The 230686-nt window shown below is 60.7% G+C and carries 205 protein-coding genes and 24 pseudogenes (2 of these 229 running past the window's edge); 129 read left to right on the top strand and 100 right to left on the bottom strand.

Translation table 11 applies throughout. The features are described 5' to 3' along the window. The 7 genes and pseudogenes from CNE_RS35445 to CNE_RS35420 form a co-directional block, all read left to right on the top strand. A protein-coding gene (locus tag CNE_RS35445) for an ABC transporter ATP-binding protein (RefSeq protein WP_158310053.1) crosses the window boundary here: on the top strand, positions 1-704 show its 3' end. Its footprint begins 1030 nt before the window's first position; the window shows 704 of its 1734 coding nt (coding positions 1031-1734); its start codon lies beyond the left edge, outside the window; its stop codon occupies positions 702-704. Positions 705-923: 219 nt separating this feature from the next. Continuing rightward, positions 924-2183: pseudogene (locus tag CNE_RS35440) on the top strand (IS256 family transposase). 418 nt (positions 2184-2601) lie between these two features. Beyond that, positions 2602-3267 carry an ArsR/SmtB family transcription factor gene (locus CNE_RS35435; RefSeq protein ID WP_013959588.1) on the top strand — a complete coding sequence of 222 codons (666 nt, stop codon included), beginning with the start codon at positions 2602-2604 and terminating at the stop codon, positions 3265-3267. Positions 3268-3292: 25 nt separating this feature from the next. Continuing rightward, positions 3293-4030 carry an MBL fold metallo-hydrolase gene (locus CNE_RS35430; protein ID WP_013959587.1) on the top strand — a complete coding sequence of 246 codons (738 nt, stop codon included), beginning with the start codon at positions 3293-3295 and terminating at the stop codon, positions 4028-4030. Positions 4031-4033: 3 nt separating this feature from the next. Further along, a complete protein-coding gene (locus tag CNE_RS35425) occupies positions 4034-5296 on the top strand; it encodes an MFS transporter (RefSeq protein ID WP_013959586.1) in 1263 nt (420 codons plus the stop codon). 588 nt (positions 5297-5884) lie between these two features. Then, positions 5885-6010, top strand: a pseudogene (locus CNE_RS42555) (histidinol-phosphate aminotransferase); the annotation flags it as partial. 484 nt (positions 6011-6494) lie between these two features. Further along, the gene (locus CNE_RS35420) at positions 6495-7760 is read left to right on the top strand and encodes a polyhydroxyalkanoate depolymerase (protein WP_013959585.1); all 1266 of its coding nucleotides are present in this window, start codon (positions 6495-6497) and stop codon (positions 7758-7760) included. 37 nt (positions 7761-7797) lie between these two features. Here CNE_RS35420 and CNE_RS35415 read toward each other — a convergent pair whose 3' ends face one another. From CNE_RS35415 to CNE_RS40260, 4 genes and pseudogenes are all read right to left on the bottom strand, one after another. Continuing rightward, positions 7798-9009, bottom strand: a complete 1212-nt coding sequence (locus tag CNE_RS35415; protein ID WP_041229326.1) for a polyhydroxyalkanoate depolymerase — start codon at positions 9007-9009, stop codon at positions 7798-7800. A gap of 198 nt (positions 9010-9207) precedes the next feature. Further along, on the bottom strand, positions 9208-9564 hold the full coding sequence (locus tag CNE_RS41635) for a hypothetical protein (RefSeq protein ID WP_041229102.1): 357 nt from the start codon (positions 9562-9564) through the stop codon (positions 9208-9210). Positions 9565-10220: 656 nt separating this feature from the next. Next, positions 10221-10642 (bottom strand): annotated as a pseudogene (locus tag CNE_RS40265) (transposase); the annotation flags it as partial. Between the two features lie 275 nt (positions 10643-10917). After that, positions 10918-11253, bottom strand: a complete 336-nt coding sequence (locus CNE_RS40260; RefSeq protein WP_013959583.1) for a LysR family transcriptional regulator — start codon at positions 11251-11253, stop codon at positions 10918-10920. Positions 11254-11378: 125 nt separating this feature from the next. Between CNE_RS40260 and CNE_RS35400 the strand changes: the two genes are divergently transcribed. Further along, entirely contained in the window at positions 11379-12341 is a 963-nt protein-coding gene (locus tag CNE_RS35400; RefSeq protein ID WP_013959582.1) for a tripartite tricarboxylate transporter substrate binding protein, read from the top strand. A gap of 235 nt (positions 12342-12576) precedes the next feature. Here the strand turns inward: CNE_RS35400 and CNE_RS35395 are convergent. Continuing rightward, positions 12577-13786, bottom strand: a pseudogene (locus CNE_RS35395) (Fic family protein); the annotation flags it as partial. Between the two features lie 80 nt (positions 13787-13866). On the opposite strand from CNE_RS35395, the gene CNE_RS35390 reads away from it, so the two are divergent. The 12 genes and pseudogenes from CNE_RS35390 (at position 13867) to tnpB (CNE_RS35345) (ending at position 23777) form a co-directional block, all read left to right on the top strand. After that, complete coding sequence (locus CNE_RS35390; RefSeq protein WP_013959581.1) at positions 13867-14667, top strand: Bug family tripartite tricarboxylate transporter substrate binding protein; 801 nt, start codon at positions 13867-13869, stop codon at positions 14665-14667. A 283-nt stretch (positions 14668-14950) separates the two neighbouring features. After that, a complete protein-coding gene (locus CNE_RS35385) occupies positions 14951-15946 on the top strand; it encodes a tripartite tricarboxylate transporter substrate binding protein (protein WP_013959580.1) in 996 nt (331 codons plus the stop codon). 50 nt (positions 15947-15996) lie between these two features. Further along, entirely contained in the window at positions 15997-16791 is a 795-nt protein-coding gene (locus CNE_RS35380; RefSeq protein WP_013959579.1) for an enoyl-CoA hydratase/isomerase family protein, read from the top strand. A gap of 4 nt (positions 16792-16795) precedes the next feature. Then, complete coding sequence (locus CNE_RS35375) at positions 16796-18898, top strand: acetate--CoA ligase family protein (protein ID WP_013959578.1); 2103 nt, start codon at positions 16796-16798, stop codon at positions 18896-18898. Between the two features lie 39 nt (positions 18899-18937). Beyond that, positions 18938-19753: an alpha/beta fold hydrolase gene (locus tag CNE_RS35370; protein WP_238553166.1), complete on the top strand. Its 816-nt coding sequence runs from the start codon at positions 18938-18940 to the stop codon at positions 19751-19753. Between the two features lie 30 nt (positions 19754-19783). Further along, positions 19784-21118, top strand: coding sequence for an MmgE/PrpD family protein (locus CNE_RS35365; RefSeq protein WP_013959576.1), 1335 nt, complete (start codon positions 19784-19786; stop codon positions 21116-21118). A gap of 234 nt (positions 21119-21352) precedes the next feature. After that, the gene (locus CNE_RS40255) at positions 21353-21595 is read left to right on the top strand and encodes a tripartite tricarboxylate transporter substrate-binding protein (RefSeq protein WP_080569663.1); all 243 of its coding nucleotides are present in this window, start codon (positions 21353-21355) and stop codon (positions 21593-21595) included. Further along, the gene (locus CNE_RS43255) at positions 21492-21797 is read left to right on the top strand and encodes a tripartite tricarboxylate transporter substrate-binding protein (RefSeq protein WP_080569662.1); all 306 of its coding nucleotides are present in this window, start codon (positions 21492-21494) and stop codon (positions 21795-21797) included. Before CNE_RS40255 ends, CNE_RS43255 begins: the two co-directional genes overlap by 104 nt. Beyond that, positions 21776-22093 carry a tripartite tricarboxylate transporter substrate-binding protein gene (locus CNE_RS43250; protein ID WP_080569661.1) on the top strand — a complete coding sequence of 106 codons (318 nt, stop codon included), beginning with the start codon at positions 21776-21778 and terminating at the stop codon, positions 22091-22093. The genes CNE_RS43255 and CNE_RS43250 overlap by 22 nt, the downstream gene beginning before the upstream one ends. Positions 22094-22192: 99 nt before the next feature. Next, positions 22193-23017, top strand: coding sequence for an IclR family transcriptional regulator (locus tag CNE_RS35355; RefSeq protein ID WP_013959574.1), 825 nt, complete (start codon positions 22193-22195; stop codon positions 23015-23017). 96 nt (positions 23018-23113) lie between these two features. Continuing rightward, positions 23114-23395: pseudogene (locus CNE_RS35350) on the top strand (transposase); the annotation flags it as partial. Positions 23396-23579: 184 nt separating this feature from the next. Further along, positions 23580-23777, top strand: a complete 198-nt coding sequence (tnpB, locus tag CNE_RS35345) for an IS66 family insertion sequence element accessory protein TnpB (RefSeq protein ID WP_013959571.1) — start codon at positions 23580-23582, stop codon at positions 23775-23777. A 516-nt stretch (positions 23778-24293) separates the two neighbouring features. Here tnpB (CNE_RS35345) and CNE_RS42550 read toward each other — a convergent pair. Then, on the bottom strand, positions 24294-24638 hold the full coding sequence (locus CNE_RS42550) for a hypothetical protein (RefSeq protein WP_238553165.1): 345 nt from the start codon (positions 24636-24638) through the stop codon (positions 24294-24296). Between CNE_RS42550 and CNE_RS35340 the strand changes: the two genes are divergently transcribed. The 4 genes from CNE_RS35340 to CNE_RS40235 all read left to right on the top strand — a co-directional run bounded on the left by CNE_RS35340 (position 24618) and on the right by CNE_RS40235 (position 29884). Then, positions 24618-26933, top strand: coding sequence for a LuxR C-terminal-related transcriptional regulator (locus CNE_RS35340; protein ID WP_238553164.1), 2316 nt, complete (start codon positions 24618-24620; stop codon positions 26931-26933). The genes CNE_RS42550 and CNE_RS35340 overlap by 21 nt on opposite strands. 128 nt (positions 26934-27061) lie before the next feature. Then, the gene (locus tag CNE_RS35335) at positions 27062-28201 is read left to right on the top strand and encodes an acyl-CoA dehydrogenase family protein (protein ID WP_041229100.1); all 1140 of its coding nucleotides are present in this window, start codon (positions 27062-27064) and stop codon (positions 28199-28201) included. A gap of 45 nt (positions 28202-28246) precedes the next feature. Further along, positions 28247-29434 carry a lipid-transfer protein gene (locus tag CNE_RS35330; RefSeq protein WP_013959568.1) on the top strand — a complete coding sequence of 396 codons (1188 nt, stop codon included), beginning with the start codon at positions 28247-28249 and terminating at the stop codon, positions 29432-29434. Positions 29435-29587: 153 nt separating this feature from the next. Continuing rightward, the gene (locus CNE_RS40235; protein ID WP_404997161.1) at positions 29588-29884 is read left to right on the top strand and encodes a transposase; all 297 of its coding nucleotides are present in this window, start codon (positions 29588-29590) and stop codon (positions 29882-29884) included. Between the two features lie 930 nt (positions 29885-30814). On the opposite strand, the gene CNE_RS35325 is transcribed toward CNE_RS40235, so the two are convergent. The 10 genes from CNE_RS35325 to CNE_RS35280 form a co-directional block, all read right to left on the bottom strand. Continuing rightward, a complete protein-coding gene (locus tag CNE_RS35325) occupies positions 30815-32512 on the bottom strand; it encodes a long-chain-fatty-acid--CoA ligase (RefSeq protein WP_013959567.1) in 1698 nt (565 codons plus the stop codon). 35 nt (positions 32513-32547) lie between these two features. Next, positions 32548-32967 (bottom strand): MaoC/PaaZ C-terminal domain-containing protein, encoded by a 420-nt coding sequence (locus CNE_RS35320; RefSeq protein ID WP_013959566.1) that lies wholly within the window; start codon positions 32965-32967, stop codon positions 32548-32550. A 13-nt stretch (positions 32968-32980) separates the two neighbouring features. Further along, positions 32981-33424 (bottom strand): MaoC family dehydratase N-terminal domain-containing protein, encoded by a 444-nt coding sequence (locus tag CNE_RS35315; RefSeq protein ID WP_013959565.1) that lies wholly within the window; start codon positions 33422-33424, stop codon positions 32981-32983. A gap of 28 nt (positions 33425-33452) precedes the next feature. Next, positions 33453-34385: an SDR family oxidoreductase gene (locus CNE_RS35310; protein ID WP_013959564.1), complete on the bottom strand. Its 933-nt coding sequence runs from the start codon at positions 34383-34385 to the stop codon at positions 33453-33455. A 167-nt stretch (positions 34386-34552) separates the two neighbouring features. Next, the gene (locus CNE_RS35305) at positions 34553-35542 is read right to left on the bottom strand and encodes a Bug family tripartite tricarboxylate transporter substrate binding protein (RefSeq protein WP_013959563.1); all 990 of its coding nucleotides are present in this window, start codon (positions 35540-35542) and stop codon (positions 34553-34555) included. Between the two features lie 87 nt (positions 35543-35629). Next, positions 35630-36460, bottom strand: coding sequence for an SDR family NAD(P)-dependent oxidoreductase (locus CNE_RS35300; RefSeq protein WP_013959562.1), 831 nt, complete (start codon positions 36458-36460; stop codon positions 35630-35632). A 517-nt stretch (positions 36461-36977) separates the two neighbouring features. Then, entirely contained in the window at positions 36978-39077 is a 2100-nt protein-coding gene (locus tag CNE_RS35295) for an acetate--CoA ligase family protein (protein ID WP_013959561.1), read from the bottom strand. Positions 39078-39129: 52 nt separating this feature from the next. Beyond that, entirely contained in the window at positions 39130-39528 is a 399-nt protein-coding gene (locus CNE_RS35290) for a Zn-ribbon domain-containing OB-fold protein (RefSeq protein ID WP_041229099.1), read from the bottom strand. Positions 39529-39560: 32 nt separating this feature from the next. Continuing rightward, on the bottom strand, positions 39561-40727 hold the full coding sequence (locus tag CNE_RS35285; protein ID WP_013959559.1) for a thiolase domain-containing protein: 1167 nt from the start codon (positions 40725-40727) through the stop codon (positions 39561-39563). Between the two features lie 129 nt (positions 40728-40856). After that, positions 40857-41429, bottom strand: a complete 573-nt coding sequence (locus tag CNE_RS35280) for a DUF2889 domain-containing protein (RefSeq protein ID WP_013959558.1) — start codon at positions 41427-41429, stop codon at positions 40857-40859. A 712-nt stretch (positions 41430-42141) separates the two neighbouring features. Between CNE_RS35280 and CNE_RS35275 the strand changes: the two genes are divergently transcribed. From CNE_RS35275 to CNE_RS42810, 4 genes are all read left to right on the top strand, one after another. Further along, positions 42142-46047 carry a LuxR C-terminal-related transcriptional regulator gene (locus CNE_RS35275; RefSeq protein WP_013959557.1) on the top strand — a complete coding sequence of 1302 codons (3906 nt, stop codon included), beginning with the start codon at positions 42142-42144 and terminating at the stop codon, positions 46045-46047. A 255-nt stretch (positions 46048-46302) separates the two neighbouring features. Further along, positions 46303-46650: a short-chain dehydrogenase/reductase SDR gene (locus CNE_RS38830; protein ID WP_148271776.1), complete on the top strand. Its 348-nt coding sequence runs from the start codon at positions 46303-46305 to the stop codon at positions 46648-46650. 34 nt (positions 46651-46684) lie between these two features. Further along, the gene (locus CNE_RS35265) at positions 46685-47833 is read left to right on the top strand and encodes an acyl-CoA dehydrogenase family protein (protein WP_041229320.1); all 1149 of its coding nucleotides are present in this window, start codon (positions 46685-46687) and stop codon (positions 47831-47833) included. Next, a complete protein-coding gene (locus tag CNE_RS42810; RefSeq protein ID WP_268989235.1) occupies positions 47830-47952 on the top strand; it encodes a hypothetical protein in 123 nt (40 codons plus the stop codon). Before CNE_RS35265 ends, CNE_RS42810 begins: the two co-directional genes overlap by 4 nt. A gap of 416 nt (positions 47953-48368) precedes the next feature. On the opposite strand, the gene CNE_RS35260 is transcribed toward CNE_RS42810, so the two are convergent. Continuing rightward, positions 48369-49568: an acyl-CoA dehydrogenase family protein gene (locus CNE_RS35260; RefSeq protein WP_013959553.1), complete on the bottom strand. Its 1200-nt coding sequence runs from the start codon at positions 49566-49568 to the stop codon at positions 48369-48371. Between the two features lie 274 nt (positions 49569-49842). Between CNE_RS35260 and CNE_RS35255 the strand changes: the two genes are divergently transcribed. Then, positions 49843-50688, top strand: coding sequence for an enoyl-CoA hydratase/isomerase family protein (locus CNE_RS35255; RefSeq protein WP_013959552.1), 846 nt, complete (start codon positions 49843-49845; stop codon positions 50686-50688). Between the two features lie 104 nt (positions 50689-50792). After that, positions 50793-51974: a porin gene (locus tag CNE_RS35250; protein WP_013959551.1), complete on the top strand. Its 1182-nt coding sequence runs from the start codon at positions 50793-50795 to the stop codon at positions 51972-51974. A 66-nt stretch (positions 51975-52040) separates the two neighbouring features. Here the strand turns inward: CNE_RS35250 and CNE_RS35245 are convergent, their stop codons facing one another. Continuing rightward, positions 52041-53018 (bottom strand): Bug family tripartite tricarboxylate transporter substrate binding protein, encoded by a 978-nt coding sequence (locus CNE_RS35245; RefSeq protein WP_013959550.1) that lies wholly within the window; start codon positions 53016-53018, stop codon positions 52041-52043. A 329-nt stretch (positions 53019-53347) separates the two neighbouring features. Between CNE_RS35245 and CNE_RS35240 the strand changes: the two genes are divergently transcribed. Genes CNE_RS35240 through CNE_RS35220 form a run of 5 tightly spaced genes read left to right on the top strand, consistent with a single transcriptional unit; the run spans position 53348 to position 58799 of the window. Then, positions 53348-54559 (top strand): CaiB/BaiF CoA transferase family protein, encoded by a 1212-nt coding sequence (locus CNE_RS35240; RefSeq protein WP_013959549.1) that lies wholly within the window; start codon positions 53348-53350, stop codon positions 54557-54559. A gap of 27 nt (positions 54560-54586) precedes the next feature. Further along, the gene (locus CNE_RS35235; protein WP_013959548.1) at positions 54587-55750 is read left to right on the top strand and encodes an acyl-CoA dehydrogenase family protein; all 1164 of its coding nucleotides are present in this window, start codon (positions 54587-54589) and stop codon (positions 55748-55750) included. A gap of 19 nt (positions 55751-55769) precedes the next feature. Beyond that, on the top strand, positions 55770-56786 hold the full coding sequence (locus tag CNE_RS35230; RefSeq protein WP_013959547.1) for an acyl-CoA dehydrogenase: 1017 nt from the start codon (positions 55770-55772) through the stop codon (positions 56784-56786). A gap of 52 nt (positions 56787-56838) precedes the next feature. Continuing rightward, positions 56839-58017, top strand: coding sequence for a thiolase family protein (locus CNE_RS35225; protein WP_013959546.1), 1179 nt, complete (start codon positions 56839-56841; stop codon positions 58015-58017). 11 nt (positions 58018-58028) lie between these two features. Continuing rightward, the gene (locus CNE_RS35220) at positions 58029-58799 is read left to right on the top strand and encodes an enoyl-CoA hydratase/isomerase family protein (RefSeq protein WP_013959545.1); all 771 of its coding nucleotides are present in this window, start codon (positions 58029-58031) and stop codon (positions 58797-58799) included. Between the two features lie 27 nt (positions 58800-58826). Here the strand turns inward: CNE_RS35220 and CNE_RS35215 are convergent, their stop codons facing one another. The 5 genes from CNE_RS35215 to CNE_RS35195 form a co-directional block, all read right to left on the bottom strand. Beyond that, entirely contained in the window at positions 58827-59711 is an 885-nt protein-coding gene (locus tag CNE_RS35215; protein ID WP_238553163.1) for a LysR family transcriptional regulator, read from the bottom strand. Between the two features lie 172 nt (positions 59712-59883). Continuing rightward, a complete protein-coding gene (locus CNE_RS35210; RefSeq protein ID WP_013959543.1) occupies positions 59884-60639 on the bottom strand; it encodes an SDR family NAD(P)-dependent oxidoreductase in 756 nt (251 codons plus the stop codon). A 25-nt stretch (positions 60640-60664) separates the two neighbouring features. Beyond that, a complete protein-coding gene (locus CNE_RS35205; RefSeq protein WP_013959542.1) occupies positions 60665-61450 on the bottom strand; it encodes a crotonase/enoyl-CoA hydratase family protein in 786 nt (261 codons plus the stop codon). Positions 61451-61481: 31 nt separating this feature from the next. After that, on the bottom strand, positions 61482-62657 hold the full coding sequence (locus CNE_RS35200) for a CaiB/BaiF CoA transferase family protein (protein ID WP_049800734.1): 1176 nt from the start codon (positions 62655-62657) through the stop codon (positions 61482-61484). A 23-nt stretch (positions 62658-62680) separates the two neighbouring features. Continuing rightward, the gene (locus CNE_RS35195; protein WP_238553162.1) at positions 62681-63622 is read right to left on the bottom strand and encodes a Bug family tripartite tricarboxylate transporter substrate binding protein; all 942 of its coding nucleotides are present in this window, start codon (positions 63620-63622) and stop codon (positions 62681-62683) included. A gap of 201 nt (positions 63623-63823) precedes the next feature. Here CNE_RS35195 and CNE_RS35190 point away from each other — a divergent pair, with 201 nt between their 5' ends. Continuing rightward, complete coding sequence (locus CNE_RS35190) at positions 63824-64369, top strand: hypothetical protein (protein WP_013959539.1); 546 nt, start codon at positions 63824-63826, stop codon at positions 64367-64369. A gap of 933 nt (positions 64370-65302) precedes the next feature. Here the strand turns inward: CNE_RS35190 and CNE_RS35185 are convergent. Next, a complete protein-coding gene (locus tag CNE_RS35185; protein WP_035815618.1) occupies positions 65303-65731 on the bottom strand; it encodes a hypothetical protein in 429 nt (142 codons plus the stop codon). A 379-nt stretch (positions 65732-66110) separates the two neighbouring features. On the opposite strand from CNE_RS35185, the pseudogene CNE_RS42545 reads away from it, so the two are divergent. From CNE_RS42545 to CNE_RS35140, 10 genes and pseudogenes are all read left to right on the top strand, one after another. Beyond that, positions 66111-66326, top strand: a pseudogene (locus CNE_RS42545) (reverse transcriptase); the annotation flags it as partial. Positions 66327-66780: 454 nt separating this feature from the next. After that, entirely contained in the window at positions 66781-68157 is a 1377-nt protein-coding gene (locus CNE_RS35180) for a DUF3300 domain-containing protein (RefSeq protein WP_013959536.1), read from the top strand. 17 nt (positions 68158-68174) lie between these two features. Continuing rightward, positions 68175-69092 (top strand): DUF2950 domain-containing protein, encoded by a 918-nt coding sequence (locus CNE_RS35175; protein ID WP_013959535.1) that lies wholly within the window; start codon positions 68175-68177, stop codon positions 69090-69092. A gap of 82 nt (positions 69093-69174) precedes the next feature. After that, positions 69175-69429, top strand: a complete 255-nt coding sequence (locus tag CNE_RS35170; RefSeq protein ID WP_013959534.1) for a hypothetical protein — start codon at positions 69175-69177, stop codon at positions 69427-69429. A 61-nt stretch (positions 69430-69490) separates the two neighbouring features. Next, positions 69491-70078, top strand: a complete 588-nt coding sequence (locus CNE_RS35165; protein ID WP_013959533.1) for a DUF1344 domain-containing protein — start codon at positions 69491-69493, stop codon at positions 70076-70078. Positions 70079-70234: 156 nt separating this feature from the next. Continuing rightward, positions 70235-72556, top strand: a complete 2322-nt coding sequence (locus CNE_RS35160; RefSeq protein WP_013959532.1) for a DUF3141 domain-containing protein — start codon at positions 70235-70237, stop codon at positions 72554-72556. Between the two features lie 39 nt (positions 72557-72595). Further along, the gene (locus CNE_RS35155) at positions 72596-73558 is read left to right on the top strand and encodes a phosphate acetyltransferase (RefSeq protein WP_193351107.1); all 963 of its coding nucleotides are present in this window, start codon (positions 72596-72598) and stop codon (positions 73556-73558) included. Positions 73559-73562: 4 nt separating this feature from the next. Next, the gene (locus CNE_RS35150) at positions 73563-74753 is read left to right on the top strand and encodes an acetate/propionate family kinase (protein ID WP_013959530.1); all 1191 of its coding nucleotides are present in this window, start codon (positions 73563-73565) and stop codon (positions 74751-74753) included. 76 nt (positions 74754-74829) lie between these two features. Continuing rightward, entirely contained in the window at positions 74830-75612 is a 783-nt protein-coding gene (gene fabI / locus CNE_RS35145; protein WP_013959529.1) for an enoyl-ACP reductase FabI, read from the top strand. A gap of 125 nt (positions 75613-75737) precedes the next feature. Further along, positions 75738-76295: a GNAT family N-acetyltransferase gene (locus CNE_RS35140; RefSeq protein ID WP_041229318.1), complete on the top strand. Its 558-nt coding sequence runs from the start codon at positions 75738-75740 to the stop codon at positions 76293-76295. Between the two features lie 171 nt (positions 76296-76466). Here CNE_RS35140 and CNE_RS41380 read toward each other — a convergent pair whose 3' ends face one another. Next, positions 76467-76604 carry an anion permease gene (locus CNE_RS41380; protein WP_158310049.1) on the bottom strand — a complete coding sequence of 46 codons (138 nt, stop codon included), beginning with the start codon at positions 76602-76604 and terminating at the stop codon, positions 76467-76469. 3 nt (positions 76605-76607) lie between these two features. Here CNE_RS41380 and CNE_RS43245 point away from each other — a divergent pair. After that, positions 76608-76879 (top strand): annotated as a pseudogene (locus CNE_RS43245) (hypothetical protein); the annotation flags it as partial. A gap of 202 nt (positions 76880-77081) precedes the next feature. Here CNE_RS43245 and CNE_RS35135 read toward each other — a convergent pair. The 3 genes and pseudogenes from CNE_RS35135 to CNE_RS35125 all read right to left on the bottom strand — a co-directional run bounded on the left by CNE_RS35135 (position 77082) and on the right by CNE_RS35125 (position 80499). Beyond that, positions 77082-77917: pseudogene (locus CNE_RS35135) on the bottom strand (DUF3300 domain-containing protein). A gap of 160 nt (positions 77918-78077) precedes the next feature. Further along, positions 78078-78992, bottom strand: coding sequence for a hypothetical protein (locus CNE_RS35130; RefSeq protein ID WP_013959525.1), 915 nt, complete (start codon positions 78990-78992; stop codon positions 78078-78080). 343 nt (positions 78993-79335) lie between these two features. Then, entirely contained in the window at positions 79336-80499 is a 1164-nt protein-coding gene (locus CNE_RS35125; protein ID WP_013959524.1) for a porin, read from the bottom strand. Positions 80500-81308: 809 nt separating this feature from the next. Between CNE_RS35125 and CNE_RS35120 the strand changes: the two genes are divergently transcribed. Beyond that, positions 81309-81617: a hypothetical protein gene (locus tag CNE_RS35120; protein ID WP_013959523.1), complete on the top strand. Its 309-nt coding sequence runs from the start codon at positions 81309-81311 to the stop codon at positions 81615-81617. A 119-nt stretch (positions 81618-81736) separates the two neighbouring features. On the opposite strand, the gene CNE_RS35115 is transcribed toward CNE_RS35120, so the two are convergent. From CNE_RS35115 to CNE_RS35095, 5 genes are all read right to left on the bottom strand, one after another. Then, complete coding sequence (locus CNE_RS35115; protein WP_013959522.1) at positions 81737-82315, bottom strand: M24 family metallopeptidase; 579 nt, start codon at positions 82313-82315, stop codon at positions 81737-81739. A gap of 200 nt (positions 82316-82515) precedes the next feature. Beyond that, positions 82516-83118, bottom strand: a complete 603-nt coding sequence (locus CNE_RS35110) for a hypothetical protein (protein WP_013959521.1) — start codon at positions 83116-83118, stop codon at positions 82516-82518. Positions 83119-83488: 370 nt separating this feature from the next. Beyond that, complete coding sequence (locus CNE_RS35105; protein ID WP_041229097.1) at positions 83489-83920, bottom strand: DUF6691 family protein; 432 nt, start codon at positions 83918-83920, stop codon at positions 83489-83491. Between the two features lies 1 nt (position 83921). Further along, positions 83922-84356 carry a YeeE/YedE family protein gene (locus tag CNE_RS35100; RefSeq protein WP_013959518.1) on the bottom strand — a complete coding sequence of 145 codons (435 nt, stop codon included), beginning with the start codon at positions 84354-84356 and terminating at the stop codon, positions 83922-83924. After that, complete coding sequence (locus CNE_RS35095) at positions 84350-84682, bottom strand: ArsR/SmtB family transcription factor (RefSeq protein ID WP_013959517.1); 333 nt, start codon at positions 84680-84682, stop codon at positions 84350-84352. Before CNE_RS35095 ends, CNE_RS35100 begins: the two co-directional genes overlap by 7 nt. A gap of 84 nt (positions 84683-84766) precedes the next feature. Here CNE_RS35095 and CNE_RS35090 point away from each other — a divergent pair, with 84 nt between their 5' ends. Both CNE_RS35090 and CNE_RS35085 read left to right on the top strand, forming a co-directional pair. Next, positions 84767-85627 carry an MBL fold metallo-hydrolase gene (locus tag CNE_RS35090; RefSeq protein ID WP_013959516.1) on the top strand — a complete coding sequence of 287 codons (861 nt, stop codon included), beginning with the start codon at positions 84767-84769 and terminating at the stop codon, positions 85625-85627. Positions 85628-86154: 527 nt separating this feature from the next. After that, a complete protein-coding gene (locus CNE_RS35085) occupies positions 86155-86580 on the top strand; it encodes an ACT domain-containing protein (RefSeq protein WP_013959515.1) in 426 nt (141 codons plus the stop codon). A gap of 285 nt (positions 86581-86865) precedes the next feature. Here the strand turns inward: CNE_RS35085 and CNE_RS40210 are convergent, their stop codons facing one another. The 6 genes from CNE_RS40210 to CNE_RS35065 all read right to left on the bottom strand — a co-directional run bounded on the left by CNE_RS40210 (position 86866) and on the right by CNE_RS35065 (position 91732). Further along, a complete protein-coding gene (locus CNE_RS40210) occupies positions 86866-87213 on the bottom strand; it encodes a YkgJ family cysteine cluster protein (RefSeq protein ID WP_080569659.1) in 348 nt (115 codons plus the stop codon). Between the two features lie 46 nt (positions 87214-87259). After that, on the bottom strand, positions 87260-87424 hold the full coding sequence (locus CNE_RS41840; RefSeq protein WP_013959513.1) for a hypothetical protein: 165 nt from the start codon (positions 87422-87424) through the stop codon (positions 87260-87262). Then, entirely contained in the window at positions 87421-89280 is a 1860-nt protein-coding gene (gene rpoD, locus CNE_RS35080; RefSeq protein ID WP_013959512.1) for an RNA polymerase sigma factor RpoD, read from the bottom strand. The genes CNE_RS41840 and rpoD overlap by 4 nt, the downstream gene beginning before the upstream one ends. 132 nt (positions 89281-89412) lie before the next feature. Continuing rightward, positions 89413-90573, bottom strand: a complete 1161-nt coding sequence (locus tag CNE_RS35075; protein ID WP_013959511.1) for a DUF1275 domain-containing transporter — start codon at positions 90571-90573, stop codon at positions 89413-89415. A gap of 42 nt (positions 90574-90615) precedes the next feature. Beyond that, entirely contained in the window at positions 90616-91446 is an 831-nt protein-coding gene (locus CNE_RS35070; protein ID WP_041229096.1) for a fused MFS/spermidine synthase, read from the bottom strand. A 13-nt stretch (positions 91447-91459) separates the two neighbouring features. Beyond that, positions 91460-91732: an HPr family phosphocarrier protein gene (locus CNE_RS35065; protein ID WP_013959509.1), complete on the bottom strand. Its 273-nt coding sequence runs from the start codon at positions 91730-91732 to the stop codon at positions 91460-91462. A 184-nt stretch (positions 91733-91916) separates the two neighbouring features. Here CNE_RS35065 and CNE_RS35060 point away from each other — a divergent pair, with 184 nt between their 5' ends. Further along, on the top strand, positions 91917-92120 hold the full coding sequence (locus tag CNE_RS35060) for a ribbon-helix-helix protein, CopG family (RefSeq protein ID WP_013959508.1): 204 nt from the start codon (positions 91917-91919) through the stop codon (positions 92118-92120). A gap of 169 nt (positions 92121-92289) precedes the next feature. Here the strand turns inward: CNE_RS35060 and CNE_RS35055 are convergent, their stop codons facing one another. The 7 genes from CNE_RS35055 to CNE_RS43240 are packed head-to-tail and all read right to left on the bottom strand — an operon-like array spanning position 92290 to position 99759. Beyond that, positions 92290-92820 carry an NADH-quinone oxidoreductase subunit B family protein gene (locus tag CNE_RS35055; protein WP_013959507.1) on the bottom strand — a complete coding sequence of 177 codons (531 nt, stop codon included), beginning with the start codon at positions 92818-92820 and terminating at the stop codon, positions 92290-92292. Beyond that, the gene (locus CNE_RS35050) at positions 92820-94370 is read right to left on the bottom strand and encodes a hydrogenase large subunit (protein ID WP_013959506.1); all 1551 of its coding nucleotides are present in this window, start codon (positions 94368-94370) and stop codon (positions 92820-92822) included. The genes CNE_RS35055 and CNE_RS35050 overlap by 1 nt, the downstream gene beginning before the upstream one ends. Positions 94371-94374: 4 nt before the next feature. Continuing rightward, positions 94375-95814, bottom strand: coding sequence for a hydrogenase 4 subunit F (locus CNE_RS35045; RefSeq protein ID WP_035825909.1), 1440 nt, complete (start codon positions 95812-95814; stop codon positions 94375-94377). Positions 95815-95830: 16 nt separating this feature from the next. After that, the gene (locus CNE_RS35040; protein WP_013959504.1) at positions 95831-96490 is read right to left on the bottom strand and encodes a formate hydrogenlyase; all 660 of its coding nucleotides are present in this window, start codon (positions 96488-96490) and stop codon (positions 95831-95833) included. Positions 96491-96500: 10 nt separating this feature from the next. Next, positions 96501-97448 carry a respiratory chain complex I subunit 1 family protein gene (locus tag CNE_RS35035; RefSeq protein ID WP_013959503.1) on the bottom strand — a complete coding sequence of 316 codons (948 nt, stop codon included), beginning with the start codon at positions 97446-97448 and terminating at the stop codon, positions 96501-96503. 7 nt (positions 97449-97455) lie between these two features. Further along, positions 97456-99480, bottom strand: a complete 2025-nt coding sequence (gene hyfB / locus CNE_RS35030; RefSeq protein WP_013959502.1) for a hydrogenase 4 subunit B — start codon at positions 99478-99480, stop codon at positions 97456-97458. 3 nt (positions 99481-99483) lie between these two features. Further along, positions 99484-99759 carry a ribbon-helix-helix protein, CopG family gene (locus CNE_RS43240; protein ID WP_013959501.1) on the bottom strand — a complete coding sequence of 92 codons (276 nt, stop codon included), beginning with the start codon at positions 99757-99759 and terminating at the stop codon, positions 99484-99486. Between the two features lie 237 nt (positions 99760-99996). On the opposite strand from CNE_RS43240, the pseudogene CNE_RS35020 reads away from it, so the two are divergent. The 4 genes and pseudogenes from CNE_RS35020 to CNE_RS40205 form a co-directional block, all read left to right on the top strand. Next, a pseudogene (locus CNE_RS35020) lies at positions 99997-100506 on the top strand (IS110 family transposase); the annotation flags it as partial. After that, positions 100494-101046: pseudogene (locus CNE_RS38825) on the top strand (transposase); the annotation flags it as partial. The pseudogenes CNE_RS35020 and CNE_RS38825, both read left to right, overlap by 13 nt. Positions 101047-101548: 502 nt before the next feature. Continuing rightward, a complete protein-coding gene (locus tag CNE_RS35010) occupies positions 101549-101863 on the top strand; it encodes an H-NS histone family protein (protein ID WP_013959497.1) in 315 nt (104 codons plus the stop codon). 698 nt (positions 101864-102561) lie between these two features. Beyond that, positions 102562-102765 (top strand): plasmid pRiA4b ORF-3 family protein, encoded by a 204-nt coding sequence (locus CNE_RS40205; RefSeq protein WP_238553229.1) that lies wholly within the window; start codon positions 102562-102564, stop codon positions 102763-102765. On the opposite strand, the gene CNE_RS40720 is transcribed toward CNE_RS40205, so the two are convergent. Continuing rightward, positions 102681-102971 (bottom strand): hypothetical protein, encoded by a 291-nt coding sequence (locus CNE_RS40720; protein ID WP_085959713.1) that lies wholly within the window; start codon positions 102969-102971, stop codon positions 102681-102683. The genes CNE_RS40205 and CNE_RS40720 overlap by 85 nt on opposite strands. Positions 102972-103414: 443 nt before the next feature. On the opposite strand from CNE_RS40720, the gene CNE_RS35000 reads away from it, so the two are divergent. The 6 genes and pseudogenes from CNE_RS35000 to CNE_RS34980 form a co-directional block, all read left to right on the top strand. Further along, complete coding sequence (locus CNE_RS35000; protein ID WP_063712362.1) at positions 103415-103597, top strand: toxin-antitoxin system HicB family antitoxin; 183 nt, start codon at positions 103415-103417, stop codon at positions 103595-103597. Between the two features lie 430 nt (positions 103598-104027). Beyond that, complete coding sequence (hmpA, locus tag CNE_RS34995) at positions 104028-105239, top strand: NO-inducible flavohemoprotein (RefSeq protein WP_013959494.1); 1212 nt, start codon at positions 104028-104030, stop codon at positions 105237-105239. A gap of 561 nt (positions 105240-105800) precedes the next feature. Further along, positions 105801-106124 (top strand): DUF7696 family protein, encoded by a 324-nt coding sequence (locus tag CNE_RS43370; protein ID WP_080569657.1) that lies wholly within the window; start codon positions 105801-105803, stop codon positions 106122-106124. Then, positions 106073-106597, top strand: a pseudogene (locus CNE_RS34990) (recombination directionality factor); the annotation flags it as partial. The gene CNE_RS43370 and the pseudogene CNE_RS34990, both read left to right, overlap by 52 nt. A 47-nt stretch (positions 106598-106644) precedes the next feature. After that, on the top strand, positions 106645-106983 hold the full coding sequence (locus tag CNE_RS40875) for a hypothetical protein (protein ID WP_041229095.1): 339 nt from the start codon (positions 106645-106647) through the stop codon (positions 106981-106983). A gap of 196 nt (positions 106984-107179) precedes the next feature. After that, a pseudogene (locus CNE_RS34980) lies at positions 107180-107520 on the top strand (transposase); the annotation flags it as partial. A gap of 142 nt (positions 107521-107662) precedes the next feature. Here the strand turns inward: CNE_RS34980 and CNE_RS34975 are convergent. From CNE_RS34975 to CNE_RS34960, 4 genes are all read right to left on the bottom strand, one after another. Continuing rightward, the gene (locus tag CNE_RS34975; protein ID WP_013959489.1) at positions 107663-108652 is read right to left on the bottom strand and encodes a Bug family tripartite tricarboxylate transporter substrate binding protein; all 990 of its coding nucleotides are present in this window, start codon (positions 108650-108652) and stop codon (positions 107663-107665) included. A 96-nt stretch (positions 108653-108748) separates the two neighbouring features. Beyond that, positions 108749-109834 (bottom strand): isocitrate/isopropylmalate dehydrogenase family protein, encoded by a 1086-nt coding sequence (locus CNE_RS34970; protein ID WP_013959488.1) that lies wholly within the window; start codon positions 109832-109834, stop codon positions 108749-108751. Between the two features lie 7 nt (positions 109835-109841). Next, positions 109842-110555, bottom strand: coding sequence for a GntR family transcriptional regulator (locus CNE_RS34965; protein ID WP_238553161.1), 714 nt, complete (start codon positions 110553-110555; stop codon positions 109842-109844). Positions 110556-110741: 186 nt separating this feature from the next. Continuing rightward, positions 110742-111674, bottom strand: coding sequence for a LysR family transcriptional regulator (locus CNE_RS34960; protein ID WP_041229094.1), 933 nt, complete (start codon positions 111672-111674; stop codon positions 110742-110744). 134 nt (positions 111675-111808) lie between these two features. On the opposite strand from CNE_RS34960, the gene CNE_RS34955 reads away from it, so the two are divergent. The 7 genes from CNE_RS34955 to CNE_RS34925 all read left to right on the top strand — a co-directional run bounded on the left by CNE_RS34955 (position 111809) and on the right by CNE_RS34925 (position 119966). After that, positions 111809-112192 carry a VOC family protein gene (locus tag CNE_RS34955; protein ID WP_041229093.1) on the top strand — a complete coding sequence of 128 codons (384 nt, stop codon included), beginning with the start codon at positions 111809-111811 and terminating at the stop codon, positions 112190-112192. Continuing rightward, a complete protein-coding gene (locus tag CNE_RS34950; RefSeq protein ID WP_013959484.1) occupies positions 112189-113124 on the top strand; it encodes an NAD(P)-dependent oxidoreductase in 936 nt (311 codons plus the stop codon). Before CNE_RS34955 ends, CNE_RS34950 begins: the two co-directional genes overlap by 4 nt. Beyond that, positions 113117-114811: an IlvD/Edd family dehydratase gene (locus tag CNE_RS34945; protein WP_013959483.1), complete on the top strand. Its 1695-nt coding sequence runs from the start codon at positions 113117-113119 to the stop codon at positions 114809-114811. Before CNE_RS34950 ends, CNE_RS34945 begins: the two co-directional genes overlap by 8 nt. 31 nt (positions 114812-114842) lie before the next feature. Further along, positions 114843-116183: an NAD(P)H-dependent oxidoreductase gene (locus tag CNE_RS34940; RefSeq protein ID WP_013959482.1), complete on the top strand. Its 1341-nt coding sequence runs from the start codon at positions 114843-114845 to the stop codon at positions 116181-116183. 67 nt (positions 116184-116250) lie between these two features. Next, positions 116251-117219: a Bug family tripartite tricarboxylate transporter substrate binding protein gene (locus tag CNE_RS34935; protein WP_013959481.1), complete on the top strand. Its 969-nt coding sequence runs from the start codon at positions 116251-116253 to the stop codon at positions 117217-117219. 26 nt (positions 117220-117245) lie between these two features. After that, entirely contained in the window at positions 117246-118784 is a 1539-nt protein-coding gene (locus CNE_RS34930) for a carboxylesterase/lipase family protein (RefSeq protein ID WP_013959480.1), read from the top strand. A gap of 471 nt (positions 118785-119255) precedes the next feature. Then, on the top strand, positions 119256-119966 hold the full coding sequence (locus CNE_RS34925) for a LysR family transcriptional regulator (RefSeq protein WP_049800732.1): 711 nt from the start codon (positions 119256-119258) through the stop codon (positions 119964-119966). Between the two features lie 152 nt (positions 119967-120118). On the opposite strand, the gene CNE_RS34920 is transcribed toward CNE_RS34925, so the two are convergent. Next, complete coding sequence (locus CNE_RS34920; RefSeq protein ID WP_013959478.1) at positions 120119-121027, bottom strand: LysR family transcriptional regulator; 909 nt, start codon at positions 121025-121027, stop codon at positions 120119-120121. Positions 121028-121060: 33 nt separating this feature from the next. Continuing rightward, on the bottom strand, positions 121061-121972 hold the full coding sequence (locus CNE_RS34915; RefSeq protein WP_041229092.1) for a LysR family transcriptional regulator: 912 nt from the start codon (positions 121970-121972) through the stop codon (positions 121061-121063). A gap of 164 nt (positions 121973-122136) precedes the next feature. Between CNE_RS34915 and CNE_RS34910 the strand changes: the two genes are divergently transcribed. The 10 genes and pseudogenes from CNE_RS34910 to CNE_RS34865 all read left to right on the top strand — a co-directional run bounded on the left by CNE_RS34910 (position 122137) and on the right by CNE_RS34865 (position 130879). Beyond that, the gene (locus tag CNE_RS34910) at positions 122137-122955 is read left to right on the top strand and encodes an ABC transporter substrate-binding protein (RefSeq protein WP_041229310.1); all 819 of its coding nucleotides are present in this window, start codon (positions 122137-122139) and stop codon (positions 122953-122955) included. A 23-nt stretch (positions 122956-122978) separates the two neighbouring features. Beyond that, positions 122979-123677: an amino acid ABC transporter permease gene (locus CNE_RS34905; RefSeq protein ID WP_013959475.1), complete on the top strand. Its 699-nt coding sequence runs from the start codon at positions 122979-122981 to the stop codon at positions 123675-123677. A 3-nt stretch (positions 123678-123680) separates the two neighbouring features. Further along, the gene (locus CNE_RS34900; protein WP_013959474.1) at positions 123681-124418 is read left to right on the top strand and encodes an amino acid ABC transporter permease; all 738 of its coding nucleotides are present in this window, start codon (positions 123681-123683) and stop codon (positions 124416-124418) included. Beyond that, on the top strand, positions 124393-125121 hold the full coding sequence (locus tag CNE_RS34895; protein ID WP_013959473.1) for an amino acid ABC transporter ATP-binding protein: 729 nt from the start codon (positions 124393-124395) through the stop codon (positions 125119-125121). Before CNE_RS34900 ends, CNE_RS34895 begins: the two co-directional genes overlap by 26 nt. A 12-nt stretch (positions 125122-125133) precedes the next feature. Beyond that, complete coding sequence (locus CNE_RS34890; protein ID WP_013959472.1) at positions 125134-126441, top strand: NAD(P)/FAD-dependent oxidoreductase; 1308 nt, start codon at positions 125134-125136, stop codon at positions 126439-126441. Between the two features lie 14 nt (positions 126442-126455). Further along, a complete protein-coding gene (locus tag CNE_RS34885; RefSeq protein ID WP_013959471.1) occupies positions 126456-126839 on the top strand; it encodes a RidA family protein in 384 nt (127 codons plus the stop codon). Positions 126840-126894: 55 nt separating this feature from the next. Beyond that, on the top strand, positions 126895-128115 hold the full coding sequence (locus tag CNE_RS34880; protein ID WP_013959470.1) for a pyridoxal phosphate-dependent aminotransferase: 1221 nt from the start codon (positions 126895-126897) through the stop codon (positions 128113-128115). A gap of 27 nt (positions 128116-128142) precedes the next feature. Further along, the gene (locus tag CNE_RS34875) at positions 128143-128811 is read left to right on the top strand and encodes an RraA family protein (protein ID WP_013959469.1); all 669 of its coding nucleotides are present in this window, start codon (positions 128143-128145) and stop codon (positions 128809-128811) included. A gap of 61 nt (positions 128812-128872) precedes the next feature. Next, on the top strand, positions 128873-129964 hold the full coding sequence (locus CNE_RS34870) for an alanine racemase (RefSeq protein WP_013959468.1): 1092 nt from the start codon (positions 128873-128875) through the stop codon (positions 129962-129964). A gap of 160 nt (positions 129965-130124) precedes the next feature. Further along, a pseudogene (locus CNE_RS34865) lies at positions 130125-130879 on the top strand (SDR family NAD(P)-dependent oxidoreductase). Between the two features lie 137 nt (positions 130880-131016). Here CNE_RS34865 and CNE_RS34860 read toward each other — a convergent pair. The 3 genes from CNE_RS34860 to CNE_RS34850 all read right to left on the bottom strand — a co-directional run bounded on the left by CNE_RS34860 (position 131017) and on the right by CNE_RS34850 (position 133846). Beyond that, entirely contained in the window at positions 131017-131793 is a 777-nt protein-coding gene (locus tag CNE_RS34860; RefSeq protein WP_013959466.1) for an SDR family NAD(P)-dependent oxidoreductase, read from the bottom strand. Positions 131794-131799: 6 nt separating this feature from the next. Further along, a complete protein-coding gene (locus CNE_RS34855; protein ID WP_013959465.1) occupies positions 131800-132876 on the bottom strand; it encodes a zinc-dependent alcohol dehydrogenase in 1077 nt (358 codons plus the stop codon). 139 nt (positions 132877-133015) lie between these two features. Further along, positions 133016-133846: an IclR family transcriptional regulator gene (locus tag CNE_RS34850; protein WP_013959464.1), complete on the bottom strand. Its 831-nt coding sequence runs from the start codon at positions 133844-133846 to the stop codon at positions 133016-133018. 162 nt (positions 133847-134008) lie between these two features. Here CNE_RS34850 and CNE_RS34845 point away from each other — a divergent pair, with 162 nt between their 5' ends. Genes CNE_RS34845 through CNE_RS34835 form a run of 3 tightly spaced genes read left to right on the top strand, consistent with a single transcriptional unit; the run spans position 134009 to position 138494 of the window. Continuing rightward, positions 134009-135292 carry an MFS transporter gene (locus CNE_RS34845; protein WP_013959463.1) on the top strand — a complete coding sequence of 428 codons (1284 nt, stop codon included), beginning with the start codon at positions 134009-134011 and terminating at the stop codon, positions 135290-135292. Between the two features lie 2 nt (positions 135293-135294). Beyond that, positions 135295-137007: a thiamine pyrophosphate-binding protein gene (locus CNE_RS34840; protein WP_013959462.1), complete on the top strand. Its 1713-nt coding sequence runs from the start codon at positions 135295-135297 to the stop codon at positions 137005-137007. A 47-nt stretch (positions 137008-137054) separates the two neighbouring features. Next, on the top strand, positions 137055-138494 hold the full coding sequence (locus tag CNE_RS34835) for an NAD-dependent succinate-semialdehyde dehydrogenase (protein WP_013959461.1): 1440 nt from the start codon (positions 137055-137057) through the stop codon (positions 138492-138494). Between the two features lie 90 nt (positions 138495-138584). Here CNE_RS34835 and CNE_RS40195 read toward each other — a convergent pair. Next, positions 138585-138776 (bottom strand): annotated as a pseudogene (locus tag CNE_RS40195) (integrase core domain-containing protein); the annotation flags it as partial. Positions 138777-138782: 6 nt separating this feature from the next. Here CNE_RS40195 and CNE_RS43365 point away from each other — a divergent pair. Continuing rightward, positions 138783-138887: pseudogene (locus tag CNE_RS43365) on the top strand (transposase); the annotation flags it as partial. Between the two features lie 45 nt (positions 138888-138932). Here the strand turns inward: CNE_RS43365 and CNE_RS34830 are convergent. From CNE_RS34830 to CNE_RS34765, 16 genes and pseudogenes are all read right to left on the bottom strand, one after another. After that, entirely contained in the window at positions 138933-140087 is a 1155-nt protein-coding gene (locus CNE_RS34830; RefSeq protein WP_013959459.1) for a glycerate kinase, read from the bottom strand. Beyond that, positions 140084-141491 (bottom strand): annotated as a pseudogene (locus tag CNE_RS34825) (pyruvate kinase). Before CNE_RS34825 ends, CNE_RS34830 begins: the two are co-directional and overlap by 4 nt. Before the next feature lie 35 nt (positions 141492-141526). Continuing rightward, positions 141527-142480, bottom strand: a complete 954-nt coding sequence (locus CNE_RS34820; protein WP_013959456.1) for a D-2-hydroxyacid dehydrogenase — start codon at positions 142478-142480, stop codon at positions 141527-141529. A gap of 213 nt (positions 142481-142693) precedes the next feature. Further along, complete coding sequence (locus CNE_RS34815; RefSeq protein ID WP_013959455.1) at positions 142694-143665, bottom strand: Bug family tripartite tricarboxylate transporter substrate binding protein; 972 nt, start codon at positions 143663-143665, stop codon at positions 142694-142696. 64 nt (positions 143666-143729) lie between these two features. Next, entirely contained in the window at positions 143730-144638 is a 909-nt protein-coding gene (locus CNE_RS34810) for an HpcH/HpaI aldolase/citrate lyase family protein (RefSeq protein ID WP_013959454.1), read from the bottom strand. After that, the gene (locus CNE_RS34805; protein WP_013959453.1) at positions 144635-145801 is read right to left on the bottom strand and encodes a CaiB/BaiF CoA transferase family protein; all 1167 of its coding nucleotides are present in this window, start codon (positions 145799-145801) and stop codon (positions 144635-144637) included. The genes CNE_RS34810 and CNE_RS34805 overlap by 4 nt, the downstream gene beginning before the upstream one ends. Before the next feature lie 107 nt (positions 145802-145908). Then, the gene (locus CNE_RS34800; protein WP_041229090.1) at positions 145909-146823 is read right to left on the bottom strand and encodes a LysR family transcriptional regulator; all 915 of its coding nucleotides are present in this window, start codon (positions 146821-146823) and stop codon (positions 145909-145911) included. Between the two features lie 115 nt (positions 146824-146938). Further along, a pseudogene (locus CNE_RS40185) lies at positions 146939-147593 on the bottom strand (class II aldolase/adducin family protein). After that, entirely contained in the window at positions 147590-148891 is a 1302-nt protein-coding gene (gene otnK / locus CNE_RS34795; RefSeq protein WP_013959451.1) for a 3-oxo-tetronate kinase, read from the bottom strand. The pseudogene CNE_RS40185 and the gene otnK overlap by 4 nt, the downstream one beginning before the upstream one ends. A gap of 96 nt (positions 148892-148987) precedes the next feature. Beyond that, positions 148988-149296 (bottom strand): putative quinol monooxygenase, encoded by a 309-nt coding sequence (locus tag CNE_RS34790; RefSeq protein WP_041229089.1) that lies wholly within the window; start codon positions 149294-149296, stop codon positions 148988-148990. A gap of 60 nt (positions 149297-149356) precedes the next feature. Beyond that, on the bottom strand, positions 149357-149827 hold the full coding sequence (locus CNE_RS34785) for an FCD domain-containing protein (protein ID WP_238553160.1): 471 nt from the start codon (positions 149825-149827) through the stop codon (positions 149357-149359). 56 nt (positions 149828-149883) lie between these two features. Beyond that, positions 149884-150006 (bottom strand): GntR family transcriptional regulator, encoded by a 123-nt coding sequence (locus CNE_RS42535; protein ID WP_238553228.1) that lies wholly within the window; start codon positions 150004-150006, stop codon positions 149884-149886. Positions 150007-150104: 98 nt separating this feature from the next. Beyond that, positions 150105-151172 (bottom strand): Ldh family oxidoreductase, encoded by a 1068-nt coding sequence (locus tag CNE_RS34780; RefSeq protein WP_013959449.1) that lies wholly within the window; start codon positions 151170-151172, stop codon positions 150105-150107. A 49-nt stretch (positions 151173-151221) separates the two neighbouring features. Then, entirely contained in the window at positions 151222-152535 is a 1314-nt protein-coding gene (dctA, locus tag CNE_RS34775; protein WP_013959448.1) for a C4-dicarboxylate transporter DctA, read from the bottom strand. A 274-nt stretch (positions 152536-152809) separates the two neighbouring features. Further along, positions 152810-153492: pseudogene (locus tag CNE_RS34770) on the bottom strand (hypothetical protein). Between the two features lie 70 nt (positions 153493-153562). Next, entirely contained in the window at positions 153563-154876 is a 1314-nt protein-coding gene (locus CNE_RS34765) for a dicarboxylate/amino acid:cation symporter (protein ID WP_013959447.1), read from the bottom strand. A 168-nt stretch (positions 154877-155044) separates the two neighbouring features. Between CNE_RS34765 and CNE_RS34760 the strand changes: the two genes are divergently transcribed. Further along, entirely contained in the window at positions 155045-155965 is a 921-nt protein-coding gene (locus CNE_RS34760; protein ID WP_041229088.1) for a LysR family transcriptional regulator, read from the top strand. Between the two features lie 131 nt (positions 155966-156096). Here the strand turns inward: CNE_RS34760 and CNE_RS38990 are convergent. Then, positions 156097-156624 (bottom strand): annotated as a pseudogene (locus CNE_RS38990) (IS66 family transposase); the annotation flags it as partial. Positions 156625-156702: 78 nt separating this feature from the next. On the opposite strand from CNE_RS38990, the gene tnpA reads away from it, so the two are divergent. The 4 genes and pseudogenes from tnpA to CNE_RS34735 form a co-directional block, all read left to right on the top strand. Beyond that, positions 156703-157098: an IS66-like element accessory protein TnpA gene (tnpA, locus tag CNE_RS34750; protein WP_041229087.1), complete on the top strand. Its 396-nt coding sequence runs from the start codon at positions 156703-156705 to the stop codon at positions 157096-157098. Between the two features lie 45 nt (positions 157099-157143). Then, the gene (gene tnpB / locus CNE_RS41375; RefSeq protein ID WP_158310048.1) at positions 157144-157431 is read left to right on the top strand and encodes an IS66 family insertion sequence element accessory protein TnpB; all 288 of its coding nucleotides are present in this window, start codon (positions 157144-157146) and stop codon (positions 157429-157431) included. Between the two features lie 34 nt (positions 157432-157465). Beyond that, positions 157466-158152, top strand: coding sequence for an IS66 family transposase zinc-finger binding domain-containing protein (locus CNE_RS34740; protein ID WP_013959442.1), 687 nt, complete (start codon positions 157466-157468; stop codon positions 158150-158152). Next, a pseudogene (locus tag CNE_RS34735) lies at positions 158146-158558 on the top strand (LysR substrate-binding domain-containing protein); the annotation flags it as partial. The gene CNE_RS34740 and the pseudogene CNE_RS34735, both read left to right, overlap by 7 nt. A 155-nt stretch (positions 158559-158713) precedes the next feature. Here the strand turns inward: CNE_RS34735 and CNE_RS41370 are convergent. Further along, positions 158714-158800, bottom strand: a pseudogene (locus CNE_RS41370) (3-hydroxyacyl-CoA dehydrogenase); the annotation flags it as partial. Between the two features lie 35 nt (positions 158801-158835). Here CNE_RS41370 and CNE_RS34730 point away from each other — a divergent pair. From CNE_RS34730 to CNE_RS34700, 7 genes are all read left to right on the top strand, one after another. Next, entirely contained in the window at positions 158836-159213 is a 378-nt protein-coding gene (locus CNE_RS34730; protein WP_013959440.1) for an aldehyde dehydrogenase family protein, read from the top strand. A 1087-nt stretch (positions 159214-160300) separates the two neighbouring features. Then, positions 160301-161035, top strand: a complete 735-nt coding sequence (locus tag CNE_RS34725; RefSeq protein WP_013959439.1) for an amino acid ABC transporter ATP-binding protein — start codon at positions 160301-160303, stop codon at positions 161033-161035. 38 nt (positions 161036-161073) lie between these two features. Next, positions 161074-161985 carry an amino acid ABC transporter substrate-binding protein gene (locus tag CNE_RS34720; protein WP_013959438.1) on the top strand — a complete coding sequence of 304 codons (912 nt, stop codon included), beginning with the start codon at positions 161074-161076 and terminating at the stop codon, positions 161983-161985. 24 nt (positions 161986-162009) lie between these two features. Next, a complete protein-coding gene (locus CNE_RS34715; RefSeq protein ID WP_013959437.1) occupies positions 162010-162741 on the top strand; it encodes an amino acid ABC transporter permease in 732 nt (243 codons plus the stop codon). A 1-nt stretch (position 162742) separates the two neighbouring features. Further along, a complete protein-coding gene (locus tag CNE_RS34710; RefSeq protein WP_013959436.1) occupies positions 162743-163435 on the top strand; it encodes an amino acid ABC transporter permease in 693 nt (230 codons plus the stop codon). Between the two features lie 38 nt (positions 163436-163473). Continuing rightward, positions 163474-164454, top strand: coding sequence for a threonine ammonia-lyase (locus CNE_RS34705; protein WP_013959435.1), 981 nt, complete (start codon positions 163474-163476; stop codon positions 164452-164454). Then, positions 164444-164914, top strand: a complete 471-nt coding sequence (locus CNE_RS34700; protein WP_013959434.1) for a RidA family protein — start codon at positions 164444-164446, stop codon at positions 164912-164914. Before CNE_RS34705 ends, CNE_RS34700 begins: the two co-directional genes overlap by 11 nt. A gap of 516 nt (positions 164915-165430) precedes the next feature. Here CNE_RS34700 and CNE_RS34695 read toward each other — a convergent pair. The 5 genes from CNE_RS34695 to CNE_RS34675 form a co-directional block, all read right to left on the bottom strand. Then, the gene (locus tag CNE_RS34695) at positions 165431-167185 is read right to left on the bottom strand and encodes an IlvD/Edd family dehydratase (RefSeq protein WP_013959433.1); all 1755 of its coding nucleotides are present in this window, start codon (positions 167183-167185) and stop codon (positions 165431-165433) included. A 24-nt stretch (positions 167186-167209) separates the two neighbouring features. Continuing rightward, entirely contained in the window at positions 167210-168196 is a 987-nt protein-coding gene (locus tag CNE_RS34690; protein WP_013959432.1) for a Bug family tripartite tricarboxylate transporter substrate binding protein, read from the bottom strand. Between the two features lie 315 nt (positions 168197-168511). Continuing rightward, positions 168512-169423 (bottom strand): LysR family transcriptional regulator, encoded by a 912-nt coding sequence (locus CNE_RS34685; RefSeq protein ID WP_013959431.1) that lies wholly within the window; start codon positions 169421-169423, stop codon positions 168512-168514. Positions 169424-169597: 174 nt separating this feature from the next. Then, on the bottom strand, positions 169598-170338 hold the full coding sequence (locus CNE_RS34680; RefSeq protein WP_049800730.1) for an aspartate dehydrogenase domain-containing protein: 741 nt from the start codon (positions 170336-170338) through the stop codon (positions 169598-169600). A gap of 279 nt (positions 170339-170617) precedes the next feature. Further along, entirely contained in the window at positions 170618-171547 is a 930-nt protein-coding gene (locus tag CNE_RS34675; RefSeq protein ID WP_013959430.1) for a LysR family transcriptional regulator, read from the bottom strand. Positions 171548-171675: 128 nt separating this feature from the next. Between CNE_RS34675 and CNE_RS34670 the strand changes: the two genes are divergently transcribed. From CNE_RS34670 to CNE_RS42530, 5 genes are all read left to right on the top strand, one after another. Then, positions 171676-172209 carry a thiamine pyrophosphate-binding protein gene (locus tag CNE_RS34670; protein WP_041229303.1) on the top strand — a complete coding sequence of 178 codons (534 nt, stop codon included), beginning with the start codon at positions 171676-171678 and terminating at the stop codon, positions 172207-172209. A gap of 4 nt (positions 172210-172213) precedes the next feature. Beyond that, on the top strand, positions 172214-172810 hold the full coding sequence (locus CNE_RS34665) for a thiamine pyrophosphate-dependent enzyme (RefSeq protein ID WP_013959428.1): 597 nt from the start codon (positions 172214-172216) through the stop codon (positions 172808-172810). A gap of 30 nt (positions 172811-172840) precedes the next feature. Then, the gene (locus tag CNE_RS34660) at positions 172841-174307 is read left to right on the top strand and encodes an aldehyde dehydrogenase (RefSeq protein WP_013959427.1); all 1467 of its coding nucleotides are present in this window, start codon (positions 172841-172843) and stop codon (positions 174305-174307) included. A gap of 118 nt (positions 174308-174425) precedes the next feature. Then, positions 174426-175418: a succinylglutamate desuccinylase/aspartoacylase family protein gene (locus CNE_RS34655; protein ID WP_041229086.1), complete on the top strand. Its 993-nt coding sequence runs from the start codon at positions 174426-174428 to the stop codon at positions 175416-175418. 38 nt (positions 175419-175456) lie between these two features. Then, positions 175457-176119 (top strand): alpha/beta hydrolase, encoded by a 663-nt coding sequence (locus CNE_RS42530; RefSeq protein ID WP_080569652.1) that lies wholly within the window; start codon positions 175457-175459, stop codon positions 176117-176119. A gap of 12 nt (positions 176120-176131) precedes the next feature. Here CNE_RS42530 and CNE_RS34650 read toward each other — a convergent pair whose 3' ends face one another. After that, a complete protein-coding gene (locus tag CNE_RS34650; protein WP_013959425.1) occupies positions 176132-177067 on the bottom strand; it encodes a LysR substrate-binding domain-containing protein in 936 nt (311 codons plus the stop codon). A 182-nt stretch (positions 177068-177249) separates the two neighbouring features. Between CNE_RS34650 and CNE_RS34645 the strand changes: the two genes are divergently transcribed. The 3 genes from CNE_RS34645 (at position 177250) to CNE_RS34635 (ending at position 182827) form a co-directional block, all read left to right on the top strand. Next, the gene (locus CNE_RS34645; protein WP_013959424.1) at positions 177250-178428 is read left to right on the top strand and encodes a CaiB/BaiF CoA transferase family protein; all 1179 of its coding nucleotides are present in this window, start codon (positions 177250-177252) and stop codon (positions 178426-178428) included. Positions 178429-178519: 91 nt separating this feature from the next. Then, a complete protein-coding gene (locus CNE_RS34640; protein ID WP_013959423.1) occupies positions 178520-179335 on the top strand; it encodes an HpcH/HpaI aldolase/citrate lyase family protein in 816 nt (271 codons plus the stop codon). A 42-nt stretch (positions 179336-179377) separates the two neighbouring features. Then, entirely contained in the window at positions 179378-182827 is a 3450-nt protein-coding gene (locus tag CNE_RS34635) for a pyruvate carboxylase (RefSeq protein ID WP_013959422.1), read from the top strand. Between the two features lie 44 nt (positions 182828-182871). On the opposite strand, the gene CNE_RS43000 is transcribed toward CNE_RS34635, so the two are convergent. The 3 genes from CNE_RS43000 to CNE_RS34625 are packed head-to-tail and all read right to left on the bottom strand — an operon-like array spanning position 182872 to position 185047. After that, on the bottom strand, positions 182872-183615 hold the full coding sequence (locus CNE_RS43000; RefSeq protein ID WP_013959421.1) for a citrate lyase subunit alpha: 744 nt from the start codon (positions 183613-183615) through the stop codon (positions 182872-182874). After that, on the bottom strand, positions 183602-184411 hold the full coding sequence (locus CNE_RS42995) for a citrate lyase subunit alpha (RefSeq protein ID WP_080569651.1): 810 nt from the start codon (positions 184409-184411) through the stop codon (positions 183602-183604). Before CNE_RS42995 ends, CNE_RS43000 begins: the two co-directional genes overlap by 14 nt. 21 nt (positions 184412-184432) lie before the next feature. Next, positions 184433-185047 (bottom strand): hypothetical protein, encoded by a 615-nt coding sequence (locus tag CNE_RS34625; RefSeq protein ID WP_041229085.1) that lies wholly within the window; start codon positions 185045-185047, stop codon positions 184433-184435. A 205-nt stretch (positions 185048-185252) separates the two neighbouring features. On the opposite strand from CNE_RS34625, the gene CNE_RS34620 reads away from it, so the two are divergent. Further along, positions 185253-186101, top strand: a complete 849-nt coding sequence (locus CNE_RS34620; protein ID WP_041229084.1) for an FAS1-like dehydratase domain-containing protein — start codon at positions 185253-185255, stop codon at positions 186099-186101. A gap of 24 nt (positions 186102-186125) precedes the next feature. Continuing rightward, on the top strand, positions 186126-187286 hold the full coding sequence (locus tag CNE_RS34615) for an acyl-CoA dehydrogenase family protein (RefSeq protein ID WP_013959418.1): 1161 nt from the start codon (positions 186126-186128) through the stop codon (positions 187284-187286). A 215-nt stretch (positions 187287-187501) separates the two neighbouring features. Here CNE_RS34615 and CNE_RS34610 read toward each other — a convergent pair whose 3' ends face one another. The 11 genes from CNE_RS34610 to CNE_RS34570 all read right to left on the bottom strand — a co-directional run bounded on the left by CNE_RS34610 (position 187502) and on the right by CNE_RS34570 (position 197310). Beyond that, positions 187502-188239, bottom strand: a complete 738-nt coding sequence (locus CNE_RS34610) for an alpha/beta hydrolase (RefSeq protein WP_013959417.1) — start codon at positions 188237-188239, stop codon at positions 187502-187504. Between the two features lie 386 nt (positions 188240-188625). Beyond that, positions 188626-188997 carry an MFS transporter gene (locus CNE_RS42525; protein ID WP_080569650.1) on the bottom strand — a complete coding sequence of 124 codons (372 nt, stop codon included), beginning with the start codon at positions 188995-188997 and terminating at the stop codon, positions 188626-188628. Next, positions 188991-189635, bottom strand: coding sequence for an MFS transporter (locus CNE_RS41360; protein ID WP_269148747.1), 645 nt, complete (start codon positions 189633-189635; stop codon positions 188991-188993). Before CNE_RS41360 ends, CNE_RS42525 begins: the two co-directional genes overlap by 7 nt. Further along, a complete protein-coding gene (locus tag CNE_RS42805) occupies positions 189629-189811 on the bottom strand; it encodes an MFS transporter (RefSeq protein WP_269148754.1) in 183 nt (60 codons plus the stop codon). Before CNE_RS42805 ends, CNE_RS41360 begins: the two co-directional genes overlap by 7 nt. A gap of 252 nt (positions 189812-190063) precedes the next feature. After that, the gene (locus CNE_RS34600) at positions 190064-191215 is read right to left on the bottom strand and encodes a CaiB/BaiF CoA transferase family protein (RefSeq protein WP_013959414.1); all 1152 of its coding nucleotides are present in this window, start codon (positions 191213-191215) and stop codon (positions 190064-190066) included. A gap of 43 nt (positions 191216-191258) precedes the next feature. Continuing rightward, positions 191259-192050 carry an enoyl-CoA hydratase/isomerase family protein gene (locus tag CNE_RS34595; protein WP_013959413.1) on the bottom strand — a complete coding sequence of 264 codons (792 nt, stop codon included), beginning with the start codon at positions 192048-192050 and terminating at the stop codon, positions 191259-191261. 64 nt (positions 192051-192114) lie between these two features. Further along, positions 192115-193095 (bottom strand): tripartite tricarboxylate transporter substrate binding protein, encoded by a 981-nt coding sequence (locus CNE_RS34590; RefSeq protein ID WP_013959412.1) that lies wholly within the window; start codon positions 193093-193095, stop codon positions 192115-192117. A gap of 261 nt (positions 193096-193356) precedes the next feature. Then, positions 193357-194133 (bottom strand): GntR family transcriptional regulator, encoded by a 777-nt coding sequence (locus CNE_RS34585; protein ID WP_013959411.1) that lies wholly within the window; start codon positions 194131-194133, stop codon positions 193357-193359. A 641-nt stretch (positions 194134-194774) separates the two neighbouring features. Next, the gene (locus tag CNE_RS34580) at positions 194775-195989 is read right to left on the bottom strand and encodes a pyridoxal phosphate-dependent aminotransferase (RefSeq protein WP_013959410.1); all 1215 of its coding nucleotides are present in this window, start codon (positions 195987-195989) and stop codon (positions 194775-194777) included. Beyond that, positions 195989-196645, bottom strand: a complete 657-nt coding sequence (locus tag CNE_RS34575; RefSeq protein ID WP_013959409.1) for an RraA family protein — start codon at positions 196643-196645, stop codon at positions 195989-195991. Before CNE_RS34575 ends, CNE_RS34580 begins: the two co-directional genes overlap by 1 nt. Continuing rightward, positions 196642-197310, bottom strand: coding sequence for an RraA family protein (locus tag CNE_RS34570; RefSeq protein WP_013959408.1), 669 nt, complete (start codon positions 197308-197310; stop codon positions 196642-196644). Before CNE_RS34570 ends, CNE_RS34575 begins: the two co-directional genes overlap by 4 nt. Before the next feature lie 106 nt (positions 197311-197416). On the opposite strand from CNE_RS34570, the gene CNE_RS34565 reads away from it, so the two are divergent. The 3 genes from CNE_RS34565 (at position 197417) to CNE_RS34555 (ending at position 200855) form a co-directional block, all read left to right on the top strand. Beyond that, complete coding sequence (locus CNE_RS34565; RefSeq protein WP_013959407.1) at positions 197417-198349, top strand: LysR family transcriptional regulator; 933 nt, start codon at positions 197417-197419, stop codon at positions 198347-198349. A 119-nt stretch (positions 198350-198468) separates the two neighbouring features. Beyond that, positions 198469-199137 (top strand): RraA family protein, encoded by a 669-nt coding sequence (locus tag CNE_RS34560; protein WP_013959406.1) that lies wholly within the window; start codon positions 198469-198471, stop codon positions 199135-199137. Between the two features lie 734 nt (positions 199138-199871). Continuing rightward, positions 199872-200855, top strand: coding sequence for a Bug family tripartite tricarboxylate transporter substrate binding protein (locus CNE_RS34555; protein WP_013959405.1), 984 nt, complete (start codon positions 199872-199874; stop codon positions 200853-200855). Positions 200856-201140: 285 nt separating this feature from the next. Here the strand turns inward: CNE_RS34555 and CNE_RS34550 are convergent. After that, a pseudogene (locus tag CNE_RS34550) lies at positions 201141-201443 on the bottom strand (integrase core domain-containing protein); the annotation flags it as partial. Between the two features lie 68 nt (positions 201444-201511). Here CNE_RS34550 and CNE_RS40145 point away from each other — a divergent pair. Then, positions 201512-202888 (top strand): IS30 family transposase, encoded by a 1377-nt coding sequence (locus CNE_RS40145; RefSeq protein ID WP_080569689.1) that lies wholly within the window; start codon positions 201512-201514, stop codon positions 202886-202888. Here the strand turns inward: CNE_RS40145 and CNE_RS42520 are convergent. Together CNE_RS42520 and CNE_RS34525 are read right to left on the bottom strand one after the other, a co-directional pair. Continuing rightward, positions 202869-203773 (bottom strand): annotated as a pseudogene (locus CNE_RS42520) (IS3 family transposase); the annotation flags it as partial. The gene CNE_RS40145 and the pseudogene CNE_RS42520 sit on opposite strands and share 20 nt — an antisense overlap. A 1615-nt stretch (positions 203774-205388) precedes the next feature. Then, positions 205389-206300 carry a LysR substrate-binding domain-containing protein gene (locus tag CNE_RS34525; protein WP_013959400.1) on the bottom strand — a complete coding sequence of 304 codons (912 nt, stop codon included), beginning with the start codon at positions 206298-206300 and terminating at the stop codon, positions 205389-205391. Positions 206301-206484: 184 nt separating this feature from the next. Here CNE_RS34525 and CNE_RS34520 point away from each other — a divergent pair, with 184 nt between their 5' ends. The 10 genes from CNE_RS34520 (at position 206485) to CNE_RS34475 (ending at position 217529) form a co-directional block, all read left to right on the top strand. After that, the gene (locus CNE_RS34520; protein ID WP_041229080.1) at positions 206485-207144 is read left to right on the top strand and encodes an RraA family protein; all 660 of its coding nucleotides are present in this window, start codon (positions 206485-206487) and stop codon (positions 207142-207144) included. A gap of 21 nt (positions 207145-207165) precedes the next feature. After that, positions 207166-207846, top strand: coding sequence for an RraA family protein (locus CNE_RS34515; protein ID WP_013959398.1), 681 nt, complete (start codon positions 207166-207168; stop codon positions 207844-207846). Beyond that, positions 207846-208490 carry an RraA family protein gene (locus tag CNE_RS34510; protein ID WP_013959397.1) on the top strand — a complete coding sequence of 215 codons (645 nt, stop codon included), beginning with the start codon at positions 207846-207848 and terminating at the stop codon, positions 208488-208490. Before CNE_RS34515 ends, CNE_RS34510 begins: the two co-directional genes overlap by 1 nt. Positions 208491-208581: 91 nt before the next feature. Then, the gene (locus CNE_RS34505; protein WP_013959396.1) at positions 208582-209559 is read left to right on the top strand and encodes a threonine ammonia-lyase; all 978 of its coding nucleotides are present in this window, start codon (positions 208582-208584) and stop codon (positions 209557-209559) included. Positions 209560-209620: 61 nt separating this feature from the next. After that, positions 209621-210082, top strand: coding sequence for a RidA family protein (locus CNE_RS34500; protein WP_041229079.1), 462 nt, complete (start codon positions 209621-209623; stop codon positions 210080-210082). Between the two features lie 149 nt (positions 210083-210231). Then, the gene (locus CNE_RS34495) at positions 210232-211134 is read left to right on the top strand and encodes a transporter substrate-binding domain-containing protein (protein WP_013959394.1); all 903 of its coding nucleotides are present in this window, start codon (positions 210232-210234) and stop codon (positions 211132-211134) included. Positions 211135-211292: 158 nt separating this feature from the next. After that, entirely contained in the window at positions 211293-212018 is a 726-nt protein-coding gene (locus CNE_RS34490) for an amino acid ABC transporter permease (protein ID WP_013959393.1), read from the top strand. 3 nt (positions 212019-212021) lie between these two features. Further along, positions 212022-212687 (top strand): amino acid ABC transporter permease, encoded by a 666-nt coding sequence (locus tag CNE_RS34485; RefSeq protein ID WP_013959392.1) that lies wholly within the window; start codon positions 212022-212024, stop codon positions 212685-212687. A gap of 33 nt (positions 212688-212720) precedes the next feature. Beyond that, the gene (locus CNE_RS34480) at positions 212721-213458 is read left to right on the top strand and encodes an amino acid ABC transporter ATP-binding protein (RefSeq protein ID WP_041229299.1); all 738 of its coding nucleotides are present in this window, start codon (positions 212721-212723) and stop codon (positions 213456-213458) included. Between the two features lie 624 nt (positions 213459-214082). Continuing rightward, the gene (locus tag CNE_RS34475) at positions 214083-217529 is read left to right on the top strand and encodes a pyruvate carboxylase (RefSeq protein WP_013959390.1); all 3447 of its coding nucleotides are present in this window, start codon (positions 214083-214085) and stop codon (positions 217527-217529) included. A gap of 267 nt (positions 217530-217796) precedes the next feature. Here the strand turns inward: CNE_RS34475 and CNE_RS40140 are convergent, their stop codons facing one another. Next, positions 217797-218024, bottom strand: coding sequence for a helix-turn-helix domain-containing protein (locus CNE_RS40140; protein WP_013959389.1), 228 nt, complete (start codon positions 218022-218024; stop codon positions 217797-217799). Positions 218025-218742: 718 nt separating this feature from the next. Between CNE_RS40140 and CNE_RS34470 the strand changes: the two genes are divergently transcribed. The 5 genes and pseudogenes from CNE_RS34470 to CNE_RS34450 all read left to right on the top strand — a co-directional run bounded on the left by CNE_RS34470 (position 218743) and on the right by CNE_RS34450 (position 222774). Next, on the top strand, positions 218743-220074 hold the full coding sequence (locus CNE_RS34470; RefSeq protein ID WP_013959387.1) for an MFS transporter: 1332 nt from the start codon (positions 218743-218745) through the stop codon (positions 220072-220074). 133 nt (positions 220075-220207) lie between these two features. Continuing rightward, positions 220208-220442 (top strand): annotated as a pseudogene (locus CNE_RS34465) (alcohol dehydrogenase catalytic domain-containing protein); the annotation flags it as partial. A 16-nt stretch (positions 220443-220458) separates the two neighbouring features. After that, positions 220459-221262, top strand: coding sequence for an SDR family NAD(P)-dependent oxidoreductase (locus CNE_RS34460; RefSeq protein ID WP_013959385.1), 804 nt, complete (start codon positions 220459-220461; stop codon positions 221260-221262). Between the two features lie 14 nt (positions 221263-221276). Beyond that, positions 221277-221696 (top strand): GFA family protein, encoded by a 420-nt coding sequence (locus CNE_RS34455; protein ID WP_041229077.1) that lies wholly within the window; start codon positions 221277-221279, stop codon positions 221694-221696. A gap of 457 nt (positions 221697-222153) precedes the next feature. Further along, on the top strand, positions 222154-222774 hold the full coding sequence (locus tag CNE_RS34450; RefSeq protein WP_013959383.1) for a DUF2889 domain-containing protein: 621 nt from the start codon (positions 222154-222156) through the stop codon (positions 222772-222774). A 262-nt stretch (positions 222775-223036) separates the two neighbouring features. Here the strand turns inward: CNE_RS34450 and CNE_RS34445 are convergent, their stop codons facing one another. Continuing rightward, positions 223037-223960, bottom strand: coding sequence for a LysR family transcriptional regulator (locus CNE_RS34445; protein WP_013959382.1), 924 nt, complete (start codon positions 223958-223960; stop codon positions 223037-223039). 126 nt (positions 223961-224086) lie between these two features. Here CNE_RS34445 and CNE_RS34440 point away from each other — a divergent pair, with 126 nt between their 5' ends. From CNE_RS34440 to CNE_RS34415, 6 genes are all read left to right on the top strand, one after another. Beyond that, positions 224087-224530, top strand: a complete 444-nt coding sequence (locus CNE_RS34440; protein WP_013959381.1) for a nuclear transport factor 2 family protein — start codon at positions 224087-224089, stop codon at positions 224528-224530. Between the two features lie 90 nt (positions 224531-224620). Continuing rightward, positions 224621-225499: a TauD/TfdA dioxygenase family protein gene (locus CNE_RS34435; protein ID WP_013959380.1), complete on the top strand. Its 879-nt coding sequence runs from the start codon at positions 224621-224623 to the stop codon at positions 225497-225499. Beyond that, positions 225496-226425, top strand: a complete 930-nt coding sequence (locus CNE_RS34430; RefSeq protein ID WP_013959379.1) for a fumarylacetoacetate hydrolase family protein — start codon at positions 225496-225498, stop codon at positions 226423-226425. Before CNE_RS34435 ends, CNE_RS34430 begins: the two co-directional genes overlap by 4 nt. 228 nt (positions 226426-226653) lie before the next feature. Beyond that, entirely contained in the window at positions 226654-227808 is a 1155-nt protein-coding gene (locus tag CNE_RS34425; protein WP_041229076.1) for an alpha-hydroxy acid oxidase, read from the top strand. A 319-nt stretch (positions 227809-228127) separates the two neighbouring features. Further along, entirely contained in the window at positions 228128-229201 is a 1074-nt protein-coding gene (locus CNE_RS34420; protein ID WP_013959377.1) for a porin, read from the top strand. Positions 229202-229620: 419 nt separating this feature from the next. Further along, positions 229621-230686, top strand: the start of a protein-coding gene (locus CNE_RS34415; protein ID WP_013959376.1) for a LuxR C-terminal-related transcriptional regulator. 1646 nt of this gene lie beyond the right edge of the window; 1066 of the gene's 2712 nt are visible here — the first part of the coding sequence; its start codon is at positions 229621-229623; its stop codon lies beyond the right edge, outside the window.

The raw sequence follows: 230686 nt of genomic DNA, 5'->3' as shown, positions 1-230686 counted from the left end.
GGGGCCGTCTAGAGTTTCGGGACGTGCACTTCACCTACACGGATGGACGCGGAATTGCTGGCGTCAATTTCGTGGCAGAACGGGGCTCGATCACGTTTATTGCTGGTGAGAGCGGTGCAGGTAAGTCAACGGTATTAAAGCTCGCTCTTAAAGCGGTGGAGCCCTCGAGCGGTGCGATTCGAGTTGACGGGGTCGACTTAAGGAAGATCAACCGTCGGGACTGGTATGGTGCTGTCGGCGTCGTACCGCAGGAAGTGATGCTGTTAAACGATACGCTTGAGGTGAACATAGCCTTGGGACGGCCGATTTGCGAGACGCGCTTGCGCGAAGCTGCCGCAAAGGCGGCGATCCTTGAGCGGATTGAGGAGCTTCCCGACGGATTCTCGACGTACGTAGGAGAGCGAGGCCTGAAGCTGTCCGGTGGCGAGCGCCAGCGTATTGCCATTGCTCGGGCATTGTACGGCGAACCGCAATTTCTGTTCCTCGACGAGGCGAGCTCCGCTCTGGATGAGGCGGCAGAGGCAGGAATCATGGCTCATATCCGTAAGCTTGCTGGTGATGTTACGGTCCTCGCCATTACACATCGAAGGGGCGCCATCTGTGAAACAGACAATGTAATCACTATTCAGGGGCGGGATCATCCTTCTGTGGATCGCGAATGGGTAAGGAGAGTGCCGACAGAGCGTGCCTCACATATAAGGTGAGGGACGCGCGAGCAGAATCGCATTTTCGATAGAGCCGTAGAAATACTTGATGCCAACCTTGCCAACTATGATCCAAAACGGCAGAGTCGGCGTGCCCGCTGCTTTCCAGATTCATTTGGAGGAGAGCGGTTTCTAGTTCGCCGAGCCTGTCAGATTTCTTGTGTGTTGAGGTCATGAGACGATATCGAAAGAAACGCCCTTATGACCGAAACAACAAGCATGACCAAGAAGAGCAAGAAATCGAGCGCGCCGAAGCTGTTTCCGGATGAGTTGATCGATCAACTGCTGGCTCAGGTACAGAACAAGGACGTCGAGTCGATTCTCGGTGAATCAGGCTTGGCCGGCCTGCTCAAGAAGCAGTTGGCCGAGCGTATGCTTGCCGCCGAACTGACGCACCATCTGGCCAGCGAGGCCAAGCAAGGCAAGAGCGGCAATCACCGCAACGGCAGCAGTGCAAAGACCGTCCTCACGCCCAACGGCGAGCTGGAACTGGACATTCCGCGCGACCGGCAAGCCACCTTCGAGCCGCAACTGGTCGCCAAGTACCAACGCCGGCTGTCCGGCTTCGACGACCACGTAATCAGCATGTATGCACGCGGGATGAGCGTGCGTGAGATTCAGGGCCATCTGCAGGAACTGTATGGGCTGCAGGTCTCGCCTGACCTGATTTCCACCATCACCGACGAAGTGCTGGCCGAGGTCGAACAATGGCAGTAGCGCCCGCTGGAGGCGATGTACCCCATTGTCTACTTCGACGCGCTGCGCCTGAAGATCCGCGACGAAGGCACCGTCAGGAACAAGGCGGTGTACCTCGCGCTGGGCATCCGCGCCGATGGGCGCAAGGAAGTCCTCGGCCTGTGGATCGAGCAGACCGAAGGCGCCAAGTTCTGGCTCAAGGTCTTCAACGAACTGAAGAACCGCGGCCTGGAGGACATCCTGGTCGCCGTCGTCGATGGCCTGCGCGGCTTCCCCCAGGCCATCGAGGCCGTCTACCCGGCCGCGCAAATCCAGACCTGCATCGTCCACCTGATCCGCAACTCGCTCAACCTGGCGAGCTGGAAGGATCGCAAGGGCCTGGCGACCGCGCTCAAGCCGATTTACCAGGCTGCCACGGCCGATGCCGATGCCGCTGCCACTGCGCTGGATGCCTTTGCCGGCAGCGACTGGGGCCGCAAATTCCCGACGGTGGCCGACATGTGGCGGCGGCAATGGGAGCAGGTCATCCCGTTCTTCGCCTATCCGCCGGAAGTGCGCAGAATCATCTACACCACTAATGCCATCGAGAGCATGCACATGCAGTTGCGCAAGATCGTCAAGAACCGGGGCCACTTCCCCAGCGACGAAGCCGCCAGCAAGCTGCTGTACCTGGCCTTGCGCAACATCGAGAAAGATTGGAAGATGCCGCCCATCACCTGGAAACAAGCGGCCAACCAGTTCGCCATTCTCTTCGGTGACCGCTTCACCAACGCCCTACGCTGAGATCTATTTAACCGACCTCAGCACACAGAATTCCTGACACCTCCGGAAAATGGGGCGACACATCGGCCGCCGATTCTCGCCACCGGAATCATTCCAAAGAGAGAAATGCGACCGCTATGGCCGACTTTCGTACCCATTCGGGCTTTCGACGAGGATTTCCTCCTCCCGAGTCGCCTTCATGCTTCAATCGCGGACCTCTTCCAAACGACACTACGACGACCCGAATGCTCATTCGCCTAGAGGCCCGCGACGACCGAACGCGTAGTGGAATTGCCGCGACTAGCTTTAGACGAGGTTGCCTTGGCTCAACTTGCTGAGCGAAGGTCGGTTGCCCACGACAGCGATGCGCTTGCCACGGCCCACTAGGTCCTTCGCTGCGAAATCTTGCCATAATTCTAATATTCACTAGAATGATTGCATGAGAGAGTTGAAGAATCACCTTTACGAGCAGGTCGCCCGGATCGGGAAAGCTGTAGCCAGCCCGAAGCGGCTGGAGCTCATCGAACTCCTGTGCCAGGGCGAGAAGACGGTCGAGGTACTAGCTGCCCAAGCGGGAATCAGCGTGAAGCTGGCTAGTGCCCATCTCAAGGAACTCCGCGGGGCCCGCCTTGCCGAGACTCGCAAGGATGGAAAGTATGTCGTGTACCGGCTGGCCAGCACCGGTGTGGCCGACCTCTGGGTGACCTTGCGTTCCGAAGCCGAAGAGCGGCTGGTCGAATTGCAGGTGGCACTGGCGACCATCGTCGAGCATGACGATGACCTTCAAGGATTTGACCGGGTCGCCATCCTGAGGAAGGCCAGGGCAGGGGAGGTGCTGGTGCTGGATGTACGCCCTGCCGATGAGTTCACCGCGGCCCACCTACCGCATGCTCGCTCCTTGCCGCTGGGCGAGCTTAAGAAGCGGCTTGCCGAGATCCCCAAAGACATGCCTGTGGTTGCCTACTGCCGAGGACCCTTCTGCCTGATGGCCAAGGACGCTGTCGAGTTCCTGCGCAGCAAGGGCTACCATGCCTTCCATCTGACCGATGGCGTGGCCGAGTGGCGGGCCCACGGGTTGCCCATCGAGCTTCAGGGCAACCCATGAAGGCGCTTGGACACAGGAGACAGTTATGTTCTTCCGGCAACGCCCCGCAGAAAACGCCACGCTGTCCTATTTCTTCGGATGCGCCGGTGTCGGCAAGGCAGCTGCCGTCGACGTCGTCGCCGGTGACGACGCCTGGTTCATTGCCGAGGCCAAGAAGGGGGGCGTGGTGATTACCCATGTGATCGACACCCATGTACACGCCGATCACTACTCCGGGGGTCCGGCACTGGCGCGTCAGGTCTATGCGCCCTACTACCTGCACGAAAGCAACAAGGGACGGGTCGCATTCGACTTCGCGCCGCTGGTCGATGGCCAGCGACTGGAGGCCGGCAATGTGCTGGTCGACGTCCTGCACACTCCCGGGCACACACCCGACAGCGTCTGTCTGCTGGTGCGCGACCTGCGCCGAGGCGACGAGCCATGGTTTGTGATGACTGGAGACACGCTGTTTGTGGGGGCCGTCGGACGCCCCGACCTCGCTGGCATGGAACGCGAGATGGCCGCCCAGCTTTATGACAGCCTGCATCAGAAGTTGCTGACGCTGCCTGCAGATCTCGAGATTTACCCGGGGCACCAGGCTGGCAGCGCGTGCGGCGTCGGCTTGTCTGGCAAGCCTGCGTCGACCATTGGCTTCGAGAAGCGCTGGAACGCAGCGCTCACCTTGGAGAAATCCGCTTTCGTCGAATACGTGACCAGGGAGATCCCCGCTCAACCCGCCAACATGGAAGCCATGGTGCAGGCAAATCTGGGTTGGGGGTGCTAAGGCATGAACGCGGCGCAGATCCGCCTCGGGCTGCGTGAGAACCTCGGCCAGTTTTCGCTGCTGGTCCTCGTCAACGCATTTGTTGGTGCCATGGTGGGCCTAGAGCGCAGTATCCTGCCGGCCATTGCCGAGCAGGAATTCCACATCGCGGCGCGCACGTCGGTTCTTTCCTTCATCGTGGTGTTTGGACTCACCAAGGCACTGACGAACTACTTTGCCGGGCGTTTTTCCGATCGCTTCGGCCGAAAGCGAGTCTTGGTGGCCGGATGGCTGGTCGCCATACCGGTCCCATTCATTCTGATGTGGGCACCCAACTGGAATTGGGTGGTCGGAGCCAATGTCCTGTTGGGCGTGAGCCAGGGGCTGACGTGGTCCACCACAGTCATCATGAAGATCGACCTGGTCGGCCCGAAGCAGCGCGGCCTGGCCATGGGACTCAACGAATTTGCCGGATACTTCGCGGTGGCAGCCAGCGCACTGGCCACTGGTTGGACCGCCGCCCACTTCGGTCTCAGGCCCGAACCCTTCTACCTGGGCGTCGTCTACGTTGCTGCCGGGCTGCTGCTTTCCGCGCTTGCGGTTCGCGAAACCCGGGACCACGTCGTGCACGAGTTGCGTGAGCACCATCCTCAAGCAGTTGCGGACAAGCTCAGCCACGCCGAGATTTTCCGCCGCACATCGCTGACCGATCGCAATCTCTCCAGCGTAAGCCAGGCCGGGCTGGTCAACAACCTTAACGACGGCATGGCCTGGGGCCTGTTCCCGCTGGTCTTTGCCGCAGCAGGGATGACGCTGGCGCAAATCGGCGTGCTAGCTGCGATCTATCCAGCAATCTGGGGCGCTTTGCAGATTATCACCGGAGCTCTTTCGGACAAGATTGGCCGCAAGTGGCTGATCGTGTCGGGGATGTGGTTGCAGGCAGGGGGGATTGCCGTCACCGCAGTAGCAGCAGATTTCCACGTGTTTGGTCTGGGTGCCGCTTTGCTTGGAATCGGCACGGCGATGGTCTATCCAACCTTGCTCGCCACGATCGGCGACGTAGCCCACCCTCCCTGGCGCGCTTCCGCAGTGGGCGTCTACCGGCTTTGGCGTGACCTTGGCTACGCGGTGGGAGCTCTCTTGGCCGGTATCACTGCGGATATGTTCGGCGTGCCGACGGCGATCTGGCTGGTCGCGGCGCTGACCTTGCTGTCGGGTGTGGTTGCAGCGGTGCGGATGAGCGAAACCCATGCAACAGGTGAGGCACGAGCGAGAGCGGCCCCATAGCCGCAGTCTTGTCCATCGCCGTCCTATTGCCCTGGGGGGGCGATTGCAGGCGCTCGCGATTGATGTGCGGTCAGACAGGCCCGTTTGGATAGCTGGCCCGGCGAGCGATACCTAACCCACATCGCCGAGATGCAGGTCGGCCTACGCGAACGGTTCTGCCAGACATCCAAACACCTCCTCCGTGTTAAAACATGTTTTCGTTCTAGGTGAAGGAGGGCGATTCCGGTGTCGGGCAATTTCCGATTTTTGTGGCTGACGCTGGCAGCTTTGCCCCCTGGGTACTGCAGATTTCGGCCGGTCTCCCGATCAGGTCTTCGTTGTGATCTCCTCTCCGTTCCATATGAGGCCCTCTTCGATGCCACCGTAGACCTTCGGTCCGGTATCGAAATTATGCCTGACAGATCACAATCGGCTCGCCTGCCTGCGCGGTTGTTGCTATGTAATGGGCTGAATACAGGGGCCGCAGTACGATTACCTATGTTGGCATCTCCGTCGCCTGGAGCTTTCCGGTTTGATGCGTCACCGCCTCGCCGTGCTGCTGGGTGGCCTCCCCCGTGATGTGCAAGGTGAGTCAAAACTGGAGTTTCCCTGTCAGCCGTAGAGCCCGCCCTGATCGGACGCATCGTCCGTGACGACATACCCGCCATGGGCGCCTACCATGTGCCGGATTCGCGCGGTCTGGTCAAGCTCGACGCCACGGAGAACCCGTACCGGCGCTCTTCCTTTTTGCCGTACGTTTTCACCCCGCCTACGCTGCAATGTCGGCGGGGTCAGATTCACCACCGTACATGTCGTTCCGCAAGGTGGCTCACGAACGAACTGCTAGCGTTACCGCATTCTAGTGCGGGCCGAGACTAAGCGACCCGGGGGTGGTGATGGGGTGGCGACTTTGCTTTGTACAAGCTGGCGGTATAGCCGGTTCGTTCAGCAATTGGCAAAGCAGCGGCGAGGGTACCGAATGCTTAAGTTCCGTACTAGCGCGCAGGCTTTCGTTCACAGCTGGACGATGCTCCATCCTTGGCACCGCAGCAATACCTGCCCGACCTATAGTGAAACTCTGGTCCAGCCCGGCGCATCAGCGGAGGCGCCGGCCGCCACAAACGCGAACCGTGGCAAGTCCGCCTAGACAGCGGCTCCCATCGTTCTGGAAATCGGATCGTGATCGCCGACTAGCCCGGTGTACTTCCTGGAGGTTTCCATGCTGTACCAGTTCATGGAGTATCAATGCGCGCTGCTCGCGCCATTCGCTGCGTGGGCGGCGAGCGCAGCCAACGCGTTTGCCGATCATAACAGCCCCCTATCGCAGGTACCGGGCGCCCCCGCCTTGGCCGCGGGTTACGAAATGCTGTACCGCCTCGGCAAAACTTACGACAAGCCGACGTTCGGCATCGCTGCCGTCCAGCACAACGGCCGCGTCATCCCTGTGATCGAACAAGTTGTGCTGGACAGGGCATTCTGCCGTCTGCTGCGCTTTGCAGCTGATCCGCTCGCACTTGGCGCCGACACTTGCCAGCCAAGACCCGCTGTGCTGGTCTGTGCGCCGCTTGCAGGGCATCACGCCGTCATGCTTCGCGAGGTCGTCCAAGCCCTTTTGCCGGAGCATATCGTCTATGTGACGGACTGGACGGATGCGCGCCGCGTTCCCCTTGCGGAAGGGCCGTTCCACCTGGATGACTATGTGATCGAACTGCAGGCGTTTATCCGTCAGATCGGCTCGTCGGAACAACTGCACGTGCTTGCCATCTGCCAGGCCACCGTGCCAGCCCTGGCCGCAATTTCTTTGTTGGCCAGCGCCGATGAGCCGACCCCAAGGAGTCTGATCCTAATCGGCGGGCCGATCGATGCGCGCTGCAGCCCCACTGCGGTCGGAAGGCTGGCCGCAGACCACACGCTCGCATGGTTTCAACGGAACTTGATCTACACGGTGCCCGGTCGCTACGCCGGCGCCGGTCGCAAGGTGTACCCGAGCTTCCTGCAACTTGCCGGCCTGGCGGCAGCCCAGCCGGGGCTGTTGGTGGCGTCGCATCAGGACTACTATTTGGAGCTCGCAAGGGGTGACTACGAGCGTGCCGAAGCATACCGGCGCGTTTGCGATACGTACAATGCGGTGCTCGACATGGCGGCTGAGTTTTACCTGGATACCATCCGGATCGTGTTCCAGGAGTTTCGTCCGGCGCGCGGCAATTGGTTCGTGCGAGGCCAGCCCGTGCGCCCGCAAGACATCCGCACTACTGCACTACTGACCATTGAAGGCGAACACGACGCCATTTCCGGCAGCGGGCAGACCCACGCAGCGCACGGTCTGTGCCGGGGCCTTGCCGCCCGCGACAAGCGGCACGTGACGGCGCGCCGGTGCGGCCACTATGACCTCTTCTGTGGCCCCCGATGGCACTCCGAGATATACCCCGGCATCCGCGCTCTGATACGACAGGCTACTGCCTCCGCGCTTGGCTCGGGAAGCTAGTTTCTTATCAATTACAAGACTCCGAAGCCTGAAACGGTCACGCGGCATACCCATAGATGAGAGCGCGAATGCGTGGATAGATCCGGGTGCGCCACCGAGCGCCGGAGAAGATCCCGTAGTGGCCGCAGCCGCGAGCGGTCAGATGATGCTTGCGTGAGTCGTCGATACCTGTGCAAAGATCGTGTGCTGCTCGGGTCTGGCCACGGCCACAAATGTCGTCGTGCTCGCCTTCAACGGTGATTAGGGCACTGGACCGGATATCGCCCGGGCGTACGTGCTCGCCTGGCACGCGCCAAATGCCGCGTGCCAGGCGACATTCCTGGAAGACCACCCGCACGGACTCCAGATAGTATTCAGCATCCATGTCGAGCACGGCGTTGAAATCGTCGTAGAAGCATTGATGCATACTGGCCGACTCGGTTTTGCCTGCCGCTAAATCGAAGTAATAGTTCAGGTGCGATTTCAGGTGGCGATCGGGATTCATTGCGATGAAGGCCAAATGCTGAAGAAAGCCCGGGCAGACTCTGCGGCCGGCTCCAGGGTACATAGAAGGCACGGTGTCGATCATTTGGCGTTCGAACCAATCGAGCGATTTATTGAATGCCAGCGTATTGACCACTGTGGGGTCACGCCGCACATCAACCGGACCGCCGATCAATGTGAGGCTTTTCGGTGTGGGCTCACCATGGCTTGCCATCAGGGATACCGCGGCGAGCACCGGCACGGTCGATTGGCATACGGAGACGATATAAATGTCCGGTCCCAAGTAGCCGATGAACTCGCGCACATAGTCGACATACTCATCAAGATGGAAGGCACCCTCGGCGAGCGGAACTTGGCGAGCGTCGCGCCAATCGGTGAGATAGACGTCGAAGTCTGGCAACATCGCCCGCACCGTCTCGCGCAGCAGCGTGGCGTGGTGGCCCGAAAGCGGCGCGACGAGCAGGACGACCGGATGGCGATAAGGAGTTGCGCGCTCAAAGTGCAGCAGGCGGCAAAACGCCTTGTCCAATACCACCGCTTCGCTGACCGCAACCTGGTGACCGTCGATCGATACTTGGGTCAGGCCAAATGGCCTCTTAGGATAGCGCTTGCAAAGTCGCACCAGCAATTGACACCCGGCAGCGAGATGGGTGGCTGGGGCGGCCATCGGTGCGTTTTCAAGAGCGCTCAAGAAGGTCGCGCTTGCATGAAGCCAGGGAAGAAACGGCGCCCACGCAGCATTGCAAAGTTCATATAGCTGATACAAGGCTGTACTCTCGTCAACCACCACGATTTCAGCGTAGTGCTGGGAGGCTCGTCTGTTGAGCAGGCAGCCACGAAACGTGTTCTCGGAGATTGGATTTTTTCCCTGTAGGAACAAACTTACATTGAAAAGGGCTCTGGGCGTATGGGGCCGCTGCTCGGGCGTTGGGCCGGCTGCAGTGCCCGAAACGACGCGATGCGGCTACGGACGGCAGTTGATCGAGAAGGCGCTGACCTTCACGCTCAAGGCCCTCACGCAGCTTCGCTTTGAAGCGGCGTACGGTGCCGGATCGAGGTGCCGCTGGAACCGCCGCAGACCGTTGGGCAGCAGCGGAAGGAAGCTTAACGGGAGGCGCCCATGGATCATGTGCCAACTCTGCAAGGCCGTCGTATCCTGGTCATCCAGGACGACTACGGGGTTAGTCAGGCAATCAAGCTCTTGCTCGAAGGCGAGGGCGCCGAGGTGATTGGACCGGTCGGCTGGGCTGAAGAGGCTCTCGCCTTGATCGATAGCCAAGGCACGACGCTGGACGCCGCGCTCCTCGACATCGACCTGCACGGGAGCGGTCCTATGCCATTGCCGACGCGCTGGCAAGCCGGGGAATCCGCTTTGCCTTCGCGACGGGCTACGGCGCCGAAGCCATTGCGTCGGCCTATCGCGATGTCCCGCGTTGCCAAAAGCCGTTCAAGGTCGAAGATTTGGTCAAAGCCCTGTCGACGACGCGGGCATGAAATCCGAAGGGGAGGGCGGCTTCGCAGGAAACAAGTGGTTCACGACTGTCGTGAAGACGTTTCAAGTTCCGCAGCTGGGAGACGACATTTAGTGGGAGGGCAAAATGCAAGCGCTATTTGCACGACGCTACACACAACAGCCGGTTATTGTCGTCGCCCGGGAATACGTGGTTGACGAAACCCCGGTTGAAGTCATTTCCTTATACATACATGTACGCCCCCGGGACTGCCAGGTTTTCAAGGTGTGATGGTTCGAGGGTGGAGATTGCGGCCATACATCCGGCCTCATATGTGGGAATTGACCGCCGGCCCTGATGGAATCCGCTGGTTGGCTCCCCAATCAGAAGGGTGCACTCGGAGTGCGCTGTATAACGCGGGTTCTGCCAACCATGGTCTGACCTGTCTTGCCATCACTTCATTGTTGCCAGTGCAATCGGTGGTGGGCTCCTTCGCAATATCCTTGGTGGAACTTGGCCAGGCGGATTACGCGCTTGCCGTGGCAGGCGTGTAATCCGCCTGGTACTTACGCCTGTGGACTAACAGTGCCCAAACGATCCGAGCATTCTTGTTGGCCAATGCTACCGCGGCGATATTGAGGTTCCGATGTTGTACTTTCATGACCCACTCAGAAGAAGGCTTCGGCTTGGTGACAGCGTAACGGCATACCGCTCGTGCGCCGTGAATTAGCAACGTCCTCAGATAGGAATCACCATGCTTACTGATGCCGAGCAACGTTGATTTCCGCCGCTGGAATGTTGGCGCGGTACCAGCCCTATCCATGCTGCCAATTGCCGACCACAGCTAAAGCAACTTGCATCGCCGATCGAAGCCACCAGTGCATTCGCTGTGATGGGCCCGATTCCCGGGATTTCCGCCAATCTGCGGCTGACTTCGCTGTCGCGGTGGGGCTTTGATCTGCTTCTCACTGCCGCTGCTGCGCCGTGAGTGGGCGCGCGCGCACTCTTCAAAGGTTGCCGCGCGGCGGACCCGTGCGTCTTGGTAGTGGAGACTGTGGCGCTGGCGCGCCGCAGGCCGCCTTTGTGTGATACCGACCTACCGTGCGCGTCAGGCGAGGCGAGCGGCGCGATCTCGTCTGCATTCTTTTCCAGCAAGACTTGCTCGGTAGTGAGTTCGTACACCATGGCGCTGCCGGAGTGCAGCGGTGACGTGGTCGCCTCCGCTAACATCGGCGTGATCGCCAGAAGGAAGCAGCCTGGGGCAGAAAATGCAGCGCAGCAGGCGGTATAGCAGCCACTGTCACCAGCCCGCGTTGAAGCGTGGCCTCGTCACCGAGCCAGAATGCCGCATTATCAAGGATATCCAGAGCTGCGCGTGCTTCCTCCAGGAATTGCCTACCGATGTTTGTCATTTCCGCGCGTCGTGTCGTGCGGTCCAGCAAGCGAAGCGACTTTTCCAGTTTCTCGATCAGTGATTCGGCGGCCATACGGAAGCTTCCTTTTTCGACGATAGCGACAAACACCTGCCGATCTTTCAGGGCAAGATTAATGCGTGACATGCATCAGATCATCGGAAAATTGCAATTCACAGATTAGTCGTCTCCGAATATTCTTGCAATGCCTGAACGGGACGTGATGACGTGCCGCAAAGCGCACATAAACAGATTGATCTCGGAGACTTACGTTGAAAATCGCCGTTCGCCATCTCGCGCTCACCCTTACCCTGACTGCATGCACCTTGACCGCCTGGGCTGAAACCTGGCCCGCAAAGCCTGTAAAGTTCGTTGTACCGTTTGGTCCTGGCGGCGCCAACGACTTGGTTGCGCGCGCCGTGGCCGATGCGGCGTCCAAGCAACTGGGCCAGCCTATCATCGTAGAGAACAAGCCTGGCGCCGGTTCGGTACTGGGTGCCGACTATGTGGCCAAGTCCGCGCCGGACGGCTATACCTTCCTGGCACCGGCAGCCGGCGTGATCACCAACGGCATGATCAAGGCCCACCTGCCGTACAAGGAGCAAGACCTGGTGCCCGTCGCCATGCTGGCCGTCAGTCCGTCGGTCATCGTGGTGCCCGCCGACTCTCCGATCAAGGACCTCAAGGGTCTGGTTGCCAGCGGCAAGGGCGGCAGGAGCCTGAATTTCGCTACGGCGGGCACCGGAAGCACGCCGCACTTCGTCGCGGAAATGCTGAAGCTGGCGACCGGCGCAAAACTTGAGATCATTCCCTACAAGAGTGGCTCCGAAGGTATGGTCGCCGTTGTCGGCAAACAAGTAGACGCCACCTCCGAAGCCAGTGTTGTGGTTCTTCCGCAGGTCAAGGGCGGCAAGCTGCGACCGATCGCTTCCACCTGGAATACCCGCATTGCCGCGATGCCGGATGTGCCCACCACCGCAGAACTCGGCTATCCCAGCGTATTCATCGGTCACTGGTCCGGCGTATTCGCACCGCGTGGTACGCCTGATGCGATCCTCGACAAGATGAACAAGGCTATCGACGCCGCCATCAAGTCACCTGAACTGCGGGCCAGGCTGATCCCGCAAGGTATCCAGCCGATGGGCGGGACGCGGGCAGACTTCACCACGTTTCTGGCAGGCGAAAAGGCTCGCCTCGGCCCGATCGCGCGCGCAGCCAATATGAAAGAAGACTGATTGTCAGCGCGGTCCGTAGCTGTGAATAATTGGAGTCGACATGAAGCTGACAATCTTTGCCGCCAGGCATAACTTGATGGTTCTCATGCTCTGGCTGGCTGCTCCGGCGTGATTACCTCGGGTGGCTTTACCGCGGCCTACCAGCAACTCGTGTGCCGCTCACCATGTCCTTTCCCTCGTTGAGCGTGGACTTCCCAGGCCAGTAATTCTCGCTGCGCGGCGAGCAATCAGTTGGGAGTTCTTCTACGATCAGCGCTTCCACGTTGTCACGATTAGCCTCTTGCACTCTTGCCATGACGGCCTGCCGAATCACGGATAGCGCATCCTGATCGGGTTGCAGAACGACGTCACGGATCGTTTGTTTGATCACATCACGCCAGGCAAAGCGTAGCGGATCGGGTTCCGCCAGGTCCTGCTTGATGGCCAGGTACTCTTGCGTTGAGCGCTCGTAAGCCCAAACGTAGAGATCGCGCAGCAATTCGACGCGGGTCATTTCATACATGCCGAGAATGGCGCGACTATAAGCTTGCTCCGGTACATCCAGGAATGTGAGCGGACAAAGGTTTTCGCGGAACAGCGGCAGATTAGCCACCAGGCGCGAGGTTCGTTTGTTCACGCCCGCGAATGGTTGCAGATATGGTAGGTGCACCAGCGCGAAGAATGACTGTTCGAAGGGATCGGCAATCTGATTCAATTTCCCGAGCAGGACATCTAGTGCTTCCTCAATTTGCTGTGGTGCTGACAGGGGAAACACTTCTGCCAATGTCTTCGGCGTGCTGTCGAATACGGCCTTCATCGGCAGGGTTGGGCAACAGGTTTTCCGACAAGGCACTATGCAGGTTCATCAAGGTATAGCGGTCGAAACCTACCGTACCGATGTTCTCCACCAGCAGTTCGATGGCAGTCTTGTGGTTGAGAATCATCTGTGTTTCGATGGCCGCCTTGCCTTGCGCCGCCTTCCCGTGCTCGATCAGCTCCCGGGTGTCGAGGCGGGAATAGGTGTTGCCCTCAAAATGACTCGATGCCAGTCGATCAGTAGCCGGTTCAGGATGGCCCTGCTGTAGGTTCCAGCGGGCGCATCAGCCTGCGCCGTCTTGCCCATATTGTGTAACTCACGCCGAAGCGATTCCGACAGGTACCGTGTGACATTGGGCTGATAGGCGTCAAGGAAGTCGCGTTGGTACCCCACAGGTTTGCGCGCCTCCGGAGGCTGATCGATATACGCCACGATGTCGCGGGCTATCGGCGGAAAGCGGAATGTAACCCGGGAAACGGTCTTCCTCCGGGGAGGCAGCGGCAAACTTGGTCGCTTTCGCAGCGAAATAACGACGGGCGCGACCTTTGCCGATCGCCATGATCTGTCGATCATCGATCCATTGGCTCATCCAGCGTTGTGCTGTCCGCCGTGCAACGTCGGGATGCTGTGCCAGCAACTCGGTAAGCATTAGTCCCGCGGAGGCTTTCCGGATACTTCTAGCAGGGCGTGGGCAGGGAACATGTCGGACGTGCGCAGTTCGCTTAAAGAATGGCGCAATTGTGGCGCGGTTCTTTAAACTGCGCCATCAATTGCGGCGCCATCGCAGTCAGTGCCGTGACAAAGGGCCCGGCAGATGGCTCGGTGTTCTTCCTGACCAGCGCTGGAGCGATCGTTATCAACCCTTCGCTGTATAAAAACCTGTCCTATCGTCCGGAGCGGGACCTGGTGCCGGTATCCATTGTGGTCACGACACCCCAGGTCCTGGTGGTGCCCCTGCAGTCCAAGGTGAACTCCGCCAAGGACCTCGTGGCCCAGAGCCGTACGGGCCGTTCGGTGTCGCTGGCATCGTCAGGGATTGGCAGTATGCAGCACATGGCGATCGAACTGTTCAAGGCCTCGACCTCGGCGGAGTTCTTGCATGTGGCGTACAAGGGCGCAGCGCCGGCCATCACCGATACGATCGGCGGGCAGGTCGACGCATTCTTTGGCGATGCGTCGGGGCTTGTGCCGTTCGTCGATGGCAAGAAGCTAAAGCCTGTCGCAGTGACCACGGCCAAGCGACTACCTTACCTGCCGGACGTCCCGACTCTGGACGAAAGCGGCATCAAGGGCGTGTATGCCGAAAACTGGTACGGTCTGATGGTCCCCGCTGGCACACCTCCCAAGATTGTGCAGGAGCTGAATGGCGCCGTCCGAAGAATACTGGAAAACAAGGACGTCAAGGCCAATCTCACGAAGATGGGATTGACGCCGGCGCCGTCCACCGCGGCGGAGTTCTCCGATCGGATCCGCGCGGACGGGGGAAAGTGGTCCAAGTTGATTGCGGAGCGGAACGTCAAGCCCGAGTAAGGTTTTCGCCGGATCGCCCTCCGGCGTCTGGTTAGAGTCCTCAATCTTCGGGCTGGCATTCTGGGACTGGTCTGGAGAGGGCGTGGGCCCGGCAGAGTTTGTGCGCTCTGCCGGGCTTTTTCTCGTTGGGGCGGTTTGTCGATACATGCAAATTCCATACAGTGGAATTGCGGGGGTGAATGTCAACGTGACAAAGCCTAAGCTATCTCCAACAAATAAGACGCACGCGGCGTAGGTTGGTGAATAAGCCGGCAGCGTTTCAAATCCTTCCAGGAGACACTCCATGCATTCGATCCGTACCGGATTCGTCCGCCAGCTTGCCAAGGCTGCCATCCCCTTCATGATGGTCACCGCCGTGCCGCTCCCTGTACTGGCAGCTTTCCCCGACAAGCCGATTCGCCTGGTCGTGCCATTTGCCCCCGGTGGCGGCACCGACTTGGTGGCGCGGGCAATGGGTATCACCATGGGCGAGGATCTGGGCCAGCCCGTCATCGTCGACAACAAGCCTGGCGGTAGCACCATCATCGGGACCGATGCGGTGGCCAAAAGCGCGCCCGATGGCTACACGCTGGTCATGGCGACCATGGCCCACGCCGTTAATCCGAGCCTGCACAAGAAGTTGCCGTTCGATACCGACAAGGCCTTTTCGCCGGTCATACTGGTGGGGCGCTCACCCAATGTTCTGGTAGTCAAACCGGACAGCCCGATCAAGACCGTGCAGGACCTGATCGTCGCCGCAAAGGCCAAGCCGGGCAAGCTGAACTATGCATCGCAGGGCGCGGGTACCTCCGCGCACCTGGCAGGCGAACTGTTCAAGAAGATGGCGAAGGTCGAGATCAACCACATTCCGTACCGTGGCGCTGGTCCGGCCATTACGGATCTGCTCGGCGGACAGGTCGACGTGATGTTCGCCACGGCGGCTGCGGTCGCGCCGCACTTGGAGAGCGGCAAGCTGCGCGCGGTGGCGGTCACTACCGCGCAGCGTTCACAGGCGCCGGCGCTGAGCAAGGTGCCGACGATCGCCGAAAGCGGCGTGCCCAACTACGTGGCCGATAGCTGGTATGGCCTGTTTGTGCCGGCGGGTACGCCGCTGGCGGTGATCACGCGCCTGAACGCGGCGGCAAAAAAGGCCGTGCGTACCGAAGCATTTCGCAAGCGCGCCGAGAAAGAGGGCCTCGCCGTGAGTGGCGGCACGCCGGACGAATTTGGCCGCTACGTCAAGGCCGAGAGCCAGCGCTGGAGCGAGATTATCAAGGAAGCAAACATCACCGCCGACTGAGCGCGGCCAAGACTACAGAACGCATCGCAGACACAGAACCGAATCAAGCTATGGACAACTATTCCCTGATCGAACTGAAGATCGAATCGGGCATCGCGCTGCTCGCCTTCAACCGTCCGGACAAGCGCAATGCCATGAGTGATGACATGCGTACGGAATTCATCGATGCGCTGGAGCGCGTCGCGGCCGACAAGGCAATCCGCGCACTGGTGCTCACCGGCAACGGCAAGGGCTTCTGCGCGGGCGGCGACGTGGCCGGGATGCAGCGCCGTATGGAAGCGCCGCAGGGTGAAGTTGGCTTTAACGGGTGGAGCCGCCAACAGCGGGTGCACCACACTGTAAAGTTGCTGCATACCATGCCGAAGCCCACGATTGCGGCGGTCAATGGCGCCGCGGCGGGCCTGGGTGCCGATACGGCGCTATGCTGCGATTTCGTCGTGGCCTCCGAATCGGCGTCGTTCTCGTGGTCGTATATCAACCGCGGGCTGATCCCGGATGGCGGCGGCATGTATTTCCTGCCGCGCCGCGTAGGCTTGTCGACTGCCAAGGAGCTGGTCTTCACGGGTCGAAAAGTCGAGGCGGAGGAAGCCAAGGCGTTGGGCATTGCAGACCGCCTGAGCAAGCCCGAAACGCTGATCGGCGATGCGCTGGCGTGGGCGGCAGAGCTGAGCCAGGGCTCGGCCACCGCCATCGCGCTGGGCAAGAGCATCATGAATCAGTCCTTCGAACTTCCCGCCGACCAGGTATTTGCGCAAGGCAGCCAGGCGCAGGGCATCTGCTACACCAGCACCGAGCATCGCGAGTCCGTGCTGGCTTTCCTTAATAAAGCCGCCAGCAAGATCTGACACCATGAACGCCATCCAACGACTTGTCACGCCGCGCAGTGTCGCCGTGATCGGGGCTTCCGCTGATCCCACCAAAACCGCCGGCCGTCCGGTGTCCTACTTGCGCAAGCACGGCTTCAGCGGGGCGATCTACCCGGTCAACCCCAAGGTCGAATCGATCGACGGCCTGCGCTGCTATCCCGACATCGCCTCGCTGCCGGAAGTGCCGGATGTCGGCATCGTGCTGCTGGGCGCCGAGCGTGCCCACCTGGCGGTGCGCGACCTGGCTGCTCGCGGTGCAGGAGCTGCCATCGTGCTGGCCAGCGGCTATACCGAGACCGGCGCGGAGGGCGCTCGGCGCCAGGCCGAGCTGATTGAAGCAGCCGGCAGCATGCGCCTGCTGGGGCCGAACACCATCGGGCTGGTCAACCTGACCGACAATATTCCGTTGTCGGCCAGCGGCGCGCTGGAGATGGACCAGTTCCCGTCTGGCAGCATTGGCGTGGTATCGCAGAGCGGCGGTATCCTCGGCGCCCTACTGTCACGCGCCGCGGCGCGGGGTATCGGCCTGAGCAAGCTGATTTCCACCAGCAACGAAGTCGACCTGGACCTGGCCGATTTTATCGACTACCTGGCCGACGACGAGGCCACCCGCGTGATCGCGCTCTATGTCGAGAGCGTGCGCAACCCTGACACGTTCCGCCGCGCCGCGCTGAAGGCGGCGCGCGCCGGCAAGCCGGTGGTGGCGTTCAAAATTGGCCGCTCCGAAAGCGGGGCACGCGCCGCGGTCTCCCACACAGGTGCACTGGCCGGCGCCGACCGTATGTACGACGCTCTGTTCGAGCAAGTCGGCGTGATCCGCGCGCAAACCTTCTCCGACTTGCTCGACATGCCTGCGGCACTGGCTACGGGCCGCAAGCTGCGCGGCAAGCGCATCGCCATCCTGACCTCGACCGGCGGCGCTGGGACGCTGGTCTCTGACAGCCTGGGTGTGGCAGGCTTCGAGACGCCGGCACCGGACGAAGAGACCGCGGCGAAGCTGCGGGCATTGCAGAAGGGGGACCATGCAGCGCTCGACCGCAACCCGATCGATGTGACCCTGGCTGGGCTGCAGCCCGATCTGCTGCGTGCCGCAATCTCGATCCTGCTGGAAAGCCCGAGCTATGACGCTGTATCGGTGATCGTGGGTTCGTCAAGCCTGGCAATGCCGGACCTGATGGCCAATGCGATCCGTGACTGTCTGCCAGACAGCGACAAACCGGTGATTGCATATGTCAGCCCGCATGCGCCGGAAGTCGCATCGCTGCTCAGTCGGCGTGGCGTGCCGGCATTCTCAGCGCCAGAGGCATGCACGGTAGCATTCGATGCGATGCTCCGCGCGAGCGAAGTTGGGGCGGACGAAGAAGTGGGGACTTCCTCGCTGCCGCTGCCGGATCTGCACACCTTCGGTACCGGCCCGCTTGACGAAGCTGCGGCAAAGACGCTGTTCGCCGGCTTTGATGTGCCGGTTGCGAAGGAGGTTGTCGTCACCAACGGCGATCAGGCGCGGGCGGCCGCGGAGGGCTTCTGCGGCAATGTCGTGCTAAAGGTGTTATCGGCCGAGATCACGCACAAGAGCGATGTCGGCGGCGTGGCCGTCAATGTTTCGCCCGCCGAAGTGGCAGGGCGGCTCGCAAAGATGGCTTCGGACGTACAGTCCGCCACGGGAATCGTACCTCAGCGTTACCTGGTGCAGGAGATGGTCAAGGGCGGAGTGGAGGTGATTCTCGGCATGCACCGGGATGCGCTTGGTACCGCCATCCTCCTTGGCATGGGTGGGGTTACCGCGGAACTGTTCAGTGATGCCACGCTGCGGCTGTTGCCCACCGGCCACGGTCTGACGCGCCAGGCGGCACTGGAAATGATCCAGCGGCTGAAGACGGCTCCCCTGCTGCAGGGCTACCGCGGCCGGCCGAAGGCGGACGTGGATGCGCTGGCCGACGCCATTGTCGCCTTCTCGCGGATGGTCGCAACGCTTGGCGACAGGCTGATTGAGGCCGAGATCAATCCTGTGTTCGTGCTACCGGAAGGGCAGGGCGTTGTGGCCGCCGACGGCGTGGCGATACTGACCGACGGCGGCAATCGCTAATGAGGCAACGGCATGCGCGGTGAGCGGGAGAGTGCGCTGGTGACTTCAGTGGACGGCTGCGAGGTCGTCTGGCGAAGCTTTGGGGCCGGACCGACTACCGTCATGCTCCACGGCGGTCACGGAAACTGGCAGCATTGGGCGCGCAATATCGAACCGCTTTCCCGGACACGCCGGCTACTGGTGCCCGACATGCCGGGTTTTGGCGAGGCTGGGCCCGCACCATGCTCGGATTTGCCTGGCTTCGTCGATGTCCTGGCCCGCTCGCTGGCTCAGTTGCCGCTAGATTGCGTTGACCTGGTGGGCTTCTCGTTTGGAGCGCTGGTGGCGGCACACCTGGCAACCCATGCGGGCCTGGTTCAGGTGACCGTCGATCGTCTGGCGCTGATCGGGCCGGCTGGCCATGGCGGGCCACGACGCATGACACAGGCGCTCGTCGACTGGCGCCGCTGTGAAAGCCCTGCGGCGCTGGCCAATGCAATGCGCCACAACTTGGCGGCATTCATGATTGCCGAACCAGCGGGGATCGGTGGCGAAGCCGTGACTATCCATATCGAAGCTTGCCGTGCGACGCGTTTCCGCAGCAAGCCGATTTCGCGTGCCGGCGGGTTGCAGGACGCCCTTACCCGCTTTGCCGGACCAATACTGATGATCTGGGGCGAGAAGGACGTGACCATGTCACCTGAATCGCTCTCGGAAGTCGCCCGAAACGCTCGCGAAGGGGCGCCAGCAGGAGCTCACCCAGTCAGCGTCCACCTGGTCCCGCACGCCGGGCATTGGGTGCAATATGAGGCCCACCAACAAGTCAACACGATGCTGAACGCGTGGCTGCGGCAGCGCGCTCAGACATTGACATAAGCCGGCCAGGGCCGGCTGAGAGGAGAATCCATGTACGCAACAGAGGCTTTTGGGCCATTCTTCAGCACCGTAAAAGCTGGACCGCTACCCGTCGAGGTACTTCACCATGCGAAGCGCGCGCTGATCGACTGGCATGCAGCACTGTTCCCGGGCCTTGACGCGGAGGCGGTACGGCGACTTCGAGGTGCGCTGGAAGAGGAGTTCGGCCGGGGCAACGCCACGCTGCCTGGGGGGCAACATGTCACGGCGCGCGTTGCGGCGTTGCTCAATGGCGCCGCCGCTCACGCTGCCGAAATCGACGACAGCTTTCGCGACGCGATGTATCACCCCGGTGCTCCGACCATTGCCGCCGCGATCGCTGCCGCGCAGGACGTAGGCGCCGCCGGTGAGCTGCTGCTGAAGGGTATCGTGGTTGGCTATGAAGTGTCGACCCGCATTGGCGTGGTACTGGGCCGCGCGCATTATCGCTACTGGCATAGCACCGCCACCGTTGGAACCTTCGGCGCGGCGGCAGCGGCCGCGTGTATCTATGGCGCGACCGAGGAGCAGCTTGCGCACGCGCTGGCAACCGCGGCAACTTTTGCCGCCGGACTGCAGCAGGCATTCCGCATGGACTCGATGTCCAAGCCTCTGCACGTGGGCCGCGCGGCAGAGGGAGGCGTGCTGGCTGCCCGTGCTGCCGTTGCCGGTATCACGGGTTCGCTCGATGTGCTTGACGGCGAGACGGGAATTGGCCGTGCTATGTCTGACGGCCCGGAATGGGGCGCGTTGGCCGCGACACTGGGCACGGATTTCCATATCTGCCGACTAACCTTCAAGAACCATATCGGCTGTGGCCACACCTTTGCGGCAATTGACGGCGCACTCGCCCTGAAAGCGAAGCTTGGCATTGACACCTCGCAGATCCGGCACATTCACGTTGCTACCTACCGTCCTGCATTGGAGATCGCCTGTTACCTCGATCCCCAGACGGAGAACGAGGCCAAGTTCAGCCTCAAGTACATCGTCGCTACCGCACTGGTACATGGCAGCGTACGCCTGCCGGCCTACACACCGGAGCGGCTGCGGGACGATGAGACGCGCCGGCTAATGGATTGCATGACAATCGTGGTCGATCCGGAAATCGATGAATGGTTTCCTTTCAAGCGCGCAGCCAGGGTGGAGATCGAAACCTTGGACGGCGCCAAAGCCGACTACCTTCAGCAAAATCGGAAGGGCGATCCCGAGGATCCGTTGTCGGACGCGGATCTCGACGGCAAGCTGATGGAACTGGCGTCCCCGATTGTGGGCGTTGAAGCCGCACGTCGGCTGGCAGGGCGTATTTGGCATGTTGAATCCGAAAGTATCCGCGAACTTTTTGCGTGAAGGGCCCGGCATTCTTCTCGACTACACCAGTATCATGCAAAGGATCAACCCATTAGGCAGCTTGCTACACGTCGTACTAGTTGCCGCATTGTCTGTTTTGTCCATAGGAGCGCGTGCGGAATCGTATCCAGCGACCGGTTCGCGTGATTGTTCCGTTTCCGGCTGGCGGTGGCACTGATGTGATAGCACGCTCGCTGGGGCGATGAACTTTCGCGTAGCCTCGGCAAGCCTTTTATCGTTGAGAACAAGCCTGGAGCCGGTTCGATCATGGGCAGCGACGTGGTGAGTAAGAGTCCGTCGGATGGCCATACGCTGTTGCTCACCACCAGTGCGTTTTCCATCGTTGCCAGCATCGGCATCAAGCTGCCGTACGATGGCATCCAGGCCTTCGAACCGGTCGCACTCTCGGCCGGGCGCCGAACGTGGTGCTGGTGCGCAACGACAGAAGATCCGATCGGCAGCGGACTTGTTGCGTGAAGCCAAAGCGAATCCGGGGAAGCTGACCTATGGCTCGGCGGGCAACGGCACGTCCGTCCACTTGGCAGCCGAGTATTTCCAACCCATGGCAGGCATCCGGCTTGTGCACGTGCCATACGGTGGCTCTGTGCCCCATTTTCCGATCTGTTGGCCGGCCATATTGATGTTGCGTTCGCGACGATGGCTAGCGCTGCAACATTGATCCGCGACGGTCGAGTGCGAGCACTCGCAGTAACTTCGTCCACGCGTTCCCCAACTTTTCCCGATGTTCCTGCGGTGGCGGAGGCAGCTGTCAAAGGCTACAGTGCCGAGGTTTGGTACGGTGTCTTCTCGCCAAAGGGGACGCCGCCCGATGTCGTCACTGCGCTGCATCGGGCTATCGTGCAAGCGTCAGCCTCCGGTGCATTTCGTGACCGGCTGGGGCGCGAAGGCGTGGTGGGAGGCATCGGCTCACCTCAGGACCTACGCGCGGTCGCCGAGCAAGAGGTCGGCCGGTGAAAGCAGGTGGTGAAGGACAAGGAGATCCGCATCGAGTAGCATTCCCTGGAGTCATGCCAGCTACCGTCCGGACGGTCTGATGAGTCTTGGAAAGCTTTCATGTCAAACAGCATTCTCAGCATTGAACGGATAAAACCAGGTCAGGGCAAGGCAACGCCGAATCGCTCGCTCGAACGCGGCATTGCCGTACTGCGCGCCTTCCGCGCCGGTTCCTCAATGCTAGGCAACAGTGAGATTGCGGAGCGCACCGGTTTGTCCCGGTCGACCGTCAGCCGGCTGACGCAGTCGTTGATTGAGACAGGTATGCTCGAATACATTCCGCAGTTTCGAGCATATCGCCTCGCTGTGCCGGTGCTCAGCATGGCACACGCCATGCGAGACAGCTCGCAGGTCCTCAAAGTCGCGGCGCCAATGATGGTTGAGGTCGCAATGCGCCACAAGATTAACGTCGGCCTGGCGGCGCCCGACGGGGATGAGATGGTCTATCTCGAGTCGTTTCGCTACAACCGGCGACAGTCGTTACGAACGGTGGTGAGCGGGCAGCGTATCCCGATGGCATTGACGTCGCTGGGCCGTGCCTACCTTGCGACGCTTGCACCTGAGGCGTTCAGCGCGATGTTGTTGGCTCTCGCTGAAAAACACCAGGGCCGCGGCTGGCGGAGCTTGCGTCGGGAAATCGAGGTCGCAGTCCTTTCGGTGCGAGAAAAGGGCTACTGTGTTGCTTCATGGCAGCCTCAGGTCATTGCGATGGCGACGCCATTACACATCGGCGGCTATGAAGTCCATGCCTTAAATGTGAGTGTATCGACCCAAGAGGATGCCGAGGCTGTCGAGGCTGCTTTGGCAGAGCCACTGATGGAACTTGCGGCGACGATACAGGCGCGGATGCGACGGCTGGAAAGTGAGATATCCGGGGGCTCTTGAGCAAGCCGCCTAACAGGCTGCTGAAATACCTAGCCCGAAGTCAGCGCGGTAGCGTGCCAAAGCGTTGATTACCGGACACCACTCCATCCGAGATTCATGCGCGGCGCCGACACCTTCACCGAAAGCCTGTTCACCATGCGGCGACTCGAAGATTTCGTGCCGCAATCGCATCCGTTGCGCCCGGTCCGCACCATGGTCATCAAGGGCGGACGCCCGAGCATTGCGCCGGAGAAGCTGCTGCGCGCGATGCTGCTGCAGGTTCTGTATAGCATCCGGTCCGAACGCCAACTGATGGAGCAAACGCAGTACAACTTGCTGTTCCGATGGCGAGGCATGTCTACGGCCAGGGGTATCGGTAGCTGGGATGGCGCTTGGAATCCGCGGTGGCGCTGGAATGGCTGCCGGCCCAAGCGCCTACCGGCCCCCAGCCATCGCCGCGTCCATCTTTGACGCCTGCTGTACTCACGGCGCGGTTGCCCAACGGCGTGACGGTCGAACTCGAATGCGGTGGGCAGGACGTTGCCCTGGTGAAGGCGATGATCGAAGCGTTGGGAGCGCGTTGATGTTCCGGCTCGACGCTGACCTGCAGGTCTACCTGCACCGCAATGCGGTGGACTTCCGCCTCGGCATCAATGGGTTGGTTGCCCTGGTCGAGCAGTCGATGCAGCTTGATCCGTTTGCCCGTGCCGTCTACGCCTTTCATCATAACCGTCGGCGCAACCGCATCAAGCCCTCCACGGTTCCCGGGGCGGTTCAGTGAAAGAGGTGAGGCAGCATACGCCGTAGAGTCGCAGCCCGCCCATATCCGAAGGACGTCAAGGCCCGCTGACCTCGCTTTGACAAAATAGTGAACATATGCTAATGAAGCGCCGTTGTTTGCATCGTGGATCTAAATACTGTACATACGTACAGATTCCACGCGTATCGCTTAACCGTGTCCACGGCCGATTCATCCGTCCTATCGCAGGCATGCGAGGCTAAATGCATGTGCGGTCGGTGCCGCTTGTTAAGAGTGCCTGAGCAGGCACAGGAACTTCCGGCCAGCAGGCGGCGAAAAGTCGGCGCTCGACTGCCTTGTCGGCGTACGTTATAAGGTGAGACGAACTTCTGCAGCACTGCCCGTGCTGCCTGGATAGTAATAACAGCGTTAGACATGCACGAGCACGCTACCAACTCCCGGGCGGCAGACCAGTCCCCGGGTCTTGCCATCGAGGCCGTCGCCAGTACGAAACTGGTTCCCCCGCGTGCGACCCGCCGCCTAATTTCACGGGATGCGCTACATCAGCGCCTCCTCGATGCGCGGCGCCAGCGTTGCATTGTTCTGCAAGGCCCGGCCGGCAGTGGCAAGACGTGCAGCCTGGTGGCGTTGCGGCAAGCGTTGCTGACACTTGATTTCGATGTCGCTTGGCTCTCGCTCGCCGCGGAAGACAACGAACTCACGCGCTTCTTCAGTTGCCTGCTGGCAGGCATTGGGATGGTGGACGGTGAAGTGGTGCGCGACGCGGCGCTGCTGATGCGGCGCGATAGCGATGGCGCGGATTTCGAACACTGGGTCGTGTCCCTGGTCGAGGCGCTTGCCGCCCGGCAGCGCGATCTGACAGTGATCGTCGACGATCTGCAATACCTGAACAGTCCGCAGATCTGTCAGGCGCTGCAATGCCTGCTCGACTACGCTCCGCCCAATCTGCATCTGGTCTTCAGTTCGCGCAGCGCGTTTCCGCTATCGCTGGCGCGTTTGCGCGCGCAGTCGCTTGTGGTTGAGTTCGACCTTCACGACCTGCGCTTCACTCCCGAGGAATCCGAGCGCTTCCTGCGCGAGCAATTGGGCCACATCGATCGGCGCGACGCGCGCGTGCTGCACGATCTGACCGATGGCTGGGTGGCCGGGCTGCAGCTGTTCGCGGTGGACATGCATGCCAAGCAGGGCGGTGGTTATGCACGTGTGCGCGTGCGCGATGCCAAGGCGTTTGCGAGCTATTTCGAGCGCGAAGTGCTCGACAACCTGCGGCCGGAAGACCTGCAGCTGCTGACCATTGCGGCAACCTGCAGCCAGTTCTGCGCGTCGCTCTGCGCGACGCTGCTCGGCGTGCCGCAGGCGGTAGCGGCCATGACGTCGCGCCTGACGCGGCTCGACGACCACAATCTCTTTATCAGCCAAGTGCGTAGCCAGGACCGCGAAACCTGGTATCGCGTACACCCGCTGCTGCGCGAGGTGCTGTCGCACCGCCTTGACGAAATGCCACCTGCCGACCGGCTCGCGCTGCATGGCGCCGCGTGGCGCTGGTTTGGCGCGCGCGGCCACATCGACGAAGCGGTGCGCCATGCCGTGCAAGCCGGGGAGGTGCAGGCAGCGGCCGATATCGTTGAGGCTTGCGCGGTGGAAATGATGGGCCGTGGCGAACTGTCCGAGGTGTCTAGCCTGGTGCGCCGGTTGCCCGCGGAACAGGTGCAGGCTCGTTTTCCGCTGCGGCTCGTAACAGCCTATCTCGCCATGTACGCCGGCAACCTTGGGGCAGTCGATGCGGCGTTGCGCCGGTTCGAGTCGGACCTCGATGCGCTGGGCGTGGGCGAGCGCTTTGCTGTGCGCGTCCTGCAGGCAGCGCTGGCGCTGCAACGCGACGACTCCGAATCGATCCATGCTATCGCACCCTTGCTCGAAGCGATCCCCGATGATGCCCAGGCGTTCGCGTTCGCCGGCCGCGCCCACCTGCTGGCGTGGATGCATATGCACCATGGCCACTACGATGCGGCTCGCGCGCTGCTGCAGGAAGGCGCGGAGCGCAACGTGGCGCCGGCGCGCCGAATGACGGCACAAGCGCTGTCTGGCATGAGCCTGTCCCTCGAAGGGCGCATGGTGGAGGCCGAGCGCGCATTGCGTGCGGTGCAGCACGAGGTGGGCCGGCACGACACGCTCTATATCGACGTGGGCGCCGTTGTCGATGGGATACTCGGCGAAGTGCTCTATGAGCTCAACGAACTCGACGAAGTGTGTACGCAGCTGGAGCCATGCCTCGACATGGTGGAGCGGACGTCGGTACCTGACGCGGCGCTGCGCGGCTTTCTGGCCGTGGCGGCGGCGCATTGGCGGCTCGGCCACCGCCTTGAGGCACTCGAGCAGCTGGATCGCCTCGACGACTATGCCAGCCGGCGCGGGCTCGACCGCATGCAGGCCCACGCGCTGGCGCTGCGGCTGCGCATGCTACTGGAGCAGGGCGCGACCACCGAGGCCATCGAGGTTCTGGAATCGCTGACCGCACTCGGCCGGCGGTACGCCACGGCGGCACTCGGCACCGGCGCCGAAATCCGGCGGGTGGCCGACGCCGCACGTGCAGCGGCAGACCTGCACTGGGAGGACTACGACGGTGCTATTGCCTGCCTGAAACCGCTGCTCGAAGACGCCAGGGCTGCGGGGCGGGGCGCGGCGATGGCCGCCGCCCACGCAGCGCTCGCGGTGGCTTACCACGGACGCGGAGACGCCGATGCGGCGCGCCGGCAGTTGCTCGAGGCACTGCGGCTTGGCCACCAGCTCGGCCTCATGCGCAGCCTGCTCGACGTGTCGGACCAGATCCCGGCCATGCTCGAAGCCCAGGCTCCTGACGCGCTAGACCCGGTGCTGGCGTTTTACGCCAAGCGCCTCGTGGCTGCGGCGGCCAGCACGCGCGAAGCGGCCGCGCAGCCGGCCCTGCGCGATGCCGGTGGCACGACGGACGTGCTCAACGTCCGGGAGCGCGAAGTGCTGGCGCTGGTCGCCCAGGCCATGCCAAACAAGAAGATTGCGCGCGTGCTGGGGGTCACGTCCCACACGGTCAAATGGCATCTGCGCAAGATCTACAGCAAGCTCGGCGTGTCAGAGCGGGACGAAGCGGTGGCCCGCATGCGCGATCTTGAGATGGATTCGGCGTCGAGACCCCACTGACGGCTGCCTTGCTGCCCAATCCGGCTAGTGAATTGCAACGCTGGATTGGACATCATGAGAGGTATCCGAGAGGCGCGCCTGGATCGGAGCGCGCCGCCGGAACCTTACTCATGGAAAGGAGCTTGACAGTGGAAGTGAATCGCACGGTCTTCCGGGAAGACCATGAAATGCTGCGTCCCATGGCGCGAAGGTTCTTCGAGCGCGAGTGCGCGCCGCGCCAGCCGGAGTGGGACAAGGCCGGCAAGACAGACCGCGATACCTGGTTCAAGGCAGGCCGCGAAGGGCTGCTCTGCGTGTCGGTCCCCGTGGAATACGGCGGCGGCGGCGGCGATTTTGGCCACTCGGCGGTGGTCATGGAGGAGATGCATCGCGCAGGAATCTCGGGTGCGGGCTTCTCGATCCACTCGGACATCATCGCGCCCTACATCGTGCGTCTAGGCACCGAAGCGCAGAAAACGCGATGGCTGCCCGATATCTGCGCTGGCAAGACCATCATGGCGGTGGGCATCACCGAGCCGGGCGGCGGATCCGACGTCAAGGCCATCCGCACCACTGCAGTGCGCGATGGCGACGAGTACGTAATCAACGGCAGCAAGACGTTCATCAGCAACGGCCTGAACTGCGACATGATCATGCTTGTTTGCAAGACGGACCCGGCGGCGGGCGCCAAAGGTGTCAGCCTGATCATGGTCGAGGCCACTCGCGCGGGGTTCAAGCGCGGCCGCAAGCTCGACAAGGTGGGCCAGCCCGGCGCCGACACGGCCGAACTGTTCTTCGACAATGTGCGCGTGCCCGTGGAAAACCGGCTCGGCGACGAGAACGGCGGCTTTGCATACCTGATGCAGGAGCTGCCGCAGGAACGCCTGCTGATCTCGATCTATGCCGCCATTGCCATCGAACGGCTGCTGCAGATTACGGTGGACTACGTCAAGGACCGCCGCGCCTTCAACCAGACAGTCTGGGATTTCCAGAACACCAAGTTCAAGCTGGCCGACGTCAAGGCCCAATCGGTAGCTGTGCGGACCATGGTCGACTACTACATCGGCGAGCACATGAAGCGCAAGCTCACCGTCCAGGAAGCGGCTATCGCCAAGCTCTTCGCCACTGAGACGCTGTGGAAATGCATCGACGACATGGTCCAGCTCCATGGCGGCTACGGCTACATGCTTGAGTACCCGATCGCCCGCGCGTTCACGGACTACCGCGTCTGCCGCATCGCGGGGGGCGCCAGCGAAGTGCTGCGCGACCTTATCTCACGCAAGCTGTGAACCGCCACCGATTTCCCGCAATCCGTCTCAATAACAGGTTGAACCATGAGTGAGAAAGTCATAGTCGCCGGCGTGGGCATGATCCCGTTCCTGAAGCCGGGCGCCAGCAAGAACTACTTCGAGATGGGTGCCGATGCCGTGCGGCTGGCCCTGGCCGACGCCGGCATCGGCTACGAGCAACTGCAGGAAGCCTATGCCGGGTACGTGTACGGTGATTCCACCTGCGGCCAGACCACGGTGTACGAGGTTGGCATGACCGGCATCCCGGTGGTCAACGTCAACAACAACTGTTCGACGGGCTCAACGGCGCTATACCTGGCCCGCAAGGCCGTTGCATCGGGCGACGCCGACTGCGTGCTGGCGTTGGGGTTCGAACAGATGCAGCCGGGCGCGCTGAAGATGCACTGGGACGACCGTCCTCCCCCGCGCACGCGCTTCTTGCCCGTGCTGAAGTCGCTGACCGAAGACATGAGCCACCTCGGCCAGGCGCTGCGTTCTTTTGGCGGTGCCGGGCGCGAGTACATGGAGAAGTACGGCGCAAGCATGGAAACGTTCGCAGCGGTGCGCGCCAAGGCGAGCCGGCATGCCGCCAACAACCCGCTGGCGCTGTTCCGCAAGGTACTGACCGTCGGGGAGGTGATGGCCGACACCGTAATGGTTCCCGGTGTCATGACGCGGCTGATGGCGTGCCCGCCCACCTGCGGCGCGGCGGCGGCAATCGTCGTCTCGGAGCGCTTTGCGCGCAAGCATGGCCTGCGCACCGACGTGCAGATTCTCGCGCAGTCCCTGACCACCGATCCGCCCGAGGCGTTCGATCCGCCTTCGATGCTGAGCTGGGTTGGCTCGCACATGACGCGCGCCGCTGTGGGCAATGTCTACGAAAAAGCGGGCGTGGGTCCCGAAGATATCGACGTGTGCGAACTGCACGACTGCTTCGCGCAGAACGAAGTCATCAGTTACGAGACGCTGGGCTTCTGCCCCGAAGGCGGTGCCGAGAAGTTCGTCCGCGACGGCGACAACACCTATGGCGGCAAGGTCGTCATCAACCCTTCGGGCGGCCTACTGTCAAAGGGGCACCCCCTAGGCGCCACCGGCCTGGCGCAGTGCTATGAGCTGACGCAGCAGTTGCGCGGCGGCGCCGACAAGCGCCAGGTGGAGGGTGCGCGACTCGCACTCGCCCACAACATCGGTCTGGGCGGCGCCTGCGTGGTGACGCTCTACGGCAAGAACTAAGCTTCTGTACAGAGTCGGACTTCGGCCGCCGCGACGCTTGAATGCGTCCGGCGGCTTCTCTTTTGCCTAGGGTGACACTGGAGGCTTGTACTGGGAACAGACCTGGTAGATGACCGGCTGGAACGGCAATTGACTGATTGCAAGAAGCACCAAGTGGACTGTCAAACGGTCGCCGTCGTCCCGGGCATAGGCAGGCTCACGGCCACTGCGCCAACTGCTACCGCCGGAGACGCCAAAGCCTTCAAGTCAGGAAGAGAGCTGGCCGCCTTCCTCGGCCTGGTACCTTGCCAGACCGGTACAGCGGGCAAGGTCCAGCTCGGAGGCATTAGCATCCGCCGCGATGTTTACCAGCGCTCGCGCACGGATGCTATTCCAATCGAAAGAGAAGGGGAATCTGGTGCGATCGTCTGCGCCAGAGACGACCGACCAACGTCGCCGCCGTGGCCTTAGCCAACAGAATGGCACTGCCTAGGCGCTGCTAGTGCACGGAACCACATTTGAAAAGAACCACCTATCAGTGAAGCCGGTGTAGCTTGTACGCCTGACGAATCCTCGTCAGCAAGTTGCGATGGTAAGCGGATAGATGGTGGCGTGACAGGGTGGACTGCAAGAGCGCAGGCCTGCTTTGGTGTGAGAGCGCTCTCGGCGAATTCCATCAGGACCCGCAGGCATGGCCTGCACGATGAGGCCGGATATAGTGGAATGGCCCCATCCCTCCCCCGTCTCTCGATACTCCATGCGATCATGACGTCTCGAGAGACGGGGGCATGGAAACGTAGCTATTAGGCTACTTGGGAGTCCATCACGAGCATCGCGCTTGTTGGTGCGTATTTCGGGGCGCGTGATCAGCAATTTCGGGGGAGCGGGACAGACGCGGCACGAATATCGCAATAGTGGCATTGGCGAACAAGACCGCCCGAACGATCTGGGTGCTGTTAGCCAAGGAGCAAGACTACGCACCCGCGTGAGACTCGCTATGTAACAGAGATCCAGCAACAAAAGGAAGAATTGAACCCATCATCAATTGCACAAGTGATTTGACTCAATGGCAAACACGTTGGACCGTCGGTGACAAATCCTGCGCAGACTTAGGGCCGACAAGGCCGTGGATATATGAAGGTGTCACCGAGCGCAATCCATTGGGGCCAGGCGCATACGAGCGCCAACGTACAGGCTGTATGTATATAAGCAATCCATCTCCTGTGCGCCGTAGAGCAGGTCATTTGGCAAAGAGGGGTGGGGCCATGTATGAGTCTGCAACCAACCCTCTGTCGAGCCTGACCTTGCGTTCACCTGGAAAGACCAGGCGCGTTCATATGAGAACCAAAAAAGGCCGGCAAATACCACACCGGCCTCTGCATCAGGAACAGCCCCCAACCTTTAAACTTGCCCCCGCGCCTCCCGATCCCGCTCGTCCTGCTCCAACTGCATTTCGCGCCAGAGGATTTTTCCCGTCGACGTCTTTGGCAAGCTATCGACAAACTCCACCGTGCGCGGCACCTTGTACGCAGACATGCACCCTCGGGCCCAGTCGACCAGTGCCTGTGGCTGGACCGTGCCGCGCGAAGCAGGGCGGAGCACCACGAGCGCCTTTACCGTTTCGCCGCGATGCGGGTCGAAGGCGGAGATCACGCACGCTTCCTGCACGGCTGGGTGCCCGTATAGGATCGATTCGATCTCGGCGGGCCACACCTTCAGGCCAGATGCATTAATCATGCGCTTGAGCCGATCCGTAATATAGAAGTAGCCGTCCTCATCATGGTAGCCGAGGTCGCCGCTGCGTAGGAACCGCTTGCCGTCGAGCTCGATGAAGGCCGCGGCCGTCGCTTCCGGCTTGTTCCAGTAGCCGCCAAACATGGTCGGTCCGTGCATGACGATCTCGCCTGGCTCGTTGGTCCCTAACTCGACGCCCGTTTCGGGATTAATCACGCGGGCATCGCAGTTGATCACGGGAACCCCGGCACACTGTCGCCTTGGGGCCTGCGGCGGATTGCTGTGCGACATGCCGCAAAACTCCGTGAGGCCGTAGCTTTCCAGAAATGGAATGCCGAGCCGCGATTGCATCCTGCGCGCCAGCGCCTCCGGCATGGCTGACGCGCCGCCGTAGATGCGCGTCAGCGAGGAAAGGTCACGCTGATCGATATCGGGCCGCGCGAATAACTCCGCGAGCATCGTTGGCACGGCCGCCCATGAGCGCAGCCGCAGCCTTTCGATTAATTCCAGCGCGGCGTTAGCGTCCCAGCGCGCCAGCATTGCGAGGGTGCGGCCCAGCCGCACGGCCTGGTTCATCGCGCGCATGCCAGCCAGGTGGCTGACTGGCAGCGTCAGCAACTCGTCCTCATCGGCGCGGTCCGATTGCCAGTGCTCACGATGCGCGAGCGTGTAGGCGAAGTTGGCATGGCTGAGCATCGCACCCTTGGGCTTGCCCGTTGTGCCGGACGTGTAGCCGATCACTGCGAGGTCGCGGCCCCGGGCGCGCATGGGCAGCGGCGCGATGCCAGCGGCCAACACCTGCGAGAAATCATGCGTGCGCGGATGCATCGCACCTTGCCGCGGTTCGGTGACGAAGCCGGGGATGGCGAGATAGGGCACGTCCTCGGGCCTGCCGGCGAACTCACCCGCCAGGCCCACTACACAGCCGTCGAGCACATCCTGTTCGAGCAGGCCGGTAAGGGGGTCTATCAGGTCCTGGGTCGCGATCACTACGCGCGCGCCGCTGTCGCGCGCGTAGTACTCCATTTCCTCTCGCGTACTCATGGGATTCATGGCAACGACCACGGCATCGCAGCGCATGACGGCATAGAAGGCAATCATGTACTGAGGGCAGTTCTGCATCAATAGCAGTACGCGGTCCCCTTGCCGCACCGACAGTCGATGCTGAAGATAGCCGGCCAAGGCCATGGCGGCAGCATGCAGATCGTGGAACGTCATTCGACGGCCGTAGAACACGACGGCCGGCTTGTCGGGCACGCGCGTTGCAGACTCCTCGAGGTGGCAGAACAGGTTGCAGTCCGCCACCTCCAGCGAGCGGGGTACGCCGGCGGGCCAGTGCGCGAAATGTCGTGTTAGTTGCGGCATGGGGACGATTGCTGAATGAATGATTGGATCGGAAGTCAGACCACGGCGACAACGGCCTCGCCCACGATCTTCTGCTCGCCCTTCTGGTTCACGCACTGCATCTCCACGCGCAGCCGTGCTTCGCCACCGTGTTCGAAGCACTCCGTGACGCGGCCGGTGCAGCGTGGCTCGTCATAGAGGTGCGTGATGCCCGTGAAGCGCATCTTCAGGCCGCGCAGCCGCGCGGGGCCGGCCCAGTCGGTAACCAGACGGCCCAGGTAGGCGGCAGACAGCATCCCGTGTGCGAACACGTCGCCAAGGCCATTTTCCTTAGCGTAGTCCGAATCGATATGGAGCGGATGATGGTCGCCCGAGGCGCCGGCGTAGACCGCCAGTGTGCGGCGGCTGACCGCCGGCAGTTGCAGGTCCGGAATACTGTCACCGACCTTCAGGCCGGCGAGGTTGCGTTGCGTCATGATGGAATCTCCTTCAGACTCTGCGTTGTACGAGCACGGTACGTGAGTCCGCCACGTGGGCGCCGTGCTGGTTGGTAATGCGCGTTTCCTTCACCAGGAATTCGAGCGCGCCATCCTTCTTGTCATAGACATCGACGATCTTTGGCTCGTAGGTCAGCGTGTCCCCGACATGCACCGGGGCGTGGTAGTCGTACTGCTGCTCCGCATGGAGTACGCGCGATGGCTCGATCTTCGCCATCGCGAGCAGGTCGAAGGTCTTGAACAGCCAGCCTTCGAGGCACGACAGGAAGGTGGGCGGCACGCGCAGCGAAGGCAAGCCGGCGGCCTGAGCGGCGGCCACGTTGCTGTACTCCGGATTGGTTTCGCCGATCGCGTTCGCGTACCAGCGCACCGGCCACTCTTCCACTTTGACTTGGCGCTGGCCAAAGCTGTGGCCGATCAGGTTTTTGTCGAGCATTTTGTTCTCCGTGGGTCTGGTTGCGCCATCAGGCGCGGCCGGGGATGACACCGTCGAGGTTGGCGCTCGGCGCGGCGCGCGAGACCAGTTCGTGCATGCGCTCGCCCAGTTCGGCCACTTCCCAACGCCCGGCCTTCTCGATGCGGGGGCCGGCATGCCAGCCTTCGGCCACCGTGATGCGTCCGCCACGGCTGCCGAACACGCGGCCCGTGACGCCTTCGGACTGCTCGCTGCCAAGCCAGACGATCAGCGGGGCCACATTGGCCGGGTCGAAAGCGTCGAAGCCTTCCACGGCGTCGGTCGACACGCTGAGCCGCCCGCTCTTGAGCAGGTGCTCGGTATGGCGCGTGGTGCCACTCGGGTAAATTGTGTTGACCGTCACGCCGTAACGGCTCAGTTCTTCGGCGGCGATATTCGACATGGCGGCGATGCCAGCCTTGGCCGCGCCGTAGCAGGTCTGGCCGATGTTGCCGAACAGGCCCGCCGACGACGACGTATTGATCACGCGCGCCTGGCGCTGGCGGCCGGCCTTGGATTCGTCGCGCCAGTAGGTGCTGGCATGGCGCATCGGCACGAACGTGCCGCGCAGGTGGACGCGGATCACGGCGTCCCAGTCTTCCACCGGCATGTTCACGAGCATGCGGTCGCGCAGGATGGCGGCGTTGTTGACCACCACGTCGAGGCCCCCGAACGTGTCGATCGCGCTCTGGATCATGCTGCCGGCGCCGTCCCAGTCAGCCACGTCGGCATTGTTGGCGATGGCCTCTCCGCCCATGGCGCGGATCTCGTCCACCACATCCTGTGCCGGACCGGCAACCACGCTGGAACCGTCGGCAGAGGCGCCGAGATCGTTCACGACAACCTTCGCGCCGTGGCGGGCGAATTCCAGCGCATATTCGCGGCCCAGGCCGCGACCGGCGCCGGTGATGACAACGACGCGGTCCTTGCAGAGTTGTTGCATAGCTCTTCCTTTCATTGGTTGACACAAGATTGGGTTGTGCGGTCGCGCACGCCGCCGGCACCGGGCCGCGGCATACGCAGTGCCTCATTATTTGCAGCGGCAAGACAGGGCGCACTAGCCGGATGGAGCAGTCGATTGGCGTGCCGGGAGCGGCATCGCCTGGCACGCTACTCGGCGAGGATGCCCGCCATTGAGATCACGCGCTGCCACTGTGCCTGGTCGCTAACCAGTGCGCTGGCGAATGCCTTCGGGCCCAGCGGATAGGCGCTGGTGCCTCGTTGTGCGAAATGCGCTTTGGCTTCCGGCGTGTTGACGAACGCGAGCGCCGCCTCCGCGAGCTTGTCCACCACGGCGGCGGGCGTACCCGCGGGGGCGGCAAGTCCAACCCAACCAATGACCGTTGCATCCGGCATGCCCGCCTCGGCCAGCGTAGGCACGTCGGCGATTACCGGGACACGGGCAGTATTGGAGACCGCCAGCGCGCGCAGCTTTCCTGACTGGATCAGCGGCACGGCCGCCGAAATCTCGAGCACGGTGTAGTCCACCACGCCACCGATGAGATCGGGCAGCAACGTGCTCATGGCCTTGTAGGGGACATCAACAGCCTTGGCTTTCCCGGCATCGTTAATGGCCGCCAGCATCGCACGGTAGCCTGAACTGCTGGTGCCGTAGTTCAACTTGCCGGGCTGGGCGCGCGCAGCGGCCATCAACTGCCCAAGCGTGCGGTACGGCGAGGTGGCCGGGACGACTACAGTGACAGGAAGCGAACTCAGGCGCGCAACAGGAACGAAGTCGCGCGTGGGACTGTAAGGGAGTTGCTTGAACAGGAATGGGTTGGCCGACATGGCGCTCGACAGTGCCAGCAGCAGCGTGTAGCCGTTGGGGGCTGCCTTGGCCACAGCGTCGGTGGCGATGATCGAATTGCCGCCTGGGCGGTTCTCCACATAGAATGGCTTGCCGAGCTTCTCGGTCAGGTGCTTCGCCAGCAACCGCGAGAAATCGTCGACGCCCGTGCCGGGGCTCGTGGGCGATACGATCTTTACCGGCCGTTCGGGATAGCCCTGTGCCAGGGCGCTACCGCCCGCAGGAATCAGCGTGATGGCGACGCCGGTCGCCAGCCAGGCGAGGGCGCGTCGGGCTCTGTCGATATTCGTCATGGGCGTTGTCTCCGTGTCGTTGTTATGGTAGCGACGTGCCGCGGAAGCTCCGGGAACGTCGCGTGCTGTCTTGCTGTTTTCGCGCGCTCAGAAGCCGCCGCGTCCGCCGCCACAGATGATGGTCTGGCCATTGACGTAGTTCGATTCGGGGATGCAGAGCATGTAGACCGCGCCGGCCGCTTCCTCGGCGGTGCCGAACCGGCCAAGCGGGGTGTCGCGCCCGGCTGCCGCGATGCGGTCCGGATGCACCCCCACCTTGATCTCGCGGCCTTCTACCTGCACGGTCTTGTCCTCGGTGGTCGACTGGGTCAGGCGCGTTTCGATGGCGCCGAACGCCACGCAGTTCACATTGACCTTCATGCGGCCCCATTCCTTGGCCAGCGTCTTGGTCATGCCGATCACGCCCGCCTTGGCAGCAGAGTAGTTGACCTGGCCCGCATTGCCCTGCGTGCCCGAGACCGACGAAATGTTGACGACCTTGCGGAACACTTCGCGCCCAGCGTCTGCCTCGGCCTTGCTGGCCTCCCGGAAATAAGGCTGTGCCGCGCGCAGCAACATGAACGGCGCCTTGAGGTGGCAATCGACGATCGCATCCCACTGCTCGTCGCTCATCTTCTGAATCACGTTGTCCCAGGTATAGCCTGCGTTGTTGACGATGATGTCTACCGCGCCGAATGTGTCGAGTGCCAGCTTGACGATGTTCGAGCCAAAGTCCGGTGCCACCACGCTGCCCGCGAACGCAACAGCCGTGCCGCCCGTCTTCACGATCTCGGCCACCACCTCGTCGGCCGGTACCTGGTCGAGATCGTTGACGATCACCCTGGCGCCTTCGCTCGCAAACTTCAGCGCTACCGCGCGGCCAATGCCCCGGCCCGATCCCGTGACGATGGCAACCTTGCCTTCCAGCTTCCTGCTCATGAACACTCTCCGTAGTGTGGGGTCCGCGTATCGCGTGGCTTAATGATTGCAAGCGCGACGCGCTGAGGCACTACCCGGATTGGCGAGTGGTGGGCAACGGGAACGGTGTAGGACGGGCCAAAAGGTAAGCGAGGCCCGGCAGGGCAGCGTCGCCAAGGCTCTGGGTGCCTAATGCATCTCGCGGAGCCGATTGCGCTGCTGGTGCGGCGTGGTGCCTTTTCAGTGACGATTGGCGCGAATGAGGTTCGAGACCTCGCCATAGCCGAGCGGCTTGCCCGTTTGCGTGATCGACAGGCCGCTCGCCAGTCTCCATGGACGGGCTCGCTGCTGTGCTCTCTCCGACCACCGGCCGGTCCACAGGCATGGGTGGAGGTACGGCATGGCGGATCGCCGGCCCTCGCTAACGCAGAGGCGCTCGATACGAGCCGTAACTGATTGATAACGGGTGCCGCGAGCGCTGACGCTCGCGGCTAATTTCTCCCCTCGACGCTCAACACCCCGGAGAGGAGGCCACTCATCACTCAGGGTCCACCTCGATCACCGCATCCACAGCGTAGACGCCCTGGCCGTGCGGCATGGCCAGCACCGGGTTCAGGTCGATCGACTGCAGGCGCGGGCCCGCGGCAACGGCGAATGCGGACAACTGCGACAGCGCCTGGGCCAGCGCGGCAATGTCCGCCACGGGCCGTCCGCGCGCACCGAGCAGCAGTGGTGCGCCCTTGATCGAGCGGATCATCTGTTCGGCCACGTCCGGGCCGAACGGGCAGCGGCGGAGCACCACGTCCTTGAGCACCTCGACGAACACACCACCGAGCCCGAACATGGCGATCGGGCCGAACACCGGGTCGCGGTTGATACCCATGATGCACTCCACTCCGCCGTTCATCTGCTTGGCCACGAGCACACCCTCGATGCGTGCGTCGGGCATGGCCTTGGCGGCTCGGTCCAGCAGCAGCGCAAAGCCTTCACGCACCGCGCCTTCGTTGGCCACGTTCAGCAGCACGCCGCCAATCTCGGACTTATGAATAATGTCGGGCGACAGGATCTTTAGCACGACCGGGAATCCGATCTCGCGCGCGGCCGCCACAGCAACCTCCATTTCGGCACAAGCGCGTTCAGGCGCGCTCGGGATGCCGGCTTTCGCCAGCAGCGCCTTCGCCTCCGCTTCGGTCGGCGCCTGCCGCGGCAGCGTGACATTGGTCACCCGGGGCACCGGTGCCAACGTGTTTCCTGCGAATGCCTCACCGAAGCGGCCCATCGCGGCGATGGCGGTCACGGCGCGACTCGGATCGCCGAACACCGTGAAGCCGGCTTCCTCGAAGCGAGCGAGGATGGTCGGATCGCCACGGGCCACCAGCACGTAGAGCCGATCCGGATAGCGCTTGCGCACGTCGCCCAGTTGCTGCAGCAGCGAATCGGCCACGCCCGGTACGGCCGCCGCGTAGCTGAAGAACGCCAGCAGCGTGGCGTAGCCCCCTTCAGCCATCATCGACTCCGTGAACGGCGTGACCAGCGTGGTGTCGTTGATGAACTGGGCAGTCACGTCCACCGGATTGCGTGCGGCGCAGATCGGCAGCAGTTTGCGCATGCGGGCTTGTGCGGCGGCTGGCATCTCGGGCATCGGGATGCCGAGTTCCTCGGCGGCATCCGAGACGATCACGCCGGCGCCCCCGCTGACGGTCACCACGCCCAGCGAGTTGTTGGCCGGGAAGATGCGGCGCCCCGCCAGGCGCAGGATGTCGAGCATTTCCTCGGTGGTACGCACCCGCACCACGCCCAACTCGTCGAGGACGGCGCTAATCACGGCGTCATCACCGGCAATCGATGCGGTATGCGAACGTGCAGCGGCCCCGCCCACTTCGCTGCGGCCCACTTTCATCATCACCACGGGCTTGCGCGCGGCATGCGCCGCGCGGAATGCCTCTATCAGGCCCGGGCCGTCGCTGATGCCCTCGGCGTAGACGGCAATCACGTCGGTGTTGGGGTCCGCGGCGAACAGGCGCACGATATCGGCCACGTTCAGGTCCGCCTCGTTGCCGGTCATGACCACGCTGGACGGGAATACACCCGCTTCCATGGCCGACGTGACCAAATGGCTACCATAGGCGCCGGACTGGCTGACGATGCCCACGCGGCCGGGCCGTGACCCGGTCGCCGATGCAAAGCCCGAGAAGCTGCCAACGAAGCCGTTGTGCATGTTGACCATGCCCAGCGTGTTGGGCCCGAGCAGCCGCATGCCGGCCCGGCGCGCGATGGCAACCATCTCAGCCTGCGTGGCCGCGCCTTCATCGTTGACCTCGGCAAAGCCTGCCGTAAACATGATGGCCGCCTTCGTGCCGCGGTCGGCCAGTGCCTGGACCGCTGTGACCGCATGCTCGCCGGGCACGGCGATGATCGCCACGTCCGGGACTTCGGGAAGCGCGGCCACCGACGGATAGGCCGGCAGGCCCTGCACCGTAGCGCGGTTCGGGTTGACCGGCAGGATGCGGCCAGCGAAGCCCTTGGCAAGCATCGAGGCTATTGGCCGGCCGCCAATGCGGATCGGATCGTCGGAAGCGCCGATCACGGCGACCGAATTCGGGTGAAGCAGGCAATCTGGAATGGACAGGGTGGTCATGGCTGCGTTGTGTGCGTGTATCCGCGAGGGCGGTTTTACGTGGAGGCGGACATCAGAGCGGCTTGAACGTCGGCATGGGGGGGCCGTTGTCGGTGGGCGTGAAGGTCACCTGCACCTTCTGGCCAATGCGCACGGTATCGAGGTCGCAATCGACGATGCGCGTCATCATCGTCACGCCTTCCTCGAGCGTGACATAAGCCATGCAGAACGGGGTGGGGCCCGCACGGCGCGTGACGCTGTACGAATAGATCGTACCCCGGCCGGACGCCGCCTTCCAATAGGTTTCGCCCATGCAGAACGGGCACAGCGTGCGCGGATACCAATGCGGTTTTTCGCAGCGCTCGCAGTGGCGCACAAGCAGGCGGCCTTCGCTGGCAGCCGCCCAGAATTCGGCGTTCTCCGGCGATTGTTCGGGCGACGTCAGAACTTGGGGAGTGTATGGAGTGCTCATGTGGATTGCGCGGATGTATTGTGTGAGGCGGACTACTCGCGTTCGAGGATCAGCGTGGCGCTGCCGTGGCGGGAGCCAAGCAGGCCGCCGGTTCCTTGGGCCAGGGCTAGGTCGCAGTTCTTGACCTGCACGGCCGGGTGCGCTTCGCCGCGTAACTGGCGCACGGCCTCGATTACCTTGGTAATGCCGCCCCGATTGGCCGGGTGGTTGTTGCACAGACCGCCCCCGTCGGTGTTGAACGGCAGCTTGCCAACGCCGGAGATCAGGTTGCCGTCCATGACGAATCTGCCGCCTTCGCCTTTTTTGCAGAAGCCGAGGTCTTCGAGCTGCATCAGTACGGTGATCGTGAAGCTGTCATAGATCGATGCGTACTTGATGTCCCCGGGGGCCACGCCCGCTTCGGCGAATGCCGCGGCGCCCGAAACCTTGGCCGCCGACCACGTCAGGTCCACATGGCCGCCTAGCTGGCCCTTCACATGCTCGCCCGCGCCCAGCACCTTGATCCTCGGCCGGTTCAGCTTGGCCGCGATCTCCGGGCGGGCGACGATGAGTGCGCCGCCGCCGTCGGACACCACGCAGCAGTCGAGCTTGCGCAGCGGGTCTGAGATCATCGGCGAGTTCAGCACGTCTTCCACGGTCACCACGTCGCGCAGCATGGCGTGGGGGTTGTGTTGCGCATGGTGCGACGCGGCCACCTTGATCCAGGCCAGTTGCTCGGGCGTGGTGCCATATTCATGCATATGGCGCATGGCGACCATGCCATACGAATTGACGGTGGCCGGGCTGTATGGCAACTCGAAGGGCGAGTCGGGAATGTTGGCGCCCCAGGCGCGCGGTTTGGTGCCGCTAGAACCCTCCGAGCGTGGGCGGCCGGCCAGCGTGATCAGCGCCACGTTGCACTTGCCCATGGCAATAGCCTGCGCGGCGTGCGACACATGCACCAGGTACGACGAGCCACCGGTCTCGGTGGCGTCGACGTGGCGCAGCTTCAGGCCGAGGTAGTCAACCATGTTCAGCACGCCGAGTCCGGGTGCATCGCCGGCGCAGAAGTAGCCATCAACGTCGGCCAGCGTCAGTCCGGCGTCTTCGAGCGCGCCGCGGGCGCTTTCGGCGTGAAGCTGGGCCACTGACTTGTCCGGTGCCTTGCGGCTCGGATGTTCATAGGCACCGACGACATATGCCTTGCCTTTGATGCTCATGTTTGATTCCTTCAATCGAAACGTTGGCGGGGGATGAAACGTTTTGCGGACGAGAGCGGGCCTGGCCCGCACGGCCATGCTCGCGCTGTCACGGGGCAGGCGAAGCGCTTTTCAGGCGGGCGCGCAGTCCTAGGTTGGGGTGTCGGCGTCGCGCGTGCGGCGGTGCGGCGGCCAGATGACCTTCACGGCGGCGCTTTCCGCGCGATAGGTGTGGCACGACTCGATCAGCGCCGGCTTAGGCATGAAGCCGACTTCATCTCCAGGCATGCGACCATTGCGCCGGGCACGGTCGAGCGCGAAGCGGCTCTGCACGGCTGTGGTGGCCATCGGGCCAAGCAGGTCGGTCATGTGCGTGCAGCCTTTCACGCCGCCCACGCGCTCCTTGACCATGCGCCGGAAGCCCGCGCGCAGCGCCAGGCCGCGCAGCGCATCGTAGGCCGGTTCCACTTCGGGGCAGCTGCCGGCCGGACCGCTCAGCATGCGGGCGGTGATGTCTTGGATCACGAGGTCCATGTCCACCGTCACCGAGACGTGCATATGGTGGATGGCGCCGCCGGGCGGCACCTGCTTGAACAGCAGGTGCGTGCCGTCGGGCGAGACGTCTTTCAACTCTGCTTCGATGTCGATCACGCCGTCGTCGCGCAGGTAGGCGGTGCAGGTGATCTGCCGCCTATGCAGGGGCTTGCGGGTGGGAAGGGGCATGTGGCTGTATCTCCTGTGCCGGTGTAATCAATGAGGCGCCCACCGGTGAATGTCTTCGCTTGTCGCTTCCGGCTCTCAGTCAGGCCGGGGCCAGGCGCCCGGCCGCCGGTGCCGCCCCGACTGCATACGTCGGTAGGCGGCCCAGAACAGCACGCGCATCGGAAACCCGAGCCCCCCGTCATCGCCTGCCGGGCGTGTTCGGCAGCCAGTTCAACGTGGACGCCAAGCTCCGCCGCCGACGCGTAGCAGATGATTCGCGCGCGCCGATCGGCACCCAGCATGCGGTCGTCGATCAGGTCCCGCAGCGCGTCGGCATAGGTGATTCCGCGCGTGCAGCGCCGGGCGGCTACCTGTAGTTGGCGGCTGACTTGCCGCACCTCGTGGAGCAGGTCCATCAGTGCTTCGGCGGGGGGGAGGACGTGGGGCATGGCTGGGTGCGGTTCAGCAGCGGATACGAGAAAACGGCACGACCTTTACCGAGTTGACCCCGTGTTTTGTTCCGTAGACATCACTATGCGAGCCAGCGCTCGCCATTCTGGCTAGGTTGGCTCGCCATGCATCCTTGGTAGTCTTCCCCGGCAGCAAAAGTGCCTGCGCCAAAGGCTTCGACGAATATTAGGGTCGTACGGCCCGCCGTAGCAACGGGACATACGGGGGGCGGGGCCAGATGGTACTTCTGACGGGCCGCCAGCAATAAGGAGGAACACCACGTATGCGTTTCGCTTGCCACATCGTGCTGACCGACACCGAGCGTGCAGAACTCGAGGCGCTCGCTGCGGCAGGTTCGGGAAACGCGCGGCTCGCCCAGCGCGCGCGCATGATTCTGCTGGCTGCCGCAGGATGGCAGAACAAGGACATCGCGGCCGAGGTCGGCGTAGGGCGCGTACAGGTGGCGCGCTGGCGCGACCGCTATGCCGTGTCGCGGCTGGCCGGGATCGAACGGGATCTGCCTCGCGGTGCGCCGCCGGTGCGGATGGACGTCGCTCGTCTCGTGGCGCTGGCACGCGATGCCGAGCCCGGAACACTGAGCGCGCGCCAGCTTGCCGCCGAACTGGGCGTTAGCTCGGCCTGCGTGTCGCGCCACTGGCGTGCCAGCGGCCTGCCGGCCCGCCCGGATCGAACCGCCGCTGCCGCGTTACTGTCCGGCACGGCCGATAAACTGCACGCCGCCGAGATCGTCGGCCTCTACCTCGCGGCGCCCGAGCATGCGGTGGCCGTGGCGATGGAGGCGGGCGCTCCCGCCGGCAAACCGGCATTTGCCGTAGCCAACCAGCGCAACAGCGCAGCTTTCCGCCGCACGATGGGGGTGTCGTTCCTGACCACGCTGAAGATGCTCGACGCCGCTAGCGCGCCTGATTCCGATGCCGGACGCGTCGGCGGCTGGCTGGCCTTCCTGCGCCGGCTGGCGCCGCACGCGCCGCCTGGCCGCCAGTTGCTGATTCTGGCTGACAACCCTCTCTCGCACGAGCATCCCAAGGTACAGGAGGTGCTGGCCGGCCAACGCTGGACCGTGCGCTTCGTGGCGGGCCACGCCGCTTGGCTGCGCGGCGTCCAGGCGTTGCTGCGAGAATCGTCCGGCGGATTGCCGGCAAGCGTCGCGCAGGTGCTTGCGGCGGTAGGACAGCATGAAGCGCGGCGGCCGTTCGACTGGGTGCGCGGGGCTGACGCGGCCCCCCATTGCGAAGTGGATGTGGTCGGCCTGGTAGAGCCGGTCGATGCCGCCGACCTGGCGCCGGCAGGGCACGCATGGCCTATGATCGGCCGCGGGCGTGCCCAAGCGCCGATACAGCCATCGCCGCCGCCGCGCGCCACCGCACAGCCAGTCCTTTCGCTGGTATCGCATCCAGCAGCGCCGCGGGTCCGCCCGCGCACGGTAGAAGCCGTGGCCAGCGCAAAGCTGCTGCCGCCGCGTCATGTGCGCAAGCTGCTGCCGCGCGAGCGACTGATGAGCCGGCTGCTGGACGCGCGCCGGCAGCGCTGCGTGGTGATCCAAGGCCAGGCCGGCGCGGGCAAGACAAGCGCGTTGATGGTCTGGCGCAAGGGGCTGATCTCACTGGGCTTCGACGTGAGCTGGCTGGCGCTGGGCGTGGAAGACAACGCGCCCGCACGATTCTTCGAATGCCTGCTGGCCAGCCTGGCCGAGGCGGATCCCGCCATCGCGCGCAACGCGGCAGCTCTGACCGGCACCGGCCAGGACGATAACGCGATCGAACACTGGGTCATTACGCTGGTGCAGACGCTAGACCAGCGCGAGCGCGAGTTGGTTTTGATGATCGATGATCTGCACCACCTCACTGACACACGCATCTTTCGTGCGCTCCAGCGTCTGCTCGACTACGCGCCGCCAAAGCTCCATCTTGCGTTCAGCTCGCGCAGCGCGCTGCCCCTGGCGCTCGAGGCATTGCGCGCTCAACGGCTGCTGACCGAGCTCGACATGCACGACCTGCGCTTTACGCCGGAGGAGTCGGCACGCTTTCTGCATGACCAGGTCGGTGCGGTGTCGACGCGCGACGCCGCGGCTCTTCACGCGCTGACCGATGGCTGGGTGGCGGGGCTGCAGCTCTTCGCCGTGGAATTGCGGAAACGGCAGGGCGGTGACTATCCGTTCGCACGTGCAAGAGACCCGCACATGTTCGCCGCGTATTTCGAGCGTGAGGTGCTGGGCCTGATGGCATCGGATGACCTCGCCATGCTCACGCGCATGGCCGTCTGCCCTCATTTCTGCGCCAACCTGTGCGCGGCAATGCCGGGCGAGACCGATACCCCGTCGCGCATCGCCGCGCGGCTGGCCCGGCTCGAATCCGACAACCAATTCATCACCCAGGTAGGCAGCGGCGACAGCGAGGCGTGGTATCGGATCCATCCGCTGCTGCGAGAAACGCTGCTGGCGAGGCTGGAGCCCGCGGATAACGGCAGGATTGGCGATCCGGACATTGCCTGCGTCACCACGGAGGCGCGCGCGCTGCATGCCGCCGCCTGGAGCTGGTTCGACCGACGCGGCCAGCTCGGCGACGCCGTCTACCACGCCGTGCGCGCGGGCGAGGCGGCTGCCGCCGCGGCAATGGTGGAATCAAGCGGGCACGACCTGCTCAAGAGCGGCGACCTGACGCAGCTGCTGACGCTGATGCGCCGGCTGCCCGATGACCAGGTGCAGAGCCGCTTCGGCCTGCTGGCGCTGGTGGCGTTCCTGCGGCTCTACATGCGCGACGTGGACGGGCTGGAACAGAGCCTGGAGCGGCTCGCAGTGCTGTGCGACCGCACCGACACCGTCCACCCCTACGTCGTCTGCCTGCTTCGCGCCGGCCGCGCGGTGCAGCTGGATGATATCGACACGATCATCGGCATGCTGCCCGAACTCTGGGCGATCCCGCCCCAGGCAGACGATCTCTGGTGGACCTGCCGCAGCAACGTGCTGTCGTGGTACTTCCTGCTGCGCGGAGAATACAAAGAGGCGCGCCGCCTACAAAGCGATACCGAGCGACGCAGCAATGTGCCGCGCAGCAGCATGTTTGGCCGCTATATCACCGCGATGAGCCTGGCGATGGAGGGCGAGATCCAGCACGCGGCCAAGAGTGCCCGCGAGGTGCTGCGCGAGGCCGAGCGCCGCGGCCCCGCTTTCCTCGGACTGACATGCATGGCCGCCGGTTTGCTGGCCGACATCCTTTATGAGCTCAACGACTATGACAGCGCATGCGAGTTGCTAGAGCCGCGCATCGCAATGCTCGAGCGCGTGTCGCTGCCCGATGTGGTACTGCGAGCGTTCACAGTTCTGTCCAGGGCGTACTGGCTCACCGGGCGGCGGGCGCAGGCCACCGCGTGCCTGGACCGGCTCGAAGCCTACGCCGTGCGCTATCGGATCGACCGCCTGCTGGCGGAGGCGCTGCTCCTGCGTTTGAGCCGGCATCTTCAGCTCGGTGAGACCGAACGCGCCAATGCGGTGCTCCGGCGCGTGCAGCAGCTTGCGCAGCGCTACGCCGGCCAGCCCGGCACGGTAGCCGCCCATGTCGCCCGCATCGCTGCACAGGCCGGGATCGAGATGTTGCTTCATACGCACGACTATGCGAACGCGGCGGCACGCCTCGAAGCTCGGCTCATACTGGAAAGCGAAGCAGGGCCCGCCCGGTCCGCCACACTGTGGCTGCAGACGGCGCTGGCACGCCATGCAGCAGGCAATAGCGCAGGTGCGCGCGCTGCATTAGTGCGGGCGCTTCGGACGGGGCATGGTTCGGGGCTGACCCGCACGCTGCTCGACGCGACGGCCGGTGCTGCACCATCGTTCGCGGCACTCATCGGTGAGGGGCTCGACGACCCCGTGCTTGCTTTCTACGCGCGCCGTTTGCTGACGGCTGCCATAACGGCCGCGCCTGCGCCGCCAGGTACCTCGGCGCAGGCGGGGGCCATCGCCATGCTGAGCGAGCGCGAGCGCGAGGTTCTCGGGCTGCTGGCGCAGGCCATGTCGAACAAGAAGATCGCGAGTGTGCTCAACGTGTCGCCCGAAACGGTGAAATGGCATCTCAAAAACATCTACGTGAAGCTCGGTGTCAACGGCCGGGGTAGGGCTGCAGCGCGGCTGCGCGACCTGGCGCCGTCGCAACCGGGCAGCGCGCTGGCGGCTTGACGTGCGCAACTGCGGCCAGGCCACGTCATGCACGGGAGTGGGGATGGCGCACGTCCCCAGCACTGGATAGTCCCGCTGCAGTTCCCCTTAAGTCCGTTCAAATTTCGCCCTAACAAATTTCATCATAAGTTCCGCCACCGCCTTCCACCCACGTCGGGGAGTACTCCCCGGCCGGCCGCGCCGCGATGATGGTCCATCCGGGCAGAAGTGCAATGGGGGCGCCTGAACCGCGTCGCGCTGTTCGCGTTCACACGCATGGCAGGCAGCGTCCCGGCCAGCACGCCACGAAGCCCGGGCACGCATGCAGGTTCTGATGCGCTGAACCCGGCAAAGATCGCCCCGTTCACGCTGGCGCTGCTGAGCGAACAGGCGCGCGAGGTCAAGAACCAGGTATTCGTCGTACGCAGCAAGGAGTTCTATCTGATGTCGCAGCGACGCACCATCCGCACCGCGCGCAACGACGCCGGCTGGACCGTGGGGAGCTGCCTGGCGTGGGGCCATCCCGATGTTCAAGCCGGCGTTGTTCCCACCGGGCCTGTCGCGCGGCGTGTTCAACTGATCCGGTCTGATGGCCTTCGCCCGCGCACACTGCTTTCCCTCTGACGTATGAAGTTCCGCTTTTCCAACCCAAATGAACATGAATTTCGAACTTACCTTTGAGCAGCAGCTGCTGCAGGACAGCGTGGCGCGCTTCGTCGAGAAGGACTACGGCTTCGAGGCGCGCACCGCGCTGGTCAAGTCCGGGTCGCGCTGCGATGGCCGGCACTGGGCCACGTTCGCGAACAACGGCTGGCTTGCCGCCGCGTTGCCCGAAGCACAGGGCGGCCTGGGCGGCACGTTGCTCGACACCGTGCTGATCGCGGGCCAGTTCGGCCGCGGCCTCGTGATCGAGCCGTTCCTCGGCTGTGCCGTGGCCGCTGCGCAGACGTTGCTGGCCGGCGCCACGCCCGCGCAGCGCGATGCACTGCTACCCGCGCTGGCAGACGGATCGCGGCGGGTGGCGCTGGCCTACAGCGAAGCGGGAACTCGGGGCCTGCCGGCCCCCATCGCCACGTGCGCCGAGGCGACAGCGGGCGGTTACGTGCTAAACGGCACCAAGACGCTCGTGCTCGGTGGCACCGAGGCCGACGCCTTTGTCGTGTCTGCCATGCATGGTGGAGAACTCCGCCTCTTCGTAGTCCGTGCCGACACGCCGGGGGTAACGTGCCGCGCGGTGCCGCTCCATGACGCCACCTGGGCGGCGGAGATCACGTTTGACATCGCCGCCGTGCCAGGCGACGCGCTGCTGGGCGAGCCCGGCACTGGCCTGGCAGCGCTCCAGCATGGTCTGTTTCAGGCCACGGCGGCGCTGTGTGCGGAACTCGTCAGCGCCATGGACAAGACGATCGAGATCACGGCGGAGTACCTGAAGGTACGCAAGCAGTTTGGCGTGCCTATCGGCAGCTTCCAGGTCCTGCAGCATCGCATGGCTGACATGGCCGCCGAGACGGAGCTGGCGCGTTCGATGCTATATGCGCTGCTTGCGACCGTGGAGACCGGCACGCCGGACGACGTGCAGCGCACGGTGTCGCAGGCGAAGTCGCTGGTCGGCCGCGCGGCCAAGTATGTGTGCGGCCAGGGCATCCAGCTGCACGGCGGTATTGGCATGACTGATGAATATATCGTCGGTCATTACTTCAAGCGCGCAGTGGTAGCCGATGCGCTGTTCGGCAACGCCGACCTCCATGAATCACTGGTGGCCGAAGCGTTGCAGCATTCCCTCAACAACGAACGAGTACAGGCATGAACATCAAAGAAGAAACCCGCGAGCCAACGCCGATGGGCGAGGTCATCGGCGTCGGTGACTGGGTCGCCATCGGCCAGTGCCGCCTAAACACCGTTTGCCGACGCCACCGGGGTCACTAACGAATCCACGGCCAGAGGAGGCCGCGCGAGATCCGGCGCGCTTGGCACCACCGTCGCCCAGGGACGCCTGACGCTAAGCCTGCTGCCTGGGATCGCGAACGTGACCAGGGCAAGTAGCGTTGTCCTGCACCGGTGCCGGTCGGTAGCCGGCGCGGCGGCTTCATGGGAATACCCTACGGTGCGCTCGAAGACGGCGGCGCACAAACCGAGATCGAGATGACGATAGAGCGCCACGGTCCCAAGCGTCCGGTGTGCGTGGCGGCGTCGATCACCCGGACGGCACGCAGAGACATCCCTCGATGCCGCGTGGCTTTTCTTTTCTTGTGGGTCGGGCAAAAAAAGGAGCCGGGTCACTGCCCGGCCAGAACCGTTGCCTGTGGCTGCGAATGGCAGCAACAGGCAATCGTGGAGACACTTCAGAGCTGGAACTTCGCCTTGGCGATGATGCCGCGCTGGATCTCGCTGGTGCCCCCGTAGATCGTGGTGGCGCGGCGGAAGAACGCTTCGGTGGCAAGGTCCTGCATGGTGTCCTGCATCGGCAGCGGCTCTGCCTCGCTGCCTTCCGCGCTGAACGGATAGGCCACGGGCGCATAGTCCCCCAGGCTCTCGACCAGGAACTGCCCCATCTGCTGCTGGAGTTCCGTGCCGAGGATCTTCAGCACCGAACCCAAGGCGTGCGCGGTGGCGCTGTGGTCGCCGGCCTGTTCCAGGGCGGCCACGCGCTGCACCAGCACCGACACGGCCTCCATCTCGGCCTCGTAGCGGGCCAGCCGCAGCGCAAACTGCGGTTGCGTGCGCAGCGCGCGGCCCTGAGCCGGCGCTGCCGCCACCGTGCGCAGTTGGCGTTGCATGCGGCGCAGCGTCGGCAGGTCGGCCGTGAATGCGTGCTCGTTGTTCAGCAGAAACTTGGTCACCTGCCAGCCGCGGCCTTCCTCGCCGATCAGGTTCGTGGCGGGCACCCGTACGTTGTCGAAGAACGTCTCGTTCAGGTGGTGGCAGCCGTCGATGCTGATGATCGGCCGCACGGTGATGCCCGGCGTCTTCATGTCCACCAGCAGGAAGCTGATGCCCGCCTGCTTCCTCTCGCCAGCGCCCGTGCGCACGAGCAGGAAGATCCAGTCGGCGTGGTGGGCATAGCTGGTCCAGGTCTTCTGGCCATTGATGATGTAGTCATCGCCATCGCGCATGGCCTGCGTGCGCAGTGAGGCCAGGTCAGAACCGGAGCCAGGTTCCGAGAAGCCCTGGCACCAGATCCGGTCACCGCACAGGATCGCGCCGATATGCTCCTCCCGCTGCGCGGGGGTGCCGAAATGGTTGATTACGGGGCCCACGAGCTTCTGCGCGAAATTGTCCTGCGAGGGGGCGCCAGCCAGCGCGCATTCCTCGTCGAACACCAGGCGCTGCTGCACGGTCCAGCCCGGCCCCCCGTGCTCGGACGCCCAGGACGGCGCACCCCAGCCTTGTCTATTGAGGGTGCTCTGCCACGCGACTAGCGTGTCGCGCGGAGAACGCATGCCGTGGTTGCGGCTTGGCGTGTCGGCGGGCAGGTGATCGCGCAGGAACGTGCGTACCTGCTGGCGGAACTGCGTGAGGTTGGGGTCGGCTCGAAAGTCCATTTGCGTTGCTCTCCATTAACCGGCGGCACCGCGAACGCGGCTTGCCGACATGCTGCACCTTAAAGCAAGGCGGCATGAGGTTGTGCCCCCCGCCTTTGGTGGCGATAAGTGTCGCCAGGTGCGCGCCGCTGTGGCGATACATTCGTGGCGTTCCATATGTCCCTTCGGGTTGCGTTGCATCCCCTCACGTCGGGTGGGACCGTTGGGCTGCGCGTGCGTGGAGACTGTCTGCCCAGCACGTGCAGGACGTTTCCCATCCACCGAAGGATCCTCAATGCCAACCTCGCAATATCCGCTGCGCCATTCCGTACTGACCGTCCTCGACGGGATCGCGGAGTTCACGCACCAGCGCCCCGGGGCGCGCAACGCGCTGTCGCTGGAGATGCGGCAGGACTATGCCGACATGCTCGATATCGTTGAGAACGAGTGCAGCATTCGTGCGCTGATCCTTGCCGGTTCGGGCGGCAGCTTTTGCGCTGGCGGCGACCTGAAGTCCGTCGCGGCGCTGATTGACGACCCCGATCCTGCGGCACGCGCCCCCGAGGTGATGCGCCACCGCGTGGCCGCTACCCATGCGTGGTTACGGCGGCTGCACCAGCTTGGCGTGCCGGTCATTGCCGCCGTCGATGGCCCTGCGGCAGGCGCTGGCTGCTCGCTGGTGCTGGCAGCCGATTTCGTGCTCGCCTCGGAGCGGGCGTCGTTCTCGATGGCGTTCGTGAAAGTCGGACTGATACCGGACATGGGTGCGCTCTACGCGCTGCCGCGCATCGTCGGGATGAGCAAGGCAAAGGAACTGATGCTGACCGGTCGCCGCGTGGACGCCCAGGAGGCCCGGCAACTTGGCATCGTGCACGACATCTACACCGCCGATGCGCTGCCAGAAGCCGCGCGCCGGTTTGCGGCGCGCTTCCTCAACGGCCCTCGTGAAGCCATGGCGCTGACCAAGCGCGCTGCAAACGCGACGTTCGAGACGCCTTACGACACGATGTTCGAGATCGAGGCACAGGCCCAGGCGCTAGCCGCCGCGGCGCCGCACTACGGGGAAGCGGTGCGCGGCTTCCTGCGCGGCGAAGCGCCGAAGTATGACTGGGATCGTGAAGTCCGGCGTAACCCGGCGTGACTGGATTTTTTTAATCCGCGCATGCGTGGAGGACGCTAGCGCGGCGCATCAGGTCGCCCCAACCACTGGGGCGACGCCACCAAGCAAAGGGAGAAGGGGAGAAAATGAAGAAATCACAACTCGCGCACGCGTCGTTGGCGGCGCTGGGCACGATGGCTGCTGGTGTCGTCCATGCGCAGACCAACGTCACGCTGTATGGCGTGATCGACGGCAGCATCGAATACGTCAACCGCGTGGGCACCGCGCCCGCGAACCTGGCCACGACGGGCACGGCCACCGCGCCGGTGGGCAAGCGTTTCGACATGCCGCGCGCGGGCGGCCTGTCAGCGTCGCGCTGGGGCCTGCGTGGGACGGAAGACCTGGGGCAGGGGTGGTCGGCGCTGTTCAACCTGGAGTCGGGGTTCGACTGGGACTCGGGCAACCTGACCACCGCGCCGTTGTTCAACCGGGCGGCCATCGTGGGGCTAGGCAACAAGGATCATGGCCGGCTTACGTTTGGCCGTCAGTACACGTCAATGACCGACGCGCTGATTGTCTTCGCGCCATTGCGCTTTGCGGCCAGCTATGAACCGGGGGTATGGTGGCTGGGCCTGAACTACCGCCAGTCCAACATGGCCAAGTACCGCGGCAAGTTCGGCGGCGTGCAAGTGGGAGCGCACTATTCGTTCGGCACGGCATCATCGTTGCAGGCAGCCGGAACGGGGCAGCCCCTGGGCCCGGGAGAAGCGCCCGGCAATATCAAGGACAACAGCGCATGGGGCGCGGCGGTCTCGTACGAGGGCGGTGGTTTTGCCGTGGGCGTGGGGTACGACCAGTGGAATCCCGCGCCGGCCGCGACGCCTGGCAACACGGGCCGCGAGCGCAAGACCGGCGTGGCCGCGAGCTACACGACGGGCCGACTCAAGATCAGCGGCGGCTACCGCTATCGCGATAGCCAGTTCAGCAACGACGCCACGCTGATCCGCGACGACTTCTGGTTCGCCGGCGTCAACTATGACGTGACTGCGGCATTGGGCGTGCAACTCGGCTACTACTACTCGAACATCAAGCAGTACCGTCCGACGCCAGCGGGCGTGGCGACCAATCCCGCCAATCCGCAGCAGGTTTCGCTCGTGCTCGATTACTCGCTCAGCAAGCGGACCGACGTGTACCTCGCCAGCAGCTACGTCCACAACGGCAGCCTGATCAACGACGGCCCCTTCACCGGCTACCTGTTCAACTATCCGCAAGCACCGGGACAGAAGAACATGGTCGGTGTGACCACGGGCGTGCGGCACATCTTCTGATTGCAGGTCCGGCAGGACGATAGGAGCGCCGCCGACCCGAAAAGGGTGGGCGGCGCTGTTGCCTCGTCACTCCGGCTGGATGCCAGTCAGCGCGATCATCCGCTTCCAGATCTGCTGGTCCGCGACGATGGTCTTGCGCAGCGCCGCGCCGTCGGCGGGATAGGCTGCGCTGCCGCGTGCGTGGTAGTGCGCTACCGCCTCAGGCGTACCGATGAACTCCAGCGCCAGCCTGGCCAGCTTGTCGACGATCGGCTGCGGCGTGCCGGCTGGCGCGAAGAGGCCGGTCCAGGTATTCAACGGTTGCCGCTCAAGGCCCAGTTCGGCCAGCGTCGGCACGTCCTTTAGCGGCGATAGGCGGGATGGGCCGGTGACGGCCAGCGCACGGAGCTTGCCGCTCTGCACGTGCGGAATGATGGCGGACGCCTCGACCGCCGCGTAGTCCACCACGCCGGCCATCACGTCCGTCATCAACGCGTTCGAGGCCTTGTAAGGCACGCTTGCCGCGTCGATCTTCGCGGCTTCATTGAAGGCATAGGCGATGACGCGATAGCCGTTGCTCGAGGTGGCGCAGTTTAGCTTGCCAGGATTCGCCTGCGCGCTCGCCACGAGTTCCTTCACCGAGCGATAGGGCGAGTTGCCCGGAACGATGATGGCGATCGGCAGCACCGACAGCCGCGCCACGGGCACGAAGTCCTTCATCGGGTCATAAGGCAGCTTGCGGAACAGGTATGGGTTGGCCGCCATGGCGCCGGAGCCCGCGAGCAGTATGGTGTAGCCATCCGGCGCAGCCTTCGCCACCAAGTCGGTTGCCACGACCATGTTGCCGCCAGGCCGGTTCTCGACTACGAAGCTCCGCCCGAGCTTGTCCGTGAGGTACTTAGCCAGCAGGCGCGTGTAGTCGTCGACGCCGGTGCCGGCGCTGGTGACCGAGACGATCCTGACGGGTCGCTCGGGATACTCGCCGGCATGGACCGGTGTTGCGATGGCGAATCCCGCCAGCCAGGGGCACAGCAGCCTCAGCATGCGGGGCTTGAAACTGGGCATAAGTGGTCTCCTTTTATTGAATCGGTGCCGCCGTACAACGCGGGCCGCGTGCATCGGCATGGCGCACGTCCGGCATGATTGCCCCGCACGCGGGAAGGCGATACACCCCGATAAGGGTGGGTTGGACGGCGCATATCCAGCAGATGAAACGGTGCGTGGCAGGCAGTACCGCTTCGCACCACCGACAGACCGATACCCCGATACAGCCCGTGTATGGCGCGACATATCAAAAGTATTTTTTCGCCTTCCCGCTGTTCTGTACGATGGCCGCATACGAACGGAGGAGACATCATGAAGGACGTGACGCCATCGCACCGGCGGAGCCGGCCATGAGCGGCCCACTGCAGGGCATCCGGATCGTCGACATGACGACGGTTCTGATGGGACCTTACGCCACGCAGATCCTTGGCGACCTGGGCGCAGATGTGATCAAGGTAGAACCGCCCGCGGGCGATACCGTGCGCGACGTCGGGCCCCGGCGAAACGACGGTATGGCGGGGATCTTCCTGCACGCGAACCGCAGCAAGCGCAGCATCGTGCTGGACCTGAAGCAGCCAGCCGGGCGCGAGGCGCTATTGCGGCTCGCGGCCGATGCCGACGTGCTGATCTACAACGTGCGCCCCCAGGCCATGGCACGGCTGAACCTCGGCTATGAAGACATCGCGAAGATCAATCCGCGCATTCTCTACGTTGGCGTCTACGGCTACGGACAGGGCGGCCCCTACGCGGCCAAATCGGCCTACGACGACCTGATCCAGGGCGCAGTCGCCATCCCGTCGCTGGCCAAGGCCGCTGGCGCCGATCTGCCGCGCTACGCGCCCAGTGCGATGGCCGATCGCATCGTCGGCCTGGCCGCCGCCAACGCGGTCAGCGCCGGCCTGCTGTATCGCGAGCGCACCGGCGAGGGCCAGCGCGTAGACGTGCCGATGTTCGAGACCATGGCGCAGTTCGTACTAGGTGACCACATGGGTGGCATGACGTTCGAGCCGCCGATCGGCCCGAGCGGCTATGCCCGCATCCTGGACCACAATCGGCGCCCGCTCAGCACCAAGGACGGCTACCTGTGCGTGCTGTTTTACAACGACAAGCAATGGCGCCAGTTCTTCGCGCTGGTCGGACAGCCGGACCTGATGGACAGCGACCCGCGCTTCGCCACGATCGGCGAGCGCACCAAGCATATCGATGCGCTGTACCGCATGGTGGCGGAGGTGATGCCTACCCGCACGACCGCGGAATGGATCGCAGTACTCGAAGCCGCCGACATGCCAGTGATGCAGCTGCACACGATCGACTCGCTGCTGGCCGACCCGCATCTCGATGCGGTAGGCTTCTTCGAAGTGGTTGAACACCCGACCGAAGGTGTCATCCGCTCGATGGCTGTGCCCAGCACGTGGTCGAAGTCATCGCCCGAGATCACGCTCCAGGCGCCGCGCCTCGGCGAGCACAGCGCCGCGGTGCTGGCCGAAGCCGGCTACAGCACCAAAGACATCAGCAAGCTGGCTGCGTCCGGCGCTACCGTGCTGGCGCCATCGCGCCAGTAACGACAACCCGCTATCAGGAGCATTCCCTTGACCACGAGCCTCGAGTCATTGCCACTCGTCGCCCTCCCTCCCGAGGATGAGGCGCTGCGCGGCCCGATCCGCGCTTTCCTGCAACAGGCGCTGGCCGATACGCCCACGCACGTGCGTGCCCGCACATGGATGGGCTATGACGCGGAATTCAGCCGCGCGCTTGCCGAGCGGCGCTGGCTTGGCCTGTCGCTGCCGAAGGAGTATGGCGGCGCGGGTCGCAGCGCCTTTGCGCGCTTCGTGCTGGTGGAGGAGCTGATCGCCGCCGGTGCGCCCGTGTCGGCCCACTGGTTCGCGGAACGCCAGACCGCGCCGCTGATCCTGAAGTTCGGGACGCCGGCGCAGCGCGAGTATTTCGTGCCCCGCATGGTGCGCGGCGAAATGTTCATGTGCATCGGCATGAGCGAGCCGGACACGGGCTCGGATCTGTCGAGCGTGCGAACGCGCGCGGTGCGCACCGAGACCGGCTGGCGGCTCAACGGCCGCAAGATCTGGACGACCAACGCACACCGCACCCACTACATGTGCGCACTGGTGCGTACGTCAGGCCAGCATGGCGACCGCCACAAGGGTCTGTCGCAGGTGCTGATCGACCTGAGCCTGCCCGGTATCAGCTATCGCCCGATCGAGGACATGGCCGGCGACGCGCACTTCTGCGAAGTGGTATTCGAGGATGTGGACCTGCCCGCCGATGCGGTGGTCGGCGAGGAAGGATCGGGCTGGAAGCAGGTGACCGCCGAACTAGCCTTCGAACGCAGCGGGCCGGAGCGCATCCTGACCAGCCAGCTCGTGGCCGAAACGTGGCTGGCGGAGGTGCGGGCCTGCGGGCTGCCGGTGCCCGATGCCGTCAAGGCGATCGCCGGACGCATTGCCGGGCGGCTTGCCGTGCTGCGCGCCATGTCGCTCGCCGTGGCCGACCTGCTCGACAAGGGCGGGAACCCCGAGACTGACGCGGCTTACGTGAAGGATCTCGGCACCGAGTTCGAGCAGACCGTGCCGGCCTGGATCGCCGAGGCCATGGAAGGGATGCCCGAATTCGAACCGTCGGAGCCGCTGCAGCGCGCGCTGGCCTACGTCACGCAGCTGTCCCCAAGCTTCTCCCTGCGGGGCGGCACGCGGCAGATCATGCGCGGCATCATTGCCCGCGCGCTCGGACTTCGTTGACGCAATATAGACACACGCCATGACTGATTCCCTTCTGGAAGGCTTCGAGCGCGCGCTCGCCGACCTGTGCGCCGACGACGCCGTGCGCCGCAGCGAGTCCAGCGCAGACGATGCCGCTGCGCGTCAGTGGTCCGCCATTGACGCCCTCGGTTACACCGACGCACTGGTTCCCGCCGAACTCGATGGCGCGGGCTTGTCGCTGGCCGACGCGTTCCCGCTGTTCCTCGCCGCCGGCCGTTCTGGCCTGAGCCATCCGTTCGCCGAGACCGCCATCGCGCGTGCCATGCTCGCAAAAGCGGGCCGCAGGAGCGAGGGCGAGTGCATCGCCATCGCACCGTGCTCGGGCGCGACGCAGATCACGTGCCGCAATGTGCCGGGCGCGGCGTTGGCTGAACTCGTGCTGACAGTGTGGCGCGGAGAATGGTTGCTGCTGCCAGTGGTGGCCGCCACGCATGTGCCCGGCATTTATCGGCCGCATGCGTCGGCTTCGCTGCAATGGCAGTCGGCCGATCCCGCGATATTCCGCTTCAGCGATGGCGAGCCCGACATCCTGGCGCTTTGCAACGCGGCGCACGCCGCAGGCATGGCCGGTGCGATGCAGCGCGTGCTGGCGATGAGCGTCACGTATGTTAACGACCGCCAGCAGTTCGGTCGGTCCATCGGCCAATTCCAGGCCGTGCAGCAGGAACTGAGCGTGATGGCCGAACAGGCCAGCTCGGCCGTGTTCGCGGCGCGCATTGGCTGTGCCGCGGACGGCTACGTGCCTGACCCGCTGCGCGCAGCCGCCGCCAAACTGCGCGCCTGCGAGGCCGGCCAGCGTGTGGCGGCGATCGCGCATGCGGTACACGGCGCCATCGGCATTACCGAGGAATTGGCGCTCGGGCTGTTCACGCGCCGCCTGCACGAGTGGCGCAGCGTGGCAGGTAGCGAGACGTACTGCGCCACGTTGCTTGGCGAGGCGGTGTTCGCGCAGGACGCGGCATCGGGCCACGCCATCCTTGACTTCGCCCGCACACAGCTGGCCGTCCCCGCCTGACCTTCGGCGTCGGTCCAGCCCCATTCTCCAGCTTGTAGGCACAGAGACTTTCATGCAGAACAACAACGAATCCATTGTCATCGTGGGTGCCAGGCGCACCCCGATTGGCGCATTCAACGGCGCGCTGTCATCGTGCAGCGCGCCCGAACTGGGCGCGGTCGCCATTGGCGCGGCCGTGGGACAGGCCGGCGTCGCCCCTGCTTCGGTCGATGAAGCGATCATGGGCCTGTGCCTGTTCGCCGGCGTGGGCCAGGCACCGGCGCGGCAGGCCGTGCTGCGCGCCGGGTTGCCTACCTCCACACCCGCCACCACCATCAGCAAGATGTGCGGCTCAGGCATGAAAGCGGTCATGCTTGCGCATGATCTGCTACTGGCCGGCACCTGCAACGTGGCGGTGGCAGGGGGTATGGAGTCGATGACCAATGCGCCCCATATCGTGCCGCGCGGCCGCCAGGGCTACCGGCTCGGCCATGGCCAGTTGCTCGACCACATGTACCGCGACGGCCTGGAAGACGCCTATGAAGGGCACCTGATGGGCTACTACGCCGACCTGGCCGCCGAGGCGCACAACATTGGCCGCGAGGCACAGGACGCGTACGCGCGCGAAAGCCTGCTGCGCGCCCAGGCGTCGGTGGCGGAAGGCCGCTTCCGTGATGAGATCGCCCCTGTGCCGCTGAAACGCGGTGCCGAATTCGCAGAGGACGAAACGCCGCGCCAATGCGACGCCGACAAGCTGCCGAAGCTCAGGGCCGTGTTCCGCGACGGCGGCACGGTCACGCCGGGCAATGCTTCTTCGATCTCCGACGGCGCGGCGGCGCTGGTGCTGATGCGCGAGAGCGATGCGGTACGGCAGCGCCTGAAGCCGCTGGCGCGCATCGTTGCCCATGCCACGCGTGCCAACCCGCCGCAACAGTTTGCCGAAGCACCAGTGCATGCGTCGCGCCGCGTGCTCGACATGGCCGGCTGGACCACGCAGGACGTGGACCTGTACGAAATCAACGAAGCATTCGCCGTGGTATCGATGATCGCGATGGCGCAGCTCGGCATCAGCCCCGAGCGGCTCAACGTCAATGGCGGCGCCTGCGCGCTGGGCCATCCGGTGGGAGCCTCCGGGGCGCGGCTACTGGTGACGCTCATCCATGCGCTGCAGCAGCGCGGCATGAAGCGGGGCCTTGCCAGCCTCTGCCTGGGCGGCGGCGAAGCCGTGGCCATGGGACTCGAACTTTGCTGACGGAGACCGCGATGTGCCTGCAAACCCGCATCGATGGTCCCGTCGGCTGGCTGACGATGGACCGCCCAGCCGCCATGAACAGCCTGAACCGCGCGACGGCTGGAGCGATGGCCGCGCAGCTTGACGCCTGGCGCGACGACCCCGCTATCCGCGTGGTGGTCCTGACCGGCAATGGCAGGGCGTTCTGCGCCGGCGCGGATCTCAAGGAAGTGGCCGAGCCCGGCACCACGGGCGAGCCCGATTTCCTGGACGTCGTTGTACGCTTCATCGATACGCTGCGCGCGTTTCCCAAACCTGTCATCGCCGCCGTGAACGGCCTGGCGCTAGCAGGCGGACTCGAAACCGTGATGGCGTGCGATCTCGTGCTTGCTGCCGAAAGCGCGAAGCTCGGGGACGCCCATGCCAACTTCGGCGTATTTCCAGGCGCCGGCGGGGCCGCGGTGTTGTCGCGCAAGCTGCCGCCTAACGCGGCGCGATGGTTGCTGTACACCGGCGAGAGCTTTACCGCCGCGCAGATGGAGCGTTTCGGGCTGGTCAATGAGGTGGTGCCCGACGCCGTACTTCAGACGCGCGCCCAGGCATTGGCACAAGCGCTGGCCGCGAAAAGCCCACTGGTGTTGGCGCGCATGAAGCGGGTGGTGGCTGAGGCCGCCGACAAGACGCTGGGCGACGCACTGCGGCACGAGCTGCTCGAACTGCGCAACCACCAGCGTTCCCACGATATGCGCGAGGGCCTGCAGGCCTTCACCGAGAAGCGCCAACCGGTTTTTCAGGGGCGTTAGAGCGCAGCGGCGCGCGTTTCGGGACGATCATGCGGCCGACTGCGCCACGGCCTCCGCCAACGCCACAAAATTGCGCGCTGTGGGGACGCTGGTATCGCGCATCGTTGCCAGCGCAAGCCCGAAGCTGAGCTTTTCGGGTATGCCGGTCAGCGCAATCAACCGCGTGCCGCCTCCGGCGTAGCCGGCCGCGGTGGCCGGCACCAGCGCCACGCCCAGCCCGCTCTCCACCAGCGCCAGCAGCGTCTGTACCTGGACCGCTTCCTGCACGATGGGTGGACGGATGCCGGCCTGGTGAAACGCCGACATCGTCATCGCGTGCATCGCCGGCACGCGCGATTCCGAGTACACGATGAACGGCGTGTTGCCGAGTTCAGACAGGTCCACGGTCGTACGGTCGGCAAGGGCTGAGTCGGTGCTGACAGCCAGCACGAGCGGATCGGCGCGCAGGAACGTGATCTGCGCCCGCGTCTGCGCCAGCACCGGATAACGCACGAGCGCCACATCGAGCGAATGGTCCTCGAGGGCGCGCAGCAGGTCGGCCGTGGTCGATTCCTCGATGGTCAGCTCCACGTGCGGATAGCGCAGCCGGAACGCGCGGATCAACTGCGGCATGACCGAATACACCGACGAGCCTACGAAGCCCACCCTGAGCGTGCCTTGCTCGCCACGCTCGCCTTCGCGCGCGGCCCGGCGGATTTCGTCGGCGAAGAGCAGCGTGCTGCGCATCAGGGGCAGCACGAGTTCGCCCACCGAGGTCAGCGAGAGGCCCGACGGTTGCCGGTCGAACAGCGTCACGCCGAGCTCTTCCTCGAGCTTGCGGATGGCAGTGGAGAGCGGGGGCTGCGCCATGTGCAGCCGTTCGGCGGCGCGGTGGAAGTTCAGCGTCTCGCTTAGCACCAGGGCCTGTTTCATTTGACGAAGATCCATGTCCATTCCCTTTGAGAATCGGCGAAGTGTGGTGGAAATCTACATTGGTGCACCGCGCATGACAATCGGGACAATCAGTGGCGTGGCGCGCCCCGGAACGCAACGGAGCCGGCATACTGCCGGCTCCTGGCCCTGCCCTGGAGAGGATCGATGTGGCCTACTTCGGCTGCATCCGGATCGCGCCGTCGAGCCGGATCACTTCGCCGTTCAGCATCGTGTTGCCGATGATCGCTTCGACCAGACGGGCATACTCGGCCGGCCTGCCCAGGCGCGACGGGAACGGCACCATCCGGCCCAGCGCGTCGCGCACGAGTTCGGGCAAGCCAAGCAGCATGGGCGTCTCGAACAGGCCCGGTGCGATGGTCACGCACCGCACGCCGTCGCGCGCCAGGTCACGCGCCACGGCCAGCGTCATGGCGGCGACACCACCCTTGGACGCCGCATATGCCGCTTGGCCAACTTGCCCCTCGAACGCGGCCACCGATGCGGTGTTGATGATCAGGCCGCGTTCGCCATTGGCGTCGGGTTCGTTCTGGACCATGCTGGCCGCCGCCACGCGCGTCATGTTGAACGTGCCGATCAGGTTGATCCGCACGGTCCGCTCGAACAGGTCGAGCGGATGCGGGCCATCCTTGCCCACGGTCTTGCAGGCCGGTGCCACGCCGGCGCAGTTGACGAGTCCGGCAAGCCGGCCGATGGCGGTGGCCGCGCGTACAGCCGCATCGGCATCGGCTCCGCTGGACACGTCGCAACGCACGAAGCGCCCGTCCAGTTCAGCGGCCAGTGCTTCGCCGGCCTCGTTAATGTCGGCAATGGCCACTTTTGCGCCGGCCGCAGCCAGCATGCGCGCGGTTGCTTCGCCCAGGCCGGATGCGCCGCCGGAGATCAGGAATACATTATCGAGAATGTCCATGTTGTCCCTTTGTCCCTCTCTCCCCTTATCCGCGGATCCGTGCCAGCACGCCGTCGAGCGCCGCGTTGTGCTCGGCGGTGTGATGGGCTAGTGCCTGGAAGCCGGCTGACATTTCGAGGATCGTGTCGAGACGCGCGTGCTGCGCCTCCTTGAGCAACCGCTTGCACATGCGCAGCGCGTGGCCCGGATTGGCCGCGATTCGGTGCGCCAGTTCCAGGGCCGTGGGCAGCAACGCGTCGTGCGTCACCACGCGGGAAACCAGCCCGTACTCCAGCGCCTGCTTCGCGTCGATCGTGTCGCCGGTGAAGCAAAGTTCCGCCGCACGCGACGCACCCACGACGCGGGGCAACAGCCATGCGCCTCCATCGCCCGGAATCAGTCCCAGTTTCACGAACGTGGCCGCGAAGCTAGCCTGCTCCGATGCGATACGGATATCGCAGGTGCAGGCCAGGTCGTTGCCGGCACCGAGCGCCGGACCGTTGATGGCGGCTATGACTGGGATTTCGAGATTGGCTAGCGCCAGCGGCAGGCGCTGGATGCCTTCGCGGTAGGCGTAGCGCGCCATCACGGGCTCGCCGCTCTCGTTGCCGAACTTTGCGCGCAGCGTCTTGAGGTTGCCGCCCGAGGAGAACGCCGCGCCGGCGCCGGTCAGGACCACCACACGCACGCTGTGATCGCGGTTGAAGGCATCGCACATGGCGACCAGAGCGTCTACGGCGTCGTCGTCGGAAACTGCGTTGCGCGTCTCGGGACGGTTCATCGTGACGATGGCCACGGGACCGTCACGGCGGATATCGAGGAAATTGCTCATGGATAGTGAAAAATGATGAGATGGTGTCCGGTCAGCGCGCAGCTTGCTCGGTCAGCGCGCGGATGCCTGCGATGCGCTCCGGAGGCAGCCAGCCCGCCAGCGTTTGCGCGTAGTCGCGTACGTCGGTGGCGCGCGGCTGTGTCGGGCGGGCGGATGGCGTGCGGCTGAACCGTGGCGCCGGCGCGGGCTGCGTGACGCCGTCGATGTCGACGAACGTCTGCCGGGCCTGCAGGTGAGGGTGGTGCGGCGCCTCGGTGAAATCGAGTACCGGGGCCACGCAGGCGTCGGTGCCTTCGAGCAGTGCGGTCCATTCGTCGCGCGTGCGCGTGAGGAAGATCGCGGCCAGCCGGTCGGTTGCATCCGGCCAATTGCGCGGGTCCAGTTGCTCGCCGAGGCTGTCGGGATCGATGCCAATGCGGGCCAGCAGATCCCGATAGAAGCGCGCCTCGATCGGCCCTACCGAGATCCAGCCGCCGCCCTTGCACGCGTAGACGTTGTAGTAGTGCGCGCCGGAGTCGAGCACGTTGGTGCCGCGCTCTGCGTTCCACATGCCGGCGGCCGACAGCCCGAAGAAGACGCTGCTCAACGCCGCCGTGCCATCGACAATCGCCGCATCGACGACCTGGCCCATACCCGATTTGCTCGCCTCGAACAGTGCAGCGAGCACGCCAGCGACGAGGAACATGCCGCCACCCGCGAAATCGCCGAGGTAGGCCGGCGGAATCGAAGGCGGCTGCCCGCGTCGGCCGATGGCGTTCAAGGCGCCGGTGAGCGCGATGTAGTTGATATCGTGCCCCGGGCTGGACGCAAGCGGGCCCGTCTGGCCCCAGCCCGTGACCCGGCCATAGACGAGCCGCGGGTTGCGCGCGTGGCAAGCCTCGGGTCCGAGGCCGAGCCGCTCCATGACGCCGGGCCGGAATCCCTCGATCAGCATGTCGGCCGATGCCACGAGGTCCAGCACGGCCTGCACAGCAAGTGGTTCCTTCAGGTCGAGCGCAATCGCCTTGCGCCCGCGCAGCATCAGGTCGTAGCGGCGCTCACGCTTGACGCCAAGATCGGTTTCGCCTGGACGCTCGATGCGCAGCACCTCGGCACCCATGTCGGCCAGCATCATGCCGGCCAGCGGGCCGGGACCGATGCCGGCCATTTCGATAACCCTGACACCTGCCAGCGGGCCACGTTGCGGCGCTTGTTGTTCCGTGTGCATAGAATCTCAATTGGTCCGATGGGTTATTCAATCTGGATGGCGGCACGCTTGACGATGTCGCGGGTTCGCTCAATTTCGGCCAGCTGGAACTGGCGGAAGTGTTGGGGCCCGCCGAGATAAACCTCCCCGCCTAGGCCCGTGATGAACTTCACGCTGTCGGGCTGCTGCATGGCTTCACGTACGGCGGCGGACAGCACGTTAACGATCTGCCCGGGCACCTTGGACGGCGCAAAGACGCCGGTCCATGCCGCCACATCGAAGCCCGGCGCACCGCTTTCGGCAACGGTAGGAACCTGCGGAAGATCCTTGAGCCGCTGCGGGGCGGTCACGGCGAGCGGGCGGACACGGCCCGCGCGAATCAGCGGTAACACCGCGCTGATCTCGCCGATCGCGTAGTCGACGTGGCCAGCGGCGACGTCGGTCATGGCCGGCGCCGTGCCCTTGTAAGCGATGGGATTCGCGCGCACATGGAAGCGCTCGTTCAGCAGTTCGGTATAGATCTGGTAGGTGGGACTACCCGCCGCGTAGTTGAGTTTGCCCGGCGCGGTGCGCAGGGCGCCGATGAGCCCCCCAAGCGCCTTGTACGGCGAATTCGCCGGCACGACGACGACCATGGCAAAGCGCGCGAGGCGCTCCACGGGCGCAAAGCCGTTGACGGGATCGTAGGGGGGATTAGTGAACAGCACGGCGTTGGTTACCATCGTCGAGTTGCTGCCGACGAAGAGCGTGTAGCCATCAGGCGCGGCGTCGGCGACGGCGCGGGCGCCGATGAAGCCGTTCCCGCCGGGGCGGTTCTCCACCACGAACGGCTGGCCCAGCTTTGCAGCGAGCTTCTGGGCAATGAAGCGCGCCGTGGAATCCGCGCCGCTGCCGGGCGGCAACGACACCACGAGCTTGACTGGCCTTGCCGGGTAGTCGGGCTGCGCACCGGCCGGCAGGGCGAATAGCCCGAGCGCGGCCAGCATGAGGCGTCGCCTCACTGCGTCAGTTGCCATGTTGTCTCCTTGTTTTCGTGCCGGTAGCCCAAAAGGTTTGGCATCCGGATCGACTCGGATGTTACTGACTGCAATGCCTCTGGAAAAATACTTTCGATATGTCAGCCGATATGTCCGCTGTATCGGCGACGGCCCCATTCGGGCGGGGTAACCCCAACGACCCTTCGCGCCATGTTTGCGAGAGCTTCGGAGCCGTTCTTCAACTGGGCCCCACTCGAGCCGTTTCCCTTGTTTGGCGACGAGTTCGTTGCCTTCACAGTTAAGCTCCTGAACACCATGGCGCGCCAGAAGCTAACGCTGGAGCAGGGTATGCGCGCGTTCGACGAACTGCATCGTACCCCGGAGTTCTTCAAGCGGTTTATCGAAAGGTACATGCTTTATCAACCGCAGGGGGACGTCGCAGCGCTTGCCTACACAAAGGCTTCAGTGTTCTCAGACGAACACTCGCTCGCTCACTGGCGCAAGCTTAAGCCTGCCGACCGAGCGATTCTATATCTGCTGGCACGCGGTGAGTCTGACTTGCACTCCAGCGCCACACTGGAAAAGCTCGGTACCATGCTTGGCAAGCCCGCCACCAGGAACACCACGGCCCATGCACTGCGCCGTTTGCTGGCCGATAACGTCGTGACCCGTCTTGCCATGGGCGACTACCGAATCGAAGACGAGGCGTTTGCCGAGTGGATTCGTAAGCGTCAGGAGCCTGCGGCGGAGACCTGATTACGGTGAGCTTCGTACGAAGGGCGCAGGCCTAGAGGGCTGAGGCTTAGACGCGTACTTTTTGCACATAACGCCCGTACACCGAAATTTGCTGGTTGCTGGGGTGGTATGTTTGATTGTCAGAGAAGGGCAGGGTGCGAGCGCCGCCGGCACCTCAGTCGGCCGTCGACGCGCAAGCGTTCGACTCGTTAGAAGAGTCGAAATGCGCAGCGGCATACACGGCATTGCACGCCCAGACTTCTTCCCCGTCCTTCTAGAAAGTGACCCATTTGCCGTCGCTGACGCAATGGGCGCTAGGGAAGACTTCGGCATGGCGGCCGGCGGCCAACTCCCGCATATGAGGCCGGATGTATGGCTGCAATCTCCACCTTCGAGCCATCGATCTTGAAGCCCTGGCAATAGACGTCGACCGCCAGAAGCCGGTCAATGGATCGTAGCAGCCTGGGGCATTCCCCTACTTGCCCCGCTGTGGATGGCTGCTGTTTCCGCAGGTTGATGAACTGGTGCTTGCCCGTCTTGCAGCGCTGACTCACGTTAACGTCGACAGACTAGTGGCGATCCAAACACCAGCAGCGTGGGTGTCCGACCGACGCGGCCTTTCATTCTGCTTCGAGTGCCTCGCTCTGAATCCCCTCGATGTCCTTTCGCCTCGCTGGAAACGTGAGTGGCTGAATCCGGCGGCAACTGTCTGTGAAATTCACGATCAACGCTCCAGGCCACCTCAAGATGTCATGAAAGACGCTTTTCGTCACAGGCGGCCATTGGTAGGTCGTCTGCCGAATGGTCGCAACTGGCCGATAGTCGACGATTTGCGACCGGAGTGTTCCGATCGGATTATGCGCTAGGTAGGTGATTGCTTTGGCACGGCGGCGCCTGAATTCCCGAAGGAGAACCTGTGCGGCAAAACGTTTTTTGGCCTGACTAACCGGCCCGTCACGCTTCAAGAATCTCAAGACCGTTCTCGGCGCACCATTGTCTCAGCGCTCTTTCGACAGAGTCGGCTTCAAACGTATACCAGACCTCGAGAACGCCCTCGCGCCGCAGCAAATCCTTGAAGCGCGAGTAAGCCCCTTGCCGTTGGAAAAATCCTTCGACCTGGTCGTAACACGCAGGCAGCTCTTGTGCGACAAAGCGTAAGGCGAGAGTTCTTCCAAGATCGAGATCGTTCTTATGTGGTATCGCAAGGTATCGGTCGGAAGTTTCAAGGTCGTCAGGAATATCCTCGTCGAACGCGTCATTGGAATCAGAGGTCCAATAGACTCTGCCCGTATCGAGCGAGACATACGCGTTGTGCTCCATCGGCGCCGCGTAGCTAACGAAGTCGAAGGCCATAGAAAGATCCTCGTGTTTGACTGCGACCATGGCTCTACTCCCATAGGTTGTCGCGTGCGAGTTGTACGGGCTCGGAGATATTCGGCGACCGCGGTTAAACGACTCAATGTGACGCAATCCAGCTGCGAACATTTGGCCCTTAGCCTTTACCCAAGGGCAACGCTTCATAGTACCGCAGCGCGCTTCGCAGCTCTGCGCGACCCATGGTCACCGCGTCCGCTAGTTCGCTTTGGGCTACCTTATGCGCCGACTCATGTCGCCCGCCTCTCGGTTCGAAGTGGCGGAGAACGGCGTACTGACCTACGGCTTGTACCGGCCGGCTACTGCCGTGACCCCCAAGCCAGGTGCCCAGGTCATCGCCGCGGCCACCGGGGCGAGGCGGGCGGAAGCGCGGTCCGGCCATGCGGACTACTTCGCATATCACGCTGTACCCACAAACTCGCGAGTGCTTGGCGCATTCCGCTATCACGTCACTGACATATGGCGGCGCACGCTCCGGCGACGCAGCCAAAAGGACGCAATGACATGGGAGCGAATGAACCGGCTCGCAGATGCTTGGCTCCCGCAACCTCGAATCCTCCATCCATGGCCCGATCAGCGTTTCGCCGTCAAACACCCGAGGTAGGAGCCCGGTGCCCGAATTGGGCACGCCGGGATCTGTGCGGGGGGTGCTCAGTAATGGGCATTCCTACCGCGTAATGGGTGTCCGATGAAACGGGGCAACCCCAGTCGACGATGGATCACGCATATTTTTCTTATTTCTCCTTCTGAAAAATTTCATGTCAGCTTGCGTGACGGTTGCGGCTAGATTGGGCGCAAAGTGCGTACGGTACACAATGTTTGCGGCCGGCTTCCCTTTGGAACTGTAGTCCAGGCTTCGTAGGAAACAGGAACTTGTCGAGCCCTGTGCCGGGATCCGCCTGGGCAACATCAGCCACCAACTTATCAGGCTTACTTCATCCAGGCGCCAGCATTCACCGGTTCGTTAGCCGGAAATTGCCGTGTTCATGAACGATTGTGCCAAGGGGGTCTGCAGGTCCGCGGGGGTAACCGGCAAATGGCCGCTGGGAGGATGGGGGATGAACCGTTGGCTTATATATATGTTCCGTCATGTCGGAGCATGGCTGTTCGCCAGTCTGACGCTGATCGCCTTTAACGCGTATGCGCAAGCTGCGTCGGACCAGCCGGCTCCCTTCAAGCCTGAAGAACTCGAGGCACTGGTCGCGCCCATCGCCCTCTACCCCGATTCGGTGCTGTCCCAGGTCCTGATGGCCTCCACGTATCCGCTCGAGATCGTGCAGGCTGCACGCTGGGTCAAGGCCAATCCGAAAGTGAAAGGCGATGCCGCCCTGAAGGCGGTCGAGAGCCAGCCCTGGGATGTCAGCGTGAAGTCGCTAGTGGCGTTTCCCCAGGCGCTTGAGCCGATGAACGACAAGCTCGACTGGACGCAAAAGCTGGGCGATGCCTTCCTCGCCCAGGAGAAGGATGTGCTGGCGGCGGTGCAGCGGCTGCGGTCGCGAGCGCAGCAATCGGGGAACCTCAAGTCGAACGAGCAACAGAACGTGATCGTGGAGTCGCCTCCGGCTCCGGTCCAGGGGCAGCCCAGCCAGACTGTTGTGCGGATTGAGCCCGCGAACCCGGAGGTCATTTACGTGCCGGCCTACAATCCGACCGTTGTCTACGGCGCCTGGAGCTCTCCCGCCTATCCACCTTACTACTGGCCACCATATCCTGCCTACTATCCGGGCGCAGCGCTGGCCACTGGCTTTGCATGGGGCGTCGGCCTGGCCGCTGCCGGGGCCATCTTCGGCAACTGCAACTGGGGTGGCGGCGACGTGAACATCAACGTCAACAAGGCTGCCAATATCGACCGGAACTTTGACCGCACCAAGGTGCAGGGGGGTGGACGATGGCAGCACGATGCCTCGCATCGGAAAGGCGTGGCGTACCGGGATAACGCTTCGCGTGAGAAGTTTGGTGGCAGGAGTTCGGCCGGTTCCGACAGGCGCAATGATTACCGTGGTCGCGATGGCGGTCGGGGCAGCTCGGACCGGGCGTCTGCGGCCGATCGCGGAGGGCGTGGGGGGGCGGATCGGAGGTCTGCGGCCGATCGCGGAGCGCGTGGGGGGGCGGACCGGGCGTCTGTGGCCGATCGCGGAGGGCGCGGCGACCGCAGTGGTGCCGGAGACCGCGGCGGCGTGTCGAATCGTGCCGGGAGCGGGCGTGGCGGCGGCGCGGGCGGCGGTCGGGAGAACGCGTTCCAGGGCGTAGGCGGGGGTGGCGCCGCGGCCCAACGTGACTTTGACCGGGGCCGATCCAGCATGCAGTCTTCTGGACACCGCCAAAGCGGTGCGGCCAGAGGAGGCGGCGGTGGTCACGGCGGCGGCGGATTCGCAGGCGGAGGCGGCGGCCGTGGCGGAGGCGGTGGTGGTGGGCGTGGCGGCGGTAGGCGCTAATCTTGGGGGATGCGATCATGGACTCGATACAACGACTTCCTCGGTCCCGGTCTTGCGCCTGGGGCAGCGCCATCGCCATGGTGCTGGCGCTATTGACCTTGGGGATCGCCCCAGCTCATGCGCAGAAAAACTTCAGCTCGCCCGAGGCTGCTATGAACGCATTTGGCGAGGCGGTTGCCACCAGCGACGACGATGCGATGAAGTCCCTGCTTGGTGCCAATTATCACGAACTGATCCCTCCGGTTGGCGCAGAGATTCGCCACCGCTTCCTTGAGGCCTGGAGCCAATCGCATGCCATTCGCCCCGAAGGGGGCAACCGCGCTCGGATTGCGGCCGGCAATGACGGCTGGACCTTGCCGATTCCACTGGTGAAAACGGCCAAGGGATGGCATTTCGATACCCGCGCCGGCGTTGCCGAAATGCAGTTGCGCCGCATCGGCAGCAACGAGCTGGCGGTAATGCAGACCTTGCTGGCCGTTTGCGATGCGCAGAATGAGTACGCGCAGATGGCCCAGAAGACGCAGGGTATGTCGGTGTACGCGGCGAAGCTCGTCAGCTCGCCCGGCAAGCACGACGGCCTGTACTGGCCAACCAAGCCCGGCGAGGCGCAAAGCCCGCTGGGACCAGCGTTCCTTGAGGCCGGCATGCGTAGCAGGGGCCAGGGAGGCTACTACGGTTATCGCTACAAGCTGCTTACCTCGCAGGGAAGCCATGCTCCGGGTGGCAAGTATGACTATCTCGTGAATGGCAAGCTCTTCGGTGGATTTGCGGTGATCGCGTGGCCGGTTCGCTACGGCGACACCGGCATCAAGAGCTTCATGGTCAGCCACGATGGGCGAGTCTTTGAGCGTGATCTTGGACCGGATAGCGCAGCCAAGGCCGTGGCGATCCGGTCATTCGACCCGGGGCCGGGCTGGACCGAGGTGACGCCGTGACACGCACGCTGCTTGCCTGCCTGCCGTCGAGCGATGATGTCGACGGCATTTTCCAATATTTGGCCTAAACCGAAGGTGAGTCATGTCTATTCTCTTACTTGGAAACCTCGACGCCAAAACCACTGATGAGGAAATCGGCGCCTTCCTGGTGAAGTACGGATTCCCGGAATACACCAGCATCGAACACATGGAAGGCGACGGCACCAGGCCTGCCGTGCGGCTGACCTTCGATACCCTCGACAATGACACCCTGGACAAGCTACGGGGGCGTATTCACGATATGTTTTGGAAAAGTCACAAGATCACGGCCCTCGTAATGAGAGAGCGCTTCAGCTGAAGCGAGGGGCGCATAGGACACTCTGAATGAGTGCAACGCAAGTCTGATCAGGGGATACACCATGAAACGCATGTCATTGCTGGCCGCTGCGGTGTTGGTAGCGGCTAGCGCTTCTGCGTGGGGGCAAACCGAAACCCGCGTGGATATCACGCAGTCACCCGGACAGGCGACAGCGACCGGCACGGCAAAGCTCACCGCCAAGATCGTCAAGATCGATGCGCCGACGCGAACGGTTTCGCTCAAATCCGCCGACGGCAAGACCACGGACCTAGTCGTGGGACCGGAGGCGAGGAATTTCGAACAGCTCAAGGTCGGCGATACCGTCACGATAGAGTACAAAGAAGCCCTGACCATGAGCCTCAAGAAGGATAAGGGGCCGCTCGCAATGCACGAGCGCGAGACCTCGGACCGTGCTGCGCCGGGAGCAAAGCCAGGTGGCACAGTCGGCCGGGAAGTGACCGTCACGGCGGACGTTGTTGCGGTCAATACCAGCGCCAAGACCGTGACCCTGAAGGGGCCGAAAGGGCGCACGGTGGACCTCGTGGTGGGGGATCCAGACCGTCTTAAGGGCATCAAGAAGGGCGATCGGGTCGAAGCAGTCTATACCGAGGCCGTTGCGGTGTCGGTGCAGCCGGCCGCGGGCAAGTAGCAGCACCGGAGCCAGGACGAGCCAAGCCCGTCGACCATGCGGGCTCCCATCCTGGCGTCCGCAGTCGGGGGCGCAGCCAATTCGGTATTTCGCCACGGCGAACCGCCCCCGGCCCCCCTTAGCTCTTCTGTCACAGAATTTCCAGCGGAGATCGACATGGATGCAGCAAAGCAACTGGTTCACGCGCGTGAAGTTGGCCTGAAGACCGGCATGGTGCTGCAAAGGCGCCTGAAGATTGCGCAGGAGGCCTATCGTGGACGCGTCCAGCAGGCCGTTGGGGATCCGAGCGCCGGCCCGCCCACGCCGATGGCCGGCATGGATCCGATGAGCGGCTATGCCTATGCCATCGACGGCATGCAGCGTGCCATTCTGTTCTGGGACACGCTTAGGCAACGGGGCAACAACTTTGTCGAAAATGCCATGCAGGGGCTCAAGCCGGTCCTGCATTTTGGCTACGAAACCGTTTTGGACGGGCGCCAGTTCCAACGGCCCGTCAACTATGCCCTGTTGAAAATTACACCGCCCGATGGCGTGACGATCGACGATAGCCGCCGCCCCTATGTCATCATCGATCCCCGCGCCGGCCATGGCCCCGGCATCGGCGGCTTCAAGGACGACTCGCAGGTGGGCGTGGCGATGCGTGCCGGCCATCCGGTGTATTTCGTCATCTTCTTCCGCGACCCCGAGCCGGGGCAGACCCTGCTGGACGTGTGCGAGGCCGAGCAACAGTTCATCAGAAAAGTGCGCGCGCTGCATCCGCACAGCGCCAAACCAGCGATCGTCGGCAATTGCCAGGGGGGGTGGGCCGCGATGATGCTTGGGGCCTCGGACCCGGACGACGCCGGGCCGATCGTGATCAACGGCGCACCGATGTCGTACTGGAGTGGTGCCTGGAGCGAGGGCGAAGGCGACAACCCGATGCGCTATTCCGGCGGACTGCTGGGTGGGACCTGGTTGGCCTCGTACACGGCGGACCTCGGCAACGGCAAGTTCGATGGCGCTTGGCTGGTGCAGAATTTCGAGAACCTGAATCCGGCCAACAGTCTCTGGGACAAGTATTACAACCTGTACAAGAAGGCCGATACCGAACCGCCGCGCTTTCTGGAATTCGAGCGCTGGTGGGGCGGCTACTACCTGATGAACCGCGAGGAGATCGAATGGATCACGCGCAACCTGTTCGTCGGCAACAAGCTCTGGGACGGTGACGTCAAGAACGCCGGCGGCAAGGCGTTCGATCTACGCGAGATCCGCTCGCCTATCGTGCTGTTTGCCTCGATGGGCGACAATATTACCCCGCCACAGCAGGCATTCAATTGGGTGGTGGATATCTATGGCAGTACCGAGGAGATCAAGGCTCGCGGCCAGGTGATCGTCGGCATGTTGCACCGCAGCGTCGGCCATCTCGGCATTTTCGTCTCCGGCACGGTCGCGAAGAAGGAGCACGCGCAGATCGTCTCGGTGCTCAAGAGCATCGAATTGCTGCCGCCGGGGCTCTACGGCATGGTCATCCATGAGCGCAAGGGCAGCGCTGGCGTGGACTATGAGGTCGAGTTTGAGGAGCACTCGCTCGAGGAGATCGCCAGCAGGCTTAACCGCTTTGATCGCGTCGACGAGAAGCCGTTCGAGACGGTCGCCAACCTGTCGGACTTCACGCAGCGCGCCTACGAGCTTTTTGCGCAGCCTTACGTCCAAGCGGTGTCCAATGAGATGACAGCGCGGGTGCTGCGCGAATTCCATCCGCTGCGCATGCAGAACTGGCTATTTTCGGACCTGAACCCGTGGATGGCATGGTTGAAGCCCGCGGCCGACGCGGTCAGGTCCAGCCGGCAGGCGCTGGACCCGGACCATCCGCTGCGGCAGCAGGAACAAGCGGGGGCGGAAATGCTCAGCGCGGGATTGGACGCCTACCGGGCCGTGCGCGATGCCATGACTGAGTACACATTCTTCAACGTGTACGCCAACCTGTTCCCGTTCCTGTCAGGGAGCGAGCCTCCCGCCCGCGCGGGCACATCGGCCGCTACCGCCCCGCAGGACCTGCCGGAAGTCAAGACGGCGCTGGCCGCAGTTGGGCGTGGCGGATACGCCGAGGCCATCGCCCGGCTCGCCTGCCTGCTGAGCCGAAAGGGCGAACCACTGCCGCTGTCCAGGCTAGAGTTGCGCAAGGAACTGGTGACGGACTATGCGGATCTGCTGCCGGAACTGGCGCCCGACGCCTGGCGCAAGATCCGCGGTCAGCAGGAACTGATCGCGCGGTACGCGCCCGAGCAGGCGCTTCAGACCCTGCCGGTACTGCTCAGGCATCAGGCCGACCGGCAGCGGCTGCAGGCGTTGGCGGAGAAGCTGCGTACCGATGAGCGCCTGCTTGGCGCCACGCCCACGCCCGAGCAGGCGGCAATGCTTGAGCAGATCCGCACGCTACTTAGCGCCAAGCCGGGACGCGTGGGCGGCACGGCCGTCCCACTCAAGCGCGCGTCCTAGCGCGCCGTGGGTCGCCTGCATCGCCGGCGACCGATACCAATGACCCTGATGCAGGAGCGAGCCGTGAACGCCAAGCATGAGAAATACCAACGTCTGATCGATTACTGCAAGACGATGCCGCCCACGCCTACCGCGGTGGTGCATCCGTGCGATCAGTCTTCGCTCGAAGGCGCGGTGGAGGCCGCACGGCTGGGCCTGATCGCGCCAATCCTGGTCGGGCCACGGTCCCGCATCGAGGACGCTGCGCGCGCAGCCGGTCTCGACATCCGCGAATACCCGATTGTCGATGCCGATCATAGCCATGCGGCAGCGGCGGCCGCCGTGCAGCTAGTGCGCGAAGGCAAGGCCGAGGCCCTGATGAAGGGCAGCTTGCATACCGACGAGCTGATGGGAGCCGTGGTCAAGGGCGACAGCGGCTTGCGCACCGCCCGGCGCGTCAGTCACTGCTTCGTGATGGACGTGCCAGGGCACGAGGACGCCCTGATCATCACCGACGCCGCCGTCAATATTGCCCCGACGCTGGCCGAGAAGGCTGACATCCTGCAGAACGCGATCGACCTGGCCCACGCATTACGGGTCGAGGAGGTGCGCGTGGCGATCCTGTCGGCGATGGAGACGGTCAACCCGAAGGTGCCATCGACGATCGATGCCGCCGCGCTGTGCAAGATGGTCGACCGCCACCAGATCACCGGCGCGGTGGTCGACGGGCCGCTTGCCCTGGACAATGCGATCAACCTGGATGCGGCGCGGATCAAGAAGATCGATTCGCCCGTGGCGGGGCGTGCCAATGTCTTGCTGGTGCCGGACCTGGAGGCCGGTAATATGCTCGCCAAGAGCCTGACCTTCCTGGCCGGCGCCGACGCCGCGGGCATCGTGCTGGGCGCGCGGGTGCCGATCATCCTGACCAGCCGCGCCGACTCCGTCACGACCCGGCTGGCGTCGTGCGCGGTGGCCGTGCTGGTGGCCAGGGCACGCCGCGAGTCCGGCCAGGTTGCGGGGTGATGCCATGGCCGCACTGATTCTGGTCCTGAATGCGGGTTCGTCGAGCATCAAGTACTGTGCGTACGACACCCATGACGATGCACTAAGACTTGTCTTGCGCGGCAGCATCGACGGGCTCTACACGGCGCCGGCATTCCGCGCGACTGATGCGTCGGGGGCCGAGATCGAGACCAAGCGGTGGGACGCCGGCACCGATCTCGGCCACGAGGGGGCCATCGCCTTCCTGGCGGACTTCCTGCGCGGCCATGGGGAAGGGCATACGCTGAGCGCAGTGGGGCACCGGGTTGTGCACGGGGGAGTACGCTTCACCCAGCCGGCAAGGGTGACGGAGGCACTGCTGGCAGAACTGGACACGCTTTGCCCGCTCGCGCCTCTGCACCAGCCCCACAACATCAAACCGATCCGCATCCTTGCCGAACGGCGCCCTGAGTTGCCGCAGGTCGCCTGCTTCGATACCGCCTTCCACCGGGCGCAGCTCGAAGTGGCACAGGCATTCGCATTGCCCGCGGCGATTACGGCGCGAGGCGTCAGGCGCTACGGGTTCCACGGGCTGTCGTACGAGTACATCGCGGGGGTCCTTCCGAGCGTCGATGCCGGCGCAGCAGCAGGACGCACGGTCGTGGCCCACCTCGGTAACGGCAGCAGCATGTGCGCGCTGGTGGCGGGGCGCAGCGTCGCCAGCACCATGGGCTTTACCGCGGTGGATGGCCTGCCGATGGGAACGCGCTGCGGCAGCCTCGATCCGGGCGTGATTCTGTACTTGATGAGCGAACTCGGCATGGATGCTCGGGCCATCGAGGACCTGATCTACCGCAAGTCGGGCCTGCTCGGCGTCTCTGGCGTATCGAGCGATATGCGCGCGCTGCTTGCGAGCGACGATCCGCAAGCCCGCTTTGCTATCGAGTTGTACACCTACCGCGTCGCCCGCGAGCTTGGCTCGCTGGCTGCCGCCGCGCAGGGGCTGGATGCGCTGGTCTTCACTGCAGGCGTCGGCGAGCATGCCGCGCCGATCCGCGAGCGTGTATGCGAGCTGGCGGCATGGCTTGGCGTGAGCGTGGATCCCGCCGCCAATGCCAGCGACGGACCGCGTATCAGCTTGGCCTCGAGCCGTATCCCTGTTTGGGTCATCCCGACCAACGAGGAACTGATGATTGCCAGACATACCAGGGACGCCCTTGCAATGCCTACACGATGACCGCCGTTATAGCCCATCAAGGCAGCGGCTTGGTCTTGACGGCTCACTGGCAAAAATGAATCCGGGAGAGAGTGCCATGACTGCAGCGCCGCAACAACCGATCCTCAACAACGCCCGCGCACTCATCTGCGGGATCGCGAACGAACACTCCATTGCTTATGGGTGCGCCAAAGCCTTCCGTGAACTGGGAGCAGAGGTCGCGATTACCTATGCCAGCGAAAAGGCGCGCCAGTTTGTCGAGCCGGTGGCGCAGGAGCTTGACGCTTCCATCTTTCTGCCCCTGGATGTCACGAACCCAGCGGAAATGGACGAGTTGTTTGGGCGAATCAGCGAGCAGTGGGGAAGACTCGACATTCTGGTGCATTCGATCGCCTGGGCGCCGAAAGACGCTTTGCAGGGAGGCCTGCTCAATTGTTCGGCCGAAGGCTTTGCCAAGGCCATGGATGTGTCCTGCCACTCCTTCGTACGCATGGCGCGGCTGGCGGCGCCCCTGATGAGCGATGGTGGCACCATGTTCACCATGAGCTACCACGGCGCCAACAAGGTGGTGCCGAACTACAACGTCATGGGTCCGGTGAAGGCCGCCCTGGAAGCCGTGTCACGCTACCTCGCGTACGAGTTGGGCCCGCGCGGCATCCGCGTGCATGCGATCTCGCCAGGGCCACTGCAGACGCGCGCTGCATCCGGACTAAAGGGCTTCGATCTGATGCTCGCTGACGCCGTGGAACGCGCTCCACTTGGCGAGTTGGTCGACATCATGGATGTCGGGTACACCTGCGCCTTCCTGGCTACTACCTACGCCAGGCGGCTATCGGGCGAAACGCTGTATGTGGATGGCGGCGTCAATATCATGGCATGACGCCAGCAAGTACCCCGTTGACTTGGCGGGAGGCAAAAAGGCGGCGCTCGATGCCTGTGACGCCTGCCTTAGGCGGCCGCCATCGATTCAACGAACTCACTTTCTTTCCTTACAACAACGTTGCCATGCAAGACAAGTCTGAAGCGACAAACTTTGTGCCGTTCAAAGTATCCCTGTGCAATGAACGAGAAGTGCTAGTGCGGGAGATTACCGGAGATGACAAGGCCGGCCTGTTGGCGGCGTTCAACAAGCTTTCGGCAGATGCGCGTTACGCGAGATTCATGGCTGCCATGCAGCAGCTGCCGGAGGCGATGCTCGAACAAGCGACGCATCCCTCGGTTGAGCGCGAGTTCGCACTGGTGGCAATTGCCACGGAAAACAAGGTGTCGTCTATTGTGGCTGGTGCGCGCTACGCCGCCGCACCGGGCAGCGATACCTGCGAGTTTGCGGTAACGGTAGACGATGACTGGCATAGGCTTGGCTTGGCCCGCCGACTGCTGGGCACTCTGATCGACATCGCTCGGAGCCGCGGCTTTCGATGCATGGAAGGATATGTCTTATCGTCGAATACCGGCATGCGGCGACTGGCCAAACGTTTTGGATTTTCCGACTTAGCATGTCCAGACGACGCCACGCTACGCGTGGTGACCCTTGCGCTGCAAGACAGTGAGCGTAAACGCTAGGTGCAGGCGTCTTGCTGCAATGTCCTCCATTTGATCTGATCCAGCAAAAATCTGTGCCACGCGTCCGGCGGCTTATCCGGGTCGGTGACATAGCGGGCGCCAATCAGTCGGGCCAGAGCGTCGAATTGGCATGATCACGAGCGGTTCATCGGGCGTCGTTCGGCTGCATGTTCAGCAGAAGCCAAGTACCTTCCACCAAACACTCCCGATCACGGCGAAGATCAGCAGGTCCACCACGCACATCACAAAACCGACGCGCCACCAGGTTCCCATCGTCTTCTTCACGCCGCGGGAGATCAGGATGGCCACCACGTCATCCTGAAGGTCATGCCGATCGGGGTTATGGCGATGATGGCCATCGTGGTCCTCTCGTTCGCAACGATTGTTGTCAGAAAGGTGGCTCGTTGTCGCAGGTGACCTCGACCTCGTCCAAGGGGGCGGTCGCCGATGCGCTGACCGCCTTCGACAGTCCGCTAATCTGGTTGCCCTCTGGCACAGGCAGCAGCAGGGTGATCAGCACGACCGTCGTGATCAGGGCGGGGCCCAGTCGTGGACGATCGCTTGGAATTCACGCGATTGCACTGGCGATCCCGCAGTGGATGGCACCATTGCAGAGTCTGCCCCGGCTTCACACCGACGGCAGCCGTGATCACGATGATGTCCGCGTCCTGCGCGATCTCGTAATCACCGGCATAGAAGCGTGTCCCCTGAATGCAAACAGGGCCGGGCCGCCCACCCGCCGACCAGAGGAACGCGACCGACACCACTCCAAACGGGCATGGTTCCCTAACGTCTTCCACCGCCACCTCGTCCGCCGCCAAAGCCACCGCCGAAGCCGCCAGCGCGGCCGGAGCCTGAACGCAGGCTCGCGCTTCCGCGATTGACGTCACGCTGCACGGCGCTGCCGCCACTGCCCACGCCCTGGAAGCCATTGTCCCGGCCCCCGTAGCATCGCGCCCGCGAAAGTTGTTGCGGCCCGCCGCATCGGCCATGCTCCTGCCGTATCTCTCCCGTGTTGCATTGTCGCGATAGGCAACACCCTGGCGGTGCCGCGCGTCGTGCTGCCAGCGGCCTCCCTCGAACTTGCTGGCGTAGGCAATGGCCCCGCCCAGGCCGATGCCCCATGCGATGCCTCCGACGAAGGCATCGCCGGGGTAGTAGGGCGCGTAGGGTGGCCAGTAGTAGTACGGGTAGCCCGCATAGCCCCAGCCGCCGTAGACGATCGCCGGGTTGTACACCGGCACATAGATCACCTGGGGATCCGCCGGCTCGATGCGCACGATGGTCTGCTGCGCGGCTTCGCCGGAGGTTGCTGTTTCCACGGTCACGGTCTGCTGCGGCCCCGACTTGAGGTGACCGGCTTGCTGGGCGCGCACACGCAGGCGTTGCACGGCATTGAACACCTCCTTCTGCTGGGCCAGGAATGCATCCCCCAGTTTCTGGGTCCAGTCCAGCTTGTCGCCCGTTGGCGCAAGGATCTGCGGAAACGCCACCAGCGACTTTACGCTGACGTCCCAGGACTCGTTCTGTACCACCTTGACTGCGTCGTCACCCTTGAGGTTCGGATGGGCCTTGCTCCAGCGCGCGGCGAGGGCGACTTCCAGCGGGTAGGTGGGGGCCATCTGGACCTGTGACAGCAGCGGATCGGGATAGAGCGCGATCCGGTTACCCCGGCATTTTTGATCAGGATGTCGATGTTGCCGATGTCGCCGATGTCGCCGAGGCGAAGCGGGCGGCCTATGTCATTCGCAGCCTGGGCGTGACGATGGGGGCAAGAACGGATCAAAACCGAAACACCGCTCCGAGCATGGGACCCTTAAAGGTGAGCCGTTGTATCAGCTCGCCTCCCTTCACTTCATAGGTCAGGTAGCGGTAGGATAACTGGATATCGCCCCACTTTGCCGCATACGCCGCCCCGGCGGACGCTTGCAGCGTGTAGCTGGAAGACCCGATCCCGGCGTCGACGTAATACGGCACGTACCACCTGCCATTGCTGCTCAGGTTGAAGCGACCGCGCACACCGAAGATCGCGTCCACGAGGTTTTCCGTTTGCGAGACACTGCCTTGCTGCGCCAGCGTCGCGCCCTGCTGCGTGAACGTTGCGGATAGCGTCCAATGCGCGCTCGCACTCAGGTTCAGATAGCGCAGGCCTCCGAACGGCTCAATATTGCCCCATGGCGCGCGTAACGCCCTGTAGCCTGCGGCAAGCTGGAGCATCCCCCCAGTCATGCTGCTGCCCACATCGGTCGCTACGTCGCGGGGCACGATGATGCGGGCGCCATTGCCCGCCGTCACCGATTTGAGTGTGGTGTCCTGGCGATTGAAGTCGAGGTAGATCGCATCCCCGAAGATCGACCAGTTGCCCTTTCTGGCCTCAGCCTGCAGCATCAGCAGGAACTGTAGGTTCTGGAGATAGCTGTCCGGCCCCGTGCCGATGTCGAGATTGCCGCCGCCGGTCGATGACGATCCGGAAAAGCGAAAGTCTCCACTGACGTTGGGCAGCCAAAGGTATGGCGCAATGGCAAATTGCCAGCTATCGCTATCGGTCGGACCAGGCAGATCGGGTGGTGCAGCCTGCGCCGATCCAGCTGCCGCCGCGAGGAAAAAGGTGATTAGATACCTGGCCGCGCCGGTCGCAAAGCGTTGACACCTGCCTTCGCCTGCGCTGAGCCGACCTGCGGTTTGAGCTGTTTCCATGGCTATGTTCCCCAATCATCCATTGCGCAATGCATGTGCCGGCGAGAGAATGACAACGCAGAGTTGCGACGATAACCTTTTCGTGCGCTAGTTTTGGGGCTTGCCGGCTCCCAGTGCTGCCCGTTTTTTGTCGCTGACGGCCTTGATCTGTGCAACGAAAGATCGGAGTTGAAAGTATCAAGGCTTTGTACTAGTCGGATGGAAGGGAATTCCCCTTCGTTGGTTGTGATGCGGCTTCGACACGCCATCATGGCACTTCCGAACCAGCTGGCGGCTTGCGCCGCGACCTCGGGACGGGGAAGTCCCCTCCATTCGATGACGCCTTGCCGGTCTCCCCGCGCATTCAGAACCTGTGCCGGACGCCTAAGGCGACGCCGAACATGTTGCTCTGCCCGTTGCCGAGGACATAGCTGTTACCTAGCGACAGGCTGTTGGCATAGAAGGTCGCGAGCGACTCGAGCATCAACCCGGCGTTCTTAGCATAGGCCGTGGTCAGGTAGACATCGGTGCGCTTGGACAGTGAGTAGTCGGCCACGAAGGAGATCTGCCACGGGTTGGCTACACTCGTGTTGCCGTAAAGGTTCTTGAGGTCGTCGTAGTTGTACTCGAGCGTGAGCGCGAGTGCCGGTGTGACCTGGTAGTTGGCCCCGATCCAGTAGAAGTCATCGCGCTGGATCAGGACATCGGCCGCGTTCTTGTTCTGGCCCCAGCGGTAGCCTCCCATGATCTTGGCGGGGCCGAACGCATAGCTGGCGCCTACGACGGCCTTCTTGATGATGCCGGTGCCGGTGCCGATTGTGGGATTCCACTGGTCATAGCCGGCCGTCGCGGCGAACGGGCCGAACGTGTAAGCCAGTGCCCCGCCATAGGCGGTGTCTCGCCGGAACTGCCCCGGGACTTCGCCATTGCCGCCGATCGGGATGGGGAACCCTACCGAGGCGGGCAGGGCCACCCCGGCGCCGAAGGACCAGTGCGCGAGTGCCGTCAGCCCCCCGAACTTCCCGGTGTACTTGATGGTGTTGTCCTCGCGGTAGTTGGGGCCGGACTGCATGACGACCGGCTCATACTGCGTGGCATAGGCGGTTGGAGAGAAGTTGGCCAGGGCCTCGAACATCGAGGTGTACTGCCGACCGAGGCTGACCTGCCCGAAGCGGTCGCTCTGGACGCCCACGAAAGCCTGGCGGCCGAACAGGCGGCCGCTTTGCTGCGACAGGCCGGTATCGAGGCCGAAGCCGCTTTCCAGCACGAAGATAGCTTTGATGCCGCTGCCCAGGTCCTCGTTGCCGCGCAGGCCCCAGCGCGAGCCGGAAAGTCCGCCGGAAGTCAGTCGGTAGGCATCGTTGCCCGGTCCCGGGTTGAATCCGTTGGCGGCCGTCGGCACGACGCCCGCGTGGTTGACATATTCCACGTTGGCGTCGATCACGCCGTACAGCGTGACGCTTGACTGCGCAAGGGTTGCCATCGGCCATCCCAGCAGAGTCGCCAGGGCCATCCTTTTCAGTGACATTTGTTCTCCTCTCTTTCTCTTTTTTGCTTTGGGTGGTCCAGCCACAACTTCATTCTTTGCATGCCTGACCTTGCAACATGCTGCCGGGCAGCCTGTTCGAGCTTAGGAGCGAAGCCCGTTTCCCGCCAGCAACCGATGACCGGAAACCGCGGGAAACACGCAGTGGTGTCGGCTATTTAAGACAGTCGACGCCAAGAGCTGGCTGCCACTGCCTTCGAACTTCCCCCATGCGCCTGAACAACTTCGAGCGCGACGACCGACAGCGACTTCACCGGCTGGAGAACCGAATCCGGGAAGAGGGCTGCCGTGCTTGGCTTTTGGGGAACAGAAGACGACCGATGCGTCCCGGAATGCGTGGAACGAGTCGTGCTCACGGAGCGGCTGCGGCCTGATTCGGAGGCCGTACCCAGGGGTAAGCTTTGATTTCGGTGCCGGCCGGACGTCTTCTCCGACCGGTTCAGCGTTTTCGACGGGGAACTGCGTCGGCTTGGGGATCCTGAGGCAACTCTTTTCCGTGGCTGCTGGCGTCAGCAACCTCCGGCGTTGCATCGTCGCCGGGAATCGACGCTGCCGGTTCGACATGGGACGGAAGTTTTTCGAGGCGCCCTTTGACCAGCAGAGCGTCTCGGGGTCTGCAGAGTCAAGATGATACGGACTGCATAAGCTCGTCGTCCTCGTCTAGTCCATTAGATGCCACACAGATCGAAGCGCAACATCGGTACAAATTATTGGACGTACATCGTCCAGCGACGAGAAAAAGTGATGCGTTTGACTTCGTCCTTTCTATTTGCATCATGGCTGGTGGTCGGATGCAACACCTGCTGGTTTCCTTGCCGGCCATCGGCGTGCCAGTGGCAAACGCGCTCTTCCTGTTGTACGGAAACTATCCGAGCCCCGCCCGGGAGGGCGAGGTCGTGGCCAGCGCCGCATTTGCTGCCGCGAACGGTCTGGAGGTGGGCTCCCGCGTCACAGCCATCCTTAACGGGCGCGAACGGCAGTTGGAAGTGGTCGGCATCGGAATATCCCCCGAATATGTCTATGAAGTCGGCCCGGGCATGGTGTTCCCGGATAACCGCCGCTTTGGCGTGCTGTGGATGGGGCGGGATGCGATTGCATAGCGTTCGGCATGGAGGGCGCTTTCAACGATGTGGCGCTAACGCTCGACGCAGGCGCGGATGCGCGCCAGGTCATCGGCCCGCTCGACCCAGCCGGAGGCGACATACGTAACCGATGCCCATCACTCGGCGCCAGCCTTTCGCATGGCGAATTCTGCTTCACCGGCGATCTCGATTTCCCGAATCCCCGGCCGCAGCGCACGCGAAACCGCATCCATCCCCGAGTCTGCTACTTTAGCGGCAGCCTTTATGCTTGCCATTTCGGCCACGTCCTTCAACATGCGGAGTTGCGAAACAATTGGTGTAGCGGATACAACATGGGCTTTCGGTAGGATGTGGGCAACAAAGACATCATATAAGGCGGCGTCGAAAAAGTTCTTCTCGATGGCAATCGTTGCCTGTGTAAGGTCGAGTTCCTTTAATACATCGCGGAAGCCGTGGAACATCTCGACTTCGCTCTGGAAAGAGCGAAGCTCGGTTGCGACGGAAGTGCGACGAATGCTGGCTAGATCACAAGCCGGCACGGCAACAACACAATGCAGCGTGCGAGTCAGCAGCGCCAGCGCGCAAGGTCGACCGTCGCCAGTGAAATATGCAAGATTTGCAGGTTTCATCAGCAGCAGCGCGTCGACGTCCTGCTGCTCCATCAAAGCCGCCGCGCGCTGCCAACGGGCCGCGTAATCAAAGACCGGCTTGTCCATGATGTGATCCTCACTTCGGGCATATCCACACGCTTCGGCGCCGGCGACGCTACGCTGAAAGCTTCGCAGACGCTCACTCCGTTCTGCCGCTGCAGCGGGACTGCTGTCGCAAGCGCGCACGGCCGGACGGCAAGGGGCTGGCAGGTCGCCGGTCCAACGGGATCGGTCCGCGCGAGGGCCAAGCCTTACGGCTAGACCAATCATCCGCCTGGCGCCATCGTTCTACCCATGCCCGGGCCCATGCCCGGGCCCATGCCCGGACCCATGCCCGGACCCATGCCCGGACCCATGCCCGGACCCATGCCCGGACCCATGCCCGGGCCCATGCCCGGACCCATGCCTTGGTCGTTGGCCATCGTCTGCATCATTTCCTGCATGAACGCCATGTGACTACCCGCCATGTCTTGGCACATTTGCATTTGATTTGATGGGGCGTTTCCCTTGGCGACTCTTTTGCCAGGAGCCATACGAGCAGGGCCGCCCATTTTCATCATGTCCTTTTGCATGATGGCCATTGCATCTTGCATGACCTGATGGCGTTCAGCCAAGAGGGCCTGGCGCTCTTCCGGCGTCTTGGCCCGCGCAAGCCGCTCTCTGATGGCACGCAGGTGGGCAACCTGGGCGTCCAGCCTTGCATCGCTGGAAACTCCGGGGGCTACGACCGGAGGCATATTTTGTTGTTTTTCAGGATGGTGCTGCTCATGCTCCGTGCCGGTAGCCGGTGACGCCGGGAAAGCTGCTGGCGCCCAAGCGAGCACGACGGCCGCAGTGATAAGGGTGGAGAGGCGATGGTTGGTGGACATGGGAGATTCTCCTAAGAAAACATGACAGTTCCTAGTCCAAGGTATGCGGCGGTCAGGGATTTGAGTTGATTGGGATCAACGAAGCGATGGGTGTACCGGGTGTTCAGTCCCATCGATGTGCTGGTCTGCGCGCCGGAGCAATCTGCGCAGACCATTTGCTGATGCCCTCATCAGCAATGCTCCGGTGTGCCAGGAAACGGTTGGCCAGGAACACATCCGGGGGAATACCTAGAATTTGACTATGAGGGCGGCAAGTCAGGGGGAACCGTGCAAAGCGCCACTTCGCCCGTCGGCGCCAGCCCTGCGGCGGATTGTTTGTTCCTCTGCCACACCTCTATCCAACGGCACTTCGCTGCCAGTGCTGGCGTGCCTACGCCCGTTGCATGCTTGATTTGGCGCGCTCCGCGACCTCGAACACGAGCATGCCAGCAACCATTGCTGCCACAAAGCCAATAGCCTTCGGATAGCCAGCGCCCAGGGCAACCAGCGCGGGGCCAGGGCAGAAGCCGGCCAGACCCCAGCCGACGCCGAAGGCGGCGCTGCCCAGGACCAGCCGCAGCGTTACGGTCGTGCTGGCCGGCAGTTGCACAGGCAGCCCCAGGAAGGAGCGCTTGCGGTGTTTGGCGATGAGGAAGGCGAGCGAGCCAATGGCAATGGCACCGGCCATCACAAAAGCGAGGGACGGATCCCAGGTTCCTGCAAGGTCAAGAAAGCCCAGCACCTTGGCCGGGTTGGCCATACCGGAGACCATCAGGCCAATGCCAAATAGCAAGCCTGCGAGGAGTGCAGTCATGGCGGTCATATCACCCTCCAATCAGGTGCCGTTGCACGAAAACAGTCAGGAATCCCGCCACCATGAAGGTGAGGGTGGCGACCAGCGAGCGGATGGAGCCGCGCGAGATGCCGCACACACCATGGCCGCTGGTGCAGCCGCTGGCGTAGCGGGTGCCAAGGCCGACCAGGAAGCCGGCGGCCAGGATTTCGCCCCAGCTTGCCTGAATATCCGCAATGGCCGGCTTGCCGAGCAGGCTCGCAATCACAGGAGCGCCAACCAGGCCAGCGAGGAAGGTCAGGCGCCAGGCCATGTCCTTTCGAGGCAGGCTGAGCAGGCCGCCGAAGATGCCACTGATGCCGGCAATGCGGCCGTTGAACAGCAGCAGCACGGCGGCTGACACACCGATGATGAACCCGCCGACCAGTGACAGGCCGGGCGTGAAGTTAGCGAGGTCAATCAGCATGTCGCCTCCTGGTTGGCACAGAACTGTTCATAAAGGACCGCCATGACGGCAAGCGCCTGGGGGCTCGCCACCGAATAGAAGATGCTCTTGCCGTCACGGCGCGTCGCCACCAGGCTGTTCTCGCGCAGCACACCGAGCTGTTGAGACAACGTCGGCTGCCGGATGCCGAGCTGTTCCTCCAGCTCACCGACAGACAGCTCGCCTTGGGACAGGCGGCACATCAGCAGCAGGCGATCCGGATTGGCAAGCACCTTGAGCAGGGCGCAGGCCTGCGCCGCTGCAACTTGCATGCTGGCGAGGTCGATGGCGGAGTGGGGTTGGTCCATAGGTCGGTTACATTTTGCTTGTTAATATTATATAAAACAATAGAATATATGTGAATAGAATGCACTGCATCCAAGGAGGCGAGCGTGCACCCGACTATCCAGCCGTTCTTCGACCCTGCGACCTGGACCGTGACGTACGTGGTCTTTCAGGAGGGGCGCTCCGAGTGCGCCATCATCGACTCAGTGCTGGACTACGACCCCAAGGCGGGGCGGACATCTACGGCAAGTGCTGATAAGGTCATTGCGTTTGTGCGCGCGCACGAACTGCGTGTCGAGTGGATTCTCGAGACGCATGCGCACGCCGACCACATGTCTGCCGCGCCATACCTGAAGCGCCGCCTGGGTGGCCAGATAGCAATAGGCCAGAACATTCGCCGTGTACAGGGGGTGTTCAAGAAACTCTTCAATCTGGAACCGAAGTTCCGGCTCGACGGGTCGCAGTTCGACCACCTGTTCGACGACGGAGCGACGTTTGCCGTCGGCGGCCTGACCGGCAGGGCGATTCATGTGCCAGGACATACACCCGCCGACATGGCTTACCAGATTGGTGATGCGGTCTTTGTCGGCGATACGCTGTTCATGCCGGACGTCGGCACGGCTCGCTGCGATTTCCCGGGCGGCGACGCGCACGAGTTGTATCGCTCCATCCGCAAGCTGCTGGACCTGCCGAGTAATACACGGCTCTTCATGTGTCACGACTATCCGCCCGAGGGGCGCGGGCCTGCATGGGAAACGACGGTGCGCGCTCAGCGCGAAGGCAATATCCACGTGCATGACGGCGTGAGCGAGGAACAGTTCGTGGCCATGCGCCAGGCGCGCGATGCGACGCTGGCGATGCCCACGCTGCTTCTGCCGTCGGTGCAAGTCAATATCCGAGCCGGGGAGTTGCCGCCGCCCGATGCGAATGGCGTTCGCTATTTAAAAATCCCGCTAAACGTCATCTGAGTCAGGTTTGTGACCGACCTTACCGATGAGTGGCGCATGAGAGCTACGCCTCGATTGGCGTGGACCAGTCCGAGTTGAGGCAGGTATTGTCTTTCATCAACTCTCTTCATCTGAGGAGCACTAGCATTTGCATGAAGGGGACAGGCAAACGCATATGTTCGCTGGTCCTGACTTCGAATCAGTAGCCTTGAGACTGACCGACGTCGTCGACTGGGCCGGTCTTTTGCAGAAATGCAAGCGTAATCGCCCGCGGTAGTCCTCAAGGTTGGCGCGGCTGCATCCAGTTCTGGTGCATCATCATGTGGTGCATCTTGCCACTGACGCTTCGCTGAAGGTGCTGACCCATAGCAAGGTCCCCGTGCTGGTCTACCGCTAAAGCGATGGCATCGAGACACGTCCGCCGTTTGCTCCAAGAAGACGGCTTCTCGCTGAGCACCCATTCAATGGATGGTGCGCCACGGCTGGATGACCAGCCAATACGGGAAGCGGCCGCTTGCACCGAACGAGAAGGGCTAGGAGAAGCGACAATGGAACTGCTCGTGGAACAAGTGGAAGTCTGGGTGGCGAGCATTCCGGACAAGCCCGGCGGCCTGGCCGCGATCTTGACGACCCTGCGCGATGTCGGGGCCGACCTGCAATTCATCATTGCACGGCGCAGTCCAGACAGGCCTGGCGAATGCCTCGTGTTTGTCACACCGCTGCAGGGAGATCGGGAAATGGTGGCGGCGGCCGTGGCAGGGTTCAATATCGCGCGGAAGCAGCACTGTGTTCGAGTCCAGGGCAGCAATCAGCCGGGGCTTGCCGTTGCAATGACCGAGGACCTAGCCGAAGCGGGGATCAACCTCCGTGGCTTCTCAGCGGCGGTGATCGGTACGCAATTCGTCGCGTACGTGGCCGTTGACTCGCAGGCAGACGCGAACCGGGCAGCGGACGTCCTCAAAGCCGTTCTTTGAAGGAGCGCATTCACACATGATGCGCTCGCGATAGGTATCGAGAGGCGTCGAGTGCCCGGTTCGCGCGACATGCACAACGCCTCGGATTCGATTGGCGAACGCCCCGCGCGACAGACCAGATTGTCGCCCGGTCTCATTCAGCGCCTACTTGGTCTGGGGCCCGAGGCCCCAGATACCACCGGCATTGCCGGCAGCCACCGTTGACTCTGTTGCGCAATGCGCGCCTTACGATAGCGAATTGCCTGCGCCCCGTTGTTGCCTACCGGCTGTGGCCACTTGCCTCAGTCAGACCAGCACGTGACGTGTCTCTAGAAAGAAGCGCTGAATCTGTTGTTCAATGTCCGGATCGATCATTTTGTCCGGCCGGTTTCCGTTCGGGCAGGCAAGCCTTGGGGTCGTTCCAAACAAGCGGCAAATCAATGGGCGCTCCGAATACACGCTGCATCCCGTGGTACCAAGATGAGGGCAACTTAGGTTTGCCAGCGCAGTTTCGTGCTCAGTATCGCTCTTGACGGGAAGCCTCGACATTTCCTCCGTTGAGGTTGTCACAGGGCCACAACAGTCATGACATCCAGGGGTGCACTCGAACTTGGGAATTCGTGAGCGAAGAAATCTGATCTTTTGACTATTCATTGGTGCAGGTACGTTCAACCCAACTGTGCGCCGCGATCTCGTTCAACTACCGTTCCTTCGACGGTAGTCCGAGGAATTCCGACGCCTCTTGCATAGCGCTCTCGGCCAGCTCACGGGCTTCCTCGCCTCCGCCGGGCGTCATCCGGCCGACCAGTGCTGCGTAGAGCAAGTGGATCAGGTCCACGGCACGGTGATACTGTTCGTCGCTCATGTCTTTCTCTCTACGAAGCCATTGAGCCGTGTCGTCAGCTCAGGTTTTCGCAACTTTCGCAATGCCTGGGATTCCAGTTGGCGGATGCGCTCGCGGGTCAGACCGAACTGCGCGCCGATTTCATCCAGCGTGTAGTCTGTCTGCAGCCCTACGCCAAAGCGCATGCGCAAAATTTTTGCCTCGCGCGGGGTTAGCCTTGCCAGAACGGTTTCCATTTCCTGATGGAGTGCCACCTGGGTCGCCGCGTCCACTGGGGATACCGTGTCCTCGTCAGCCAAGGTGTCTCCTAGTAGGGCATCCCCGCTTTCCCCCAAAGGCGTCTCCAGCGAGATCGGCTGCTTGACGAGATTCAGGATGGATTTGATCTGTTTCTCGCTCATCGCCAAACGGGCAGCCAACATGGACGGCGTTGGCATGGCGCCAGTTTCCCTGAAGATCTCGCGTGAATGCCGGTTGATCTTGCCCATGGCCTCCACAAGATGCATCGGTATACGAATGGAGGGCGCCTTATCGGCGATGGCACGTATGACCGCCTGCCGAACCCACCAGGTGGCGTAGGTTGAGAACTTGTAGCCGCGCCGGTAATCGAATTTGTCTACGGCGCGCATGAGTCCAATATTTCCCTCTTGGATGAGATCCGGCAACGGCAAGCCACGGTTCTGGTATTTCTTGGCGATGGAGACCACCAGTCGGAGGTTGGCCCCGATCATCTCGGACCGGGCTTGCAGGGCTTTCGTCTTCGCCTTCGCGACTCGTTTGGCGGTTTCCCGCAGATCCCCCAGCGGCATCCCGGCGCGGGCCTCCAAGGCACGCAACTGTTGCTGAAGCGCTCGCACTTCAGGCGCCCATCTTGTCAGGTGAGCGCGAATGGCAGGGTTCTCGGCGGCGAGCGCTTTCATCCAGTCTAGATTTGCGGCTTGATCCCTGAATCCTTCTAGAAACACTTCGCGCGCGATGCCACATTTGTCGATCAGAATCTCGGCGATGTGGCACTCCGTTTGACGAACCTCCCCGATCAACGCTTCAAGGATCTGTGTGAGCTCCGCAATGGCGGGCGGGCTAAAGCGGAATGCCGCAAGCTCAGTTTGGAGGGTGATCAGCACCCTGACATACTGGGTGGGTTCTGCTTTTGGGCAGCAAGCGACACTGGCAAGCGCATTGGCCTGGCATCGGATTGCTGCAAACCTTTCGAAGGCAATGCCCCGCCATCGCAGTGATTCGCTATCAGAAGACGGCATCGGCACCGGATCGCCATCGTCGAGCCCTGTATCGTCACCTTCCAGCTCCGTTTCGGTCTGCACCTGCGCTTCTGATTGCAGGCTACCGCCTGCCTCGGCTTGCGGCTCCACAATGTGATCGACCAGATCATCAAATGCCATCTCATCGCAGGCAACCCGGTCGGCCATAGCCAGGAGTTCGGAAACCACGACTGGGCAAGCCACCATCGCCGCCATCATTTCCGCCAATGCGTCTTCGATGCGCCGGGTGATGGCCACCTCCTCCCCGCGCGTCAGAAGAGGGATCGCGCCGATCTCTCGCAGGTACATCTGCGTGGGATCCGTCGTGCGAGTCAATCGACCGTCGCTCTGCGTGATGGCCGCGGCGACTTCCTCTGCGACATCCTCCTCATTTGCGGAGGGTGCCGCATCCTGAGTCAGCCATGCTGGAGCTTCCGCCGGCGCTCGGTCGACCACCTCGATGCCGAGATCGGCCACCATCGCCAGCGTCCGGTCGATGGCACCTGATGTTTCGTCGCAATCCGGAAGCTGATCGCTCAGCTCACCACGCGTCAGGAAACCGCGCTCTTTGCCAAGGGCGATTAGCGCAAGCAGGCTTGTACGTAGGTTCTCGCTCATTTAATTGCGCGCTCACGCGCCTCGTTTCCGCCTAAGGCGTTCGCAAAGCGCTTCATTTCTGCCCCCGGCGTCAGCCAGACCGCGACTTCGTTGTGGGGCTGGCCGATGGCTGTGCCAGATCGGGCCGTCCTTTCAGTTGCCTCCCCGCCCGGGAAGATGTTGCACGAGCCAGATCAATGCCGACACCGCAGCAATGGCCCAGAGCGTTACGATCACCAGCGCCGCGACGTGGATGACGGGGCGGCTGATGGCTGCAGCGGCCGCTGCGCGATGCTCGCGCATCACATCAACCGGAATCCATCGTATTGCCAGCAACAAGCCGAGAGGCACCACCACCACGTCATCCAGATAGCCGAGCACTGGAATGAAATCCGGAATCAGGTCAATGGGCGACAAGGCATAGGCGGCGACCAGCAAGGCTAGCGCTTTCGCATACCATGGCGTGCGGCGATCTTGCGCGGCCAGCCACACCGCGTGCGCATCTTCCTTGACTGCGCGAGCCCAACGCCGGGAGCGTGAGGCCAAATGAGGCAGAAGGTCCCGGCGCCACAAGTGCAGACGCACATCGTCGAGCACAGGGACTGCCGCGAGGGCGAGCAGCAGGGTTGCCAGCACGAGCGTGGCGCTGAACCCGACGTGCTTGAACCCCAGGGCACCAATGATCCCGCCGGCGAAGAACAATGCGATGAGCGTGATGAGTACCCGCAGTTTGTGCCGATTGGCGAGCACCGGTGGCTTGCTCAAGTCGGCTCTGGACAAGTTCCAGTAAAACAGCTTGCCCAGTTCTATGCCGATGTCCGTGACCATTCCGGTCACGTGCGTGGTGCGGATTTCGGCGTTTGACAGCTTGGTGATCATGGCATTTTGTAAGCCCATGATGAAACAGAGCACCATGACCGTTGCCGGCACGAACAGCCATTCGTGGTGCTCGAGATTGCTTCCAAGCAGGCCAAAACACACCAACAGCGCGGCTTCCAGCATGAGTGGCAATGCGTATTCGCTATGCAGGTGCTCGCGCCGACCCCAGTTAATCAGCACCGCTGAGCAGGCGGCGCCCGCCAGAAACGACAGCAGCGCCCCCAGGCCGTCCAACATCAGCCAGAAACTGCCAAGCGCCAGGTTGTCAGCCATGGCGGACACGATCCCCGACATGTGCGAGGTATACTGCTGCACGGCGAGGAAGCCGCCTGCGTTGGTTGCTCCGGCAACAAAGGCCAGGTAGCAGGCCAGTTGCCGATTGCTGTCGGGACTGCGCTCCTTCCCGGTCAGCTTACGCAAGTACAGGATTGGCATGGTTGCGTTGGTGAGAAGGCCTGCACGCAAGGAAGAGGCTTGTCAATACCGGACCGACCGCCTTGCCAGCTTGGGCCAGGCGGCACGATCCGATGCAAGGCGCTCGCCGCGTTTCAGACGGTGAGCGGCTGCAGTCAGGTTCAGCGAATGCGCCGTTTCCAGGATGCGCGCCCGCGCCTTCAGTGCTTCTAGAGCGGGCAGCTTGTGTGCCCCTTTCCAGGCGAACAGCGTGTAGTTAGCACTGTCCTCGGACAGGGAAATCGACATTGATTTGCCGAACACGGCGCTGACTTCCTCCAGATAGAGCGGGATATCGGGATCGCTTTCGAGAAAATTCGCGACCAGCACACCGGTGTCGGCCAGGCGTGCATGACAGGCGGCATAAAAATCCGCGGTGCCAAGCTGTACCGGCATGCCGTCGGCCAGGAAGCCGTCCACCAGGATGACGTCCGGACGCGCATTCTGGTTCGCGACATATTCGGCGCCATCCGCGCAAACCACCTCGAGTCGTTCGTCGTCCGGCGGGATCTGGAACTGCTCGCGCAAGGCGATGACCGCCGGATTGATCTCAATTGCCACAACCTTGGTGTTGGGTAGATGCCGGTAGCAGTATTTGGCAAGTGAACCGCCACCCAAGCCGATCATCGAGATTCTGGTTGGAGTCGGGTGCAACAGCAGGAAGCCCATCATGGTCCTGGTGTACCCCAGCACGAGCTTGTCGGGATCCTTGCGCGACATGAAGCTTTGGGTGGCCAGTGCGTCGAAATGCAGCGACAGCGCGTGCTTGGTTTCCAACACCTGGGGCGTACCGTCGCTGGTCGCCTCGGCCAGGAATTTCAGATAGGCCTCGAACGAGGAGCGGTCGGCGTGCATCTGTCCGTTTCCATTAGAGAGACTTGGGGAGTGCATCCCCCCTCAGCAAGGCCGCGATGGTAACGACAGCGGCGGCCTCGTCCACGCCGTCCGCCTGGATGCGTATGTACGTCCCCGCCGGAGCGGACAGCCGCATGACCTCCATCACGTTCTTGGCGTTTGCGACCCAGGGGCCGCTGGTGAGCAGGATGTCGCACTCAAACTGATTGGCCGTGAAAGCCAAGCGCGCGGAATTCCGTGCCTGAAGCCCATCCTTGGCGGCCACCTCTATGGTCACTTCTACCACTGTGCCCTCATCGAAAAAAAGTGAGCCAAAACGCTCATCCCTACTGATGCCGCGAGTGCGTGCTTGGCATGCAGTCTTGCTTACGCTCCGGCATCACGACAGTTCATGTCGGCGGGATACGTGGTGAGCCTTGCAATTGTATATAATGATAATGCTATTATCATAACATGACACTCCAGAACGCATGGAATCCAAGACCGCTCGCCTGACCGTATTGATCGATCCGGAGAAGAAGAAGGCTTTTGAGGCGCTCTGTGCCGCCCAAGACCAGACGCCATCTCAGATTGTTCGCCAGATGATCCGCGACTATTTGCAGCAGTACGAGGTGGACTACGCCACCAAACCGAAGATCGGCGCACCTGGTTTGGCGGCGAAGGAACGTGGGTGATACGTAGTAGGAAAGGGCTAGTTGCCCAGGCGTTCGCATGGGTCTGCTTCACATGGCGCGACGCGCGTTAGGTGCTTTCGGGGCCAAGCGGTGTCGACGATTGCGAGTCTGGGCCTAAGTTGGCAAATTGCAGGGCATCGCATACAAGGCGCCCTGGCGAGCAACATCGCTAGCGCCGTGCGGGATTGGTCTGCCGCTGCCGAATGGCGCTCAGAATCCCGCGCAGGATCTCTAATGGCGGCGGTGGACAGCCTGGCACGGTTACGTCTACGGGGATGACATTGGCGACACGACCGCAGCTTGCATAGCTCTCCCCAAAGATACCGCCGGTGCAGCCACAGTCGCCCACCGCCACTACCAGTTTCGGCTCCGGGGTTGCCGCGTAGGTGCGTCGCAGGGCCTCTTCCATGTGACGCGAGACGGGTCCGGTCACCAGGAGCATGTCGGCATGGCGCGGGCTGGCGACGAACTTGATGCCGAGACCTTCAATGTTGTAGTAAGGATTGCCGAGTGCGTGGATCTCCAGCTCGCAGCCATTGCACGAGCCTGCGTCGACCTGCCGGATCGTCAGCGCCTGACCGAGAATGTCGAGCAGCTCCCGGTGAATGCGCTGGATAGAGGCGGGCTCGCCCGCCGCGGTGGGCGGCGCCGGCTCGGTGACAATGCCGGTGCGGGCAATCTGCTTGAGGATTTGCCACATCAGAGATCGTGCCCCGAATAGCTGAGGTTGAAGGATTTGTTGATCAGCGGAAAGTCCGGCACGATGTTGCCGATGATGGCGTGCTCGAGCACCGGCCAGTTCTGCCACGATGGGTCGTGGCAATGGCAACGGAGGATGCGGCCGTCATAGGTAAGTTCGAGCGCGACGAAGACTTCGCCACGCCAGCCCTCCACCCATCCTGCCCCGATGGCGGCGCCAGCGGGCGCTTGCAGCACGATTCGCGTGGCTCCCTCCGGCAGGCCTGCACAGATAGCGCGGATCAGGCGCAGCGACTCCAACAGCTCATCGAATCGCACCGCCACGCGGGCGGCGACATCGCCACCGCGGTGGGTGGCCATTTTCACTGCCAAGCTATCGTAAGGTAGCCAGGCGAGGTCGCAGCGCAGGTCCACGGCGCGGCCACTGGCACGTCCGGCGAGGCCGGTCAGCCCAAGCTGGGCGGCAAGCTGTGGCGTGACGCGGCCCGCCTCAAGAAAGCGGTCCTGCAGGCCCGCGTGCTCATCGTACACCGCACGCAGCACGCGTACTTCCCGCTCAATGTGGTCGCACTGCTGACGCAGGCGCTCAAGCATCGCTGGCGTCAGGTCGCGCGCAACGCCGCCCGGCACCACGGCGTCCATCATCAGCCGGTGACCGAAAGCCTCTCCGGACAGCCGCTGCCAGTCTTCGCGCAAGCGCGAGAATTGCGCCAGGCCGAAGGCGAGCCCCGCGTCGTTGCCCAGCGCCCCCAGGTCACCCATATGATTGGCCACCCGCTCACGCTCGAGCATCAGGGCGCGCAGCCAGTCCGCCCGCGGTGGAGGCGTGCAGCCCCAGGCGGACTCCAGCGCCATGCAATAGGCCCAGGCATAAGCCACGGTGGAATCGCCCGAGACCCGGCCGGCCAGCCGGAATCCCTCAAGCGGCGCCAGATCGGTGAAACGCCGCTCGATGCCCTTGTGGGTGTAGCCCAGGTGTTCTTCCAGCCGCAGCACCTTCTCGCCGACCACGGAAAAGCGGAAATGGCCGGGCTCGATGATGCCGGCATGCACCGGGCCGACGGCGATCTCGTGCACCCCGTCACCCTCCACACGCACGAAAGGATAGTCGGCAGGCAGTTTGCCGGCCGTGGCCGCTCCCGCAGACGCGCCGCTTTGCAGCGGCCGCGCCCCCGGCGGCCACAGGCCGTGGTCCAGCCAGGCCCGGGCATCGCGGTTGCCCGGCACGGCGATACCCACCAGGTCGGTCATGGCACGCTGCATCCGGCCCGCGCATGGGAATACGCCGGCCAGATCCGGCACCGCGGGCGCGATACCATCAAGCCGCAGTTCGAGCCATATCAGTCCCCGCGGCGTGGCGTACGTCACGCATGCCGTCAACGCACCGCCGCTGCCACTCCGGTCGACGCCCCACAGCGCGACGAGGCGCCCGCCCGCGTCCGCCACCGCACGGGCCGTGGCGGACCAGCCGTCGTGCCCGACCTGGCCATGCCAGACTGGCAGCGGCCCGGGCAGTCGCAGCAGATCGAGCCTGAGATCTGACGGTGTCATCGGGTCAGCTCCCCAGCATGGCGGCTGCCTGCCGGTACCAGGTGTTGAGATAGGGCGGGATATAAAGACCCAACATTAGCCCTAGGGCGAGGTGCGTGAACACCGGGACCAGCGCTGGCGGATGCGCCAGCGGCTTGAGCGTGGTGTCGCCGAACACCATCGGTTGCACCCGACTGAACACCGCGGCGAACGCCAACCCGAGTGCGAGCAGCAGGAAGGGCGTGGCCCACGGCTGCTCGCGCATGGCGGTCGTGACGATCAGGAACTCGCTAGCAAAGACCCCGAACGGCGGCATACCCAGGATGGCGAGCACCCCTACCATCAGACCCCAGCCGACCGTGGGACTGACACGGATCAGTCCGCGGATGTCGTCCATGATTTGCGTGCCAGCTTTCTGCGCGGCGTGGCCAACAGCGAAGAAGATCGCGGACTTGACCAGCGAATGCACCGTCATGTGCAGCAGGCCGGCGTAGCTGGCGACCGGCCCGCCCATGCCGAAGGCGAAGGTCATCAAGCCCATGTGCTCGATCGACGAATACGCGAACATGCGCTTGATGTCGCGCTGCCGGATCAGGAAGAAGACGGCCGCGACCACCGATAGTAGGCCGAACCCCATCATCAGGCGGCCGGTCAGATGGTTGCCCAGCGCCGCATCGGTCAGCACCTTGCAGCGCAGCACGGCATAGAGCGCCACATTGAGCAGCAGGCCGGAGAGCACCGCGGACACCGGGGTTGGCCCCTCGGCGTGGGCATCGGGCAGCCAGTTGTGCAGTGGGACCAGGCCGACCTTGGTGCCATAGCCGATAAACAGGAAGGCGAACGCCAGCGTGATGATGTTGGGATCGAGCTGGCGCTTGACCGCGTCCAGGTTGGTCCACAGCAGCGCGCCACCCTCCGGGCCGATGACCTGCTCGGCGGCCATGTACAGCAGCACCGTGCCGAACAGTGCCTGGGCAATCCCCACCCCGCACAGGATGAAGTACTTCCATGCCGCCTCCAGGCTAGCGGCGGTGCGGTAGACGCTGACCAGCAGCACCGTGGTCAGTGTGGCGGCCTCCATCGCAACCCACACGATGCCCATATTGTTGGTCGTCAGCGCCAGCAGCATGGTGAAGGTGAAGAGCTGGTACATGCTGTGGTACAGGCGCAGCCGCGGCGGCGTCATCTTACCGTGATCGTGCTCCACCCGCATGTACGGCCGCGAGAAGATCGAGGTGGTCAGGCCCACGAACGCGGTGAGCGCAACCAGAAAAACGTTCAGCGGGTCGATGTAGAACTCACGGCCCCACGCCAGCATCGGGCCATTGGCGACGATTTGCGCCGTAAGCATGCAGGCGGCGAGGAATGTGCCCAGGCTGAACGCGACATTGATGTCGCGTGCACGCTCGCGATGTCCCACCAGCGCCAGCACCAGCCCTCCGGCGAACGGGGTTGCGAGCAGCATGGCCAAGGAAATCAACTCAGTCCTCCTTCAGCTTCTCAAGGTGACGGATGTCCAAGCTGTCGAACTGCTCGCGGATCTGGAACATGAACACACCCAGGATCAGCACGCCGATCAGCACATCCAGTGCGATGCCCAGCTCGACCACCATCGGCATGCCGTAGGTTGCGGCGGTGGCGGCGAAGAAGAGACCGTTCTCTATCGCCAGGAAACCGATGACCTGTGGCACCGCCTTGGAGCGCGTGATCATCATCAGGAAGGACAACAGCACGCAGGCCAGCGCGATGCCCAGCGTGCCGCTGGCGAGCTTCAGCGATAGCCGCGAGATCGGCATGGTGAGGTTGAAGGCGAAGATAACCACTATGATGCCGATCAGCATGGTAGTGGGAATGTTGATCAGCGTCTCGACGTCCCAGCGTATCTGGAGACGATCGATAACGCGGTGCAGCAGATAGGGGATGAGCAACACCTTGAGTATCAGGGTCAGCCCGGCCGACAGATAAAGGTGCGGCTGGCCCGTCACGTAGCCGACGACGGCCGTGGCCAACGCCAAGGTCGCCCCCTGCAGCGTGAACAGGTAAATCAGCGACAGGATTCGTCGTTGCGAGATCATGGCGAAGGCGAGGATCAATAGCACCGCGCCAAGGAGGTTGACGAACTGGGTGAGGAGCGCAGTCATTGCCGTGTTCTCAGTGAGCCAGCAGCAAGTGGACCAGCATGCCGATCACAGCCAGCAGAAAGGCAGTGGCCAGGAACTCCGGCACACGGAAGATGCGCATCTTGGCGCTCGCCGTCTCCAGCGCCGCCAGCAGGACCCCACCCACGATGAGCTTGAGCAGCAGCGCGGGCAGCGCCAGCAGTATGGCCAGGGGAGCATGCGCTTCGGCAACGCCCCAGGGAAAGAACAGTGCCAGGCCGATGCAGGAATAGGCGAACAGCTTGAGGCTGGCCGCCCATTCAAGGAGTCCCAGATGTCGGCCCGAGTATTCGAGGATTAGCGCCTCGTGGATCATCGTCAGCTCGAGGTGAGTGGCGGGATTGTCGACCGGTATACGGGCGTTCTCGGCCAGAGATACCATGGTGAACGCAACGCCGGCAAACGCCAGGCCCGGGTAGATGGCCAGGTCCCGGTGAGCGATCGTCTCGACAATGGTGGTGAGCGAGGTGGACTTGGAGATCAGCGAGGCGGAGAACAGCACCATCAGCAGCGCCGGTTCCGCCAGGAAGCCGATCAGCATCTCGCGCCGCGCGCCCAGCGTTCCGAACGCGGTGCCGACATCCATCGCCGCCAGCGAGATGAAGACCCGCGCCAGCGCGAACAGGCCGACCAGGGCGATCGCGTCGGCGGCCGGTGCCAGTGGCAGGTCCGTGGAAACGGTAGGGATGATCGAGCAAGCGAGCGCCATGCAGCCGAACACCACATAGGGCGTGGCGCGGAACAGCGGCGACGCATTATCTGCGACCACCGATTCCTTGTTGAATAGTTTGTGCAGCATTCGATACGGTTGCCAGAGGCTGGGTGCCGACTTGTTCTGCAGCCATGCCCGCCACTGATTGACCCAGCCGATCAGTAGTGGCGCCAGCGCGATCGAGATCACAATCTCGAGTAGCTGTGACAGGATTCCGGTCAGGTTCATGTAACCTTTATCGCATCACAGCCAATAGCGTGGCGGCCAGGGTCAGGAAGCTGTACAGCAGGTATGCCGAGATGCGTCCCTGTTGCATCAGGCCGATCAGCCGGGCCAGATACGACGCCAGATCGATCACGGGGACATACATCCAGCGCCAAAAATGATCCGCCACAGTGACCCGGTAGTGCGGCTGTTCATCGAATGGCGTCGGCAGATCGCGGCGCATCAGGAAAAACGGTTCAAAGATCTGGCGGATCGGCTGTCCGAAACCCTCGGCAGTGTCCTGCATGCGCGCGGTGCTCCATGGGAAGCCGCAAGCCCAGGGCGGGCTGCGGCGAAGCCGACCGTGGTAAAAGCGGCGCACCAGCAGGTAGGCGAGCGCAAAACTGGCGAGGATGCCTAGCAGGAAAATGACCGGCCCATAGCTGGCCTGAGCCAGGCCGGTCGGCGCCAGCAGCCAGCCGCTGGCCGCGGTCCGGGCGCCGAGTCCGCTCGCCACCAGCTGCTGCGTCACCGGATCGATCAGCTGGACGAACTGGGTCGGCAGCAGGCCAAGCGCGATACAACCCAGCCCCAGCCACAGCATGCCCGCGCGCTCCCAGCGGCCGGCGTCGTGCGCGTAGGCCAGCTTGGGCTCACGGGGCTGGCCGAGGAAGATCACGCCGAAGAACTTGACCATGGTGTAGCCGGCCAGTGCCGCCACCAGCGCGATCAGCGCGGCTACCACCGGGATCAGCATGGTCAATATCGGTTCCGGGAGACCCGGCGTGAACAGGAAGCTCTGCAGCAGCAGCCACTCTGAGACGAAACCGCCGAGCGGGGGCAGCCCGGCGCTAGCCAACACGCCCAGCAGCGTCAGCCAGCCCACCCATGGCATATAGCGAATCAATCCGCCTAGCTTGCCGAGGCTTCGCTCCTCGGTGGCATGCAGCACGCTACCGGTTCCCAGAAAGAGCAGGCTCTTGAAGAAGGCATGGCTGGCGACATGGTAGAGCGCGGCTGTCAGGGCCAGGGCGGCCATTGGCGCCATGCCGTAGGCTGAAAACAGCAGTGTCAGGCCCATGGCAACGAAGAGTAGGCCCATATTCTCGATCGACGAATAAGCCAGAAGCCGCTTCATGTCCGTTTGTACCGCGGCAAAGACCACGCCGAACAGCGCGGTGGCCAATCCAATGGCCAGCAGCAATCCGCCCCACCACCACAGACGCACATGCAGCAGGTCGAAGGACACACGCAGCAGGCCGTAGATGGCAGTGTTGAGCATGACGCCGCTCATCATTGCCGACACCGGTGACGGCGCAGCCGGATGCGCCTCCGGCAGCCAGACGTGCAAAGGTAGGACGCCGGCCTTGGCGCCGAATCCGAACAGCGCCAGCAGGAAACCGACCGAGGCCCAGAGCGGCGTCAGCGCCTGGCCTCGCATGCTGGCAAACGTATAGTCGCCGGTGTTGGCCTGCAGCACGCCAAAGCACAGCAGGATGGCGATCGCTCCGATGCGTGCCATCGTGATGTAGAGATAGCCGGCGGCGCGGACTTCGGCGATGCGGTGGTTGGCGGTCATCAGGAAAAATGAAGACAACGCCATGGTTTCCCACATCACCATGAAAGAGTAGGCATCGTCTGCTAGGATCACCCCGGTCATGCTGGCGAGGAACAGGTGGTACTCAAGACAAAGGAGGCCTGGTGGCGTGCCTTCGCCCTTGCGGAAGTAGCCAGCCGCAAACGTCGAGATGCCGGTCGCCACCCCTCCCATTACCATCAGGAAGTAGGCCGACAGGCTGTCGAGCCGGAGGTGGAACGGCAGTGCGGGCAGGCCAATGGGCAGCACGGCAGCCTCAGGCGCGCGGAATACGGCGTGGAGCGCCAGACCGAACAGCGCCAGCCCTAGCAGTCCCCCGATGGGGAATAGCACATGGGATACCAGGGCAAACCGATGCAGCACCAGGACCCCTGCCACGCCGACAAGCAGCCAGGCCCCAACCACAACAAGCATCCAGTCGAGATGGAGCCATTGGGTAAGAGGGGGCACGCTGCTCATGGATCAGGCTCCGCGACGGATCGCACGGCGCTTGGCGGGAAGTTTCGCGTCGCGCCGCGACGGCGCGCCGACCGGTGGCCTCTCTTTGCCCATGGCTTCCGCTTTGTCGGTGTCCACGCCGCTGGGGACGTACTGGACGCCATGCCGGGCCAGGTAGTCGCGGATAAGACGCCGTATCACCTGCGAGGCGGTCAGATCCTGCTGTGCGCAAAGGCGCTCGAAGGCAGCCTTCTTGTTGGGATCGATGAGCAGCGTAAGCCGAGCGGTCTTTTGCTCCATGGGAGCCTCAAGATGGCAATACGATGATTACATGAATCACATCATAGATGATGGTCATGCGAATCCAAAGGGCTAGAGGCGTTGGCCGGCCGATTCCGGAACACCGAGAAGTTTTTCTCGATTTCCGTCAGCAGCCGGTTGGCCGCCACCGATAGTGGTCGTCCGGCGCACGAACAGCCGCACTTGTGCCATCTGGCAGTGCGGGTAAGCAAGCTCGAGCGCGACCAACTGGCCCGCCTCGTAGACGATGCGGGCCCATGCGGATATGGCCTTTACCGGCAGCTTGCAGGGAAGGGATTCGAATGCATGGTGTGCGCGCCGTCGCTAATCCCGAAGAAACCCGGAGAGCGCGTCAAGACCGATCGGCGCGATGCGGTCAAGCTGGTGCGCTCGTTGCGTGCAGGGCTGTCGGCGGTGTACGTGCCCAGCGTCGAGGACGAAGCATTCCGGGATCTGTCACGCGCCTGGGTCAACGCCAAAGACGATATGAAGCGCGCCCGCCAACTGCTGAAGGCCTTTCTGCTTTCACATGGGGTCCGCTACAGCGGCAGAGCCGACTGGGGAACAGCTCACCGGCGCTGGATCAGCGCCTTTGTGTTCGATAGCGCGTGGCAGCAACTTGCCTTTGACGAATATCGACGTGCTATCGAGGACCGGATCGCGCAATGCAGCCGTCTCGAAGCGGCCCTGCGCGAGGCAGTGGTCAACTGGCGCTTCTCCCCGGCCGTACTGGGCTTGCAGGCCATGGTGAAGTGATGGGCAAGAGCCGAGCGGCGCTCGACAAGGCAATCCCCGGTGTTCTGGAGAAACTCGCCGGGCGACTACCCGGCATGCTCATCGAGTCACTGCGCGAGCAGTGGAATGACCTCGATAAGCTCGACCGGCAGATCGCCGACATTGAACGGCGCTTGCAGGCATGGCTGAAAGACGACCAGGCATGCAAGGCGATTGCTGCCATACCGGGCGTCGGGCTCCTGACCGCCACCGCGGCCGTCGCGACCATGGGTAATCCGAAGCCGTTCAGGTCCGGGCGGGAATTCGCGGCGTGGCTCGGCCTGGTTCCCAAACAAACGGGCACGGGCCGGAAAACCGTGTTGCTGGGCATCAGTAAGCGAGGTGATACCTAATGCGAAGGATCCGGGTGCATGGGGTACCCAGCTCGTCAAACGACGGCATTCCAACGTCGCGATCGTCGCGCTCGCCAACAAGATGGCCCGTACAATCTGGGCAGTTCTCGCCCACAACAGCCCCTATGAAAAAGAGCATGTGAGTACGAAGCCGGCATGATCACGGTGTGTGCTGTACCAGAGCAATAACCCTTTACAGGACGACACGTTGAAAGGTTGCGGTGGCAACCGTATGCGATGACAACACAGGTCGGACCGGGGCTCGCCAAACCTGAATTACAGAGAGAGCTTTTAGCTCGTGGGCGGAATGAGGTGCGAGTCAGGGGATTTCATAGGGGCCCGCAGCGCGTCAGGCTGCAACAAGGCCGAATGTAGAGCTGCAACCTATCCTGTCAGTCAGCGCGCACGAAAACCTTCGCAAACGGGGGACGTCCAGGTAGACCTCTGTAATGCGGTAGCCAACCCGCGAATATCCAGTGTGAGCCACCGTCGAGACTTACTGCTACGTTGCCCTCAGGAAATTCAGATCAAACGCACAAACCAGAAACCAAAGACCAATCCCGATTGACACGGGAAGTCATATCAGTATCTAGAGAACACCTTGCGGACCGACTTTAAAATGCGTATAAGTCAATCGTGACTTGAAAATTGGAGACGAAGAGATGGCGACGTATAAAGAACTGATTGTGCAAAAACAAGCTTTGGAAGCACAGATCGAAGAGGCACGCGCCACCGAGGTCGCGAGCGTCATCGAACAGATTCGCGGCTTGATGTCTCAGTATGGTCTGTCGCCGGAAGATGTCGCGCCGCGGCGCCGTCGGGGCAGGCCCGCCGGTACCGCCTCCGCTCCCGCGGAAAAGGAGCCGCTGCCGCCGAAGTATATGGATCCCAAGACCGGGAAAACCTGGTCCGGACGAGGCCGGGCGCCTGCATGGTTGGGCAAACGTCCCGAGCGTTTCCTCATCCCGCAGGAATGACCGGTCGCACGCGGGCCCCCACGCGCGCCGGCGACTTGATAGGACCTCCGAAGAGGACGTGGGGGAGGCAGGCTAAGGAGGATTTTCGCCGCGTCCACGAGCCTGCCGAGACATCCGCTGACGGAAATGGCTGCACTCCGTGACGGCGCCCGCGACGTGGGCGATCAACGTTCTCCTCGATGCCGCGGCGCAAAAAAGCTCGCGATCCGGTAGAAGAGAGCCGTAGAACGAAAAATCGATTAACCGCTGTGAGTTGCCCGCGCTTCGTATTCGCCAAGGCGCCTGGGCCGGCAGTCGTCCCGCATTCCTGCGTAGCGGGGCGTGTCGGATCCCCAAAAGAAAGAGGCGGCTAAAAGCGGCGTCTGCCCCATCGATTTCGACACCGTGGTGCCGTGCGCGGTGGCGGCGCTGGCCGGCGGCCAGCCGCTGCATGAATGGGTCCGTCACGCTGGCCAAGGCACGCTCGCCAGTGATGATGCCAGGGTGCCAGCTATTTTGGCCGCTCTCCCCGGTGAAAGACGCCTACCTGTTCTTCCAGAAGGTCGAGTAGCAGAGCGAAATTGATGTGCTCGGCATGCTATGCAGCAAGTTGGTTGGCTATGACGCGATCCACGGAAGCGGGTTAAATTTGATGGGCACTATCGTCTATTCCGAGCACATTGCCCTTGGGCAGCCACACGCCTGTCATCCAGGCGGTCATGGGCTGGACGGACGAACATCTGCATCAGTTCACCATTCGTGGCCGGCGGTACGGCGAAGCCCGTGAGGGCGCTACGCGGTTTTCCATGGTGACAACCGCCCTGACGCTGAGCGAACGTCAGCGCTTGGGGTCGGTCTTGAGGGAAAAGTCAAGAAACTCCTGCTTCGGCAGCTTTGGTACCTTAAACAGAATGAAGCCATAGCCCAATGCGGTATGACACGCGTTACAACCGTTCACCGCCGCCGAGAAACGGTGATTAAATTGGTTGATGTTTTGCTTTTCAATGGCTTGAGCCAGCGGTGCGAGGTAGGTTTCCTCATTGGCCTTTAGCATTGGTGCGTGCTGCGGTCTGGTTATTTCTCCCACTTCCTGAGCTTCAAGAAGCTCCTTGAGCTGGTATTGCGCCAAGCTCTAATTGCCACCATTGGCTGCCCAATAGATATTAGTAAAACGGTAACCCATCTCATGCATCACAGTCCCGAGCCCTGGTTGTATGGACGCAAGGGTCTTAACCCGGTTCTCCAGGGGGCCTTGCTCGATGCTTTTTTCAGGTTCTCCCTTGGTCTGTGCTGCGGACAATGTTCCAAGGCAGAAGCAAAGGAGTATGAATAGTCCGCGAAGCATGATGTTCCCTCTCTTGGGTGCTAAATCGTGCGTGTTGATTCTTCAGCTACGCCAGCCTCGGATGCTTGCCGACACAGACGCCAATTCACAATAGATCACGTTGACAAAAACACAAGACCGTACAAGAGGGGAGGCCCTACGCTTCGAAGATCGATGCACGGGAGGTCGTCCCACCCGCGCTCTCCGATAATCCACAAGCTTATTCTCCGCGACGAGGCGACTGCGTAATGGATTCACCGCCGACTCTAATCTGGGCATCGTTCTTGATCCCGCTGGCGGATAAGCAATATAGCGGAGTCCTATCGCTTCGCATCCCGCCGGAGTTGCATCGTTCCTTGGCGACTCAGGCGGCGGAGCAAGGCGTCAGCATTAACCGTCTGGTCAGCGCTCGCCTGGCGGTTCTGGCATAGGAAATGTGGATCCAAATTTCCCGGTGAAAGCGGCGTGGGCACCATACTGCCGCCTGACAACATGAAAGTGCCGCATAAGGAATTTGGCGCATAAAAAAATCAACGAGTTCAGAGAATCATTGGAGCCGTTCGACGAGGCTGGCGGGCTCGCCCACGTTTGTCAACAAGCAGAAGAAAAGTGGTAGTGGGGCGGGGGAGACGACGGCAAGATCTTCCACGCGAGTTCGCCGTCGTCACACAAATTGCGGAAGACCCTTACGACTTCGATCTCCGCCAGGTAGTGGCATCGCTCAAGCCTTCAACAACCACTGCGCGTTGCCCCGTCAAGAACGTCTCACCTAGACTTGACCTTGATCAAGGCGGCGAGATTGGGCCACCGTCTAGCCTTCCCAATTTGGCGACCCCCCACGCCCGCGTAAGGAGAGAGGCAATGCTGACCCAGCAGACAAAGGACATCGTAAAGGCCACGGCACCGGTTCTGGCCGCACACGGTTACGACATCATCAAGTGCTTCTATAAGCGCATGTTCGAAGCGCATCCCGAACTGAAGAATGTGTTCAACATGGCTCATCAGGAACAAGGCCAGCAGCAACAGGCGCTGGCGCGGGCGGTCTATGCATATGCCGAGAATATCGAGGACCCGAGCAGTCTGCTGGCCGTATTGAAGAACATTGCCAACAAGCATGCGAGTCTCGGCGTCAGGCCGGAACAATACCCCATTGTTGGGGAACACCTGCTGGCAGCGATCAAGGAAGTCTTGGGCGATGCCGCAACCGACGACATTATTTCCGCATGGGCGCAAGCCTATGGGAATCTGGCCGATGTCCTGATGGGCATGGAAAGCGAGTTATACGAGCGTTCTGCGGAACAACCGGGCGGCTGGAAGGGATGGCGCAACTTTGTGGTTCGCGAGAAACGCCCCGAAAGCGACGTGATCACGTCATTTATCCTTGAGCCGGTCGATGGTGGTCCGTTGTTGAACTTCGAACCCGGCCAATACACCAGTGTCGCGATTGATGTGCCCGCGCTCGGCTTGCAGCAAATTCGCCAGTACAGCCTGTCGGATATGCCAAACGGACGCAGCTATCGCATCTCCGTCAAACGGGAAGCTGGCGGGACGCAGCCACCGGGCTATGTTTCGAACCTGCTGCACGATCACGTCAATGTCGGGGATGAGGTCAGGCTGGCTGCGCCGTACGGGAGCTTCCATATCGATGTCAATGCGAGAACACCTATCGTATTGATCAGCGGCGGCGTGGGGCTGACACCCATGATCAGCATGCTCAAGAACGCATTGCAGGAACCGCCGAGGCAAGTGGTTTTTGTGCATGGGGCACGCAACAGTGCCGTACACGCCATGCGTGACCGGCTGCGCGAGGCAGCTAAGGCGTACGAAAACTTCGATCTTTTTGTGTTCTATGACCAGCCGCTATCGGAAGATGTCCAAGGCCGGGACTACGACTACCCGGGATTGGTCGATGTGAAGCTGATCGAGAAATCGATCCTGCTGCCTGACGCCGACTATTACATCTGCGGTCCGATTCCGTTTATGCGGATGCAGCATGATGCACTCAAGAAGCTGGGCGTCCATGAGGGATGCATCCATTACGAAGTGTTTGGTCCAGACCTTTTTGCTGAATAGCAGGACGGCGGTGGGGAGCAGTCAGGGTACAGGCTGCCAGGAATGCTTCCCATTGGCACAATCTACGGCATACGGCGACCATGCGGCTGGTGACAAGGTTACGCGCGCTGGCTGCCGTATCCGGCCATTACAACCTGACCATGCTGCAGCCTGAAGCGGCACTACTATCCGTCGACCGCCGACTTCTCAAGAAAGATCGGCTGACCCAACAGGCGAGCACCTGTGTTCCTGTTAGCCCTGGCCCGGGAATTGCGGAGACTGTGGACACCGTTCGAGCTCGGGACCAAGTGGCGTCTCTCTCTTGGCCCCTCTTGGGCAGAACGGCCGTCGTCGGCTGATCCGTGATCCTGCGGTGAACCTCGTGTTCTAAAGTGCAGCGTGACCCTGCTGCACGAGGACGACTCTTACGTCCTCATAGAGCATGCGCATTGGCGCACAGCTCCCTGGTTGCCACGCCCCCGGAAGGGGTGTGGCAACGGGTTTTCCTGCAAACAAGCTCGCTTCCGCATTGCCGGAGCGGGCTTTTTTTGTTTGTAGGAACCCTCGACACAGGAGCTGAGCATGCTGTCTGCCATCGAACAGAATTCCGAGATTCGTGCCGCGATTGCGGCCATGCTCGCCCGCCGGCGGTCCGACTATGTCGGCCAGCCCAGTACGTGGCTCAGTTTGTGTGAAGCCGCTCATGTGGCCTGTCTAGCGGAGCCCGCCCAAGCGGCGTTCCTTTCCCAAGTAACGACCCGGCGCGGGGCCGACACAGCCCTGCGTCTTCGGGAGCATGCTGCGTCCATTCGCGCTGCCGTCGTTCAAGTCCTTGAACGCAGGAGAAGCGCACTATGCAACGAACCATTGGCTACACCGACTTCGGGCATCCCCGCAGTCTCATAGAAAAGCAGCCCGCGCGGCCGCCCATCATTGGCGAGATCCGCCCCGGTATCAAGGTTCTCACCAAGGCCACCAAGGCCAACCCGGAGGCGGTCAAGATGCATGACGCTATGCTCGCCCTCGGCGAGTCTTTCGAGGCGATCGGCAACGAGATCGAGCGCAAGACCAAGCTGCGCAACGCGCTGGCGCCCAAGAACACCGGTTGGTTCACCTGCCGTGGTTCGGACTTCACCAACACCGTCGACGAAATCCTTCAGAAGTACGGCGAGGATCGCTGCGATGGCCTGAAGCTGTGGCGCTTCCCGGTTGTCTTCGCCTTCGACGACTGGATGGCGAACCTGCCCAACCAGTTGAAGGCGTGGAACGCACGGGGCCTGCAGTACTTCTCGCAGTACGGCGCGGATGGCAAACGGTACTGCAAGATGTACGCGGCGCCGGAAGTCGACGCCGTGCATCGACTTCGACGGGCCGCCCGACATGGCGCAGCTCGCTCGCGTCGCAGCTGAAGCGGTCCGACAAGTTCGTGCGTATCCGCTGGGTCGTGGACGAGGAGCACCGCCAAATAGTCGATCGCGACGCCATAGGCGCCCTGTGTGCCGGTGCGGCCGAGGTCAAGCTCGAGGGGAGGGTGTTGCCAGCCGTGCGCAGCCGCGCCGAGGGCATCAGCGGTGCCGCCAGCCTGTCGGAGAAGATGACGCGCTGGGGCGAGTTGACGCAAGTCGACACCAATCCATTGCTGGATCGTCTGTCGATGCTCGAGCACGCGGAGCCGCAGGCCATCGCGGACCTGATGCTGCAGGAGCTGGAAATGTTGGGCGAGCCCCCACGAGCCTGTCAGATTTGTTGTGTGTTGAGCTCATGAGACGATATCAAAAGAAACGCCCTTATGACCGAAACAACAAGCATGACCAAGAAGAGCAAGAAATCGAGCGCGCCGAAGCTGTTTCCGGATGATTTGATCGATCAACTGCTGGCTCAGGTACAGAACAAGGTGCCGAGTCGATTCTCGGTGAATCAGGCTTGGCCGGCCTGCTCAAGAAGCAGTTGGCCGAGCGTATGCGCTGGATGCCTTTGCCGGCAGCGACTGGGGCCGCAAATTCCCGACGGTGGCCGACATGTGGCGGCGGCAATGGGAGCAGGTCATCCCGTTCTTCGCCTATCCGCCGGAAGTGCGCAGAATCATCTACACCACTAATGCCATCGAGAGCATGCACTGCAGTTGCGCAAGATCGTCAAGAACCGGAGCCACTTCCCCAGCGACGAAGCCGCCAGCAAGCTGCTGTACCTGGCCTTGCGCAACATCGAGAAAGATTGGAAGATGCCGCCCATCACCTGGAAACAAGCGGCCAACCAGTTCGCCATTCTCTTCGGTGACCGCTTCACCAACGCCCTACGCTGAGATTTATTTAACCGACCTCAGCACACAGAATTGCTGACACCTCCGGCATTTTGCAGGAGGAGTTGCAAGAACTCCTCCGACCTCTCTTTCTCTACAGCGAACTCGACGACTACCACGTATGGCGGGTTCGACGATGCATGTTTCATTCCAGCTCCAGATCGACCTTCTTCGCTAGCGTGGAGAAGCGTTGGACCTCTCCATGAATCTGTTGTGCCATCTGCTCTGACGTGCTGCCTACGGGCTCGGCGCCCGCTTTGGTCAGCTGCTCACGCATTTCCGGAAGTGCCAGCATCCTGGCTGTCTCCTTCTGCAACTGTGCAACGACATCCTTAGAAGTACCGGCCGGTGCCATGAGGCCGAACCAAGTCGCGATGTCGAAACCAGCCAGGCCAGACTCGGAAAGCGTGGGCACATCGGGAAGTGCTACTGACCGCTTTGCAGAGGTTACGGCGAGTGCGCGGACTTTACCGGAGGTAATGTACGGCAAGCACGACGACGCCGTGTCAAACATCGCCTGTATCTGTCCGCCCATCAAATCCGTTAGCGCAGGAGCGCTCCCTTTGTAGGGAACGTGCAGGAGCTTGGTTCCGGCCATGTCGTTGAACTGTTCGCCGATAAGATGGTGAGCGGTCCCGTTGCCGGTGCTCCCGTACGACAACTTTCCTCGCTGTGACTTGGCGAGGGCGATGAACTCCTTTACGTTCTTGACCGGCAACGACGCAGGCACGATAAGGACGTTCGGAACGACCGCGATGATGCTAACGGGAGTCAGATCCTTCTCAAGGTCGTAGCTCCGCTTTTTGTAGACTGCTTGAGCAATGGAATGGTGGACTGCTGCGAGCAGCAGCGTGTAGCCATCCGGCTGGGACTTTGCTACATACTCGGCACCCAGGCGCAAGCCTGCGCCAGGCTTGTTCTCAATGACAACGGGCTGCCGCCAAGTACCTTGCATCCGGCTGCCAACGGCCCGTGCAATCAGGTCCGTTGTGCCGGCAGGAGGGGAGGGCACGACAATCTTAATGGGACGAGTCGGAAAACTCTGCCCGAAAGCGGGAAGGGTGGGCAGGGTCAGGCATGCGGCAGCTACCGGTAGCGCGATAAACTGCCGGCGCGACATACGAACGTCAGTCATTTGCTATTCCTCAATGAAGCACCCGTAGGTGCGTTGTCTCCTAGCGAGGCGAGGACGCCCTGGTATCTGTCTTGTGTTGGGCGTCCGCTTATAGCGTCACAGGTGGCGGAGTACCGCGTTGGCAATATCGGCCGTTGTGCTCGAACCACCGAAGTCAAACGGCAGAACTTCCTTCTTTTCGAACGAAGTTTGGAGTGCCTTCTCGATTGCGCGAGCTCCATCGACAAGCGCCGGGTCGTCGTGGCGTACGGCGAGCCAATCGAGCATCATTGCTGCAGAAAGCAGCATCGCACTTGGGTTGGCAATGCCGCGTCCTGCAATATCTGGCGCGGTCCCATGAGCTGGCTGGAATACCGCATGGTCGTCACCGATGTCAGCCGACGGAGCCATGCCCATGCCGCCCACCAGGGCCGCGATGAGGTCCGAGAGGATGTCGCCGAACATGTTTTCAGTCACAAGCACGTCGTATTGCCACGGCTTCATGACCAGGTTGAGCGCCATGGCGTCAACATACGCGTTCTCGACCGTGATGCTCGGGAAGTCCTTCGCACGCTGCTCGAAAATCTGCCGCCAGTAGGCCATCGACGTAAACACATTGGCCTTGTCCACATTCGTAACATGGCCGCGTTTTCCCGCCGCCTTTCTCTGCTCTGCGAGCCGGAACGCAAAGTCACACACTCGAGCAGTGCCCTTGTGGGTAATCTTCATCGTATCCAACGCGTACGAGTCGTCGCCCGAACCTTCGACAGTTCCGCGTCCGCGTGCGTAGAAGAGACCTTCGGTGCTTTCACGTACCAGCACGAGGTCAATTTCTGCCGCACGTCGGTCGCGCAGGGGTACCGGCAGGCCTTGCCAAGTCTTGATGGGACGGACGCCGGCGTACAAGTCCAGCGCGAAGCGGATGTCCAATTGAGGAATGACTTCGGTGCCGTCCTTGCCCCGAACATGAGGGAGGCCCATCGCGCCGAACAGAATGGCATGGGCTTTTCTGCACGCGTCCAGGGTCGAATCGGGTAGGGCATTGCCGGTCTCGGAATAGAGCTGAGCGCCAGCGGGATGTACGGTCATTGTGAACTTGCTACCGATGCGCGTCTCAAGTGCGCGAAGAACTTCCATGGCGGCGTTCATTACCTCAACGCCAATACCATCACCAGGCAAAACAGCGATGTCGTAGCTAGTCACTTGTGCCTCACATATGTGCGAGCTTGAATTGCTCGAAGATTGCTAACAGTTCCCGACTAGCGCGCTCCCGGTGCGCACGGTTTTCCCGAGCAGCCCCTTCGGCGTCACCATCAAGCAAGCGCGCCACCAGAGCGCGATGTTCGCGAGTCGAGTTCACAGGTTTCGGGCGCAAACGAAGGGAAAACATGCGCGCTCGGTGGGCCCGGTCCCAATGCTTCATGACCGCCTCTGCCAGCAGCTTGTTGTCGGCAAGGTCGAGCAGTGCGACGTGGAACTCCTCATCTGCAGCCGCCCACGCGTCAAGGTCATCGTTCTCGAGCGCGCGCTCCATTTCGTCGGTCGCTTCGGTCAAAGGCACCAAGTCACTAGTTGTGGGCTTCTTGCGGGCGACGAGTTCGGCGGCCATGCATTCCAGCGCGGTCAACACCTCGTAGATCTCGCGCATATCTGTCGGCGAAACGGGCAATACAAGCATTCCGTGCCGCGGAATCAGGTCGATGAGGCGCTCAGCGTGCAGGCGCACCAGTGCTTCGTGTACTGGCGTACGGCTCATTCCCAAGGCGAGAGCGACTTCCTGCTCCAGCGCCCTATAGCCGGGTGGCCACTCGTTATCCAGTATTCGCTGGCGAATCTTTTCGTATGCGGCGTCGGCAAGCGACGCGACCGGCAAGGGTTTGGCGTTCATTTCCAGCGTGAGGCCGTGCCTCAACAATGCATGCATTAACGCATACTTTAATGCATGCATTGTTTTCGGTTAGATGGGGAAAACCCTTTGGTAGGCGGCTGTGCGCAGGATACGGCACTCCACGCTAGGTTGTATTGGCTGGATGAAGCGATGGATCAAGGGGGAGTGGAGGGACGGGCGCGCGCTCGTGAGGGGCGGGCGGAAAGCGGAAAACAGGTCGGCCTAATGGCCGTCAGCAATTTCATCAGGCGTCTTGCTCAGATGCTCGACGAGAAGCGCCGCTGAGCCAGACAAAGCGCGGGAGGCGCTCGTGGCGATGAGCAGCCTTCGCTCTGCCCAGTCATCGACGAGTCGAATCGCTTTCAGGCCCCACGGCTCGAGCTTTCGAAAGCATGCTCCGAGGGGAAGTACACCTATTCCCAAATTCGAAGCAATCATTTCGGACATGGCGTCAAAGCTTCGAACCTGGATGCGCAGCCGCAAGGGAAAGCCAATGTCATGCGCCGCAGTAGAGATGGTGTTGAGCAGCGAGCTGCCGCGATTCAGGCCCACGAAGTCATAAGAAAGACAGCTGCGGAAGTCGATTTCGTCCGCCTCGGCCAAGGGGTGCGTCTTCGAGCAAAGGACAACGAGCCGGTCAGTTTGATAGGGGATGACGTTCAGGCCGTGTGTTGGCGCACCCTCGACGAATATGCCGACATCTGCCAATCCTTCCACGATTGCGCGAACTATGTCACCGCTGAGTTGCTCCTCAACCTCGACCCGGGTGTCTGGGTAAAGGTGCAAGAAGCGCTCTAGCGCAGAAGGCAGGAATTCGACCAGGGCGGACATGTTCGCCCAGAGTCGAACATGCCCTCGAGACCCATGCGAGTACTCGCTTAGCTCATTGCTGAAAAGTTCGAAGCCCTGGAAAAGCCGCATTGCGTGCTGAAGCGCGACATGGCCTGCGGGCGTCAGCCGAATGCCGTGAGCAGTTCGCTCCATCAGGATGGCCTTCGAGGCGGCTTCGAAGTCCGAAATCCTTCTGCTTGCGGCCGATAGCGCCAAGCTACACCGCTCCGCGCCCTTGGTGATGCTGCCCGTCTGAGCCACTGCGCAGAACAGTCGCAAAGTGACGAAATCAACACGTGCGGGATTGATGAGTTCCTGTGACATATCCACATCTTAGCAGTCCCACAGAGGAGCGGCTTCGCAAAATGAGAAGGGTGCATGCGAAATTAGGCATTCCTTCCCAGCTTTCGCCAAGCATACATTTGGGTCATTCGCAAAATTGCAAGAAGGAGACGCTAATGATTCATCACTTGGACCATCTTGTCTTAACGACCGGCAACGAAGAAGCGTGCGTTGAGTTTTACGTGGGGCTGCTGGGCATGAAGCTCGAGACATTTGGTGAAGGCCGCAAGGCATTCAAGTTCGGCGAGCAGAAAATCAATCTGCACGTGAAAGGCAAGGAGTTCGAGCCTAAGGCTCACCTACCCGTGCCGGGCGCCCTTGACCTCTGCTTCATTGCAGCGATTCCCCTCGATGACGTCATCGCGCAGCTGAATGCTCGCGGCGCCCAGATTATCGAAGGGCCGGTCGCACGTACCGGCGCGAACTACCGCATTCGTTCGATTTACCTGCGCGATCCCGACCTGAATTTGATTGAGATCTCCGAGAGGGCCGACGCATGACTGCCGCGAACTCCGAGCGCACCATCGTTGGCTTCGTTGGCCTCGGCCAGATGGGCAAGCCGATGGCCCTAAACCTCCTGCATGCCGATACGGACCTGCTAGTCACGTCGAAAGTGCAGGACGCCTATCCGGAATTGCAGGCAGCTGGTGCTACGACGGCGGACTCCCTAGCTGGCCTCACTGATGCGCAAATTGTGTTCCTGAGCTTGCCAGGCACGGCGGCTGTCATGGACGTGCTGTTTGGCGACGGCGGACTGACGAGCCTGCTCCGTCCCGGTTCCATCATTGTCGATACGAGCACGATGGAGCATGGCGCCACGCTGGATATCCATTCGCGTCTGGCGGAAGGCAATCTTGCATTCCTGGATGCCCCGGTGTCGGGAATGCAATCGCGCGCGGAAGCCGGCACCCTGACTGTTATGTGTGGCGGCTCGCAGGAGACGTTCGAGACGGTGAAACCGTGGCTTGAGCGTATGGGCAACAACATACTCTACATGGGCGAGGCCGGCAGCGGGCAGCTGACGAAGCTTGTGAATCAGCTGCTCTTCGACATCAACTGCGCAGCACTTGCAGAAATTCTCCCCATGTCTCGACGCATGGGACTTGACCCGGAAAAGATTGCGTCGGTCATCAATAGTGGCACGGGCCGTAGCTACGCATCGGAGTTCTTCCTCCCCCGCATCCTGGCGCGCTACTTCAGCGATGGCTACCCGCTTCAGGCCGCCTACAAGGACTTGGTCAGCGCCGCCGAGCTCGGCGCTCGCCATTGCATCCCGATGCCGGTGCTTGCTGCAGCCACTGCCACCTACCAAATGAGCCTTTTGGCTGGCCACGGAGCCAGCGACAAGGGTTCGATGACTCGATTCTTTGAAGATATGCTGGCCGTGCAGTTCAGCGCCGCAGCACCCCAGACGGAGAAGGAACATGGCTGAACCGCTTGGCCTCGACAACGGACTGACAAACTACGGTGACCGCGACTTCGCGCGTTACCTGCGCCGCTCGATGGCGCATTCGATGGGCATCTCGGGAGAATTGCTGTCGAAACCGGTTATCGGCATCGCGGCATCGCCCAGCGATTTCAACAACTGCCACCGCTACATGCCGCAACTCGTAGAAGCGGTATCGCGCGGCGTGCTCGCGGCAGGCGGCTTGCCGCGGATGTTCCCCACGGTGTCCCTGGGTGAGGTGTTCCTCAACCCGACCAGCATGGTGTACCGCAACCTGATGTCGATGGACGTCGAGGAAATGGTGCGGGCCCAACCGATGGACGCCGTCGTCCTGATTGGTGGCTGCGACAAAACGGTGCCGGCGCAGCTGATGGGCGCCGCTTCCGCCAATCTTCCCGCCATCCAACTGGTCACCGGCCCAATGTCCACGGGGCGGCACAAGGGTGAGCGACTGGGCGCATGTACGGATTGCCGCCGCTTCTGGGGCAAGTTCCGAGCCGGAGAGATTGACCAGCAAGAAATCCGGATGGTCGAAACGCGTCTGGCCACCACTGCCGGCACCTGTGCCGTCATGGGCACCGCGAGCACGATGGCGTGCATCGCCGAGACACTTGGTATGTCCCTGCCGGGTACGGCTGCAATTCCCGCGGTGGACTCCCAACGTCTGGTGGCCGCTGAGGAGACCGGCAAGGCAGCCGTACGGCTTGCACATTCGCCCATCCTGCCCTCGCAGATCATGACAGAGCAGTCGGTCGAAAATGCCTTCCGTATCCTGATGGCGCTCGGCGGTTCGACCAACGCCATCATTCACCTGACTGCCGTCGCCGGTCGCCTCGGCATTCGCATCAGCCCGGAACGTCTCAATGAGATTTCTGATGAAACCCCGGTACTGGTTGACCTCAAGCCGGTGGGTGAGGGCTACATGGAGGACTTCCATGCCGCGGGCGGTATGGGCGCCGTGCTCCGCGAGCTGCGTCCCTTGCTGAACCTGGACTGCCTGACCGTTGACGGTCGCACGCTGCGCGAACGCCTTGACGAACCGGCTGGCTGGGTGGACCGGAAGGTCATCCGCTCCTTCTCTGATCCGGTAAGCGATGTAGGTGGCCTGATTGCACTGCACGGCAGCCTCGCACCCGATGGCGCGATCTTCAAGCGCGCCGCGGCAACGCCCGCTCTGTTCGAGAAGGAAGGTCGCGCCGTGGTGTTCGAGGGTCTGGAAGACCTGGCAAACCGCATCGATTCACCCGACCTCGACGTCACCGCTGACGACATCCTGGTGCTGAAGAACGCCGGCCCGCTCGCCGCGGGGATGCCAGAAGCCGGCTACTTGCCCATTCCGTCCAAGCTCGCCAAGGCGGGCGTTAAGGATATGGTGCGCATCTCGGATGCACGCATGAGCGGCACCGCCTACGGAACCATCGTTCTGCACGTATCTCCTGAAGCGGCGGCCGGGGGGCCTCTGGAAGCGGTGCGCAACGGCGACCGGATTCGCTTGTCGGTGTCTCAAAAGAGCATCGACTTGCTGGTCGAGCCTGAAGAAATCGCACGCCGCCTTGGCGAGCGCAAGCCACTGCCTCAGAAACGTGGTGGCTATCAGGAGCTCTATCAGCGCACCGTACTGCAGGCTCCTGAAGGCTGCGACCTGGACTTCCTCGCCCAGCCCCGTAGCTGACGCCTTTCGTTTCAACCTTACCTAATTAACCATGAACTTCTATCCTCAGCTGCTCGCGCGTGCCGAGCAAGGAAAGCCCATCCGTGTTGGCCTAATCGGCGCAGGCAAATTCGGATCGATGTATCTGGCGCAAGTACCCCGCACGCCGGGCGTACACATGGTGGGTATTGCTGATCTGGTACCCGCAAACGCCCACGCCAGCCTAGAGCGTGTGGGTTGGGAAGCTGGTCGCGCTCAAGCCGCATCGCTGGATGATGCGGTTCGCATGGGCTCGACGCATGTCGGTGATGATTGGGAAGCGCTCGTAGCGCATCCTGGCGTCGACATCATCATTGAATGTACGGGTAACCCGATCGCAGCTGTCGACCACTGCCTGGCTGCGTTCAAGCACGGTAAGCACGTCATCAACGTTACCGTGGAAGCCGATGCATTCTGCGGTCCGCTGCTTGCTCATCGTGCCCGCGAGGCAGGAGTGGTGTACTCGCTTGCCTATGGCGACCAACCAGGCCTGGCTTGCGAACTGGTCGATTGGGCCCGTACGTGCGGGTTCCCGATCATCGCCGCGGGGCGGGGCCACAAGTGGCTGCCCAAGTTCCGCGAATCGACGCCCGATACGGTCTGGGACCACTGGGGCGTGACGGCCGAGCAGGCTCGCATCGGTGGCATGAATCCGAAGATGTTCAATGCCTTCCTCGACGGCTCTAAGCCGGCAATCGAAAGTACGGCGATTGCGAATGCCACCGGTCTTCAGGTTCAAGCCGAAGGTATCACCTTTGCGCCGGCGTCCGTTGAGCAGATTCCCACGGTCATGCGGCTCAAGTCGGATGGCGGCGTCCTGTCGCAGAAGGGGGTGGTTGACGTAGTGTCGTCGCTGAACACCGATGGAACGTCCGTGGGTTACGACATTCGCAAGGGCGTCTGGGTCTGCGTCGAGGCACCGACTGAGTACATTCGACGCTGCTTCAAGGAATACCAAGTCTTCACCGATCCCAATGGCCAGTGCATGGTGCAGTACAAGAAATGGCACCTCATCGGCTTGGAGCTCGGCATCTCCGTCGCGAGCGTTGGACTGCGTCGCGAGCCTACCGGCGTAGGCCAGCACTTCAATGCTGATGTTGTTGCCACTGCAAAGCGGGATTTGAAGGCAGGGGAAATGCTGGATGGCGAAGGCGGCTACACCGTCTTCGGCAAGCTGTTCCCGGCCAAGGAGTCCCTCCGCGTTGGCAGCCTGCCTCTGGGTCTGGCCCATCACCTCAAGCTCCGCCGCGATGTAGCTAAGGACCAGTCCCTGACATGGGAGGACGTGGTCATCGACGCAGAGCAACCGGCTTACCGCGTTCGTAAAGAGATGGAAGCACTGTTCCAGAAGTGACAGAAAACCAATGACAAAGCCGGGATGGCCAGACCTTTCCGGCGTATAAGTCTGTAGGAGACGAAAAATGAAATGGAGTGTGAAAATCTCCGCGACGGCGATCGTGCTGGCGGCTGCATCGCAAGTGTCCGCCGCGGACGCCTACCCCACCAAGCCTGTCACGATGATTGTCCCGAGCGCACCCGCTGGGTCGACAGATATCGTCGCGCGGCTGATCGGCGAGCAGCTCGCCAAGGACTTGGGGCAGCCTATCGTGATTGAGAACCGGCCTGGTGCAAGCGGCAACATTGGTACAGAAGCGGTCGCACGAGCCAAGCCGGATGGGTACACGCTCCTCATGCAGTACTCCGGCTATCACGTGGGCAATCCGGCGCTGTTTCCCCAAGCGCGCTGGAAGCCTAAGGACTTCGCATCTGTAGCGCTGGTGATGCGTGCCCCGCATGTCGTCGCTGTCAGTGGCAAGATACCAGCTCAGAACCTGCGCGACCTGATTGCCTTTGGCAAGAAGGACAATCGAGGCTTGTTCTTTGCGTCATCGGGCAATGGCTCCATCCAGCATATCGCCGGCGTCATGTTCGGCAATCAAGCGCAGGTCCCGGTAACACACGTTCCGTATAAGGGTGCCGGCCCAGTGGTGAGCGACCTTATTGGCGGCCAGGTCGACATGTTCGTGACGACGCCGCCTTCGGTAATCGGTCAGGTGAAGGCCGGAAAAATCAAGGCACTGGCTTACACGGGGCCAAAGCGCCATCCTTCGATGCCTGATGTACCAACTTCTGCCGAAGCGGGCTTGCCAAGCTACGAAGTGGAGTCCTGGTTTGCGGTATTCGCGCCGGCAGGCACACCTCCGGACATCGTCAAGAAGCTCTCCGCATCCATTAAGAAAATCGCGGAAAGCCCGGAGTATAAGAAGAAGATTGAGGAGCAGGGTGGCTTTGCTGCCTACATGGATCCTCCAACTTTGGACAAATTCGTGACCCAAGAACTCGCTATATGGGCGAAGGTGATTAAGGACGGAAAAATCACCGCAGAATAACAATAACTTCTGAGGAAGCAGCAGCGATGAAAGCAGCGTACCTGTTTGCGGCGGTAGTCGGTGTAGTAGCGATGTCGGCAGCGGCAGCATCAACCCTGACGGTTGCAAAGACCGAAGGTGGTGAGGTCGCCGGCATCGGGGATACTGTGAAGAGCTTCCGTGGGATTCCATATGCTGCGCCGCCAGTAGGAAAACTTCGCTGGAAGTCTCCTCAGTCAGCCCAACCGTGGGATGGCGTGCTCGACGGGAGTCGATTTGGGCCAGATTGCCCTCAGACCGCCGAGTATCCTGAACTGCGCGGCAATGGCATGAGCGAAGATTGCCTGCGGCTGAACGTATGGAGCCCCGCCAAAGCTGCCACTGACAAGCTGCCCGTCATGGTCTGGATTCATGGCGGCGGCTTTCGGTATGGCTCAGGTTCGCATCCAACCTATGATGGCGAAGCGCTCGCGAGCAGGGGCGTTGTGGTGGTCACCATCAACTATCGTCTTGGATTGTTGGGTTTCTTGGCTCACCCTGGGCTTGCTGCCGAGTCACCAAGTCGTACATCGGGCAACTACGGACTGATGGACCAAATGGCTGCGCTCCGATGGGTCCAGCGCAACATCGCAGCATTTGGTGGTGACCCTGCGAAGGTAACCGTGTTCGGCCAATCAGCAGGTGCGCATTCCATCAGCACGCTGCTGCTGTCGCCGAAGGCGAAGGGGTTGTTTCAGCAGGCAATTATGCAGAGCGTCGGCGTGATGCGTCCCCAAGCGACGCAGGCCGAGGCACAAGCGTTCGGCGTGAAATATGGCGAGAGCATCGAAGCTCTCCGGGGGCTACCTGCAAAAGAGCTGGTCGCACTGCAGAGTTCGGGTCCGAAGTCCGAAGCGCGCATGACGACGCCAGCGATGATTAGCATCGTTCAGGATGGCGACATCGTGTCTAGGCCAGATTATCAAGCCATCGGAGCCGGCGCGCTTCCTGCCGTTCCAATCTTGGTGGGGAGCAACTCCGACGAAGGCGGGCGAGCGGCAAAGAATTTTGTGCAGTCGTCGGTTGCAGGCTATCAATCGTTTGTGGACAGGAATTTCCCTGGCTTCGAGTCGCGTGCGCGAAGTGAATACGGCGTGCAGTCTGACGCCCAGATTTACCGCACGACGGCCGACATGTACAGCGACACGCAGTTCAACTTCGGCACGCGTGAACTGTTGCGGGCGTATGCCAAGGCGGGGTTGCCAGCCTACCGGTACCTGTTCTCTCGCCATCGCAACGACGGGGCAGTGGAGCCAGTCCACGGTGACGAGCTTCAGTTCGCCTTCGATAACTTGTCCGCCTCACATCGCGGAAAGAAGCTTCCCTTCACAGAAGTCGATTCCAAGGTCGCTAAGGCCATGGCCGACGCGTGGGTGACCTTTGCGAAGACCGGAGCCCCTGGCAGTCCTGACCACGTCGCGTGGCCGTTATTCAAAGAGCCGCGAGAACTCTATATGGAGTTTGCAGACACTGCCAGAGTTACCAGCGGCTTCAAAAGTAGCAGACTCGACCTGGTACGGGACTATTACGCCAGTGTTCGGCGATAGAAAACGCGGATGCCGTATGGCGCGCTGAGGCCAATACGGTGTCTCGCTAGCCGTTAGCGCGGGGGCGCCTCCTTTGGGGCCGGTGATGGTTTGCACGGGCACATGCGGGCCCTCGTTCAGGCCAGTTTCCTTGCCTATTTTCTGTGCCACGCCGCGGATGACGACGCGTCAATCGCCCCGGGCTGCATTAACAAGCTCTAGCAGAGTCTGGATGATGGCGTGCTCTGGCCTACCGCTTGGGGTGCCCGTTTCAGGCCTGATTTTTTTTTCGTATGAGCATAATAGCGAAATAGTAATATACAGGCCGAGCGAATGCTGCGAGATTAGACCGGAAGCTAATGCTGTCGGCGCAATTCACATACACAGCCATTTCGTCTCTCCTCCTAGCGATCTCTGCGCCAGAGAGCTGTGAGCCTTTCTAGGTAGACTTCTAACGTTGCGCTCAACTGCGAGCCCCGATGGCAGTGAAGAATGGACTCTCAACAGCTTCAGAGCTTCGTATTGGTAGTTGAACTCGGCTCCTTAACGGAGGCGGCAAAGAAGCTCGGCATCACCCCGGCAGCGGTCAGTGCAAGGGTTCACGGTTTAGAGAGTGAGATCGGTGCGTCCTTGCTTAACCGCAGCGGTCGCGTAATGAGACCGACCTTAGCGGGCGTCAATATTCTTGAGCGAAGCAGACATTTGCTACGGGAGATGCGGGACTTGCGCGCTATCGCGAGCAGTGACACTGCGGTGGGTGAGCTTCGCCTAGGCGCGTTTCCCTCAGCGATGACGAGTTTGCTACCGGCCGTTCTCGAAAGCTTCTATGAAAGCTTTCCGTCGATCCAAATTTCCGTGACGTCGGACTTCTCGATAGAACTCTGTTGTAGAGTCAATGACGGAAGTCTAGACGCTGCCATCGTGGTCGAACCCCAGTATTCCGTTCCGAAGTATTGTGCTTGGCGTCCCCTTCTTTCCGAGCCTGTCGTGCTAGTTGTTCCGAGCGACCTTGTCGAGAACGATCCGCTCGAATTGTTGGCGAGAGAGCCGTTTATTAGGTATGACCGCAGCGTGCTTGGAGGACAACTTGTCGAGCGCTACCTGCGCGAACACGACATTGTTCCGCGCGAACGTTTAGAGCTAGATCCTATGAATGAAGGCGGGTCGGATTCTAAAAAGCGGCGGACGCGCCACGCCGTCTAGCCAATAAACAAACCGGAGACGTCATGAAAATCACTGATGCTGTGACGCGGGCGCGGTGGGCAAAGCAACGATATCACTTTCACCTATGACACTGCTCGCTCTTGCGCGATGGACGTCTGGCGATGGGCCTGCCTACCGGCCCCGTGTCGCGCTTAGTGCCCCGGAGAACTGCCCGCCCCCGGAAAGGTACAGGTCTGCTTGGCGATCTCCGCGACGCTGTAGCCCAGGGCTGAGTGGGGATACTTCAAGAAGTAGCATGCATACGCGACGCTCGGTGCTGGCGGATGCGTTTTCACGAGTTGAAGCCTTCCTTGAGCAATCTCGTCCTCGAATAACGCTACGGGCAGGCAGCTAATGCCCACGCCTGCGGCCACCAGTCCGGCGAGGGCAGCAATATTGTTGCCGCCATTCAATCGCTCCGGCCGGACTCCAGCACCTTCCCATAAACTCGCGCAAAGTCTGTTGATGATGGAGTGTTCCGATTGTTCGACAACGGGCTGTGACGCGAGGTCGTGCAAAGACTGCGTTTCTCCCACAGCAAATTTCCCAGGCCCGGCAAACCAGCCGAATTGCACGTTGCCGACTGGAACGCGCACCAAATCATCCGCATCAGGAAGATCGGGAAGAATGGCAAAGTCCAAGCGTCCTTCCTTCACCTTTTGAAGAAGTAGTGAGGACATGTCAATTTCGGGTTGAACTGTGACACTCGGGTAGACATCTTTCATCCGCTTGAGGAAAGACGGGAACCATGTCAGCGCCGTAAGTTCTCCCAGGCCCACGTGCAGAATCCGTGCTGGCTGTTGGGTTGAGCCCTTCATCTTCTCGAGTCGGTCAAGCATCTCAAAGATATGTTCACTTTTGATCAGGAGCTCTTTGCCTGCGGGCGTTAGCAGATTCTTTCTGCTCTCCCGCTCAAATAGTGGCGCGGCGACACTCGCTTCCAGCTCCTGCAAGCGCTTTGTGACTGCGGACTGGGTGACATGAAGCTTGTCCGCTGCCTTAGCGATGGTGCCAAGGCGGCCAACCCAGTAAAAAGTTTCTAGTTGCTTGATGGTAAACATTTATGACCTACGTCCAGCGTCGTCCGAGAGTGCTCAGGCCCCGTGAAACGGCGTCTGAAAGTCACACTTCTCGTGAGCGAGTGCCGCGACATTGCGATGGAAATCCGAGATTGCATCGATTCTAATCAGCGCGATGTACTCCATTTCGGCGGCACCAATGGGAATCTGGAGCTCGCGTAGAGCCCCGTTCCTCACGGGCCCCTGCGCAACTGCTCTGGGTAGGCCCGCAATACCGAGGCCGGCGGCGCAGATGCCGGCAAGCGCTACTAAGCTATCGCTGTGAATCGTGTTGTTTGCGTGGACACCGTGATCCAGCAACCAGCTAGCCAATACGCTGCCGCCTGTACGCACGTCGCTCTGCAATAACACCGTTTGTCGCTCGAAGTCAGTCAGCGATAGCTCGTCCGGGGTTGTCAACCCTGACGAGCAATACCAACCGAAATGGGCAGCACCGATGGGTAGCCGCGCCATTTCGGTTGTGCGTATTGCATCCAAAACAATGGCGATATCCAGCTGCCCGTCCCGCACGCGGGTATGCAAGGAGGTAGACGAGCCGACTTCTGGTTCTATACGCATCCGTGGATACCTATCTCTCAGCTCAGCCAGAAATCTGCCGAGCCAAGTCAGCGCTGCCAATTCCGTCACGCCAAGTCTCAGTGTCGAAGACACGAGGTCTGGGTTGCCGAAACGCTCTGTGAGATTGGCGCGCTGTCGCAGGATGCCGCGGGCGATGCGTAGCACTTCTTGACCGTCCATGGTCAGGCGTGCTGCACGCTGCTCACGGTTGAACAAAAGTCTGTCGAATGAGCTTTCGAAGGCGCTAATTTGGCGCGAGATGTTCGACTGCGATGTCTGAAGGCTGCGAGCTGCCTTCTCGAAAGAACCCATGTCTGCCACCGCGACGAAGGCTTCGAGCTCACGAAAAGTTGTCATCTCAGTGTTCACCCCTGCTTTTCATACCATCTTGGAAAGATTCTGCATCAGAAAATATCTCTTTTCAGAACAATTTACAAGGACAACAATGCAGTCATCCGCTCGCAACACTTTTCGGGTGCCAAGGCAGCATGAAGGCCCGGCGGACTTCCCCCTCAAAACGACATATGGCAACCATGAAGCTCTTCAAACTGCTCTCGTTTCTGACCGTCGCCACCGTTTCGGCTGGTGTTTCTGCAGCGCATGCCGATCAACTCGCTGATGTGAAAGCCAAAGGCGTTCTGACTTGCGGTGTAGTCGGCACGCTCGAGCCCTTCGCCTACCAGGACCCTACGACGCGCGATGTGGTCGGGTACGACATTGACTTCTGCAAGGCGGTGGCCAAGCACATGGGGCTCAAGCCGGAGCTCAAGGCCGTCTCACTTGAGGCACGGATTCCCGAGCTGACGCAGGGTCGAGTGGACCTTCTTGCTGCGGTCCTGGGCTACAACCCCGCACGAGCAGAGCAAATTGCCTTTTCCAAGGTGTATTTCGTCAGCAATCAGTCGATCGCCGCAAAGAAGGGGGTCTTCAAGCAGCGTGACGACCTCGCCAGCAAGCGCGTCGCTACCATTAAGGGGTCCAGCAATATCCCCCTCATGCAGCGCGAGATTCCGACCGCAACGGTCGTGAGTTATGACGACGCTCCCTCTGCCTTTACGGCGCTGGCACAGGGGAAAGTCGACGGCTACGTCCTGTCTGAGTCGCTGCTTCGCCGATTCATTGCCAAGCTTGGCGCCAACAGCAATGTGGAAGTTCTTACGCCTCCTGTGGGACGCGAGAAGTGGGGACTTGGTCTGCGCAAGGGCGAACCGGCATTCCAAAAGGCTGTCAACGATGCGCTGGACGCCATGGAGAAGTCTGGAGAGTCTCAGCAGATCTTCGACAAGTGGATGGGTCCGAACACGATTTATCAAATGCGCCGGGACTTCAAGGCGGAATTGATTTCGGGCTGAAATACACCGGATAGGTAGACGCTATGGCTACATCTTTGAACTTCGGCTCGCTTCTAGTCGAACCATATTTGGGGCATCTTATCTCCGGACTCAAGTACACGGGGGTGCTCACGGCTGCGAGCTGGGTGCTGGCTGTGGTTCTTGGTGTGACACTGGCGACGGTGCGAGTGGCGGGCAATCCGGTGGCCGAGCGGTGCGTGGCTGGCTGGGTTGCCTATCAGCAGAACGTACCGATGCTTGCCCATCTGTTTTTGTGGTACTTCGGTATTCCCACCATGCTGCCTGACTCAGTTCAGTCTTGGATCAACACTAATAACGGCGAGCTGATTTTTGCGTCCATCGCTATCGGACTTTGCATGTCGGCCTATTTCTGTGAGGACGTTCGCAGCGGGCTACGTGCCGTGCCCCATGGTCAGCACGAGGCCGCTCGCTCCCTAGGATTGAGCTTTCTGAAGTCAATGCGCTTCGTGATTCTTCCTCAGGCGATTCGCACGGCGTTTCCGCCGTTCATCAACCACACCGTGATTCTGTTCAAGAACACAAGCCTTGCCATGGCGCTCGGCGCGGCAGAGATGACCTATGTGGTTAGAGAAATGGAAAACCAGACGTTCAAGACCTTCGAAGCATACTCGCTCGCAACGGTGTTCTACCTCGTGGTTTCCCTCGGCCTGATGGGACTTGGCGCTGTCATCGCGCGCAATCTGCAAACTCCTACGAGATAAGCCATGTGGGAAATCTTCTCAGAACACTTGCCAAGCTTGTTGATTGGTCAGTACCCGAACGGTCCGCTGGGTGGCCTTGCACTTACGCTGATTCTCTCGGTACTCGGTCTTGGGCTGGCTTTTCCACTCAGTATCGCACTCGCGCTATGCCGCACCTCGCCGTACGCGGTGTTTCGTATCCCGAGCACGGTCATCGTGTACATGGTCCGCGGGATTCCTCTTGTCATGCTGGTCTTCTGGAGCTACTTCTTGGTGCCCGGTCTGATCGGAGGGACAGTGAGTGCTTTTACGACGCTCGTGGTGACGCTGGTTGTGTACCAGGCGGCTTACATGTCGGAAATCGTCCGCGCTGGCATTGAGGCGCTGCCACGGGGGCAGACCGAAGCTGCCAGGTCACTTGGACTTGGCTACGGCAGAACGATGAAGGAAATCATTCTGCCCCAGGCGCTGTACAACATGCTTCCTAGTCTCATCAGCCAGTTCATTTCCACGGTGAAGGAGACCTCCATCGGATACGTGATCAGCGTGCATGAGCTGACCTACTCGGCAAGCCAAGTCAACTCGGCACTGTTGACGCGCCCGCTGGAAGTGTTTGCAACGCTGTCTCTCATCTATTTTGTTGTCTGCTACTCCCTGACGCAGTGCGCGCAGATTGTGGACAAGCGTATTAATCGACGTCGTACCGGCGCCGCTGTCTCTACGGAAGGTAACTCCCATGATCCAGTTCTCCAAGGTCAATAAGTGGTACGGCGAGTACCACGCGCTCGCTGATATCTCTGAGGAAGTCGGGAAAGGCGAAGTAGTGGTGGTTTGCGGCCCTTCTGGATCTGGCAAATCGACGCTGATCCGTACCGTCAATCGGCTCGAGGAGATCCAGAAGGGGCAAATTAAGCTCGAGGGCGTCGATGTCCACCACAAGAAGCTGGACTTGAACAAGTTCCGGACGAAAGTCGGCTTTGTGTTCCAGCAGTTCAACCTGTTTCCCCACATGTCGGCAATCGACAATGTTTGCCTCGCGCCGGTGAAGGTTGGGGGGAAATCGAAAGCGCAGGCCAGGGAAAAAGGCATGGCGCTGCTCGACCGGGTGGGCCTTGCACATAAGGCCGCGTCCTATCCGCAGCAGCTCTCCGGCGGCCAGCAGCAGCGTGTCGCAATCGCCCGCGCGTTAGCAATGGATCCACCGGTCATGCTGTTCGATGAGCCGACTAGCGCGCTCGACCCGGAGATGGTGGGTGAGGTCCTGAATGTCATGAAGTCCTTGGCCCGTGACGGCATGACGATGATGTGCGTAACTCACGAGATGAATTTTGCGCGGGAGGTGAGCAACCGCGTCTGGTTCATGGACCACGGGCGTCTGGTCGAAACAGGTAAGCCAGACGAATTCTTCCGCAATCCGCAGAGTGATCGTGCGAAGCGGTTCTTGTCTGACCTCCGGTCCCACTGAAGAGAAGCACTTATGACCTCCACAGCCGAGCCAACGACGGTTGGCGTAATCGGTGCGGGCATTGTCGGCCTTTCGGTGGCGCTGGAGCTTCAGCGCAGCGGTTTCCACGTCACCATCGTCGACCGCGACGATCCAATGTCGGGCTGCTCCTCGGGCAATGCTGGCTACCTTTCCGAAGCCAATATCTTTCCGCCAGCCGCTCCCGACATGCTGATGCAGTTGCCCAGGCTACTGCTGGCCGATGATGGTCCACTCGTCATCAAGCCAGCGTATGCGCCGCGGATGGTGTCATGGGGGCGGCATGCATTGGTAGCAGTGAAGGAAGCGTCTCGCCGCTCGATAACGGACACGCTGGCGAACATGACCGTGCACGCTTACGCCACGATTGCGGACCTCGCTGAGCATGCCGGTGGGTCTAGCCTGATCTCGCGCGACGGCGGACTCGTGGCATTCAAGAGTGTGCAAGCGTTAGAACGTAAGTGCGAGTCGCTGCCTATATGGCGCCGGTACGGAATCAAAGTCACTCGCCTGTCTGGTATCGAAATCCAGGTATTGGAGCCGGCACTAGCTCCAGGCATTGCTGGGGGGCTCTTTTTCGAGAACTCGGGGCGTTGCAGCAATCCCCGTCGACTGGGGTTGCTGTATGCAGACCACCTTCAACGCAATGGAGCGCGGTTCGTCCGAGATAGTGTCCGCGCTGTCAACCCGGACGCGACAGGTGGAGCTGTCGTCCACGGCTCGAGTGGTGACTTGCATTTCTCCAAGGTTGTCGTGTGCGCAGGATTCTGGAGCGGAAAGCTGCTGGAGCCTTACACCCGCCGTGTCCCGATCGTTTCGGAACGTGGGTACCACCTAATGCTGCCAAATCCCGGTCTTGGTCTGAAGCGGCCGGTGGTTTTTGGTGAACCTCACTTTGCCGCAACACCGATGGAAGAAGGCCTTCGTCTTGCCGGGACGGCCGAGTTCGCAGCGCCAGAAAGCCCGCCAAACTTTCAGCGAGCCAAGATGTTGCTACGACTCGCCCAAGAGTATCTCGGACCATTGAACGGTGAGGGCGCGGTTCCCTGGATGGGAGTTCGGCCTTCACTTCCTGACGGACTGCCCGCCATTGGGAAGGTAGAGGGCCATACGGCTATTCACTACGCCTTCGGACACGCACACAACGGCCTGACGTTGTCTGCGATCACCGCAAAGTGCGTTTCGGCCCAGGTAAAGGGAGAAGCAGCGCCAATCGATGTATCAGGCCTTGGCCTTATGCGCTTCGAACGGGGCTTTTCCCGATTGAAACAACAGGGTGCAATAGCCGCCCCGCCAAACTAATTAGAGGACAAAACATGACCAAACTCGTTCGTTTCCCATCTCCGCTGACCGCACCGCTTTCGAAGGCGGTGAAGGCCGGCGATTTTTTGTTTCTTTCGGGGCAGACGCCGAAAACTCCCGATTTGACGCCGCTACGCGGGGACATCCGCGAGCAATCGATAAACGTTCTGGACGCTATTACGGCGAGCTTGGCGGAGCACGGCCTCGATCTGAGTAGCGTCGTTCGTGCAACGGTATGGCTGTCGGACATCAAGTTGATGGCTCCGTTTAACGAGGTGTACCGCTCATACTTCGAGAACCATCTGCCGGTGCGCAGTACGATCGAAGCCAAGCTGTCGCAGGAAGTGGATGTCGAAATTGAAGTGACCGCCTGGGCACCGCATACCGAAGGGCAGTAACGACGTACCCAGTCGCAAGACTAGAGCACAACTCCACTCCTTGACGTAGATTCCCATGAGCAACCAATCTGAAATCCTTGCCTCCCGGCTTGCCGTTGTGAAGCCATCGGCGAGCATTGCGGCAAAGGCTAGAGCCGACGCGATGCGCGCATCCGGTCGCGAGATCATCGACTTCACCACGGGAGAGCCGGATTTCCCCACACCGCAGCACATTATTGAAGCGGGAGCACGTGCCCTAGCAGGGGGGCATACGCGCTATACCGCATCGGCTGGAACGGCTGAACTCCGTAACGCAATTGTCGGCAAGCTGCTGCGAGAGAACCAGCTTTCTTACGAGCTCAGCGAGGTAGTTGTCGGGAGCGGCGCGAAGCACATCATCTTTAACGCTTTTATGGCATCCCTCAATCCGGGGGACGAAGTCATCGTGCCGGCCCCCTATTGGGTCTCCTATCCCGATATGGTTCTGCTCAACGGTGGCGTGCCCCGGATTGTGGACTGTCCCGCCGAAGACGGCTTCAAGATCCGCGCCCAGGCGTTGGCCCAAACGATCAATGAGAAGACGAAATGGGTTGTACTGAACTCGCCAAACAATCCAACTGGGGCCGTTTACTCCGAGGGTGAGTTGCGGGCGATCGGTGAGGTGCTCCTGCGGCATCCTCAGGTACACGTCATGACCGACGAGATTTACGAGCACTTCGTGTATGGTTCAGCGCGCCACGTCTGCCTTCTTAACACGACACCAGAGCTTCGGGGGCGAACGCTCGTCGTGAATGGCCTTTCGAAATCCCACGCCATGACCGGCTGGCGGATTGGCTATGGCGCTGGACCGGCCCCACTGATCAAGGCCATCACGTTGCTCATCACGCAGAGCACAACATGCGCGTCCGCGGCTGCGCAAGCAGCGGCCGCCGTCGCGCTTAACGGCCCACAAGACTGCGTAGCCGACGCCTCCAAACTGTTTCAGGAGCGTCGAGACCATATGGTGAACCGGCTCAATGCGATCGACGGCTTCGTATGCGGCCTCCCGGATGGCGCGTTCTATGTTTTCGCATCGGTGGCGGGTCTCATCGGTCGGACAACGCAGGACGGCAAGCAGATCAGGTCCGACGTGGACGTCGCCGAGTTCCTGCGCGAAGAAGCAGGGGTGGTGGCCATTGATGGCAGCTCCTATGGGCTTTCTCCCTTTATACGCTTTTCTTTTGCCACCTCGATGAGCGAGATCGACCGCGGCTGTGATGCCATTGCCGCGGCAGTATCCCAGCTCAAGCAGCAGTAGTCCAGGACATCCAAAAAAGGTGAAAGTATGAACTATCAAGAGTCTTCCGAATTCGACCGTGTCCCGCAGCACCTAATCGAGCGCGCGAGAGAATTCCAGGCGGCCATTCTGTGCGATGTGGCGGGGCGGCGCGGAACGATGCATTCGCGAATTCGTGCACTGAACCCGGGCATGATCGTCTGCGGTCCAGCATTCCCTGTGGAGGTGAGGCCAGGCGATAACTTGATGTTCCACGTGGCGCTGGCTGTAGCCAAGCCGGGCGACGTTATCGTGGTCGATGGGAAGGCGGACGAGACATGTGCGCTGTTCGGCGACCTCATGGTCACGCAGGCGGCCGCAGCGAAGCTCGGCGGATTTGTAGTCGACGCAGCGTCGCGCGACACGGATTCTCTCGCTGGGGGCGATTTTCCGGTCTTCGCGGCGGGCACGAATCCTTGTGGCCCTACGAAGGGCCTGCCTGGGAGAATTGGTCAACCAGTGTCGGTTGGCGGTGTAGCTGTGAATCCGGGCGATCTCATCGTGGGAGATGTCGATGGCGTGGTCGTCATTCCGCGTCTTGAGGTGGAAGCGGTTCTCGAAGCTGCAGCAAAGAAAGTCGCAGCAGAGAGGCAGCGCATCGACGAAATCGAAGCCGGCATTCTGGTCTCGCCATGGCTTGACGATGCGTTGAAGCAAGCTGGACTGCCCGCTCTATAGTCCAACTCGCCCGTTCACTGCCAGCAATTACGTCTCATCCTTTGTATATAAGAGAATTACCATGACAAACGTTCGTGACGATTTGTTAGACCATACGCTTCCCATACCGGATTTCGACGTGGAGACCCCTTGCTTCGTTGTCATCGAAGCAAACATCGAGCACAACCTGAAGCAGACTGCCGCGCTGGCAGGTGGCGTTGATCGAATGGTGCCACACGTGAAGACACACCGTTCGCCGTGGTTGACGCGGTTCCTTGTCGACCGCGGCGTGACAGCATTCAAAACTGCCACCCCCCGAGAAGTCGAGATGGTGTTGGAAGCGGGCGCCAATGAAGTCGTCTGGTCGTATCCGACCACCGGCGCTGCCGCTATTGCACGGGTGATCAAGGCTGCCGACGCCTATCCCAAAGCGCGCGTGACAGGTGTCGTCGATAACGACGTTGGGCTTGACACCTGGCTGCGCTTGTTGAGCGAAGGTCAGCACCCCAACGTAACGCTGCGTGTTGACATTGACCCTGGTATGAAGCGCACGGGTGCGGCCATTGGTGATGCCGCGATCGAGCTTGCGCTGAAGGTTTCGCGCGCCGGCCTATTCGCGGGATGGCATGTCTATGACGGCCATATCAACGATGTAGACCTCGCCGTGCGTGAATCTCGCTTCTTGGAAGTGCAGGGTCAACTCAACGCGATGTTCGAGCGCGCCGAGCAACTCGGACTACCCAGCGACATTGTGGGTGGAGGCAGCTATACGTTTCCGTTTTGGGCGCAACACACCAAGGCACGCGTCTCGCCTGGTAGCTGGGTCTACACGAACTCCCAGCACCAAGCTGAGCAACCGCACCGTGGTTGGAAGGTCGCGGCATATGTCCTCTCCACGGTGCTTTCTGAGCGCGACGGTACGCTGACTCTCGATGCGGGGTCCAAAGCAATCGCACCGGACATCCCGATGGATAAGCGTTTCGTTGGCGTCGACCAGATTGTCAGTATGAAAGAGGAGCACACGACTGCCACCGCTCAAAGCCTGGTGCCTGGTGACCGGGTAGCGCTTGTTCCTCGGCATACGTGTACGACCGCGTATCTCTACCGACGAGCATTGGTTCTCACGCGGAATGGGGAGTGGGAGTACCGCGATCAACTTGGTTGCGAGCGGTAATTTCCGACGTGGAAAAGGCGGTATATCTCCCATACCGCCGCAATGACCTCAGCCTACTGGCACAGTTGAGAAAGGTGTCGTCCTGTGTGGTTCAGAAGCAAGTCCGAGGAGGGTGGTGGTGACCCAGCATACCGACTCGCAGTCTGTTTGGAGTAGATAGATGATCGTATTCGTTACTAGGGGCGACCTCGGGATTCGGCGCCGCAATTGCCGAACGTTTCGCTAACGCCGGACATCGCGTAATCGCTGCCGGCCGCCGTCAGGACCGGCTTGAAGCGCTAGTTGATGAGCTAGGCAGCGACAAGGTATTGCCACTGGTTCTCGATGTTCGCAATCGGGAAGCCGTGAGTGCCGCGGTAGCCGAACTTCCCGCCGACTATGCCAACATCGACCTTCTCGTCAACAATGCCGGCTTGGCCCTTGGGTTGGAGCCAGCTCAGAACGCCAATTTGGACAATTGGGACGCTATGGTCGACACGAATGTGAAGGGGTTGATGTACATGACGCGCGCCGTGTTGCCCGGCATGGTCGCTCGTAATCGTGGTCACGTGATAAGTATTGGCTCCACCTGGAGCCTATCCCTATCCAGGCGGCAATGCCTATGGGGCAACCAAAGCGTTCGTACGTCAGTTCGCGCTAAACCTACGAGCGGACTTGCTTGGTACTCGCGTGCGTGTGACAGACATAGCCCCCGGCCTTGGAGGGGGAACGGAGTTCTCCTTGGTACGCTTCAATGGCGACCAGGTCCGAGTGAACAAAGTCTATGAAGGCGCAGATGCGCTGACACCAGACGATATCGCGGAAGCGGTGTATTGGGCCGGAACGCTGCCCGCGCGCGTCAACATCAACCTTCTCGAACTTATGCCCGTGACACAGTCGTTCGGGCCGCTATCAATTCATCGGGAAATGGCGTAAGCACGAGGGGTGACCGCCGCCAACGCCCAGCCCTTCTACTCACCACAGTCATTAAGATTGAATCTCCGCGAAACGGTGAGCCGCTTCACAAGTGGAGATTCGCAATGACACTCCTCTGTCGCGCCTCGGAGCCCAGGCTACATGAGCCTCGTGAAATTGGGCTGCCCTGTCGCTGCCATCAGTCCTCCGTCGGCAGCAAGATTGACGCCGGTTACATAGGAGGCGTCAGACGATGCCAGGAAGGCAATGACACTTGCGATCTCTTCTGGCTGCGCCGCGCGGCCCATCGGAATCGCGTCTTCGTAGGCGCGGGCGATTCTCGCATTGTCGAAGAACTTGCGCGTTAGCTGCGTTGCCACCAGGCCGGGGCAAACCGCGTTCACCCGTACGCCGTCGCGGGCATGGTCGAGCGCCAGCGTGCGAGTCAAGTTTACAACCCCTCCCTTGGCCGCAGCATAGGCCGCAAAGCCATAGTCGCCCGCAAGGCCGGAAATTGAGGCGGTGTTGACGATGCATCCGTGCGACGTGATCAAGTGCGGCATCGCGGCACGGGTGGCGTAGAAGACGGAGTCGAGGCTGATTCCCAGCACGCGGCGCCAGTCGTCGGTGCTTAGTTCAGTCACGCGACCGTGGCAGCCGAGGCCGGCGTTGTTCACCAGGACGTCGAGGCCGCCCAGCGTCGTTGCGGCGTGCGCGACCAAGTCTTGAATCTGCCGTTCGTCGCTCACGTCAGCCGCGTGTGTGGTGATGCGGCCGGGCAGGGATTTCATCGCCTCCGCACAGGCGACCAGCCGATCGTTGTCGATATCCGACATGACGACAGTGGCGCCCTCACTGGCGAAGCGCCGCGCTGCCGCGGCACCAATGCCGGAAGCGGCGGCGGTGATCAGGATTCGGGTATTGGCAAATCGCATGGTCGCTCAGGAGACGGGGAGGGTGGGGGCGGTCAACGTATCGGGACCGCCGGGATAGACGAGAACCTTCGAGACATCCTTGGTGCGCGCCAGTGCGAAACCTTCCAGCACGCGATCCAACGGCAGATGGTGCGTGATCATCGGCCGAAAGCGCTCGCCGTGGGTGGCCAGCAGTCCTAGCACGTGGGTCCAGTCTGCCGGCACGGAACTGTACGCGCCGCGAATCTGCAGACGACGCCGAACCAGCATGGAAATATCCACGGCCGCAGAATCGAAATGGATGCCGGAGCAGGTCAGAATGCCGCCCGTTCGCAGCACGGAAAGAGCATCGCCGATGCTGCCAGGCGCGCCGGTCGCCTCGAAGACCCGGTCCACCTGCCCACCGGTGATGCGGCGGATCGCGTCCTGCAGGCTATCCTCGGCCAGGTCGATCACGTGGTCGATGCCGAGCGCCAGACACCGTCGCAGCCGCGGACCGTCGTTGAGACCAGCGACTATCACCGTCCGTGCGCCGTTCAACTTCGCTTGCAGTGCGATGCCCTGGCCGATGGTCCCGGGACCCAGCACCAGCACAGTGGCTTCGTCAAGTACCTCTCCGGTATTCAGCGCATTGCGGGCGACGCATAACGGCTCGGCCAGCGCTGCCAGGGCGAGGTCCGTGCCCTCCGGCACGGCATAGCAATTGGCGGCAGGCACGACCACCGTCTCGCTGAAGGCGCCGTCGCGCGTGATGCCGACGAATCCGATCGACCCGCAGAGATCGCTGCGACCTGCGGCGCAGGCGGCACACTGGCCGCAATACAACGCCGGTTGCACCACGACTCCCATGCCCGGCGACAGGTTGGCGACATCGGAACCTGCTTGCACGACGATCCCCGAAAACTCATGGCCGAGCGTGACAGGGAGGCTTTGCCGCAGCCAACCTAGTGTGCCCTCATGCCAGTCGTCGATATGCAGGTCGCTGCCACAAATCCCGGTGGCGTAGACCTTGACCAGCACTTCGCCAGGGCCGCATTCCTGTCGTGGCTCCACGTCCGTCAACGCGAGGCCGCGCACCGGTTCGCATTTGCGTAAGGCAAGCATTTCGTCTGTCTCCAATATGGGGCCGGGCAAGTGCCCGTGTCCCGGTTGGAGCGCAGACTAGCACGTCGAATCCATAAATTCAATATCGGGAATAGCATTCTGTATATTGAATCAGTCTGGTGTTGCTCGTGCGGCTTGGTCAGCCCTGATTCGACGGTTGCGAGGTGGGGTAGAGCACGCCGGCGATGCGCTCACACGAGCGTCTTACGTCTTCCCCGATCTTTCGCAGCACGTCGGGCTTGTGACGGCTGGTCAGCATGATGGCGCTCATGCCGAACTGCGGCTCACCGTTGGCATCGACGATCGCCGAGGCGACGGCCGTAACGCCCTGATAGGTCTGGCTGTCATCCATGGCCCATCCTTCCTCGGCAGCCAGCCTGACCTGAGCCTGGTATTCCTTCCATGTAGGAGGGTTCTCCCAGGTGAGCTGGCCGTAGGAGTGCTTCAGCTCGGTGGCATTCAACCGTTTTGCTGCTGCGACGCAACGGCCAATTGCGCCTGCATAGACGGGGATTCGTGTGCCCATTTCCGTCTCGATGCGCACCGTACTGTTGATCGCGCCCCGTCCGACTACGACCATCTCGTCGCCTACACGGCGCCACAGCACCGTCAGCGCACTGGTCCAGGCCGAGACCCGGTCGAGTTCCGGCTGCACGAGTTCCGTGGGAGACATCCCGATCAGGCCGGCGAAGATCTCCGCCAGGCCGATGCCAAGCCGGTAGGTCTTCGATTCGGCGTCGAAGTTCAGCAACTGCAGGTGCGTCAGCGTGCGCAGGATGTTGAAGGTGGTGCTGGGGCTGATCCCTGTTGCGCGGGCAATCATGGTCACGCCGTCAGGGACATTGGCCTTCGCGAGGTAACGCAGGATGGTAACGGCATGCACGACTGCACCCACTTCCTTGCGTGGCGCTTCCTCGCCGGCCGCGTCGGATTCGTCACGTGCGTTAAGATTTTTCATTGTGAATGCCATTCTCTATGTTGAATTATGGAAAAGCTGCGCGTATAGTCCGCTCAAAAGCGCATCACCACTACATCGGCCCGGGACGGCCACTGGAGACAACATGCACATTATGACTCTTGCGCGGCATGCCACGCCGCTACACGTCTGCGTTGCGCGCGCGAGGAGCGCAGCATGACGCGCTCGGCCCTGCAACGAATCCTGCTGGCGCTGCTTTTCTGCGGTGGCCTGATCAACTACATGGATCGAGCGGTCTTCGCCGTGCTCGCGCCGCAGATCAGTAAGGATCTCGGCCTCGACGCCGCTCAACTAGGTCTCGCCTTCAGCTTCTTCTCCTTTGGCTACACGGCGTTCTGCATGGTCGGCGGGTGGGCATCCGACAAATTTGGCTCGCGTCGCACGCTGGCTGTGTCGATGGCCTTGTGGTCGGTCTTTTGTGCGGCAACTGGCGCAGTCTTCAACCTGATCTCTCTGTTGATCGTGCGAACCCTGTTCGGCATCGGAGAGTCCCCCTGGATTTCCTCCGCAAACAAGGCGCTGGTACAGTGGTTCCCGAAAGAGCGGTATGCCAGTGCGTTCGGCATCGCTAGCTCCGGGCAGCCGCTTGGCGGCGTGGTGGCCGGACCCCTGATTGGCATCATGGCGGCAACCGTGAACTGGCGCTGGTGCTTCGTCCTGGTCGCGCTGGTCGGCCTTGCATGGGTTGTCTGCTGGCTCTTGCTGAGCAGCGACCGCCCCGAGATCCACAAGTGGCTGGCGGCGCACGAGAGGGCGGTGCCGGTGCGGGATTCCGTCCAGGCCGAGACGGCTGCCGCGTCTGGGGCGGAAGGCAGCATGCTCACAGCTATCGCGAACCGGATGGTGCTGGCGACGGCTGCCTGCTTCTTTGCCTACACCTACCTGCTCTATTTTTTCCTGTCCTGGTTCCCCAGCTACTTGACCCAGGCCTTCCACATGAAGCTGAGCGACATGAGCCTGGCGAGCGCCGTGCCGTGGCTGCTGGGCGTCATCGGTTTGATCTCGGGCGGCTTCGTGTGTGATGCCGCGGTGCGTCGGATGGGCAATGCGCTGCTGGCGCGCAAGCTTGTGCTCGGGATCGGCCTGAGCATCGCTGCCGTGACTGTGATGCTGGCAGGGGTGGCAACTACTGCAACGGCGGCGATCATCTACATGGCAATCGGCGTGGGCTGCATGTATCTGACCGGCCCGACGTACTTTGCCATTGCACTGGAGGCGGTATCGGCGCGCAACATCGGCGGTGTGGGGGGCTTCATGGTGCTGGTCGCCAATCTAGGTGGCATGGTGGCGCCCGCGGTGACCGGCTATCTGGTGCGGGATACGGGAAGCTTTGCCACTGCCTTCTACGTAGCCGGCATCCTGGTGCTGGGTGGCGCAGCGGTCGTGATGCTTTTTGTACGTGCCCCGCGCATTTCCAACGAACGATTTCAGGAGGCATGAGAATGGATAGGAAGAATGGTGGGTTGCTGCTGGCGGAGGCCTTGCGCCACGCGGGCGTCGAGAAAATCTTCGCCCTGCATGGCGGTCATCTCGAAGCGCTGTTTCGCGGTTGCCTCGAGCAGGATATCGAACTGGTCGACTTCCGCCACGAGTCCTCGGCGGGCCATGCCGCCGACGCGTATGCGCGCGTGACGGGCAAACTGGGCGTGTGCGTAGTGACCGCCGGACCGGGCTTCACCAACGCGGTGTCCGCCATCGCCAATGCGCAGCTTGACGGCATCCCGGTGCTGTTCATTGTCGGCGCGCCGCCCCTGCGCGAAGCCGAAACCAATGCGCTGCAGGGAGGGCTGGACCAGATCGCGATGTCCGCGACTGCGACCAAGTGGGCCCATCGCATCACGAACACCGAGCGGATTCCCGATCTGACCGCCATGGCAATCCGCAAGGCCATGACCGGACGGAAAGGCGCCGTCCTGCTCGAACTGCCGATCGACGTGCTGCATATGTCGGTGGACGCGTCCCGCGCCACCACGCCGACCGGCACGGCGACCCCGCCACGCCCTCATGGCTCGCCAGATGAGGTCAGGCGCGTGCTCGACCTGCTGCATGCCGCGAAGCGCCCGGCCATCGTCTGCGGCGTGGAAGCGGCCCACGCACGTTGCGGCGAAGCGTTGGCGCACTTGGCCGAGACAACGGGGGTGCCGGTGTTTGCGACGGCACGCGGCATGGGTGTGCTGCCAGCGGCGCATCGGCTGAACGGACAAGCTGCCGCGAATCTGGCATTGCTGGGCGACGACGTGCCAGACGTGATCCTATTGCTCGGCCAGCGGTTGGGCTTGCGCATGGGCGGACGGGGCAACAGCCTGCTGCCGCGCAGTGCAACGTTGATGCAGGTGCATCAGGACGCCGCAGAGATCGGGCGGATTCGCGATATTGCGGTGGCAATCAGTGCCGATAGTGGCGCCGTTTGCGAACAACTGGCCGAGGCTGCCGCGCAGCGCTCATGGCCCCAGCGTGAGGCATGGTGCGCGCGAGCGGTCGCGGCACAGCACATTCTCGACGAGCGATACCCCGAGCGCGAAACCCGGGGCGGTATTCATCCGTACCACGCAGCGAAGGCTGCAGTCGCGGCGGCCGGCGACGCCATCTTCGTACTGGATGGTGGCGAGGCGGCGAGTTGGGCAGCACACCATGTGCGCGCCAACCAGCCAGGCGAGGTGATCGGGCACGGCTACCTCGGCTGTCTTGGCACGGGGCCGGGCCATGCCATCGGTGCCCAGACCGCGGCGCCCGGAAAACGCGTAATGCAAATCACTGGCGACGGTGCAATGGGCTTTCATATCGGCGAATTCGACATCATGGTGCGCCGCGCATTGCCGATCGTGACGGTAGTGCTGAACAACCAGGTATGGGGGATGTCGATCCACGGGCAGCAAATCATGTATGGGCCTGACTACAGCGCCATCTCGAAGCTGGGCGACACCCAGTATGCCCGGATCGCCGAAGCGTTCGGCTGCCACGGTGAGCGTGTGACGCGCCATGAGGACATCGCCGCCGCGATCGAGCGCGCCTTTTGCAGCGGCAAGCCGGCGTGCGTGGAGATCATGATCGATCCGGATGTGGTACATCCGGTGACCACGTCGGCGCTCGGCATGGTCGAGGCAGGCAGCGGCGACACGCTGATTCCCTACTACGAGAATATCCCCGCAGCCTGAAGCATGCATCCCACGGGAGGCTTCGCCGTCTCCCGTGCAATTCCGACATGACCCAATACGACAACTTGTATCTTTACATCGACGGCGAGTTTATCGATGGCGCGCAACGTCGGTCTCAAACCGTCAGCAATCCCGCCGACGGCAGCGTCCTTGGCGAGCTGCCACATGCCAGCGCTGACGATCTGGATCGCGCCCTCGCTGCCGCCCAGCGCGCCTTCCTGAGCTGGCGGTTGGAATCGCCGCTAGTTCGCTCCGAGATCCTGCGGCGCGCGGCGCATCTCGCCCGCGAACGCGCGCGCGAGATCGGTCGTCACATCACGCTCGACCAGGGCAAGCCGCTTGCCGAGGCGGAGAGCGAGGTTCTATCGGCCGCCGAGCATGCTGAATGGCATGCCGAGGAGGGGCGGCGCATCTATGGGCGGGTGATTCCCGCACGCACTCCGGAAGTCGAACAGGTCGTGCTGCGCGAGCCGATCGGCGTCAGCGCGGCCTTTACGCCCTGGAATTTTCCTTTCAGCCAGGCAATGCGCAAGATTGCGGCGGCCTTGGCTAGCGGATGCACGATCATCATCAAAGGCCCCGAGGATGCTCCGAGCGCGCTGGTTGCCCTCGCGCGACTGTTCCATGATGCCGGGTTGCCGAATGGGTGCCTTAACGTAGTCTGGGGCGTACCACACGAGGTATCGCGACACCTGATCGAATCATCGGTCGTCCGGAAGGTTTCGTTCACCGGCTCGGTCGCGGTCGGCAAGCAATTGGCGGCGCTGGCGGGCTCGCAGATGAAGCGAACGACCATGGAACTCGGCGGGCACGCGCCGGTGATCGTTTGCGATGATGCGGACGTTGACGACGCTGCCCGCAAGCTGGTCGCGTTCAAGTACCGGAACGCTGGCCAGGTCTGCATTTCGCCGACACGTTTTCTGGTGCATCGCACCGTTTATGAGCGCTTTGTCGATGCGTTCTTGCTTTACACAAGCCGGATCCGCATAGGCCCGGGTCTGGCGGAAGGGACGACCATGGGGCCACTGGCGCATCAGCGCCGCGTCTCAGAAATGCAGGAGTTCGTCACCGATGCGCGCAACGGTGGAGCGGAAATAGCCGCGGGAGGAGCACGCTTAGGTGACACGGGCTGCTTCTTTGCCCCGACGGTCATTCTCGATCCGGCGGCACAAAGCCAGGTGATGACACAGGAACCCTTCGGCCCGCTTGCCGCGATCGTACCGTTCGGTGAGTTGGATAGCGCTATCGCGCTGGCGAACGGCTTGCCATTCGGACTTGCGGCGTACGCGTTCACGTCCTCCTCGCGCAATGCGCACGCCATTTCGCGCGGTCTCGAGGCGGGCATGGTGAACATCAACCATTTCGGGGCTGGTCTGGCCGAGGTCCCGTTTGGTGGCATGAAGGACAGCGGCCTTGGCAGCGAAGGCGGGGTGGAGACGTTCGAAGGTTACTTGATTACCAAGCTCGTCACGCGGCATTGTGGTTAGGTAGATGAATCGCATTCGATGGCCAGAGTTCGCACCGTCGCCCGTGGATTTTCCCCCATATCTCCGGACACGGTCACACCCTTAGGTTGATCAGGCCATCGCACGCCTGAACTCCCGCGGCGAGCGGTAATGCAGGGTGCTACGGGGGTGCTGCTCGTTGTAATGCTCAAAGGCGATGGCCAGATTGTGAACCGCCGTCTCGGCATCAGGCTTGGGCATGAAGGCGACGTAGTCGCGCTTCATGGTTTTCAGGAAGCTCTCGGCCATCCCGTTGCTCTGCGGGCAGCGCTCATCCTCAACTACTTCCGGGCGCGAAAGCAGTTCTCCAGCGGGGTGATCGAGGGACTCAACAACAAAGCCAAAATCACCATGAGAAAAGCATATGGATTCCGGATCTTGCCCGATTTCCAAGGAAACGAACTTCACAAAAGGCTGCGGCTAACGCTCCAAGAACCTTGCCCCATGCCGCGCAGCGGTGAATAGTCGCGTCAATTGAAGTGACGCGTCTTCGAGCAATTCTCCGGCGTTGTCCATTGCAGAGCTCAATGAAACGGGTGCTTGCTGAATAGATATGCAACCGTCAAAGGCCTCCGTCAAGGCAGGGCTGGGTTCGACGGCACCAGATAGGAGCGAGACGGGCACTCCGGCATGCCGTGCCAGACGTGCAATCATAGCTGGACCCTTTCCCATCATCGTCTGGGCATCAGAGCGTCCTTCACCAGTGATAACCCAATCAAATGCTCCAAGCCCAGCATGTAGACCGGCCGCCTGGAGGATAAAGGTTGCCCCAGAAACCATTTCCGCGCCTACGAGTCGCAAGGCGTAACCAATTCCGCCCGCAGCACCGCTCCCTTCGGCCTGGGTGAAATCCATGCCCATCGCTGCGGTGCATCGCTCCGCGAATCGAGCCAACGTCGCGTCGACCGCGGCCAAAGCCTTGATGCCCTTTTGCGGACCGAAGACGTATGTAGCGCCCGTTGGACCGCACAAGGGGCTATTGACGTCGGACAGTCCGATTAGTCTAATGCCGGAAAGAAACTCAGGTCTTTCGGCGCAGACGTCGCGAATAGATTCCAGCTTTGCCAAGCATGGCGACACAGCGGAGCCGCTTGCATCAGTAAAGCGGAATCCCAACTCAGAGAGCAGCCCGGATCCGGCCTCATTGGTGGACGAGCCACCCAGACCGATGGCAATAGTATCCACTCCGCGAGACGCAATCAGTCGAATTGCCTGGCCAATCCCCCGCGTTGTTCGCCATTCAGGATCGACGACGGCATGTGGTAGGCCCACGACTTCCGCCACCTCAAGGACGGCAATGTCGCCAAACTCTCCGCTGCGGCCTTGAAAATAGCGGACGGATTTTTGGGTACCGTTAGCGTCTACGACGGTCACTTCGTCCCATTCTCCGGGAAGGGTCGTCGCGAGAACTTCCGCCGTACCTTCTCCTCCATCAGCAATTGGCGTCAACACTACGTCAGCCGACGGAACGGCACGAACAATTCCCGCGCGAATCCGTTCCGCGACTGTGGACGCTCCAAGGCTTCCCTTAAACGAGTCTGGGGCCACCAGGACCCTGAATGCCGCGCCACTCATATCAGAACTCCTTGGCGACCTGCCAGGTTTCCCGCATGCGCATCAGCCGCGACGCCAGATTTCTGTGACGCTGTGACACGGGCCACGTGGAGCATGTTTGTGGAGCCGAGGATACCGAATGGCATGCCAGCAACAATGACAATCTCTTCGCCTTCAGAGGCGAATCCTTCCGTCAAAGCGGCATCGCTCGCTACCGAAACCATTTCATCCACGTCTTTGACATGGGGAAAAACAGACGCGTGAACGCCCCACGTGAGACTCATGCGACGGGCAACTCCAAGCGAAGGAGTCACGCCAACGATTGGCGTCTGAGGACGCACGCGAGCGGCTCGCAAAGTCGTCGCTCCGGATGAGGTATATGCGATCGCGATCTTCGCGCCCACCGTGCGAGCAATGTCGCGGAGCGCACCGCAAACGGCATCCTGTCTATTCGACAACGCATCTACCTGCTGCGCATCCAGGACATTGCGATACAAAGGGTCAGCTTCCACTTTCCGGATGATCCGATCCATCATCTTGTCGGCTTCGACTGGATAGCGACCCGATGCCGATTCTGCAGATAGCATCACGGCGTCAACGCCGTCATAGATTGCACTTGCGACGTCCGAAGCTTCAGCGCGGGTGGTAACAGGGGCTGAAATCATCGATTCAAGCATCTGCGTGGCGACGATGACCGGGCGTCCCAACTGCCTGCACAAGCGAGAGATTCGCTTCTGCACAGCAGGCACGCGCTCTGGCGGTAGCTCAACGCCAAGGTCGCTGCGGGCAACCATAACCGCATCAGCCCGCAAGGCAATTTCCTCGATATGCTCGATCGCCGATGGCTTCTCCAGCTTCGCAACGACCGTGGCTCTGCCGGCAATGCGTTGCTTCGCAGCGGATGTCCTTTTCGGTCAGCGCATGGATGGGGATTACTGCGTCCGGCACATTGACACCTTTGCGCGACGATAGAATGCCGCCCGTCATGACCGTGGTCACCAGCCTATCCGGCTCGACTGACTCCACACGCAGTTGCAGCTTCCCGTCGTCGATCAGGAGGGTCTTGCCGGGCTCCGCACAATCGAAGAGCTCCGAGTGCGGCAAGCACACCCGCGTGGAATCGCCCGGCGCCTGCGCACGGTCCAAGACGAAACGCTGTCCCTCTACCAAGGTACTTGGCTCTGCCATCAGTCCTACTCGGCGCATCGGACCTTGGAGGTCAGCTAGCACCGCTATTGGCCGCCCAGTTTCTCTCTCAACCCGTCGCACATGCTCGTAGTTCTGCTGGTGAGCTTCATGCGTACCATGGCTGAAGTTGAAACGGAATACATCTGCCCCGGCAACAAACAACGAACGGATAGTCTCCAGGGACGACGTTGCAGGTCCCAACGTGACAACAACCTTCGCTTTGCGATAGCGTCTCATTTACGTACTCAAAATTGTCAGTTGCTATCTCTTGTTTAGACCACAACGTTTCGGGGAGTGCCCCGTGCAAAGGCAATGATGTTGTCGATGAGCTGGTCAGCCAAGCCTTGCACGGCCTCGTCGCTTGCCCAGGCCACATGCGGAGTCAGAATGAAGTTGGGTGTGTCCTTCAATTGGTGGAAGGGGTGGTCCACACCGGGGGGTTCCTGGGTCGCTACGTCAAATCCCGCACCGCCAACCTTGCCGCTTTTCAATGCGTCTACGAGCGCTGATTCATTGACGAGGCCGCCGCGCGCAGTGTTGATGAGGAGGGGGCGCCTTTCCATCATCTCGAATTCCGGGGTATCGATGACATCGCGCGTCTGCGGCGTCAGCGGGCAATGCAACGTGATGATGTCGCTTCGACGCATGACTTCCTCAAAGGGCGTGTACAGCGGCCCCATATCCTGTCGGCCCTTGTAGGTGGCGAAAAGAGGCTGTATGCCGAGCGCACGGGCTATAGCGGCAACAGACTGCCCAAGGACACCATCTCCGATGATGCCGAGGACGGAGCCGTGAAGGTCTTTAATGGGGTAATCGAAGTAGCAGAACGTTCCTGCTTGCTGCCAACGTCCGCTGCGGACAGAATCATGGTATGCGGTCAAGCTTCGACGCAATGCAAATATCAGTGCGAACGTATGTTCCGGGACCGTGTGCACGGCATAATTCCGGATGTTGGACACCACGATTCCTCTTGACGCACATGCCTTCAGGTCGACGATGTCGGTCCCGGTCGCTGCAACGGCGATGAGCTTCAGATTCGGCGCCTGTTGCAGCTGCTGGCCACTAAGTTTTACCTTGTTGGTAATCACGACGTCAGCGTCGGCAATTCGGCCGGCAACATCTTCTTCGGCAGTCTCGTCATGAAAAACAAATTGATGCGAGAACGGCAACGTCTTGAGCGTAGTCTGGGGGGAGATGGTTGACCGGTCCAGAAATACAATCTTCATGGGAATAGCACCAGGTGCGGGCAGGACGCGTCGATTTACGCATGGTTGAACCATCCCGCCGGGATTGGATGAACGAAGAGCGGGCAGGACTGCTTCGCGCTGGCTTACATGATGACCGGAACGCTGCTGCGGGGGAATCGAGGCTTAGTTGACTGTCCTTTCCGAAATGGAAAAGGTCGGCGCCCAGTTTCCCCTCCATCCGGTCACACTACCTCAGTCGACGGTCGCACCGGACGTCTTGACGATCTTCGCCCACTTCTCCATGTCAGACTTCAGCATGCCGGACAGCTGCTGTGGCGTGGCGCGGGGAAGTTCGGCACCCTGAGCCTTAAGCTTTTCCTGGACACTCTTGTCGTCAAGCACTTTGTCCACAGCAGTTGTCAGCTTGGAAACTACGTCCTTAGGGGTGCCATGCACTGCGAAGAGGGCAACCCACAGGTCGCCACTGTAGTTTGGAATGGTCTCAGCAATGGCGGGGATGTCCGGCGCCGCGCTCGACCGCTTGGCGGAGCTGACGCCAAGTGCCTTGAGCTTGCCGGCCTTGATGTGCGGCAAGACGGACGGCAGGCTGGCGAACGCAAGCGGAATCTGGTTGCCCAGCAAATCATTGAGGGCAGGACCCACACCCTTGTACGGAACGTGCTCTAAGGAAATGCCGGCCATGTTGTTCAGCATTTCACCAAGCAAGTGATTTAGCGAGCCATTGCCGGCTGAGCCGTACCGAAGCTCGTTCGGCTTGCTTTTCGCCAGGGCGATGAGGTCCTTCATGTTCGACGCCGGGAAGGATGGGTGGGCGACCAACACATTAGGCACGCTGGCCACGAGCGCGACGGGGTCGAAGTCCTTCACCGGGTCGAACGGTATTTTCTTGTACAACGCCGGATTGATGGCCTGAGTGCTACTGATTGTCAGTAATACGGTGTAGCCGTCCGGGTTGGCTCTCGCAGCATACTGACTACCAATGTTGCCGCCGGCGCCGGGCCGGTTGTCGACGATGAACTGCTGACCCGTAGACTGCGAAAGCGCCGCGCCCAAGATGCGAGCGACGATGTCATTTGTACCACCCGGAGCCTGGGGCACGACAATGGTTACAGGTTTTGAGGGATAGGTATCGCTAGCAGCTGCGTGTGCCAGTGACACTCCAAAGAGAAGACACGCAAGTGCCATCCGAACCGGTCGATTCATTTTTTGTCTCCTGAGGTAATTCCGGCCCTCGTATGGGGGCGGCTATGTCCGGTGCTGAACTGCCTTAAGCAATTGCCCGGCCGCGTGCTTCCACGACCTTCTTTGCCATCCTGATGTTTGCGTAATCCACGAGCTTCCCGTCGAGTTGCACAGCACCACGCCCTTCCCGCTCCGCCTCGGCAAGGGCGGCAACGACTCGCTGGGCTGCGGCGTATTCTTCGTCAGTCGGTGTGAAGGCCGCGTTGGTACAGTCCAACTGCAGCGGGTGAATCACCTGCTTGCCGTCATAGCCCATGGCTGCTGCCTTCAGCGCACTCGACTCGCTTAACCTGACATCACGGAAAGCACCGCACGGGCCGTCAATAGCCCGGAGGCCAAAAGCATGAGCGGCGACCAGGATGCGCATCATCGGGTAAGCCCACATATCAAGGGCAGTGTCGGCATAGCCGTCGCCGGCCCGGGATGCCAGCGCATACTGCGGGTGGGAAAGCCCGATTTCCACCCCTTTGGCACCAATGGATGCGCCGAAGTCTCCTACCCCAAAGTGCAGTGCTTCGAGGCCGCCGCCGGCGGCCGCAATCTGTTCGCAGAAGACCAATCCCTTGGCCGTCTCAATCATCGCCTCGATGGCAACGCTGGTGCCGTCCACCTGGCGCTGTACGGCAACGATTTCCTCAGCGGACTCGACCTTTGGCAACAGCACGGCATTCAGCCGGGGGGCCAAGCGAACCAGTGACTCGACTTCCTGCTGCTGGCGCAGGCCGATGCCATTGACTCGGACCACGATTACCTTCTGACCCCAATCCAGGTCATTAATGGCACGGACGGCAGCATCCAGGGCAGTCGCCTTCATGCTTTCCGGAACTGCATCCTCAAGGTCCAGGAAGACGGCGTCTGCACTGGAGCGTGCAGCTGACGTCACCAGCTTTTCCTGATGAGCGGGGACGGCAAGATAGGTTCGCGTGATGTTCATTGGATGCTCCCTTGAGCCGATGCCTCCAGGCCAAGTTCTGCAAGCACTTTGCCGGTGTGCTCGCCGACGGCCGGAACCGGTCCCAGTACTGGCTCGATTCCATCGATGATGAGAGGAGGCTTGAACACCTGAAGCGGGCCTACCGGGCTTGAAACGCTTTGAATCCGGTCTCGTTCGTGCAACTGTGGGTGTTGCAAGAACGCTTCTACGTCGTTTAGACGCGCGTTGGCAATTGAGGCGGTCTCCAGCTTTTCCGCGACTTCCTCGCTCGACCACTTTGCAAAGCGTGCCGTAATCAGAGCCTCCAGCTCCAGTTGGTTGGCGAGGCGTTGCGGATTGGAGCTAAACCGCGGGTCGGAAGCAATGGCGGCATCTTCGAGAACCTTGCCGCAGAAAGCTTGCCACTCGCGTTCGTTCTGAATGCCAAAGAACACAGCCTTGCCATCGCCGGCCTTGAAGGGTCCGTACGGCGCAATGGTGGCGTGACGCGCGCCGGCGCGGGTCAGCGGTGTTCCGCTGTCACGCGTGTAGTAGGCGGGGTAACTCATCCATTCCGCCATACTGTCGAACAGCGAGACTTCGAATGCCGTGCCCTTGCCGGTACGCTCGCGTCGGTACAGCGCCATGAGGACGCCGTTCAGTGCGTACATCCCGGTGGCGATGTCGACAATCGACAACCCACACTTGGCTTGTGCCTCAGGTGTCCCATTGATGGAAAGGAAGCCAGTTTCACACTGGACCAGCAAGTCATACGCTTTCTTGTGGCGGAACGGCCCGGTTGAGCCGTAGCCCGAGATGTCGCATGCAATCAGGGAGGGGTGACGCTCGACGAGGCTCTTGGCATCAAGGCCGAGCTTCTTGGCGGCACCGGGCGCCAGGTTTTGCAGGAACACATCCGCTTTTTCAAGGAGAGCATCCAGCGCGCGCCGTCCCTCCTCCGTCTTGATATCGAGCGCGACGCTTTCCTTGGTGCGGTTCGTCCACACAAACTGGCTCGACATGCCTTGCATGACCTTGTCATAGCCGCGTGCGAAATCCCCGGTCTCAGGACGCTCGACCTTGATGACCCGAGCCCCCCAGTCTGCGAGGTGACGTGTTGCCAGGGGAGCAGCGATGGCTTGCTCCAGCGCTACTACAGTAATTCCATCCAGGGGAAGAGTCATGGGACACCAGCCGTCTTGTTTCTTGAATGGCTAGTGTCGGTAAAGCTGGGACGGCCGTAAATCATTGGATTTCGATGGCGGCCGTTCCAAATTTTGATGACTGAGTACTACCCACCGTTCCCCAGGAGGTGTTCGACAAATTGCTGCGCTGCACGAGGCAATGCAGCGCGGTCGCGGTACCCAATCCTCATATCGAGTGCAGCCCATTCATCGAGCAAGGGGACGACGCGAAGCTCCTTGAGGCTGGGCTTTGCAGAAACGGTGACATCGGTCATGATGCCGAGCCCCACGCCCGCCGATACCATGGTACGCATGGCGTCGAAGCTCGTGACCTGCAGCCTAGTCCGTATGGTTCGCTGGAATGACTCGGCGGCCTGAACGGTCAGCCTGTGAATCATGCTGCCCTCATGAAAGGCTACATGAGCAAACTCCAACGTCTCTGAAAAGTGGACTCCTAGGCTCTCCGCTAATGGGTGGTCTGCAGGCACGACAACGACGAGGCGGGCCGATCGGTAGGGCTCCGTCTCCAGACCCGCGTGTGGGGTATCAGCCCAAAAGAGTCCAACATCCGCAAGGCCTTCTTTTAAGGAGCGGACAATATATGGACTACTCCACTCCTCGAGTCGCACTTCAACTTGCGGATAGCGGAGAAGAAATCCTGGAAGATCCTTATCCAAGAACCCAACGATGGAAGTGCTATTAGCGAAGACGCGCACGTCGCCTTTTGTGCCTTCGCTATACAGACTCATATCCGCACGGAGACGCTGGAGTAAATCGACAACTCCTTTTGCGTATTCCACAAGTTCGAGTCCTGCCGCCGTAGGGCGGACGCCGCCACTATGTCGGTCAAGGAGCCGCGCGGAAAGAGCGTCCTCTAGGTCGCTTATTCTCTTGCTGACAGCGGACGCGGCCATGAAATGGCGCTCCGCGGCGCGCGCAAGACTCTGCTCCTCAACGACCGTGAGAAAAATAGCTAGGGTAATGGGGTCAATCCGCACAATCGCCGCCGATAGGTAGGCCAATTGCGGACAGGATAGCGCGCATGAGGCGAATGTGCTAGACGCGCCGCTCGGTAAGGGCGGGTTTCGCAGTCATGGAACGCTTGATGTGATTTCCGCCCCCGATATCGGGACATTCCTACCAATCAGCCCCAAAGGTCTGGCGAAGCGCATCAATTGCCTCTTCATCCAGGGGGCCGGCTTCGGATGAGCCATCAGCCATAAGGGCGCAGTCTCCTCCAACTCTTCCAAGGTTGCCATGGCACTTGCTGGCGTGTCGCCCCAGACGTTCGGACCTAATCGGTCTAGCGTCACCGCACGAAGCCGATCTCCCCGTGCCTGGCGTTCTTCAATTGCCTTGGAAACCAAATCGGCAACGCGGGGGTGCCCTGGACGGTGATACTCAACCAAAGGTACATGGCCGACCTTCATGACGAAGTATGGAGTGATAGGCGGTACGATGTCTTCGGTAGACCAGACTCCCGATAAAGTTAGTGCCACCAGATGAGTTGAATGAGTGTGGAGGACACAACGTGCTTCGGTGTCTGCGCTATAGATTCTGCGATGCAGTGTCAGCGTCTTGCTTGCTCGGTCGCCCGAGACTTGCTCACCATTGCTCGTGACCTTGGCCAGCCGTTCCGGCTCGAGAAAGCCCAAGCTGCATCGGTTGGTGTGATCAGGTAACCGTCTTCAAGCCGGACGCTGATGTTACCGGCGGTGGCATGCACGTAGCCGCGTTCAAACAGACTGCGTCTGACCCGGCAAATCTCAAACCGAAGTTCCTGCTCCGTCATGGCAGCATCCCAAAGGCTTTGGTGAAGAAGTCAACGGTGCCAAAGTTTCCGGACTTCAGCGCTAGCATAAGGCCATCCTTACCAGCCGCCGGCGAGAGAGCGTAGCACCAGGGTACCCCGGGGTCGATTTGCGGGCCGATACGCATCTGCTGTACCTCCAAAGCCTGTACGCACGCACCGGAAGTTTCGCCGCCGGCAACGATGAGCTGTCGAACGCCGCGCTCCACCAAGCCAAGAGCGATAGCCGACAGTGTTCGCTCAACAAGCTCCCCCGCATGTTCAACGCCGAGTTGCGCCTGTACAGACTTCACCGCTTCGGGCGCGGCAGTGGCATAGAAGAGCACAGGTGATTCGGAAAGTCGGGACCCAGCCCAATGCAGAGCTTCGCCGACGATGTCGTTGCCTGCCGCAATGCGAAGCGGGTCGACGGGAAACGCTTCTCCGCCTCGCTTAATGAAGTCCACTACCTGGGCGTTGGACGCCGCGGAGCAACTACCTGACACTATCGCCCGCGGGCCCTGAGCGCGGGGAAGTTGAGCGGCGCTCTCGCTGGGTGAAATGCCAAAGTTCTGTGGTAAGCCAATCGCCACGCCGGATCCTGCCACTACCAAGGGCATACTAGCGAAGGCTCTTCCCATGGTCATGAGGTCGTCATTGGCGATGGCGTCGACGATGGCGAATCGAGTCCCGTCGGTACGGAGCGCTTCCAGTCGCTCTCGAATTGTGTCAGAGCCACCGCGAACTACTGCATGGTCGACATGGCCGACTTTCCCCTTAGACTGACGTTGCAGCACGTGAATGAGGTTCGAGTCCGTCATCGGTGTGAGCGGGTGATGACGCATGCTGCTGTCGCTCAGAAGTACATCGCCGACATACAGGTGTGCCTTGTAGACCGTCCGATTGGTCTCCGGAAAAGCGGGGCAGACCGGGACGATTCCCGCCTGCAAAACTTCTGCCAGTTCCTCGGCCACGGGGCCAATGTTCCCGCGGTCAGTCGAATCGAAGGTCGAGCACACTTTAAAGTACAGTTGGGCCACACCTAAGCTCTGCAGCCAATTTGCAGCGGATAGCGACTGCTCGACGGCTTCGTCGATCGGAGCTGTGCGTGACTTCAGGGCAACAACGATCGCGTCCGCAGTCTCCAAAGCGATTGCCGACCCGATGTCTGTGTGAGTCGGAATCCCGATTGTCTGAACCACGCGCATACCGGCGCGGACCAAATTGTTTGCGAGGTCAGTTGCGCCGGTGAAGTCGTCCGCGATGCAACCGAGAAGGGGTTTCTTGCCTTGTGAATTCAACTTGCGTGCTCCGTATGTACGTGAGGCGGCCCTGTGCCAAGGGAAATGGCACAGTCGCAGACTTTGGAATGCAGAGGCCCTATATGGGCCAGCGTGTCACGAGCTTGTTACGCAAGCTGATTGTTCGACCAGGTAATAGCGTTCGACCTTCTTGTCCTTGACCAGAGGCACCGAGAACCTGTCGAACTCGAGGAAGTGAGGGCTGAGTAGATGCACGTCGAAGGCCTGGTCGTCGACGTACTGCTCGTAAAAAAAGAAGGTGGCTCCATCCTTACTCTGACATACGTCAAACCGAAGGCAGCCGTTTTCCTCTTTCAGCGAAGTGCTCGCGTTAGCGAGAATCGCCTCACGAAAAGATTCAATATGAGCGTCGTAAACTGTGAAGGTAACGCAGATTATAAGCATGTCTTCCACAAAAAGTTGTGGAGTCGCGCGATTCCAGCAAAATGAACTCGGAAAAACTGTTCATTCACTATTGTCGTGGCGTGCGCTCCAGTAATAGTCACCGACCTTATTAAGGTGCGAGTTCATTGCTCGCTCCGCAGCGTTGGGGTCATGCGCAGCGATTGCTTCGTAGATGGCACGGTGGGCGTCATAGGCCGCCTGTTCCGCCCCCTCCATACGCAACGATACGAATCGCTGCTCCGCCAGCCAGGCCGCAACGGCAGCTTGGAGCGATGTGAATATCGAATTCTTCGGTATCTCTGCGAGGACCTGGTGAAATGCGACGTCCGTTTTCCCAAACTCAGCCTGATTGCCTATTGCCGAGTGGTTGGCGTCCAGCGCCTCCTTCAGTCTGACGATGTCCTCGTTCGATGCATGTTCCGCCGCATAGCGCACGAGCAGCGCCTCAAACAAAGTGCGCGCTTGCTGTAGCTCCCGCGCTCCTTCCGCGTCTGCCAGAATATGCGTCACCGCTCCAGAGAGCTCGTCCACGAGGGTTTGAGCTGACGGCCTGGTAACCGAGGCTGGTTCCTCATTCCGTAATGAGACTAAGCCCATCCGTTGCAGTAATAGAGTGCTTCTCGTACCGAGGAACGTCCCACCGCAAACATGCTCATTAGCTCACGCTCCGAGGGCAGCGACTGGCCGGCCTGCAGCTGGCCACTAAGCATCATTGACTGCAGTTGCTCGGCAACTTCCTCGGACAGTTTGCGGCGACGCACCGGTTCCACCGGCAGGAGTGCACCTTTCACGATTTACCTCAGCTTTATCATGTGAGTATGTCAAACTCTGCATGATACGCCTTAGCGAGGGCGCTTAGCTCTTCGGCCAAGGCCGGCCCGATGGGAATGCCATGTTCGCGATGCTGCACCAGGGAAAGATATTCGCGCTCGCCAGGAAGATAAATGCGGTCGACCCCAGTAGCTTTCTTGGCACCTCGAATGTCAGCAATACCCCTCTGAATCCGGTCAAAGTATGCGTCGAGGTCATCGAAAGACGCGACCGGTAGCACACCAAACAGGTGGCCGCTGTTTTGAGCAGTAGTGGTCTTGGCATACAGGTCGCCCACTTCGCTGCCAAAATATGCCCCAGACAGCATGGTGCTGAGCAACCCGACTGTCAAAGTCAGAGCGTAGCCCTTCGGGCCGCCCACGGGGATGACGAAACCTTTGAGCGCTTCAACCGCATCGGTGGTGGGAAGACCATCAGGACCCGTTGCCCAGTCGCCCGGAATGGGTTTTCCTTCCTTTGCGGCGACAATGATTTTCCCCCGCGCTGCGACGCTGCACGCCATGTCCAAGACAATCGGGAAGGGCTCTCGCGTTGGGAAGGCGACGGCGAACGGGTTATTACCCAGTACCGCTTCGGCGCCGCCCCAAGGAGCCATGTGATTAATAGCTCCAATCGTGAAGCTGAAGCCAATCATGTTGGCGCGCGCGGCCATCTCTGCGTAGTAGGCGGCCGCACCAAAATGGTTGCTATTTTTGACGGCAACAAAGGCGCAATCGCCATCCTTGGCTTTGTCGATTGCCATCTCCATGGCCCGGATGCCCACCAGATGGCCCAAGCCGTTGTCACCGTCAACAACGGTGGTCGTCCTAGTTTCGCGGACCACCGAAATTTTCGGCTTCGGGTTGGTTCCGCCATCCAGGATGCGTTTTACGTAGATGGGGAAACGCACCACGCCGTGCGAGTACACGCCGCGAAGGTCTGCCTCGATGAGGTTGTTCGTGGCAAGGAGCGCTTCAACGGCCGGAACGCCGATCTTTTCCAGCACTTGAGTGCAAAATCTCTGGAGTGAGCACTCCGAAATCAGAACATCGTTTTCGTCAGACATATTATCTCAACATTCGAAATGAATTGGAAAGGTTCTCGAAACTCGGATGTCAGTCGGAAGTGACGGTGCGCATAGCAAGCTGCAAGTCGTTTGATCCAACTTCACCTTCACGTCGCGCAATTACCAGCGTTGCGACAACATTTCCGATGACGTTCACGAGTGCACGGCCTTCGCTGATAATGCGGTCGATGCCGAGCAGCATCGTTACGCCGACGAGTGGGATTTCCGGCACCAACGCGAGAGTTGCGACTAGCGATACGAATCCGGCACCAGGTACACCGGCGGAACCCTTGGTCGTCAGCGTGGCGACGCCCAAGATCATGAGTTGATGCCAAATCGTGAGTTCCACATGCATGGCTTGTGCGATGAATAGGACCGCCATCGTAATGTAGATGTTGGTTCCATCAGAGTTGAAGACATAACCCGCGGGCATAACCAAGCCAACCGTTCCAGGCTTGCAGCCAACGTTCTCCAGCTTGCGCATGAGGGCCGGCAGGGCGGCATCCGAGGAGGACGTAGCAAGAACCAGCACGAGTTCGCTCCGGAAGTGGCGCAGAACCGTGAAGATGCTGAAGCCGTACCAGTAGCCAATCGCACCCAAGACCACGAAAACAAAGATTGCCGCGGTCAGGTAGAAAGTCGAGATCAGAACAACCAGTGACTGCAGTGAGGCAATACCAAACTTGCCGACGGTGAATGCCATGGCGCCGAATGCTCCAATCGGAGCGAAGCGCATAATCATGTTAATGATGCCGAATATCCAATGCGAGCAGGCGTCAACCAGTTCGCGAATGGGACGGCCTTTGTCGCCAATTTTTCCGAGCACCAGTCCCATAAGAATGGAAACGAACACCACCGAAAGGATACTGTCGCTGGTGAATGCGCCAACAAGCGTCTTGGGAATAATGTTCAGGAAGAAATCGGTCAAGCCGTTGCCTTGAGCCGCGGTGACGTACTGCTTAATCTGGCTCGCGTCCAGCTTGGCGGGGTCGACGTTGAAGCTTTCGCCGGGCTTGATGATGTTTGCGACAACCAAGCCAATGAGAAGGGCAATAGTCGAGACGATTTCGAAATAGAGCAGTGCAATGCCTCCCACCTTTCCGACCTTGCCGAAACTTTGCATGCCGGCGATGCCTGAAACCACGGTGAAGAAGATGACCATACCGATTGTCATCTTGATCAACTTAATAAATCCGTCGCCAAATGGCTTCATTTGGGCGGCGATTTCGGGATAGTAATGCCCTAAGGTAATGCCGATCGCCATGGCAAGCAGAACCTGCACATAGAGGTTTCGCGCCACAAATCGGAAGAGACTTCCCGGCCTTGTAGATAGTACGTCTGTCTGGTTCACAGAATTTGGCATTTCGTCTCGCTCCGTTGAATTCCCATCCAGACAACCCTAGACGCCATAGGTATGGTCTACCTACAGCGCAACGACTGACACCCTGGAGCGGGGCCGGGTAAACCCTCGTTTTGGAAAAGCGGTTCTGTGTGAGCTGGGGCGCTGCTAAATGGCCGACAAAAAGAGGCGCGGGCAGCGACGACCGCTGCCCGGGATAATGTGGCGGCCGGACGCTGCGGCTCGTTTCGGAGAGCGCGGTCCTGCTGCGCGAGGAATGCAGGCTGTGAGTTTCGGATCAGCCTGCCGAGGACGCGAATGCATTCTGCTCCGGCACGCTGACGGTGGGAGGCATCGGGTGAAGGTCTAGACGGCGACCGGCCTTGAGTAGTTGACTCGGGACGTCGTGCCCGATGAGTCCAGGAAGCCTTGCTGACGCAGCCATGATGGCAGCGAGGTCGATACCCGTGTCGTATCCATCAAGCTCTAGCATGTGAACGAGCTCTTCTGTGCATACGTTTCCGGTGGCGCCGGGCGCGTAGGGGCAGCCGCCCAAGCCAGGTAGACGTTGATCGCTGTCTGTGTGCTACGGACGAGGCCGATGACGTCTGAGAGCTGGGCGAATGACTGCTCCCGCGACATCCTGAGGTTGGTGCGATTGTGGCTCTCGCTGACAGACATGACGAGGTTGACCTCATCAACGCTACACGAGAGCGCGCGTTCTGCGCCACGTACGTTGGGCACCAGAACCGTGTACACAACGCCTTCATGACGGGAAATGCGGTGCATCACGGCTTCGGCGTCTCGAAGGGCCGGAATGGCTTTGGGTGACGTAAAGGATGTCACTTCGACCTTCGCATAGCCGCACTCGCTCAGTGCGTTGATGAGACTTACTTTTTCATCAGTCTCAACGTACTTTGCCTCGTTTTGGAATCCGTCGCGCGTCGCAACTTCCTGGATGAAAACCCTCTTGGCATCCATGATGGTGTTTTCCTTCTTGAATGAGCTTGGGAAAGCCGGCCCTGTCTTCGGCAACTTGAGCTCTTGCTGCTCAATTGAAATCGGGGCCACGCTGAAGCTCAAGGTGGAGTGCTTCTTCATCCAGAAGCTTCTCCCATTTGGCGACGACAATCGTGGCGATCCCATTCCCAATGACGTTCACGATTGCGCCGCCTTCTGAAATGAAGCGGTAGACGCCAAGCACGAGCACCAAGCCTGCGACGGGGAACCCCGGGATCGAGCCGAGGGTGGCAGCTAGTACGATGAATGCACCGCCACTCACGCTCGCCGCGCCCTTCGAGGTCAACAGGAGAATGGCCAGCAGGGTAACTTGGTGGCCGAAAGACAGATATGTGTCGGTTGCCTGCGCGATGAAGATTGCAAGGACGGTCATGTTGATGCAGCTTCCGTCCAGATTGAAGGAATAGCCCGATGGAACGACAAGGCCGACTGCTGACTTGTCGCAACCGAGGCGCTCCAACTTTGCCATCAGCCTGGGAAGCGCAGACTCTGAGGATGATGTCCCAAGGACAATCAGCAGCTCTTCGCGGATGTACCGGAGGAAGCTGAACAAGCCGAAACCAGTTAGGCGGCATACCGCACCCAAAACAATCACGACAAACAGCACCGCAGTCAGGTAATACGTGACAAGCAGTTGGCCATATGATGCCAACGACCCAATGCCGTACTTGCCGATCGTGAATGCGATTGCTCCGAAGGCACCCAATGGCGATACGTACATGACGATACGTACCATGTTGAAGAAGGTGTTCGCAGCCGAGTCGATCACGTCCAACATCGGCTTGCCTCGTTCACCAAGCATTTGCAGAGCAAACGCAAAGATGATGGAGATGAACAACACCTGCAGAAGGTCACCTTCCGCAAATGCCCCAATCACGGTGTGAGGAATGATGTGGGAGAGGTAGCCGACCACCGTTTGCTCATGGGCGGCCTTGGTGTAGGTTGCAATAGACGAAGCATCAAGCGTCGATGGGTCTACGTGCATTCCGACGCCGGGCTTCATGATGTTGACAACCAGCAAGCCTATGGCCAGGGCCAGTGTTGTCATGACCTCGAAGTAGATGAGGGCTTTGCCGCCAAGGCGCCCCACCGCCTTTATGTCCCGCATGCTTGCGATGCCATGCACGACGGTGCAGAAGATTAGCGGTGCGACCATCAACTTCACCAGCTTCAGGAAGTTGTCGCCAAGCGGCTTCATGGCTTGGGCGGCATTGGGGTAGATGTGTCCCATAATAATGCCGATTGCTACGGCAATGAGCACCTGGACATAGAGGTGGCTGTACCACTTCTTGTGCGGGCGTTCGTCTGGCACGCCGGCGGGAATGGCCGAATCGACTGTGGGCATGTCTGTCTCCTGCTACTGTGCCCGGCGGGTAATTCCGCTCGTTAGGGCGGTATTTTTTTACAGATGCCTACATCCGAGAATCAGTTATCGGTCAACAACCCTTTCCTTCTGGGAAAAGCTACTGAGGGCGATTACTATAGGAGCGGACGCGAATACGAGAGAATTTTTGTGCTTAAGCCAACACATTTCGACCTTCAATCCCTTCGAATCTTTCTGCTCGTCGCAGAGAACGGCGGCGTAACCCGTGCGTCGGAAAAGGCGCATATGACGCTATCGGCGGTTAGCAAGCGGATAGCGGAACTGGAGCGAACAGTGGATTGCCCATTGTTTTTTAGGCTCCCTAGGGGCTTGATGCTCACTTCTGCCGGCCATGAGTTGGTGCGACACGCCAAGAGTGTCTTGGAGACCGTGAATGAGATGTCGAGCGCTATGAGTGACTTTGCCGTTGGGGTCCGCGGACATGTTCGGGTGTGGGCCAACACATCTGCGGTAGTACAGTTCCTGCCCAATGACTTAGCTGCCTTTCTTGAGCGCGAGCCTCTCATCCGAATCAGCTTGGAAGAGAAACTGAGCTACGAGGTGGTCGAGGCGGTGATGAGAGGTGTTGCTGACATTGGGGTGTTCGCAGACAACGTACATGCGCCGGGTATACAAAAGTTCGCTTATCGCAAGGATGTGCTAGTAGTCCTTGTGCCTGCCGACCATCCGCTCGCAGATCGAGCTGAGGTACAGTTTGCTGACACTTTGGACTTCGACTTCGTTGGGCTGAACCAGGGCAGCTCCCTTTTGAACCGGATGACGGAAGCAGCGGCGGCGCTTGAGCGAATATTGAAACTCAGGATCCAGGTGACTAGTTTCGACGGCATTTGCCGCATGATAGAAGCGGGGCACGGCATTGGCCTCCTACCCGCGGGTGCAGTGCGTGAAGAAATACTCGTTGCAGGTCTACGTGCCGTCCGTCTGGCGGACCCTTGGGCCGTGCGTTCGCTATGGCTAGGCGTGCGCGATTTGCATGCTCTTCAACCAGAAGCAAACAAGCTTCTCCAGCATTTGAGCGGTATTGAGCTCAATGCTAAGACGCCCCAGTAGTGACTTGCCGACGTTTTCGAGTTGGGAAAGGGTGGTTGAACATACGGCCATTTTCCCATTGCCGTAATGAAAGGATGATATTGCCTATCTAAAGTAGGCGGCTGGCGAAGCGGTCTTGACGGTGTATGGTTTCAGGAGACGGCAGCCGTCCAACGGTGCGGCAGCAGTTCACCGATGGCGCTAGCGCGCTGGGTCGGCAGTCTGGTCAGCACGTCCGTCAGGTACGCATGCGGATCCAGTCCGTTCAACTGTGCCGAACGCACCAAGCTCATGACCGCGGCCGCCCGTTGTCCTGCTCGTAATGAGCCCGCGAACAGCCAGTTCGAGCGGCCGATCGCCCAAGGTCGGATCTGGTTTTCCACCCAGTTGTTATCGATCGGCGCATTGCCATCGTCGAGGTAGCGCGTGAGCGCTTCCCAGCGTTTGAGGCTGTAATCCAGTGCTTTGGCGATGGCCGATCCGTCTGGCACTTTTTGCCGTTGGCCGATCATCCAGGCATGCAATGCATCGGCCACGGCGTGCGCCTTCTCCTGCCGCATGCGTCGTCGCTCCTCTGGGCTGAGTGTCGCCACCTCGCGCTCAACGTCGTAGAGCATGCCGATGTACGCCAGCGCCTGACCCGACACCTCGCTTTTATGGTTGGCGTGCAGTTCGTAGAACGTAAGCGACCAGTTGTTCCATCTTGAATCGATTGAAGCGATGAAGCATCGTCCACACGAAGGAGGATCGTGGATACGATGGATCAAGTGTCGACAGTTGAGCGGCCGCGCCGGCGGGAGTACAGCGCCGATTTCAAGGCGATGTTCCTGGAACAGGTTCGCACGCCAGGAGCTTCGGTTGCGGGGGTCGCGCTCAGCCACGGGCTGAACCCGAATATGGTGCACCCATGGATGCGCGAGGACCGTCAGCGGCAGATGCTGACGGCGCTGAGCGAGGGCCACGCGTTTGTTCCGCTACAGGTGGACGCCCTGTCCGCAGTCACGGGAGAGGTGCTATCGTGTAAGACGCCGGCGGCGGCAACGCCCGAGACCATCCGCATGGAGATACCGCGCCCAGGCGGCACGCTGGTTGTGCATTGGCCTCTGTCAGCGGCGCAGCAGTTTTCCCAACTGCTTCGGGACTGGCTGCGATGATCCGCATTGACGCGCTGTGGTTGGCCGTCGAACCCATCGACATGCGTGCCGAAAGCGAGCGGTTGCTGGCGCGCGGTGCAGGTCTTCGGCGCAGCTCAGTCTCATCACGCCTACTTGTTCTCGAACGCCCGCCATACGCGCATGAAGCTATTGGTGCATGACGGCTTTGGCGTATGGTGTGCCGCGCGCCGCCTCAACCAGGGACGCTTTACCTGGCCTGCCATACAGGCCGGCGCCACCGGCGCACAACTGACGCAGGCGCAGTTCGACGCCCTGGTGCTCGGTCTGCCCTGGCAGCGCCTGGAGGACCTCCGCGCCATTACGCGGATATGACGATGATCACGGTGCGTTGACAGCATAAATCCGGATGGTAGTAGCGCCCGGTGGCTGGCACGATGGTGCCATGCTGAACCTGCGCCAACTACAAGACCAAGGCCTTCAGGATCTCGCGCCCGAGGACGTCCTGGCACTGGCGCAGCAGATGCTCGCACACATCCAGCAGCAGGAACGCGAGATCAAGCTCAAGGACGTCAAGATCGAGAAGATCACCTTCGAACTGGCGCGACTCAAGGCCTGGAAGTTCGGAGCCAAGACCGAGGCGATGAGCGCCGAGCAGCGCCGCCTGTTTGAGGAGACACTGGCCGAAGACGAGGCCAGTCTGCAAGCGCAGTTGCAGCAGGCCAAGGGCGAGCCCTCTATTGAAGACAACACCAAGTCCAAACGCACGCCCCGTCGCCAGCCCCTTCCGGCGCACCTGCGCCGAGTTGAGCATTACCACGAGCCCGAGGATACTCACTGCTCAACACCGGGCTGTGGACGGACCATGGTACGCGTGGGTGAGGACGTCAGCGAGAAGTTGGATATCGTGCCGGCGGAGTTCTTCGTGCACCGCCACATCTATGGCAAGTGGGCCTGCCGATGCTGCCAACGCCTGGTACAAGAGCCTGTTGAACCGCAAATCATCGACGGCGGCCTACCAGCAGCCGGCTTGGTCGCGCACACGCTGATCAGCCGCTTCGTTGATCACCTGCCGTACTACCGGCAGGAGGCCTAGAGGTGATGCCGTGCAGGTGGGACCGCCTAGTGCTTGCTACCACGCTGAGCCAACCGCTGGCCGAGCGCAGCAGCATGGACTTCATTGATACGCTGGGCTACGACTTCATAGGCCTACCGGAGGCCAGCGCGATTCACAATGTCCTCAAGCGCGCCGCAGAGGATTTGCAGCGTGAGTTGCGCTGGCGCGTGCAGGTCAGCAACTTCGAGACCGCGTGCCGGATGATTGAGGCCAATTCGGCATTGGTGTGCTTCCGGAGAATACCGTCGCTCGCCATGCGGGCACAATGGCGCTGCGGATCATCCGGCTCAATGATGAATGGGCCGAACGCAAGTTGCAAATCTGCGTGTCCGCAACCAATTGTTTAAGCTGGTGCCTGAGCAACTTGCCGCTAGATGGTGACTAAGCAGAGGATCTTCTCGGGGAGCTTGTAGGCCCCTGCGATTCATCAGGTAGTCGCGCAGTGCTGATGGTCTCCGCTCTCAGAGAAACTGATGGTTCACGCAGAGGCAAGCTGTTCTCCGGCAGTCAGCGCAGCGCTTCTCATACTGATAGGACCGCTCAGCGTGGCGCCATGCGGATGGCGCCGTCCAGGCGGATGGTCTCGCCGTTGAGCATGGGGTTCTCCAGGATGTGCAGAGCGGTCGCGCAACGCTGGATATCGCATTCTTGTCGGCGGTGAAGTGCCGGAGGGAAGCGGCGATTTCTTCCCTGTCACGCTTGTGGACAATCCGCCGGATACCGGACGGGTAGTCTGCGAAGAAGCATTTGGCCCGATCCTGCCGCTGATTAAGTTCCGCGACGTGGACGAGGTCATTGCGCGCGCGAACAACAGTGAGTACGGCCTAGGTGGTTCGGTCTGGGGGCGCGACGAGGAGGCCGCTATGGAAGTCGCCCTGCGGCTTAATACCGGTACGGTCTGGGTTAACCAGATTCACACTATCGGGCCCGACAAGCCCATGGCTGGTCACAAGCAATCGGGCGTCGGCATTGAGAACGATGTCGATGGTCTCTTGGAATATACGGTGCCCAGAACGGTGTCGCTGAGGCGATCGCAATAGGAAAAAAATTGGCGGCGGCGGCTCAGGTTTCGTGGCGCCTCACAAGTGGTCCAGCTCGCCATACTCGCCTGGACCATTGCGCCGAGGCTTAGCCAAAAGGGCAGGCTGCGTTGAAGAGGAATGCACACCCGATGTACTACGGAAGAGATGAAGCCGCCGCGGGAAACCGCAGGCTTGCCGGCGATGATAACAAGACGCGAGTCGGCCAGAAGCGAAGCGAGCGACCCGATAGCAATGAGCAGTCGCCAAGGCAAACGAACTGGGCGTGGGCGGCTACGACAGGCACTATGACTGGATGGAATCGCACATCCAGCCTATTCACTACGAATAGCGACCCGGCGGAGTCATTGCTCGCACCTTGGATCCACGGTCCGCGTTCAATCCGCTTCCATCCACACGGCGAGCGCCAAGCTAACTGGCAGGCCTCTTGTCGAGAAGCTCCAGCCTTTTGGCGGCGCAGGCCGGTGTAGGCAGCTGGCAATCTGCGACGACTTCACGGTGTTGCGTTTTCGGCTCTCGAACGATGAGGAAGCGCTGCAGCAGTTGCTGCAGCCCGCTTCAAGGGCAGCCTCTCGGGTTTTAGAGACCACGTAAAGGCGCCCCTCGGTCCTTCCCAAATATCCAGGGGAGTGTCCCGTATGGCGAACCCCGGGTCAGCCCCTTCATGCACCTCCTGCGGCGCGTGTGCCCCAGGAATTCCGAACTCCCCATTATGGCGCGCAAGTGCTGATGCCCCTTGGTTTTTGGGCCCATTTAAGGGCAATCAGCACCACTTATGAGCGTGAGAAGTGTCTTTTAAGGCTCATCAAGAAACGTGATCCTAGTATGTAAATTCTCTATTTCGTACGGCGAGAAATAGTTAATTATGATTCCAGCATGCGAAGGCACGGATCGTACGGCGCGTTGAGTTGGTGGGCGGTCTGTCTGTTGTCTGTCTGCCTGGCTAGCAAGCCACTATGACCGTGCGCACTGGCAAGTTTGGTGCTTCGGCGCTGGCGAAATTGGGAACAGAGACGCTTGTGTTGCAACGCAAGTTGCCCCATCCCCTGCGCTGGCCGCTTTGAGATGTCAAGAATGAGGAGACGATGTGGTCGAAATTAAAAACGTCAGTAAGTGGTACGGCAGCGTCCAGGTGCTTAAGGACTGCTCTACTACTATCAGTAAGGGGGAAGTGGTCGTAGTTTGTGGCCCTTCCGGGTCCGGTAAGAGCACCTTAATCAAGACCGTCAACGCGTTGGAGCCCATTCAGAAAGGCGAGATTGTCGTAAACGGAACCGCTATCAGCGACCCGAAGACCAATCTGCCCAAACTGCGGTCGCAGGTCGGCATGGTCTTCCAGCACTTCGAACTGTTCCCTCACTTGTCAGTCACTGAAAACCTTACCCTGGCACAGGTCAAGGTCCTTGGCCGCAAAAGGAGCGATGCAAAAGTGCGCGGCCTAAGCATGCTTGAGCGAGTAGGACTGTCTGCTCACGCAAGTAAGTATCCCGGCCAGCTGTCCGGCGGTCAGCAGCAACGGGTAGCAATCGCCCGAGCTCTGTGTATGGACCCTGTCGTGATGCTTTTCGACGAACCCACGTCCGCATTGGACCCGGAAATGGTGGGAGAAGTGCTCGATGTGATGGTGCAACTCGCCAATGAAGGCATGACGATGATGTGCGTGACCCATGAGATGGGGTTCGCCAGGAAGGTCGGCGACAGGGTGATCTTCATGGACGCTGGACAAATCATCGAAGATTGCTCCAAAGCTGAATTCTTCGGAACACCCAATGCCAGAACGGTGCGAGCCCAAGATTTTCTGTCGAAAATCCTCCAGCACTGAAAGTAAAACAGATACCAAAATATCAACGGAGACAACAAATGCGTTCACTGAAAAGTACCCTTGCTTTCGCCATTTCCCTGACAGTGACTTCTGCATTTGCTGCAGGACCTGGTGGCACTTTGGAAAAGGTAAAAGAGACCAAGCGCATCGTTATCGGCTTCCAGGAGGCGTCGGTGCCTTTTAGCTATCTCGATGCGAACCAGAAGCCTGCTGGCTTTACAGTTGATATCTGCATGAAGATCGTGGACGCCGTGAAGCGCGAGCTGAACCAGCCACAAACGGCTGTTGAGTTCACGCCGGTCACTGCTGCGAATCGCATCCCGCTGCTCATCAACGGTACGATCGACCTCAACTGCGCCTCTGCGACTAACAGTGTTGAGCGTCAGAAGCAGGTGGCGTTCACCAACTCTCACTTCCTTACCGCGAGCCGATTTGCGGCGAAGAAATCCTCAAACCTGCGCAAGATTGAGGATCTGAAGGGGAAAACAGTCGTTTCGGTGGCTGGGTCTACCAACATCAACCAACTCAACAAGATCAATGTCGAGCGCAATCTCGGCATGAACATTGTTTCGGCTAAGGACCAACTCGAGGCCTTCCTGATGCTAGAGACCGGGCGCGCTCAGGCCTACGTTCTGGACGATGTGCAACTGGCTGTTGCCATCGCGCGTTCCAAGGATCCCGCTGCGTACGCAATCAGTGACGACGCATTCTCCAAACCTGAGCCGTACGGGATTATGCTCCGTAAGGATGATCCCGCCTTCAAGGCTTTGGTGGACCGCGTGACTGCCGGAATTTACCAGAGCCCTGAAATTGACACACTGTACAAGAAGTGGTTCCAGGCGCCCGTCCCACCCAGTGGCATCAACTTTAACTATCCGATGTCCCAGGCTCTGCGCAACGCCTACCAGAAGCCCAGCAGCAGTGCGGATCCGGACGCCTACGTTCGTTAAAGGCCAGTATCTTAGGAAGCGAACATGAACTACCACTGGAACTGGGGCATTTTCTTTGAGCCGTCTCCGGACGGTGCCGGCACCTACCTGTACACCCTCTATCTTGGCCTGCGCTGGACCTTGGCGACGGCACTAAGTGCGTGGGTCATCGCGCTCGTTGTTGGCTCGGTCATCGGCATCATGCGAACGTTGCCGTCGCCCGCCGCGCAGCGCGTAGGTCGTGCTTGGGTCGAGCTTTTCCGTAATGTGCCGCTGTTGATGCAGCTTTTCCTGTGGTACTTCGTGTTGCCAGAAGTGCTGCCGGGAAAGGCGGGCGAGTGGCTTAAGCAGCTGCCGAATGCACCGTTCTTCACAGCGGTAATGGGCATTGGCTTTTATATGTCGGCGCGTGTTGCCGAGCAGCTACGCTCAGGCATCGGTTCCATTTCGCGTGGGCAACGATACGCAGGCATGGCACTCGGGTTCAGCACGCTGCAGACCTATCGCTACGTCCTACTGCCAGTGGCTTGGCGCATCATACTCCCCCCACTCACGTCTGACTTTTTGAGCACGATTAAGAATACGTCTGTGGCGTTGACCATCGGCTTGGTGGAACTTACCTCTAGGGCGTATGCAATTCAGGAGCAGTCCTTCCAGTTCTTCGAGGCCTTTTCCGCGGCCACTATCACGTATCTGCTCCTGAACCTCTTGGTTACGTCAGGAATGCGCATGCTGGAACGGAAGCTCGCTGTTCCCGGCTACAGCACGGGGAAATGACATGTTAGGCGATTTCGATTTCGGCATCATCGGGCGCTCGCTCGGTTACCTTTTCGTGCAAGGGATGAGTGTAACGCTCTCTCTGACGGCTCTGGCCACTATCGGTGGACTGTTGCTCGGCACACTGCTGGCACTAGCGAGACTCTCCTCGAATCGCATTGTGTCGACCGTGGCTCAAAGCTACGTGAACACGATGCGTTCCTTGCCGCTGCTGCTGGTTATTTTCTGGTTCTATTTCCTCGTGCCAATCTTGGTAGGGTGGGCCACCGGCGCAAGCCGGCCGGTTTCGGTGGGTGGATTCGCCTCAGCGTTGATTACTTTTACATTATTTGAGGCAGCTTATTTTTGCGAAATCATGCGAGCCGGGATTCAATCCGTTTCGCGAGGTCAGTTGGCGGCCGGGTTCGCGTTGGGAATGACGTATCGGCAGGTGATGGGGACAGTGGTGCTTCCACAAGCCTTCCGAAACATGCTGCCTGTTCTGTTCACTCAAACAATCATTCTCTTCCAGGACACCTCCTTGGTGTACGTCCTTTCACTTACCGACTTTTTGGGCGCGGCATCAAAGATCGCGCAGCGCGATGGAAGGATTGTGGAGCTATATCTATTCGCTGCAGTTGTCTATTTCCTCATATCATTCGGAGCGTCCAGCTTGGTGAAGCGCGTTCAAACAAAGGTCGCAATCATCCGGTGACGGGAAATTTAAAGAATAAATTTCTATAAAATATTGCCATGCAAGACTCATTTTCCTTTTCAAATATTCAACAGGCGGCTGACCGGCTGAAGGGACGTGTCGTTCGCACACCCGTACTTGAGTCGCCGATGCTCAACCAGGCCGCGGGATGCCGGGTGCTCGTGAAAGCCGAATCCTTGCAGCGCACTGGCGCCTTCAAGTATCGCGGTGCTCTAAACAAGTTGCTTTCGCTACCCTCCGACATCCAGAAACGTGGAATCGTAGCGTTCTCCTCGGGAAATCATGGGCATGCCGTCGCAGCAGCCGCGGCCGAAGTTGGATGCCCTGCAGTCATCGTGCTGCCGAAGGACGCCGCCGCCATCAAGATTGAGAATTGTCGTTGGTGGGGCGCCGAGATCGTGCTGTACGATCCCAACACCGAGGACCGTGAAGAGGTCGGCCGTAGCATTGCCGGTCCGCGAAATATGCTCGTGGTACCGCCGTTCGACGACTACGACATCATCGCCGGTCAGGGTACGGCAGGTTTGGAGTTGGCTGAGCAACTCGATGAGCAAGGCATTCGACCGGACGCGTTCGTTGTGCCTTGCAGCGGTGGTGGCCTGGCATCGGGTACCACCACAGCCATGAAGCATGTCTACCCAGACCTTCAGTGCTTCTTTGTCGAGCCCGCTGGCCTGGAGAAGATGGCGCCTTCCCTGCGTGAAGGTGCACCACAGAAGCGCCCCGCCGGCCCCCCAACGGTGATGGATGGATTGAGCGGCCCCATTGTTGGAACCCGCACGTCGCAAGTGCTTGGGGCATGCGAACCGAGGGGCCTCAGCGTCTCCGATGAGGAGGTTCTCGATGCAATGTCAATGGCCTTTCGCTACCTCAAGCTCGTTCTTGAGCCCGCGGGTGCAGCCACACTAGCAGCCGTTCTGCGGCGCAAAGCGGACTTCGAAGGCAAATCGGTCGCGATCGTATGCTCAGGCGGCAACGTCGACCCCTCAATCTTCATACAAGCCCTCAATGCATCCTGAAGCCAGACTAGCGGCGGTCGGCCTGAGTCTGCCGAGCCCCATTCCGCCGTCCGAGCATTACGTGCCATTTCGTATCGCCGGAAATGTGCTGTATGTGTCTGGTCATGGCCCGCGCAGACCAGATGGCAGTTATGTCATCGGATGCCTGTCAGCAGGCGAAGATGTAGCGATGGGCTACGAAGCCGCACGTCAAGTTGCTTTGCAGATGCTGGCCACGGTCAAGCTTGCTCTGGGCGACCTGGACAGAGTGGAAAGCGTGCTGAAGGCTCTCGGCATGGTTCATGCCACGCCCGACTTCACTCTTCACCCGAAGGTGATCAACGGCTTCTCCGAAGTGCTGACCACTGCTTTCGGCGATGCTGGGCGCCATGCGCGTTCAGCGGTCGGGATGGCATCTCTCCCGCACGGGATGGTCGTTGAAGTCGAAGCAATCTTCCTGGTGCGCGACGGGTCTGCCTAGTTCCTGAAAGCAAAATTGGTGGTGCTCGGTGTCGGCGTGGCCGACACCGACGCCGCCTTCCATCTTGCGCGCCGATATCAGGTCGCCTGTATCAGCTAGCGGCGCTGCGATAGTTGGCAAACCGTTGTTGCATATAGGAGTTACTTCCGCGCGCTAGTCGGCATGTGTCGGCTTTGCGGTGCTATGCCAACCTGGTTGCCCGCAGTGCAAACGAACACAAACCGAGGGTCCCCTCGAGGTTCAATCCGCGACGACAGCCTTATTATAGCGCCTCATCGTACCCTGGTAGCTTCGCTTCCCCATGCGCTAGGGATGTACGTCTAGGCCGAACATTGCATACACTTGGATCCCACCACCCGCTGACGAGTGCCAACTCAAGAGCGGCTCTCTAGTGTTGAGCCACGTTGAATGGCGAGTGGGGCAGTAGACCGAAGCCCGATGCCCCACTCGCGACAACCTTCGTCCCGTGCTCCCCGTTCACTTTCGCGGGGGGTGCCGGCGGGCCGCGCCTCCATCCTATTTTGACGGGGGCGTCTTGGTGCTGATATTCACCGCGCGCAAGAAGTCAAAGTCGACCCCCTTATCCGCTTGCAGAACCGACTCTAAAAAGAGCTTGCGATAACCGCGGTCCGCTTTGGGTTCGATGATCGGCTTGTGCTGTCGGCGGTTTTCAAGCTCTTCATTGGAGATGAGGACGCTAATTTCCCGCGACTTCACACTCAGACGAATTCGGTCACCGTTCTGGATATATGCCAGAGGTCCGCCTACTGCGGCTTCGGGAGTGACGTGCAGAACGATAGTCCCGAATGCAGTGCCGCTCATACGCCCGTCGGATATCCGCACCATGTCCTTAACCCCGAGGCGAGCCAGTTTCTTCGGGATGGGAATGTACCCGGCTTCCGGCATACCAGGAGCTCCTTTGGGGCCGATGTTCTTCAGAACGAGAACGTCGTCCGGCTGAACGTCCAGGTCTTCGGTATCGACGCGGTTCATCAAGTCTCCTGAGTTTTCGAAGACCACGGCACGCCCTTCATGCTCCATCAGGGATTCGTTGGCCGCGGATTGTTTGATGATGGCGCCACCCGGTGCGACGTTGCCGTGCAGCACTGCAATACCACCTTGCGGGTATATCGGATTATCGAGAGACTTCACTACGTCTTGCTTGAATTCGGGGCCCGCGTGCTCGATTTCTTCACCCAAAGTTCGACCAGTGACGGTCATCGCCTCGAGGCGCAGCAGTGGCTTGAGGATGCGCAGCAACGTCGCCATCCCACCAGCCTTGTGAAAGTCCTCCATGTAGTGCTCGCCGGACGGTTTCAGGTTCAGCAGTACCGGAGTTTCGCGGCTCATTTGGTCCAAAGCCGCCATATCGATTTCCATCCCGGCACGCCCTGCGATTGCTGCAAGGTGTACAACGCCGTTCGTTGAACCTCCGATTGCGAGCAGGACTCGCATGGCGTTCTCAAAGGCCTCAGGCGTCAAAATCTTGTCGATGGTCAATCGTTCACGTGCCATGGCGACGGCCCGCGTGCCGGTCATTTCCGCGACGCGCATACGGTCTGCCGTAACCGCGGGAGGCGATGCACCGCCCGGAACAGTCATGCCCAGTGCCTCTGCGATGCACGCCATGGTGCTCGCCGTGCCCATTACCGAACAAGTACCGACACTGGCCACGAGTTGATTGTTGATACTGCCGATCTCATCGACGTCAATCTCGTCGGCGCGAAAACGTCCCCAGTGGCGACGGCAGTCAGTACAGGCTCCGACGCGCTCCCCTCTGTGCGCGCCAGTAAGCATCGAACCGGTTATCAATTGGATGGCCGGAATTCCCGCCGAGGCCGCACCCATCAGTTGGGCGGGAACCGTCTTGTCGCATCCGCCAATGAGGACGACCGCGTCCATCGGCTGGGCGCGAATCATCTCCTCCGTGTCCATCGACATCAGGTTCCGGAGGTACATGCTCGTCGGGGACGAGAAGACTTCGTGTATGGAAATCGTCGGAAAATCCATCGGAAGACCGCCCGCGAAAAGGATGCCTCGCTTCACCGCCTCAAGGAGAGCGGGCATATTGCCATGACAGGGGTTGTAAGAACTCCCGCTGTTCACGATGCCAATAACAGGCCGGTCCAGTGCGTCGTCAGTGTAACCGGCGCCCTTGATAAGCGCTTTACGCAGAAAAAGGGAAAAGCCTTGGTCTCCATAGTTCGTGAGTCCTTGGCGCAGGCCGCGCGGACCGGACGTTCCTGGGGTATCTTTGTCGTCTGTGTTCATGATTGCTTTCGGAGTTAGTTCGCGCTAGTTGTCTGCAGTGATACGGGCGTCCTTGATGAGCTTTTCCCACCGGACATGTTCACCTCGAAGCTGCGCAGCAGATTGGCTCGGACTGGACGGCGTCTGTGCATAAACGCCTTGCTTTTGCAGTTGACTCTGAACCTCCACGCTGCCGAGCACCTTAGCAAGTGCGCTATTGAGGCGCTCGACAACGGGGGCGGGCGTTGCCGCGGGGGCCAGCACGCCGAACATGGAACTGACATCCAATGTGTCGAGGCCAGCTTCCTTTGCCGTCGGCGTGTCTGGCAGCATTGACACGCGAGTCGGAACGGTTACGGCGAGTGCACGCAACTTCCCGCTTTTCACGAAGGACTGGGCGGCGGGGACTGTCTCAATCATCATGTCAACTTGCCCCCCAACCAAATCGGTCATGGCGGGACCGCTCCCTTTGTAGGGAACATGAAGCAGGTGAATATTTGCTTCCTTTTGCAGCATCTCTGCTGCCATTCGCTGCACGGAACTGGGGCCCGACGAAGCAAAGGAAATCTTATTCGGATTGTCCTTTGCAAAATCGATTAGCTCCTTGAGGCTCTTTGCTTGCACTTTCTGACTAACAACGACCACAAGCGGGACCGAACCGACGACCATGATCGGAGTAAAATCCTTCAGTAAGTCATATCGCAGCTGTCCCTTCTCGAGAATCGCCATGGTCGAGTAGGTCGTCAGCGTGCCCATGAGAAGCGTGTAACCGTCGGCGGGTGCCTTGGCCGCAGCTTCGGCACCTATAGTCCCAGTCGCTCCAGCCCGATTCTCCACGATGACCTGTTGACCTAGCTCCGTGCCGAGCTTATTGGCAATGATTCGTCCGATAACGTCTGTCGCACCGCCTGGAGGAAACGGTACAACGAGTCGTATGGGCTTCTCCGGATATGCCGCATAAGCGTTAGCAGCGAACGTCAGGCCAACGACCATGACCGTTCCAAGGTTCCGGCGGAAGAGAGTCTTTCGCATGTTGTCTCCGTTTTTTACGTGCGTCGAGCGCGCCACGAGGCGTCGCAACCCTTCTGGTTTTCAGGGGGTATTGTGGGCGGTCTAGCTAACCGGAGAACCTATTGCTGCGATAAAGACATCATAAAATTTTTAAATTCTCAGCTGCGCAGGCCTGCCACGGCCAAATCCGGAGGATGGCAGCTTCAGATATTTTGGAAAGTCATCGGAAGTCACCTGCCATGCAGGTTGGGGCAGGAGGAGCGGGGACGCCGCGGATCGCTCAAACGTTGGGAAACGGCGTCTTGGGTGCGTGCTAAGCAAGAGGGCTCAGTGGGCTCAGTGAGGGCGGTTTGACTTGCTTGGCCGACGCTCACTCGGTTCGCTAAAGACTGCCTTGGCTTCTGCGAAGAATGCCTGTGCCAAGGGAACGCGGGATCCATGAACAGCCCAAATTAAGCCGACTCGTCGCGTCGGAGGACGGTGGGGCAGGTCAATCCGGGCGATATCCATTCCCATTCCCCAAAGCGGCGCCCAGTCCGGGAGAAGTGCGACGCCAAGCCTTTGGTCCACTAGCGCCGCAATAGCGAGAACGCTGTCGAGTTCCAATCGCTCGTGAGGGTCGATGGAGTGTTCCTGGAGATATCGTTCGGCCAGTTGTCCGCCGAGGAGTGTCCTGTCATAGCGGATGAAGGGCTGCGTCCGTAGAATCTCGTGCGCATCACCGCTGGCTAGCTCTCGGGGCACTGCGAGGACCAGCGGTTCTTCAACCAATACACGCCAATCGCAGGATTTTGGAAGCAAGAACTGCGGTTCAACTACAATCGCGGCGTCCAAAGTACCATCATCCACCTTCCGGCAGAGTTCTATAGACGTTCCTGATGTGACTAGGATTTTGAGGTCCGGCTGCTTGGTATAAAGGCGCTTCAGAACCGGTGGCAGCAGGCTCGTCATGGCGGTGGGAAACACACCAAGCCGAAGTTCGCTTGTTGACGCGCCGCTATTTGCCGCTGTGCGCAGGTCACGCAAGTCTCGGAGCGCGCTGCGGCTGCGCTCCAGAATGTTGGTGCCCGCGAGAGTCGGTTTCACGAATCGGCCAGTGCGCTTGACCAGCGGGACACCCAATTCTTGCTCAAGGGCCTTGATACGAGCGCCGACTGCAGCGGGCGTTACTCCTAACTTTCTCGCGGCATCCGAGAGCGAACCCATTTCCACCACCATCACGAAGCTTTGCAGCTGAAGTGTGTCCATGTGTTCGACTAGAGCCCTTTTGGGGAGGATGGCCCAATACCAAATGACGTGGTAGACAGGGCATGCTTACCTGGCAGAGCCCCGACGGTAACGAGGACATCCCATGGTCCCTGCTGCTACCAGGCGAGGGCGCTGAACTCCTAGGCGTGACAGTTTGACCAGTGTAGAACTGGCTTACAGTGCATCAAGCAATCGAAGCGTATTTCCCACGACAGACCGAGGAGTGAGCGAGCCGGTGACTCCCCCGATTGACTGCGAATGAAGCTGAATCGTCCATCCGAAGTCGGGCCCCGCCACACGTAGGTTTTGCGTCAAGGCCGGGGTGCTAGGGTCCGATATCAAACGGCTACGGCATTGGTCAAAACCTAAGGAGGCATGAGCGACGCTGGCATGCACGTTCACGTTACGCGGAAAGGCTTCGCACGCCTCCCTGGTGGAACCATCAAAAAGGACTTTCCGACCTTCGTGAGGCTCTATTCCCCAGGCTGCCGGCGTTTTTACCGTCTCAATTTCTACTGCCTCCAGACTTGACCGAACGGCGGAAAGTCCATCGAGGCCCACAATGCCGCCAGTCAGGAGATGCAAACGCGTGCGATGTTCCTGAGCCGCCTCGGTTAGAGAGGTCTCAATCGCAGGCGTCGACAAAGCTGTCGTAGAAAGAATTGCGAAGTCGAATCTTTCCAGGACTTTCGGGCCATGCTCGCGAATCGCTTCTGCGGATGCGGCTTCGATGACGAGCCTGATGTCCGAGGCATCCAGTTCGTCCATCGATGAAATGCAGCTCGTCTCCGGAAATCTTTCCTTCGCCTTCTGCGAGTTCCTGGAAAGAACGAAGGCAACGTCATGCCCCGCGACAATAAGGGCATCCGCTACGGAACGAGCGATGCGTCCCGCGCCAATAAATCCTACTTTCATCGGTAAGTTCCTTGTAGCAGTTGGCTCCGATGGACGGCGACTCGGGGCATCCTCCCAACGAGTTTCGTGCGAACTCAGTTGGGTACTGCTACAAGTACATCCGGGCGCCATCTGTGGCCCAACTTGCCATCTTACGCCCGCCGTCAAATATCAAGAAATGCTATTTTGCTCTGGCAGCATCACAATATGTGATGGGACGCTCGCCATGAGACCAACATGCGGCGGAAGTAGGTTTGCGACACGCGACGCAAACCGCGGTGGTTGGCGGGTCTAAATTGGTTAAGTACCGACCCATGAGGCACCGGGCCATGCTCCATCGAGAACCAAGCGTCTAATCAGCGCGACGAGTTCAGTTGCCACGGCGCTGGATGCCGGTGACAGGCGGCGGCCTGCTGCCTGCGCCAGCACAATGCGCCGAGAAAGGTTGGGGGAGATGATCGGCGCGCCGGAAAGCGTGCCTTTTTCCATTTCCTCCGAGACTGCGGAGCTCGGGAGGACCGTATGCCCGAAGCCCTTTGAAACCAAAGCTTTCTGAACGCTCAGAGAGTTGGTTTCCACCCCGACCGTCGGGCTGATGCCCGCAACGGCCCAAGCATGGTCAACGACGCTACGAAGGCCGTGAGGCGCATTAGGAAGCACGAACTGGAGGTCGCGCATGTTATCGACAGATTGCTCGGAGCCTGGCTCAAGCGAACCAGGTGGGCCAATCAGGTAGAGTTGTTCGTCCAGCAGCGCCTCCACATGAAGGGTGCTTGACGCCTTCGTGCCATACAGCAGCGCAATCTCGATATCGCCAGCTTCAAGCCACTGGAGCACATTGCCTGCATAGCCCACATTGAGTCGAACCACAATCTGTGGATGCTTGGACTTCACGGTAGCAACCAGTTCGGCGGCCAGCAACTCACACGTGCTCGGCAATAGGCCAATCGCAACAGTACCAGTGAGGACTCCTGTTGTGGGCGTGATCTCAGCCTTCGCTCGGTCAAGCTCCTGAAGTGCCCGTCGCCCATATTCGACCAGGGTGCGGCCGGCTTCGGTTAAGACCATGCCATGTCGTTCACGCTCGAAAAGCTCTACGCCAAGCTCTTCCTCGAGCAGTCGTACATGTCGGGATACCGCCGGCTGCACGATGCGCAGAAGGTCGGCAGCTCGGGTAGCGCTACCTGTCTCGGCGACTGCCAAGAGAACGCGAAGTTGCTTGATATCCATGTGCCTAGCGGTCCCGCAAAGAGGTATCCAAATTGGTGATTGGTGGCATCAGCTAATTCTATTTCAGAATCAACGCCAGTCAATTCTATGATAGCAGCGTTGTCACCCACATGCTCTCATCCAACGCTATGACCAGTTCCAACTCTGAGCCACTTGCGTGGCAAGAGGCCATCTTCCAGGCCCTCAAGGAAAACAATGTTCAACAGGTGGCGTACGTCCCGGACGCCGGCCATTCCCACGTCATCAAGCGCGCAAAAGCGGACCCGGAAATCCGGGACGTTGTGCTTACCACCGAGGAAGAAGGTGTTGCTGTAGTGAGCGGCGCCTGGCTCGGCGGGCAGCGAGCAGTGCTGCTGATGCAGAGCAGCGGCGTAGGCAACTGCGTCAACATGTTCTCGCTGCTGGATAGTTGCAAGTTCCCCTTCTTCACGCTGGTGACCATGCGGGGTGAATACGCTGAGTTCAATCCCTGGCAAAACTCGATGGGATTGGCGACGCAGCGGGCACTGGAATTGATGGGCATCACGGTGTACCGCGTGAATTCCCCGGATGAAGCTGCTGAACTTATTGACGCTGGCCTGTGTTCCGCCTTCGACGCCGGCAACCGTGTTGCTGTCCTCCTGTCCCAGAGCCTGATTGGCCGCAAAAAGTGGATTCGCTGAAGCTATGACTACCCCGACTTCCAAGACCGGCATTGACCGCCGCAAGTTCGTCGCCGAACTCCTGAAGCAGTTTCCCGATGCGCTCGTCGTGACGGGTCTCGGCTCGCCTTCGTATGACGTCTTCGCCGCTGGCGACCGCCCGAGCAACTTCTACCTGTGGGGTGCAATGGGCGGCTCCACGTCGCTCGCGCTCGGCCTGGCCATTGCTCAGCCCGACAAGACCGTGATTGCGATTACCGGCGACGGCGAGCAGCTGATGGGTATCGGTAGCCTGGCCACTGCAGCCGCCCAAAAGCAGAACAACCTGAACATCGTGGTACTGGACAACGGTCACTTCGGTGAGACCGGGATGCAGCAGAGCCACACCAGCCTCGGCACCAACCTCGCCCAAGTGGCGAAGGCGGTCGGCGTACCGACGACGCTAGAGATCTCCGACATCAGCGAGCTCGAAAAGCTGACTCAAGAAATCAAGAAGGGCCACGGCATCACGGTGGCTCAGGTCTACATCTCGACCGAAGAGCCGCAGCGAGCCCTGCCTCCGCGCGATGGTGTGTACGTGAAGAACCGCTTCCGTGAGCACCTCGGATTCGAAACCTTCTAAGCCTGCCAATCCACGGGGAAGCATCGCGCCATGAAGCAGTATCCAATGTTCATCGACGGGGCCTTCGGCAATGCAGCCGACGGTCGTTGGTTTGAAACCCAAAATCCCTACACGGGCAAGCCTTGGGCCGAAGTGGCTCGGGGCGGTGAAGCCGACGTCGACCGTGCAGTGAAGGCTGCTGATCGGGCCTTCCGTTCGGGACCCTGGGCCGACATGACAGCGACCCAGCGTGGCGCCTTGCTGCGAAAACTTGGCGACCTCATTGCCGCGAACGCCGACCGGCTCGCCGCGTTCGAAGTGCAGGACAACGGCAAGCTCTTGGCGGAAATGAGCGCACAGCTTAAGTATCTGCCGCAGTGGTTCTATTACTTCGGAGGCTTGGCAGACAAGGTTGAAGGGTCGGTCATTCCGCTGGACAAGAAGGGATACTTCAACTACACGCGACGCGAGCCCTTGGGTGTAGTCGCTGCCATCACCCCGTGGAACTCGCCGCTCATGCTGCTGGCATGGAAGATTGCTCCGGCCCTGGCTGCAGGCTGCACGGTGGTCGTGAAACCTTCGGAGTTCACCTCGGTCTCGGCGCTGGAACTGGCGGTCCTGTTCCAAGACGCAGGCTTCCCGCCGGGCGTCTTCAACGTCGTGACGGGCTTCGGCGGAGAGGTTGGTTCTCCTCTAGTGACGCATCCGCTGGCAAAGAAGGTCACGTTTACGGGCTCCGATGCAACTGGCCGAGTTATCAACCAGCAGTGCGCTGCGCAGTTCAAACACGTCAGCTTGGAACTCGGCGGAAAGTCGCCGAATATCGTGTTCAATGACGCGAACCTGGATGACGCGGTCAACGGAGCCGTATCCGGCATCTTTGCGGCCAGCGGCCAGACCTGTATTGCAGGCTCCCGCCTTCTGTTGCAGGAAGACATTCACGACGCTTTCGTGGAAAAGCTGCTTGCTCTGGCTCGCACGGCGAAGCTTGGCAATCCGATGGAGGCTTCTACGCAGGTTGGACCCATTACCACACCTGCTCAGTACGAGAAGGTACTGTCGTACATTGAGATTGCGCAAGGCGAAGGAGCGAAGCTGCTGCTCGGCGGTAAGCCAGCTAGTTGCGGCGAATGGTTTGTCGAGCCGACCATCTTTTCGGACGTTACGCCGAAGATGCGCATCGCCCAGGAAGAAGTATTCGGCCCGGTCTTATCAATCTTGAAGTTCAAGGACGAGGACGAAGCCATCGCAATGGCCAACGACAGCTGCTATGGACTTGGTGCGGGCGTCTGGACCGGAGACATTGGGCGCGCGTTCCGGATGTCCGAGCGCATTCAAGCGGGTACGGTCTGGGTCAACACGTATCGAGCTGTCAGCTTCATGTCGCCGTTCGGTGGCTACAAGGACTCCGGTCTTGGTCGCGAAAATGGTATGGCTGCTATCGAGTCGTACCTGCAGACGAAAAGCGTTTGGGTCAATACGGGCGCGCCGACAGGCAATCCGTTCACTATTCGGTAAGGGTTCGGGTCTTCGTTGGCCGTAGCCCGGCAGCTGGGAGAAAGTACATCCAAGCTGCTGGGCTGCGCGGCCGATTTCGATAGCGCCAATCAAGAACCGGTGCTCCCCCAACAATAGAATGGCAAAAAGTAAGATTTCTTTGGACGTCGACCTCGATGCGTCGGGGAAAGTCGCCGGCTACGCAAAGCTTCCGTACTCGGTAAACAGGTCAGCCTACGGCTCACTGCCGATTCCGATTGTCAGTATTAGAGGTCGACCCGGACCAACGGTGCTGCTTATGGCTGGGACACACGGAGATGAGTTCGAGGGTCAGGTGACCCTGACACGTCTGGCGCAAGAGCTGGATGCGAACGACTTGGTCGGCCATCTCATCATCGTTCCGATGGCGAACTATCCCGCCGCTAGGGCAGGGCAACGCGTCTCACCAATAGACCAGGGAAACCTGAATCGCCTATATCCGGGCGACCCTGATGGCACTCCGTCCGAAATGATTGCCCATTTCATCGAAACGGAGCTAATGACGCGTGCCGACTTCATATTCGATCTCCATAGCGGCGGCGCGTCTTTGAACTACTTGCCCGCGACCACATCAGTCATGTCGACAGGTGCGGTGTCAGAGGAGGAGCGCAGAGCTCATATGATGGCATTCGGGGCGCCTTATGGCTTGATGTTATCTTCCGCTCCAGGAGCGGGGAGTTCGTCCGAGGCCGCGGCGCGCCGGGGTATTCCCCGCCTAGGCACCGAGTTGGGTGGGCGCGCATGGATTCACCCTGCCTACAGCGAGCTGTGTGAGGATGGGGTACGGCGAGTTCTCGGCCGATTGGGAGTGATTGAGGCTGGCGAACTGCCACCACCTGCGGCTGTCGAGTTCCTATCAGTGGACCGTGAGTGCTACGTGTATGCCACTGCCGCGGGAATATTCGATGGCGCAGTCACTCTTGGCAGCGAAGTGAAGCAGGGCGAATGCGCAGGTAAAATTCATTTTCCCGAGACGCCGCTAAGAAAGCCTGAGTCCGTATATTTCTCCGCAGACGGGATTGTGGTCTGCGAGCGCGCGCTCGCGATGTGTGAGATCGGCGACTGTCTCTATCATCTCGGAAAACCGCTGTAGGGGGCCTCACGATAGGCAAATCAGTACAGGCAGCTACCATGAGTTTCCCCATCGCTTCCAAGAGAACCCTGGTCGAAGGCCACGTCGGCAATATCGAGCTTCTTGTTGACACGCCACAGTCAACGGTTCGCGGCATTGCTGTAGTTGCGCACCCACATCCCCTGCAGGGCGGGTCGGCTGAGCACAAGGTGCCTCATGTCTTTGCGAAGACGCTCACCGCGCGCGGGTTTGTGGCAGTCCGGCCTAACTTTCGTGGGGTGGGGGGAACGGAGGGAGTCCACGATGCGGGAGTCGGCGAGGCAACCGACTTATTGGGAGTGGTGTCGCTGTACCGACAGGCACACCCCGGCTTGCCCCTAGTTCTTGCAGGCTTCTCATTTGGTGCTTATGTGATAGCTCGAGTGGCAGAGTTGCTTCGAAGTCAAGGAGCCGAGACACCCTTCGTAGTCCTGGCAGGAGCTCCGTGGGCTGTTGTCGAAGGGCAGCGTTCGTATGACACTCCGAACGTTCCTGCTACGAGCCTAGTCATTCACGGCGAACGTGACGAACGTGTGCTCCTTAGCGCCGTTCTTGACTGGGCCAGGCCGCAAGGGCTGCCTGTCGTGGTGATCCCCTCTGCAAACCACTTCTTCACCGGAAAGCTAGGCGCTCTGGCGCGCCTAGTGGGAGCCTACGTGGACCACGTTCCACACTTGATGTAGTTCTTCGAGATGCTACAGTAAGCCTCGTTCCGCAGCGTCATCTGGGCTACCGCCAGCAGTCTCTGCAGCTTCGATAAGGGCGTCGATAAGAGCCTTTGCGCAACTGGGAAGTCCCTCCAGCTCTCGCACAATGACTGTCCGCTCGCGAATTGCCCACGGTTCGGGCAACTCCATAATTGCGAGCTTCATGGTCCGACGGTGCCGGAGAGCGGCCGACAGCGGCAAGATGCCGACGCCCACGCCAGCCTCAATCATTCGGCAAGCTGCTTCGAAGCTTCTGATCTGGATTCGAATCTGTAGCTTGCGCCGCTGGTCACGCACGAGGTCAGTAAGGAAGGCATGCAGTGTACTACCTTCGTGAAGACTGACATGTTCATAGTCAAGGGTGTCATCGAAGCAGACGCCTTTCTTGAGCGTGAGGGGGTGACCGACCGGCGTTACTAGTACGAGCTTGTCGGTGCTGAAATGGATGACTTCGAGCCCCTCGGAGTTGGTTGGTCCAGAAATGATGCCCAGATCGGCGCTGCCATCGAGCACCCCACGAATGATGTCGCGTGTCAAGCGCTCCTGCAGGTCTACAGTCACAGCGTGCCGCTCTGCCAGAAAACGTGACAGGACCTCTGGCATGAACTCCGTTACCGCAGTTGTATTGGCGAAAATTCGGATATGACCGACTGACTCTTTCGAGAACTCTTCGAATTCGCTTCGGACATGCTCGAACTGACGCTCGATAACTCGGGCATGCCGCAGCAACCGCCCACCGGCTGGTGTCAATGCCAAGCCTTTGCTTTCCCGATAGAAGAGCCGTGTTCCTAGCTGCTCCTCCAGCGCCTTGAGCCTTGCGCTAGCCGCTGCCGGAGAAAGGAAGGCCTTTTTTGCTCCGCGAGACAGGTTCTCCTCTTCGGCGATACGGGCAAAGAGCCTCAGGTCAGCGAAATCGAAATGCATGTGAAATCCTCCTGCAACACTGTACCAAGCTGGCTCACACGGCGCAAACGGGGGGAATGAGGCGGGCTTCTGGCTGCATTCGGTCCAGGCGAACGGCGGTTTCGAGAAAACGAGATTTACCATTGCGCTGGCCGCTGCGAGACTGAAAGCTCGAAATCTCCCTGGTACAGGAACACACTGTTATGCGCCCCCTTGATGGCATCACTGTAGTCTCGCTGGAACATGCAATTGCTGCCCCGTTCTGCTCTCGTCAACTGGCGGACCTGGGCGCGAGAGTCATCAAGATTGAGCGCCCGAAGGTGGGTGATTTTGCGCGAGGCTATGACGAGCGTGTCGACGGCATGTCGTCGCATTTCGCGTGGACCAATCGGTCGAAGGAAAGCCTTGCACTCGACCTCAAGCATGCTGAGGCCCCGGCAATTCTTCAGAAAATTCTGGACCAGGCCGATGTCCTGATACAAAACCTGGCACCCGGTGCAGCCGACCGCCTGGGGCTGTCGTATGAAGCGCTCTCCCAACGCTACCCCGGCATCATTGTTTGCGACATCTCTGGCTATGGCAACGATGGCCCCTATCGTGACAAGAAAGCTTACGACCTGCTGATTCAAGCAGAGTCGGGCTTCGTCTCCATCACTGGTACGCCGGATACTCCTTCCAAAGCAGGGTGCTCGATTGCCGACATCGCGGCGGGTATGTACGCGTACACAAACATTCTGGCAGCGCTGCTGCAGCGTGGCAAGACGGGGAAGGGCGCGCATATCGATGTGTCGATGCTGGAAAGCATGGCCGAATGGATGAGCTTCCCGATGTATTACGCATTCGACGGCGCTGGGCCGCCGCCGCGCGCTGGCGCCTCGCACGCCACTATTTTCCCTTATGGTCCGTTCACCGCGGGCGACGGAAAGACCATCATCCTTGGCCTGCAAAACGAGCGGGAATGGGAGGCCTTTTGCCGCGTGGTGCTGGAGCGTCCCGAACTTGCAAAGGACGAACGGTTCGTCGCCAACTCTCTGCGCAGTCAGAACCGGGACGAACTGAGGCGGCTGATTATCGAATCGTTCTCGCCGCTGACTATCGAGCAGGTCGTCGAACGACTTGAGCGCGCCCAGATCGCAAACGCCCGCGTCAACGAGATGCAAGATGTGTGGAACCATCCGCAACTCAAGGCGCGTGAACGTTGGACGTCGGTCAGTTCTCCGGTTGGCGTCATCCCCGCGTTGTTGCCGCCCGGCGTCTCCAATGCATTTGAGCCGCGCATGGATGCCATCCCGGCCCTGGGAGAACACAGCGAAAGCATTCTCCGCGGTCTTGGCTATGTCAGCCAGGACATTGAGCGTCTTCGTGCAGAAGGCGCGCTGTAACGCACCAATGTTCTAGCCTGTAACGTCTCGTCTCCTTCCGCCTTCCGCCTTCAGGCGAGGGGACGGATGCATTTCGACTTCATTCCGCCCTATGACTGCTTCCACAACCCCCCGCTCCTATCTTTTTGTTCCCGGCAACCGGCCGGACCGTTTCGTGAAGGCCAGCCAGTCTGGAGCTGACCGAGTCATTCTTGACTTGGAGGACGCAGTCGCTGAGGCTGACAAGGACGCTGCCCGTCAGCAGGTTGCCGAATACCTCGGCGCAGGTGGTGCAGGCATTGTACGGATTAATGCGACCCATTCGCGTTGGCTGGACGACGTTATGGCCTGCCGTCAACCGGGCTTGCAGGGCGTGATACTGCCGAAGGCCGAGAGCGCCGACTTAATCTCGCGAATCGTCCAACTCTTGCCGGCGGGGGTGAAGGTGCTGCCACTGATTGAGACCGCTCGTGGTATGAAGTCTCTCGATGAAATCGCGTCAACTGTCGGCGTCGAGCGTCTGGTCTTCGGCACTGTCGATTTCCGGACTGAAATGGGCATCGAGGGAGACGACGAGGAGCTTTTGTACTTCCGCTCCATGATTGTGCTCGCATCTAAGGCTGCGGGTAAGGCGGCTCCTATCGATGGCGTAACAGTTTCCATCAACGATGCTGACGAGCTTCAACGTGCATGTATCCGTGGGCGCCGTCTGGGGTTCGGGGCGAAGCTCTGCGTCCATCCCTCGCAAGTTCAAGCGGTCAACAAGGCCTTCGGTCCATCTGACGAACAGATTGCATGGGCAGTGAAAATCCTGCATACCGCAAAGTCGTCGGGGGGCGTTTTCAAGTTGGACGGCGAGATGGTTGACGCTCCTGTTATTGCGCGGGCCGCTACGCTACTGAAGGAAGCCGGCCGCGCTACGGCCTGAGCGCAGATTCGACATTGACATTGACAACGACGCCCCCATTGTATGAACAAGATTCGTAGTCTTCTCGTCGCTAACCGGAGCGAAATCGCAATCCGCGTCATGCGGGCTGCCAGCGAGCTCGGCATTCGGACGGTTGCAATCTACTCGTACCAGGACCGATTTGCGCAGCATCGCTTCAAGGCTGACGAAAGCTACCTTGTTGGTCACGGGAAGAAGCCTGTGGACGCATACCTCGACATCGAGGACATCCTGCGTGTAGCTAAGGAAGCTGGAGTGGACGCCATCCACCCGGGTTATGGATTCCTATCTGAGAATCCGAACTTTGCGGAACGATGCGCGCAGGAAGGGATTGCGTTCATCGGTCCGAAGCCGGAGGTGATGCGGGAACTTGGGAACAAGGTTGCGGCCCGAGAATTGGCGCAGCGCGTCGGCGTTCCTGTGGTTCCTGCGACGAGTGCGCTGCCAAACGACATCTCGAGAGCCAAGATTCTGGCTTCGGGAGTTGGGTATCCGCTCATGCTGAAGGCGAGTTGGGGCGGTGGCGGACGCGGGATGCGTGCGATTCACAAGGAAGAGGATCTGGCTGAGGCGATTACCGCGGCGCGTCGGGAAGCCAAGGCAGCCTTCGGTAACGATGAAGTCTACCTCGAGAAGTTCGTTGCGCGCGCTAAGCACGTGGAAGTGCAGATCCTGGGTGATACCCACGGCAACATCGTTCACCTGTTCGAGCGCGATTGCTCGGTTCAGCGCCGCAATCAGAAGGTCGTTGAGCGCGCGCCGGCGCCATATCTCAATGACGAAAGTCGGCAATCGCTATGTACTGAAGCGCTGAAGCTTGCTCGAGCTGTTTCCTACACGCACGCGGGGACGGTCGAATTTCTAATGGATGCCGATAACGGTGAGTTTTACTTCATCGAAGTCAACCCGCGCATCCAGGTCGAGCACACGGTGACCGAAGAAGTCACCGGCCTGGACATCGTCAAGGCACAGATCCGCATCACGGAGGGCGAAGTCATCGGGAATGATGGCTCGATTGTGCCACACCAAGCGGACATCAAACTGCGTGGGCATGCTGTGCAATGTCGTGTTACGACAGAAGACCCAGAGAATGGCTTCGCACCTGATCACGGCAAGCTGACAGCCTACCGTAGCGCGGCAGGCTTCGGAATTCGTCTGGATGCTGGTACAGCCTATACCGGCGCAGTCGTGACGCCCTACTATGACTCGCTGCTCGTGAAGGTCACCTGTAAGGGCCGAGATGCCGCCGAGGCGAATGAACGCATGAGCCGGGCACTGCGCGAGTTCCGGGTGCGGGGCGTAGCCACTAATCTAGCGTTTCTGGAGAACGTCATCGGGCATGAGGAGTTTCTGACTGGCCGTTGCACAACTCGATTCATTGATAGCACCCCGGAACTGTTCTCGTTCCGTCAGCGTCGAGATCGCGCAACCAAGCTGCTGAACTTCATCGCCGACGTCAATGTGAACGGAAATCCAGACGTCAAAGGGCGCGCCGCTCCCACATCGGTGGTGCTGAGCCATCCGCTGCCGGCTCCCATTGGGTGTGCGGAACAGATTCCCGAGGGAACCAGAACGCTGCTGGCATCCCTGGGGCCGCGTGCGTTCGGAGCGTGGATGAAGGAGAGTAAGGCGGTCCTGCTGACAGACACTACGATGCGCGACGCCCATCAGTCACTGCTTGCCACTCGGATGCGTACCGCTGACATGGCGGCAATCGCTCCCCACTATGCGCGTAGGCTGTCCGGGTTGTTCTCGATGGAATGCTGGGGCGGCGCCACGTTCGACGTAGCAATGCGCTTCTTAAGGGAGGACCCGTGGCAGCGTCTCGAGGTTCTGCGAGCAGCGGTCCCCAACATCCTGTTCCAGATGCTCCTGCGAGGTTCCAACGCTGTTGGCTACACGAACTACGCAGATAACGTCGTCCAGTACTTCGTCAAGCAGGCGGCTAAGAGTGGCATTGACTTGTTCCGAGTCTTTGACTCTTTTAACTGGGTCGAGAACATGCGGGTCGCGATCGACGCAGTACTGGAGGCTGACGCGCTCTGCGAAGGAACCATCTGCTATACAGCCGACCTATTTGACCAGGCACGCGGAAAGTACAACATCGGTTACTACGTTGATTTGGCCAAGTCGCTGGAGAAGGCCGGTGTGCATATCCTAGGGGTGAAGGATATGGCGGGTGTATGCCGCCCGCAGGCAGCCCATGCTCTAATTCGCGCCCTGAAATCAGAAGTTGGGCTACCGATTCACTATCATACGCACGACACCAGCGGAGCGTCCGTGGCATCGATGCTTGCTGCCATTGATGCGGGGGTGGATGCGGTAGATGGCGCGATGGACTCGATGAGTGGTCTGACATCGCAGCCGAGCCTCGGTGCAATCTGTGCTGCACTTGAGCATGGCGCTCGAAAGCCTGCGGTGAGCTATCAGGACCTGCAGCCGTTCTGTACCTACTGGGAATCCGTTCGCAAGAATTATCAACCGTTCGAAGCAGATATGCGCGCGGGCACCTCAGATGTCTATCGTCACGAGATGCCCGGTGGCCAGTATACCAACCTTCGTGAGCAGGCGCGCTCGCTGGGCCTGGAGGCGCAATGGCCTGACGTGGCGCAGGCATACGCCGACGTCAATACATTGTTCGGTGACATCGTCAAGGTCACGCCGTCCTCGAAGGTAGTGGGGGATATGGCTTTGCACTTGGTTTCCAATAAGCTTTCGACTGCTGACGTTCTGGACCCGACGAAGGAGATTTCGGTACCCGACTCCGTCGTCTCGATGCTTCGTGGCGACATGGGCTATCCAGCCGACGGATTTCCCGCTGCTCTTCAGGCAAAGCTGCTGCGGGGAACTGCTCCTATCGAAGGACGCGCAGGATCCCATATCCCGTTGGTAGACCTCGATCAGGTCCGCGAGCACGCACAAAGCGAACTCGGGCGCACGCTATCAGCAAATGACCTGGCCTCGTATTTGATGTACCCGAAGGTCTACAAGGACTTTGCCGCGCACCAGGACCAGTACGACGACGTCTCAAGTATGCCGACGCCCGTATTTTTCTACGGTCTTGGTGTTGGGCAGGAAGTGTCCGTTGAGCTGGAGAAGGGGAAGACCCTGTACATTGGACTTAGCGCACAGTCCGAAGCCGACGAGCAAGGTGGCGTGCGGATGCACTTCGACGTCAATGGCCAGCCACGACCGGTCCGGAGTGTGAAGCGACAAGCTGGAAAATCTACCCAAGAGGCGCGGATGGCAAATCCTGCCGACCCGCTGCATGTTGCTTCCCCTATGCAGGGAAGCGTCATCTCGGTGTGCGTAAAGCCGGGTCAGTCTGTCGTGAAAGGCGAAACGGTCGCGGCAATCGAGGCGATGAAGATGGAGACCAGCGTCGTAGCGGAAGCGAGCGGCATCGTGAAAGATGTGGTCGTTCAACCTGGTAGCCTCGTGCGTGCCGGACAGCTGTTGATTGAGTTGCAGTAACTTTCCCGGGTGTAGGGGGGCGACGTATGTGTCGCCCCTTTTTCTTAGGACTCAACTCTCTCGATGACGTCGAGAGCCGTCCCATCTCGGTACTCCACGATTCCTACTATCTCGCCAGAGGTGCTTGCGGATGCTGCCTTTACGTCGAGTCCTCGCTTGGCTTCATCATAGAGAGCTTCGATGGCAACAACTTTAATCCCTGCGGAAATCAAGCGCTCCTTAACATCCGCGCGACGAGGATTAACCGCGATGCCAGCTTCGGTGACGACGACGTCTACAGTCTCTCCTGGTGTCGTCACGGTGCGAACCCGCTCGACAATCTTGGGTACGGTACCCGCCCGCAGTCGGGTCGTTACGATGGCGAGTTCGGCGCCGGCCGCGGTGTCGCTATGCCCGCCCGATCCGCCGATGATGCGCCCGTTGCTTGCTGTGGTGACATTGACGTTGAAATCGAGGTCGACTTCGGCTGCGCCGAGAATCATGGCGCTGAGCTGGTTGACAATGGCACCTTTGTTCCATGGGTTGGCATACAAGGAGGCTGACATTGCCTGGTGCTGCGGGTTATCGCGGAAGGAGTCGACGGCCCGCAAGTCGAAGCATTGAACATCGAACAGGCTGCGAAACAGGCCTTGCTCGAGCATATCTACCAGATAGCCGGTGATTCCACCTGCCGCGAAGCTTCCCGTGATGCCGCGGCGAGCCATTATCTCGCGCAGGGCTGCCGCAACGGCAAGAGAAATGCCGCCGGCGCCGGTTTGGAAGCCGAAGTTCTCGTCATAAGCCTGCACCTTCGATGACCCTCGCCGCCTGGGCTGCAATCTCAAGTCCGACTGGTTCGTCCGTCGGCCGTGTTGTTCCGGAGACGATTTCCGCCCGGTTACCAATAGACGGGGCCGCGATGACGTAATCCACATAGTCCTGGCTGATGGAAATAGGGCATGCAGGATATGGAACGAGGTTGTCTGTGACAGCAATTACAGTAGCGGCGTGTCGCACATCGGTCTCAGCATACCCGAGAGTTCCACATGCAGACGGCCCTTGAACGCCATTCAGATTGCCCTGGGGGTCGGCCGTAGGCGCTGCCACGAAGGCAGCATCGATGCGTAATTCACCAGATTCGATAAGTCGCGCCCGTCCACCGTGCGTATGCATAATGATGGGAGAAGACAACGCGCCTCGCGCTACTGCATCCGCTACCGGGCCAACTGCGTACGCTGTGTAGATTTGGCTAATTACGCCCGCCTCGATGAACTCTACCCATCGCTCGTGAACCGGGAAAATTGAGCTGGCTGCCACCTTCAAGCCCCGTAGTCCCATCGCTGCTGCTTCCTGTAGAACCTCATTCGCCACCGTGTCGCCATTGCGAAGGTGATGGTGGAAGGAGATGGTAGAGCCATCACGTACCCATGCGGCGTCAAGGCCTTCTCTGATGGAGCCTAGTAGTTTTGGCGTGCCGCGGGAAAACGAGCGAAGGCTTGCCCCCACACGATGGTGGACCTCGGGGCTTGCACTGAGGCCCGTGTATGGCTTCAGGCGCTTATCACCAGCCCATTCCGGGATGATCCTGCCGATGCTGTTTTTCACGTCATCCTCCGTTCAGGTTCATTACAGGCAATCCTCGCGCAGACGAGCCACAGTATGGAGCGAGACGCCGAACCAGTCATGAAACGACGCTTCCAGGTCACGGCTATCTCCCCATCCCACACGGTCCTTGAGGTCTGCCACGGTGAGATTGAAGCGAAACGAATCGAAAAGTGCCCTCATCAGGCGCTGGGTGCGACACAACTCGGTGAATGCTGCGCCCTGCATGAACAGTGCGGTGCGAATCCTGTCTGGCGTCGTTTGAAGAGCGCTTGCCATGACTTGGGCGCTCCAGGCCTCCTGAGGATTTTGGAACACCGTTCCTGAGATCAGTTCGCGAAGATACTGCACCTGTCCTATGCCGCCTCCGGTCCCGATTCTCTTCAACTCCTCCAGAGGCTGAGGAGGAGCATCCACAAGATCAAGACGGCATTCGGATGGGGAGAATATGCCACCCGTGAGGTGGAGGTCGATGGATTCGAAGGCGGGAACGCTGACTGTCTGGCCTTCGCGAAGAGCACGGGAAAAGCCGCGTCGCATCAGCACTTGCTCTCCCTTGCGCAACGTGATGTGCATTGGGAACGCTGGCACCAGCCGATGAAGTGAAACGCGGGATCTGCAGCGGATATGGACTTGCATGGGTGTTGCTCAACGCATGGTCATATCAGAATGCTGACGCCTCTTGTCCACTTCGTAAATCCATTTCTTCCGAACGTCGCATTCGGATTCCACGCAAGCCTTGGGTTGCTTTCTGTCCCATCGAATAGCGCTTTCCGAAGTTCCAAATTGGAGTGCGAGCCCGTCGCGTGCATAGTGGAGGCCGAACAGAAATATGAGGACAGCCATGGACGTTGAGAAGTTGAAGCAGTGGGTGGGACAGGTGGCAGAAGCCCAAGATGAAATCGCCGGATTTCCAGTGGCTGCGCTCTCCGCAACGTTAGACTACGATGCTCCCCAGACTCGTCGTGGTGATGCAATCGCGCCACTCTGGCATTGGCTGTATTTCCTACCCGTCTACCGCAGGTCAGAGACTGGCAGTGATGGCCATGGGAGTCGCGGTGGGTTTCTGCCTCCGGTGCCGCTGCCGCGCCGCATGTGGGCGGGCGGTCGCGTCAACTTTCACCAGCCGCTTCGTATCGGTGACCTAGCCTATAAGGTGTCGACGATACTCGACGTTAGCGCGAAATCGGGTCGTAGCGGGTCGCTGGCCTTCGTAACGGTTGAACACAAATACTACGGCACCTCAGGGCTTGCTATCACCGAGGAGCAAGACATTGTCTATCGCGAGGCCGCTAACCCGAACGCAAGCATGCCCGCGGCCGTGCCAGCACCCACAGGGGAGGAGTGGGTTCAGGAAGTGGAAACCGACCCGGTGCTGCTGTTCCGCTTCTCGGCGCTGACCTTCAATGGTCATCGCATTCACTACGACAAGCCGTACGCCAGCGGCGTTGAGCACTATCCGGAGTTGGTAGTTCATGGTCCTCTTCAAGCCATGCTCCTGCTTGAATTGGTGCGCAAATATCTGCCGGATGCCACCGTGAAGACCTTCTCATTCCGTGGTGTCCGTCCTACGTTTGTTCCGCAGCGGCTTTTCGTTTGTGGCAAGCGCTCCAGCGACGGTAAGGCTGTGGAACTTTGGATTCGCCATGAAGACGGAGCGCTCGCAATGAGTGCATCCGCCGAACTCGCTTAACTACCCAACAGATTGGAGACCACTGTGCTAGACAGAGTCGATGAGTACCAAGAAATTCGTGAAGCAGTCCGCGACCTGTGCGGCCAGTTCTCGTCGGAGTACTTCCGCAAGATTGACGAAGTCCGAGGCTATCCCGAGGAGTTCGTCAATGCGCTGACTACGGCTGGCTGTCTGGCAGCATTGATTCCGGAGGAGTATGGCGGCTCGGGACTGGGATTGACCCAAGCATCCGTCATCATGGAAGAAATCAATCGGGCAGGAGGTAATTCCGGGGCATGCCATGGTCAGATGTACAACATGGGTACTCTGCTGCGCCACGGTTCTGCTGAGCAGAAGAAGCTTTACTTGCCGAAAATCGCGAGCGGCGAACTGCGTCTGCAGTCGATGGCGGTAACCGAGCCGACCACCGGTACCGATACGACGAAGATCAAGACCACCGCCGTGCGTAAGGGCGACAAGTATGTCGTCAACGGCCAGAAAGTGTGGATTTCGCGAATCCAACACTCCGACCTAATGATTCTGCTGGCGCGTACCACGCCGCTGGACCAGGTGAAGAAGAAGTCGGAAGGTATGTCCATCTTTGTGGTCGACCTGCGTGAGGCCATCGGGAAGGGCATGACCGTGCAGCCCATCATCAACATGGTCAACCACGAGACCAACGAACTCTTCTTCGACAATCTGGAGATTCCAGTTGAGAACCTGATCGGGGAGGAAGGCAAGGGCTTCAAGTACATCCTAGACGGCCTCAACGCCGAGCGCACGCTGATTGCGGCAGAGTGCATCGGCGACGGCTACTGGTTCATCGATAAGGTGACGAAGTACGTCAACGAGCGCATCGTCTTCGGCAGGCCTATCGGTCAGAACCAAGGCGTGCAGTTTCCCATTGCCAAGGCATTCGTGAACGTGGAAGCGGCGAGCCTCATGCGCTTCAAGGCTGCCAAGCTGTTCGACGCGCATCAACAATGCGGTGCGGAAGCGAACATGGCCAAGTTGCTTGCTGCCGATGCATCTTGGGAAGCGGCCAATGCCTGTCTGCAGTACCACGGTGGCTTCGGCTTCGCCGCTGAGTATGACGTCGAGCGCAAGTTCCGCGAAACGCGTTTGTACCAGGTGGCGCCGATCTCGACGAACCTGATCCTGTCGTACGTCGGCGAGCACATCCTCGGAATGCCGCGGTCTTTCTAAAAGTGAAGGAAGGGAGAGAAAGGTGCTTCTATGGGTCTCCTGACCCTTTGAGACCTGCCGTAAGGCAGGTCTATTTTGCATCGCGCCGATTGATAGTACCAGCCCTGTTACGTTAGCGTGCACAATCGCGGCACTGGCTGCCGTTACCTTGTTGCGCGTGCTCCGTCGTATCGCTTGAGGCCGCGCAGCAGGGTGGCAGGACCATCCGCTGTGGTCTAGGCTGTTGCTTCTCTGATAGCTGGCATACGTTTGACCCGAATAGTGCGCGCGATGGCGCGTGCGACGTCTTGAGTCATCTTTGGGTTGTCATCCAATGCATTTGCAAGGGCATGGCTCACACCTGGAAGAACCAGCAGTTCGGCATGCTCAGCGCATGATGCATTGCGAATTAGGTCAGAGCCAATCATGCCCGGCACCACCTCGTCGTTCCCGGCCTGAATCACAGCGATTCGGCCCCTGAAAGACTGAATCGCCGAGAAGACCTCGGACTTCCTCCAGCTTTCGTGGCTGCGCAAGATTCTGGTGAACTCCGGGCCAAACGGAATCTGGTATGCGGCGGGGTCATACGCTGCGCCGACAATGGTAACGACGCCAGATATATGAGTTGCCTTGTCTACCGCCAGCCTGACGGCAATCTCGCCGCTCATACTTATGCCGACGACGACGCGAGGGCCGTCGGCGTCGATATGCTCTAGCGCCAGGAGAGCCTCGTCAAAGCGCTTCTCGAGGGAACCCTCAGTTCTTGATGAGCTGTCCCCATGACCGGAGAAGTCAATTGCTACAGTGCCGACTCCGTGTTGGGCCAGCGCGGTCCGCAAAGGGAGCCACCGGACACGCGTGCTCATTCCAGCGCCATGTAGCAACAGGCACTGCACCTTCCCCCGGACAGCTATGCGGTCCGCAGCCAAGGTCTCAGTCCCTGTGTCGATGGTGAATGTCTCGATGGCTTCCATGGAAATGAGTATCCCGGGAACGTTAGTCGTAGGTTCCGGAAATAGTGTTCCCAGGATCCTGGGAATGTAGCCCAAAAGACGTAGCGCCAATCGTGTGGCAGGCCATCCGAGCCAATCATTGTGCGCGGGTGAGAAAGGATTGTCGCACATCGCTCTCGTTCATGAAGAAGTGGATGGCGCAAGTTCCCTACCGTCTCCTTCAGGCTCAATCCCATTTGGACCGCGATGGCGGCGAGGTCTTGACTGGTCACATTGGTTATGGCTCAGAGCGCGTTACGATTGACTAGTGTCAAACCACGCACTCAGCTCATCCGCAGCTTCGTTGATCCGGCCCCGGGGCAAGTACCGCATAGGAATGCGAAGCTTAGCCCTTTGGCCGTGCAAGCTCAGATTCTGCTGCTCAGGGCGACGGACGCTGCAGCCGTTCGCCTGGACTTTGCAGCCATGATTAAGAGGCCGCCCACTATCCCCAGGCATCCAAGAATCACGAAGGAAAGCGAAAAACCAGTCGAGTGCGCTTTCGCGTAGCCCACAATGAGCGGGCCGAGGAACTGGCCAAGGAAGCTTCCGCCCCCGACGACTACGCCCACAGCAGGAATCGCCTTCTGAAGTGGAAGAATCTCTGTCAGATACGATGAGACGAGTGGCGTTGGCATTTTCAACATGAAGCCGATGCACATGATGAGCGCAACCTGGATGGGGAGAGCCTGCGCAGGCGTTTCAGCCAGAACAACTAATGTCAGACCAGTGATCACCATGGGGACGGCAGCGTGCCATCGGCGTTCCTGGTTATGCTTGTCTGAGCGACTGGTGAGTAGTACGCCCCGACCATCGACATGATGAATGGCGCTCCAGACAGCACGCCAATCATCATCTCGCTGAGCCCACTGAACGACTTGAATATGGTCGGCAGCCAAAGTGTCAGGCCATAGAGGATGATTTGGCTGCATGCGAAGCCAACCATCAACATCCAGACGGACGGCTCCTTGAATACCACAATCCAGGACGAAGTGTTGCCTTCCTTGTGAGCCGCTTGCTCTGCTGCGAGCTCATGCTCAAGCGGCAGGGGGTCTTGCTGCGAAAGCCACTTGGTAGATTGAAGGCTCTTTGGTATCGAGCGGAACCACACCACGCAGAATATCCATGCAGGGAGACCTTCAATCACCATCATCATGCGCCAGTCATGTGCCAGGACAGCTGCGGAGTTAGGACCAGCGAGGAAGCCACCCGCGGCGACGCTCACATTCCAGATGCCGAAGGCGCGCCCGCGCTCCGCCTTGACGAACCATTGCGTCAGCAACATCGACGAAGCGGCGTAGACGGGCCCTTCAGCCAGGCCAAGCTCAAACCGGATGGCGAGCAGTTCGTTAAAGTCCCGTGCAAAGCCGGTCAGCATGGAGATTCCGCCGAATAGAACCAGGCACACTCCGTTAAGCTTGCAGAGCCGAAGCGAAGCGCTAGGTAGCCGGCGAGAAGTTGGGTAATGAGGTAACCCCATGTGAAAGAGCCGCCAAGCCATCCAGCCTGGACCTCAGTGAGTGACAGCTCCTTCGTGATGTGTGGCAATGCCATCCAGATGTTGACTCGGTCTAAGAACGAAATCATGAACATCAGGAATACGGCAGCATGACGATAAGCCACCGTAGCCGTGCGGTGTTGGGTGAGAGGTGGGCCGAGGATTAATGCTTGAGGTCTCCGTGCCGCTGGCGGTGAGCGCTGCGGCAGTGTTCTTAGTACTGGCTCGGACGGTGGTACTGCGTCCCGTCCGGGGAAAGCGGCACACCGGGACGAAGCGCCAAGGTGCGTGAAGCAGGAAAGAGGCGGCTAGACGGCTGCTTGCGTCGACGCGGTCAAGATGGACTGGTCAGCCCCCAGCGGGCTGCACGGCCGTTGTTCAAGTCGCACGCCATCGAACTTCAGGGGATTCGCCAGAAGCTTGAGGTCCTGCTTCTCAGGATGCGGCACCTGGCTGACCATGCCCACTTCCTGAACAAATGGGTTGTCAAGCGCCTGTTTGAGATTCAGGACCGGCGCAATTGGCAACATGCCGCGCAGGACAGTCAGCCAATGCTCCACGGGCAGCTTCTTGAATTCGTTATCGAGTGCAACAGTGAGGGCATCCCGATTCTCGAGGCGAAGTGCTTGTGTCTGGAAGCGCTCGTCGGCACGCAGGGATGCGCTACCAATCACCGTGAGCAGCGAATCCCAGAACCGATCGGTCATGCACATGACATAAATCCAACCGTCAGCGGCCTGGAACGTCTGCACTGGGGTGACCGACAGGTGTGCACCGCGAGGGACGCGACCGGATACAACGCCTTCGTTGAGATACCAGGTTCCGGCATATCCCAGTTGGTGCAATGCGACATCGAACAGGCTGACGTCGACGTCACCACCTACTCCCGTCCTGTCAGCGCTGCGCAGCTTGCCCAGCAGACCAACCATCCCAGTAATGCCAGTCATATAGTCAATCACGGATGCACCGAAGCGGGTCGGGGCGCCAGACGGGTCGCCCGTCAAGTCCATCAGCCCGGATTCCGCCTGCATCAGGAAGTCGTATCCAGGCCAGGCTTCGCGAGAGTTGTCGCGACCGTAGGCCGAAATATGCAAGCAGACAAGCTTTGGATTCAGGTGCTTGAGACTCTTGTAATCGATAGAAAGCTTCTCAGGCTGGTCGCCGCGGAGATTGTTGACCACTGCATCCGCCCCTTCGACGAGCCGCTCGAAGATCTTTCGGTCGTCCGGCGACTTCATGTCGAGGGCTACGCTGCGCTTGTTCGTGTTCCACCCTTGGAAAAAAAGGCTGTCAGCCTTGCCCAAGTGGTACGGGCCGATGTGGCGCGAGGGGTCGCCGCCGATGCCCTTGTTCTCAATCTTGATGACCTCGGCGCCCATGTCGGCCAGGAACATCGAACCATAAGGACCGGCAGCGAACTGCTCGAGAGAGAGGATGCGGAGACCTTCCAGCGGTTTCATGATTACTTCCTTCAACTGATTAGGGATGCAAAGAGCGTTTCGCTCAGATGCCTTCGTAGTTCGGTGTTTCCTTAGCAAAGAAGGCACGCACGCCCTCTGCGCATTCGGGGGAGCTGAACGCCTTGTCGCTGGCGGCGAAAGACGCGTCCATGACCTCACGTACCGGCAGGTCGAAGGACTGGTTGATGATGGACTTACAAAGCGCCAGTGCTTGCCGGGGGCGGCGGACCAGGGTCGTGCAAAGCTCTTGAGCCAAAGCGTACGCTTGCCCGGCTGGCGCAACGCGATTGATGAGACCCCAGGAAAGGGCGGTCGCGGCGTCCAGCGGCTCGCCGAAGAACATCATTTCCTTCGCACGTGCCGAGCCGACGCGGCGGGTTGTCCGAACAGTGCCGCCGCTGCTGGGGAAGACACCAAGCTTGATTTCCGGCAGAGCGACTCTACTGTCCTCAGAGGCCACAATGAGGTCGCAGCAGAGCGCGATTTCCAATCCGCCACCGAAGGCGAGGCCTTCAATAGCGGCGATGGTCGGTTTCGGAAAATTTTCCAGCTGGAAGAAGATCTCGTTTTGGCGTTTGAGCTTCTTTGGTACCACCTGTCCGGGGGACATGAGCTCGAACTCGGTGAACTCACCAATGTCCGAGCCGGCGCAGAACGCTTTGGTACCGGCACCTCGCAGAATGACAGCGCGCACGTCGTCATTTGCGGCAAGCGAGTCCAGCGTCTCCCCAAGTTGGCGGGACAGGGTCAGGGTTACGACGTTGACAGGAGGGTTGTCCAGAGTGATGGTGGCGACGCCGCTCTCGATGGCGCAGAACACTTGCTGTGTAGTCATGCTATTTGGCTTACAGGTACAAAAGGTTATAGGGCCGAGTAGGTACCGAGGGAGAAGAGGCGGCTCAGTTGACGGTCAACTTTGTCTCCGCGACCAATGTCTTGAACTCGGCGATTTCCTTGGCGATAAGCGCCTTGAATTCCGCTTGGCTGCTCGGGCGCGGCTCGATGCCTTGCGCCAGCAACTGCTTGGCGATGGCGGGGTCCCTGACGGCCTTCACAATGGCGGCGTTCAGCTTGTTGATGATGGGCTGCGGGGTACCAGTAGGGGCGAGTACGCCGAACCAAGTGCCGACGTCGATGCCTTTGACGCCGGCCTCGGCCAGTGTGGGCACATCAGGCAACGCGCTCGACCGGGTCGCGGTAGTCACAGCGAGAGCACGGGTCTTGCCCGACTTGATGTGAGGCAGCGCCGACGTCACGGTGTCGAACATGATTAGTACCTGGCCGCCTAGCAGGTCCGACACAGCGGGCGCACTGCCACGATAGGGAATGTGTGTGATGGGGGCTCCGGTGCGCAGCTTGAACATTTCGCCAATAAGGTGGTGGGCGCTGCCCGGGCCGGCCGAACCATAGTTGTACTTGTCTGGATTTGCCTTGGCGTCTGTAATGAGTTCCTGGATGGTCTTCGCCTTGACGTTGCTGTTGACCACCACGACGTTTGGCACGATGGCAGTCATCGCGATAGGCACCAAGTCGGAATCGAACTTGTAGGACAGTTTCAACACCGACTGGGCGATGGTGTGGTGCGTGCTACCAGCCAGCAATGTGTACCCGTCGGCCGGTGATTTTGCCGCTGCATCGGCACCAAGCGTTGCGGATGCGCCGGACTTGTTCTCAATGACGACGGGTTGTCCCAGCTCCTTGGTGAGGGAGGGCGAAATCAGGCGCATCAGCGTGTCGGTCGTTCCGCCGGCCGGGAAGGGAACAATCAGTTTGATGGGGCGGGCAGGGTAGTTTGCTGCCGGGTCTGCTGCGAGCGCGGGAGCGGATGTGGCAACCGTACAGGCGAGCGCTCCCAGCGCCAGGCGAAACGTGGCGTTCATGCTTTGTCTCCTTGAGTTTTCGAGTGGTAGTTGGGTGCCGTCAGGTTGCCCTCAGTTCAAGGAGGGCCGGACGGAAAATGCGAAGTGCTATGAAGGACAGGACTGAAGCGAAGTGCGATAGAGATTCTCGCGAGTCGTCCGGCCGCCGAGGGGGCCATGCGCGTAGACTGTCCGGCTGACCAGGCACGTCGCATTTGGGTGGGGCGGCGGCAGCTTTGGTGAGAGAGCGTTAGTGCGGCGCATGGTCAAGGGCAGATGCAGTCAGATTTCTGTTGGCGCGGCCCGGTAACGTACGGTCTGGGTGTACCGGTCGTGCGGGTAGTAGCTAATCGATGCCTGAATCAATCCCTGGTTGGCATCGTAGAAGAAGCGCACCATTTGCAAAGCTGCGCTACCAGGCTTTGCTTGCAGGATCGCGGCATGTTCTTCGTCAAGCAGTGTCGCAGTGGTGCGCTGCTGGATTTCACAAACACGCACGCCGAACATCTGTTCGATGCTCTTGTAAATCGGCGCGTTCGAGACTATCGGTCGCTTCTGTGCTTCGGCATAGCGCGGCGGTACATAGATGAGGACGTAGCTCATGGGCAAGTCGGCGCCTGGACGTTTGCGGAGGAACGAAACCTCCGAAAGGAGAAGTCCTTTCGCCGCATCGAGCGTCTTTGCCAATGCGTCGTCGACCACCACCTCGCGATGGCTAACCAGGTGCATCTCGGTGTTCTCCACGAACTGGAGCAGGTCGCTCACCGAATTCACTGCGCTGAAGACGTCGTCGCGATGCACCGGCTCACGCACGATGGTGCCAATGCCAGGGTGCGAAGAGATGAGTCCCTGCTCGCGCACGGCCCGCAGCGCCTGGCGCACCGTCTGACGGCTGACGCCATATCGTTGCGCCAACTCGTTTTCAGACGGCAGGATGCTGGACGCTTGATATTTCCCTTCCTGAATATCTTTGGTGAGGATATTTGCCAGGGTCGAGTAAAGCGGTTGCCTGCCACTCGCACTCAAAAGAAGATTCTTGCCGTGTTCCAAGGCTGCCATTGCGTTGTTCCCCGTGCCCGCTGCGGGCGAATACGACCCCGTACCGGGGTCATTGAGTTCACTGACGCAAATTATCTCCGAAGCCTGTACGGTTGTACGGCCAATACGGCTCGCTCTGCCCCGGCAACTGGATGTACCAACATGCGGATACTGTGAGCGCGCTGTGACCATCATGTTCGGATGTCCGTACTGTACGGCTGTACGTACATTATGCCTCCCACACTCAGTTTAATATGAGGGTTTTTACTTGGTTGAAGACACGGGGAGCGTATAAAGTGTCGCAAGCGACACATACCACGGGCGGAGTGAGTGATTGGGAGCCCTAGCCGGCATCACCCCTCATGGTGCACGACTCCTTCGTGAGATTTGGATACAGGCGCGCCTGGCCTGCGGCAACTAGGTGGGAAGCGTTGTCTAGCCTAATACGACGTCGGTGGTTTGCCGACTTGTGCGTTTCAGCCCGGCCATGCACAAGCCATGGCAGCCGGCTCAAAGAATGGGGGATGTGACGTAACGTCAAGTGGGCGCCTGTGCTGACATCGCACGATCACTCTGGCGTAAGGGGCGGGTGCCCGACTAGCACGAATGTCTTGTTGTATCGCAATGTAGGGCCAGCTACGTGGCCGACCCTACTTCCCATCTCACGTGAGAGACAGGCAGAACTGACGAGTGGCTTCGCAGGCCTTGCGCAGGGATTCGTTGTCCAACGCATAGGCGATGCGGATGTATGGGCCGAGCCCGAAGGCCGACCCGTGCACCACAGCGACATTGGCTTCTTCAAGCAAGGCGAGCGCAACGTCCTCGTCCGTGCGAAGCAGCGTGCCGGCGGGTGTGGTTTTGCCGAGCAGACCTTCGCAGGATGCAAATGCGTAGAACGCGCCGCCCGGTACAGCACAGCCAAGTCCCGGCGTGTTGTTCAGTAGGTCCACCATCATGTCCCGGCGAGCCTGGAATACAGCCTTCGAGTCGTGGATGAAATCTTGGGGGCCTTGGAGCGCGGCGAGAGCAGCGTGCTGCGAGATTGAGGACGCGCCAGAGGTTTGCTGGCCTTGAAGCTTCTCCATCGCCTCGAGCAACCATGCTGGCCCAGTACCGAAGCCGATGCGCCAGCCCGTCATGGCATACGCCTTGGACACGCCATTCATCGTTAGCGTCCGGTCCTTGAGACGCGGTTCCACCTGGGCCATCGTATGGAACTTTGCACCGTCGAAGGTCAGGTGCTCGTAGATGTCGTCCGACAGCACCAGTACATGAGGATGAGCCAGTAGTACTTCGGCCAGGCCGGCCAATTCTGCTTGCGAGTAGACGGCGCCAGTCGGATTCGATGGAGAGTTAAGAATCAGCCAGCGGGTCTTCGGCGTGATAGCGTTGCTCAACGCTTCAGACGTCAGTTTGAAGCCCACGTCGGCGCCGCACGGTACGACCACCGGTGTAGCGCCGCACAGTTGGACCATCTCGGGATAGCTCACCCAGTACGGAGCGGGCACGATGACCTCGTCACCGGTGTTCAACGTGGCTGCCAGGGCGTTGTAGATGACCTGCTTGCCGCCCGAACAGACGATCGTCTCTTGCCAGCTGACATCGAGTCCGTTCTCGCGTTTGAACTTCTCGGCGATGACCTCCCGAAGGGCACGCAGTCCAGCTACCTGCGTGTAACGGGTATGGCCGCTGCGAATGGCACCGATGGCCGCCTCACAAATGTGACTCGGCGTGTCGAAATCGGGCTCTCCGGCACTCAGAGAGATGATTTTCGCACCGGTCGCACGCTTGGCGGCGACGCGGTCCATCATGCGGTACGTTGCCGACGGTTGGGCGTTGGCAAGATTCACGTTTAAGCGCTGTTGCTCGGCTGCCATCACGCCTTCCTCTGCAAGGTGTGGTAACCAAGAGCTTCACGGGCTTCACCCAGCGTCTTACCGTTGGCAATGTGCTCGCGAATCTGCGATTCGACGCCCTCGATCTTGCGGGCAAGTTCAGCGACTTCCTTTGCACGCTCGCGCGGGATAACGACAACGCCATTGGCGTCTGCCACGACGATGTCGCGAGCACAAACGCGGGCGGTCCCCACGGAAACAGGCGTGTTCACGGATTCAACTTGCACGCGGTCCTTGCCGGTACGCATGAACCGGCCGCGCGTAAAGAGCGGATAGCTGTCGCCGAGAGCCTTCGTCACGTCGCGGCAAACGCCGTCAATCACGGTGCCAGCGATGCCGCGAGCGCCAGCATACTGTGTCATGATGTCGCCCCACACCGTGCAGTCCGTGCGGCCGTCGTTGTCGATGACGATGATGTCCCCGGACTGCACATCGTCGATGAAGTCACCGACAGTACCGGGAGGGGTGCTGGCCGACACGTATTTAACCGTGAAGGCGGGGCCGACCACAGGCTTGCGGTAGTTGTCCAGCGGGGCGATACCCAGGCATTGACCGGGCAGACCAAGGCGGTCCATCGCGTCCGATACGCCAGGGGTGTCCAGACCCTCGAAAAGGGCTACCAGTTCCTTGTCAGTCATTTTGCTTCCTTGCTGTTGATGGCTTCGAATTCCTTGTCGTGCATGACTTCTTCGACAGAGCGCCCAGAACGCACGGCCGTCACCATGCCGTCCTGACGACGCGCAATGCGTTCGCCCAGGTCGAGCACTTCTTCGATTTGATTTGCGGGGACGAACACGGTGCCACAACGGTCAGCGATGACATAGTCGTCTTCGTTGACCACCACACCCGCGAACGTTACGGGCTTTCCGGCGTCGACTTGCACCACGCGGTTGCGCGCGCTAATCATCGTGACGCCACGGCCGAACACGGGATACCCAATGGACTCGCTGCCTTCAATATCGCGACTAACACCGTCAATGACCGAGCCTCGTACCTTCTTTGCCGCAGACGCGTTGGCGAGGATGTCACCCCAGCACGAGATACCTTCCTGGCCACCGGCGATGACGAGAATGCGGTCGTCCGTCTGGATTTGTGCAACGACGGGCGTGATGAGATGCACAGTCGGCTTTGCATCGGTCTTGGGGCCCAGTTGAATGGTGCTCGCACGGCCAACAATCTTTGGGCAATCCCAGAGAGGGCGAATGCCATAGGTCGCGCCAGGGAGGTTCAGGAAATCCAGAGCATCGGACACCGTGTTGGTATCGAGCGATGCAAGGCGGTCCAGCAGGGACGGAGTACTCATGATGAGAGGGGGTGTTGGGTTGCCATGGCCTTACTGTCGGCGCTAGAGTTCGAAATGTAAATTCCGAATCCAGTAACCTTTCCATACGCCAAACCTATCAATCGTCATGATTAACTTCCGGCTTGTTCGGCACCTCTATCTCTTCCTCGCAGTGGCCGAAGAGGGAAATTTTGGGCGCGCCGCGAAGCGGCTGGGGATGTCCCAGCCCCCTTTATCCGAGCAGATTCAGGTGCTCGAGCAAGCACTCAAGGTGAAGCTCTTTGAGCGCGGCAGGAAGGGGGCGACTCTGACTCCAATTGGGGCGGCAATTCTGCCTGCGGTTCGGAAGTTTGCCGAGCAACTGGACCGACTAGAACTGGCCGTGCAAGAGGCAATCGCAGGCAGCACCGGCGTGCTATCCATCGGCGCCATTTCTTCTGCGCTGGTTGATACGCTGCCAGCTCTAATTGACGAACTTGGAAGGAGATTCCCTCAGTTGACGGTCTCGGTCACGGAGATAGATAGCGTCGATGCAGTGCCAGCGCTGGAGCGGGGCGACATCGACCTGGCTTTTGCTCGCCTTGAAGGCGATATGGGGACAACAATTGGTGCGGTTCCACTAAAGCAGGATCGGCTGGCAGTTGCCCTGCCGAAGACCCATAGGTTTGCGGACATGCCTAGGGTTCGCCTTGCAAGTCTGTCTGACGAACCCTTTGTCATCTTCTCTCGTGCTGTAAGCCCGACGTACTTCGACAGCATCATCGCGACATGTTGGGCTGCTGGCTTTTCTCCCCGAATACTCCATGAAGTGCGAACCGTTGCCACGCAAGTGGCTTTTGTCGGATGTGGGCAGGGTATTGCGCTTGTGCCGTCATCCATGAAGAAGGCCGCTCCAGAGAGTGTTGTTGTCCGCCCGCTGAAGGAGGCGGTCAATGTAGTTACCACTGCAATGGCCTGGTCGAAAAGCAGACAGAGTCCTGCAGTCGAAGCTGCTATCGACATCCTGTCGAGTGGCAAAGTCGCCACGTCGAGACAACAGCGGCAGCGCCAGGCTGGGTAGGGTATTCAAGTCCTATCCATAGGTTTGGCGTATCGAATCAATCCGGTATTTGGAATTTACAGCCGTGTGATGTTGCCCGAGAGTTCGCATATCCCCCCGACTCTTTCCAGGAGACTCTTGTGGCAACCTCTAGCCTAACCGTCAACCCCGTTCCGGCTCTCGCGCCCGCCGAAGTTATCGAGGCATTTCGGAACGTGGTAACTCCGCACATCAGCGACAACCTACAGCGCCTTTCTGGTGTGACGGGTCTGAAGCGGTTCAACCGTAGCCGAAAGCTGGTTGGTACCGCCATCACGGTCAAGGCTCGACCTGGCGACAATCTGCTGATTTACAAGGCGTTGATGGAGTTGCAACCAGGCCATGTCCTGGTCGTCGACGGGGGCGGAGACTGTACGAATGCGCTGGTGGGTGAACTCATCATGCAATACGCGGTGGCGCGGGGCTGCGCCGGCTTTGTTCTGGATGGGGCAACTCGCGACACGGCGGCGTTCCATGAGTCAGATTTTCCCTGCTTCGCGAGGGATGTCAGCCATCGAGGCCCCTACAAGATGGGCCCCGGTGCAATGAACATTCCTGTATCGATTGGCGGCCAAATTATCTCCCCTGGAGACGTCGTTGTTGGAGATGAGGATGGTGTGGTCGCATTTCCCGTATCCCAGGCACATGCGCTGCTGAAGGCGGTCGCCGTAACGGCGAAGAACGAAGAGAACATCATGGCCGAGATTGCGACGGGCGTGAGAGAGCAAGAGTGGCTTCGCAAGGTGCTCGAGCCCCACGGGCTGTACTGAATCGACAATGATGAGAGGGAACGCGATTGCGTTCGCGTCCCTCGCTTTCGACAGAATGGCTACAGGGGAGTTTACGAACGGGAGCGCCTTGGGAAGGGTGCTGGAGCCCGGTGGCGTCCCTACAGTCACTTCGGCCTTGATTCGCTGTGGTGCTCCTGCTGATGGAAGCAAGAATAGGATTGCTTGGTCCGCCGCGGGGAAAGCTGTGTAGGTGATGCCGCAATAGCAATTCTTGGACAACAACGGCCGAGCGCGAGCGACATAGCCGAAACGGGCCGTTCAATAGGTTTTCAATATCAAAATCTTCCGAGATTCGTATTTTACAAATGCGAGACGTTGCCGGAGAATTCTCTCATTAGAAGGCAACTTTCCTAGGAGACTGCGTGGCACCGTCCAGTCTGACAATCAATCCCCTTCCCGCATTCGCACTCGCCGAGGTCATCGACACACTGTACTGTGGGATGACGGCAAAGAACGTAAGGAACGAATCAAGGCCGAGGTCGCGACTGTAGTTTGCGAAGGGGAGTGCTTTTGGAAGGTGCTGGAGCCTGGTGCCGTCCTTTCATGCCGGTCCCACGGGCTACTCCGTCTCGCTTTCCACATGAAATCAAATGGCCCTGGCCGGTTTGTAGCGAATGCCGGGCAGCGGCCTGCCAGTTATGGGGTCATCTACGCAGAGAACCCGTCGCTTAAGCCCCCGGCACTGCGGGGCTAACATTCAAGACTAGAAGGCCATGAGACACGCCAAACACTTTGCCATCAGCGCATCGTTCTCCGTCGCACTCCTGATTCCGAGCGTATCCTCGGCACAGGTCCCTGGCTACCCGGAGCGACCAATCAAGCTTGTTGTTCCTTGGGCGGCCGGTGGTGCCACCGACGCTCTTTCCCGCATTATCGCTCAGAAGCTTGGTGCCCGAATCAAGCAGGCGGTTGTCGTGGATAACCGGGCGGGCGCCGGCGGTACTATCGGTACGGCCGCGTTCGTACGGGAGAAGCCGGATGGTTACACCCTTCTTATGGCGACAAGTTCGACCAACGCGGCTGGCCCGTATCTGTACTCCAAGTTGGGGTTCGACCCTGTCAAAGACTTCACGCCTGTCGCGTATGTTGGCCTGATTCCCAACGTACTGGAGGTGCCAAAGACATCGCGTTTCAAATCGGCAAAGGAACTCATCGACGAAGGGAAGAAGAAGCCAGGCACACTCAACTACGGGACGGCTGGGTCAGGGTCTTCGCAGCATCTTGCGGCTTCCTTGCTGAAGCGGGTTGCTGGCGTAGACGCGGTGCACGTGCCATATAAAGGCAGCGGTCCGGCAATCTCCGACCTGATGGCGGGTCAACTCGACTTTATCCTTGATACCGGTTCACTGCCGCAAGTTAAAGCAGGAAGCCTCAGAGCGCTCGCAGTCGCCTCTGAGAGGCGCATCGCTGCCCTTCCTGATGTCCCGACGTTCGCCGAGCTTGGCTACAAGGACATGCTGGCTTCCGCATGGTATGGCGTGCTCGCGCCCGCGAAGCTCCCCACGCCGATTCAAGAGTTCCTGAATCGGGAAATCAACGCCATATTGGCGGACCCCGAGGTGAAGAAGCAAATGGAACAGAGCCTGGGCGTCGTGATGTCGCCGGGGCGTAACGCGCCGTGGTTCGGAGAGTTTATGAGAACTGAACTGGTCAAGTACGCGGAGATTATCCGTGTATCTGGTGCGAAGATGGAGTAAGACCATTTCCCTCATTCAGTCACTCGGTACGCTAGTTGACGAGGACCATGTCCTGGCAGGTGAGCACGCCTCGCCTCGGCGTTGATGCCGGACCTCGCGAAGTACGGCAACCTCGATGGGACAGGACAGGTTGAAGCAAATACTGGAATCAGGGTATAGCCGCAGAGAGTTGGTGTCTCCCCACCAGAAATTTGATGTGTCGGAAGTTTGGTGGACTAGGGGAGGGTCATGAGACCTTCCCATTATTTTCTTCGCAATAGTCGGGGCTCGGAAACTCTGTAGTGGTCAAGTTATTTCGGACAGGCAGATAGGTTCTTTTTCTGTCGATTTCGCCTCGTAGACAGCGGGCGACAGATACCCCAGGGTTGAGTGCAAGCGCACCGGATTATAGAAACCAACGATGTACTGGGTGATGTCGCGCCGTGCCTCGGCGTGGTTGGCGTATTGACGCTGCCACACGCGCTCCATCTTCAGGTTTAGGAAGAACCGTTCCGTCACCGCGTTATCCCAGCAATTGCCTTTTCGACTCATGCTGCAAACAATCTGATGGCGTGCCAGCAAGGCCTGATACTCCGCGCTCGCGTACTGGACGGATTCAACCGGTCGTCGCAACACCTTTAATCGAGGAGGTGTTTATGGGACGGCCAGCGGGGTGGATGCAGAAGTTGACAGGGCGAGGAGCGATGCGCTCTCCAGGTGCACCGTCGCATCGGCGTGAGATCGAGCGGCGATTCTGGGCGCAAATCGCAACAGGCATTACAAGTGAGAAGGCAGCAGAGGCGGTTGGCGTATCGCAGGCAGTAGGCGCGCGCTGGTTCCGCTATCGTGGCGGTATGCCACTTTTCATGTCGAACCCTATATCTGGTAGGTATTTGTCGTTCGCGGAGCGAGAAGAGATTGGGCTACTTTCGCTCCAAGGCGTCGGAGTACGCGAGATCGCTCGCCGTATCGGACGCAGCCCGTCAACGGTCTCCCGGGAACTGACGCGTAACGCTGCAACTCGTGGCGGCCAGCTTGAGTATCGGGCTTCAGTTGCGCAGTGGAAGGCGGAACTGGTTGCCAAAAGACCCAAACCGTCGAAATTGGTGACTAACCCACGGCTGCGCCACTATGTGCAAGATCGTTTGGAGGGCAAGGTTTGCGACGCTGATGGCCGTGAAATTTCTGGGCCTCGGCAAGCGCCGTTCAAAGGAAGAAACAAACCGCATCGCGGTGACCGCAAATGGGTCAATGGCTGGTCGCCCGAACAGATTTCCAATCGGCTGCAGATCGACTTCCCGGATGATGAATCCATGCGCATATCTCACGAAGCCATTTACCAAGCGCTCTATATCCAGGGCCGCGGCGCTCTCAAGCGCGAGCTGGTCAGCTGTCTGCGCACTGGGCGGGCGTTGCGCGTACCGAGGGCCAGGGCACAAGCCAAGGCCTGGGCGCATGTTAGCGAGGATGTGATGATCTCTAGCCGGCCTGCAGAAGCGCAGGATCGTGCTGTGCCAGGGCATTGGGAGGGTGACCTGATCATCGGCCTGAACCGATCTGCTATTGGGACGCTGGTGGAGAGATCAAGCCGTTTCACCATGCTCGTCCACGTGCCTCGGGAGAAAGGCTATGGGTCGACTCCCCGGACGAAGAATGGCCCCGCACTGGCTGGCTACGGAGCTGTCACGATGGCCAATGCGCTCAAGAAGACGGTGTCCGACATGCCTGCCCAGTTGTGGCGGTCATTGACTTGGGATCGTGGCAAGGAACTATCCGATCACGCCCGCTTCACCGTCGAGTCCGGGGTAAAGGTATTCTTCGCCGATCCGCACAGTCCATGGCAGCGCGGCACGAACGAGAACACGAACGGTCTTCTGCGACAATACTTTCCAAAAGGCACAGACCTATCCCGTTGGAGCGCTCGAGAGATCCAGGCCGTTGCCAATGCACTGAATACCAGGCCCCGAAAAACGCTTGGTTGGAAGACACCTGCCGAAGCCCTGGACGACTATCTAAAATCTGTTCGACAATCTAGTGTTGCGACGACCGGTTGAATCCGTGCTGACTGCCCCTATCCGAGTGCAGCACCAGTCCCGGCGCTGGCCTTCGCTGCTGCAGCGCCATGCTCAGTGCCGACATCACCAGGTCGGCCGGCATGGTCGGCGCCATCGACCAGCCCACGACCTTGCGCGAGTACAAGTCCAGCACGACCGCCAGATACAGCCAGCCTTGGGCCGTGCGGACATAGGTGATGTCTGAAGTCCAGGCCCGATTCGGCTCGGCCACGTCAAATTGCCGGTTCAGCACGTTCTCTGCCACTGGCAGAGTGTGTTTGCTGTCAGTCGTCGACACGAACTTACGCTTCCAGGTCGCACGCAAGCCCGCTTCGCGCATCAGCCTACGAATCCGGTAGCGGCCAAGGTGCACCCCTTGTTCCCGCACCGCATGCATGACACGCCGGCTGCCGTAGCTCGCGCCGCTCGCAGCGAACGCCGCTTTGACGTGGGTCTGCTCCTGCAGAGTCTTCATGCTTGGCTTGGCGCGGCGGTGCGCATAGTAGCCCGAGCGGCTCACCTGCAATACCCGGCAGGCGTTACTGACCGATACGGCCTCCTGTTGCAAGTGGGCTACCACCCGGTAGCTCACTTCAGTTCCCGCGCAAAGAAGGCCGAGGCTTTTTTTAGCAAGGCGTTGTCCTCGCGCAGTTGCCGATTCTCCGCCTCCAGTTGCCGGATGCGCTGCTGTTCCGCCGTCAGCGGCTTGCCCACGCCAGGCCCGCCGGCGCACTCTGCATCATACTGCGCCATCCAGCGCCGAACGGACGTCTCACCAAGCTCCATCGACCGGCAAACCTCGCTGACCGATAATCCTTGGTCTCGCACCATCCGTACTACTTCCAGCTTGAAGCTGGCGTCAAATTGTCGGCGCCTTCTTGTCATCTATCTTTTTTCCTCGTCGATTCCGGATTGTCCTCCTATCGACCTGTCCGAGGAAATTAGACCACCACACTCATCGCTACACCGCGGTCGAGATCCCAATCTGTCTGGTGACTACGCCTTGTGGCTATGGCCGGCCGAGTTGGGAGGCTGGTGTGGTCTGACGAATGCTACCTTCCGGAGGATTAGTTGGAGTGCTGGCACGAGCCTACCGACTTGACTTGACCGGTCGGCCGTTGACGTCGGGCGAGCTCCCAGTGGCTCGTGGAACTGCTGCATGGCCGGGGGTCCCTGCCGAACTCAGGGCGGCTCGGCGCCGAGCAAGCCCGTTCTCGTTATGGCGAGCGGCTTCCTGCTTGCCCCTAAGCGGTTCGGAATGAAGCTGACGACCGGTGCAGAATTCGCAATCCGGGCTGCTCGGCGAACTATTCGATGGCGTGCGGGCATATGTCGACCCGACGCCGTACGACCCGCGCCGGCACGACCGGTAAGTTGCTGCTGCCCCGCGACACCCAACGTCGGTCAGGAATCGTAGTAAGAGGTCCGCCTCCTGGTGGCCCCACGCATCAAGGTCGCTGTCTGCCAGCGGGCGTCAAAGCCCGTGTTGCGAAAGGCAGTGCAAGTGGTAATTCGCGAACCGACCGGAGGCGTGAATAAAGTGCCGGAAGGAATCCAGTGACTCGTCTCACGCGTGAGCGAGGGACGCCAGGTAGCCGAGCGACAAGACGCGCCGACGCTTGGAAGGCGGAAGTCGCGGGCTGGACGCCGGTCATCAAGGCCGCAGGAGTCTACGCCGAGTAGCGCGGCTAGAACGAACCGGCGGTTCCAGTCTACTCAGGGAGTAGGGCGTCAACAAGAACGCTGGTTCTCAGACGACGGATGCGGGGGTCAACGAAGTACCCTCCGCCTTCCACGTAGCGCAAATACACTCGCTGGCACGCGCTGCATTCCGAGACGGTGCACCGGTTGTACGGATAGTAGAGTGGAGCAATCGGTGCTTTGGCTGACCAGAGGGTTGTGCCGTGAGGGTGGTACTCCGCAAATGTCGCCTCGGTGTAGATGTCGCGAACCAGGGTGCCAATGACGCTAAGCTGTTGCTCTGGGAAGGAGACGGGCAAGGAGGTCCATTCATCGAGCTCAGGGGCGCTGCACGCACAATCGGAAGTCACAGCATCAGTGCGGCGGGCGAGGGATTGCAGGGAGTCAAACTGCAGGTGGGTTTCGTTTTCCACGGGGAGTTGCGTAATAGGACAGACTTTTCAAAGCCAACCGTCGCATCATACAGCCGCATCGGATATCAGCTATTTTCGAGCTTTGCTGGCGCTGGCGGCAATTGGTCTGGTTCGAAAGCCCAAGACTCCACCCCGCACGCCAGTAGCTCATCTCAATTCTTCAAGAACAGGTGCTGAGCTTTGGGGTTGCCAGATGCATTCTCTGAGCAATCGATGGCCTTGGAAGCTTCTTCCTGGAGCTTAGACTCGCACCTTATATCCCCGCCCAGAAGGCCCTGAAGGACGGGGTTTTATGGTGCTAACGGATAAAAGGTCAGCCAAGCTGGTCGCCTTATGGCAGAAAAGGGAGAATTTCGGGGCCTTTCCTACCTAAAGGGCGCCGCGGATCAACGACGACCGCTCTGTTGCTTCAGCCATGCCACTGCCACATCAACCATTGGGTGGTAACGGTTGGCATTCCATGCGAGCGCAGCTGCAACTACCATGATCCGCTCTTTCAGCGGACGAATGACCACACTTTCCGGAGCCAACTTGCGCATTGACGAGGGCACTAGAGCCACGCCTTGGCCGCATCCGACGTAAGCAACTTGAGAAGTGATTGTTCGGACCTCATGCAAAACTCGGGGAATGAACCCATGGGAACGGCAAACTGATGTCAGCAGATCGAAGTAGACAGGGCTCCGCTCCCTAGACGACATCACAAGTGATTCGGTCGCTAGCGACCGAAGACTCACCCTGGGCAGCGCGGCAAGTGCGTGATCTTTAGGTAGGGCCACGGCAAGCCGGTCTTCCGCCAGGGGCATCGTCGCAATGCCATTCCCTACCTCGCCATCCAGGCGAACGAAAGCCAAATCGAGCTCCCCTGCCTCCAGGCCCGGAATCGCCTCGACGCTGTCGATTTCCTTGACGAACACTGTCAGATCCGGATGCACCTGCTTGAGCGCGTCAAGCAAAGGTGGCACCGATTCGAGCATGGCCGAGGTGACGGCTCCGATATGCAACACGCCAGACTGGCCGGAGGCAACCTCGCGAACGACACGCTCCAACCGCTCAACTTGGCCGGCGAACTGACGCACGGCCGGCAGGATCGCCGCCCCCGCCGGACTCAGCTGGGTGCCGCGCCGGGAGCGTTCGAACAAGTGAAGCTTAAGTGCCTGTTCCAGCACCTTAATCTGCTCCGTCAGTGGGGGCTGTGACATGTTAAGTCGCTGGGCAGCGCGTCCGAAGTGCTGCTCCTCGGCGACTGCCAGGAACATCCATAACTGTCGTATCAGCCGGAAGTCGATCGTATTGTTCATAGGTGTATCCACACATGTAGTTTCGCGCCAGCTCCGAGCCGGAATCTGTGGCGAGCGATGCTGGAGGCGCACTAGCGCCGGCTATCCTGTTCCAAAAATCGTATCACAGAGATATCTACTTCAGAATTTACATATTAGCAAGTCGATACCATGATTCCTGGGAACCTTCATGAGACCCAGCGCAATGATCCAGCTCTCCCTACTCGACCGCCTTGCATCGCTCGACACGAACACCGTCTCCGATGCGCTTGACTTTCTCGGGCTTTCTGGTGCGACCTATGGGCTTCGGCCTCTTTGGGACTGTCCAAAGATCGTCGGACGCGCCAGCACTATCCAGCTCGGCCCGAAGGCTGATGCAAAGCCCACCGTACATCTCATCTCGCCGGTAATTGATGCGGTCACCACAGATGACCGCGTCCTCGTGATCGCTGGAGGCGTGGACGGCATCTCCTGTTGGGGTGACATCCTGGCCAACGCGGCATATATCAAGCAAGTGCGTGGATCGGTCATTGACGGTATGAGCCGCGACATCGAGGGCAGCGAGGCCATTGGCTACCCGGTCTATGGGCGCGGCGTGACCATGATTAGTGCGCGCAACCGGGTGATTCAAATTGATTCCGGCAAGCCCGTTCAGATGGCTGGCGTGACCGTCCATGAAGACGATTACGTGATCGCCGACCGGTGCGGCACGGTGTTCGTTCCCGCTTCGCGCATCGAAGAGGTGCTTGACCTGAGCGAGCGCATCGCCAAGCGACAAGACGGCATGGTGGCCGCCGTCTGCGCCGGCCGCTCGGTAGCTGAGGTTATGCACGACAAGGAATTCGAGGCCATCCGCGCCCAATAGCAAATTCTTCCTGGAGCTCCAATGACGAATTCCCTCAAAGCCAATGCCGAAGACCAGGAACTGGTCGCGCTCTTCGCCGGCCTGGACACGCCCGGCGTCTCGGACGCCATGGACAAGCTAGGCCTGCACGGTCAAGCGCTCGACATCATGCCCTTGGTTGACTACACGAAGGTTGTCGTAGGTCCGGCGTTCACCGTCAAGTACGTGCCCGCCAGCGTGCCGCCAGGCACCGTCGGAGACTTCATCGACGACGTCGCGGAAGGCGATGTAGTCGTGATCGACAACGACGGCCGCACAGATTGCACCGTCTGGGGCGACATCATGACCCAGTACGCAGGGCTGCGCCGCATCGCTGGCACGGTAATCGACGGCGTCTGCCGCGATGTGAACAAGGCAATCGGCGACAACTACCCGTTGTTCACGGCGGGCCGCTTCATGCGTACCGGCAAGGACCGCGTGCAGGTCGAATCAGTAAACGCCACGGTGGGGATTGGCACTGTGCGTGTGGCTTCTCGCGACATCGTCGTGGCGGACGCCAATGGCGTCGTTATCGTCCCGCGCGGCCGTGCGCGCGACGTAGCCGAGACGGCCCGCAAGATTGAAGAGACCGAATCACGCATTCGTGAACAACTGGCGCAGGGCAAGACGTTGGGCGAGGCACGAGCGGCGCTGGGTTACCACACACTGCAAAGGAAGGCCTAATGTCTACGATCAAAAGCTATGAAGCAGCAACGCTAGAACAGGCACGCCAGCTGGGTACCTCCACGTTGTACGAGGCTTCAGGCCTGACCACCAGTTCGGTCGACCCAGCTATCCGCACGGTATGGGCGGGCGCTTCGGTTGCCGGTCCTGCCTATCCGCTGGAGTGCTCGCCCGGCGACAATCTGTCCATCCACATTGCCATGGAAAAGGTGCCGCGCGGCAGCGTGCTCGTTGTCTCGACTGGCGGCTTCGTTTCTGGATACTGGGGCGAAGTGCTGACTGTGGCAGCCGAAGCGGCCGGAGTGATCGGTCTGGTCATCGATGGCGGCGTGCGGGACATCGCAGCCCTTACGGCGCGGCGCTTTCCTGTGTTCACCCGTGGCATTTCCATGCGCGGAACAATCAAGGCCAATTCAGCTTCGGTCGGCCAGCCGATTAGCTTTACCGGTACGCCGGTAGCGGCTGGCGATTTGGTGGTGGCCGATGATGATGGCGTCCTGGTAATTCCAAGGGCCTACGTCGAGAACACACTGATCCGCGGCCAGTCCCGCGCCGATAAGGAAGCGAAGATGATGGACGACTTGCGTGAAGGTCGCAGCACGCTGGAGCTGATGGGGCTTACGAGCTGGAGGGACGGCCAATGACCGCCCCGTCCTTCCTGGCAGCGGCCCGCCCCTCGGCTACTTACAGAGTCATGGACCGCGTGGTATTGGCCTTGCAATCAACGAGGCGGATATGAGTGAGTTCAACATCCAAGCCATCAGGCAAGCGGCTTCTCGCTTGCAGGGACGAGTGGTACGCACCCCCTTGCTGGAGTCCCCAATGCTCAGCGAGCGCGCGGGCTGCCGTCTGTTCGTCAAGGCGGAAGCCCTGCAACTGACGGGTTCCTTCAAGATCCGCGGTGCGCTTAACAAGATCCTGTCTATGGATGAGGCTGCAAGGGGCGCTGGCATCGTCGCGTTCTCTGCAGGCAATCATGGTCAAGGCGTTGCCGCAGCTGCCCGCACAGTTGGTTGCCCCGCCGTGATCGTGATGCCAAATACGGCGCCGCGTATCAAGATGAACAACTGTCGGTGGTGGGGCGCGGAAGTGGTGACCTACGACCCGCAAACGGAGGACCGTGTCGAGGTCGCGGAAGGTGTCGCCCGGTTACGTGGAATGACTGTTGTTCCGCCATTCGATGACTACGACATCATGGCCGGACAGGGGACATGTGGGCTGGAGATCGTCGAACAGTTGAATGACTTACATGTCACGCCAGACATGATCGTTATCAACTGCAGCGGCGGCGGGCTGGCCTCCGGTGTCTCTGAAGCCGTTAAGGATGCTTTCCCTGACACCAAGATCTTAATTGCGGAGGTGCTCGGCTACGAGAAAGTCGCGCGCTCCCTGGTCACTGGCATACCGCAGAGCAATCCTTCGGTGCCGAAGACAGTTCTCGACGGCATCGCCGGTCCGACGGCAGGCGAGAAAACTGTCGCGGTGCTGCGTCGACACCAGGCCAAGGGGATAGGGGTGAGCGATGAGGATGGGCTGGCTGGCGTTGCCGCCGCATTCAAAATGCTCAAAATCGTAGTCGAACCGGGCGGTGCCGCTGCACTGGGTACCGTACTAGCAGGAAAGATCGATGTCGCGGGAAAGAACGTGGTGGTCATCGCCTCCGGTGGAAACGTTGATCCCGCTGTCTTCTCCTTGGCGCTGGAACGGTGCTGACACGCCTTGTTGCAAGGTCCGATCCGCAGAATACCCTCAATCGCGAACGACTCATACCATCATGAATCCTGAACAACGACTCCAGACCGCCGGCCTGTCGCTGCCTGCCGCGTATTCGCCGTCCGGCAATTACCTGCCCTTCCGGCGCGCCGGCCAGCTCCTCTTCGTTTCGGGGCATGGGCCGCGGCTCGATAACGGAACCTACATTGCCGGGCAGCTCGCCACGCCCGACGATGTGCCGGCTGGCTATGCGGCTGCTCAACTCGCGACGCTCAACATGCTGGCAGCCGTGAAGCTGGCGGTGGGCGACCTTGGCAAGGTGCAGGCTGTGTTGAAGGTCCTAGGCCTTGTCAACTCCACCGCGGATTTCAAACAGCATCCGAAGGTGATCGATGGCTGTTCGGACACCCTCGTCGCCGCATTTGGAGACGCCGGTCAACACGCCCGCTCTGCCGTAGGCATGGCATCTCTCCCACATGGAATGATGGTGGAGGTGGAAGCGGTATTTCTCGTACAGGATTGAAAGGAAACGCGTCTGAACCACCACAACCCTGCCCGTCAATTGCACGGGGTGTCGCAGGAAGACACCTCCACCGTATCCAGGCGCGACTGATCTCAGCTAAAGCCGGATAGACGCATTCAACGGATACATCATCTCGGAGATATTCAGAAATGAAGAAACATATCCTTGCTTTCTCGGTGGTCCTGCTGACCACGGGAGCTGCTTGTGCGCAGAGCAATGACACGCTTGCCAAGATCAAGGCCTCCGGCAGCATTACCCAAGGCGTGCGTGAGGCTTCAGGTGCCTTGGCCTATACCTTGGGCAACGGTGTCTATACCGGCTTTCATTACGACGTCTGTACCAACGTCATCCGCGATATCCAGAAGCAGCTTGGTCTTACACACCTGGAAACCAAGTACGTTCCCGTAACTTCGGTCAATCGGATACCTCTTGTGAAGAACGGTACCGTCGACATCGAGTGCGGCTCCACCTCCAATACCCAGGCCCGGCAGAAGGAGGTGGCTTTCGCCAATACGCTATATGTCGAGGAGGTACGCATGGCCGTCAAAGCCGATTCCGGTATCAACTCGCTAGGCGATCTCAACGGCAAGACGGTCGTCACTACCACCGGTACGACGGCGCTGCAAGTGGTGCGCCAGAACAAGCGCGCTAAGAATATCGACTTCCGTGAAATCAGCGGCAAGGATCACTCCGATAGTTTCCTGCTCCTCGAAACGGGCCGCGCGGATGCCTTTGTATTGGACAGCCAGGTCTTGGCGGGCAGTATTGCCATGGCGAGAAATCCCAAGAGCTTCAAGATCGTCGGCGAGCCTCTGTCAATTGAACCTATTGCCATCATGATCCGCAAGGATGATCCCGCCTTCAAGAAGGTGGTCAACGACAGCATTTCTCGCCAAGTCAAGGACGGCACAGTAGCAAAGCTCTATGACAAGTGGTTCATGAGGGCCATCCCTCCCTCGAACACCGCCCTCAATCTGCCGGCATCCGCCGCCACGAAGGCCGCCTGGGAAAGCCTCAACGACAAGCCTGCGGAGGCCTACAAGGCCGACTGAACGGGCGAGCTTCTACATGCACAGCCGGCTGACCTGAATCGTTGTAATTAGGACGCGCCACACATCCGCTTCCACAAGCGGGTGTGCTTGTGCATGCATGCTGCGACACCGTGCCCCTCGCGGGCACGCCACACTACCAAAGAGATTAGGAGCGTCCTATGGGAATCGATTGGGACTGGCAAGTCTATTTTCAGGATCCCGGCACATTTCCCACGTACTGGCAATGGATGATGTCGGCCTGGGGATGGTCTGCCTCCGTCGCCGTGCTGGCGCTGATCATCGCCTTCATTTTGGGGTCGATCATCGGCATCTTGCGCACACTTCCCAACAGCCCGGTGCTGTCGGGTTTCGGCGCCGCTTGGGTGGAGCTTTTTCGTAACATTCCGCTGCTCGTGCAGATTTTCCTCTGGTACCACGTCATGCCGGTAATCGTGCCCGCGATGAAGGGCATCGACAACTTTGTCCTGGTGGTCATCGCGCTGGGCGTGTACACCTCGGTGCGGATCGCCGAACAGGTGCGCTCAGGCATCCTATCCCTGCCTCGCGGCCAGCGCTACGCGGGCATGGCGCTCGGGTTTACGACGCTGCAGTACTACCGCTACGTGTTGCTGCCGATGGCCTACCGCATCGTCATTCCGCCGCTGACCAGCGAAGCTATGAACGTGTTCAAGAACTCGTCGGTGGCTTTTGCCGTGTCAGTAACCGAGTTGACCTGGTTCGCCATGCAGGCGGGCGAAGAAACTTCGCGTCCCATCGAAATCTATGCGGGGGTAACTGTGCTCTACATCATCTCCGCCTTGACCATCAACCGGATCATGGCCTTTATCGAAAGGCGTTCGCGCGTTCCAGGCCTTATGTCCTTGGCAGGCAGTGGAGGGCATTGAGCGATGGAACTCGATCTTTCCTTCTACAGCTGGGAGATCATCAGCAACTACGTCCTCAAGGGGTTGTACTTCAGTGTGATTCTGACTGTGGTCGCCACGGCCGGCGGCATCCTGTTCGGCACCCTGCTGGCTCTCATGCGCCTGTCGGGTTGGAAGGCCCTGACTACCCCAGCGACCATCTATGTCAACGGCATGCGCAGTATCCCCCTGGTCATGGTGTTGCTTTGGTTCTTCCTGCTGGTTCCGCTGCTGATCGGCCGACCCATTGGCGCAGAGGTTGCGGCAGTCATCACCTTTGTCGCCTTCGAGGCTGCGTACTTCAGTGAGATCATGCGAGCGGGCATTCAATCCATCCCGCGCGGTCAGGTATCCGCCGGACAAGCGCTAGGCATGACCTATGCCCAAAATATGCGCCTGGTGGTCCTGCCGCAAGCGTTCCGGAATATGGTACCGGTGTTGCTAACGCAGACAATCATCCTGTTTCAGGACACGTCGCTTGTCTACGCCATTGGTGCCAACGACGTCCTTAAGGGCTTTGTGGTCGCTGGCACAAACAAGGGCCGTCCGGTGGAAAGTTACCTACTGGCGACCGTCTTTTATTTCGTCGTTTGCTTTGCGCTTTCCTATCTGGTCAAGCGCCTGCATCGGAAAATTGCCATTATCCGCTGAGCGGACATTGAGGACACAGCTATGTCTCAATCCATGATCGAAATCAAGAACGTCTCCAAATGGTATGGCTCCGCGCAGGTGCTCCATGACTGCTCAGTGAGCGTCAAGAAAGGCGACGTGGTGGTGGTCTGCGGCCCTTCCGGCTCCGGAAAGTCCACCCTTATCAAGACAGTCAACGCGCTCGAACCTTTCCAGAAGGGCGAGATCACTGTCAACGGCATCAAGCTTCACGATCCGAAAACTAACCTCCCGAAGCTCCGTAGCCAGGTCGGGATGGTATTCCAGCACTTTGAACTATTTCCGCATCTGTCGGTGACGGAAAACCTGACAATCGCGCAGGTCAAGGTGCTGGGACGCAGCCCCGTCGAGTCGAAGGCTCGTGGCCTGAAGATGCTTGACCGTGTAGGCCTCATGGCACACAAGGACAAGTTCCCCGGCCAACTCTCGGGGGGGCAACAGCAGCGTGTGGCCATCGCGCGTGCATTGTCCATGGACCCGGTGGTCATGCTGTTCGACGAGCCGACCTCAGCACTCGATCCCGAAATGGTGGGGGAGGTGCTGGACGTGATGGTGAAACTGGCCAACGAGGGCATGACCATGATGGTCGTCACCCACGAGATGGGCTTCGCGCGCAAAGTTAGCAACCGCGTGGTCTTCATCGACGTTGGCGGACACATCCTTGAGGACTGCAGCAAAGAGGAATTCTTCGGCGACCCTGGCTCGCGCAAGCCTCGGACCAAGGATTTCTTGGACAAGATCCTGCAGCACTAACATAGATGTCGGTTGGGCGGAGCCTGGACTAGTCGTGCAGCATCTTCTCGGTCCATCGGGTCGCCGTTCGGCCTTCCAAAGGGGCCCGCCCACAAACCGCTAGCCGTGTCGATTGACGTCCTTTCGCCCTAAAGGACGGAGATTCCTTCGGCAAGAAAGGCACTTCGGCCCCCCAACTTCTTACGAAGCCTTTATCACTGCGGCTTGATCGGCCGCTGTGGCAGAGGCTTGTCCACGCGAAAGAGCCGAGCACACGAGATATTCTGCGCCGTCAAAATGCATAGCCGTTCCCTTCGCCACCGTATGAGGCGTCACATACGGCGCAAACCGTTGCGGGGGGTTTGGTGATGCTTTCGGCTTAGATGAATGGCTGCTTTAGGAAAACGATATTGTCCGAGTCGCCCGTCACTGCGAGACTTGGTGGGATTCGCGGGGGGGCAGCCGAATCCCATCGTTCGTGGCTGCCATGGCAGCCTGAGCGCAATCATCACGAAAGGGCTGCTATGCACCCTTTTGATGCAGTTACCGTTGTTTCCATGAAGCATGTGGCTGACCTCCTCAAGGAGGCGGGCCTGACGACCTCCTGACTTTCGTACGCGCGCTTCCACTTTCCCGACACGCAAGATGAATAGAATCCGTAGCCTTCTAATCGCGAACCGCGGCGAAATCGCAATCCGGGTGATGCGCGCAGCCGCCGAACTTGGCATTCGCACTGTCGCCATCTATTCCTATCAGGACCGCTTCGCACAGCATCGATTCAAGGCGGACGAAAGCTACCTGGTAGGCCAGGGCAAGAAGCCCGTGGAGGCCTATCTCGATATCGAAGACATTCTGCGGGTAGCCAAGGCGGCGGGCGTGGATGCGGTCCATCCGGGCTACGGCTTCCTTTCCGAAAATCCGGACTTCGCAGAGCGCTGCGGCCAGGAAGGCATCGCGTTTGTCGGCCCGAAGCCCGCGGTGATGCGGGAGTTGGGTAACAAGGTTGCCGCGCGTGAGTTGGCGCAGCGGGTGGGCGTGCCGGTGGTACCTGCCACTAGCGCGCTGCCGCACGACTTGGAACAGGCCACCAGACTCGCGGCGGAGATTGGCTATCCCCTGATGCTGAAGGCAAGCTGGGGCGGCGGCGGGCGCGGCATGCGCGCAATCCACCAAGAGGGCGACTTGGCCGAGGCGATTGCTGCAGCGCGGCGCGAAGCCAAGGCCGCTTTCGGCAACGACGAGGTCTATCTCGAGAAGTTCATCGCGCGGGCCAAGCATGTCGAAGTGCAGATCCTTGGCGATACCCACGGCAATATCGTCCATCTCTTCGAGCGCGATTGCTCGGTGCAGCGGCGCAATCAGAAGGTAGTCGAGCGAGCACCCGCGCCGTATCTGGACAATCTCGGGCGAGAGGCGCTGTGTGAGGAAGCGCTGAAGCTAGCGCGGGCGGTGTCATACACCCATGCTGGCACGGTCGAGTTCCTGATGGATGCCGACACGGGCGAGTTTTACTTCATCGAGGTTAATCCACGGATCCAGGTCGAGCACACGGTGACTGAGGAGGTGACTGGGCTCGATATCGTTAAGGCTCAAATTCGCATCACAGAAGGGGAGCGTATCGGAGATGCGTCCTCTTCCGTTCCGCGCCAGAAGGACATCATACTGCGCGGGCATGCCGTACAGTGCCGTGTTACCACGGAGGATCCGGAGAACGGCTTCGCACCGGACCACGGCAAAGTGACGGCCTATCGTAGTGCCGCTGGGCTCGGCATCCGCCTGGACGCGGGCACCGCCTATACCGGCGCCGTTGTGACGCCGTACTACGACTCTCTGCTGGTCAAGGTGACCTGCAAGGGCCGAGATGCGGACGAGGCCAACGAGCGCATGGGCCGCGCCCTGCGTGAGTTTCGGGTCCGCGGTGTGGCGACAAACTTGGCGTTCCTCGAGAACGTTATTGAACATGAGGAATTCCGATCAGGGCGGTGTACCACGCGCTTTATTGACAATACGCCGGAGCTGTTTAACTTCCGTCAGCGTCGCGATCGCGCGACCAAGCTGCTGAACTTCATCGCTGACGTCAATGTCAACGGAAACCCAGACGTCAAGGGACGCGACGCGCCTTCCAGGATTGTGATGTCGCATCCGTTACCCGCACCGACCCAGGCCGACTCGGTACCCGAGGGGACTCGGACCTTGCTGGCGAAGCTCGGACCGCGAGCGTTCGCCGGATGGATGAAGACTAGCGAGGCGGTTTTGCTGACCGACACCACCATGCGGGACGCCCACCAGTCGCTGCTGGCCACGCGGATGCGAACCAAGGATATGACCGCGATCGCGCCGTATTACGCGCGGCAGTTGCCCGGCCTGTTCTCAATGGAGTGCTGGGGCGGCGCCACATTTGATGTGGCAATGCGGTTTCTGAAGGAGGATCCATGGCAAAGGCTCGAGGCGCTGCGAGCAGCCGTACCTAATATCCTGTTCCAGATGCTGCTGCGCGGCTCCAACGCAGTTGGCTATACGAATTACGCTGATAACGTAGTTCAGTATTTTGTCAAACGAGCCGTCGCCGGCGGCGTCGACCTGTTCCGAGTGTTTGACTCGTTCAACTGGGTCGAGAACATGCGCGTGGCGATTGATGCGGTGCTCGAAACCGGCGCTCTGTGTGAAGGTACCATCTGCTACACCGGCGATCTATTCGACCGCTCGCGCGGAAGATATGGCATTGGGTACTACGTTGAGCTGGCCAAATCCCTGGAAAAGGCTGGCGTTCATATCCTGGGTCTGAAGGACATGGCTGGGGTATGCCGGCCGGGGGCCTCGAGCGCGCTCGTAAAGGCGCTAAAGGAAGAGGTCGGGCTGCCGGTTCACTTTCATACGCACGATACCAGCGGCGCTTCGGTCGCCTCAGTGCTGGCGGCGGTCGAGGCCGGCGTCGATGCGGTGGACGGCGCAATGGATTCTATGAGCGGGATGACTTCCCAGCCGAGTCTTGGGGCAATCTGCGCGGCGCTCGAGCACAGCGCCCGAAAGCCAGCGGTTGGCTATCGGGACCTGCAGCCGTTCTGCAGCTACTGGGAATCTGTGCGCAGGAATTATGAGCCTTTCGAGGCCGATATGCGCGCGGGCACCTCGGATGTCTACCGGCATGAGATGCCGGGCGGCCAGTACACCAACTTGCGGGAACAGGCGCGCTCGCTCGGCTTGGAGGCACAGTGGCCGGATGTTGCGCAAGCTTATGCAGACGTCAATGTCCTGTTTGGGGATATCGTCAAGGTCACCCCGTCGTCCAAAGTCGTTGGCGACATGGCGCTACACTTGGTCGCCAACAAGCTGTCGACGGCCGATATCCTGGACCCAGAAAAGGAAGTGTCGGTGCCGGACTCAGTGATATCTATGTTCCGAGGTGAGATGGGCTATCCGTCCGATGGTTTTCCGGAGGTGCTGCAGCGGAAGCTGCTGCGCGGAGCGGCGCCCATTGAAGGCAGGGCTGGCGCACATATTCCAGCTGTGGACCTGGAGGCCGCTCGCCGGCAGGCAGAAGCGGATGTCGGCCGGACGCTGTCCGACAACGATCTTGCGTCCTACCTGATGTATCCGAAGGTTTTCAAGGACTTCTGTGCCCACCAGGAGCAGTATGATGATGTCTCGATTCTGCCGACACCCGTGTTTTTCTATGGCCTGAAAGCCGATCAGGAAATCTCGGTGGAACTGGAGAGGGGCAAGACGCTATACGTGGGTTTCAACGCACAGGCTGAGGCCGACGAGCAGGGTGGCGTGCGTCTGTACTTCCACGTCAACGGGCAACCTCGTCCCGTGCGCACAGTGAAGCGTCAGCAAGGCAAGCCTACTCAGACCGAGCGGATGGCCGATCCCAAGGACCCGTTGCAGGTCGCGTCGCCTATGCAGGGTAGCGTCATTTCGGTGAGCATCAAACCGGGTCAGGCCGTTGCCAAGGGTGACACCCTTGCGGCCATCGAGGCGATGAAGATGGAGACCAGTGTTGTGGCTGAGGCGAGCGGCACCGTCAAGAGCATCCTGGCGCAGCCCGGTACGCTGGTGCGGGCTGGACAGTTGCTGATCGAACTGCAATAGCCGCAGGGAATGGGCCGAGTCCTAATGGGGCCGGCCCTCCAGGCTGTCCTCTCGGCCGCGCAACAGCTCAAGCGGACCCATAAGTGAGTCCTCGAAGGACCTGACATCCTTCCTGCGTGGAGGAACAGAACCGGTCGGCAAGTCTGCTTTTTGGCGACGACGTTTCGTCGCCAAGCGAGTCATGACGATTGAATCGCGCCCGGAGCAGATCAATGTCCTACCCTGAGTCCGCTGAGAGAACCTTGATGCATACGCGCACCGTGACCTTCAGTGGCTACATGCGCGACGACGACTTAGGGGACCTTGAGGCGAGACGTCGGTCAAAGACACGCTCTTGGTCGTGCGCATCAGCAACTGGGCTCCAAGAGTCTCTTCGAGCCAGGCCACATGCTTGGTGACATCGCCTTTGGAAATGCCGAGCCGCTGTGCTGTAGCCGAAAAGCTTCGTCCTTGGGCAACTTCAATGAAGACTTCGATGCAACGCAAACGGTCCACGGATGTTTGCTTTTTTTCCGAATTGAGAACTGTATTTTCTCACCTTTTTTCTTCCGAAGGGTAGGCCCGGTTGGTAATCTTCACCAATCGCAACGTCTTTTTACTTAATCAGGAACAATTCCATGGCAGATAGCGCCACTCTTCTGCTGTCACCATGCCTGCAACTACTTCGCCTGCCCGGTTAAGGGCGAGAGCTTGTCAGAATTCCGACCCACGCACTCACGAGTGAGCGCAATGTCGTAAAGGTGGCGGTCGCCGTGCCGCACGAGATTGCGGGGGTTGCGGCGTTCAGACCGGCGGGCGCAATTATACGCTCACCGAAGTGAATTGGGCCGAAAGGCTCTTAATGAACGACCGGGGCAGATCCGCCGGGCAGTTAGCCGCCGCCAAGATTCAGGGGCGCACTTTGCAAGAGGCGGAGCGTGGGGATAAAGGTAGATGACGCGGGGTGTCCTTGCGCCGAAGCCCGTGGGTAGTTCGTCCTGCCATTTCCGACAGTGCCGTGAGCTATTGCGGAAATTTCGGTGCCACGGCCATCGTCAAGCCGCCTGCTGAATATATCGCCTGACTCCCTTCTAGCGCTTAGCGCTCCAAATTCAAGGCGGTGACGTCTAGGGATGCAGCGCGCTTGATAAGGATCTTCGATGTGCGGCAGGAGGGGGCGAGCACGTCGAACGCGAATGAAAGACAAAATTCCAAAAAATTATGAGGAGACGTGATGGAAAAAATCGATATCCGGCTGCTTGCCGATTCCGCACCCATGGGGCCACTGCAGCGGTGGGCGGTGTTCCTGTGCGGCCTGATCTTGCTGATTGACGGCTACGACCTAACAGTTATCGGCGTCGCGCTGCCTTCTCTGATGGTGGATCTGAAAATCGAGGCGAGCGCGGCAGGGGTGCTGGCTAGTGCTGCGCTCGGCGGCATGATGCTCGGTGCCATGGTGCTGGGCACACTGGCCGAGCGCATCGGCCGTGTCAAAGCCATCGCCATCAGCGTTTTCATTTTCAGCTTCTTCACGATGGCCTGTGGCCTGGCGAACGACGTGTGGACGTTCGGCATGCTGCGCTTCGTCGCTGGGTTGGGGCTCGGCGGCGTTCTGCCGGCGGTGACGGCCACCATCACGGAGTTCGCTCCGCAGCGTTTGCGCTCGTTTATCACCACGGGAGTTTTCGCCGCCTATTCGGTGGGCAGCATCCTGGCTGCGCTGCTGGGCCGTTTCCTACTCGAAAGTCTGGGCTGGCAAGGTGTGTTCTATCTGGCGGGTCTCCCGGTACTGCTCATCCCCGTGCTGCTGAAGTATCTGCCCGAGTCGGCAGCGGTGCTCCAAAGCCGGCACGATTCGAAGAGCCTGCGCGAACTCGCCCTCCGCATCGTTCCATCGCTGCAGCTCGCAGCTTCTGCCGAAGTGTATGCACCAATGCCAGAAAAGAAATCTAAGGTTCCTGTAGGCGGGCTGTTTCAGGAGGGGCGAGCCTTTAGCACGCTGATGCTATGGATCGGCTTCTTCTCAGGTCTGTTCATGTTCTATGCGCTGAACTCGTGGCTGACCAAGCTAATGGCAATGGCAGGATACAGCCTGAAATCGGCGCTGATGTTCCTACTGCTGCTCAATTGCGGCGCGGCTATGGGCAGTTTCTGCAGCGGCTGGGTTGCAGACCGGCTTGGCATTAAGCGCGTACTCACCTCGATGCTTGTCTTCGGCGCACTTGCGACCGCTCTGCTGGCTCAATCTATGCCGCAGGAGGCGATTGCCGTGCTGGTCTTCATTGTCGGCTTCACCATGGTGGGTGGGCAGGGGCTGGCCTATGCCTATGTGGGGCAGTTCTATCCGGCATCTGTGAGTTCGACCGGTGTCGGCATGTCTGCCGGTGTGGGCCGCATTGGCGGCATAGCGGCGCCCATCATAATCGGTACGCTGATTTCATTGCAGTTGCCGCATGCGCAGAACTTTTATGTGATTGCCACGTTTGGCTTGCTCCAGGCTGTGGCCTTCGCACTCATCAATAACCGCGTGGCCGCATTCTGCCAGGCACGGGAAGTCGCCGCGTGACAGACGGATCTTTCCAACGGAAACGATCGCCGTGAGTTGATGCGACCGTCATTCTTTGCCTGCACGCGCCACGGGCGCTGTCGATCGTCACCCAAGAAATTCGTTCTTAAAGATGAATAGGGAGCACATTGAAATGAAAGTCGCCGTACGGCATCAGCTGGCACTCGATGCCCATTGAGGAAGTCGTCATCGCCAAGCCAGGTTCGCGGGAGGTGCTGAGTCGCACCGCCGCCGTGGGTCTGTGCCATTCCGACCTTCATTTCTATGATGGCTCCTACCCGCACCCGCTAGCTGTGGTGCTAGGCCACGAAGCGTCGGGCGTCGTCGAAGCTGTCGGCTCGCTGGTGTACACGGTCGTCGTGTTCGACCAATGAGTGTGAATGTATGGGAGATATGACCGTGGCAGGCACACATCAAGACAAGACCATCATCGTCACCGGCGCAGGTTCGGGCATCGGTCGGGCTACGGCGCGCCTTCTGGCGTCGCAAGGCGCCACGGTTTTCGCCACCGACCTTAGCCGCGATGGCTTGGCCGAAACCGCTGGCGCGGCTGGCTGCATCAGGACCGTGGTCCACGACGTCACCGAGCAGCAGGACTGGAACCGGCTGTTCGAACAGATTGGCGAGGAAGGTGGACAGCTTCATGGGCTGGTCAACAACGCCGGTATCATGCTGGCTGGATCTTTTGAACGGTCCTCCATCAAGGATCTGTGGAGGCAATACCGCGTCAACGTCGAAGGTCCGTTTATGGGCATGCAAGGCGCGCTGCCGCTTATGCGCAACCGCATCCGCACGCACGGTGGTACGGCCGCCATCGTCAACGTCTCCTCAATCTTTGGCCAGATCGCGGGGCCGCGTTATGCCGCCTATTCAGCCAGTAAGGGTGCGATTCTGATGCTGAGCAAGGCGGCGGCGGTCGAGCTAGCCTCCGAGGGAATTCGCGTCAATACCGTTCACCCGGGCCCGACAGCTACTGCCTTGGGCGCATCGCACGAGCCTCCGCGCGATGCGCATGGCCAGCCCATGACCCGCGAGCAGGCGTTGGCCCAGTGGCACAGCCGCATCCCTATGCGCCGTTTCGGTCAGGCCGACGAGGTGGCCGCGACCATCGCCTTTCTTCTCAGCGATGCGGCGGCCTACGTCAGCGGTGCTGAAATGGTGATTGATGGCGCCTATACGGCGTGCTGATGTGAAAGGACAATTTGAGCCAGTCATCTCAACCTGAACACCACGGCGGTTGTCTCTGTGGGCGGAGGCGCTATCGCGTTGTGGGTACCTTGTCAACTGTCGTTGCCTGCCACTGCAGCCACTGCCGCCGCAGTTCGGGCACCGCCTACTCCCTGAACTTGCTGATCGACGATGCGCAGCTTGTGTGGACGGGCGACGAGCCTGCGGCGTATGACGACCGCAGCGACGCCGGCCGCATCGTTACGCGTATGTTCTGTGATTGTTGCGGCTCGCCGCTTGCATCCCGCGCCGACATGCTACGGGGCAAGCTGGTGCTGAAAGTCGGCAGCCTGGACGTTCCTATAGTTGATGTGCCAAAGGCGCAGGTCTGGACCGACTCCGCGCTACCTTGGGCGGTCTTTGAGGGAATTCCCAGCTTTCCGAAGGGGCGGTGACTGGGGCGGCAACAGATGCGATGGTCGCCGCGGGGGCCCACCTACTGGCACAGGTTCGATGTGCGGTAATCAACGGCGACCTAACCGAAAGCGGCCATTCACATGTCGAGTCGTGTTTAGCTGCACTGCGCCCTTCATGGCGGAGTGCCTTTCAACAGCCTGCTAAAGGGGCCGGCCCTCCAGGCTGTCCTCTCGGCCGTGCAACAGCTCAAGCGGAACCCATAAGCGAGTTCTAGATGGACCTGACATCCTTCCCGCGTGGAGGAACAGAACCGGTCGGCAAGTCTGCTTTTGGCGACGACGTTTCGGTAGATCGTCAATTTTGACGATGCGAGGGACCCCGGTCGTGGACTAAACTGCGCTTCGCTGGCGACCCGTTTCAACATCGTGGTCGAAATAGCCAGGTCACCTGACCGCCAAGCGAGTCAGACGGTAGAATCGCGCCCGGAGCAGATCAATGCAATACCCTGAGTTCGCTGAGAGAATCTTGATGCATACGCGCACCGTGACCTTCAGTGGCTACATGCGCGACGACGACTTATGGGACCTTGAGGCGAGACTCAGCGATGTGCGAGGCTACGACTCATTGGGACTCGATGATCACTCAATTCAAGCTGGTGAACCGGTCCACGACATGCGCATATGTGCCACTCTGGACAGCAACTTAGTGATTCACGGCATGACATGTACGATGGCGGCAAGACCTGTCCTAACGTGCGAAAGGGCTCAGGCCGCGCTCCAAGGCTTCATCGGCCTCACGATGGGGAAGGGTTGGCGCCGGGAGATCGAGGCTCACATGGGCGGTGCTATGGGTTGCACGCACTTGCGCGAGCTATTGTTCAGTATGGCAACAGCGGCTTATCAAACCATCCCGGTTTATCACGCGCAGTTGGTTCGCAAGGGAGAGAGGGCGGCCGACAAGCAGGATGAGGCGCCACGTCATCTTGGCCAGTGCATGACTTGGGAGCTGAGCGGAGATCTCGTTCGGCGCCTTCATCCGCAGTACTTTACCGCCAAAGTCGCTACGCCTGGCGAGGCAATTGCAATCAATTCTGCCGAGCGCAATGGAGAGTATTGAGGGAGCTGTGCACTCCGCCCGGCGGCTCGGGTAGTAACGCCTTGGTTAATCTCCTTTGCGGTTAGCATGATGGGTAAGCCGCATGGATAGTGCTAACCATTTCTGGCCGTCCCAAGGACGGATGGGGTGTGCTTAGGACGAGGCGCCGGACGCACTGCTTCCTGCGCATTAAGAGTCGCTGCCGCAGCCTAGAACTCTACCGATCAGCCGTGCTAAGAAAGATCACCCCCGCGTGATAAAAGTACGCCTACAGCGGTTTGAGCTATTTCAGGGCATCGGGTTCTTGTTGCCACTCGACCATTCCGGCAAAGCGCACCTTCAGGAAGTCGATAAAGGCCCGCACGCGTGTCGGCAAGTGGCGCCGACTGGGAAATACGGCGAACACGTCCAGGGCTGTCGGCTGATACGCTGCTAGAACTTGCCTAAGGCGCCCCTGTTGGATATCGTCCGCGACCATGTATGTCGGGTGCATGGCAATACCGTGGCCCAGGATGGCGGCATACCGTAGTGCTTCGCCAAAGTTGGCGCGTATGGTGCCGTTTACGCGAACTGAAACATTACCCTCCGGCCCGGTGAAAGACCAGATATTGGTAGGCGCCTTCAACGTATGCACCAGGCAATCGTGATGCACGAGATCTTGTGGCGTCTCAGGATGCCCTCGATTGGCCAGATAGCGGTCTGACGCCACCAGGATCTGCGGTACAACCGCGAGTTTCTGGGCGACGTAGCTGGTATCTCGCAGTGAGGAAGCAATCCGCAGAGAAAGATCGAGACCCTCGCTGACTAGATCGGATCGGCCGTCGTCGAGATACAGAACGACCTGGACATCGGGGTGTAGTGCAGAGAACGCTGTCAGCAATGGAACCAGATGGAAGGCACCGAAGGAGGGCGGGCACCCCACACGTAGCGCCCCCTTCGTTGAGGTGACCGAGCCCTCTATCGCCGCCTCGGTTTCCTCGAATCGCTCCAGCAAATCTCGCCCATTCTCCAATAGGGTCAGGCCGGCGTCGGTCAGGGACACGCTCTTTGTCGTGCGCATCAGCAACTGGGCTCCAAGAGTCTCTTCGAGCCAGGCCACATGCTTGGTGACATTTCCTTTGGAAATGCCGAGTCGCTGTGCTGCAGCCGAAAAGCTTCGGCCTTGGGCAACTTCAATGAAGACTTCGATGCAACGCAAACGGTCCACGGGTGTTTGCCCTTTTTTCCAAATTGAGAACTGTATTTTCTCACCTTTTTGCTTCCGAAGGGTAGGCCCGGTTGGTAGTCTTCACCAATCGCAACGTCTTTTTACTTCTTAATCGGGAACAATTCCATGGCAGATAGTGCCACCCTTCTGCTGTCACCGTGCCTGCAACTATTACACCGGTTCTTCCATTGCCTCGACCAATCGAGATACGAGCAGTTGATTTCTCTATTCGAGCCGGACGCTGTCTGGAACAGGCAAGGTGTGGAGTTGCGCGGCCACGATGAGATTCGTTTGGCGCTGGCCACGCGCTCAGCCACGCAACGCATTCGCCATGTCTTGAGTAATTCCTTCGTGGCGGTGGAAGAGGGAAATATGGCACGGCTGACTTCCTATATGACTGTCTACCGCTTTGACAATGGCGTCCCGCCGCTCGGGCCCGTTACTATCAACGGACCCATGCAGATGTACACAGTGGATGCCTCGGTGCGACTGACACCCCAGCGCGTCGGCATAGTGAAGCTCGAGATCACGCCTGAATTCCGGTTTGCGAGGAACGTAGCCGTAGATTGATGCCAGTTTGATATCGCGTTGGCGAATCAAATGGATTCGCAGGCCTGATGCCTATGTGGCTAGGCAGATAACCCATATTGAGGAACCCCCATGAAGATTTTACCTAACCCCCAAGGCTTCGGCGCCTGCATCGAAGATGTTGATTTGTCCGGTCCCCTGAGCGATGCCGAGCAAACAGAGATCGAGTACGCACTCTGTCGGCATGGTGTGATCAGCTTTTCGGCGCAAGACCTTTCCGCGCCCCAATTAAAGGCATTCAGCACACGCTTTGGGAAGCTGGAAGTGAATGTGGCCGGAAACTATCAGGAAGCCGGACTGCCGGAAGTAATGATCCTGTCGAACATTGTCGAGGACGGTAAGCCGATCGGCCTGGCTGATGCCGGTCAGGATTGGCATACCGACATGTCGTACAGCAAGGTGATCGCCTACTGCAACATACTTTATGGGATCGAAATTCCCCACCGCGATGGTGAGCCCCTCGGATGCACTGAGTTCTCCAATATGCACGCGGCGTATGAAGATTTGCCTGAAAGCCTCAAGACGAGGCTGGAAGGCATGACCGTGCTGCACGATTTCAGTAAGTTCTGGGAGATGATGCGCAGCGAGAAGGGCAGCCAGCGTCCGCCTTTGACGGAAGCGCAGCGCGCTGCCAAACCTCCTGTATCACATCCAATTTTCCTAACCCACCCCATCACAGGGAAGAAGGTCTTGTATGCGAACCCGGGCTATTCGGTGCGGATCAACGAATTGCCGGAGGCAGAAAGCGCCCGCGTGCTTGCGCTTCTGTTCGAGCATCAACTGAAGCCCAAGTACAGATACCGCCATCGCTGGGCCGTGGGCGACGTGCTGATGTGGGACAACATGGGCACGATTCACAACGCCGTGGCCGACTATAGGCCGGACGAACGACGCCTAATCAAGCGTTGCCAAGTAATGGCAAATCGCTTCTTCGACGAGGCGGCGGCATGAAATTAATGACCTACCGGAAGCGCGACGGAAGCATTGCTGTGGGCGTTTTGGTGGACGCCGGGCAGATCCTGGATGTCAGTGAGTGGCTGCGTTCTATGCCAGTCGCCGCCGAGGCCGAGATCCATTGCCTCGCCGCTGGAGTTCCTGTGGCGTCAAGCGGGATGCCGCGGTTGCTGCAAGGCGGCGCACCTGCTATGTCGGCGCTGGCTCGGCACGTGCGCACTATGCAGGAGAGCGGCCAACTTCTGCTGGATGATCTTGAATACGTCACTCTGTGCGCTCCTGTGCCGCGACCCGGGAAAATCGTCGCAATCGGCCGTAACTATGCCGACCACGCCAAAGAAACCGGCATTGCACCTTTCACAAGGCCCCGAGTCATTGCTAAATTGCCGTCGTCGGTGGCAGCCCATGGTGAGGCCATTCGCTGCCCTGTGGAGGTGTCAAAGCTCGATTTTGAAGCCGAGCTTGCGGTCGTTATCGGAAGCTATGCCAAGGACATTTCCGAGGAGAAAGCCTTGGACATGGTCGCCGGCTACACAGTGCTGAACGACCTGAGTGCGCGTGAGTTCCAGTTTGACGTGGAGCCGGCCCAAACCACATTCGCCAAAAGCTTCGACGGCTTCGCACCAATGGGGCCTTGGCTTGTTACTCGCGACGAGATAACCGATCCGCAGGCGCTTGAAATTACGGCATGGTTGAACGGGGAAGTGATGCAGCGAGGCCACACCGGCGACATGCTGTTCTCTGTTGCGACGCTAATAGCTTATCTGTCTCGGCACATGACGCTGGAACCGGGCGACGTGATCGCGACCGGCACGCCCGCTGGTAGCGGGGGATTCCGCTTGCCACCGCGATATCTTAGACCTGGGGACTCCCTTCGCCTCGAGGTATCCGCCGTAGGTACCCTGGAACACACGATCATTTAGGCGAACGGTATGGGCCATCTCTGACGTCGAAAGAGTGAATTAAGTACCATTGGTAGTGCTCGTCACAGCGGGCATTTCATCGGCGCCGCGGAAAATTGGCTTTGTCCTTCGCAGACGCAGTCAAATGAAAATAGGGCTATTCGGCTGATGAAAGGGCCATGCGGTTGGTTAATCCACGCCCGCCCGCGCCAATCTAAGCCGGTCGACTCAAGCCGGACTGAACGAGACATGAATGCATACTCAATAGCGGACTTGCGCCACATCGCCAAGCGGCGGCTGCCGAGGGCGATCTTCGATTTCTTTGACGGCGGAGCCGAAGATGAAACGACGCTGGACGCCAATGTGCTGGCTTTCCGGCGAATCCGGCTCGCTCCGCGCGTATTGGTTAACGTCGCCGAAATTGATACCACCACTACGATCCTAGGGGAGCCGTCGGCGATGCCATTGGCGATTGCCCCGACCGGCGCAGTAGGCTTTGGATGGCACGATGGCGACGTCGCCATCGCGCGTGCAGCCGCTGCTGCTGGCATTCCCTACACGCTGTCCAGCACCGCTACCGCGTCAATCGAGCGAATTGCGAATGCCGCTCCAGGTCGACTGTGGTTTCAAGCGTATATCCTGCGCAATCAGGCCTACCTACACGCACTGATCGAAAGGGCGAAGGTGGCGGACTATGAAGCGTTGGTGATCACTGTAGACCTGCCCGTGGGCGGCAAGAGAGAGCGCGATTTCCGTAACGATTTCCGTGTGCCGTTTCGCTTCACGCCGAAGAACGTGCTGGATTTCGCCACTCGGCCACGCTGGCTCGGCAGCTTGCTGGCCCACGGCATGCCGGTTATGGAAAACCTGCGAGGGCTTGAGGCAGAAGCGCACAGTGCCCATGCCATCGCGTCATCAGTCGGACGAAACTATGATCCGACCTTCGACTGGGACCGCCTGCGGCAGATTCGTGACCTCTGGCCGCGCAAGCTGGTGATCAAAGGCATTCTGCGGCCAGATGACGCCGTGCGCGCGGTGGATATCGGTTGCGATGCCGTCGTCGTGTCCAATCACGGCGGTCGTCAACTAGACGGCGCAGCGGCTGCGCTAGACGCGCTGCCATTCGTGACTGCGGCTGTGCGTCACCGGGTGCCCGTGCTGCTGGATGGCGGCGTGCGGCGAGGCGCCGACATCCTGAAGGCGAAGGCCTGTGGCGCGGAGGCCGTGCTTGTGGGTCGGGCGACGTTGTACGGGGTTGCAGCGGCGGGAGAAGCCGGCGCTCGTCGGGCGATTGAGATCATCAAAGATGAATTGGTACGGTCGATGCAATTGTGCGGCGTGACATCAAGCGGGGCAGTAGGGCCCGACGTGATGTTCAAAGGTGTTCTACCCCCTCGATGTTGACCCAGATGGAGCTTGAGACAAGCCGAGCAACGGGCCGTCGCGTTAGGGACTGTATTAGCCGCGACGACGAGCAGGGAGGGTAACTGGGCGTGATGTCCGGTCTAGCTCCAGTGCGAGACCCGCAAGTTACGTCGCCGATGCCAGGACGTGCGGTCACCTAACTCACGTGCCTTCCTCCTGGTTGCCCAAACGCGGATGGCTCATTGCGAGCGGCATTTCCACACGGCTCGGCTTCCTTGCACAGCCGTATGGCTCTCTCGGAGGCCATACGGCTGTGCATCGACACAGCAGATCAAATAAGACGGAGGAGATAAGTCACATGAAGAAGAAAGAACGTGCCATACGATTGGGCACAGTAGCTGCCATGCTTGTCACCAGTTGGATGGGTGACAGTGCGCTTGCGCAGTCCAGCGTCACACTCTACGGCGTCGCCGATACCTATCTGGATTACAGTAACAACAATCCCTCCGCTGTTACGGGCCAGGGGGGCGGAAAATCGGTTGTCAAGCTCAGTTCGACGGGGTTGTCTGGGCCGCGTTGGGGGATCCGTGGAACCGAGGATTTGGGCGGTGGGCTAAGCGCGCTGTTTGTCCTAGAGAGTGGATTCAATGTCGATACAGGCACGATGGCGGAGACCGGCCGGCTGTTCAATCGACAGGCGTTTGTTGGCATAGAGGGCGCATATGGCCGACTAACATTGGGCCGTCAGTACACGACCATCTATGAAACGCTTCCCAATTTCGCGCCGCTGTATTATTCCAATACCTACGAGCCCCTCGTTGTTCTACTCGGGTCGCCGCGGGAGGACAATGCAGTCAAATACCGATTCGCCGCGGGCGGCCTGACGGTTCAGGGGCACTATGCGTTTGGCGAGCAGGCCGGCGCAATACAAGGCAATGCCGGTTTGGGCGTTGGCATGGTCTATGTGGCGGGTCCGTTTGCCATCGCGGGGACGTATGACCAGGGAAACGGGCCTGAAACCGCGGAAGGGCACAGTAAAATCCGGAAAGCGGCATTGGCGGGCAGTTATTCCATTGGCCCGGCCAGTATCGTCGCCGGCTATCGCTGGGGTCACGACACAACGGCTGCCGGCGCTACCGCGCTGCGCGACAATCTTTGGTGGGCGGGGCTTCGCTACGAATTGACACCCGCGCTGATGCTGTCTGCGGCATTTTATTACGATGATGTCAAATCCCGGACTGGTGTCGTCAATCCGCCCAACCCGAAGCAGTATGTCGTGCAAGGCATCTACTCCCTATCGAAACGGACCGACGTGTATGGTGCTGTGGCCTATGCGCGCAATTCAGGCCTCAATTTCGGCGACCTGAAGACGCTTGCTGCTGGGAAGGAGAGTCAGACCGGCGTGGCGCTTGGTATCCGGCATAAGTTCTGAGTCTGGTCTACGGCCGGCATTCGGTGGCGTCCCGCACACAATGAACGCTTCGGGTCGCCACCCTCTTTCTGATCGACCGGCCTGCTGCGCGACATGCTACATGGCGTTACATTAACAATCCGATTCAGGATCTTGCTCCTTCCCTGCAAGCTTTTTTTGCTCTGGGGGTGCACTCTTTGTGTGCATTCTGCAATGACGCGGGGCCCATATTTGGGGCGTGAACGAGCGGGAGTTCGTATTGGCTCGGCCCATCCTTCGCCAACGGACGCGGCGCGGAGGTGCCAGTCACCCATTCGTCCAGCTTGTGAGACCGAAACGGAGGCGCGATAATCACCAAAAAAGTCGGGGGAGGAGCCACTGTCGGCCTTAGCAGCGGCCACCCCATGGAGATGCGCCGGCGTTGCGCAGGGGACACAGAGATGAACAGCATTACCAAGCGACAACAAGCGTCACGAATGGCCGTGAATCTGAATGCCCCGAGGGCATCGCCAATTCAGATCCAACGCTCGGCGATTTGCGAAGCTGCTTGTGGCGCGCGATCGGCCAAAGCGGTCCTAGTTAGTGCACCAGCTGGCTTTGGCAAGACGACAGCCATGAGCCAGATTCGATCCAGACTCGAGAGTAGCGGTGTTACGACTGCATGGCTTACATGCGACGCAGCCGACAACGATCCTGCACGGTTCTCTTGTAATCTCGCAGCAGCTGTCGCACAGCTCAAATTGGCACACAGCGGCCGGGATACCGATGAGGTCCAGCCATCTCTGTCTGCCCTCGACACCATTGATCGACTCAGGCGGATTCCGTCCCCATTCGCGATATTCCTGGACGACCTGGAACATCTTCAGGAATCCGCAGTTTTGGGCCTGTTGGCGCAGTTGCTGGACCAGCTACCGCGCCACGGTTTGATCGTCATCGGTACCAGAACGAGGCCGGATATCGGGCTTGCGCGACTTCGCGTTCATGGAGAGTTGGTCGAGATCGATGCCTCCAGCCTCAGATTCTCACTTGACGAAACCGTAGAGTTCTTCAACGACAAGCGCCACCTAGCGATTCCCCTCGATGAATTGCGTCAACTGCATCAAAGCACGGAGGGCTGGGTCGCTGCGATTTGGCTTGCGTCGGTCGCGCTGGAGCGCCATGTCAGGCATGGCGATTTCATTGCGCGCTTCTCGGGGTCGGACAAGGCAGTGGCCGAATACCTGACCGAAGATGTGTTGAATCGTCAGCCAGCTGCAATCCGAAATTTTCTTCTCCGTACCAGCATTTTGAAAAGCCTCTCTCCAGCACTTTGCGATGCGATTCTACGCCGCAGTGACAGCGCGGAGATGCTCGATAAACTGGAGCGCAGCAATCTGTTCTTGACCTCAATCGATGGTCCGGAACGGACCTATCGGTACCACAGCCTGTTCGCAAGCTTTCTGCGGGAACAATTCGCGCTAGAGATGCCAGATGAGGTTTGCCGATTAAGAATCGAGGCGTCTTGCT

The sequence above is a fragment of the Cupriavidus necator N-1 genome, assembly GCF_000219215.1.
In the GTDB taxonomy this organism is placed as follows: domain Bacteria; phylum Pseudomonadota; class Gammaproteobacteria; order Burkholderiales; family Burkholderiaceae; genus Cupriavidus; species Cupriavidus necator.
The sequence above is the reverse complement of the archived record's forward strand: the minus strand, read 5'-3'. Positions and strand labels throughout refer to the sequence as shown.

What these genes read in the sequence shown, in the direction of transcription:
- CNE_RS35300 (WP_013959562.1), bottom strand. Translation starts at nt 36,460, where the DNA reads ATGAGCAGGAAGCTGGAAGGCAAGGTTGCCATCGTCACGGGATCGGGC.
- CNE_RS35000 (WP_063712362.1), top strand. Translation starts at nt 103,415, where the DNA reads ATGGATTCACCGCCGACTCTAATCTGGGCATCGTTCTTGATCCCGCTG.
- CNE_RS35265 (WP_041229320.1), top strand. Translation starts at nt 46,685, where the DNA reads ATGAATTTCGAACTTACCTTTGAGCAGCAGCTGCTGCAGGACAGCGTG.
- CNE_RS34525 (WP_013959400.1), bottom strand. Translation starts at nt 206,300, where the DNA reads ATGAACAATACGATCGACTTCCGGCTGATACGACAGTTATGGATGTTC.
- CNE_RS34495 (WP_013959394.1), top strand. Translation starts at nt 210,232, where the DNA reads ATGAAGAAACATATCCTTGCTTTCTCGGTGGTCCTGCTGACCACGGGA.
- CNE_RS35375 (WP_013959578.1), top strand. Translation starts at nt 16,796, where the DNA reads ATGAACGCCATCCAACGACTTGTCACGCCGCGCAGTGTCGCCGTGATC.
- CNE_RS35310 (WP_013959564.1), bottom strand. Translation starts at nt 34,385, where the DNA reads ATGCAACAACTCTGCAAGGACCGCGTCGTTGTCATCACCGGCGCCGGT.
- fabI (WP_013959529.1), top strand. Translation starts at nt 74,830, where the DNA reads ATGACTGCAGCGCCGCAACAACCGATCCTCAACAACGCCCGCGCACTC.
- CNE_RS35185 (WP_035815618.1), bottom strand. Translation starts at nt 65,731, where the DNA reads ATGGTCGCAGTCAAACACGAGGATCTTTCTATGGCCTTCGACTTCGTT.
- CNE_RS35125 (WP_013959524.1), bottom strand. Translation starts at nt 80,499, where the DNA reads ATGTCACTGAAAAGGATGGCCCTGGCGACTCTGCTGGGATGGCCGATG.
- CNE_RS40260 (WP_013959583.1), bottom strand. Translation starts at nt 11,253, where the DNA reads ATGTCACGCATTAATCTTGCCCTGAAAGATCGGCAGGTGTTTGTCGCT.
- CNE_RS35250 (WP_013959551.1), top strand. Translation starts at nt 50,793, where the DNA reads ATGAAGAAATCACAACTCGCGCACGCGTCGTTGGCGGCGCTGGGCACG.
- CNE_RS42530 (WP_080569652.1), top strand. Translation starts at nt 175,457, where the DNA reads ATGAGTTTCCCCATCGCTTCCAAGAGAACCCTGGTCGAAGGCCACGTC.
- CNE_RS34900 (WP_013959474.1), top strand. Translation starts at nt 123,681, where the DNA reads ATGTGGGAAATCTTCTCAGAACACTTGCCAAGCTTGTTGATTGGTCAG.
- CNE_RS34435 (WP_013959380.1), top strand. Translation starts at nt 224,621, where the DNA reads ATGAAGATTTTACCTAACCCCCAAGGCTTCGGCGCCTGCATCGAAGAT.
- CNE_RS35380 (WP_013959579.1), top strand. Translation starts at nt 15,997, where the DNA reads ATGGACAACTATTCCCTGATCGAACTGAAGATCGAATCGGGCATCGCG.
- CNE_RS35285 (WP_013959559.1), bottom strand. Translation starts at nt 40,727, where the DNA reads ATGAGCATCAAAGGCAAGGCATATGTCGTCGGTGCCTATGAACATCCG.
- CNE_RS35165 (WP_013959533.1), top strand. Translation starts at nt 69,491, where the DNA reads ATGAAACGCATGTCATTGCTGGCCGCTGCGGTGTTGGTAGCGGCTAGC.
- CNE_RS35255 (WP_013959552.1), top strand. Translation starts at nt 49,843, where the DNA reads ATGCCAACCTCGCAATATCCGCTGCGCCATTCCGTACTGACCGTCCTC.
- CNE_RS35085 (WP_013959515.1), top strand. Translation starts at nt 86,155, where the DNA reads ATGGAACTGCTCGTGGAACAAGTGGAAGTCTGGGTGGCGAGCATTCCG.
- CNE_RS34600 (WP_013959414.1), bottom strand. Translation starts at nt 191,215, where the DNA reads ATGAAACCGCTGGAAGGTCTCCGCATCCTCTCTCTCGAGCAGTTCGCT.
- CNE_RS34855 (WP_013959465.1), bottom strand. Translation starts at nt 132,876, where the DNA reads ATGCTTGCCTTACGCAAATGCGAACCGGTGCGCGGCCTCGCGTTGACG.
- CNE_RS34505 (WP_013959396.1), top strand. Translation starts at nt 208,582, where the DNA reads ATGAGTGAGTTCAACATCCAAGCCATCAGGCAAGCGGCTTCTCGCTTG.
- CNE_RS34830 (WP_013959459.1), bottom strand. Translation starts at nt 140,087, where the DNA reads ATGAGTGGCGCGGCATTCAGGGTCCTGGTGGCCCCAGACTCGTTTAAG.
- CNE_RS34670 (WP_041229303.1), top strand. Translation starts at nt 171,676, where the DNA reads ATGACCAGTTCCAACTCTGAGCCACTTGCGTGGCAAGAGGCCATCTTC.
- CNE_RS34945 (WP_013959483.1), top strand. Translation starts at nt 113,117, where the DNA reads ATGGCTGAACCGCTTGGCCTCGACAACGGACTGACAAACTACGGTGAC.
- CNE_RS34625 (WP_041229085.1), bottom strand. Translation starts at nt 185,047, where the DNA reads ATGCAAGTCCATATCCGCTGCAGATCCCGCGTTTCACTTCATCGGCTG.
- CNE_RS34430 (WP_013959379.1), top strand. Translation starts at nt 225,496, where the DNA reads ATGAAATTAATGACCTACCGGAAGCGCGACGGAAGCATTGCTGTGGGC.
- CNE_RS34805 (WP_013959453.1), bottom strand. Translation starts at nt 145,801, where the DNA reads ATGACTCTTCCCCTGGATGGAATTACTGTAGTAGCGCTGGAGCAAGCC.
- CNE_RS34425 (WP_041229076.1), top strand. Translation starts at nt 226,654, where the DNA reads ATGAATGCATACTCAATAGCGGACTTGCGCCACATCGCCAAGCGGCGG.
- CNE_RS42810 (WP_268989235.1), top strand. Translation starts at nt 47,830, where the DNA reads ATGAACATCAAAGAAGAAACCCGCGAGCCAACGCCGATGGGCGAGGTC.
- CNE_RS35275 (WP_013959557.1), top strand. Translation starts at nt 42,142, where the DNA reads ATGCGTTTCGCTTGCCACATCGTGCTGACCGACACCGAGCGTGCAGAA.
- CNE_RS35130 (WP_013959525.1), bottom strand. Translation starts at nt 78,992, where the DNA reads ATGGAAACAGCTCAAACCGCAGGTCGGCTCAGCGCAGGCGAAGGCAGG.
- CNE_RS35200 (WP_049800734.1), bottom strand. Translation starts at nt 62,657, where the DNA reads ATGCACACGGAACAACAAGCGCCGCAACGTGGCCCGCTGGCAGGTGTC.
- CNE_RS35075 (WP_013959511.1), bottom strand. Translation starts at nt 90,573, where the DNA reads ATGCCAATCCTGTACTTGCGTAAGCTGACCGGGAAGGAGCGCAGTCCC.
- CNE_RS35385 (WP_013959580.1), top strand. Translation starts at nt 14,951, where the DNA reads ATGCATTCGATCCGTACCGGATTCGTCCGCCAGCTTGCCAAGGCTGCC.
- CNE_RS34490 (WP_013959393.1), top strand. Translation starts at nt 211,293, where the DNA reads ATGGGAATCGATTGGGACTGGCAAGTCTATTTTCAGGATCCCGGCACA.
- CNE_RS34660 (WP_013959427.1), top strand. Translation starts at nt 172,841, where the DNA reads ATGAAGCAGTATCCAATGTTCATCGACGGGGCCTTCGGCAATGCAGCC.
- CNE_RS34930 (WP_013959480.1), top strand. Translation starts at nt 117,246, where the DNA reads ATGAAAGCAGCGTACCTGTTTGCGGCGGTAGTCGGTGTAGTAGCGATG.
- CNE_RS34650 (WP_013959425.1), bottom strand. Translation starts at nt 177,067, where the DNA reads ATGCATTTCGATTTCGCTGACCTGAGGCTCTTTGCCCGTATCGCCGAA.
- CNE_RS34485 (WP_013959392.1), top strand. Translation starts at nt 212,022, where the DNA reads ATGGAACTCGATCTTTCCTTCTACAGCTGGGAGATCATCAGCAACTAC.
- CNE_RS41360 (WP_269148747.1), bottom strand. Translation starts at nt 189,635, where the DNA reads ATGCTGACCGGCTTTGCACGGGACTTTAACGAACTGCTCGCCATCCGG.
- CNE_RS34680 (WP_049800730.1), bottom strand. Translation starts at nt 170,338, where the DNA reads ATGAAAGTAGGATTTATTGGCGCGGGACGCATCGCTCGTTCCGTAGCG.
- CNE_RS35215 (WP_238553163.1), bottom strand. Translation starts at nt 59,711, where the DNA reads ATGAAACAGGCCCTGGTGCTAAGCGAGACGCTGAACTTCCACCGCGCC.
- CNE_RS35010 (WP_013959497.1), top strand. Translation starts at nt 101,549, where the DNA reads ATGGCGACGTATAAAGAACTGATTGTGCAAAAACAAGCTTTGGAAGCA.
- CNE_RS34885 (WP_013959471.1), top strand. Translation starts at nt 126,456, where the DNA reads ATGACCAAACTCGTTCGTTTCCCATCTCCGCTGACCGCACCGCTTTCG.
- CNE_RS35120 (WP_013959523.1), top strand. Translation starts at nt 81,309, where the DNA reads ATGCAACACCTGCTGGTTTCCTTGCCGGCCATCGGCGTGCCAGTGGCA.
- rpoD (WP_013959512.1), bottom strand. Translation starts at nt 89,280, where the DNA reads ATGAGCGAGAACCTACGTACAAGCCTGCTTGCGCTAATCGCCCTTGGC.
- CNE_RS34450 (WP_013959383.1), top strand. Translation starts at nt 222,154, where the DNA reads ATGCAATACCCTGAGTTCGCTGAGAGAATCTTGATGCATACGCGCACC.
- CNE_RS34875 (WP_013959469.1), top strand. Translation starts at nt 128,143, where the DNA reads ATGAACTATCAAGAGTCTTCCGAATTCGACCGTGTCCCGCAGCACCTA.
- CNE_RS34440 (WP_013959381.1), top strand. Translation starts at nt 224,087, where the DNA reads ATGGCAGATAGTGCCACCCTTCTGCTGTCACCGTGCCTGCAACTATTA.
- CNE_RS35245 (WP_013959550.1), bottom strand. Translation starts at nt 53,018, where the DNA reads ATGCCCAGTTTCAAGCCCCGCATGCTGAGGCTGCTGTGCCCCTGGCTG.
- CNE_RS42535 (WP_238553228.1), bottom strand. Translation starts at nt 150,006, where the DNA reads ATGCTTAGTGGCCAGCTGCAGGCCGGCCAGTCGCTGCCCTCGGAGCGT.
- CNE_RS34580 (WP_013959410.1), bottom strand. Translation starts at nt 195,989, where the DNA reads ATGGCAGCCGAGCAACAGCGCTTAAACGTGAATCTTGCCAACGCCCAA.
- CNE_RS40210 (WP_080569659.1), bottom strand. Translation starts at nt 87,213, where the DNA reads ATGAATAGTCAAAAGATCAGATTTCTTCGCTCACGAATTCCCAAGTTC.
- CNE_RS35220 (WP_013959545.1), top strand. Translation starts at nt 58,029, where the DNA reads ATGTGCCTGCAAACCCGCATCGATGGTCCCGTCGGCTGGCTGACGATG.
- CNE_RS34740 (WP_013959442.1), top strand. Translation starts at nt 157,466, where the DNA reads ATGGTAGTAGCGCCCGGTGGCTGGCACGATGGTGCCATGCTGAACCTG.
- CNE_RS35175 (WP_013959535.1), top strand. Translation starts at nt 68,175, where the DNA reads ATGGACTCGATACAACGACTTCCTCGGTCCCGGTCTTGCGCCTGGGGC.
- CNE_RS34920 (WP_013959478.1), bottom strand. Translation starts at nt 121,027, where the DNA reads ATGTTTACCATCAAGCAACTAGAAACTTTTTACTGGGTTGGCCGCCTT.
- CNE_RS34510 (WP_013959397.1), top strand. Translation starts at nt 207,846, where the DNA reads ATGTCTACGATCAAAAGCTATGAAGCAGCAACGCTAGAACAGGCACGC.
- CNE_RS35115 (WP_013959522.1), bottom strand. Translation starts at nt 82,315, where the DNA reads ATGGACAAGCCGGTCTTTGATTACGCGGCCCGTTGGCAGCGCGCGGCG.
- CNE_RS35280 (WP_013959558.1), bottom strand. Translation starts at nt 41,429, where the DNA reads ATGCCCCTTCCCACCCGCAAGCCCCTGCATAGGCGGCAGATCACCTGC.
- CNE_RS34975 (WP_013959489.1), bottom strand. Translation starts at nt 108,652, where the DNA reads ATGACTGACGTTCGTATGTCGCGCCGGCAGTTTATCGCGCTACCGGTA.
- CNE_RS42805 (WP_269148754.1), bottom strand. Translation starts at nt 189,811, where the DNA reads ATGGCATTGCCACACATCACGAAGGAGCTGTCACTCACTGAGGTCCAG.
- CNE_RS35240 (WP_013959549.1), top strand. Translation starts at nt 53,348, where the DNA reads ATGAGCGGCCCACTGCAGGGCATCCGGATCGTCGACATGACGACGGTT.
- CNE_RS34565 (WP_013959407.1), top strand. Translation starts at nt 197,417, where the DNA reads ATGATTAACTTCCGGCTTGTTCGGCACCTCTATCTCTTCCTCGCAGTG.
- CNE_RS34690 (WP_013959432.1), bottom strand. Translation starts at nt 168,196, where the DNA reads ATGCGAAAGACTCTCTTCCGCCGGAACCTTGGAACGGTCATGGTCGTT.
- CNE_RS35060 (WP_013959508.1), top strand. Translation starts at nt 91,917, where the DNA reads ATGGAATCCAAGACCGCTCGCCTGACCGTATTGATCGATCCGGAGAAG.
- CNE_RS34585 (WP_013959411.1), bottom strand. Translation starts at nt 194,133, where the DNA reads ATGGCAGCCTTGGAACACGGCAAGAATCTTCTTTTGAGTGCGAGTGGC.
- CNE_RS34635 (WP_013959422.1), top strand. Translation starts at nt 179,378, where the DNA reads ATGAACAAGATTCGTAGTCTTCTCGTCGCTAACCGGAGCGAAATCGCA.
- CNE_RS34880 (WP_013959470.1), top strand. Translation starts at nt 126,895, where the DNA reads ATGAGCAACCAATCTGAAATCCTTGCCTCCCGGCTTGCCGTTGTGAAG.
- CNE_RS35290 (WP_041229099.1), bottom strand. Translation starts at nt 39,528, where the DNA reads ATGAGCACTCCATACACTCCCCAAGTTCTGACGTCGCCCGAACAATCG.
- CNE_RS34845 (WP_013959463.1), top strand. Translation starts at nt 134,009, where the DNA reads ATGACGCGCTCGGCCCTGCAACGAATCCTGCTGGCGCTGCTTTTCTGC.
- CNE_RS34480 (WP_041229299.1), top strand. Translation starts at nt 212,721, where the DNA reads ATGATCGAAATCAAGAACGTCTCCAAATGGTATGGCTCCGCGCAGGTG.
- CNE_RS35260 (WP_013959553.1), bottom strand. Translation starts at nt 49,568, where the DNA reads ATGGACTTTCGAGCCGACCCCAACCTCACGCAGTTCCGCCAGCAGGTA.
- CNE_RS34840 (WP_013959462.1), top strand. Translation starts at nt 135,295, where the DNA reads ATGGATAGGAAGAATGGTGGGTTGCTGCTGGCGGAGGCCTTGCGCCAC.
- CNE_RS34620 (WP_041229084.1), top strand. Translation starts at nt 185,253, where the DNA reads ATGGACGTTGAGAAGTTGAAGCAGTGGGTGGGACAGGTGGCAGAAGCC.
- CNE_RS34815 (WP_013959455.1), bottom strand. Translation starts at nt 143,665, where the DNA reads ATGAATCGACCGGTTCGGATGGCACTTGCGTGTCTTCTCTTTGGAGTG.
- CNE_RS43370 (WP_080569657.1), top strand. Translation starts at nt 105,801, where the DNA reads ATGCTGTCTGCCATCGAACAGAATTCCGAGATTCGTGCCGCGATTGCG.
- CNE_RS35205 (WP_013959542.1), bottom strand. Translation starts at nt 61,450, where the DNA reads ATGAGCAATTTCCTCGATATCCGCCGTGACGGTCCCGTGGCCATCGTC.
- hyfB (WP_013959502.1), bottom strand. Translation starts at nt 99,480, where the DNA reads ATGAGCAGCGTGCCCCCTCTTACCCAATGGCTCCATCTCGACTGGATG.
- CNE_RS35170 (WP_013959534.1), top strand. Translation starts at nt 69,175, where the DNA reads ATGTCTATTCTCTTACTTGGAAACCTCGACGCCAAAACCACTGATGAG.
- CNE_RS35190 (WP_013959539.1), top strand. Translation starts at nt 63,824, where the DNA reads ATGTTTGCGAGAGCTTCGGAGCCGTTCTTCAACTGGGCCCCACTCGAG.
- CNE_RS35150 (WP_013959530.1), top strand. Translation starts at nt 73,563, where the DNA reads ATGGCCGCACTGATTCTGGTCCTGAATGCGGGTTCGTCGAGCATCAAG.
- CNE_RS35320 (WP_013959566.1), bottom strand. Translation starts at nt 32,967, where the DNA reads ATGACGCAACGCAACCTCGCCGGCCTGAAGGTCGGTGACAGTATTCCG.
- CNE_RS35420 (WP_013959585.1), top strand. Translation starts at nt 6,495, where the DNA reads ATGCTGTACCAGTTCATGGAGTATCAATGCGCGCTGCTCGCGCCATTC.
- CNE_RS43255 (WP_080569662.1), top strand. Translation starts at nt 21,492, where the DNA reads ATGGCATCCAGGCCTTCGAACCGGTCGCACTCTCGGCCGGGCGCCGAA.
- CNE_RS35425 (WP_013959586.1), top strand. Translation starts at nt 4,034, where the DNA reads ATGAACGCGGCGCAGATCCGCCTCGGGCTGCGTGAGAACCTCGGCCAG.
- CNE_RS34475 (WP_013959390.1), top strand. Translation starts at nt 214,083, where the DNA reads ATGAATAGAATCCGTAGCCTTCTAATCGCGAACCGCGGCGAAATCGCA.
- CNE_RS34520 (WP_041229080.1), top strand. Translation starts at nt 206,485, where the DNA reads ATGATCCAGCTCTCCCTACTCGACCGCCTTGCATCGCTCGACACGAAC.
- CNE_RS34835 (WP_013959461.1), top strand. Translation starts at nt 137,055, where the DNA reads ATGACCCAATACGACAACTTGTATCTTTACATCGACGGCGAGTTTATC.
- CNE_RS34595 (WP_013959413.1), bottom strand. Translation starts at nt 192,050, where the DNA reads ATGACTACACAGCAAGTGTTCTGCGCCATCGAGAGCGGCGTCGCCACC.
- CNE_RS34960 (WP_041229094.1), bottom strand. Translation starts at nt 111,674, where the DNA reads ATGTCACAGGAACTCATCAATCCCGCACGTGTTGATTTCGTCACTTTG.
- CNE_RS35295 (WP_013959561.1), bottom strand. Translation starts at nt 39,077, where the DNA reads ATGACCACCCTGTCCATTCCAGATTGCCTGCTTCACCCGAATTCGGTC.
- CNE_RS34850 (WP_013959464.1), bottom strand. Translation starts at nt 133,846, where the DNA reads ATGGCATTCACAATGAAAAATCTTAACGCACGTGACGAATCCGACGCG.
- CNE_RS34645 (WP_013959424.1), top strand. Translation starts at nt 177,250, where the DNA reads ATGCGCCCCCTTGATGGCATCACTGTAGTCTCGCTGGAACATGCAATT.
- CNE_RS35140 (WP_041229318.1), top strand. Translation starts at nt 75,738, where the DNA reads ATGCAAGACAAGTCTGAAGCGACAAACTTTGTGCCGTTCAAAGTATCC.
- CNE_RS34570 (WP_013959408.1), bottom strand. Translation starts at nt 197,310, where the DNA reads ATGAGTACTCCGTCCCTGCTGGACCGCCTTGCATCGCTCGATACCAAC.
- CNE_RS34715 (WP_013959437.1), top strand. Translation starts at nt 162,010, where the DNA reads ATGAACTACCACTGGAACTGGGGCATTTTCTTTGAGCCGTCTCCGGAC.
- CNE_RS35435 (WP_013959588.1), top strand. Translation starts at nt 2,602, where the DNA reads ATGAGAGAGTTGAAGAATCACCTTTACGAGCAGGTCGCCCGGATCGGG.
- CNE_RS38830 (WP_148271776.1), top strand. Translation starts at nt 46,303, where the DNA reads ATGGCAGGCAGCGTCCCGGCCAGCACGCCACGAAGCCCGGGCACGCAT.
- CNE_RS35225 (WP_013959546.1), top strand. Translation starts at nt 56,839, where the DNA reads ATGCAGAACAACAACGAATCCATTGTCATCGTGGGTGCCAGGCGCACC.
- CNE_RS34965 (WP_238553161.1), bottom strand. Translation starts at nt 110,555, where the DNA reads ATGCATGCATTGTTGAGGCACGGCCTCACGCTGGAAATGAACGCCAAA.
- CNE_RS35330 (WP_013959568.1), top strand. Translation starts at nt 28,247, where the DNA reads ATGAGTGAGAAAGTCATAGTCGCCGGCGTGGGCATGATCCCGTTCCTG.
- CNE_RS34890 (WP_013959472.1), top strand. Translation starts at nt 125,134, where the DNA reads ATGACCTCCACAGCCGAGCCAACGACGGTTGGCGTAATCGGTGCGGGC.
- CNE_RS34790 (WP_041229089.1), bottom strand. Translation starts at nt 149,296, where the DNA reads ATGCTTATAATCTGCGTTACCTTCACAGTTTACGACGCTCATATTGAA.
- CNE_RS34420 (WP_013959377.1), top strand. Translation starts at nt 228,128, where the DNA reads ATGAAGAAGAAAGAACGTGCCATACGATTGGGCACAGTAGCTGCCATG.
- CNE_RS34720 (WP_013959438.1), top strand. Translation starts at nt 161,074, where the DNA reads ATGCGTTCACTGAAAAGTACCCTTGCTTTCGCCATTTCCCTGACAGTG.
- tnpA (WP_041229087.1), top strand. Translation starts at nt 156,703, where the DNA reads ATGGATCAAGTGTCGACAGTTGAGCGGCCGCGCCGGCGGGAGTACAGC.
- tnpB (WP_013959571.1), top strand. Translation starts at nt 23,580, where the DNA reads ATGTTCCGGCTCGACGCTGACCTGCAGGTCTACCTGCACCGCAATGCG.
- CNE_RS43240 (WP_013959501.1), bottom strand. Translation starts at nt 99,759, where the DNA reads ATGGAGCAAAAGACCGCTCGGCTTACGCTGCTCATCGATCCCAACAAG.
- CNE_RS34705 (WP_013959435.1), top strand. Translation starts at nt 163,474, where the DNA reads ATGCAAGACTCATTTTCCTTTTCAAATATTCAACAGGCGGCTGACCGG.
- CNE_RS34950 (WP_013959484.1), top strand. Translation starts at nt 112,189, where the DNA reads ATGACTGCCGCGAACTCCGAGCGCACCATCGTTGGCTTCGTTGGCCTC.
- CNE_RS34780 (WP_013959449.1), bottom strand. Translation starts at nt 151,172, where the DNA reads ATGTCTGACGAAAACGATGTTCTGATTTCGGAGTGCTCACTCCAGAGA.
- CNE_RS34860 (WP_013959466.1), bottom strand. Translation starts at nt 131,793, where the DNA reads ATGCGATTTGCCAATACCCGAATCCTGATCACCGCCGCCGCTTCCGGC.
- CNE_RS35160 (WP_013959532.1), top strand. Translation starts at nt 70,235, where the DNA reads ATGGATGCAGCAAAGCAACTGGTTCACGCGCGTGAAGTTGGCCTGAAG.
- CNE_RS34905 (WP_013959475.1), top strand. Translation starts at nt 122,979, where the DNA reads ATGGCTACATCTTTGAACTTCGGCTCGCTTCTAGTCGAACCATATTTG.
- CNE_RS34515 (WP_013959398.1), top strand. Translation starts at nt 207,166, where the DNA reads ATGACGAATTCCCTCAAAGCCAATGCCGAAGACCAGGAACTGGTCGCG.
- CNE_RS35055 (WP_013959507.1), bottom strand. Translation starts at nt 92,820, where the DNA reads ATGTGGCAAATCCTCAAGCAGATTGCCCGCACCGGCATTGTCACCGAG.
- CNE_RS34935 (WP_013959481.1), top strand. Translation starts at nt 116,251, where the DNA reads ATGAAATGGAGTGTGAAAATCTCCGCGACGGCGATCGTGCTGGCGGCT.
- CNE_RS34925 (WP_049800732.1), top strand. Translation starts at nt 119,256, where the DNA reads ATGGACTCTCAACAGCTTCAGAGCTTCGTATTGGTAGTTGAACTCGGC.
- CNE_RS35050 (WP_013959506.1), bottom strand. Translation starts at nt 94,370, where the DNA reads ATGACACCGTCAGATCTCAGGCTCGATCTGCTGCGACTGCCCGGGCCG.
- CNE_RS35230 (WP_013959547.1), top strand. Translation starts at nt 55,770, where the DNA reads ATGACTGATTCCCTTCTGGAAGGCTTCGAGCGCGCGCTCGCCGACCTG.
- CNE_RS34700 (WP_013959434.1), top strand. Translation starts at nt 164,444, where the DNA reads ATGCATCCTGAAGCCAGACTAGCGGCGGTCGGCCTGAGTCTGCCGAGC.
- CNE_RS35365 (WP_013959576.1), top strand. Translation starts at nt 19,784, where the DNA reads ATGTACGCAACAGAGGCTTTTGGGCCATTCTTCAGCACCGTAAAAGCT.
- CNE_RS34940 (WP_013959482.1), top strand. Translation starts at nt 114,843, where the DNA reads ATGAACTTCTATCCTCAGCTGCTCGCGCGTGCCGAGCAAGGAAAGCCC.
- CNE_RS34810 (WP_013959454.1), bottom strand. Translation starts at nt 144,638, where the DNA reads ATGAACATCACGCGAACCTATCTTGCCGTCCCCGCTCATCAGGAAAAG.
- CNE_RS34555 (WP_013959405.1), top strand. Translation starts at nt 199,872, where the DNA reads ATGAGACACGCCAAACACTTTGCCATCAGCGCATCGTTCTCCGTCGCA.
- CNE_RS34695 (WP_013959433.1), bottom strand. Translation starts at nt 167,185, where the DNA reads ATGAACACAGACGACAAAGATACCCCAGGAACGTCCGGTCCGCGCGGC.
- CNE_RS42525 (WP_080569650.1), bottom strand. Translation starts at nt 188,997, where the DNA reads ATGGTGATCACTGGTCTGACATTAGTTGTTCTGGCTGAAACGCCTGCG.
- CNE_RS34955 (WP_041229093.1), top strand. Translation starts at nt 111,809, where the DNA reads ATGATTCATCACTTGGACCATCTTGTCTTAACGACCGGCAACGAAGAA.
- CNE_RS34870 (WP_013959468.1), top strand. Translation starts at nt 128,873, where the DNA reads ATGACAAACGTTCGTGACGATTTGTTAGACCATACGCTTCCCATACCG.
- CNE_RS34685 (WP_013959431.1), bottom strand. Translation starts at nt 169,423, where the DNA reads ATGGACACACTTCAGCTGCAAAGCTTCGTGATGGTGGTGGAAATGGGT.
- CNE_RS35315 (WP_013959565.1), bottom strand. Translation starts at nt 33,424, where the DNA reads ATGCTCGACAAAAACCTGATCGGCCACAGCTTTGGCCAGCGCCAAGTC.
- CNE_RS35305 (WP_013959563.1), bottom strand. Translation starts at nt 35,542, where the DNA reads ATGACGAATATCGACAGAGCCCGACGCGCCCTCGCCTGGCTGGCGACC.
- CNE_RS35355 (WP_013959574.1), top strand. Translation starts at nt 22,193, where the DNA reads ATGTCAAACAGCATTCTCAGCATTGAACGGATAAAACCAGGTCAGGGC.
- CNE_RS34655 (WP_041229086.1), top strand. Translation starts at nt 174,426, where the DNA reads ATGGCAAAAAGTAAGATTTCTTTGGACGTCGACCTCGATGCGTCGGGG.
- CNE_RS35195 (WP_238553162.1), bottom strand. Translation starts at nt 63,622, where the DNA reads ATGCTGGCCGCGCTCGGGCTATTCGCCCTGCCGGCCGGTGCGCAGCCC.
- CNE_RS34675 (WP_013959430.1), bottom strand. Translation starts at nt 171,547, where the DNA reads ATGGATATCAAGCAACTTCGCGTTCTCTTGGCAGTCGCCGAGACAGGT.
- CNE_RS34710 (WP_013959436.1), top strand. Translation starts at nt 162,743, where the DNA reads ATGTTAGGCGATTTCGATTTCGGCATCATCGGGCGCTCGCTCGGTTAC.
- CNE_RS35045 (WP_035825909.1), bottom strand. Translation starts at nt 95,814, where the DNA reads ATGCTGCTCGCAACCCCGTTCGCCGGAGGGCTGGTGCTGGCGCTGGTG.
- CNE_RS35110 (WP_013959521.1), bottom strand. Translation starts at nt 83,118, where the DNA reads ATGTCCACCAACCATCGCCTCTCCACCCTTATCACTGCGGCCGTCGTG.
- CNE_RS34665 (WP_013959428.1), top strand. Translation starts at nt 172,214, where the DNA reads ATGACTACCCCGACTTCCAAGACCGGCATTGACCGCCGCAAGTTCGTC.
- CNE_RS40205 (WP_238553229.1), top strand. Translation starts at nt 102,562, where the DNA reads ATGGGCTGGACGGACGAACATCTGCATCAGTTCACCATTCGTGGCCGG.
- CNE_RS35100 (WP_013959518.1), bottom strand. Translation starts at nt 84,356, where the DNA reads ATGCTGATTGACCTCGCTAACTTCACGCCCGGCCTGTCACTGGTCGGC.
- CNE_RS34895 (WP_013959473.1), top strand. Translation starts at nt 124,393, where the DNA reads ATGATCCAGTTCTCCAAGGTCAATAAGTGGTACGGCGAGTACCACGCG.
- CNE_RS34765 (WP_013959447.1), bottom strand. Translation starts at nt 154,876, where the DNA reads ATGCCCACAGTCGATTCGGCCATTCCCGCCGGCGTGCCAGACGAACGC.
- CNE_RS35430 (WP_013959587.1), top strand. Translation starts at nt 3,293, where the DNA reads ATGTTCTTCCGGCAACGCCCCGCAGAAAACGCCACGCTGTCCTATTTC.
- CNE_RS34640 (WP_013959423.1), top strand. Translation starts at nt 178,520, where the DNA reads ATGACTGCTTCCACAACCCCCCGCTCCTATCTTTTTGTTCCCGGCAAC.
- CNE_RS35035 (WP_013959503.1), bottom strand. Translation starts at nt 97,448, where the DNA reads ATGAACCTGACCGGAATCCTGTCACAGCTACTCGAGATTGTGATCTCG.
- CNE_RS35390 (WP_013959581.1), top strand. Translation starts at nt 13,867, where the DNA reads ATGGCGCAATTGTGGCGCGGTTCTTTAAACTGCGCCATCAATTGCGGC.
- CNE_RS34820 (WP_013959456.1), bottom strand. Translation starts at nt 142,480, where the DNA reads ATGAAGATTGTATTTCTGGACCGGTCAACCATCTCCCCCCAGACTACG.
- CNE_RS40145 (WP_080569689.1), top strand. Translation starts at nt 201,512, where the DNA reads ATGCAGAAGTTGACAGGGCGAGGAGCGATGCGCTCTCCAGGTGCACCG.
- CNE_RS41840 (WP_013959513.1), bottom strand. Translation starts at nt 87,424, where the DNA reads ATGAGCGACGAACAGTATCACCGTGCCGTGGACCTGATCCACTTGCTC.
- CNE_RS35210 (WP_013959543.1), bottom strand. Translation starts at nt 60,639, where the DNA reads ATGGACATTCTCGATAATGTATTCCTGATCTCCGGCGGCGCATCCGGC.
- CNE_RS34470 (WP_013959387.1), top strand. Translation starts at nt 218,743, where the DNA reads ATGGAAAAAATCGATATCCGGCTGCTTGCCGATTCCGCACCCATGGGG.
- CNE_RS34460 (WP_013959385.1), top strand. Translation starts at nt 220,459, where the DNA reads ATGGGAGATATGACCGTGGCAGGCACACATCAAGACAAGACCATCATC.
- CNE_RS34575 (WP_013959409.1), bottom strand. Translation starts at nt 196,645, where the DNA reads ATGACTGACAAGGAACTGGTAGCCCTTTTCGAGGGTCTGGACACCCCT.
- hmpA (WP_013959494.1), top strand. Translation starts at nt 104,028, where the DNA reads ATGCTGACCCAGCAGACAAAGGACATCGTAAAGGCCACGGCACCGGTT.
- CNE_RS34610 (WP_013959417.1), bottom strand. Translation starts at nt 188,239, where the DNA reads ATGGAAGCCATCGAGACATTCACCATCGACACAGGGACTGAGACCTTG.
- CNE_RS35155 (WP_193351107.1), top strand. Translation starts at nt 72,596, where the DNA reads ATGACCCTGATGCAGGAGCGAGCCGTGAACGCCAAGCATGAGAAATAC.
- CNE_RS35180 (WP_013959536.1), top strand. Translation starts at nt 66,781, where the DNA reads ATGAACCGTTGGCTTATATATATGTTCCGTCATGTCGGAGCATGGCTG.
- CNE_RS35105 (WP_041229097.1), bottom strand. Translation starts at nt 83,920, where the DNA reads ATGACCGCCATGACTGCACTCCTCGCAGGCTTGCTATTTGGCATTGGC.
- CNE_RS34910 (WP_041229310.1), top strand. Translation starts at nt 122,137, where the DNA reads ATGAAGCTCTTCAAACTGCTCTCGTTTCTGACCGTCGCCACCGTTTCG.
- CNE_RS35095 (WP_013959517.1), bottom strand. Translation starts at nt 84,682, where the DNA reads ATGGACCAACCCCACTCCGCCATCGACCTCGCCAGCATGCAAGTTGCA.
- CNE_RS34500 (WP_041229079.1), top strand. Translation starts at nt 209,621, where the DNA reads ATGAATCCTGAACAACGACTCCAGACCGCCGGCCTGTCGCTGCCTGCC.
- dctA (WP_013959448.1), bottom strand. Translation starts at nt 152,535, where the DNA reads ATGCCAAATTCTGTGAACCAGACAGACGTACTATCTACAAGGCCGGGA.
- CNE_RS35040 (WP_013959504.1), bottom strand. Translation starts at nt 96,490, where the DNA reads ATGACTGCGCTCCTCACCCAGTTCGTCAACCTCCTTGGCGCGGTGCTA.
- CNE_RS35070 (WP_041229096.1), bottom strand. Translation starts at nt 91,446, where the DNA reads ATGCACGCCGACCGCTCCTCGTTCGAGGCCTATCTGAAATTCCTGGCC.
- CNE_RS35325 (WP_013959567.1), bottom strand. Translation starts at nt 32,512, where the DNA reads ATGCCGCAACTAACACGACATTTCGCGCACTGGCCCGCCGGCGTACCC.
- CNE_RS43250 (WP_080569661.1), top strand. Translation starts at nt 21,776, where the DNA reads ATGGCTAGCGCTGCAACATTGATCCGCGACGGTCGAGTGCGAGCACTC.
- CNE_RS34590 (WP_013959412.1), bottom strand. Translation starts at nt 193,095, where the DNA reads ATGAACGCCACGTTTCGCCTGGCGCTGGGAGCGCTCGCCTGTACGGTT.